Source organism: Bifidobacterium sp. W8104 (assembly GCF_016100735.1).
In the GTDB taxonomy this organism is placed as follows: Bacteria; Actinomycetota; Actinomycetes; order Actinomycetales; family Bifidobacteriaceae; genus Bombiscardovia; species Bombiscardovia choladohabitans.
Genome location: NZ_JACFRW010000001.1, coordinates 115,344 through 346,029, shown reverse-complemented (window position 1 = coordinate 346,029; position 230,686 = coordinate 115,344). Strand labels below are relative to the sequence as shown.

The window sequence follows — 230,686 nt, the reverse complement described above, 5'->3', positions numbered from 1 at the left end:
TGTGGATCGAGCAATGCAAGCAATTTGACACCATTCGGCTGGTCGCATGAGAGTTTGTGCGGATTACCCTGTTTAATGTCAATCTTTGCGAAGGGGAAGAAATTCTGCCCGTCGCCTGCTGGATAATTCAAGTTTGAAGAAGAGCGCTGCATAGCTTGTCCGTTCACCTTGCATTGCGCGGCTTCTGTCTGCTTAAGATCGGCCCGTCGCGCAAGTACATACAGGGTTCCCGGCTTGTTCGCGGAGATGGTTGTGACGCTGCTGTCACCAGAAACGTCGTACTTTGTCAAAGATGAAAGGTAATTGGAGGCCTGTTCCACGGACGGCTCTGACCGATTGGATCCCTGACAGCCCGAGAACAGGGCCACACTCATCAAAACTGCTACAAGGGCGATTATTTGTTTTTTCCAGATGGCGCCAGCCGTCCTTGCTTCGCTATGGAGCCGGGCTGGCAATGCCGTGAGCCGACCCAAGTGTCCGTGCGGATCCCGCTGATGCGCCACTGTCGAATTAAAGTCCGTCTGCTCATAAGCCTTTGTCTTCTTCATCAGTTCTCCTTAGGCAGGTAGAGGAGGGTTCACAACATTGTTAGTTGGATTTAAGTTTCATAACTCAGATGAGCGGTAAGTAGATAAAACGAGTTTAGCTGCATTTCTGAGTTGTGCGGCCAGTTCAGTGAATGTTTTCTGTCCGCTGGCTATTTCTTGTATCCAGCGATACATGCCATTGCGCTTAGGTTCGTCTGAATCGTCAATATCCAATTCGATACCCATTCTGAAAACCTAAGAAGACGAATCTTGCAAGACGGCTCTTTTGTCGGCTTGTTCCTTGCAGTGTTGCCTTATGTGTCTTCCAGCAGTTTCAGCGCATTTGGGAATCGCTCATCGACTGCACGAACACCTCCGGCTAGGGTTCTCCGCAAATCAGGATGATCAATGCCATCGTGAGAGCGGAGCATGGCTTCTTCAGTAATTTCTTTGTTCTTGCCGGATTCATATACAGCTTTCCAGGCTGAACCGTCGCGATGTAAATAGTCCACAAGTTCGAAGGCTGCCAATGGCCCGTATAAAGTGGCAACTCTTTGAACTACGTTTTTCGCTGCTCGGAGTCCGACTGAAGAATCGGTTTGATCATGCGCATCTATTATAGCGGGGGCAGTTATCCGATTTGGGCCATACTCTTTGAATGCTGCATAAACGCTCGGTTCCACGGGGCCGCTTTCCCAGGCTTGTACAGGTTCGTCGAAAAGCCTATGCCTGTGTATCCGGAGGCATTCAACCTGTGCGAAATACACCAGCTTGTTGATTTTCATATTTGTCAAATACAGGTGTGTATGAGGATAGGTGATCAACATGTTGGCGATAGTCAATGCAAGCATGTGATTCTTGCCTCCTTTCATGCTGATTTGCGTCCTCAGGGCAGCTGGTCCATATGCCCGCTGTAGTCATGGTTGACAGGGTTGGTGTTCCAGGGGTAGGGCAGTGCGGTCTGCGGATAGATGTCCGCCAGCACGTCGTAGCCGGTCGGGTCGTATTCGCGCAGCTCGTTCCTTGTGTTGAGCGGGCCTCGGACGCCGTCCCAGGTATCGTCGGCACTCTCGGCCATCACGTTGAACCACATGGCGGTTAGGGTGGCGAAGTACTCCTCGATGTTGCCCATCAGGTAGGTGTGCGGCCAGAGACCAGTCTCCTGTGCATGGCTGTAGGCGGCCTGGATCCGATGGGCCAGGCTCTGATCCTCCAGGCGGTTGATGCCCAGCAGGTGGATGGCGTGGCCGAATTCATGGGCCAGTATGGACTCGTTGGGGTAGCGGGTCTGGTGCACGTCCTCAGTGATACGTTCGATGTTGGCGGCGGAGATGGAAGTGATCGGGTCGCCGATCATGCCTCCATAGCCTTCCACCGGCCGATCCATGATCTGGGCGCCTCCGCGGTGCTCAGGTATGTCATAGACGTCCTCGTGCAGCCCGTAGATGGCGACCCTGGCACCCTCGGTGATCATGGTCTGGGCCACCTGCGGCGATGCGGACAGCATGGTGTCGATCAGATCGGCCGCAAGCAGCCGGGTGTGGTGCTGGACGTCGTCAGATGATTCGATGGGGATGCCGCAGCGGCAGTTGGTGAATTGGGTGTATTGATAGTGCCAGTTGTTGACTACGATTTCGACTTCCGGATCAGCCCGCTGTCCTTGGCGGTTGACGATGGCTGCATCCGCCAGTACGGTCAGGCGTCCCAGAACAGTGAAATCCAAGGGTTCCCTGGTAATCAGTGTTGACCGTTTTTTGATGGGTTCGTAAACGTTGAGCAGGTTCCACTCCACGTCGGTCCTCTCCATCAGCGGCAGGGGATGGTCGTCCAGGAAAAGGCGGAAGTGGCGGGGGTCGGCGGCTCCCTGCACCTCCTGATCCCAATAGAGTTCAATGCGTCGAGGATCGATCATTTGGCTGAAAATCACCCGAGGTGGATTGGTATGAGGCATTGGGGGATCTCCCTTCATCGCGGAATCACCTTGATGGTTTCATCCTATGGGACTTGTGGGCGAAATCTCTTTTGCGGAGACCATTGAGTCAATAAAAACCACCTATTGTTCCCTTCGCTCAACCCTGCGGTCGGGTTCAGTGGGAGTTGAAGTGACGCTGATGAAAGGTTCTGCGGTAGCGGGTGGGGCTGATGCCGGTGCTGCGTTTGAACACCTTCATGAAGTACTTGTCATCCTTGTAGCCGACGATGGTCCCGATGCTTTCCACCGTGTCGTCGGTCTCCACCAGCAGCGACTTGGCCGCCTCCATGCGGAAACGTTCGATCTCCTGAGAGATGGTGATGCCGAACTTCTGCCGGTACTTGCGCGACAGGTAGCTCTTGTTGTAATTGAAGTAGTTGGCGATCTGCCCCAGGCTGATGGGTCCCAGAGCGTGAATGCGGATCCAATCTCGCACCGGCTGCAGCTCATGAATGTTCATGGACTGCGTGCGAAGCAGCTGCCTGGTCTGCATGGTCACCTCGTAGAGCACGCAGGCCAGGATGGCGTTCAGATAACTTTGGTCGCCGTGCATCTGGTAGACGTCCAGCAGCTGGTTGGTGATGACGGTGATCCGGTCCATGAGCAGATTCTCGCTGTAGGCAGGCAGAAGGATGCTCGCAGTCTCGTCCACCCTAGGGTCGTCGCCGGTACCCTCGATGGGATTCAGACCGGGCAGTTTGAAGTGCAACCAATCAAACTTGAGGTTCTCGGTGATGGTGCGGAATCCCTGATGCTTCAGGTCGGGCGGGACGATCAGGAAGGTGCCGGGCCCTACCATATAGCGCGTATCGCCAATCTGCAGGGGCAGCGTGCCTTGGATGTTGCAGATTATTTCGAAGGTACTGATGACGCGCTTGTCGTGTTGCCAGCCCGGCTCGCCGATGAAGGTCCCGGCGGATACCAGCTCAGGTCGGGGCTGGCTTTCCTGGTCAAAGAACAATGTCATGAAAGTCGACCTCTCCTCGGGGGAATCGGTAAAAATGCTCCACGTATTGTGGATTCTAGGCCACCGGATACGGAATTGACCATCGCTACCATTGAAGACAGCATAGACAGTGGAGCCTAGGCACGTCAGAAGGAGACGGGACGACTGTGGCAGACCGGACCATTCCAGCGCAGGGGTTGGTGACCCAGGCGCCTGTAAAGAATCTATACCTCAAAATCTTCCACCTTTTCTATAAATTCACCACCATTCCGGGAGCGATGCAATCATGAAACACACTGAGAGCACCTTGGAGGAGGTCAGAGACGACAAGGGCTTCTTCGGACACCCTCGCGCCATCGGTACCCTGGCCCTGGGCAATTTCTGCAACTCGGCCGCCTGGGGCGCCTTCTACGCCCTGATGATCTACTACCTCTACACCCCCTTCTCCAAGGGGCTGGGATTCTCCCAGGGGGATGCGGCTCTGATGATCGCGGCCATGGGGGCGGCCAACGGGTTGCTCAACATCGTGGGCAGCTGGCTGTCCGACAGGGTCCTGGGAATGCGTAAGGCCTTGATACTGGGCAACCTGCTCAAGGCCATAGCCTTCTTTATCCTGGCCATACCTCCGACCAGTCAGGTCTTCGGACAGACCATGGCCTACATCGCCCTGGTGCTGCTGTCCATGCCCATCATGGGGATGTCCAACGCCTCCCTGACCGGGCAGCTCTACCGCAAGGAGGATGCCCGCAGGCGCGACGCGGCCTTCACCATCCACCAGTTCGCCAATACGGTGGCCGGAATCATCACCCCGGTCGTGGTGGGCCAGATCGGTCTGAGCAACTACCATATCGGCTTCGCTGTGGCCGGGGTCTTCGCCCTGCTCTACGGTGCGGCCATCTTCTTCACCCAGTACCGCTTCTTCGGACCCCTGGGCGAGGCTCCCATCAAGCCCTTGTCGGCCCGGGAGCGCCAGCGGATACTCAAGGGTCTGGTCATCGGGTTGGTTGTGCTGGCACTGGTCATCGCCGCCCTTGTGCTGACCAAGCATTTCAACCTGAACGCCATCATCAACGCCGTCACCACCTTCGCCTTCGTGGTACCCCTGTGCTTCCTGGTCAACCTGTTCGCCAAAAAGGACCTGACCGGCCGAGACCATACACACCTTCGGGCCTTTCTCTGGTTCTTCTTCGCGCAGATCATCATGGCCCTGGGCGCCACCCTGCTGACCAGCGCAATCGCCATCTTCCTGGACAAGAAGGTCAACCGGGTGATCTTCGGCATCACCATCGCCCCCGGCTCACTCCAGGTCATCTACATGGTCATGGATCTGATAGCCGGCCCCATCTTCATCTTCCTGTGGACCAAGACTCGTGCCGGGGCAATCCGGACCACCTATAAGTATGGTATGGGGCTGCTGGTCACGGCTCTGGCCTTCTTCACGCTGACCATACCCTCCTTGATTCTGGGCGGGAGCGGATCCTCCGGCTACTCCCTCTGGTGGGTGCTGATTTACTACGCCTTCATGGCCCTGTCCGACCAGCTGGTCGGACCGATCGGCAGCTCCCTGGTGTCCGGACTTTCGCCTGAATCCTACGAGACCCAGCTGCAGACCGCCTGGAATCAGACCGCGGCCATCGGCAATGCCATAGCCATCATATTCTTCAAATTCTTCCAGACGGCCGACCAGCAGGTCTACCTCTTCCCCATCGTGGCCGTGGCCCTGCTGGCCGTTGCGCTGGTGCTGATTGTGTTCAGCCGCCGCATAGAGAGGCAGATGGCAGCATGAGTCAGCGATTCAACATGAGCGGGCCCATCGACATCAGTCAGGCCAGCGTCGACGACCACTTCTGGTCAGAACAGCGGTCCTGCCCTACCAATGGAGGGCCCTCAACGACCAGGTGCCCGGCGCTGCGCCCAGCTACTGCATGCCCAACTTCAGTGCCTTCGCTGCTCTCAATGAGAGGCTGAATGTGCAGGAGGGAAGCGGGGACTTCCGGCCGCCGACTTACACCAACCAGGGATTCCACTGGCTGCCGGAGGACCCGGACCATCCCGATCCGGACAAGTTCTATGGCTACGTTTTCCAGGACACCGACTTCTCCAAACGGGTGGAGGCGCTGGGTACTCGCTGGCGCATCATCCGGATGCCGATGCGGTCATCCGCAGCATGGTCAGACTGCGGGTACCTGCCTGGCGTGAGTCGGCAGAGGGGGCTGATGCCGCTCCGCTCTACCGCCTGCGGCAACCTGTTCGCCGCATGCCGACCACGGCCACCCTGATTCCCTATTTCGCCTGGTCCAACCGTGGCGAAAACGAGATGAGGGTTTTCCTGGACGTGGGCTGAAGGCCATTCTGCCATCCCTTAAGTGCGCTGCGGTTTCTGGGAGCGAAGCAGGGCGGCCAGGGTCAACAGAGCCTCCATGCCGCCGATGATCAATAACAGAATCAGTGCATGCTGGGAACCGTTGATGGTGCCCAACCCCTGTACGTCCCTTCCCGGCAGCAGGAGGAGAAAGACCGGAGCCAGCGCGTCGATGACCAGTCCGGTCAGGAATAGCAGGTTGGCACAAAGAAAGAGGGTTCGGCTGCGAAATCGACGCTTGAGGGCCGCCGAGAGCGGGGTGATGGAGGCGACGACCAGCAGGTAGAGGGTTGTCATCCATTGCACGCTGGAGGTCCCGATGCCGAAATGGCTCATGAGGGCCGGGAAGGTGATGTTCATGGCCGTCTCCACGATCACGCCGCAGAAGGACATGATGCCGGTGGCCACCACCGCGCCTATTACCCTGCGGGGGATTGCTGTGTTTTGCGCTTGTTGCGTTGCTTGGGTTGCGCTCATGAGCGAGACTCCTTTCCAGCCTGGGAGGGATCGTCGGAATTCAAGGTGGTGAAATAGGCCAGCACGCGGTCGAAGGCAGCCAGATCCCGATGGTCGAACTGGCGCTCCATGGCCTTTTGCTGGTTGTCGATATATGCCCGCACGGCTTTCTGCAGGTCACCGGCCTTGGCGGTGGGCGCAATGATGCGTTGGCGGCCGTCCCTGGGGTCGCGTTTGGCGGCGACCAGCCCGCTGGCCTCCATTCGCTGCAGGGTTTTTGTTGTTGTGGATGGGCGGATGTCGAACTCCATCTCGATGTCCCGCTGGGTGCGGTCCTGGGATTTGCCCAGAAAGTCGATGATGGACATCTGGGGGCCCGTGAGCCTGTATTGGGCCGCGTAAGCATCCATTGATCGTGGCATGATGTTGGCTGCCCGTTTTATACGCTTGCCATAGTTTTTGTTCAAAGGCTCTCCCCGGTTAGATTGTTGGCTGCCTAAGGAATGATCTTCCGGGTATGGACAAGTTGTTCAGACTCTGATAATTGGTCGCTCTGCCGGATCCCCTGTACAGAACCCTGTAAGGAATCGGTTCAAGATTCGATAGGCCCAAGGACGCGGTGGACGTGCATTGCCGGATTTTGGCAACAAATATCATCTTCTTGCTATGCAGGGAAAATGCCCGATTCCCGGGCTTACCGTATAGGCAAACGGAAGTCTTCCCGTCCGGCTCATATGTAGGTGGTTGGAAGTTAGCCACTTCCGCATGGCATGGTCTGCGACAGAGCAGTGCACGTAATCATGTCTCGTGACAGGGTCCTTATCTTGTAGCAATGGCGCCTTAAATGCCAGGACCCCGGGATGAGCTGAAGGGTGGACAGTCTGACTATTCAGAGAAGAATGAAGGTACAGGACATGAGCATATCCCACAAGGTCTTTGCAGGATTAATGGCAGGGGCCGTTCTTCTGACTGGTGCATCGATGGCGACTCCAGCCATGGCATCGGAAGATGAGCAAACAATCAATGTGACGCCGAATCCCTGGTATGCCGATGGCCCCTTCCAGGGTTGGGGAACTTCCTTGGCATGGTTTGCCAATGCCACAGGCAACTATGGAGAACCCGGTTCAATCAGTCAATCCAGCGGAGACCCTCAGACCGATGCCAAGGCTTTGGCCTATGGGCGGCAACTTCGTGAGGATTTCTATACGAGCATCTTCGGTAAGGAGGGTCTTGGTCTCAACAAGGCTCGCTACAACATAGGCGGTGGCAATGCCTCGGACGTGGCATATGGCTATCCGTTCATGCGGCAAGGCGCCGCCATGCCCGGCTACTGGGCCCAGGACCCGGACGGCTCCTTGGGCCTTTACGGCGGTCTGGCGACGACGATGGCCAACAAGGCCGGCATTGATCGGGTTTTCGATCCTCACAGCGATGCCTCCTATGTGTGGGGATCCGCCTCCTCTGATTCCCCGCAGGCCCGCGACGTCAAGGCTCAGGAGTGGTGGCTGAAAAGGGGAGCTCAGAACCATGACATCGACCACGTCGAAGCCGCAGCCAACGCGGCTCCCTGGTTCATGACGGAAAGCGGGTATGTGAGCGGGGGCGATAGCGGGAATGCCAACAACCTTGCGGATGCGGACAAATTCGCTCAGTATCTGGCTGCGGTAACCCGGCATCTGTCACAGCTCAAGGCTGACAATGGGAACCGGGTTGGGGTCAATACAGTTGAGCCGCTCAACGAGTCGGAGACCGGATACTGGAGTTCGCCGCGAGGAAGGGCTTCGGATGCCTGGCCAGCCGAGGACAGGGCTCTGATCGACCGATACTGGAATCGGTATTACCAGGGTAAGAACAAGGCTGTCACGCCATATACCACCGAGGTCAAAAAGCCCCAGGAGGGTATGCATGTCGATACCGGGACAGCCGGCAATGTCATACGCGCTCTCAGATCTGCCCTGGATGCCGAAGGCCTGCAGCAGACTTTGGTCTCAGCTACCGACGCGACGGATTCGGGTCAGTTTGTCGATTCCTACCATCGCTATCCGCAGGATGTCAGGGATGTCATCGGCCAGTACAACACCCACGGTTATGGCACCAACCGCCAGAGGGCTGCCCGGGACATTGCCCAGGGGGACGGCAAAGCCTTGTCAATGAGCGAGGTGGATGGCTCCTGGCAATCCGGAGGCTTCAACCCCTATGGTTTCGACAATGCCTTGGGCATGGCCGGTAAGATCAACGCCGATGTCTACGCCTTGCAGTCCAGGGATTACACCTTCTGGCAGATCGGCGAGGACCTTTACAACGTGGCCACTGGTGACAAGGATATGAATGGCAACAGCGCCAATCCCAAGGGGGAGGACACCAATTGGGGCACTGTCTTTCTCGATTATGATTGCTCGGTCGCCGGCGTTGACGGCAAGCTCTACTCTCGTAGGGAAGTGGACAATAATGGAGGTCAGACCTCGGGAATTCGCCCCTGCCGGATCGTGGTCAACGCGAAGTACAATGCTGTCCGCGCCTACACCAAATTCATCCATCCCGGGGATTCCATCACCGCCAATAACGCCACCAAGGACAATATGACCGCCAGCTCGGCAGATGGCAGGACCCAGACGGTGATACACCGTAACGCCAGCGATCAGCCGCAGACGCTGGTCATCGATCTGTCAAACTACGGGAGCATCGATTCCGACGCGAGCGGAAAGCTCTTTTTGACCACCGAACCTGATCATCAGCAGGATATATACACGGCTGATATGAGCTATATGAACAAGTACTCCAATAAGGAGCAGCCGCATGGAGTCACCATCGATGCGGCAGCCAAGACGGCCACAGTCAAATTGCCGGCTCGTTCCATCGCCTCCATACAGCTCACCGGCGTATCCGGGGTCTCCCCGCAGGCCCAGGTCAAGGATGGCAGCACGGTTCAGCTTCAAGGGCAGCAGTCAGGAAAGATGCTCACCGCGTCCTCCGATGGTCTTCTCATGCTTGAAGGCATGGCCAAGAATCCGGATCAGGGACGATCCCAAGCCTTCACTGTTCACAGCGTCGAGCCGTCTGCCGGCAGCCCTATGGTGCGTCGGTACCTGATCTCTTCTTCGGACGGGGACAAGTTCCTGTGTGCGGATGGCCGGATGCGGGCGGGTACCAGAGCATCGATCGGTACCGATGGACGGTTCATCTGGATGCTCAATACGGAAAATGGCAAGACCTTCAGTCTGGTCAACCAGGCAGATAAGGTTGCCCTGGACGTGACTGGCCAGCGGACCGATGCGGGTGCCACGATCTCTGTGGCAGAATCGACGGGAGCTGACAACCAAGGTTGGTACTTCAGGTCTACGGAGCCGACTGGTGCCGAGAAGACTAAGGTCCAGGTTCCGCTTGGCGGATCCGTTATCATGCCTCAAACAGTGATTCCCTATTATTCCTGGGGTCAGGGAGAGCCAGTGCCAGTGGTCTGGAAGACCGAGGCCGTTGATGTGAGCACGGAGGGAACCTATCAGGTTCAAGGTGTTGCCACTGATTTCTTTGGCAATACATTCCCTTGCCAGGCATCGGTTTTCGTGGGCGAATTCACCGTGACCGATCCTGTCTCCGCCACTATTCTCTTCGGTTCAGATGCCCAGGAGGCTCGCAAGGCGATGGAATCCACCACTGTCTACGCCCATGTCAAGGCTTCGCCGTCTATTAAGGTCGATCCTCATGCTGTCAGCTGGGATTGGGCTGATCTTCAAGGAAAGCTGGACCGAGCGCACGAGGGTGATGTGGTGCCCGTGAAAGGTACCCTGGCCATAGGCGGAGAGCGTTCCCTGCCCCTGTCTTTCAGCCTTTACCTGGAGGCGGCCAAACCACAGAACATGGCTGATGTCAGCTACAACCTGACTGTTACCGACCAAGACGTTGAGTATGGCAAGGAGGATCAGTGGAGGAAACTCACTGATGGCGATATGCGGGAGGAAGCCTGGGCGACTTGGAATTCCGCCGGCAACTACCGCCATAGCCCAACTGCCAATCTTGACTTCGGGCAAGTGCGTCAGCTGGATCGGGTGGCCATCACATACAAGGATCATCCGCCGGTGTCGGCCAAGGCTGAATACACCAACGATGGTGCCAACTGGAAGCCGCTGGGGAAAGTCGTCAACAACCCGCAGCCTGGTCAGACCGTGACCTTCCAGGCAGCAGGCATGGTAGGAGCCAGCAAGGTCCGCATCGTCAACACGGTAGACAACGCCTGGATGGATGCGGCGGAAATCGAAGCCTGGGCCCGTCCATGGGTAGGCCCGGTCAGAAATCTGGCTTGGGGCGCCGGCACCCACTTCTCGGTCAACGTCCAGGATGGTGATACGGCTGGAAAAGCCATTGACGGACATGTCGCCTCGGGGTGGTCCACCCAGTCGGCATCTTCGGATGTCGATCCGACAGCCACCTTCAACTTCGACAAAATCAGGACTATCAGCCAGGTCAAGACCGTCTTCCACTGGGATGGGCGAGCATCCTGGCCAAAGTCGCAGACCTTGGAATATTGCGATCAATCCGGCAACTGGCATCGGCTGGAAACCAAGACGGGATGGTATCTTCCCCAGGCCGGTGGTACTGATGCCTCCACAGAAGCCGATGCGCCGACGGTGACCTTCGCCCTTTCCAACCCTGTCCAGGCAAAGGCGGTGCGGCTTGTCAACAGTCTTCAGGACACGAAAACCTATATCAACGTGGCCGAGATTGAGGTAAACGGCACGGAGAGTATTTCGGCCTTCGAGCCTGAGCCAGGCAATGATGCCAACCTGGCTGATCTGCGCTTGGACGGACAAACCATTACGGATTTCTCGTCCGATCGCAATGATTATGTAGTCGATTTGCCGGTTGGTTCCGAAAGCAACCCGGTCTTGCAGGCCTTTAGCAGGGACAACGCGGCTAAGGTGGTTCAGACTGATGAAGGAATGACGATCGGTGGTAAGAGCCTGATTACCGTCACCTCTGCTGACGGTTCGCGCTCCAGGGTCTACTCGGTCCGCTACCGATCCTTCGATTTGCAGGGGTTGCAGGTCGTCCCGCCGACGAAGACCAGATATGCCATCGGCGAGCGGTTTGACCCAAGCGGATTGGCGGTCAGCGCTGTGTACATCTCCAAGGATAAGGATCGCGTCGAAGTCAGGTCTTTGGCCTTGGACGATCCCGGGCTGTCTGTGACGGGCTTTGACTCTACTGTGGCCGGCAAAAAGACCATTGTCGTGGCCTACCGTGGAGTGAACGCCAGCTTCAGTATTTGGGTAAACGCCGCCGGGCGGAATGCGTCCGGTACAGGTGCTGGCGGTGTGTACGGGAATCATTCTCCGCTCGGTGGACCTTCACATGCGGTTCTCGCGCATTCAGGAGCCTCCATAATCTCGGTAGCCCTGCTGGTCGGAGCTCTGGCGCTGACGTCGTTCGCGGCATTGCTCGGCAGGCGGTACCTGTCAAGCAGACGATAAGGGTACCGCGGGCATCTTGTCTTCCAACACCCTGTGCGGTTCTGGTTCACCAAAGTTGCAATTGGCGAACCGGAACCGCCTTCAGGTAGTCAGACGACAAACCCCTTACAGTGAAAGCAATATTTTGATATTAGATAGCAGTTTTCATGTACGGAGCGTTCTATTTGTTTATAGACTGAAAGTACGTTAATGATTGTACTATCAGGGTAATGAAAAGAGGCACAAGGATGTGTGCATGTGAAAAACAATCGTGACCTTTTACAGCAAAACATCTACATTCAACAGAGTTGTCTGAATGGTTGACAGTTTCTGACATCTAGATGCCCAACGACCAATTGCAGGGGTCCGTTCCCTCAATTCCGGTTCGTTGACCCAATTCTTCTTCGTCGTTGTTGACGGTGGGGTTGGGGTCACGCAATCAGACATCTCAAAGGAGAATAATGACATTTTCCAAATCGGCGGCAGGGCCAGCTGATGTTGCGAACAATCAGCAGCCGAGCACCGTCAACAAGCACAGGCGTGATTGGCGCGGTTGGAAGTTCATGGGGCCTTTCGCTGTTGCTTTCCTGCTGGTGTTCATCATTCCGATCATCTACGCAATTTATATTTCTTTCTTTGAAAAACGGATGGTTGGCGGCACGGTTTTCGCCGGGCTCAGCAATTACAAACGTTTGTTCGCAGATGGTCATTTCTGGAGTTCGGTCGGCCGTGTCAGTGCTTTTACCCTGATCCAGGCGCCGCTCTGCCTCTTTCTGGCAGCCTTGCTGGCTCTGGCGATTGACTCCATGAGATTGCACGGAACCAAGTTCTTCCGAATTTCCACCTTCCTGCCTTATGCCGTTCCTGCCGTCGTGTCCACGCTGATCTGGGGATTCATGTACGGGGCCAAGTATGGACTGGTCGGCTCTTTCAATTCATGGACCGGCTTGCATCTGGACCTGCTGGCTTCCAACATTCTTCTGGTGTCTATCGGCAACATCGTGACCTGGGAATACACCGGCTACAACATGCTGATCTTTTATTCCTCCCTGTCCACGATTCCGCATTCGCTCTATGAGGCGGCGGCAATCGACGGGGCCAGCGAATGGCAGATCGTCAGGCGGATCAAGATGCCGGAGTTGCGTGGAAGTCTGGCCATCACCGTGATTTTCAGCATCATCGGCTCCTTCCAGCTGTTCAATGAACCCTCGATCATGCAAAACATGGTGCCTGGGAACACCATTACCAGCTACTACACGCCGAATATGTATGCCTACAGTCTGAGCTTCGCGGGCAACCAGTCGAATTATGCCGCGGCCTTGGCCATTGTCATGGCGGTGATCACCATGGCGATCGCGTATGCGGTCCAGTTGAACAGTCTGAAGGAGCAGATGAAATGACCTCTGACATTTTGGATGAGACGCCTTCAGCGATTCGGGCGCGTGAACGCAGACGTGCCAAGCGAGTGGCCAGGGATGAAAGGGCGGAACGCAAACGCGCCGCAAAAAACGGATTCTCCAATCCCGCGAACCCTCGTCGCTCGATGACGCTGACGCTGGTTACCGGCATCTTCGCTCTGTACTGCCTGTTTCCTTTCGCCTATCTGATCATCAACGCCACTAAGACGCAGTCCGACTTCACCTCGACCTTCGGTCTTTGGTTTGGTCACACCTTCGCGCTTTGGGACAACATAACCACGGTCTTCACCTATGAGGACGGCATATTCGGACGTTGGCTCTTGAACACGCTGCTCTACGTGGTTGTGGGAGCGGGTGGCGCAACCGTACTGGCCATCATGGGCGGATACGCCTTGGCCAAGTTCGCTTTTCCTGGCCGCAAGGCAGTCTTCGCGGTCGTGCTGGGTTCCATCAGTGTGCCCGGCATTGCCCTGGCTGTTCCGCAGTTTCTTCTGTTCGCCAAGATGGGCTTGACCAATACGCCCTGGGCCATGATCCTGCCCAGCCTTATCAGTCCCTTTGGTCTGTACCTCATGTGGATATTCTCCGAGCAGGCTGTTCCCACAGAGCTCCTGGAGGCGGCCAGGGTTGACGGTGCAGGGGAGTTCAGAACCTTCCTGACCATCAGTCTGCCCCTGCTGGCTCCCGGAATCGTAACCACGGCCCTGTTCGCCATAGTGGCCACCTGGAATAACTACTTCCTGCCCCTGATCATGTTGAAGGATGCCAATTGGTACCCCCTGACCATCGGACTGAACCAATGGAAGAACCAGGCCAACACTGCCGGCGGTCACGCCATACAGAATCTCGTCATCACCGGATCGCTGATCACTGTCGTTCCTCTGATGATCGCTTTCCTGATTCTCCAGCGGTACTGGCAGTCCGGATTGGCTGCAGGTGCGGTCAAAGAATGAATGGATTTTTACAATTGCGGCCATTTGAGCCGATCGCAGGGTGAGTGGCCGGGAAGGGAGTCTTTCGTCTGTCATGCGGCAAGGATTCATGCCAATAAAAACTGATGAAAAGCACTAAGAGAAAAGAGTGATGTAATGAAACATGCAAAAGGGCTGAAGCGTCTAGTGGCTTGTGCCGGCGTGCTGGCCATGTTTCTCGGCGTCACCGCCTGCGGTGGTAGCAAGCAGAGCAGTGGCGACGAGAATGTGGAGCTGAACGTCTGGGCATGGGAGCCCACCTTGAAGGCCGCAACCAAGGAGTTCGAGAAGAAGTACCCGAACATCAAGATCAAGCTGCAGAATGCCGGGACAGCCAAGGAGCAGTACACTGCACTTGACAATGCCTTCCAGGCAGGCAAGGGGGCACCCGATGTGGCGCAAATCGAACTCTATGCCCTGAGCCAGTATGCCATCAATGATCGGCTGACTGATCTGAGTGACAGGACCAAGGGCTACTCGAAGTTCTACAATCCCGGCACTTGGAATTCGGTTCTGGTCAACAAAAAGCCCTACGGACTGCCCTTTGGTTCTGGAGCCATGGCCTTCTTCTACAACAAGGATGTGTTTGACAAGGCTGGCGTTGATGCGACCCAGATCAAGACCTGGGATCAGTATTACGAGGCTGCTAAGAAGATTCGGGCGGTGGGTTCCTACATCGCTGCCGATTCCGGTGACGCGGGCTTCTTCGACGCCATGATATGGCAGGCCAACGGGCATCCTTACAAGTTGTCCGCAGATGGCAAGGATCTGTCCATCAACCTCGATTCCGACAAGGGAACTCAGAGCTTCATCAAGTGGTGGCAGAAGATGATCGACGAGGATTTGGTCGACACCAAGACCGTCATCTGGACCGAGGACTGGAACAAGAGCCTGAACAATGGCAAGCTCGCCTCTGCGCTGATCGGCTGCTGGATCCCAACTACGCTGGTCAACGTGGCACCCGACCAAGCTGGCAAGTGGAGGGTCACTACCATGCCCACCCAGGATGGATCCGCGGTCAACTCCAACCATGGCGGTTCGTCGCTGGCGATTATGGCTTCAAGCAAGAAGACCGATGCAGCCTATAAGTACATTGATTTCATCTCGCGAAATCAGGCCAGCATTGACGCTCGCGTGGCAGGCGGTTCATTCCCCGACGATGTGAAGACCACCGAATCGAAGAAGTTCAAGGAGGCCACCACCGTCAAGAACACCAAGGGCGATGACATCGAATACTTCGGCGGTCAGAAGTATAACGAGGTTTTGGCCAAGGCGGCAAGCGATGTGATCCCTGGCCATGCCACGCTGCCCTTCGAGGTCTATGCGCGGACCGTATTCGCTGACGACGTCGGTTCCGCCTACACCGACAAGAAGATCACTCTGAAGCAGGGTGTGGATGCCTGGCAGAAGCACCTGAAGGAATACGGTAAGCAGCAGGGCTTCAACGTACATTGATCTTCATAAAGTAAATGAAAACGCCGCCGTTGCCTTGTATTGTTTGGGTATGAGGCAACGGCCTTGCTGTATTAGCAAGGACGACGTCCTATGGCTTGATGCGTAAGGTTGAGGCTGCCGGTTGCGTGCGTGTATTCCTGGCTTCGTTTGACGGTGGCCAGCCAGGAGCGGCTGTCGTGATTGGTGGGGAATGTGGTTTGTGCGGAAAGGAGGGTGCATCGTGGCGAAGCCTGCTGAACACGGCATTGATGTCAAGGCCTCTGACTTTTTGATTCACACCCCTTCGGCTATTGCGCGAACAACATTTTTCTATCCGCTACGGGTGGGCAAATTCTCCTATGAACCCGGTTACAGGTTGGAGCGACGATCCTTTGACAGCTATCTGATCATTCATATCGATAGCGGCAGGCTGACACTGGACCTGCCTGAAGGGTCCTTCGTAGCCGAGGAGGGCCGATTTGCGCTGGTCAACTGCTACGCACACCATGCCTACGGCACTGATGTCCCGACGACCGCCCAATGGCTCCACTTCGACGGCATCATGGCCCGGCCCTACTACGACTACATCATCAGGAAGCTGAGCAACGTCTTCATGCTCTCCTCCGAGACCTACGCCTTGGAGCGGATGCGGACCATCACTTCTTTAATGACGGCGGAGAACGGCTATTCGGAAGCGAGGATGTCCAAATACATCACCGATCTGCTCACCGAGTTTGCCGATGAGCAGCCGCGTTCCTTCAAACGAAAGCAGGAGGAGGTGGTTGAGGACACGATCGCCTACGTGTCCTCCCACTTGTATGAGCCGCTCACCGTCTCCGAGCTGGCCAAACGGGTCTTTCTGAGCGAGTACCACTTCATTCGGTTGTTCAAACAGGAAACAGGCATCACGCCGCATGCCTACCTGGTGGATTCCCGTATCCACGCGGTGCAGTATTTGCTGGTAAACACCGGGATGTCCATACGCCAGATTTGTCAGCAGTGCGGTTTCACATCCGAATCCTCATTGTGCGCCTCCTTCAAGAAGAACACGGGCATGACACCCATGAAATATCGCAGGCTCAAGCAGGGCGGATGACTGACAGGAGTGATTGGGCTGTCGGCGCCAGCGGCTTACCTGCATAAACGCATTTCTAAAATGCGCGTTTTGCGCATTCTTACATCTCGGCCTTCCACAGATCTGTCCCTCGACATTGGCGGGATCGAAGGTGAACGATAATGCGTTATCGTAATTCGGCACGGAGTGCTTCTGTTAATTGCGTTGCGCAAGTTATGCTGCAACGCAATTAACAGAAGCCAATCTGCTGGACGGGCCGCCGGGCCAAGTCAGATCATGTCTAAGCAAAACCACGCTCGTACTTGCCGGTCAAACTTTCTTTCTGGCTACCATCGAGAAGGTCAGGGGGATCTGAGGCTGATTGAGGGGCATGATCCATCCCTGGAGGTCTGGACTGTACTCAAGCATTGGCAGTGACTGCCAGTCGTCCACATTATGCTCGCCGATGGCCTCTATAGTCAGTCCGGCATCCAGAAGAGCGCCGCTTATTTCCTGGAAGTCATGAGCCCAATTGTGATTGGTGGTGTGGGTAATTTGGGGTTTTGTCCCATCTTCGAGCGAGTCGGTTGCTGACGTGTAGCTTTGATCCGTCTCGTAGGTCGTTTCTGTTCCGCCAAAATAATCTTGAACTATCGACATGCCCTCATTGTTCAAGGCGAAAAGCAGTGGATGGTTGTCGCGGATCATGAATATTCCACCGTCTGCTAGAAGAGAGGCGATTGAACGAGCCCAGTCCTTCAAATCGGGAAGCCAGGTGATGGTTCCGCAACTGGTGACGATTACATCGAATGAGCCTTTCTGCTCGGGCATGGCATCGGCAGCGCATCGAGCATCGCTTTGAACATAGGTTATGGATGCGCCGGCCCGTTCAGACAGTTTCCTGGCATAATCCAGCGAGGTGGGAGAGAAATCCAGGCCATATACATCTCGTGCTCCCAAGCGCCACCATGACAGGGTATCAGAGCCTATATGGCATTGCAGATGCAAAAGGTGCAACCCTTTGATGCTGTGTCCTGGCAGATGGGGCTTCAAGACCTCCAGATCCCGCAGGGTTACTGACGACAGGGCCGATGGATCATCCGCAAATGCGTCAAGGTCTCCATAGCCACCGTTGGCATGCACAACTGCCCTGTCATTCCAGTTGAGGAGATTATCCTCTACATCCTCGTTCTGATGCATTTGATGAGGCACGGTATTCCTTTCTGATGAGGCTTATCAACAGTGATCGAGCCGGACAGTATCCAGAGCAGGTTTTCAAGTGCATATTTGCGCAGACTCGTCAGTCATGTGCGAATATGCAACTCTTTATTATCCTGAATATTTACTTCGTTGGCAAATATAGGGTGCTTCGGATGCGATTCGAGCACTTTTCTTCTTGGTTACTTCTGATTGGTTTTGGACTTGCGACGTGTCTTGGAGGTTCGCTGGGTTTCTGGCCGATGGGGCGTTTTTGGGTATCCCGTCATAAGTTTTGGTGTCCTCCCTTGTCTGATTCCGATTCTGTTACGGCTTTTAGGTTGTGTCTTTCATGGTTTTGTTGCTTAGTGGTAGTGGGCAGTAGGTGAATGAAAGGTGAGCAAGAGGCATCATACTTGCAACGCGTGGGTGAGCGTCTTCTTGAAATGGGGCAAGAATGACTGGGTGATTGCATAGCTGGCTGATAACCTAGTCCCGTCGATCAAAGCAAGCGGTCAGCAGTAGTTCGTTCCTGACTGAGGCCTATGCTTGGCTGGAAACGGATTAAACAACTGGAGTAACAAAGGACGGATCTGGGCAGCAGAATACAAAAGTTGGACAGATCTGTATGATCAGGCTGTGATAAAACGGCGACCTGAATTAGGTAGATCGTATGCTGCCATTGAAGATGTTCGCCTGTTTATGTATGAAGACTATTGACCACCAGTCATCGTATCTTGATGCCTGCTAGAGCAGTGGTTTGGGGATGCTCTCAGAGATGTGTGTGGAAGGGAATCGGAGGCTCTTTTCAATCATTAAACGTATAGTTGGATTTGCGGTGGTGAGGCTGTACAAGGAAGGAATTATCTTGTCGTGCGATAGACAGTTGTTAATCCTTGGGAATGGTTTTGACCTCCAATGTGGGTTGAAGTCGAGCTTCAAAGATTTTATGCAAACTAGACAGGCCGTGTTCTTCAAAACACGTGGTATGGTTGCGTCTTCACCTACTCCACCCAAAACAGGTTACATGGATGCGGCACACAACCAAAAAGTAAGAGGTAATTCCCCAGCGTATTGGTATCGGTATAACGGATTGACGATTTGGGACTTCATCCTCTACGAGGATCAGCAACAACGGGCATGGTATGACATCGAGGAATGTATAAGAAAATGGGTCGATTGCCGGTCGAACCCCAAAAACCCTCAGTATGTACCACCTATACAGCAAGTGCACTCGGACTATCTGAAATACAGGCAATCGCATCAGCATCAAGATTTTTGGAAACAATGGGAGCGGAGGTATAATCCAGAAATTTCCAAAGAAACGGAAAATGTCATCCTGACCTACGCGCAGGATTTCTATCTATGTGATGAAGGAATCGGAGGGCTTTTCCATGAATTCATGGATGAGCTCCATCAATACGAGCAAGCATTTGCCACATACCTCAAAGAACAACAAACGCAAAACAAGGACTATTTCAGCTCGGCCACTAATTTGCTCTTGAATTTGGTTAATGATCAGATGTCTAGTCCAGTCCTCAGAGCCAATCCTCTCCGGTGGACGTATACATCACACCCAGAATCAATCGGCATACTGAATTTCAATTACACAGATCCGCTAAATACTAATTGGGGAGGCAAACCGGACGCTCTCAACATCCACGGCTTGGCAAGCCAGGGGGACATCATCTTTGGCATTGATGGAGCGAACCTGAGTGAAGGGCAGAACCACTATGCGGATACCGTAAAATTCACCAAGACATACCGTCTCATGGCGTTCAGCAGTCACTCTCACCGATCCTTGGTCCGCCCGTACCTTCCTAATTCAACAGAGGGTGCGACAGACATGATCAAGTTCTTCGGCCATTCTCTGGGCGACGCGGATTACTCGTACTTCCAGGCCATTTTCGACGAAGTGAACCTCTATGAAAGCAACACGCACCTGATTTTCTACTATAACGCGAACCGCAGTAACGATAAGGAGAAGGGGGCGGCAGAAAAGACAAAGGACAAGGCGCAGCAGGAGATGTTCGAGAAGGTCAACCGTCTCATAACTACCTACGGGCGGACCTTGGACAACGAGGATCACGGCAAGAATCTTTTGCACAAGCTACTGCTGGAGGGCAGGCTGACCATCAAGCAGGCCCCCATAGACTTTAACCCGGCGTATTGGGAATACGACTGAAGACGCCGCATCCCCTCATAGGTAGGGACTCTGAAGGACCAGCATGGGATTCAGCACCATTTGCAAGAGAGCTAGAAGCTCTTGGTCTTGCACGGATTCGTGCACCTGTGGTAGATGTATTCGAGGCACCTGATAATCTGTGCCATTGTATCGTCTTTCCAACTGGTGTCGGCCGATGTCATACTGCCTCCCGATAATGCCTGGGTGTCTCGTAGGTGCTCGAGGAGGGATTCTCAGCGTTCCGCCGTCAATCGGACCTGTGACCCCACAGTTAGACTAGGCACTCGTATGGATCATTGTTCCACCCCTCAACGGCAGCATGGACCTCGTTATCCGCCAGGCTTGCGGGCATGCATACGTGCCATCGGCCGTGATGGAACCTTGTCGTAACGTACACCTATACACTCCTGCCGGGTGACAATGAAGCCCCCAGCACCAAGGAGATGACATCCAACGTCAGCACGATTTAATCATGGCCGAGCAGTATGTCACGCCACCCCTTCTTTTTGCTCTTATTTCGCTACTTACCCGATCCAGTTTCTTACCCGATCCAGTTTCATGTCGACGATCACCGCATGCGGGATGATCCTTTTTCATCTGGTTCCTTCCTCGGCAACATTTTGCATACGACACTGAATGTTACGGAAAGATGCGCGGATAGGTGGACGTGTGTCTTCACGCTCATCAGCACACTGGACACTCCTAGTGAGGTGTAACCGGTCCTCGCTGCGGTCATGTCCGCGGGCTTCGACGTCGAGGACGTCCGACACGCACGAGAAAAGGGAACAAGCCAAGGTTTGTACGACCTGACAGGTCTGTATAAAGGCATGAACAGGACCATGGGCATGACGACCTCCGCCACACTTCAGACTATGCAATCCTTGTGCGAAGCCGAACTCGTCACCTACCCGCGAACCGATAGCCGATGCACCACCCATGACGACACAGTTGGGTTGAGGTTACTGGCGTGACTCGGAATCTCGTCGACGGTTTCACCGGACACTGGCCCGTAGCTACCGAACCGAAGTACGTCGTGGATGACCGGGAGAAAGAGGGAGACAGCGTCATCCTGTCCACGGCCAACTTCGATAAGAACCATGTCGACCGCTTTTGCAGGACCCCGAGTTGGTTATCGTCAAGGTTGGATGAGGAGGCTGGCAATCCCCGATGTGTACGACTGCACCACCGGCACAGCACACATACTGGGGTGGGAGGCATCGTCTCACCGCCACTGCTGGCATCTCTCTGGTCATGCCTTTAGCCGTGGAACGGCACTGGGAGATGGAGGGCAATCGGTACGGATGATTCAAAGAGTCAGGAACTCATGCGCACGCGTGTGGAGATCCACTGCATCGGCTGTAACGTCAACAGAGCGCCAACCTCGTCAATGCCAGATTCTGCGTTGATCCGAACCAGGCCGCCAACATGGCGGCGTTTTTAGCTGCGGCGAGGACCTGCTCGCTAGGGTCAATGCCTTGATAGGAACTTCGGTTGGAATCCGGGCGAGAACAGCATATTCGGTACACGCTCGGTATGAGAGAATCTTAAGCAGAACAAGAACGGAAGGAAACGCACATGAGCGAGTACGAATCGCTGAGCACCAAACAACTTGCCGGGCTCTTGTACTCCATGGGCCGCACCTTTGATGGACTGCAGTCGACCTTCATGGCTACTGAAGAGTTCCTGCGTACGGGCAACCCCCAAGTTGTCAATTCCAAGGCTGACTACAACCTTCTGCTTGATTTGCGACAGGCTGCAGAGTACACCCTGCACTATGACTATGTGCGCAAGCCAATCGACCTGGCGTACGTAAAATCTATCAATGCGCAGATGACAAGGACCGCTGCCATGGAACCCGGCAAGCTGCGCGACGAACGCACTCCCGTCATGGTCAACACCCCTTTGGGAAGGTACGAGCCGCCCGTACCTGATCCTGTCGCTATCGCATCTCTGATAAAAAGCACCGTTAGGGGAGCAGCTGAGGAGGATATTCTGAAAGATGCGGTGCGTCTTTTCGTTGGCTTAGCAAAAATGCAGCCATTTGGTGACGGCAATAAGAGGACCGCGCTGCTCGCCGGCAATGGGTTGCTGATCGGGCACGGTGACCGGTATTTGCTCACTGTGCCTACAAGTGATAAGGACAGAACCTGGTTCAACCGGGAATTGGCCGCTTATTACCTCAACAATGATCAGACGATCATTCGCCACTTGGCCGAGTGGAACAGGCAGCAGGCACTGCAGGCCGAGCAGAAAGAGAATCGGGACGACGTGCCGTCCTCTTTTCCCCAACAGACTCGCGGAACTCAGATGGATAGCCCTACTCTGTAGCGTCTTCTTACTTTCGGTTTGGGAAGGTCAAACGAGCATAACGATCAGCACATGGTGTGAATCAGCCCGTGCCCGATTGACCGCTCTGACTTCGATGGACTGCCCGGCATCTGCATTCAGCCGGACCGCGTATAAGCTCGACTAACGGTACCGACACCTAATCCGCGACGGGCCACCCATGCCAATGTACATGTGTGGAAGCAGGCAGCGGGGGTTACTTAAGGCGACGCGTCAGAATACATAAGCCATAGGGTTGGGAAACTATTGCAGAGAGTAAAGCCTGGTACTTCCTTATTTCTGAACTTTCAGGGTGCCCCGGATGCGATTCGAACGCACGACACCTTCTTTAGGAGAGAAGTGCTCTATCCCCTGAGCTACCGGGGCAACGGAAACTACTGTACCACGAGGTGGGACTTGGGCAGGTCGCTGGTGTGGGGGCCAAGGGAAGGCCTTGGGACCGTGCTCTTCCTGGAGAAGTTGGCCCCCTATCCCTGCTCGCCATGCGGTCATGGTTTACAATTGCTCAACGGCCGAGCTGACTGTGCATTCCTCACAACGGGACCGGGTCGGCGATGATTTGCTGGAGGAGACCATGGCGAGATTCAGACAGTCCTTCCTGGTGAAGCATGTCTTTGGGTGGACGGCCAGGCTGCTGGCGTTGGTCAGCTTGCTGGCTCTGGCGGCGCGTGCCTGCCCGGCATGGCTGTCAACGATCCCATACCTGCCGGACCTGGCCGCGCTGACGCCCTGGTTCATCCTCTTGGGTCTGCTGGCCCTGGTCCTGGCTCTCATGGCTTCACGATGGTTCACGGCTTTGGTGCTTATCGCCGCCTTGGCCCTGAATGTCTACTGGCAGTACCCCTTCTACCAGGAGGGTTCCGAGCTCAATGGGAAAGCCGATCAGCTCATGGCCCTTGGGCATCCCGACCGGTACGACGATGTGGCCCGGGTCATGACGCTGAACGTCTACAAGGGTCGGGCCGATGCCGATCAGGTGGTCAAGACCGTCAGCGACAACAGGGTCGAGGTGCTTGCTCTGCAGGAAATCAGCGAGGATTTTGTGGACCGTCTGCACAAGGCCGGTATCGACCGCTACCTACCGCACGAGCAGCTTTCCACATCCTCGAAGGAATATGCCAACGGCCTTTGGACGGCCGCGCCAATGCAGTCGCCCTCAAAGGACGACGTGGGTTCCCGCTCCTCCATGATGCCGGCGGCCAGCATCGACTTCGGCAGGGGCAAGACCAGCGTCAGATTCGTCTCGGTCCATACCACCTCGCCGCAACCGGGCAGTTGGAACGCCTGGCGACGCAGCGTGTCCGACCTGGGGAAACTGCGAAAGCACGAGCACACGCGATACGTGCTGATGGGCGACTTCAACGCCACCTATGATCATGCCGTTTTCCGAGACATGCTGGGGGAGCGGTTTAGTGATGGGGCACGTCAGGCCGGGCATGGCATGAGCATGACCTGGCCGGCCGACAGGGCCCCCTTGCCCAGGTTGGCAGCCATCGATCATGTTGTGGTGGACCGTGACATCAGGGTCAATCGGCTGCAGGCCGTACCCATAGCGGGCTCGGATCATGCGGCCCTGCTGGCCACGGTGATGGTGGAGTAGGGGACTTCAGGCATCCAGATTGGACTGGGTGCCGGCCTGGGCTCCGGCGCTGGCCTGCTCCTGCTGGGCTGCATCAAGCTTGGCCCGCACCTGGCCCAGCAGCTCCTGGGCACGCTTGGCGAGGGCCTCGCCAATTTCCCACTGACGCATGGAGGCATCCAGGTCCAGGCCGCCGGCCTCCAGTGCCTGAACCGCCTGGATCAGCTGATCCCGGGCCTGCTCATAGGGCAGTTTGGCGATGGTCTCGCGTTCCTTCTGGCTCAGGGCCGAAGCCAGTACCGGCTCTTCCTTGCCCTGCTCCTTGGTCTGCGCCTCGTCGGTGTCGCTCATGCCTGCTCCTCTTCTTATCTGGTGCGTTATCAAATTTTTAATTAATAAGGATGATTATCGCTGATGATTATATGTGGCTGACCGCGTAGGATCGGTCACTGCCCGCTGACGACCCTGGTCTCGATCCGGCCTTCTTTGACGGTCAGGGTCAGATCCTGACCGGTATGGACCTGCTGGGGACTGACGACCACCTTCCCGTCCAGGGTCTGCACGACTGCGTATCCGCGGTCCAGCGTGGACTGGGGAGAGAGGGCGGTCAGCGAGGACTGGAGCTTCTCCACGGTCAGGGAGGCGTCGTCCACGATTCGCCGAAGGGCGATGTCCAGGCGAACCAGGGACTCATCGACCAGCCGCTGGGGCTTGTCCAGCATGGTCTGCGGCTTGGTCAGGCTGGGGCGGTTGGCGTATCCCTCAATCAGCCGTGTCTCGCCTTCGACCATATTCTCGATGCGCGCGTTTATGCGCATCCGGGCCTCTTGGATGATACCCTCCTGCTCGACCAGGTCGGGTACCACCCGCTTGGCTGCGTCGGTGGGGGTTGAGGCGCGCAGATCCGCCGCCAGGTCTATCAGGGTCCAGTCGTCCTCGTGGCCGATGGCCGAGACGATGGGGGTGACGCAGGCTGCCGTGGCCCGGACCACGGACTCGTCCGAGAAGCCCAGCAGGTCCTCGAAGCTGCCGCCGCCCCTGGCCACGATGATCACATCCACAGCAGGATCAGCATCCAGCTTCTGGATGGCTTCGACCACCTCGGGCGGGCACTGAGGACCCTGGACGTGGGCGTGCACCACGGAGAATTCGATGGTGGGCCAGCGCAGGCGGGCGTTGGTGATCACGTCCCCCTCGGCTCTGGCCTTGGGTGCACAGATCAGGCCAATGCGTCGGGGAAACTCAGGCAGGGGAACCTTGTTTTCTGCATCGAAGAGGCCCTCCCCCCTGAGCTTGCGCCTGAGCTGGTCGATCTGCTCTTTCAGGTCGCCGGTGCCCACACGCTTGATCCGGTCGGCCATGAAGCTCAGACGGGTCTGTTTGATCCACAGGTCGGGCCGCCCGTGCACCACCACCCGGTCGCCCTGGCGGAATTCCCTGGCCTGGGTGGCGAAGGCGCGGAAGCCCATGACGTTGATGGAGATGTCCTCGAAGTTGTCGCGCAGGGTCAGGTATGCCGAACCGGTCCGGCGGGTGTTGATCTCCACGATCTGACCCTCCACCCAGGCTCCGGGCCAGCGGGCCACTGCGTCGTGGTACTTCTGGCTGAGCACACTGACCGGCCAGGGATCTTCCTCGGTGGTATCTCGTGCCAGGCGGGGCAGCTGATCCAAGGGCCTGGGGGCCAGTCCGGATGGGGCTGAGCCAGTCGACGCACCCATCGACCCGCGCATGTTCGAACCCATGTATGCTCGCACCTGATGCCTCCTGACCATCGGTTCCGCCAGCCTGACCAACTCATCCGGCATAGCCCGTACAGGATGGTATGCGGGTTGGTCAGCGAAGGAAACGTCCTCTCAGGGTCTCTCAATACGGGGACAATCCCATGTCTCTGCCGGTCTGCTGCAGGCCCTCTGCTGATTGTTTTTTGAGCCGATTTCGCCGAGGGCACAGTGGCATTTCTCCCGTTTGCAAGGAGGCTGGATTGAGGTCAAAGTGTGAAGGAGAGGGGTTGGAACAACGCCTTGCTGCACCTGCCCTCGTCTGCGGCTTGCCTGCACCAGAGGCGGTTTTGCTGGTGGCTGTGTCATAGGTGGCTGTGTCATAGGAGACAGTCTTGTTTCCCTGGATCGCGGAAGTTATTCACGCTCTGGCGGTAGCATAAATAAAGTAAGCCGGATATGATGTGGTGTCTGCTTTCCGAGCCCATCATGCGGCGGTCTCACGGATTGAGGTTGTTTCATGTCTGATGGCGTCGACATAGCGGGTCGATATAAGGGCACAGGACCGCGGGATCTCCTGCGTGTGGGTTTGGACATTGGTTCCACCACAGTCAAGGCCGTGGTTCTTGGCACAGGAGACAGGCTGGATCAGGCGCTTTTCAGCGACTATCGCCGCCACCACGCCAATGTGCGACAGTGCGTGGCGGAACTGGTCACCGACATCAGGCTTTCCCTGTCAAGGGTTGGCCTGGCCGGCAATCCCATCAGCCTGGTGATCACCGGCTCGGGCGGGTTGGAGCTTGCCAGCCAGCTTCAGGCTGAGTTTGCCCAGGAGGTCATCGCCGAGACCGAGGCCATCAACGCCACTTATCCCGAAGGGGATGTGATCATCGAGCTGGGCGGCGAGGATGCCAAGATCACCTATCTGAAGCCCACCCCGGAGCAGCGAATGAACGGATCCTGCGCAGGCGGGACCGGAGCCTTCATTGACCAGATGGCCACCCTGCTCAATACCGATGCTTCCGGCCTGAACGATATGGCATCCAAATACAAGACCATTTATCCCATCGCCTCGCGTTGCGGGGTCTTCGCCAAGTCCGACCTGCAGCCCCTGATCAACGACGGAGCCGCCAAGGAGGATCTGGCTGCATCCATCTTCAACGCCGTAGCCACACAGACCATTTCAGGTCTTGCCTGCGGACGTCCCATCCGCGGCAACGTGATCTTTTTGGGTGGGCCCCTCTTCTTTATGAGTGAGCTGAGGGAAGCCTTCAAGCGGATCCTCCAGGACAGGGTCAGCCGCTACATCATTCCCGAGAACGCGCACCTCTATGTGGCCTATGGCGCCGCCATCATGGCTGGCCGCCACGACCAGGACGACCAGGACAAGGCCGCGCAGGTCAAGACCGACTACTCGCCAGAGACCGATGTAAACGACCCCTTCGGCCCGGCCTGGGGGCTGGACCAGGCTGAAGTCGACAAGGCGAGGTCCGAGAAGGCTTCGAACCTGGACAAGATGGCTCTGCAGGATGCCATGCAGGATGGCCGCACCACCACCTTGGTGGACGGTGGGAACAAGGTTCCGGCGGCTGAGGCCGCCACGGATGCCAGCCGAAATCAGGACATGAACTTTGATCTGACTTCCTTGGATGGTGTCCTCTCCGCCCTGAAGGGCCTGGAGAACATGCCTTCCACGGCCAGAACGATACGGCCGCTCTTCCTGGACGAAGACGAGCGCAAGGAGTTCAATGACCGGCATGGTGCCCAGGTCATCCCCACCGGGGATCTGTCCGGAGCCGAGGGGCCGCATTTCCTGGGCATCGATGCGGGCAGCACCACCATCAAGGCCGTCCTGATCAACGATGACAAGACCATCGTCTGGTCCACCTACGGAGTGCATAAGGACAGCCCGCTGATCGCCGCTGCCAACATCGTCAAGGAGGTCAGGAAGTCCCTGCCGGAGGGCGCCTACATCGCCCGTGCCTGCGCAACCGGATATGGTGAGGGTCTGGTCAAGGCTGGTCTGCATGTTGACGAGGGTGTGGTCGAGACCATGGCCCACTACCGGGCCGCCGAGGAGATCAGCCCCGGCGTCACCTCGGTCATCGACATCGGCGGGCAGGATATGAAGTACATCGCCGTCAACGACGGGGTCATCGATTCGATTTGTGTCAATGAGGCCTGCTCGGCAGGCTGCGGGTCCTTCCTGCAGACCTTCGCCCAGTCCATGGGCATCAGCATCCAGGAGTTCACCAAGCAGGCGCTGGCCTCCGAGGCCCCGACCGATCTGGGCTCCCGCTGCACGGTCTTCATGAACTCCTCGGTCAAGCAGGCTCAGAAGGAGGGCGCCTCCCCGGAGGACATCGCCGCCGGGCTCTGCTACTCGGTGGTCAGGAACGCCCTCTACAAGGTCATCAAGCTGCGTGACGCCAACGCCCTGGGGCCGGTGGTCGTGGTCCAGGGAGGCACCTTCCTCAACGATGCCGTTCTGCGGGCCTTCGAACTCCTGACCGGCCGCAAGGTGACCAGGCCCAACATCGCCGGGCTCATGGGAGCCTACGGCGCCGCGCTGACGGCCCGCATGCACTGCCCGCAGAATGAAGAGGTCGAGGATATCGTCGCGGCAAGCTCTCACGTGGTCGACGGGGCGAAGTCCGTGGGCAGCACGCCGACCACGCCCAACAGGGCTCCGACTTCCACCCGGTCAAAGGTGTCACCGGTCGCCGTCAACAAGATTGCCTCCAAGAACGACCAGGGCTTCAAGACGACCCTGCCCGACCTGAAGGTGCGGGACGGCCATGTGGTCAGCTCCATCCTGGCGGGGGATGATCTGGACAACCTCTCCATGACCACGACCCACGATGTCTGCAAGCTCTGCCAAAACCACTGCAAGCTGACCATCACCGAATTCGAGGACGGCGGTCGCTATGTCACCGGGAACCGCTGCGAACGTGGCGGAGACAAGAACAGGAAGCGCTCCGACCGTCCCAACCTCTACGACTTCAAGTACAAGCGGGCCTTCGCCTACCGTCGTCTGACCCCCGACAAGGCCACCAGGGGCGATATCGGCATTCCCCGTGTGCTCAACATGTATGAGGACTACCCCTTCTGGTTCACCCTGCTGACCTCATTGGGCTTCCGGGTCATGATCTCCGGGCGTTCCAACCATGAGCTCTTCGAGAGCGGGATGGAGTCCATCGCCTCCGAGAACATCTGCTACCCGGCCAAGCTGGTCCACGGGCACATCCACTCCCTGGTCGACAAGGGCATCAAGACCATCTTCTACCCCTGCGTCACCTATGAGCAGGAACTGGTTCCCGATACGGACAACCACTACAACTGCCCCATCGTGGCCAACTACCCGGTGGTGATCGAGGCCAACATGGCCGAGCTCAAGGAGAACGGCGTCCGCTTCATGAGGCCCTACTTCAACCTGTCCAACAAGGAGAAGATGGTCGAGCGGATCGTCAAGGTCTTCGACTGGGCCAAGGTCAGCGAGGAGGAGGCCCGGACCGCTGTCCAGGAGGCCTACCGTGAGGATGCCCGGTTCAAGGAGGATGTCCGCCAGGAGGGGCTTCGTGCCCTGGCCTACATGCAGGAGTATGGAGTCAAGGGCGTGGTCCTGTCGGGACGCCCCTACCATGTGGACCCCGAGGTCAACCACGGCATTCCCGAGACCATCTGCTCCCTGGGCATGGCCGTGCTTTCAGAGGATTCGATCTGCGAGCTGGACGTGCATAAACTGCCCAAGCTGAGCGACTATATCATTCCGGCGGCGGGGGAGCGGGCCCTGGCTTCAAACAACCCCACGGCCGCCAAGTTCAGGAAGACCGTGCCGGGATTCGGCGATGATCATCAGAAGATGCCTCTGAGGGTGACCGACCAGTGGGCCTACCACTCCAGGCTCTACTCGGCAGCCAGGTTCGTCTCCGAGTATCCAGACCTGCAGCTGGTCCAGCTGGTCAGTTTCGGATGCGGCGTGGACGCCATCACCACCGACCAGGTCCAGGAGATCCTCGCCGATAAGGGCGATGTCTACACGCAGCTGAAGATCGACGAGGTCTCCAACCTGGGTGCGGCCAAGATCCGTCTGCGCTCGCTGAAGGCCGCCATGGACGAACGCCATCAGCGGGATCTGGCCCAGGGGGACAGCGAAGACCAGAAGGAAGCCTCCCTTATGGAGCAGGCGCCTGCTAAGGTCGCGGTCGAGGATGCTGCCCCGTTGCCTGACCTTGTTCGGGTGGAGGATTCATCCGATTCTCACGAATCTCAAGAGTCTGCCAGCGATAGTGAAGCGGCGGGAGTGAATGCGTCCGACAAGTCGAAATCCGATGGATTCCGGCCCACCAACGCGCAGAAGATCAACCTCTCCCGGCGCAAGGCCGACATTGTGGCTCTGGCACGGTTCGTGGCCCTGCACGATAAGAGCGATCAGGGTCTGATAGGTCTTCATCCCATGGGCATCAGGCCCATCCGGGAGACCATGGCATCAAGGCAACAGGAGCCGGAAGCCGACAACAAGGGCAAGGATGTCCAGGCCAGCGGGGCTGCCGCCAAGCCGACCCTGTCCAAGTACGCCACAGAGCATCGCTTCACCAAGGAGATGGGGCACAAATTCACAGTGGTGGCACCACAGATGTCCCCAGTGCACTTCTCCCTTCTGGAGGCGGTCTTCTCCAGCGCCGACTACCACTTCGAGCTCCTGAAGCATGCCACGGTCGAAGACATCAACACCGGCGTCAAGTACGTCAACAACGATGCCTGCTTCCCTGCCATCATCGTGGTGGGGCAGCTGGTCAACGCCTTCCTGTCCGGCAGGTTCGACCCGCACAAGTGTGCGGTCATCGTCACCCAGACCGGCGGCATGTGCAGGGCCACCAACTACTACGGCCTTCTGCGCAAGGCCATGGCTGATGCAGGCTATGGCTACGTCCCGATCATCACCCTCAGCGTTCAAGGATTCCGGGCCAATCCCGGCCTTCAGGTAACCCCGGCTTTGCTGCACCGCGCCGTCAAGGCCTTCTACCTGGGCGATGCCATGATCGAGTGCCTGCTCAGGGTCCGTCCCTACGAGCAGGAGCCCGGCTCGGCCAACAGGCTCTACAAGCTCTGGGACACGATCTGCAAGGAGACCATTGAGCACCACGGGTACTCCAGGACCGCAAAGAAGGTCTATGGCCACGGCTATCTGCCCTATGGCACACTGATGAAGCGGATGATCCGGGCCTTCGACCAGCTGCCTCTGCGCAATATTCCCCGCAAGCCGCGAGTTGGCGTAGTCGGGGAGATCCTGGTCAAGTACCATCCCGATGCCAACAACCACGTGGTCGACCTGATTGAGAGCCAGGGCTGCGAGGCCGTGCTCCCCGGAGTCTGCGACTTCATGGTCAACGGCATCTCCAACGCCGAATGGAACGAGGAGATGCTGGGCACCGGCGGCCAGGTGGGTGTCAAGAAGATCGTCCTCAAGGCTGCGGATGTCTACCGTGCCCCCATGATCGCCGGCTTCAAGGCCTCCCATGGAAAGTTCGACATTCCCGCCCACATCAGCGAATTGAGGGACAAGGCCGCATCGGTCACCTCCCTGGGTGTTCAGGCGGGAGAGGGTTGGCTCCTGACCGGCGAGATCATCGAGCTGATCCAGTCCGGTGCCCCCAACATCGTGTGTGCACAGCCCTTTGCCTGCCTGCCCAACCATGTGACCGGACGCGGCATGTTCGGCAAGATCCGCAGGACCTATCCCGAGGCCAACATCGTCTCGATCGACTACGACCCCGGCGCTTCGGAGGCCAACCAGCTCAACAGGATCAAGCTGATGATCGCCGCTGCCAAGAAGCCGGGCGACCAGCAAAAACTCAACCAGGACCACAAGGCAGCCATGGAATCCCAGCCGGCGGAATCGACCGGCCTGGATGCGGGGCAGGCAGCACCCGTCCAGGACGAGGAGAAGGTTCTGGAGAGCCTGTAGCCGCCAGGCCGAGGCCGGTGTTCGGAACCAACGCGCCGGCCTCGGAATTGCTGAACCACGAGGATCAAGGAAAGAGGGGGTTCCCATGACCAGCCGAGAGCAGATCAAGGCTCTGCTGGACACCGACCAGATCTATATTGCCGATACACCCGAAATGAAGCAGGTCCAGGACGCTCAGCAGGACCTGGTCTTCGAGTTCAACGCCTGCCGTCCCAGCCAGGTGGAGAAAAAGCAGGGCCTCTGCAAGAAGATGTTCGGTTCATTCGGCCAAGGCAGTTGGATCGAAGGACCGGTGCGGGCCAACTGGGCCTGCAACACTTACTGGGGGAGCAAATGCTACGCCAACTTCAACCTGGTTCTGGTTGACGACGGACGCGTTGACATAGGCGACCACACCATGTTCGGTCCCAATGTCACCATCGTCACCACCGGGCACACCATTCGCCCCGATATACGAGCCTATGGAACGCCCCAGTTCACGGTTCCGGTCAGCATCGGCAGGAATGTGTGGATCGGAGCAGGCGCCATCATCATGCCGGGAGTGACCATCGGAGACAACACGGTCATCGGGGCGGGGTCCCTGGTCACCAAGGGCATCCACTCCGATGTGGTCGCCTACGGCCACCCCTGCAAGGTCGTCCGTCCAATCAATGACCACGATTATGAATACTTCTGGAGGGATCGCCGGTATCAGGCGCCTTATGATGCCAGGCCCTTCAGGATGGACTAGTCGGGCTGGCCGGTGCCCGGTATCACTTTGTCGGCTTGACTCCTGCGGTCGTGGGTTTGATCAGCAGTACCCATCCCAGAGTGGGGAGGGGAAGATCAGCGCCTTGAACCGGTTCCATTCCCGGATGTAGTCGATTTTCGGCTCACGCAGCAGCCGTATCTGTATGCCGTCCATGACTTCCAGACTCATTCTCACCTTGCCTGGCATGTCTGCCGCCCACTCTATGCCATCAGGAAGCAGCCAGGGGAATTTGGAATAGTGCTCCCAGACCTCTGTCGGCCTGCGGATGAAGTAATCGTGCAAGGGATGGTTGGTGGAGATGGCCTCGGTTTCCAGGACCGTATATAGCTGGGTGAGTTCGGGCCGCCCCGCGTTGTGGGCGACCAGATAGTCGAAATAGGCCGGAAGATGCGGATGATCGGGTTCGGACCCGGGCAGGCCTGTCTGCATGAATTCCTCCGGGGTGCCATTGGCATCGTAGATATCCGTGACCAGGAGGGATAGCAACCCTTCCTTGCTGCCCACATAATGGAGGACGCCCGGCTGTGACATCCCCACCATGTCAGCGACATCTTTGAGAGATATGCCGTTGTATCCATGTTGGCTGATGAGATGGGCGGCGGCTTGTGTGATTTCCGCCCGTCTCACCTCCGGTGATTTTCTGGTTCGGCTCGCCATTGTCTAGTCTTGCGGCTCCTTTTGCTGTCCCTGAGCGCCTGGGTGCTGTCGGTCTTTTGATACTCATGGTACATGGGGCCGGATTCATAACAGTGACGCCGTAGGCTCGACAGGGTCTCGACTCGGTAGGGTATTGGACAAGGAAGTCCTTGTCGTTCGCGAATCCGCGCTGGATGATTGATTTGACAAATATATCGAATGCCTGTTAGATATGTGATTATCTAATGGTTGGTAGATATGGTTGTCTGCCACACATTGGACGTGTCAGAGAAGACTAGTTGAAAGAGGTCGACACCATGAGCGACTCAACAACCCCTGCATCGGACGATTCTGAACTTCTGCAGGCGCATAAGGCTGCCCTTGCTGCAGCACAGAGTGATCCACTATTATCGCCTGAGACTGGTAGACCGGTTCCTAAGAAGACCCTGTTTCGGTTTGGTGCGAGCTTCCTGGCTTTCGGCATTCTGTGGATGTCGGGCTTGGGAATCGTCAGCGTCGTGTTGCTTCCCGAACATTTCAAGCTGGTCCCCGGCATCGCTCCCGAGGCGTTGATGGGCATAGTCAATGCTTGCACGGCCGTGGCTTCACTGGTCTCCAATCTGCTCTTCGGCAACTTCTCAGATCGCAGCCGCTCCCGGTACGGGCGTCGAACTCCATGGATTCTTGGTGGTGCAGTCCTTGGTGGTGTAACCCTGTTCCTGACGGGCATGACCACCAACCCCGTTCTGCTGACTATTGTGTATTGCCTCTGCATGTTCGGACTGAACTGCATGATCGCCCCTATGGTGGCCATTCTGTCCGACCGCGTGCCATCCGGTGTGCGCGGGACCCTGTCCGCCTTCTACGGGGCAGGCTCCACCATCGGTTCACCCATCGGTTCTCTGATCGGTGCCGCCCTGGTGACCCATATGTTCACTGGCTTCGTTCTCGCCGGCGTACTCATGTTCCTGGGTGGTGTTGTGGCCGTTCTGATCATGCCCAGGGAAGGCTCGGCTGCTTACCTGCCCAAGGATGAGGGCACCCTCATGGACGTGCTCAAGTCTTTCCGGCCTCCGCGCTTCCATGGAGCCCACGACTTCTATAAGGCCTTCGTCGGAAGACTCTGCATGCTGCTGAGCTATCAGATGATCTCCGCCTATCAGCTCTACATCATCGAAAAGTATGTGGGCCAAACCGTAACACAGGCAGCTGCAACCATTTCGGTCATGTCCGTCATCACCATGGTCGTTTCCCTGCTGGGCTCGTTGGTCTCGGGGCCCGTTTCCGACCTGATCGGGCGGCGCAAGGTGCCGGTGGTCATCGCCTCCGTCCTCTTTGCCATCGGCATCGCCATGCCCTGGATCAGCCCCACGGTCATGGGCATGTACCTATACGCCGGCATCGCCGGGTTCGGTTACGGGGTCTATTCGTCCGTCGACCAGGCGCTCAACGTCGATGTCCTGCCCAGCAAGGAGGAGGCCGGCAAGGATCTTGGCATCCTGAACCTGGCCACCACACTGGGACAAATGGCCGGTCCTCTGGTCATGTCTTTCATCACCCTGAACTGGGGTTATGCGGCGGCTTTCCCCACGGCCATCGTTTTTGCCCTGTTGGGATGCGTCTTTATCCTGATGATCAGAAACGTCAAGTGATCCTGGCCTCTACGGTCATACAGGGAAAATATGCAAAGGAGCAGAAGATCCATGAATAGTAATGCAGGACCGATTTGGGTTGCAACCACTCGGCAGCAGGCCATGCAGGAGCAGCACTTGGCTGCCTCCGCCATGGAGACGTCAGCTGATCTGGAATGTACCGGTGCCAAAAAGCAGACGCTGCGAGGTTTTGGCGGCTGCTTCAATGAGCTGGGGTGGTTGCCCTTGCAGGAGCTGGGGGAGGAGAAACGTGATCGGGTCATCCGTGAGCTCTTCAGCCCGGACGAGCTGAATCTGACCTTCAACAGGACCCCGGTGGGCGCCAATGACTTCGCCGCGAGTTGGTACAGCTACGACGAGACCGACGGCGACTATGACCTGGAGCATTTCAGCGTCGACCATGACGAGCAGACCCTGATTCCATACATCCGCCAGGCCCGGAAGTATCAACCGGACATGGGACTGTTCGCCAGCCCTTGGAGTCCGCCCACCTGGATGAAACGGCCCAAGGTCTACAATTTCGGGCGAATCGACATGAGTGAGCGCAACCTATCTGCTTATGCCCGTTATCTTCTGCGGTATGTGCGCGAGTATGACCGCCGCGGCATCCACATCGACCAGCTGCATGTGCAGAACGAGGTCTTTGCGGACCAGAAGTTCCCCTCCTGCCTCTGGTCCAGCGAGGACATGCGCATCTTCATCCGCGACTATCTGGGTCCCCTCTTCGCCAAGGAGGCGCCGGACACGGCCATCTTCCTGGGGACCCTGAACGGTCCCGAGGATATGAAATTCGGTCCCGAAGGCATGATCCTGGAGAACTACAATCGGTACGTGGACAACATCCTCTTCGACGAGGACTGCCGCAGGTACATCGCCGGCATCGGCTACCAGTGGGCCGGCCAGCATGTCATCGAGCGCACCCACCAGTCCTGGCCAGAGATCGAGTTGGAGCAGACCGAGTCCGAATGCGGCATGGGCGGCAACACCTGGGAATACGCCGAATACGTCTTCTCGCTGGTCAACCGGTATCTTCGGGCCGGAGCCACCTGCTACACCTACTGGAACATGGTCCTGGGCCAAGGCATATCCACCTGGGGCTGGCGGCAGAACTCCCTCTTCACCGTCGACACCAGCACCGGCCAGGTCAGGCGGAACCCCGAGTACTACGTCATGCGCCACTACTCGCACTATGTGCGCCCGGGCGCTCGCCTGCTGGATACCCGCGGCCATTTCAGCTCCATGGCCACAGCCTTCGAAAACCCGGATGGGTCGATCGTTGTGGTGGTCCAGAACGCCCTGGATCGCGCCATGCCCTTCTCCTTCTCCGTGCCGGGAGAAGACAACGAAGGGAGCCAAGGCTTCAAGGCGACTCTGGAGCCGCGATCCTTCAACACCTTCGTCCTATGAAATGAGTCTTGTAGATTAAGATTGGAGTTCATCATGTCAGACAAGGCAGTCCGAACCAAGGACCACTCAGCTTCGTCAGGCGGCACGCGTCTGCCGGACAGGCTCATCTTCGGATGCGCCTACTACGACGAATATATGCCCTATGAGCGGGTGGACAAGGACATGTCCATGATGAAGTCCGCCGGCATCACCACCATTCGTATCGCCGAATCCACCTGGAGCACCCTGGAGCCCCAGCCTGGCGTATTCGACTTCAGCCATGTGGATCGGGTGCTGGAAGCGGCTGGACGCTTCGACATCCAGGTCATCGTGGGCACGCCCACCTATGCGGTCCCCTCCTGGCTGGTCGCCATGCATCCGGATGTTCTGGCGGACACCCCCAAGGGCCACAACCGGTATGGCGCCCGCCAGATCATGGACATTGTCAACCCCTCCTACCGGTACTATGGCGAGCGCGTCATCCGCAGGCTGATAAGCCATGTCGCCGACAACCCCCAGGTGATCGGCTACCAGGTCGACAACGAGACCAAGTACTACGACTGTGTGTCGCCCGACATGCAGCGGCTCTTCGTCAAGGATCTCCGACGGCGTTTCGACGATGATCTGGACCGTCTCAATGCGGCCTTCGGCCTGGACTACTGGTCCAACAGGATCGACTCCTGGGAGGACTTTCCCGATCTGACCGGGACCATCAATGCATCCCTGGGGTCGGCCTTCGACCGCTTCCGCCGAAGCCAGGTCAGCCGCTACCTGGCCTGGCAGGCTGGCATCGTGCGCGAATATGCCCGCGAGGACCAGTTCGTCACCCACAACTTCGATTTTGACTGGGGCCCGGGCTGGTCATACGGCGTCCAGCCGGCTGTCGATCACTTCGAGGCGGCCGAGTGCCTGGATGTGGCCGGTGTGGACATCTACCATCCCACCGAGGATGACCTGACCGGCAAGGAGATCGCCTTCGGCGGGGACATGACCCGCAGCCTGAAGGGTGGGGCCAACTACCTGGTCCTGGAAACCGAGGCCCAGGGGCAGAACGGATGGCTGCCCTACCCGGGCCAGCTGCGGCTGCAGGCATACAGCCATCTGGCCTCGGGGGCTGACGGGGTCATGTACTGGCATTGGCATTCCATCCATAACTCCTTCGAGACCTACTGGAAGGGTCTGCTTTCGCAGGACATGGAGCCCAACCCTACCTATGAGGAGGCCGGCCAGTTCGGCAGGCAGGTAGCGCAGAAGGGTATGGGGGAGCGCCTGATCAACCTCCGAAAGTGCAACAGGGTCGCCATCATGGTGGGCAACGACTCCCTGACCGCCCTGGACTGGTTCTCCCTGGAGACCGGCTTCCCCCGTGAGCAGGGGCAGATCTCCTACAACGATGTGGTCAGACGGGTCTACGATGCCCTCTTCGAGCTCAACATCGAGTGCGATTTCCTCAGCGACAAGGCTGACCGGTCCCATCTGGGCCGATATGCCATGGTCGTGGTCCCTGCCCTCTACAGCACCGATGAGGATACGTTGACGGCCCTGGCCGACTACGTCCATCAGGGAGGTCACCTGGTGGCCACGCTGCGCTCCTTTGTGGCGGACGAGAACCTCAAGGTCTGGCATGACAAGGCTCCGCACCTGTTGACCGACGTGTTCGGCATCGACTACAACCAGTTCACCCGTCCCGGCAAGGGGCTCACCCTGGATCTACATGGGTCCGACCAGGCCGGACCGACCTGCCAGGGGCTGATTGAGTTGCTGAATCCGCGAACCGGAACCCAGGTCCTAGCCTCCTATGACCATCCGGTCTGGGGGCGGTATGCAGCTGTGACCCGTCATGATTACGGCCACGGAAGTGCGGAGTGGATCGGCACCCTGCCCTCGGCCCAGGGCATGCGGATGCTGCTTTCGGATGCGGCGGATGCGGCTGGCCTGGGCGGCCCCGCCCGGGACCTGGCTGGCCTGGTCACCGTGCGGGAGGGCATCAATTCCCTGGGGGAGCAGGTTGCCTACCTGCTCAATTATTCATCCAAGGAGGTCAGGCTGGCCGCGCCCTATGGGGGGCATCTGCTGGTGGCCGACGGGCAGGCTGATCCTCAGGCTCATGTCGACCAGGGCCAGCCCATGACCATCGGACCCTGGGATCTGGCGATCATCGTTCGATAGACCGGTCCCGGTCTGATTGGCTTGAGACTGACCGGATATGAAGAAAGGAAGGTGCCCAGATGGCATCAAGAAAATTGACAGGGGACCTACCCTACCGCAATCCCGACCTGAGCGTGGATGAGCGAGTGGCCGACCTGCTGGGCCGGATGACCCGTGAGGAGAAGGTGGGCCAGATGATGCAGCTTGATGCCCGCTCGGGAGTGGACAAGGAGGTGGTGGACCAGCACGCCGGATCCCTGCTGCATGTCTCTCCGCAGAGCATGATCAAGGCTGACAAGGCCGTTCATCGCACCCGTCTGGGCATTCCCCTGCTGATTGGCGACGACTGCATCCATGGCCATTCCTTCTTCCGCGGGGCCACCATCTTTCCCGAGCAGCTGGGCATGGCAGCCTCCTTCGACCCTGAACTGGTTCAGCGGATGGGGCGGGCCACAGCCCAGGAGGTCGCCACAACAGGCGTCCACTGGACCTTTTCGCCGGTGCTCTGCATCGCCAGGGACACCCGCTGGGGCCGGGTGGATGAGACCTTCGGCGAGGACCCCTTCCTGATCGGCGAGATGGCCTCGGCCATGGTGCGCGGCTACCAGGGAGGATCAGCCATGACCGGGACCCTGCCCAAGGATGCCGTGCTGGCCACGGCCAAGCACTTCGCCGGCTACTCCGAGACCCAGGGCGGGCGCGATGCCTCCGAGGCCGACCTCTCGCACCGCAAGCTGCTCTCCTGGTTCCTGCCGCCTTTCGAGCGCCTGGCCAAGGAGGGCGTGGCCACCTTCATGTTGGGCTACGAGTCCATCGACGGGGTACCGGTCACCATCAACAACTGGCTGCTCAACGACGTGCTTCGTGGGGAGTGGGGCTACCAGGGCACCCTGATCACCGACTGGGACAATGTGGGCCGGATGGTCTGGGAGCAGAAGGTGCAGCCCGACTACACCAGGGCCGCTGCAGCCGCCGTCAAGGCCGGCAATGACCTGATCATGACCACGCCCGGCTTCTACCAGGGGGCCTTGGATGCACTGGATGCCGGGCTTCTGCACGAGGAGGACCTTGACCGGGCGGTCAAGCACATCCTGGCCCTGAAATTCCGCATGGGGCTCTTCGAGGATCCGCGTCTGCCCGACCCCCAAGCCCAGAAGACGATCATCAACTCTAAGGAGCACCAGGAGCTCAACCTCCAGGTGGCCCAGGAGTCGGCAGTCCTTTTGAAGAACGACGGCATCCTGCCCCTGTTCGGCGGGGTTGATGCCGATGGCCGCCCTGGCGATGATTCAGCGCATAGCATCGCCCTGGTGGGGCCGCTGATTGACGATGCCCAGAACCAGCTGGGGGACTGGGCTGGCGGTTCGGGTCAGTGCGACTGGATCAAGGACCAGCCTCGGGAGATGATCTCGACAGTGGCCGACGGTCTGCGCCAGGAGTTGCCTGCAAACTGGCGGCTCGACTGCGAGCAGGGCGTCGATGTGCTCCGTCTGGTCGACGACCCTGCGGGTCCGCTCTTCCCCGATGGCCAGCCCAGGCCCAAGGTGGCGGCCCCGGCCAGGATCGATCAGGGCCGCTTCGACAGGGCCGTAGACCTGGCCAGGCAAAGCGACCTGGTGGTGGCCGTGGTCGGCGACGTGGTCCAGCTGGTGGGCGAGGGCCGTTCGACTGCCACCCTGGAACTCTACGGTCCTCAGCGCGATCTGCTGGATGCCCTGGCGCAGACGGGCAAGCCCATGGTCATCGTGCTTATGTCCTCCAAGCCGCTGATCCTGCCTCCGTCCGCACGGGCTGCCAGGGCCCTGATCTGGCAGCCCGATCCTGGTATGCAGGGCGGTCGTGCCCTGGCCAGGATTCTCACCGGCAAGGTTGAGCCCACAGGCAGGCTGCCCATCACCTTCCCCAGGCATGCCGGGCAGCTGCCGGTCTACTACAACCAGATCCGGGGCCAGCATGGTGACCGCTATGCCGATCTGACCCAGGATCCGGCCTTCGCCTTCGGCCAGGGTATGGGCTACACCACCTTTGCCTACGGAAAGCCTGGGGTCGATGGGCCGGATACCGTCGGACCCGAGGATACGGTCAGGGTGACCGTGGATCTGACCAACACCGGCCGGCGCTCAGGCACCGAGGTCGTCCAGGCCTATATCAGCGACCTGGTGACCTCAGTCAGCTGGGCTGATCGGGAGCTCAAGGCCTTCCAAAGGGTTCAGCTGGATCCAGGGCAGACCCGGAAGGTGGTCTTCGATCTACCGGTGTCCGAGTGGGCCCTGGTCGATGCCGACTGCGAACGCAGGGTCGAGCCCGGTCGGTTCCAGGTGCTGGTGGGGTCCTCCTCACGCAGGGCTGACCTGCAGGCCGTGACGGTGACCGTATGCTGACCACCATCCGACAGCGGAACTCCTCGCGTGTTGGTTGCCCAGAGCCCTCGCCCGCTCTTACCATGACAGCATGAGGAAAAGCGTAGGCGCTGGGTATGCGCACCTGTTGACGGTTCCCAATCCGCGGCATGTGGCCAGCCTGGTCGACTACTTTTCGCGGGGGTCAAAGCCGCGGTCCCAGTGGCGGTTCGGCATCGAGATCGAGCATCTGCCGGTGCGCAACGATGGGTCCGATGCCCCGGTTCCCTATGAGGGGGAGCGGGGCATCGAAGCCCTGCTGTCGGCCTTGGAGCCCTGCTACGACGGCGATAAGGAATACCGGGAGGATGGCCACCTGGTCGGGCTGAGCAGGCCGGGCTGCGTGGTTTCCCTGGAGCCCGGGAGCCAGGTGGAGTGCTCCCTGGGTGTGGTACGTGACAGCCGAGAATTCGAGGATCTCTACCGTCGCTTCCGTGCCGAGGTCGACCCCATTGCCGAGCGGCTGGGCTTCCGGCTGGTCGAGTACGGGTACCGTCCGGCTGGGTCCTACGCGGATGTAGGGGTCAATCCCAAGGAACGTTATGCGGTCATGAACACCTACCTGGGTCGCATCGGACAGTGCGGTCCCATGATGATGCGCAGCACGGCGTCCACCCAGATCAGCATCGACTACCAGGATGAGGACGATGCCATCGCCAAGATCCGTCTGGGCACGGCTATCGGCCCCGTTTTGGCCTACTTTTTCCGCAACACCCCAATCTTTGAGGGCAAGCCCAACCGCATGCCCCTGCGGCGTCAGCGGATCTGGGATTGGCTCGACACCCAGCGCACAGGCCTGATTCCCGGGCTGTTCGAGGACGGCTTCTGCTGGGAGGACTATGCCGTGGACATGCTCTCCACCCCGCTCATGGTGGCCGATGTCTCCCACACACCGGAGGTGGAGGGGCCGCATGGGCAGCAGGTCTTCATCGCCTGGCACGAAAACGCCGGGGAGATCTATCCTGACCGCCGGCTCAACGATGCCGAGATAGCGCACATCCTGACCACCCACTTCAATGATGTCCGTCTGAAGAACTACATCGAGCTCAGGCACTGGGACTCCCTGCCCATGGAACGTGCCAGCCGACTTATGGACGTTATCGGTGGCATCTTCTACGACCCGGATCAATTCGCCGGACTTGTCGGTCTTTTGGACGGGGTGAGCGAGGAGGATGTGCTCCAGGCCAAGGCCGACCTGCAGGTTCGCGGGGGCCAGGCCAGCCCCTATGGCCGTTCCCTGGACTTCTGGCGGCAGGCGCTAGGTGCCGAGGACACTCTGGATGATCTTCCGGGCGATCCACGTCATCCCGATCTCTTCCAGTCCTGACGACTGTTTCGTTATGCGAACGGGCGGGTCCGGTTTCCTGAGGATGGTATAATCTGGTCACCAATGGGCCTTGATCCGTCATCAGCGGGGAGCCCTCGGAAGAACGGGATCGCCTGCGGCGGTCCTCAGTAGAACCGACGGGTGGGCCCGCACAGCCCAGTTCAAGCGGTCCGGCGCGGGTCATTGGCCGGGCAAGCGAGGTGGTACCGCGGTGGGCCCCATGGGTCCCTCGTCCTCGACATGGCGACATGAACGACCAGCGAGGAGCGTGAACGGTGAATCAGACCACTGATACCTCAGATGCGACAAATCGGGACGGCGAAGTCTATCCCAAGGCGGTGGTGGACCCGGCTCTGGCCAAGGTGACGCCCAATCCCTCCTTCCCCCATATGGAGGAGTCCGTCCTGGACTATTGGGATCAGGACGACACCTTCAACAAGTCGGTGGACCGCCGACCGTCCGGCGACCATGCCGACAATGAGTTCGTCTTCTTCGACGGCCCGCCCTTCGCCAACGGCCTGCCCCACTACGGGCACCTGCTGACCGGCTATGTCAAGGATGTCATTCCCCGCTACCAGACCATGAAGGGCCACAAGGTCAAGAGGGTCTTCGGCTGGGACACCCACGGCCTGCCCGCCGAACTGGAGGCCCAGCGCGAGCTGGGCATCGACAGCGTGGATCAGATCGAGCAGATGGGCATCGAGAAGTTCAATGACGCCTGCCGCGCCTCGGTGCTCAAGTACACCAGTGAGTGGAAGGACTACGTCCACCGTCAGGCCCGCTGGGTGGACTTCGACCACGGATACAAGACCCTGGACGTCTCCTACATGGAGTCGGTCATGTGGGCCTTCAAGACCCTCTACGAGAAGGGTCTGGCCTACGAGGGCTACCGGGTGCTGCCCTACTGCTGGAAGGACCAGACCCCGCTGTCCAACCATGAGCTGCGCATGGATGCCGATGTCTATCAGGACCGGCAGGACACCACCGTCTCCGTGGCCGTCAAGCTCAGGGACGAGGACGCCTATGCGGTCTTCTGGACCACCACCCCCTGGACCGTCCCCACCAACCTGGCCATCGTGGTCGGCGCCGACATCGAGTACTCGGAGGTCAGCCCGGTGTCCGGGCCCTTCGCCGGCAAGCGCTTCTACATCGCCACGGCCCGTCTGGGCGACTACGCCAAGCAGCTGGGGGAGGGCTACCAGGTGGTCCGCACCCTCAAAGGGTCAGAGATGGAGGGCTGGCGGTACTGGCCGGTCTTCCCCTACTTCGCCGGGGAGCAGGCCGAATCCGAGGGCGGCACCCCCGGTCCCAACGCCTATACCATCTATACGGCCGACTACGTGGACACCGTGGAAGGCACCGGCCTGGTCCACCAGGCTCCCTATGGCGAGGACGATATGAACACCCTGAACGCCAAGGGCATCCGCAGCGTGGACGTCCTCGATGCCGGGGCCGTCTTCACCGCGCAGTGCCCTGACTACCAGGGCATGCAGGCCTTCGAGGCCAACATGCCCATCGTGCGCAACCTGCGCGCAGGCGACGGCCCCCTGGCACAGATCCCTGCCGAGCACCGGGCCATCCTCTTCCAGGAGAAGAGCTACGTCCACTCCTATCCCCACTGCTGGCGCTGTGGCACACCGCTGATCTACAAGCCGGTCTCCAGCTGGTTCGTCTCCGTGACGAAGATCAAGGACCGTCTGATGGAACTCAACCAGCAGATCAACTGGATCCCCGGAAACGTCAAGGACGGCCAGTTCGGCAAGTGGCTGGCCAACGCCCGTGACTGGTCCATCTCCCGCAACAGGTTCTGGGGCTCGCCTATCCCGGTCTGGGTCTCGGACGATCCCAAGTACCCCCGGGTGGATGTCTACGGGTCCCTGGATGAGCTCAAGAAGGACTTCGGCCGCTACCCGACCGATGACAAGGGACAGATCAACATGCATCGGCCCTGGATCGACCAACTGACCAGGCCCAACCCGGACGACCCGACCGGCAAGTCCACCATGCACAGGATCACCGATGTGCTGGACTGCTGGTTCGAGTCGGGATCCATGCCCTTCGCCCAGTTCCACTATCCCTTCGAGAACAAGCAGTACTTCGAGGACAGGGATCCCTGTGATTTTGTGGTGGAGTACATCGGTCAGACCCGCGGCTGGTTCTACACCATGCACATCATGTCCACGGCCCTCTTCGACCGGCCGGCCTTCAAGAACGTGATCTGCCATGGCATCGTCCTGGGTTCCGACGGCCAGAAGATGAGCAAGCACCTGCGCAACTACCCGGATGTGAACGAGGTCTTCGACAAGTACGGATCCGATGCCATGCGCTGGTTCCTGATGAGCTCTTCCATCCTGCGCGGCGGCAACCTGGTCGTCACCGCCGATGGCATCCGCGACACGGTCCGTCAGGTCATGCTGCCGGTCTGGAGCTCCTACTGCTTCTACACGCTCTACGCCAACGCGGCCAACAAGGGCGCCGGCTACCAGGCCCAGGCGCTGGCACCGGAGCGTGTGGCCGACCTGCCGGAGATGGACCGCTTCCTGCTGGCACGGACCCGGCGGCTGATCCAGTCGGTGCAGAAGGCCCTGGACGACTTCGCCATCTCGGAGGCCTGTGATGCGGTGACCGACTTCATCGATGTGCTGACCAACTGGTACATCCGCAACAACCGCGACCGCTTCTGGGGCGAGGATCACCAGGCCTTCGACACCCTCTACACGGTCCTGGAGGCCTTCGCCCGCGTTTTGGCCCCCTTGGCGCCCATGGAGGCCGAGCAGATCTGGCGGGGGCTGACAGGCGGCGAGTCGGTCCATCTGGCCGACTGGCCCTTCCTGGCCGATGAGACCACCGGGCAGGAGACCGAACTTGGGCTGGTCCTGCGTGACGATCCTGCCCTGGTAGCTGCCATGGAGAAGGTCCGTGAGGTGGTTTCGGCCACCCTGGCCCTGCGCAAGGCCGAGCAGATCCGCGTCCGCCAGCCCTTGTCCCGGCTGACCGTGGTGGTCCGTGACCCCGACGCGGCCCGTCCCTATGTGGACGTGCTCAAGTCCGAGCTCAACATCAAGGATGTGGAGTTCTGCACCCTGGACCAGGCCGGTCAGCACGGTCTGCGGATCATCCACGATCTCAAGGTCAATGCCCGGGCTGCCGGACCCCGACTGGGCAAGCAGGTCCAGTTCGTCATCCGGGCCTCCAAGCAGGGCGACTGGTCAGAGCAGGATGGCCATGTGGTCGTCACTACACCCGACGGACCGGTGGCCCTGGAGCCGGGCGAATACGAGCTGGACAACCGGATCGAGCAGGAGGACGGCTCCCAGGCCGACCGGTCAGCCTCCGCAGCCCTGCCCACCGGCGGCTTCGTCATCCTCGACACCCAGCTGGACGACGACCTCCTGGCCGAGGGCTACGCCAGGGATCTGATCCGCCAGGTTCAGGATGCCCGGAAGACCGCCGGGCTGGACATTGCCGACCGGATTCGGCTGACCCTGACCCTGCCTGGTGAGGATGCCCCCAAGGCCCGGCAGTTCAGCGATCTGATCGCCCGAGAGACCCTGGCCACCAGCCTGACCGTCAATTCCGGCAATCTGGACCAGCCGCAGGTCGACCTGGTCAAAGCCTGATCATAATTGCATAAAAAGGGCTTCCATCTGATAGGAGATGGAAGCCCTTTTTCATACGACCTGTCTGGCTAGGTGCTCGTCTGCGCCACGCTTGGCCGTGCGGCTGGCAATATTGCGATGGAGTGCCGGTTGCTGATCAGCTCTTGACCTTGTCGCTGACCTGGTCCAGGGTCTGCATATCCTGGTCGCTCAGTTCCAGATGGGCAGCATCCAGGAGGGCAGGCAGCTGCTCGGGGGTGCGTGCAGAGGCGATCGGGGCTGCAATCCCAGGCCTGTGGTTGAGCCAGGCCAGGGCGACGGTGGCCAGTTCGACCCCGTGGGCCTTGGCGATGCCGTCCATGGCGGCGACCACGTCCAGTCCCTCCTGTGTAAAGAAGTCCTTGACCATGCCCTCGCGCTTCTTCCCCTTGAGGTCGTCCATGGTCCGGTACTTGCCTGTCAGGAAGCCCGAAGCCAGCGAGAAGTAGGGGAAGACCGCCAGATCCTCGTCCTTGGCGACCTGCATGAGGCCACCCTCATAGTCCTTGCGGTAGACCAGGTTGTACTGGGGCTCCAGGGCCACCGGCAGGGTCAGGCCCTCCTTGCGTGCGATGCTGAACCACTCGCGGATCCGGTCCGGGGTGTAGTTGGACAGACCGATGGCCCGGACCTTGCCCTCCTTGACCAGCTTGTCGAAGGCTGCCGCAGTTTCCTCCAAGGGGGTGGAGCTGTCGTCGAAGTGGGCATAGTAGAGGTCAATCACATCCAGGCCCAGCCTGAGCAGGGAGGCATCGGCGGCGGCTTCGATGTTCTTGGCCGAAAGACCTGAGTACTGGGGGTGCTGGCTGACTTTGGTAGCCACCAGGACCTTGTTGCGGTTGCCGTTCTTGGCCAGCCAGCGGCCCAGGACGATCTCGGACTCGCCGCCGGAGTGGCCGGGGGCCCAGGCCGAATAGACGTCAGCTGTGTCGATCAGGTTGCCTCCGGCTGCCGTGTAGGCGTCCAGGACCTGGTCAGACGTGGATTCATCGCTGGTCCATCCGAAGGTGTTGCCACCCAGGACCAGGGGGAAGATTTCGGCGTCGATGCCGCGTAGTTTTGCCATGTTCATCCTTTCGGGTTGAAGGCTTGTTAAGCCGAGTCTATTACGGCTTGTGCGCCCCGACCGATTATTCAGACGGGTCCTTCATGTATGGTGATGAGAGGAAAGGCCGGAATGGTGCGGTTTCCAGGTCCGGCATCCAAGGGTTTAAGCTCGAAGGAGAACACTCATGCATCTAGGCATCGCCATCGTGATCGCCGTGCTGGTTCTGGCGCTGATCATCTTCCTCCTGGGGATTTTCGTAGTGCCCCAGCAGCAGGCGGACGTCATCGAGCGCTTCGGCAAGTACCACCGGGTGGCGCTGGCGGGCATCCACGCCAAGATCCCCCTGGTTGACCGTATAGCCGCCAAGACCAACCTGAGGGTCAACCAGTTGAACGTCAAGCTGGAGACCAAGACCAAGGACAACGTCTTCGTCACCGTGGAGGTCTCCGCACAGTTCCGGGTGGAGGCGGCCAACGTGTCCACGGCCTACTACGAGCTGGTCGACCCGGCAGGCCAGCTGCGCTCCTACATGGAGGACGCCCTCAGGTCGGCCATTCCCGCCCTGAGCCTGGACGATGCCTTCGCCCGCAAGGACGACATCGCCTCCGACGTGCAGAAGACCGTGGGCCAGGAGATGCAGCGCTTTGGTTTCTCGGTCATCAAGACCCTGGTCACCGCCATCGACCCCTCCACCCAGGTCAAGCAGGCCATGGACTCCATCAACGCTGCCCAGCGCGAGAAGGAGGCCACCAAGGAGCGTGCCGAGGCCCGTCGGATCGAAATCGAGACCCAGGCCAGGGCCGATGCGGAGAAGACCAGGATGCAGGGCGAGGGCCAGGCCAACTACCGGCGGGAGATCGCCAACGGCATTGTGGACCAGATCAACAGCCTGCGGGCCGTGGGCATGGATATCGATGCCGTCAACAATGTGGTGCTCTTCAATCAGTATCTGGATGTGATGCGCTCGCTGGCGGAGTCCGGCAATGCCAAGACCCTGGTCCTGCCTGCGTCAACCCCCGGCGGGTATAACGAGCTCTTCAACCAGATGACCGCAGCGCTGATGACCGCCCAGAGCACCCAGGGCAGTGCGGATCCCCGGCACGGCCGCAGGAATGCGGGTACAGAGGGCGGGACCGGGACACCGGTTCTGTAAGGTCTTGTTCAGCTTTCCAGGAAGTCGGCTATAGCCTCGGCAGCCCGATAGCCCTTGTCGTACATGGCGTTGAGTCCCCTGAGAGACTTGCTCAGCGTGGTCAGCCCGCACAGACTGTCCGGGGCCAGGATGAGTACCTGGCCCTCCTTCTCGGCTTGTTTGGCCAGGGCCACCTCGTCGTTGTAGGTGCGGTAGCGCTCCATAAGACGCTCGGCGGCCGCCGGATAGGTCCTGGCCAGGATTCGGGCCGGCAGGACATCCTTCTTCTGCTCGCGCAGAATATCCCTCTGGCGCGTCAGGACCAGGACGATGCGTTCATAGCCCTCGTCCATGGCCTTGCGGACCGGGACCGGGTCGGCGATGCCGCCGTCCAGATAGGGCACGCAATCGATCATATAGGGCTTATTGGCTACTGGCACAGTGGAAGAGGCCTTGAGGACGTCATAGTTGTCCTGGGCCAGGTCGGACTTGTCGAAGTAGACGGTGGATCCGTCGGTGGCCCTGCAGGCCACTACGGTGAACAGGGCCGGGTTGGCCTTCAGAGCCTGGTAATCCAGCGGGCATTCCCCGTCGTGGGCCGACAGTTTGCCATAGACGTAGTCCAGGTCGACGAAGGTGTGCTTGGTCAGGAAGTTGCTCACGCTCGCGTACTCCTTGCGGGAGGAATACACAGTGTAGAAGCGGTAGCAGCGCCTGAGCTGGCCCGACAGGAATGAAGCCAGATTGGCACTGCCGGCCGAGACCCCGTAGCAGTGATCGAAGGTGATGCCCTGCTCCATGCAGCGGTCGAAGACGCCGGCGCCGAAGATGGACCTGTAGCCGCCGCCTACGTCGATGACGGCTGTTCTTTTGCGTGCCATGGGCACCTCGATTCCTGACAGATATTCGCGCTTGATGACAGCTTATGCGTGAACATTGGACAAGCCGTTCAGGGGCGGCAGGAGGCCAGCAGCCGCTTGGACAGATCCAGCATGGCTGGTGAGGTGTCAGAGTTGGCGATCTGCACTCTTCCGGGGCCGGGGCCCGGGTTGAGGGCATCGGCTTGGGCCAGCAGATCCTTGAGGTGGCGGGCTGTTCCCGGGTTGCCGTCGATCAGTGCCAGGTCCGGCGGGCAGATGCGGGCGATGGACTGGCGGAAGAAGACGAAGTGGGTGCAGCCCAGAACCAAAGCATCCAAATTCTGCAAATCATAGGGGTCCAAATAACGATGCAGGGTGGCGTCGACCAGGGCCTGGTCATTCAGCCTGTCAGACTCCACGATGGTCACCAGGTCTGGGCAGGGCTGGGTCAGAATGGTGTGCCTGCCGGAGAACCGTGCCATCAGGCGCGAGAACTTGGCCTCCTTCAAGGTCAGCGGGGTGGCGGTGACCAGAACCCGCTGGGGTCGGCCTCCGCCGCGCGTGCAGGCCAGTTTCAGGGCCGGCTCCATGCCGATCACCGGGATCGGGTAGCGTTGGCGCATCTGATCCACACAGACGCTGGTGGCGGTGTTGCAGGCGATGACCAAGGCCTTGACACCCTGGTCCATGAACCGGTCGCCGATGAGCTGGCAGCGCTGGGCGATCTGGGCCGGTTCCTTGGTGCCGTAGGGGGCGTATGCGGAATCGCCGAAATAGAGCAGATTTTCCTGAGGAAGGAGGTTACGGATGGCTGCGGTGACGCTCAGACCGCCGAGCCCGGAGTCGAAGATCCCGATTGGTGCATCTGATGCCATGTGATCCGCTCCTTTCGCAGCCGAAAAACCAGCCTAGCCTGTCGCCGAAGGGCCGTACGCTACAAGCATGAGTATTCCCCGGACTGTATACAAAATGCAAGCCACCGGCAACGATTTCGTGGTCTACGCCGATCCCCGGGGGGATCTGGAGCCCACGGCCGACCAGGTGCGATGGCTGTGCGACCGGCATTTCGGGGTCGGAGCCGACGGGGTCATCCGGCTGACCCATCCGGCCGATGTCAGCGACCTGAGCCAGGAGCAGGTGGATACCTGCGACCGTTTCGGCTGCCAGTGGTTCATGGACTACCGTAACGCGGACGGTTCCTTGGCCCAGATGTGTGGCAACGGGACGCGGGCCGTCACACTCTTCGCCCAGAAGCAGGGGCTGACCCCGACCATGGAGGGCTCCTCCTTCCTGCTGGGGACCCGGGCCGGGGTCAAGCGAATCGTGTCGCGCAGTCCGATGAAGAACGATGGCGAGCATGTGTTCAAGGTCAAGGTCGGGGCCTGGTGGATGGGACCGGTAGGGGACCAGCTGGTCGACGGCGGGGCACTGGGTGGCTCTGCTCCAGGCACCATGGTGGATATGGGCAATCCTCACGCAGTCGTTCTGAACTCGGTCGCTGCTGAATCGGAGGCCGGTGGGCTGCCCGGGACGGTGACCGACCTGCTGGCCAGGGCTGATCTGCCTGCCCTGGGTGATCTGGACCTGTCGATCCCGCCGCGGGTCAGGCCTGGGTTGGATGAAGGGCAGAATGTGGAGTTTCTGCGTCTGGATGCCCTGGATGATGAGCATGGCGGCGGGCGGGCCACGATGAGGGTCTATGAGCGTGGCGTCGGGGAGACCCTGTCCTGCGGGACCGGTCTGTGCGCCAGCGGCGTGCTGCTACGTGCCCTGACCGGGGTCGATCACTGGACCATCCAGGTGGGTGGGGGCCGTCTGAGAGTGGACGTGGATTCGCAGGATGTCTGGCTGACAGGACCGGCCAGAATGGTCGCCCGTCTGACCCTGGAGCATGTTCCCGGCTGCTGATCAGCCGAAGAGGGCGGATCCCTCCACAGCCAGGACGATGGTTGCCAATGCGACCAGCCAGATTAGGTCGACCATCAGATCGAAGTGCCGCTGGTAGTAGATCTGCAGCCATCCCGACCTCTTGCGCGGAAGACCCTGCTGGGTCACCGTGGCGTGGCTGAAGGCCATGAATTGCAGGCTGGTGGCGAAGGTCATGACCAGGCACCAAGGGCAGAGGGCGTGGATGACGAAGAGCGACTGGGTGAACAGCCAGAGCGCATAGGCCAGGGCGGCGACCGAGGCCAGCCAGGTCCCAGCCGCCAACAGCGCGGGCATCCTGATCCGGCACAGGCCCACCACGGCCAGCGTCAGGAAGACGGACTCGGCAATCAGTCCCAGAAAGGCATTGGGGACCGGCAGCGTGCCCAGGCGAATCAGCTCGGCCTGGGGGGACTGGGCCACGGCAGAGCAGGAGACCACCGAGTTGATGTCACAGCTGAGCTGGCCCTGGGGGTGACGTGCCAGCTGAAGGGTTTCCGCTGACAGGACCAGGCTGGCGTAGAGCGCTGCGAGCGAGGCCAAGGCGGCAATCAGATAGCTGGAAGGGGTTGACGAGGTCGGTTCGCTCATGGGGTCCATCACCTCAATGGTCGGGAAGGTTCTCTGAGACGGGAACGCGTTCACGAGTTTAGGATGGAGGCATGACGCATGAGGATACTGCCACGGTCTCCGGCTGGGACCTGCACTGCCACACTGTGTTCTCCGACGGAACCGTGACGCCCCGGGGGATGGTCGAGCAGGCGCAGCAGTTGGGTTTGGACGGTCTGGCCATCACCGACCATGACACCAATGCCGGCTGGGATGAGGCCCGACAGGCGGCACAAGAGCTGGGGATGCCCCTGCTGCCGGGCACCGAAATCACCGCTCAGGACGGCAGTGTCTCGGTCCACATGCTGGCCTACCTCTATGATCCGGAGGATCCGGTCATCGCCGGGCTCTTCGCCAAGACCAGGGAGGCCAGGCTGACCAGGACCAGGACCATGGTGGAGCTGATCTCCCGGGATTATCCGATCACCTGGCAGGATGTGCTGGACCAGGTCAAGGAGGGGTCGAAGACCACGGTGGGGCGTCCGCATATCGCCGATGCCCTGGTCAAGGCCGGTGTCTATGCCGACCGGAGTCAGGCCTTCGCCGGGGTCTGCTCCTCCGGAAGCGCTTACTACCTGCCTACGCCCTCGCCGACCACCCATCAGGTGCTTGAAGCGGTCAACCATGCAGGCGGCGTCCTGGTCATCGCCCACCCCGGTGCCGTCAGCCGCAATCCCGTCCTGCTCCCCGACCAACAGATCGCCGCGTTGGCCAGGGAGGGTCTGGGAGGCCTGGAGGTCTGGCATCGGGACAATCCTCCTGAGCAACGTCGACGGCTGCTGGCCCTGGCCCAACGCTGGGGGTTGCTGGTCACCGGAGGATCGGATTGGCACGGCCAAGGCAAGCCCAATCGCATGGGGGAGAACAGCACCAGTGGCGACGTGGTGGCCCGAATCGTGGCCAGGGCCCGGGGGAGCCGTCCTGTGGCCTGGAAGGGTTAACCGATATGGATGGGGGGCGGTCGGACCACAAGGATCCGGCCGCCCCCGTCAGGCGATCACAGCCTCAGTCGGCGGAGCCTCCCAGAACGCCGAAGCCCACCGGATGGGTGGTGTCGGAACCGACCACTGCGTAGCCCAGGGACTCCTTGGGGACAATGATGTGCCGACCCTTGTCGTCCACCAGGTCGATGGGTCCGCCCTCGTTCAGGGCCTGGGTGATGTGGGCAGCCACCTCGTCCGCCTTGGCATTGGTGCTGAAGTTGACCGTGCGGGCCACATTCTTGATGCCGAATTCGATATCCATTGCTACCTCCAAGGTTGTTCTCCGTCGCCCAGACCTGCCGGTCCGCGGATCTTCCGGTCTCATTATTCGCTGACCCAGGTGATTACGCTCTAAGCGTCTCCCTGATGTTCCTCCTGGGAAGACACGGTTTCCGACGGGGATGCCGATGCCTGCCCGTCTGCTGTGAGCGTGGGGGTCTGCTCGGGCTGGGGTTTTCTGGGAAGGATGATGGTCTCTGCCTGATCGCTTGCCAGGGCTTGAGCTGGTGGGGCATCATGCGGCTGGGGAGCGGCTTCTCCCGGCACAGGGGTGTTCGAGGGCTGGTCGTCTCCGGACGGGTCTGCGGACGAGCCGATTACCGCAGCCTTTGGATTCGTTTCGCCATCCGCATCCTCGTCACTGGTGGCTGGGTTGCCGATGCCGCGGAAGTGATCGCTCAGGCCTGATGCCTCCTCCTGGGCAAGGGGAGGAACAGTCGGTGGCTTGGATTGATCGTCGGCGTCTGTGTCTGTGCTCCGGGACTGTCTGATGGGTTTGTTCCTGGCATCGGAGTGGTCCATGGCGGTCTGGGCCAGAGCCAGGTCAGCCATTTCCACCCTGTTGATGGCGATGGTGGCCGAGTTCTCATCCGAGGCATTCGTCGAGGCGGGGTCCGGCTCCGGTGCCGGGTTCTCCTGTACCTTGGAAGCAGAGGGGTCTTCAGCATTATCGTCGCCCAGCAGGGTGCCCACGGTGATTGTGGAGGGTGCGCCAGCGGGTGACGGACTGGGCGTATTCTGCTGCCGACGGGCGCGTTGATCCTGCTCGTGGTCGCCCAGCTGTTGGGCCAGACGCTCCACCTGGGCCTTGAATTGGATGATGCGCTCGTTGTCCGCATGATCCAGGGCGGTGATGAAGTCGCCCACCTGCTCCATCTGCAGCCAGAGATTGGCCCGGAGCATGATCAGGTCGTCCAGCCGAGCCCCCATCATCCTGCCATAGGCTGCGATGACTGCATTGCGGCGGGACCCGTCCAGCTTGGCGAAAATCCAGGCCAGGTCACGGGCAGGATCGTTGATCTGCATATCCTGCCAGCCGTAGACGCCGCTGAGTCCGGAGCCTGTATAGAGCAGATCGCCGTCCGAGAAGCCTCCGTGCACGGTGCAGGTTTCAAAGGACCAGAGTCCGTCGGTCGATACGATGGATGCCCACGAATTGGTGATTTCCTTGGGCACATGGCCGTCCATGCGCAGCCGCTTGATCCATCCCCGCAGTTGGGCCGCGATTTGGGCGGTGGAGAAGGCCGGATAGCCGTGGGTCTTCAGAAAATCAGGGCGAACCCGATGGATGGCGCCGATGGCTGTACCTGCGGCGGTGCATTCGTTCATGGTCAGCAGGTGGAGGGGGCGGATTCGGCCTGGGCAGTGGGTCATGACGGCAACAGCTGTGGTGCCGGTCGGACTGTCCGCCCTCTCGCCGGGCTGGTAGGCCAGGATGCGCTCGACTCGGAAGCCCATGGCCGCCATCTCCTTGGCGTCGGCCAGGGCCTGAGCCGCCTTGACCCGAGCGGCCAGCCGACGCTTGCCGGCTTCCGAGCTGGTGGCCCAGACGTCGTAGACGTTGCCGGTCGCGTCCTGGACCACGGCGCAGTCCACGCCCTGTGCACGATCCAGACTGCTGAGCTGGTCGCAGTCCCGCGCGCCGGTCATGGGCACCTCGGGCATGGCAGCCGACGCCAGGGCGGCCAGGGTCAGCTTCGTTCGTTCAGTCACATTCTCAAGGATAATACAAGGACCGTTGTGAATACGGTTGTCCACTTGACCACATGGGCACGCCGCCGCTGCTTTCGGTACCGGCCTTTGACACAATGGGGGTGTGCATGAGGATGAGGAACGATTGCTGGAGGGTCTGGATCCCGCCCAGCGGCAGGCGGCTACAGTGCTTGAAGGGCCTGTGCGGATCGTCGCGGGGGCCGGGGCTGGCAAGACCAGGACCATCACCCGACGGATGGCCTATGCCTGCGCCAGCGGCAGCTGGGAGCCCTCCAGAACCTTGGCAGTGACCTTCTCGGTGCGTGCCGCGGCAGAAATGCGCGATCGGCTGACCAAGCTTGGCGTGTCGGCCTCCCTGCAGGCGGCGACCTTTCACTCGGCGGCCCTGCATCAGCTCAGGCGGGTTTGGCCCCAGGTCAGCGAAACCTATCCTCCTGATCTGATCGAGGATGTGGGGCCCCTGGTGTCCTCCTCCTACCAGCGGGTCTGCGGGCAGGAGGCCGACCCGGGCCAGGTCAGGGACCTGACTGCGGAGATCAACTGGGCCAAGGTGGGGCTGATCGCTCCCCAGGACTACGTTCGGGTCTGCGCGGCCAGCCACCGTCTGCCGCCTGCCGGTCTGGAGGCTGATCGGATGGCCGACCTGTACACGGTCTTCGAGAACTCCAAGGCCGCCCATAATCAGATGGACTTCAACGATATTCTTCTGCTGGTCTGTCACATATTGCAGGAAGGCGGCCAGGCTGCTGCCGACATTAGAGACCGAATCGGCTGGCTGACCGTGGACGAGTACCAGGATGTCTCGCCCCTGCAGCACCGGTTGCTCAAGCTCTGGCTCAACGGCAGGCAGAACCTGTGTGTGGTGGGGGACCCGGCCCAGACCATCTACTCTTTCGCCGGGGCCACTTCCTACTACCTGCTGAACTTCCCCCAGGAATTCCCCGGCATCAAGGCCGACCTGGACCTTTCCACCGACTACCGGTCCACGGGAAGGGTGGTTCACTACGCCAACGGCATTCTGGCGCGCTCGCCAGTACGGGACGACTATCTGAAGCTGACCTCGGCCCGTCAGGAGGGCAGCAGAGTCGCGATGACACGTTATGAGGACGATGCTGATGAAGCTGGGGCCGTGGCCTCCCGGATATCCTCCATGATCCGGAAGGGTGCACGGCCCGGTCGATTTGCGATTCTGACGCGGATCAACGCCCAACAGACCCTGATTTGCCGTGCCCTGCACGAACGCGAGATCGGCTACCGGGTCCGCACTGAGTCAGGATGGCAGAACCAGTCGGTCGATCTGAGCAAGCAGGAGGTGCTGGAGCAGCTGGAGGGCGGCATGGGTCAGGGAAGGGTCACGGTCTCCACCATTCATGCCGCCAAGGGGTTGGAGTTCGCCCATGTCTTCATCGTGGGCTGTGCCGAGGGGCTGATTCCTTTTGGTTCACCGCCCGAGGGGGATGCCCTGGAGGAGGAGCGCCGCCTCATGTATGTAGGAGTGACCCGGGCCGAGGACACCCTCCACCTTTCCTACGCGGAGCACAAGGACGGGAGTGCCTTCGTCCGACGGGCCCCCAGCCGGTTCATTCACCGCTGAGTGCTATCCCCGGGCCCTGGGAACTCGGGACAGAGGGGATGCGATTCAGTCTTGGTGGTTGTCCGAATCACCCTTGTCTGAAGCGTTCTGATCCGGGTGACCGTCATCGGTGTCCTTGGAATCGTTGCCGGCGCTCTTCTGGTTGCCCGGAGCTTCGTGATCTGAATGCTCCTGGTCATTGGAAACGTCGGAGTCTGCAGGGGTGGTCGGATCGGCAGAGGAATCCGTTTCCTCGGCGTTCAGCAGTTTGTCCAGCTCGGCATCCCAGTCCACCGATGTGGCGGGAGTGTCGGCCTTGTGCTCGGATTGCCCCTCCGCAGAGGTCGATGCTCCACCCTCGTCGGCTTCCGCTTTGACAGGCAGGGAAGGCAGCAGATCCGGATGGGACCAGTGGTCGTCACGGCCCTGGACGCCCTCTTCAGCGGTGATGCGCCCCCAAAGGTCGGCGGCCTCGCGCAACCGCTTGGGATGGAGATGCAGGCCCAGCAGGGACTCGAAGGTCTGCTCGGCCGGCCCTCCCACGGCACGCTCGCGTCGGGTCATCTCCCGCAGCTGCTCCAGATGGGGCAGGTGGGCCATGCCGGCGTTCCAGACCACGCAATCCACCCAGCCGTCGACCAGGGCCAGCAGGTCGCCCAGGCTGTGCAGGGCCTCCTTCTGCTCAGGGGTGTCTTCGATGCCTACGTTGCTGAGGTTGATGGCACCGGCGATGGATTCGGGGTTGATTTGCTCAGCGTCGCGCAGCTGGTCCTCCACGGCATCCAGGTCGATGGATACTCCCCGGGCGTACTTGCCGATCAGTGCCTCGAAGCGCGGCATCAGCCAGGGGACGGCGGCGTAGAGCCGGGCGTGGGCGGCCTCCTTGAGGGCCATGTAGCGGGTGACCTCGTCCAGATCCAGCTCCAAGGATTTGGCGTAGGCCTTGATGTTCTGTGGAATGAGGGCTCCGGCGGGGTTTTTCAGCAACGGTATGCCCTGGTCGAATCCTCCGCGGACCTCCTTGGCCAGCTCTCCGGCGGCCTGCCCCAGCTGCATGGCAAAGGAGGTGTTCCCCAGCAGCCTCAACAGGGTGGTCGGATCCTTGAGGTTGTCGGGCAGGGGAATGGGCACAGGTCCGGCGAACATTCCTGAGATCTCGCCCTGATCGAAGCCTTGGAAACGTTGGCTTATGACGGAGGTCAGGGCTTCGCTGACCGCCTGGGCCACCGGCGAGGCGAACTGGACCCAGGCGTCTATGCTGCCCTCGATCCATCCGGCGCGGGTCAGGGCTTCGGTCTGGCCCGGGGCGGGGTCGAAGGCGCAGACGGTGTCCAGCCAGAGGTTGGCTTCGCTCATGACCCGGGCCACCCGGTCGCTGTCCTCGGCTGTGATTGTGGTATCGGACTGGTCGGCCCTGGTGCGTCCCAAGGCGATGTTCTTGGCCAGTGCAACGTTGATGGGACCCTGGTCAGCCTGGGCCTGCATATCGGCAGGGGTGTTCAGCCCCCCGGCCGTGAAGGCCTGGATCAGAGCCTGGACCTCGGAGGGTTTGGGCAGCTGATCGGCTCCCTGGGCCGCCATCTGGGAGCGGATGGACTCAGGCAGCTGTGAGAACTGACTCCAGGCCAGCTCGCCCTGCACCGGGCCGAAGCACTCGATGAGCCATTGGTGGATTGCATTCTCGTCCATTGCTTTGATTCCAGTCCTCGCCAAGGCAGGTCGTCCGCCATCAAGGTTGACGTCTGCCGGGATTATCGTCTTCATCAACCATAATATTGGAGCTATGACACTTCCGCACGGGAAATCGGATCACTGCGCCACAGGCGCACCCGAAAGGCAAATCGGGAAGCTTGGCGGACCCACCCGCAAAATGCTGGTCGGCGGTCTTCTGGTCATTCTGGCCATCTTGGTTCTTTTCCTCCCCTCGCCTTATACCATCGAGACGCCCGGGCCCACCCAGGACGTGCTGGGAAGTTCAAAAGGCTCACCGGTCATCAGGGTCAGGGGCGGTCAGGTCCACCATGACAAGGGCCGCCTGCTGATGACCACGGTCAATGCCCGCGGAATCCCCGGCTATCCGGCCTCAAATCTGGATGCCTTGGTGGGCTGGGTCGACCCCCACGCCACGGTGCTTCCCCAGGAGGCCGTAGTCCCTCCCGGACAGAGCGTGGAGGAATACAAGCGTCAGGAGCAGGGCGATATGCACGGTTCCCAGAAGGCTGCCTCGGCCCAGGCTCTGGCCTTCCTCAAGGCTCGTGGATATGACGTATCAGGCCTGCAATTCAGCATGAGGGTGGCCGACATCGGAGGTCCCTCGGCCGGACTCATGTACACTCTGGGGGCCATCGACAAGATCACCCCGGAGCAGGAGACCGGCGGTCTGACCATCGCCGGAACCGGCACCATGGATCAGAAGGGACGGGTCGGTGCCATCGGCGGCATCCAGTTGAAGATGCTGGGCGCCAGGCGGGACGGCGCCACCTGGTTCCTGGCCCCGGAGGCCAACTGCCCCCAGGTTGCAGGCCATGTGCCACAGGGGCTGCGCGATGTGCGGGTATCCACCTTGGATGAGGCCTACAAGGCCCTGGTGGCCATCGGCCATGGCCAGGGGGATGGGCTGCCACGCTGCACGGCCACCAAAGGCAGGTAAGACAAGGCCGGTGCAATTGGTGAATTCCGGCAGTCTTGTTATGCTGAAGCCGTGGCTGAGACTACAACCTATACAGCGGAAGAGTTCGGTTTTCATCCCGGAGATATCGTTCAGGAATGGATGTGGGACGATGATGTCGATGACGGAATCCGGACCAGGATCGAGGATCTGACCGGCGAAGAGCTGGTGGACGAGGACTATGACGCAGCCGTGGATGGGGTCATCATCTGGTGGCGGGACGGGGATGCCGAGGACGATCTGGCGGATACCATCATGGATGCCTCGGCCATGGTCAACGAGGGCGCACCTTTCTGGGTGCTGACCCCCAAACCCGGCAGGCCCGGAGCTTCGGCGCCGGGGGTCGTCTCCAACGCGGCCAAGACCGCGGGCATGAACGCCCTGATGCCCACCACCGTCAGCAAGGATTGGAACGCCACCCAGCTGCGGGCTTTCGGCAAGGGCAAGTGAGACTTCTGGTTGCATAAGCGCCACTCAACGAGGTGGTGGGGGATCAGGGTCAACCGATGCCCCTACCACCTCATTGTCATTCAAGGGGAATTCCCGAAGGAATCCGTCTGGTCAGAGGCCTTTACTGCTCGCCCTTCTCAGCAATGGCAGGAGCCACCGTCGTGGCCTTGTTCTGGTATTCGGCCAGCAGGGTGCGCGAGCGGATGTCGCAGAGGTTGGCCACCAAGGCCACGATCAGGATGACCAGGCCCACCAGGAAGATCCAATGCAGGCCGTCGAAGACGATGGTGCGGGCCGGGCCCAACAGGCGTGAGGGGATGCTCCCTGCCGTAGCCGGGTTGATCATGCTGTTCATCATGTCCTCGGTCAGTCCCTTATGCTGGGGCACCTCGCGGGCGATGACCGTGTTCATGACGATGCCGAAGATGGAGACCATCAGGGTCTGCCCCAGGGAACGGGCCAGAGTGTTGAAGCTGGTCGAGGCGCCTACATCGCCGGCTGGCACCACGCTCTGGGCGGTGATGGTCGAGGTGGTGATGGTCAGGCCGAAGCCGAAGCCCACCACGGCGGAGATGACCAGGAAGACCCAGTAGGCGGTGGCCTGGGGGACGGCTATGTAGCAGATGCAGGCCGTCAGGATGAAGGCCAGACCGATGTTGGTGGCCCGGTGCGGCGGGTGGTGCATGGTCAGCGGTCCGGCCAGGTAGGCGCCCAGGAGCCAAAGAATCGAGGAGGGGGTGACCACAAAGCCGCCCAGGGAGGGATTCATCCCCAGAACAGACTGCATCCAGATGGGCATGTAGGTGTCGAAGCCCATGAGGAATCCGGCCACCAGGAGCATGCAGATGTTCTGAATGACGAAGGTCCTGATGCGGAAGAGGCGCAGGGGCAGGATGGGATCCTCCTGGCGGCCCTCCACATGAAGAAGCAGGGCAAAGGTGACCACGGTGGCCGCAGCCAGGACCAGGGTGATCCGCGTATCGCCAGCCGATCCCAGGCTCTGCAGGCAGAGCATCAGGCAGATCAGGCAGACGCTGAGCAGCCCGATGCCGATGTAGTCGACGCGAGTTTCACGCGCCTGGATATGCTCGCTCAGGAAGATCTGGATCATGATGATGACCAGCAGCCCGATGGGCACGTTGATGGCGAAGACCCAGTGCCAGCTTATCTGCTGGACGATGAAGCCTCCCAAGAGGGGGGCGATGATGGAGGCGATGCCCCAGGCCGAGCCGTTCAGGCCGATCATGCCCGCCCGCTTGTCCAGGGGGTAGATGTCGGCCAGGACCGTGTAGGTCAGCGGCTGGATGGCGCCTGCCCCCAGGCCCTGCAGAAAACGGGCGCCGATCAGCTGGGGCATGGACTGGGAGAGTGCGCACAGGGTGGACCCTATTACGAAGACCAGCAGGCCGATGGTCAGCAGGGGCTTGCGGCCGAAGCGGTCCGAAAGCTTGCCGTAGATGGGCGTGGTGACCGCCGTCATGAGCAGATAGATGGAGTAGACCCAGTTCATGATGGACAGCCCATGCAGGTCCCCGATGATGGTGGGCATGGCGGTGGAGACGATGGTCCCCTCGATGGCCGTCATGAAAGTGGCGATGAAGACCGCCACCGTCACCAGGGTGCGGTTGGTCTTCCTGCCACTGCCTGTATCGACTGTCTGTGACAATCCGAACCCCCTCTTATATGGTGAATATGGTGTGTTTCTCTTCTTTTGCGGACAAGGCCCGCGAATTCCTAGTGGATTATAGCCGCACCGTGCAGCCTTGTCACCGTGTATTCTGCTAAGGTAGTGTGCTGGTCCCGTGGCTCAGTTGGTTAGAGCGCCACCTTTACACGGTGGATGTCCCCGGTTCGAGTCCGGGCGGGACCACAGGGGTTTTTAGGGGGCGTGCCCGAAGTCGCGTCTTAGCGCTCACGTAGAATCGATGCACGACGATCGTTGGCAAGAAAGGTCAGGAGGTCGATGCCTGATGTCAGCTAAGCCTGATGCCCGTGGAACCGAGGCGACCATCGCGCGCTCGGGCAAGCGCAAGTGGGGATATGACACCAAGCAGGTGGACGCCTTCCTGGAGCGGGCTCACTCACTTTATGAGAGCCAGGACCCTGATCTGACCCAGGAGGAGATAGCCAACGCCTCCTTTGATCTGTGCAAGAACGGCTATATCATCACCCAGGTGGACGCTGCCCTCTCACGGCTGGAAAGGGTGATTTCCGACAGGCAGACCAGTCTGGAGATAGCCCGGGTGGGCGTGGATGGTTGGACGACCAGAATGGTCAGTCTGCAATCGGAGCTGACCACTCATGCCGGCAGACCATCGGGCAGTGTCTTCAAGCGTGGGGATCCCGGCATGCCCTCATACGACTGCAAGCAGGTGGAACGGCTGATTGAGCAGGTCCTCAACAAGACCTCTGACCAGCTCAACCTCCAGGAGGGGCGGAAGACGGATTCGGGCAAGTCGAAGAACACCGACATCACAGCTGACCGCGTCTCCAACGTCATCTTCACCCAGCGGCGGGGGCCCAAGGGTTATGACGAGCGCCAGGTGGACTTCTTCCTGGCCAAGGCCGTCGAGCTTCTGGAGCAGTTGGAGTCCTTTGCCAGGGTCAGCGAGAGGGCCAAGAGAGCCAGCGCCAATGCAACGGCGTCCGCTGCTGTTCCTGTGCAGTCGCAGCCAGCCGTGCAGGACCCCTCAGCTTCGGGTGTTCAGCCGCTGATTGGACAGAGCCAGGCACCCGCCTGGAGCATCCCCAATGCCTCCGCTGTCGCGAGCGCCCAGGGCAGTCAAGACGATTTCGCTCAACTGCACCAGGCGGAGCGGGCCATCTTCGAGGCTCCGACAAGCAGCACGCAGACGACGCCTACAGCTCCGACGGCGCAGCCCAACAGTTCTCTGAGTGCTCTGGCTTCGGCGGTCAACCAGCGACTGGCCCAGGAAGGCGTTGGGGCAGCCACGGCGGCATCTGCGGCAGCTACGCCTGCCTCATCAGCAGGCATGAGCGGCGGAGCCCCCGTCGCCTCTGCCGATCCCGCCCCTGCCAATCCATTCGTCTCCGGTCAACAGGAATCGGTCATGCCTGTCTCCGTGCCGCCTGCGGTTGCACAGCCGGTCTCTGCGCCAATCAGCCACAATCCTGTGGATCCCACTGCAACGTCAGCGGCATCCGCGTCGGCTGCGCAAGCCGCCCCCTTCAACCCGGTGACGACTTCTTCGCCTTCCACTGCACCACAGACTCCTGAACCTGCTGCATTCCAACCGACCCCTTCGGCACCCGTAGCCTCCACCCCGCCTACATCGGCAGGGAATGCTTTCGTCCCCTCCACAAGGCCGGAACCGCCGGTGTCTGCCTCGACGACAGGGGCTGATACTGACGGCACGTCTACGCCGGGATCCACCTCGATCATCTCCTCGCCCTTCGTCGATGGTCCTCTGGGCGCAGGCGGACCACTTGGCAGCTATGAGGAACCGGCACCAGCAGTGCCCGAGGCCCAGGAGCGTCCCTGGGCTGAAACAGCCGGGAGCAGCACGGATACACCCGACTGGGCCAAGCCTCGGTACTCACAAAACACACAGGGGAACAAGCAGGACCAGGACCCGGATTCCTATCTGGCCTCCCTGCTCAACCAGGATCTGCCCAAGATGGATCTGGACATCCCCGATATTTCTTTCCCGGCCTTCGGCGACGAGGGGGAGCAGGATAAAGGCGGTCGATGAGTCATCTGACAGCAGTGAATACAGGCAGTGAAGGCAGGCAGGGCGGTTTGTCGGTCGGGTGTGAGCGCACCTTGACGGATTGGTCGCCCAGGGATGATGCCGACCAGTCTCGTAGTCTGGTCATCCTGGGATCCACAGGATCCATCGGCACCCAGGCCCTTGATCTGATCAGTCGTCATAGGGATCGTTTCCAGGTGACCGGGTTAGCCGCTGGCGGTGCCCATGTCGAACTTCTGGCCCGACAGGCCCGTGACTTTGGCGTGACTCGTCTGGCTCTGGCCGACAAGACCCGGGTTCCGGCCCTGCAGCAGGCTCTCAAGGCCCTGGGGTCGACCGGCATTCGGATAGAGGCAGGCATGGATGCGGTCCAGGCTCTGGCCGGCTCCGGCAGCGATCTGGTCCTCAACGGCATCACCGGATCAGTCGGTCTGCGCCCATCCATTGCGGCCCTGCAGGCCGGATCCCAGCTGGCTCTGGCCAACAAGGAGTCTGTGGTGGCCGGCGGCCATCTGCTCTTTGACGCCGAGATAAGGCCGGGCCAGATCAACCCGGTCGACTCCGAGCATTCGGCCATCTGGCAGTCCCTGCGTTCGGGACAGCATGGAGAGGTGGCCCGTCTGGTGGTCACCGCCTCGGGAGGTCCTTTCCGGGGTTGGAGCCGTCAGGCCATGCGTCAGGTCACCCCTGAGCAGGCCCTGAACCATCCGACCTGGTCCATGGGTCCGGTGGTCACCATCAACTCCTCCACCATGGTCAACAAGGGTCTGGAGGTCATCGAGGCCAGCAGGCTCTTCCGAATTGAGCCCGAGCGGATCACCGTGGTGGTCCACCCCCAGTCCGTGGTCCACTCCATGGTCCAGTTCCAGGATGGGGCCACCATAAGTCAGGCCTCGCCTCCTGACATGCGTCTGCCCATCGCCCTGGGCCTTTCGGCCCCAGTCCGTCTTGACAATGTGGCTGCGGCCTGTGACTGGTCCAAGGCCAGCAGCTGGACTTTCGAGCCCCTGGACGACGAGGCCTTCCCGGCGGTCAACCTGGCCAGGCGGGCTCTGGGCAGCTGCGAGCCCATGACTGCGGTCTTCAATGCCGCCAACGAGCAGGCGGTCAGGGCCTTCCTGGATCACCGGCTGCCCTATCTGGACATCGTCGAAACCATCCGGTCGGTCATGGATGCCATGGAAAAGCATCTTCCGGGAACATTCACATCCGTGGAGGTAATGGAGCAAGTCGAGCATGAGGCACGCCAAAGGGCCGATGCTTTGATAGACATGACAGCGTGAGTAGCATTCCCAAGACCGAACAGTCAGCATCCTCCCAGGGGTTCCGCAAGACAGGCGAGCAGGCCATCAGCCAGAGTCCGCTGCATCCTCGTCGCCGCTCCCGTCGGATCATGGTGGGGCCTGTGCCGGTCGGCGGGGGAGCCCCCATTTCGGTGCAATCCATGACCAACACGGTCACCGCTGACATCAACGCCACCCTGCAGCAGATCGCCGAGCTGGCCGCCGCCGGCTGCGACATCGTGCGGGTGGCTGTGCCCAGCCAGGATGATGCCGACGCGCTTCCCATCATTGCGAAGAAGTCGCCCATCCCGGTCATCGCCGACATCCACTTCCAGAGCAAGTACGTCTTCCAGGCCATCGATGCCGGCTGTGCAGCCGTCAGGGTCAACCCGGGCAACATCCGCAAGTTCGACCAGGTCGGCCCCGAAATCTGCAAGGCGGCCACAGACGCGGGCATCTCCCTGCGCATCGGGGTCAACGCCGGCAGCCTGGACAAGGACATCTACGCCCGCTACGGCGGCCCCACTCCGGAGGCCCTGGTCGCCTCGGCCCTGAAAGAGGCCCATATGTTCGAGGACGTGGGCTTTCACGACTTCAAGATCTCCGTCAAGCACCACGACCCCGTCACCACGGTCCAGACCTACAGGCTCCTGGCCTCCAAGGGCGACTGGCCCCTGCACCTGGGCGTGACCGAGGCCGGGCCCTCCTGGCAGGGAACCATCAAATCCTGCCTGGCCTTCGGCGCGCTATTGGCCGAGGGCATCGGCGACACCATCCGGGTCTCCCTGTCCGCGCCGCCTGTGGAAGAGGTCAAGGTGGGCTGCAAGATTCTGGAATATCTGGGTCTGCGCCAGCGCCACTTCGACATCATCTCCTGCCCCTCCTGCGGCAGGGCCCAGGTGGACGTGATCGAGCTGGCCAAGGAGGTCACCGAGGGGCTCAAGGACATCACCGCACCCATCCGGGTGGCCGTCATGGGCTGCATCGTCAACGGACCAGGCGAGGCCAGGGAGGCCGACCTGGGAGTGGCTTCGGGCAACGGCAAGGGTCAGATCATCATCAAGGGCAAGGTGGTGCAGACCGTGCCTGAGGACCAGATCGTCCCCACCCTGCTGGAACGGGCCAAGGAAATCGCCGCCCAGATGGATGCCAAGGCTGCGGCCGAGGGTGAAACCCTGCCGGAGGCGGGCCCCATGGTGGTCCCGGTCACTGGCCGTGCCAGCTGAGGGCGTAAGCGCCATCCCCGCCACCGGCTACAATGACCGACGTGTCCCAAGAGGTTGAGCGTTCCCTCCCTGCAAGCGGGTGGAGCAGGGTCAGGCGGCTGATGACCAGCCTGCCCGTCTTCATCATCCTCATGGGCCTGCTGGTTTCTGTCTCCCACTTGACCGCCGTTCCCTGGAAATACGAACCAGTGGATCAGAATTTTCCCACCCTGACTCCGGACACCGCGGTCACCTTCGACTGGCCTGCCGGGGTTGACAGGGATACCGTGGGGCAGTACCAGGTCGAATCCCGTCACCAGGAACTGAGCGTGGAAAGGCCCGCCACTGGGGAGCACCAGCGCATCCGGATTCTGATCCGCACCCCCAAGGGGGCTTCAGGGAATCGGCCGGCAGTAGTCTTCATGCATGGCGCCGGATACGGCACCTGCGACAACTCCTTCGGGGACGTGGCCCGGACCCTGGCCTCTGCCGGTTTCGTCACCGCCGTGCTGGACAAGCCGGTCTGGTCCACCACGGATGCCGACCGGGACTATCCTGCTTCGGCCAAGGCCTACGAGCGGGTTGCCAACCTGCTGCGCGACCGGGATGATGTGGATGCATCCAAGGTGGGCATCTATGCCACCAGCGAGAGCACCTGGATCGCCGCCATGCTGCTGACCATGGACCACCGGATCGCCTTCCAGATCCTGCTCAGCCCCATGGTCTATTCCCCGCGCCACGCCATGGGCTTCTTCGTGGCCCAGGACTTCGCCATCGCCGGGGCCAACCAGGGCTACCAGTCGGTGGTCCGTCGGCTCTTCAGCACCGATGCCTCCCTCTTGGGCCTGAATAATCTGGATATCGATCCCACCGACCGCAACACCTATGCCATTCCCACCCTGCTGGCCTACGGGGCCAAGGATGTCATGACCGCCCAGGTGGAGGGGGTGCAGCGCGTGCTCTCCCAGGCCCATGCTTCGGGCAACGAGAACGTCACTGTGCGGTCCTACCCGGTCTCCAACCATGTGCTGCGGCTGGGGGATGAAGCCCGGACCGGCACACCCCTGGCCGACCACTATCAGCAGGACATGATCGACTGGGCGGTGGGCCAGGTCCACGGCCTGCATCAGACCAGCCCCAGCGTGGGCGGGGCCACCATCCACCAGTCCATAGCCGTGCCCACTGACCTGCGGGGGCGGCGCTCGCTGACCATCTATATGCTGGTCCTGCACCTGCTGACCCTGGTGCTTTTGCTGGCGGCCCTGGTCATGGCCCTGGTGGCCGGTCTGATGAAATTGTTCCGCCTGCGACGACGCAAGGAACCGGTCCTGGGTTTCAGCCATGGCTTCGGCGGCACCCTGGTCACCATCACCGGCACCACCCTGGCTACCCTGGTCCTTTTCGGAGCCGGTCTGGGGCAGGTCATCATGGCGGTGGTACGCCTGGGCTGGGGCGGCGTGCCCGACCAGGCCGGGGTCAGCTACTGGAGCTGGCCGGTCATCCAGGTGGTCTGCGCCCTGGTCATCTGGGCCTGGTCGCGCACCTTCGCCCGCATGGTCGAGGTCGCCTCCCTGAGGGGATTGGACCGGCTTCCCGACCGGGTCCGCACAAGCAAGGCCGGCGGCCCCACTTTGCGTCAGCAGATGCGCAACTTGGATCCCAGGCCTGTTCTGGCCTCCACCCGCTTTGGCATTGCCCTCTTCATCGTCACCACCCTGGCCATGTTCGGAGTCCTGCTGATCTTCGCCTTCTGGGGCCTGTTCATCTACCAATGAAAGGACGGGACCGTCGTGGCCATCTATCGTGACGAGGGCCTGGTCCTCAGAACGGTCAAACTGGGCGAGGCCGACCGGATCGTCACCATTCTGACCAGGGGACACGGCAAGGTCAGGGCCGTGGCCAAGGGGGTTCGACGGACCAAATCCCGTTTCGGCGCCCGGCTGGAGCCATTCATGCGTGACGATCTGCTCATCTCCCGTGGCCGCAACCTGGACATCGTCTCCCAGGCCGTCTGCATAGCCGCCTATGCGGATGCCATATGCGCCGACTATGACCTCTACGCCAACGGGGGCGTCATGCTTGAGACCGCCGACAAACTGGTGGTGGGCGAGCATGAGCCGGCCCCGGAGCAATACCGTCTGCTGGTCTCCGCCCTGGCCAGCCTGGCAGGTCACCGGCATGGACCCCGCGACATCGGTGCCTCCTACCTGCTCCGTTCCCTGGCGCTGGCGGGCTGGAGGCCCCGGCTGGATTCCTGCATCGTCTGCGGCCGGACCGACCAGCTGACCCATTTCTCGGTGCCCGGCGGCGGTGTGGTCTGCAGTCGGGACAGGCCTACCGACGCCGTGGCGGTGGATCCCGCCACCATGACACGCTTCCGGGCGCTGAGCACCGGGGACTGGTCCAAGCTGGACGGCAAGGGTTCCACCCCCCTGTGCGACGGTCTTGTCGAGAAATGGGGCGAATATTACCTGGAGCGGCCCATCAGGTCCCTCAGGCTATTAGATTCTTGAAGCATGAGCTTTGACCCCGTCGACTACACCTCCCTGGATGTGCCTGCAGCCCCCTTCTCCGATCCCGCTCGTATCCCGCACTTCCCCGAGGGCTCAGTCCCGCGACACCTGGGTGTGATCATGGACGGCAATGGCCGCTGGGCCAAGCAGAGGGGCATGGAGCGCACCCAGGGTCACCGGGCCGCCGAGCCGGTGGTCTTCGACACCATAGCCGGAGCCATCGAGGCCGGGGTCCGATACCTGAGCCTGTATACCTTCTCCACGGAGAATTGGAAGCGCTCGCCGGCCGAGGTCCGCTTTCTGATGGGCTTCTCCCGGGACATCATCCACCGTAGGGTGGCCCAAATGGATGACTGGGGGGTGCGCGTGCGCTGGGCTGGCCGTCGGCCCCGGCTCTGGAAGTCGGTCATCGACGAGCTGGAGGCGGCCATGGAGCGCACCCGGCACAACACCAGGATCGATGTGATCTTCTGCATCAACTACGGGGGCAGGGCTGAGCTGGCCGATGCAGCCACCGATATCGCCCGGGAGGTGGCGGCCGGGCATATCAAGGGCTCCAAGGTCACCGAAAAGATGATCGCCCAGCACCTCTACAACCCAGACATACCGGACTGCGACCTGGTCCTGCGCACCTCGGGGGAACAGCGCACCTCCAACTTCCTGCCCTGGCAGGCGGCCTATGCGGAGCTGGATTTCGTACCCGAGCTCTTCCCCGACTGCGGGCGCGAGGTGCTTTGGCGGGCCATCGACGATTACATCCACCGGGACAGGCGCTTCGGCGGAGTGGACCAAGCTTGAGAAGACAGAGCTTCCAATTTTGTGAGGTTAACCATAATAGTCCAAATTCACAGGTCTGAACACTCTCGTAACACCCATGAAAGGTAGTCTGTGACGTATCACAGCGGAGCAGGCCATGTCCGCCGTGGAAATCAGCGCAGCAAACGAAACGAAGGAGTCGACAGGCGTGGACGACAAGCAACGCATCATGCAGATCATCGAGGACAAGTCACAGGAGTTCATCGAGGCCGCCGACCATATTTGGGGTACCCCCGAGACCCGATTTGCCGTGAAGGAGTCGGTCCAGCAGCACTACAAGGTGCTGGAGCAGGAGGGCTTCGAGGTCGAAAAGGGCGTGGGCCACATGGACTATGCCTACGTGGCGACCTGGGGTTCGGGCCGTCCGGTGATCGGCATCACCGGCGAATACGACGCACTGGGAGGTCTCAGCCAGGTGGCCGACCTGGGCGAGCACAAGCCCTTGGTCGAAGGCGGCAACGGGCAAGGCTGCGGCCACAACATTCTGGGCATGGCGGCCGTCGCGGCAGGCGTGGGCATCAAGACTTTCATGGAGGAGAAGGGCCTCAAGGGGACCATCAAGGTCTTCGGCTGCCCGGCTGAGGAGTCGGGCTATGGCAAGGCCTTCATGGCCAGGGATGGGGTCTTCGACGGGCTGGATCTGGCCCTGTCCTGGCATCCCTCGGATGTGACCCAGGCCTGGGGTTCCTCCAGCCTGGCGGTCCTGCAGGCCTACTTCGACTTCACCGGTGTGCCGGCGCACGCGGCTGCGGCTCCCGAGTTGGGCCGGAGCGCCCTGGATGCCGCGGAGCTCATGAATGTGGGCGTGCAGTTCCTGCGCGAGCACATGATCGATGCGGCCCGCGTGCACTACGCCTTCATCGACGCAGGCGGTGAGTCGGCCAACGTGGTGCAGTCCCATGCCCGGCTCTACTACTTCGTGCGCGCCCCCAGGATGGACCAGGCACAGGATCTGTTCAAGCGTGTGGAGAAGATCGCCCAGGGTGCGGCCCTGATGACCGAGACCCAGGTCAAGGAGGAGTTCGACGCGGCCTGCTACAACTTCATTCCCAACCATCCGCTGACCGAGGCCGTAGACAGGAACCTGGACCTCGTCGGCCCCCTGCCCTTGGACCAGCAGGAGCTGGACTATGAGCGCCGCTACACCGACACAGTCCCCGAGGCCGGCAAGCAGCGGGTGCTCAGCCGCACCAAGGAGGCCTTCCCTGATCTGACGGATGAGGAAGTCAGGAAGATGGCCGAGTCGACCATGGCCCTGAAGAAGTATCCACTGGTCTTCACCGATACGGCATCGGGATCCACCGACGTCGGCGATGTCAGCTGGCAGACGCCCACCGCCCAGTTCAGCGGCGGGTTCGAGCCCCAGGGCACCTCTGCTCACTCCTGGCAGTGGGCGGCCAACGGCAAGTCCTCGGTGGCCCACAAGGGTCTGCTGGCTGCGGGCAAGACCCTGGCCCTGACCGCCTACGATGCGTTTACCGACCCGGATCTGGTCAAGGCCGCCAAGGAGGACTTCGACAAGACCTTCGCCGGCCAGGAGTACAAGGTCGTCATCCCCGACGATGTGATGCCCCACTGACATACTGTTCGGCTGCCGCCTGCTCCGGGATCCCTGCGGATCACCTTACCCGGCGGCGGCCGGTTTCTACTGAAGGATGACAGACCAATGGCAATCAAGCAATCCTCAAAAACGGCGAGCGGAACGCTGATCTTTTCCCTGATGGCCGGTTACTCGATCGTGTACATGGACAAGAACATGATCTCGACCGCCATCATCCCCATCTCCGAGCAGTTCCACCTGGACTCGGGGCAGACAGGCATCATCATGTCGGCCTTCTTCCTGGGCTACTCGCTCATGCAGATACCCAGCGGCTGGCTGGCCGACAGGCTTGGGGCCAAGCGTGTGTTGATGGCCTCCATGATCATCATTGGTCTGTTCAGCTACCTGTTCGGCCTGGCCAATGGTCTGGCCTTCTTCATCATCGTCCGGTTCTTCGCCGGCATGGGCCACGGCGGCTACCCGCCCTCCTGCTCCAAGTCGATCGCGGAGAACTTCCCCCAGGAACGGCGTACCTTCGTACAATCCCTGATTCTGTCGACCTCGGGCATCGGCGGCATCCTGGCCTTCGTTCTGGGCGCCAACCTGGTCGCCATCAACTGGCACCTGGCCTACGCTGTGCTGGGCACCCTCTACCTGCTGGCCTTTGTCTGCATCCTGATTTTCGTGCCCTCCAAACCCCGCCAGCCCGAGGTTGGCCAGAAGCCCGGAACCAGGGGGGCGGGCTTCCTCGAAGTTCTGAAGAACCGGAACGTACTGGTCCTTTTCGTGGCCATGCTCTTGCTGAACATCCTCCTGTACGGCAACATCTCCTGGATGCCCACCTTCATAAAGAACACCTTCGGGCTTTCGATCGGTCAGGCAGGCATTCTGCTGGCGGTCAATGCGGTCTTTACGACCGTCGCCACCATCTACGCCGGTCAGCTGCTCTCGAAGCTCTTCCTGGGCAGGGAGAAGTTGGCCATCCTTGGTGCCGGGGTGATCAGCGCCGTCCTGGTTGTATGCTTCGTCTTCTCACGCAACATCTGGCTCTCCCTCCTGCTGCTGATCCTGGTATCCTGCGTCTCCGTGGTGGCCTTCACCGGCATCTTCACCTGGCCCCACAAGATCATGGACCCGCACATCATCGGCTCCGCCATCGGCATCATCAACACCGGCGGCACCCTGGGCGGATTCCTGGCTCCCATGATCATCGGCTACCTGGTCAAGGCCGCCGGCGGCTCCTTCGTCGGAGCCTTCATCTTCATGGGTGCGGCGGCCATCGCCTCCGGCCTCATGGCTCTGTTGGTCAGGGTCGGCAAGTGAAGCCAAGGGTTAGGCGGCCTCGTTCGGGCTTCAGGTTCCGAAGATCAGAAGCCTGGGCCAGGTCATGGCCGCCGGTCCATGGCAAGGAGTCATTGCCAAAGGACCATTACTTCTTCGAGGATCTCTGATTCTTTGGTTCTGACAATGGATGTCTGAGGCCGGCGCTTGCCAGACAAAAGGCCCGCCCCTGAGTGGATTTCAGGGACGGGCCTTTCCTGCGCCGACGAGGGGAGCAGGATCAGCGATCCGGCTCTTCCCAGATGGTGCCCAGCCTGGCGATGGAAAGGGAGTCGATCAGGGCCCTGCCCTCGCCGGATTCGGCGATCAGACGGATGCCACGCGGTCCTTCGGCGGGGAAGGAGTAGGAGGACATGACCTCCAGCCCGTCGTTGACGACGACCTCGATCGAGCCCCGGTCCACGATGATGCGCAGCTTGAGCCTGCCCGAGGACTTGTCGACGGGGGCAGTGCGGTAGCCCCGGTCCCCGTAGGTGTTGCAGTGGCGGTCAAGCACCACGCGGCCTAGCTGGTCGTCATAGCAGACCAAGGTGTGATCGCCGGATTGTGTCCTGTGGATCTCCAGACCGATGCGCTCGGCCTGCGACTTGTTCAGATCGATCTCCATATTGATGTCGGCGGTCTGCGCGTCGTTCACCAGATCCCGGCTGCCGTTGACCTCCAGCTCGATGGGACCGAAGTCCTGCTTGTCCTGGTCCAGGTCGGAGAACTCACGCACCGGCAGGCAGCGCAGGTGATCACCGGCCAGGGTGACCTCGCGGGGTACGGTGAACTGTCCGCACCAGCCATCCTCCTGCATGGGGATGGGCTCCGTGAAGGGGCTCATCCAGCCGAAGACCAGCCGACGGCCGTCAGGGGCCTGGAAGGTCTGCGGTGCATAGAAGTTATGGCCGTCGTCCCAGAGGTGGAACTCAGTCTCCTGATGGAAGTCGCCGCCGGGCTGCCAGCTGCCGATCACGTAACCGGCGTTGTTGTGGTTGCGGGCTTCGAACCCCTGGGGCTTCAGGCCCATGGCCGAGTAGCAGATCACCCACTTGTCCTCGAGGGGGAACATGTCGGGGCATTCCAGCATGAAGACCTCAGGGTCGGGGTGCCGGTAGATCACCCGGTCGAAGGTCCAGTGCTCCATGTCATTGGAGGTGTACATCCAGATCTCGCCGCGTTGTGCGGGGGTGCTGACTCCGAAGACCATGTACCAGAGCCCGCCCATCTTCCACACCTTGGGATCGCGGAAGTGCAGGATCTTGTCGTCCGGGCAGGGGATCACGACCCCCTTCTTTTCGAAGTGGATCCCGTCTGAGGAGACAGCCATGCACTGCTCCTGGAGGTTGCCGTCGTCATCGTTGACCCCGTTGCGCCAGCGGTGACCTGTGTAGTAGATGGTCAGACGGCCGTCGTCGCCCACCACGGCCGATCCGGAGAAGACTCCGTCCTTCTCGACCTCCAGGGTGGGCGCCATGGCCAGGGGCTCGCGCCGCCAGGTGACCAGATCGGCGCTGGACACATGCCCCCAGTGCATGTTGCCCCACTCGCTCCCGTAGGGATTGAGCTGGAAGTAGGCATGATAGCGCCCCTTGTAGTAGCTCAGGCCATTGGGGTCGTTGATCCATCCGGCCTTGGAGGCGATGTGGCACTGGGGATACCAGCGGTCATTGCGGGTGGCGAAGAGCCGGTCGATGCTCTTCTGGGCCTTGTCCAGTTGAGCGCTCATGTCGGCGTTTTCCTTGGTTGTTGGCTGGTTCATCCTTGAATCCTTTCGGGTTGGATGGGTGCTGATGATGGTTGGTATGGGGATCAGCCCTGGGTTACGGCGGACTTCTGCGAATCCCTGATGAAGGGATCGCCGTCCACCTGCTGGTCGTCGCGCTTGAGCACGAAGATGCCGTAAATCAAGGCGACCAGTACTACCAGTGAGATGGTGTAGAAGGTGACCTGGTCGCCGGCCCGGTCGTGGAGCATGCCCAGCGGGGTGGAAAGGGCCACCTGGCCGACCTGGGAGGCGATCTGGAAGCCCACCATGTAGAGGGTGGCGGACAGCTTGGGGTTGAAGTGCAGAGTGAAGTAGCGGAAGGCAGGCAGGCTGAAGAGCGGGACCTCAATGGAGTGGAAGAGCTTGACAACAGAGACCATGACCGGATCGTGGAAGAAGCCGCACAGGCCGATCCTGGCGAACATGACCGTAGCTCCCAGCAGAAGGGAGTTGCGCACGCCGATCTTGCGCATGATGATGGGAACCACGCCCATCATGGCTGATTCCAGGAACACTTGGATGGAGTTGAGGATGCCATAGACCTCGTGACCCTGTTCCGGGGTGGGGAAGAGGTTGGCATAGTAGTTGGGGAACATCTGTTGGTCGAAGACCGTGTAGAAGGTGTTGGTGAAGATTACAAAGACGATCAGGAGCCAGAGGGCGGGCATGCCCAGGACATGGATCATGTCGCGCAAAGAGGGCTGGGACTTTTCGCCCTCGGGGGTGGACTCCCGCTTGATCTCCTCGCGCTGCTCATCGGGGATCCAGAAGGCGTAGACCAGGAGCATGCACGCACCGAAGGCGGACCCCAGCCAGAAGTTGATCATCGGGTTGATGTTGAAAGTGAACCCTGCGATCAGAGCCACAATGGCGTAGCCGAAGGAGCCCCAGGCGCGGGACTGGCCGTATTCGAATCCGAATTTGCGGCTGTACCGCTCGGTGATGGCCTCGATCAGGGAGCAGCCTGACATGAAACCTGCGGATAGAACGATTGAACCGAGTACGGCGCCCAGGATCAGGTTGGAATGCATGAGGGGGGCGTAGATGAACTGCACGAAAGGTCCGACCAGCGCTGCAATGGCGGCGATGAAGATGGCGAGCCTACGCTTGACCCCCAGCTCGTCCTGTATTACCCCGTAGACAAACATTATTATCAGCGTGCCCACGGAGTTGATGGAGTAGATGTTGCCGACCTGGGTGTTGGTCATGCCAAGGCCGTTGATCAGCCATGGCGAGTAGAAGGACCACCAGATGCCCCAGGCGCAGAAGAAGAAGAATATTCCGGTAGAGGATTCCAAATATGATGGATTCCTCCACGCCGATAATTTGGTGGCCATGCTGCCCCTCTTTCCTTGTTGCGCACCGCTTCTCCGCAGTGCCTCCAGGTCCGATGCACTTCCTGTGTGCAGAGCGGATCCCTGTAGGTATAGTAGGTCGTCAATCGATTTACGTCAAACGATTGACGATTGATGATTGCTATGCGTACCTACGATCACGATGATCGGTTGGCAGGGGATGCCGGCTGATTTGCTATCGGCTATTGGCGATTGGCACCAATCCAGCCGGGATTAGACCTCGGTTCACCATCTTGCGAGGTGAAGGGGGAAGGGTGATTGTGGCTCAGCGGCTGGCTGGGCCCGGGTCCGAGGCGGCGTCGAGGCGGGTGGAGCCCTTGCGGATCAGGGCGCAATGGATGCGCACCCCGTCAGCTTGATCAAGCGGCGGCAGGACGGCACGGGTGTCGGGCAGCGGAAGAGCAGCGCGACGGGGATTGATTTGCGCCAGCAGTCGCCGCACCGCCCAGAAGCCCATCTCGTAGTGGGGGAGTTCGATTGTGCTTAGGGGAGGTGCCATGGTTTCGGCTATGACCTGGTGGTTGTCCACGCCCACCAGATTGAGGTCCCTGCCGATGGACAGATGGCGGGCTGCGGCCGCCTGGTAGAGGTAAATGGAGCGCGAATCGTTGAAGCAGAAGACCCCATCGGGGTGCTCGTCGTCCATCAGGTCGTTCGCCTGATCCATGGCATCCTGGTTGAATCCCGCCAGTCGGATCAAGGACTGGCCTGCAGGTAACCCAGCTTCCTTGAGAGCGGCCTGATACCCCCGCATTCTGTCTTCCTGCGCCGGCAGATCCTGTGTGGTGCCCAGGTAGGCCACCCGGCGGCAGCCTGATTCAATCAGATGGCGGGTGGCATCGTAGCCGATCAGAAACTCGTCAGGGGCGATGCTGGGGCAGCGGTCGCCCTGCTCCACCGCGTTGACCACCACGGCAGGGCAGGAGCGCAGAGCCTGGGGCAGGTCGACATTCTGGTCATACATCTTGGCGAAGAGGAAACCGTCCACCCCATAGCGCTTCAGGGCCTGGATCTGCTCGGCTTCCCGAACGCCCCCGTCGGTGGAGACGGTAAGAAGCACATAGCCGCGCTCCGCTGCCGCATCCTGCGCGCCCTGAATGATGGCGCCGGCGTATGGCGTGGTGGCTACTTGCTCGCTGATGAAGCCCAGCATGCCGGTCTTACTGGTCCGCAGCGACCGGGCCATGGGATTGGGCCGATAGCCCAGGGTCTTGGCGGTGCTGCGCACCTTTCGGGCGATCTCCGACTTGACCCTGCCCTTGTCGCGGCCGTTGAGCACCAGGGAGACCGTGGAGACGGACACGCCTGTGCGTTCGGCGATCTGCTTCATCGTGATCATGGGCACACCTTAACCCGCTCAGGCGATTTCAGCCCGGTTGATCTTCAGTGACAGTGAGATTTCAGCGGTTTTCCCCGGCCAGGATCCGGTCGACCCGCTCCACCTTCTCGTGGATCTGGTCCCGCTTGCCGGGACGGATGTCCAGCTTGAGGCTGACGCCGGTCCTGTACCCCTGTTCGGCCAGGACCCGTGTGGCCTCTTCCACGACCTCCATGACCCGGTGCAGATCACCTTCGACGACGGTGCTCATGGCGTTGGTCTGGTTGGGCAGCCCCGAGTCCCTGATGACCTTGATGACCTGGGCCACATAGGTTGACAGCTCCTCACCCTGGCCGGAGGGTGCAATCGTGACCTCGGCTACGGTGTTCAGATAGGACGGGTCGTTTACATCGGGCATATCGGGAACCTTTCCGCATCGATTGGTGTTGGCAGGCAGGATGCCCGGTGTCCCCTGCGGTCACCTGCGCGCCCTCCCGCACCTGCCTCGATGGTAGGCCTCCACGCTGACAGCAGGTCACCCGCCGAAGGTATGCTGGAGGCCGGTCATCAGGTCGTAGCCCCCAGGAGGGGGTTCCCGAGCAGAAGGTGTGATCAGTGGCAGTATCGAAACTGGATGAGGTCATCTCCCTGGCCAAGCGCCGAGGATTCGTCTTTCCCGCAGGGGAGATCTACGGCGGGACGCGCTCGGCCTGGGACTATGGTCCTCTGGGCGTGGCTCTCAAGGACAACATCAAGCGTGAGTGGTGGCGGACCATGGTGGTCACCCGCGACGACGTGGTCGGCGTGGACACCTCGGTCATCCTGCCCACGGCGGTCTGGGAGGCCTCGGGCCATGTGTCCGTCTTCAACGACCCCCTGATCGAGTGCCTGAACTGCCACAAGCGGCACCGGGCCGACACCCTGGAGGAGGCCTACGCCGAAAAGCACGGCCACGATCCGGAAAACGGCCTCAGGGACATCCCCTGCCCGGACTGCGGCACCAAGGGCCAGTGGACCGAGCCGCGCGACTTCAACATGATGCTGCAGACCCACCTGGGACCCGTCCAGGACGAGAAGAGCCTGCACTATCTGCGCCCCGAGACCGCCCAGGGAATCTTCGTGGACTTCAAGTCCGTCATGGCCTCCTCCCGCTCCAAGCCCCCCTTCGGCATCGCCAACATGGGCAAGAGCTTCCGCAACGAGATCACGCCCGGCAATTTCATCTTCCGCACCCGCGAGTTCGAGCAGATGGAGATGGAGTTCTTCGTCCACCCCGGCACTGACGAACAGTGGCATCAGTACTGGATCGACGCCAGGACCCGTTGGTACGTGGACCTGGGCGTCAAGCCCGGGAACCTGCGCCACTATGAGCACCCAAAGGAGAAACTGGCACACTATTCCAAGAGGACCGTGGACATCGAGTACCGGTTCGGCTTCCAGGGCTCCGAGTGGGGCGAGCTGGAGGGCGTGGCCAATCGCACCGACTACGACCTCAAGGCCCATGCCGAGCACTCGGGCGAGGATCTGAGCTACTTCGACCAGGCCAGCGGGGAACGCTACATCCCCTACGTGATCGAGCCTGCAGCCGGTCTGACGCGCTCGCTGATGGCCTTCCTGGTGGATGCCTATGACGTGGACGAGGCCCCCAACACCAAGGGCGGGGTCGACCGGCGCACCGTGCTGCGTCTGGACCCGAGGCTTGCCCCGGTCAAGGCCGCGGTCCTGCCCCTGTCCAAGAAGCCTGATCTGCAGCGGATCGCCCATGACCTGGCCGCCGACCTGCGCCAGAACGAGTGGATGGTGGACTACGACGAGTCAGGCGCCATCGGCCGCCGCTACCGTCGTCAGGACGAGATCGGCACGCCCCTGTGCATCACCGTGGACTTCGACACCCTGGACGACAAGGCGGTCACCATCCGCAACCGCGACTCCATGCAGCAGGACCGGGTGGCCCTGGAACAGGTGGAGGACTATGTGCGCCGGGTCGTCGGCGAGCAGCGTGTGCGTTACCCCATGGGCCCGTCCGACCTGACGGGTGCGCGCGCCGCTGACGGCTACACGGACCTGGCCAGCGAGCCGGGCACGGACGAGAGCGAACCCATCAAGGTGGCCGAGGCCGGTGGCCGGTACTGAGACTGATCGCCGGACCCCGAAGGTTGCCCCGGTGCAGCTGGGCCCCATAACCGTGCCTGTGCCGGTCATGCTTTCGCCTATGGCGGGCGTGACCAACTGGCCCTTCCGCCTGCTTTGCCGGGAGTACGGACCCGACGGACTGTATGTGGGGGAGATGGTCACGGCCAGGGCCTTGGTGGCGCGCAACCCCAAGGCCTTCAGGCTATGCCGCTTCGCCCCCCAGGAGAAGGTGCGCTCCCTGCAACTGTATGGGGTGGACCCTCAGATCATGGAGCAGGCCACCCGGATGGTGGTCGATGCCGGCTGGGCCGATCATATTGACATGAACTTCGGCTGCCCGGTCCCCAAGGTCACCAGACATGGCGGCGGGTCCGCCCTGCCCTGGAAGACCGACCTCTTCGCCGAACTGGTCCATCGTGTGGTCGCTGTCTGCTCGCCTGCCGGGATCCCCGTCACCGCAAAGATCCGGGTGGGCATCGACCACCAGCACGAGACCTTCTTGGAGGCCGCCCACATAGCCCAGGAGGAAGGGTGTGCCGCCGTCACTCTGCACGCCAGAACCACGGCTGAATACTATGGCGGCCATGCCGACTGGGACCGGATCGCCCAGCTGGTCCAGGCAGTCGATATCCCCGTCTTCGGCAACGGCGACATCTGGACCGCCGAGGATGCCCTGGACATGTTCGCCCAGACCGGCTGCGCAGGCGTGGCCATCGGCCGGGGCTGCCAGGGCCGTCCCTGGCTCTTCGCCGACATAGCGGCGGCCCTGGCCGGCTCCCCGGAACGGCAGGAGCCCACCCTGGGCCAGGTGGGGGCCATCATGGCCCGCCACGCCAGGCTACTGGTCGAGTTCTACGACGGCGACGAGCGCATGGCAGTCCATGATATGCGCAAGCACGTGGCCTGGTATCTCAAGGGCTTCGCCGTGGGTGGCCAGGTGCGCCGTGACTTCATGGCCTGCGAGAGCCTGGAGGACATGGACCGCTGCATCGCCGACCTTGACCAGGACATGCCCTATCCGCGGGCCGTGGCCGGCAAGCCCCGGGGCCGGGTCCGCTATGCCAAGAAGGTCCGCCTGCCCTATGGCTGGCTGGATTCGCGGACCACCACCCATCAGGAGCGCGAGACGCTCTTCGGCAACGACCCCATGGACGCCTCCTACTGAAGCCGGAAATATTCCCGTCACCAATCATGCGCATCCGGGTCTAGAATCAGGGTTTAGAATACGGACGGAACGGCGTGGAGGTTCTCTCGGAAGGCCAGGGCGGTTGGCTCTGACCTCCCGGACCCTGGGCCCACGGCCGTCAGGGAGGGTCGGAACGCCTGTGGGCAAATGCGTGTTGGCGTATATGACCTGCGCTAGAGTTGAGCGTAACGTGAGTGACGGGAGCATACTGTGAGCGAGATTGCCCAGAATGACAATTTCAATGACAAGACCAACATCAAGGTCGTTGGTGTTGGTGGAGCCGGTGGCAATGCTGTCAATCGCATGATCGCCGAAGGTCTGCAGAATGTCGAGTTTGTGGCCATCAACACCGATGCCAAGGATCTCCTGCGCTCAGATGCCGATGTGAAGATCTCCCTTTCCGATGCCAACAGCCGCGGCCTGGGAGCCGGAGCCGATCCGGAGAAGGGCGCCAAGGCCGCCCAGGACCATCAGTCCGATATCGAAGAGGTACTCAAGGGCGCCGATATGGTCTTCGTCACAGCAGGGGAGGGCGGCGGTACAGGCACCGGTGCCAGCCCCCTGGTAGCGCGTGCAGCCCGTCAGCAAGGCGCGCTCACCATCGCCGTGGTCACCCGTCCCTTCACCTTTGAGGGGCCCAGGCGCTCCGCTTCCGCCGAATCGGGCATCGAGAACCTGCGCAAGGAGGTCGATGCCCTTATCGTTATCCCCAATGACCGGCTTCTGGACCTCTCGGATCGCACGGTCTCGGTCATGGATGCCTTCAAGACCGCAGACACGGCCCTGCTGGCCGGCGTTCAGGGCATCACCGACCTGATCACCATGAACTCCTACATTCACGTGGACTTCTCCGATGTCACCGCCATCTTGAAGGATGCCGGCACCGCCCTCTTCGGCATCGGCGCAGCCCGGGGCGAGGATCGAGCCACCCAGGCCGCCGAGATCGCCATCTCCTCCCCGCTTTTGGAGGAGAGCATCGAGGGTGCCCATGGGGCCCTGATCAATGTGGCCGGCCCCACCGACCTGAGCATGCAGGAGGCCTCTGCCGCCGCCCAGCTGGTTCAGGATGCCATCCATCCCGAGGCGCAGATCATCTGGGGCCTGGCCTTGGACGATGCCTACGGGGACGAGGTGCGGGTCACGGTCATCGCCGCCGGGTTCGATCCCACCCCGAAGAAGGACGAGACCCCGGCTCCTGCAGTGGACACGACCACAGCACCGGCAGCGGCCACCCCGGTCCAGGAGCCCCAGCAGCCGCTGACGACCCCGTCCGCCCAGGCGGAGTCCGATGAGACCTCCGAACACGATGTGGTGCCCCCCGCCTCCGGCGATGACGGCACCTCCGACCCGGGATATCTGGATATCCCTGACTTTCTGCGGTAATCAGGCGAAGGAGCAGGTATGGCAGGATTGATGAAGAACGCAATGTCCTTTTTCGGCATGTCGGATGTCGTGGATGACGATGACGACGACCTGGCCGACGATGACGAGGCCCGCGATGGCTTCGACACCGATCACTCTGTGACTCCCATGGCTCCGCAATCCACCTCCAATAGCCAGGAAGCCGAGTCCACGCCCTTCCAGAGCCGGATCAACCGCATCACCACCATCCATCCCAAGTCCTACGAGGATGCCCAGATGGTCGGCAGGGCCCTGCGGGACGGGGTTCCGGTGGTCCTCAACCTGACAGGCGTGTCCGAGTCGGTGGCCTACAGGATCGTCGATTTCTCCGCCGGTGTGGTCTTCGGGGTGCGCGGGTCCATCGAGCGGGTCACCCCCAGGGTCTTCCTGCTCAGCCCCGCACAGGTCAACATCAAGGTGGAGGAGCCCGAGTCGGGTTCCTCGGCCAAGGGGCTTTTCGCCCAGTGACCGACGCCCTGGAAGCCGTGTCCGCAGGAGCCTGAAGACGCATGCTTGTTCCTTTTATTCGATATCTGATAGACATCTGCATTGAGACCTACCTGCTCATCCTCTTCGTGCGGATGATTCTGGACTGGGTCCTGGTTCTGTCGCCCAGCTGGTACCCCCGTGGCTTTGTGGCCTCGCTCATTCGGGTCATCTATGCCCTGACCGAGCCGCCCCTGCGCTGGCTGCGCCGGTACATCCGGCCCCTGCCCATGGGCAGGATCCAGCTCGACGTGTCCTTCATGGTGCTCTACGCCGCCCTGATCATCATCCAGGTGCTGCTGGGGTAGAAAGCAAGACCGCGGATACGGCAGACTCCGTGCTAGCATGCAGTAAGAGAACACAATCGGGCTGGTTGGCCTGAAGCGAGGTGGAGAAACATATGGCTCTATTGACGCCTAATGACATAAGGGAGCATACCTTCCAGACAGTGCGGTTTAAGGAAGGCTACGACGTCGACGAGGTCGACGACTTCCTGGATCAGGTCACCGATACGGTTGAAGCCCTGGGCAAGCAGGCCATGCAAGGCAACGCCGCTTCCACCCAGTCCCTGGGTACCGATGTGGCCTCGCTGAACTCAAAGATTTCCGACTTGACGGCTCAGGTGGAATCCCTGCAGACGGAGAACCGGGATCTGAAGCAGGCCCAGGGTAATGCCGCCCAGCAGCCTGCCGTGGATGCCCAGACCAAGCGGCTCCTGGCTGAATCCCAGAGCCAGGTCAAGACCCTGGCCTCCCAGAACGACCAGCTCAAGCGTCAGGTCGAGCAGCTCAACTCCCAGATCGACCAGCTGACCGCCCAGGCCGCTGCGGGCAACAACACCCAGGCGCTGACCAACCAGCTGACCGCCATGCAGAAGGAGCGCGACCAGGCCCGCCAGCAGGTTCAGGCGCTGACCAACCAGCTCAATGCATCCCAGCAGAGCATGGCCACGGCCCGCCAGCAGGTCACCCAGGCACAGAAGGCCTCTCAGCAGCAGCAGCAGCGCACCGAGCAGCTCAACAAGCAGCTGGAGGAGTCCCGCAAGCGTGAGGAGCAGCTGCGCCAGCAGGTTTCCAAGGCCGAGCCCTCCACGGAAACGGGCAGCCTGCAGCGGATCGCGGGCGCTGGCGCCGAGGCCAGCAGCGAACCCGAGAGAGCCACCGCCATGCTCACCCTGGCCATGCAGTTGCACGATCAGTACGTGGACAAGGGCAAGGCCAACGCCTCCCAGCTGGTCGCCGAGGGCCACGCCCAGCACGATGACATCGTCAAGAAGGCGGAGGACTACTCCAAGAGGACCCGCGCCGAGGTGGACGAGTACTCCAAGCGAGTCCACTCCGAGGCCGATGGCTACTCGCAGCGCGTACGCTCCCAGGCCGACGAGTACTCGGTCAAGACCCGTTCCGATGCCGATGCCTATTCCAAGCGCCAGCACACCCAGGCCGACGAGTACGAGACCCAGGTGCAGACCCGGGCGCAGGAGTACGACAAGAACACCCGCGACAGCGCCGATCGCTATGCCGCCGATGTCAAGAACAAGCTCATGGATCAGTCCAAGGTTCTGGAGGAGAACATCCAGGGGCTCAAGCAGTTCGAGGCGGGCTACCGCAGCAAGCTGACCGAGTTCCTCAACCAGCTGATCAACCAGATCTCGGACACCAGCAATTACCAGTCCATGGAAAAGAAGACCGAACAGGCTCACTGATTCCATCCGGTAATGACGAAGAACATAGACAAGGGACGGCTGCGCGGGCGCGTGGCCGTCTTCGTCGCTCTGGCGGCAGTGGCCATAGCCCTGGACCAGGTGACCAAGGCCATGGCCCTGGCCCGGCTGGGCAACGGTGTCAGGGTGGTCCTTCCTGGACCGTTGCGCGGACTGCGTCTGGTACGCAACCCCGGGGCTTCGCTTGGATTGGGTTCCGGGAGTACCTGGGTCATATCCCTGATCGCCCTGGCGGCCTGTCTGCTCATTATCGTTCTGGCTCTGCGCACCACCTCCATGGTCTGGACCCTGGTACTCTCCCTGGCCTTCTCCGGGGCGGCAGGCAATCTGATCGACAGGGTGGCCTATGCATCGGGCTTCCTTGACGGTGCCGTGGTCGACTTTCTGGACTACGGCTGGTCGGTGGGCAATGTGGCCGATATCTATCTGACCCTGGCAGGCGTGGCCGTGGTGGTGCTCATTTTCTGCAATGTGCGGTTCAGTGACCGGCCCGGGACGCCAGAACACGGGGGAGAGGCCAAGTGACCCGGCTTCTTCCCGCGCCGGATGCCCTGGTGGGTCGGCGCCTGGACATGGCCCTGTCCAAGATGCTGGGCCTGTCCAGGGCCAAGGCCAGCGATCTGGTGGCACAGGGCCATGTGCGGATCATGGGCCGCCGGGTGAACAAGGCCACCACCCTGATGAGCGGCGATCTGATAGAGCTGGACGAGCCCGAGCCAGCCGAGCAGGTTGAGCCGGTGGCCGAGGACATGCCCGTGGTCTACGAGGACGAAGACGTGGTCGTCGTGGACAAGCCGGTGGGGGTGGCGGCGCATCCCTCCATAGGCTGGACCGGCCCAACCGTCCTGGGCAGCCTCCTGCAGCGGGGCACCCACATCACCTCCATGGGGGCACAGGGCCGTCAGGGCATCGTCTCCCGCCTGGACGCGGGCACCAGCGGCCTCATGCTGGTCTGCAAGTCCGACCTGGCCTACAAGGAGATGCGCCGGCAGTTCGCGCGGCATGAGGTGGTCAAGATCTATCACGCCCTGGTCCAGGGCAATCTTACTGAGGACAAGGCCACCATCGAGGCCCCCATCGGCCGGGCACGTGTCTCGGACTTCCGCTTCACGGTCACCCCTGCCGGCAAGGAGGCCATCACCCACTGGGATGTGCTGGAGCGCTTCGGCTCGGCCACCCTGGTCAGCGTCAATCTGGAGACCGGACGCACCCATCAGATACGCGTGCACTTCTCCTCCATAGGCCATCCCCTGGTGGGCGACCACATGTATGGGGCCAACCCCGACCTGGCGGAGCGGCTGGGCCTGAAGCGGCAGTGGCTGCACGCCATGCGCCTGGAATTCCGCCATCCCCGTACCAAGATCTGGACCAAGGTGGTCTCCTCCTATCCGGCTGATCTGCGCCGCTCCCTGCAGATCGAGCGTCAGAGCGCCTCCGGTATACGCAGCTAGCGGACTCCGGCGATTCGGCCAGGGTCCTGGGTAAGTTGGAGATATGTCCTCAACCCGGTCAGACTTCGTTCACCTTCACACCCACACCCACTATTCCACCCTGGACGGGGCCAGCAGGATCCCCGACCTGGTCGCCGAGGTGGGACGTCTGGGACAGCCGGCCGTGGCCATCACCGACCACGGCAACATGCACGGGGCCTACGAGCTTTGGCGGACGGCCGTGGACGCCGACATCAAACCCATCATCGGCATCGAGGCCTATGTGACCCCTGAGACGGCCCGCCAGGACAAGAGCCGGGTCCACTGGGGAACCGACGAGCAGCGTTCGGACGATGTCTCCGGCGGCGGCTTCATCACCCACATGACCCTCTGGGCCAGCGACGATACGGGCCTGGTCAACCTGATCAAGGCCTCCTCGGTGGCCAACCTGGAGGGCCTGGTCGGCAAGTGGCCCCGCATGGACAAGGACCTGCTGTCCACCTACCACAAGGGGGTCATCGCCACCACCGGCTGCCCCTCGGGCATCGTCCAGACCAGGCTGAGGCTGGGCCAGTTCGACGAGGCGCTGCGGGCCGCCGGGGAGTTCCAGGACATCTTCGGCAAGGAGAACTATTACGTGGAGCTGATGGACCACGGGCTGGAGATCGAGCATCGGGTGACCAAGGATCTGCTGGAGATCGCCCGTCGTCTGGATGCCCCCCTGGTGGCCACCAACGACTCGCACTATGTGCGCAAGGAGGATGCCTCGGCCCAGGACGCCCTGCTCTGCATCAACTCGGGGTCCCGGCTGACCGACCCTGGACGCTTCAAGTTCGACGGCACCGGCTACTACATCCGCTCGGCCCAGGAGATGCGTGAGATCTTCAAGGAGTTCCCCGAAGCCTGCGACAACACCCTGGAGATCGCGGAACGTTGCAACGTCATGTTCGACGACCACGAGGACGGGGCCTTCATGCCCCGTTTCGACTGCCCGGAGGGCTGGGACGAGACCTCCCTCTTCCTGAAGAAGGTGGACGAGGGGTTGAAGAACCGCTACCCGGACGGGGTGCCCGAGGAGGTCTCCCACCAGGCCGACTACGAGTGCGGGGTCATTTGCCAGATGCAGTTCACCGGGTACTTCCTGGTGGTGGCCGATTACATCAACTGGGCCAAGAACCACGGAATCATGGTGGGGCCGGGCCGTGGATCGGCGGCAGGATCCATGGTGGCTTACGCCATGGGCATCACCGAGCTGGACCCGCTCAAGCACGGCCTGATCTTCGAGCGCTTCCTCAACCCTGAGCGCGTCTCCCTACCCGATATCGACGTGGACTTCGACCCCGAGGGGCGCATGAAGGTCCTGGACTACGTGGCCCGCAAGTACGGCTCCGACAAGGTGGCCCAGTGCGTGACCTATGGCACCATCAAGACCAAGCAGGCCCTGAAGGACTCGGCCAGGATCATGGACTACGAGTACTCGGTGGGCGATCAGGTCACCAAGGCCCTGCCGCCTACGGTCAATGGCAAGGACATGAGCCTCAAGGAGATCTTCGATCCCCAGTCCAAGCGTTACCCGGAGGCCAAGGAGTTCCGCGACCTGTACGAGTCCAACCCGGACGTCAAGCGGATCACCGAGGAGGCCAAGGGCATCGAGGGCATCATCCGCCAGACCGGCGTGCACGCCTGCGCCACCATCATGGCCTCCAACCCCATCACCAATACCTCGCCGTTGATGGAGCGCACCGACGGCACGGTGACCACCACCTTCGAGTACCACACCTGCGAGACCCTGGGGCTGGTCAAGATGGACTTCCTGGGGCTGTCCAACCTCACGGTCATCAGGGACACGGTCAACAACATCAAGCGCAACGGCAAGGAGCCCATCAGTATCGAGAAGGTCCCCCTGGACGACAAGGAGACATACCAGCTGCTGTCCAGGGGCGACACCCTGGGTGTCTTCCAGCTCGATGGCGACGGTATGCGATCCCTGCTGCGCATGCTCAAGCCCGACAACTTCAACGACATCTCCGCCCTGATCGCCCTTTACCGGCCGGGGCCCATGGATATGAACTCGCACATCAACTATGCCAAGCGCAAGAACGGGCTGCAGAAGATCGAGCCCATCCACCCCGAGGTGGCCAAGCCCCTGGCGGGTGTGCTGGACGAGACCTACGGCCTGATCGTCTACCAGGAGCAGGTCCAGTCCGCAGCCCGGATTCTGGCCGGTTACTCACTGGGCCGAGCCGATGTGCTGCGAAGGGCCATGGGCAAGAAGAAGCCCGACGTCCTGGCCAAGGAGCAGGTGCCCTTCTTCGAGGGCATGAAGGCGCATGGCTACTCCCAGGAGGCCGCCCAGGCGGTCTGGGACGTCCTGGTGCCCTTCTCCGGCTACGCCTTCAACAAGGCGCATTCCGCGGCCTACGCCCTGATCGCATACTGGACCGCCTACCTGAAGACCCACTATCCGGTGGAATTCATGGCCGCCCTGCTGCAGAACGAGCGGACCAACAAGGACAAGACCGCCCTCTACCTGGGCGAGGCCAGAAGGATGGGCATCCGCATCCTGGCACCCGACATCAACGAGTCCGTGTCCGAGTACTCCGCTGTCGGCGACGTGGTCCGCTTCGGCCTGGGCGCCATCCGCAATGTGGGCGACAAGGTGGTGGCGGACATCATCAAGGAGCGCCAGGGACCCCGGGGCAAGTACGTCAACTTCATGGACTTCGTCAAGCGGGTGCCCATGGAGGTGCTCAACAAGCGAACCGTGGAATCCCTGATCAAGGGCGGCGCCTTCGACAGCATCGACCCCAACCGGAGGGCCCTCTTCCAGATCCACGACGAGGCCGTCGATCAGGTCATGCCCATCAAGCGCAAGCAGGCCGAGGGCCAGTTCGACCTCTTCGCCGATGCCGATGAAGACCAACCCCAACAGGACGCACTGGGCGATGCCCAGGTGACCGTGCCCGACATCGACGAGTGGGACAAGTCCACCAAGCTCAACTTCGAGCGGCAGATGCTGGGCCTGTATGTGTCCGACCACCCGCTGAGCGGCATGACCTCGGTTCTGGCCGGCATGCGCGACATGTCCATCGCCCAGCTGCTCAACCGGTCCAAGGGCATGGACGGCAAGGCGGTGACCCTGGCCGGGCTGGTCACTGCAGTGGACCGCCGGGTCTCCAAGAAGGGCAATCCCTGGGCCATCGTCACCATCGAGGACCTGGAGAGCTCCATCCAGTGCATGTTCTTCGGCAAGGTCTACGACGCCCACTCCGACGACCTGGTCCTGGACTCGGTCATCCGGGTCAGGGGTGTGGTCGAGCTGCGGGACGAGGCCACCAATATCCGCGTCAACGATATGGAGGTGCCCGTCCTGGAGTCGGCGGACGAGCGGCCTCTGACCATCACCCTGCCCAGGCAGGCCCTGGATCGGGGGCACATGGAGCGGCTGGCCCGGATACTCAAGTCCCACCCCGGCTACTGCCAGGTCCGTCTGGCCGTCACCGACGACCGGGGCAATGTGCGCCTGCTGACCTTTGGCGACGGCTTCCGCACCAGGCACGACACCTCCATGATGGCCGAGATCAAATCGGTCTTCGGGCCCTCCTGCCTGCCGTCGGCCTAGGACGCGTCCGGAACCGTCTCACCATTTGGGACGGCGGTGAGTCGCTGGCTTTGGCGACACAAAAGTTCACTACCATCAAAGTATGTCAAAGCTCATGATGAGAACCATGGATCTGCGCGGGAAGACCATGTCCCGCGCCCAACTCCTGGCCGCCATGCCCCGGGCCGATATGGGTACCCGGGAGGCCAGCGCCCAGGTGCAGCCCATACTGGACCAGGTGCGCAAGCACGGGGCTGCGGCCCTGCGCGACCTGGAGGAGAAGTTCGATCATGTGCGTCCCCATGATCTGAGGGTTCCGGCATCGGCCATGCAGGAGGCCTTGGATGGGCTGGATTCCAAGGTCAGGGCGGCAATAGAGGAGTCCGTCACCCGCATCCGTAAGGTCTGCACCACCCAGGTGCCCAAGCCCATGGCCACCGACCTGGCACCCGGCGCCCGGGTCAGCGAGCGGTGGATCCCGATCGAACGCGTAGGCCTCTACGTGCCGGGAGGCAAGGCCCTGTACCCTTCCTCGGTCATCATGAACGCGGTCCCCGCCCAGATTGCCGGCGTTGATTCCCTGGCCGTGGCCACGCCGCCCGCATCCGACGACCCCCGCGGTCTGCCAGCGGCCATCATCCTGGCTACCTGCGCCATCCTGGGGGTGGACGAGGTCTATGCCGTGGGCGGCGCCCAGGCTGTGGCCATGTTCGCTTACGGGGCCAAGGGATCCGAGCCTCAGGACGGGGAGATTCTCTGCGACCCGGTCGACAAGATCACCGGCCCTGGCAACATCTTTGTGGCGACAGCCAAGCAGATGGTCTCCGGCATGGTGGGCATCGACGCTGTGGCCGGACCCACGGAAATCGCCATTCTTGCCGACGGTCAGGCCAACCCCGACTGGGTTGCCGCAGACCTGATCGGCCAGGCCGAGCATGACGAGCTTGCCGGCTCGGTGCTGATCACCGACAGCCAGGACTTGGCCCAGGGCGTTCAGGAGGCTCTGGAGCGCAGGGTGCCTCGGACCGAACACACCGACCGGGTGCGCACATCTCTGGGTGGCAACCAGTCGGGAATCATCCTGACCGACGGGATCGACCAGTCCATCGACGTGGCCAATGCCTATGCCGCCGAGCACCTGGAGGTTCAGACGGCCGATCCTGACGCCGTCATCGACCGGATTCGAAACGCCGGAGCCATCTTCCGTGGCCCTTACTCTCCTGTGCCCCTGGGCGACTACATGGCCGGGTCCAACCACGTCCTGCCCACCGGCGGAACCGCCCGCTTCGACGTGGCCCTGGGAGTCCACACCTTCATGAAACCTGTCGAAGTCATTGAGTACGACCAGGAGGGGCTCAAGCCCATCGCTGCCAAGATCAATGATTTCGCGGTATCCGAGGACCTGCCCGCCCATGGCGAGTGCGTCCTGAGCAGATTCCTGGACGACCCCTACGACAAGGCCGACCTGGAAGCCAACGAAGAGAAGGCCGGTCTGCGGTGAGTGCCATACCAGCCGATCTTCCCCTCCGTGCGGACCTTGTGGGGGAGGAGCCCTACGGCGCCCCCCAGCTGGATGTCCCGGTCTGCCTGAACGTCAACGAGAACCCCTACCCCCTGGACCAGGAGGTGGTCGATGCCATCTGCCAGCGCGTGCGCCAGGTGGCCCCCGGCCTCAACCGCTATCCGGACAGGGAGCATGAGGAACTGCGGCGGGCCCTGGCTGCCTACCTGAAGAAGGAGTCAGGGACCTCGCTCCAACCCGGGCAGCTCTGGGCGGCCAACGGGTCCAATGAGATCATGCTCCAGCTCTTCCAGGCCTTCGGTGGGCCGGGCAGGACCGCCCTGGGCTGCGACCCGACCTACTCCATGTATCCCGAGTACGCCCGGGATACCTTCACCGACTGGGAGCTGGCCCATCGGCTGCCCGATTTCAGCCTGGATGTTGAAACGACCATCGAGTGCATCAAGGCTTTGAGGCCAGCTATGGTCCTGGTGACCAGCCCCAACAATCCCACTGGGACGCCCCTGCCCATGGATCAGCTGACCAGGCTCCTGGAGGCCTGCTCCCAGGTCCCTGTAGCGGGCGCGGATCCGTCCGCCCGGCCCATCGTGGTCGTGGACGAGGCCTACATCGAGTTCCGAGACCCGGGTACGTCCTCGGCGGTCAGCCTGATCGGGCAGTACGACCACCTGGCCGTCAGCCGGACCATGTCCAAGGCCTTCGCCTTCGCCGGCGCCAGGGTGGGCTACCTGGCTGCATCCCAGGGAATAATCGACGCGGTCCGTATCGTCCGGATGCCCTACCACCTGAGCGCGCTGACCCAGGCTGCGGCCCTGGCTGCCCTGGAACACACCGACCTCCAGCTGGCTCGTGTGGATCAGCTCCGCCAGACCCGTCGGGAGACCGCCGAGTGGCTGGCCGGGCAGCAGTTCCACGGCCGACCCCTGATCGTGATCCCCTCGGCCTCCAACTTCATCCTCTTCGGCATCTTCCCCGACCGGGATGCCGTCTTCGAGGCCATGAAGGATGAAGGCGTGCTGATCCGGGCCGTGGGTCCCCAAGGGTATCTGAGGGTCTGCATGGGCACGGACGAGGAGATGGAGCGATTCCGGCAAACCCTGGTCCATGTCCTCAAGCGGTTCTAGGAGGATGCAGACCAGCGGCACGGCTATGCTGGTGGTCTAGACGCCGTGCAGGAGCCACAGTGCGGACTGGAGTGCGCGGCAAGAAAGCGGAGGAGCAGCAATGGCAGGCAGAACAGCCACCATCACCCGCCAGACCAGTGAATCCAAGGTGAGCCTGAGTCTGGACCTGGATGGCACCGGAGTGACCGATATCGACACCTCGGTTCCCTTCTATGACCATATGATGACGGCCCTGGGCAGGCATTCCCTGATCGACCTGACCATCAAGGCCAGCGGGGACACCCAGATCGACGTCCACCACACCGTCGAGGACGTGGCCATCGTCTTTGGCGAGGCCCTGGCCCAGGCCTTGGGGGACAAGCGGGGCATCAAGCGCTTCGCCGATGCAACCGTTCCCCTGGACGAGGCACTTGCCCGAGCCGTGGTCGATATTTCCGGCAGGCCCTATGCGGTCTGCACCGGTGAGCCGGAGGGGTTCGAGTACGCCATGATCGGCGGGCACTTCACCGGTTCCCTGGTCAGGCACGTCATGGAGTCCATCGCCCTGCACGCCGGCATCTGCCTGCACCTGACCCTCTTGTCGGGCAGGGATCCGCATCACATCGCCGAGGCTGAATTCAAGGCCCTGGCCAGGGCTTTGCGTTTCGCCGTGGAGCCTGATCCCAGGGTGAAGGGCATCCCCAGCACCAAGGGGTCGCTATGAGCACTGATGAACACGACAACAACGACAACAAGGATCAGGACCTGCCGGATTCCGGCCATCATCTGAGCGAGGAGGAGGTCGAACGGGCCCTGGCCAGCTTTGAGGCTGAGTTCAATCAGGACCAGGACCAAGCGGATCAGCCGGTTGAGCACTCCGAATCGAGCGTGGACGACGAGGCTGGGCTGAATTCCGAGCCTGCTGACCAATCGTCAGCGGAACCGGACGGGGCTGATGGCGTTGAGGCTGATTTCGATCAGGAGCTGGAAGGCCTGATCGGCAACCGGGCCAAGGCCGCCGTCATGGTGACCCGTCTGGCTTCGGCGGAGCTTCTGGCGGCCTTCTGCCAAATCTCCGACATTTCCGCCTGGTGCATCCAGGCCCGTGAGGGTGCCGTGGCCGTCCTGAGAAACCTGGACGGGGACGGACCCGAGGCAGCCATCCGCGATCTGACCACGGTCGTATCCGGGCTCAGCGCCATCCTGGCGGTCAACCGGGCCGACAAGCTCGAGGTGACCCTCTGGATCAGCGGGAAGTCGGGGCAGACGCTTGCACCGCCCATCCTCTTTGCCGCCACCGCCGACTTCGTAGAGGATCTGATGATCGGGACCACCACGGTGGACAGGCTGCGCCAGGACGGGGCCGCCGTCTTCGACTCGGGGGAGTACAACCGCGAGAAGGCCATGGGCATCATCGCCTCGCACACCAGGTTCGGTGCCGGCGGATCGACTCGCCAAGGCCGCGTCGAGTAATCGAGTCGAGTAGAAGTTCAGGCAAGAGGCTTGGCTAGGAGGAACATGACCCGGATACAGGTGCTTGACTATGGGTTCGGCAATGTCAGATCCATGGTGCATGCTCTCTCCCAGCTGGGGGTCGATGCGCAGATCAGCGCCGACCCGGACCTGGCCATGAAGGCCGACGGCCTGGTCATTCCAGGTGTGGGAGCCTATGGGGCCTGCATGGCGGGGTTGCGCGCCGTGGGCGGCGACCGCATCATCCTGGATCGTCTGGCCCAGGGACTGCCGGTTCTGGGGGTCTGCATAGGCCTCCAGGTCATGTTCCAGTTCGGGGACGAGGACGGCCGCAGCGAGCCTGGTCTGGGCCTGATCCCCGGTCGTGTGACCAAGCTGGATGCCGATGTGGTGCCCCATATGGGCTGGGACCATGTCCAGGCGCCTCAGGGAACACGACTACTGGCAGGGGTCCAGGACCAGCGTTTCTACTTCGTCCACTCCTATGCCGCCATGGCTGCGCAGGGGGATGACCGGGTTAGCGGGACGCAGCCCGATCTGTGCCTGCGGGTATCAGCATTCAAAGAACATGGTGACAGCCGGCCAGGGTCATTCCGGCCAGGGTCGGACAAAACCTCACAGGGCGCCTCTTTCGGTGAACCGCTGGTTACCTGGGCCACCTATGGACGCAGCAGGTTCGTGGCCGCCTATGAATGCGGTCCCTTGAGCGCCACCCAGTTCCATCCTGAAAAGTCCGGACAGGCCGGGGCACGGTTGCTGACCAATTGGGTGAGGACCCTTCCCGGGGCTTCCGCACTCCCTTGCGAGAAAGGTGAATGAGATGCTGACGCTCCTACCCGCTGTCGACGTCCGTGACGGAAAGGCGGTCCGTCTGAAGCAGGGGATCTCCGGTTCCGAAAAGGTCTACGGGGAGCCTGCCGATGCAGCCAAGGCCTGGGTGGACCAGGGTGCCGGGTGGCTCCACCTGGTCGACCTGGATGCGGCCTTCGGCACGGGCGACAACCGAGACAAGCTGGCCGCCCTGGTCAACGAGCTGGGCGATCGCGTCAAGGTGGAGCTCAGTGGCGGCATCCGCGACGACGCCAGCCTGGAGGCAGCCCTGGATGCCGGCGCCACCCGGGTCAACATCGGCACGGCGGCCCTGGAGAACCCGGAGTGGACCAGCCAGGTCCTGGATCGCTACGGCGAGCGGGTCTGCGTGGGTCTGGACGTGCGCGGACACACCCTGGCCGCCCGGGGCTGGACCAGACAGGGCGGGGACCTTTTCGAGGCCATGGAGCGACTGGACCGTGACGGGTGCAGCCGGTACGTGGTCACCGACGTGACCCGCGACGGGATGATGACCGGTCCCAACCTGGATCTGCTGGGACAGGTGGCTGACCGGACCCCGGCCAAGGTGACCGCCTCGGGAGGTATATCCAGCCTCGATGACCTGAGCCGGATCCTGGATCTGGCCGATCGGGGCGTGGACAGCGCCATCCTGGGCAAGTCCCTCTATGAGGGGGCCTTCACGCTGGAGCAGGCGCTTAACCTGGTCTCAGGGCTTTGTTAACGCTATAAGCAAATCTGCGAAATATAGGAATGGGAGCATAGGCTCTATGGATAAGCAAGAGGAGTTCGCGCTGCGCACTGTCGAGGAGCGCGATGTCCGGTTCATTCGTCTCTGGTTCACCGATGTCTTGGGAACACTAAAATCGGTGGCCATAGCGCCTACCGAGCTGGAAGTGGCTTTCGAGGAGGGACTGGGCTTTGACGGCTCGGCCATCGAGGGTATGACCAGGGTCTCCGAGGATGACATGATCGTCAAGCCCGACCCGTCCACCTTCCAGATACTTCCCTGGAGGGGCGGACCCCAGGGTACGGCGCGGATCTTCTGCGACGTGCTCACACCGGACGGCGAGCCCAGCAGCGGCGATCCCAGGCATGTGCTCAAGCGTGCCCTGGCCAAGGCCAAGGAGAAGGGCTTCATCTTCTACACCCATCCGGAGATCGAGTTCTACCTGTTCGAGAACCAGGATGACTGGTCCCAGGTTCCGACCCCCATCGACGAGGGCGGCTACTTCGACCACGTGCCCCGCAGCCCGGGGATGGACTTCCGCCGGGCCTGCGTCAACATGCTGGAGCAGATGGGCATCTCGGTGGAGTACTCCCACCATGAGGCCGGACCAGGGCAGAACGAGATCGACCTGCGCTATGCCGACGCCCTGACCACCTCCGACAACATCATGACCTTCCGGACCGTGGTCAAGGAGATCTCCCTGGAGCGGGGGATCTACGCCAGCTTCATGCCCAAGCCCTTCACCGACAAGCCGGGGTCGGGCATGCACACCCATCTGAGCCTGTTCGAAGGGGACACCAACGCCTTCTACGAGGTGGGCCAGGAGTTCAACATGTCCCAGACGGCCCGGCAGTTCGCCGCCGGCATTCTGGCCCATGCGGCCGAGATCTGCGCGGTGACCGACCAGTACGTCAACTCCTACAAGCGGCTCTGGGGGGGAGCCGAGGCACCCAGCTACGTCTGCTGGGGGCACAACAACCGGTCCGCCCTCCTGCGCATACCCCAGTACAAGCCCGGCAAGGGCAACTCGGCCAGGATGGAGTTCCGGGGGTTGGATCCGGGGGCCAACCCCTACCTGGCATACTCGGTGCTGCTGGCTGCCGGCCTGGACGGGATCGAGCAGAAGATGACCCTGGGTGAGCCCACCAGCGACGACGTCTGGGAGCTGACCGACGCCGAGCGGCAGGCCATGGGCATCGAGCCCCTGCCTGACAGCCTGGACGCGGCCCTCAAGGTCATGGAGAAGTCGGACTTCGTGGCCCAGGTGCTGGGCGAGCAGACCTTCGAGTACTTCCTGCGCAACAAGCACCGGGAGTGGGCCGGATACAGCCGGCAGGTCACCCCCTACGAGCTGGCCTACTACCTGCCCAGGCTTTGAATCCGGGGCTCACTGGTCCGATCGGCCGAACCAGCTGTTGTAGATGATGACGAAGTTGCGATTGCCATAGCTTGAGCAGCGGTTGCCCTCGCCGTCGCCTGCCCGCAGCGCTGCCTCGTTGGGCTGGTAGGGCGTATAGATGTAGAGCAGGGCAGTGGCATCGTTCTCGATGTAGACCTTGCCGCTGCCACAGGAGGCATCGGGGCTGAAGCGCACATCGTTCAGGGCCTTGGTCCGGTAGCCGTATTGGTCCCGGTGGGCCTTGTAGTAGCGGAATCGGTGGGCGGCCCCGTAGACCTGGTTGAAGAAGCCGGCATAGCGGGCGTCACAGTCTGCATCGTCAGGGCAGGAAAGGCCCATGGCCGACTGGAGCTGGACCTGGGTGGGGGGCTGGTCAGTGGCCACCAGGTGCTGCTCCTTTTGCAGCATGGTCAGGAGGACCTTCTGACTGATCCCGCATGAGCGGGCTGACCCGTCGATGATCTGAGCCGCGCTCTGCCCCTTGCCGCCCTTGTAGGCATCACATAGGCCGTCGCCGGGGCGGTCGGGGACATCCATCTGCAGACTGCGCAGGCAGGTGGAGCCCTTGCAGGATCCCCCCTTCTGGTCCAGGAAGGCCTGGACATCGTCGGCGTTCATGTCCACCGTGTCATGGAAGCGGTGATCGGTGATGATCCTGCCTGGATTGAAGACGTACTCCTGGGAGAGCTGCTCCTGGTGGCGGATGACGCGGCCGACCATCAGCCGGTAGGAGACGAAGCGGACGGCCAGGATGCACAGGGCGGCCACCAGGACTATGGCCATCAGGGCTGCCCCCAGGGTCTGCGCGCGGCGGAGGGCCATCCGTCCGCGTTTGTTGCCGCCCCTGCGTGCTCGTCCCGATGGCCTTGTGCTCATGGTTTTCCTTCCAGCGCCTTCCTGATCCTTTGCAGGCTGACGGGGATGGCCGTCCCCAGCTCCTGGGCCCAGATGGAGACAAAGTACTCCTCCATCATCCAACGTCCCCTTTGCGCACGGTCCATGGCCTGGTCTCGTCCGGGACCGGCGGGCAGAGCCTTGGCCGCCTTGGCCGCCTGGTCCACCAGATCCTGGGCGGTCTGCGCCTGCCATGCCCATCGTACGTCACGATCCTTGTCCCTGCGGGCCTTGTCCAGGCGCATCAGGTCCGCCTTCAGGTATGTGTGCAGGCGGGGGAGGGCATAGGGCGGATCGGCGCCGATGAAGCCCTTGGCCACCAGATTGGCAGAATGCTGGCGTATCCACTGCAGGACCGAGAGCAGGGGAAGATCGGCCGGGCCGGACACGGCCTTGTCCACCTGGGCCGAGGTCTCCAGAATGGCGACCACATCCCTGGCCACCTGATAGACGGTGTCCTCGTAGACCTGGCTGACGCCGGCCACAGCCTCCTGCAGGGTCCGGTCGTCGGTGACGGCTTCGGTGTGGGGGATCAGGCGCTTGACAGCGGCCATCTGCAGGTCCTCGGCAAGCGCGGAGGTGCTCGGGTAGGGGGCCGAGGCCAGCATCAGGGCCTCCCGGCTCAGCCAGCGCGAGGAGATCCGCTGGGCAGGCAGGTGGAGCTTGTCCAGGGCGGCCTGCCAGATCAGTTCCTCGCGCGGTTTGGTGGTGGCGCCGGACTGGTGGAGCAGGTCGGCGCTCTTGACCACCTGACCCTGTCGGGCGGCCTTGCTGGCCTGGGAGTCCACCCGGGACCGGGCCGACTGCCGGGCCTGTCCGGCCAGGTCGCGCTGCAGGTCGGTCAGGGACTTGGACCGGCCCAGGACCTTGGGGTGGCCCTGGCCCTTGCGGCCGTGGCCCTGGCGCCGATCCTCCTCCACCTGGAAGGTGGGGCGCAGGTAGTCGGGTAGCCGTTCCAACCTGGCCTGGGTGAATACCTCCGGGTGCAGCTGGGCGCCGACCGTATCGATGGCTGCGGCGGTGAAGGCCTGCTCGAAGTCCGGCCAGCCCCCGGCGGGGATGGCACCTGCACCGTTTTCACCCCCGGTCGCAGGCTGGTCCGCCGACCCGTAGGTGGCCTGCTCAGCCGGCGCCGGATCGGCGCCGGGCAACAGGGGATAGTGGCCGTCTATCCAGGCGCGGATGGTCCGGGCGGCGTCAGGGGCGGGGACGAACTGGACCCGCAGGGCCTTGGGCAGGGACTTGATGGTGGCTGTGATCAGGTCGTCCAGAAGACCGGGCACGGTCCAGCTGAACTGTCCGGGCGTCAGCTGGTTCAGGCAGTGCAGGGGGATGTGGACAGTGATGCCGTCGTCCGGCTCTCCCGGCTGGTAGCGGTAGGTCAGGGGCAGATCCATGGGCCGGCCGTCGATGCCCAGGGTATGCCAGTGGTCGGGGTAGTCCCCGGGTCGGTAGGAGGCGGACTGGTCGTTCAGGCGCTCCACCTTGTCGGGGTCGAAGTCCAGCAGGTGGGGGTCCGCATCGTGGTGCTTCCGCCACCAGGCGCCCAGTGCGGCCAGAGAGGTGGCCTCCTGGGGAATGCGCTCCTGGTAGAAGTCGTAGAGGTCCTCCTCGGTGACGGTGCCGGTCACCTGGCGGGTCCGGCTGGTCCGCTCTCCGGCTTCGCTGAGCACCTGCCTGTTGGCCTGAATGAAGCCGTCATGGGGGAAGCGCTCGCGCACGTCACCCTCGACCAGGCCCTGGCGTATCAGCATGTCCCGGGCCTGGCCGGGGTTGATGCGGGCCCACTGGACCGTCCTGTCGCGCACGATGGGCAGGCCGTAGAGCAGAACCTTTGAGGTCGCCACCGCGGCACCACGGGAGGCCGACCAATGGGGCTCGGCGTAGGTGGTCCTGGTCAGGGACTTGGCCAGGGGCTCGGCCCAGGCGGGGTCGATGGCTGCACAGCAGCGCGCCCAGAGCCGGGAGGTCTCCACCAGCTCGGCGGCCATGATCCAGGGCGGATTGGCCTTGGCCAGTGCAGAGCCGGGGAAGATGGCGAAATGCGTGCCGCGCGCCCCCTGATAGTCGTTCTTGGCCTGCCGGCGAGCCCGCTTCATGGCCTTGGCCCGGGCGGCACCATGCAGGCCGGCGAAATCGGAGGCCTTGGGTTCGTGGACCACCTGCATGCCCATGCTGGAGAGCAGTCCGGCCAGCATGGACCGGTGGATGCCTTGGTCGTCCCAGGAGCAGACCAGGGCGTGTGCCGCCTGCTGCCCAATCGGCAGGGCCAGCAGGGCCTGATCCGGTCCCTTGACGGGGACGGGGGAGCCCACCTTCATGTGCAGGCCCCGGCACATCTGGGCAAGCTGCCGGTAAAGGTCATGCCACTGCCGCATGCGCAGGAAGGCCATGTACTCCTGCTTGCAGGCCTTGCGCAGGGCCCCGTTGGAGGGTTCCTTGTCCTGCGGGAAGAAGCGGTTCCAGATGTTCAGGGCCGTCAGGAAGTCGCTGGATGGGTCCTCGTAGCGGGCATGGATCCGATCGGCCTCCTCGCGCTTCTCCTCAGGTCGCTCGCGAGGGTCCTGCAGGGAGAGGAAGGCCACGACCACCAGAACGGCGGCCAGGGTGTCCGGGGTGGCATCCTGGCCGGCCTGCAGGATCATTCTGCCCAGACGGATGTCGATGGGGATCCTGGCCAGCCGTCGTCCCAGATTGGTCAGCCGGATGAGGCCCTGCTGGCGGGAGATGGCCTGCAGCTCGGTCAGTTCCCGCAGACCGTCGCTGACTGCTCGGGTGTCGGGCGGGTCGATGAAGCCGAAGTCGGTGACGTCCTCGGCCGTATGGGCCACGCCCACCGAGAGCATATGCAGGATGACCGAACCCAGGGAGGTGCGCAGGATCTCCGGGTCGGTGAACTTGGGACGGGTGTCATAGTCGTCCTTGGCATACAGGCGGATGGCGATGCCGTCGGCTACACGTCCGCAGCGGCCTGCACGCTGATCGGCCGAGGCCTGGGAGATGGGCTCGATGGGCAGGCGCTGGACCTTGGCCGACTTGGAATAGCGGCTGATCCTGGCCAATCCCGGGTCCACCACGTATCGGATGCCCGGTACCGTCAGGGAGGTTTCCGCCACGTTGGTGGCGATGACGATGCGCTGGTGGCCGTGATGTTCGAAGACCCGGTGCTGCTCCTTGGCCGACAGTCGGGCGAAGAGGGGGATGATCTCCAGGGCGTCCGGGCGGCGCATGTCGGAGGTCCGAGGGCCGAAGTGCCGTCTCAGGGCGGTCTCGTACTCGCGGATGTCGCGCTCTCCGGCTGCGAAGACCAGGATGTCCCTGGGGCCGTCCACGTGGGTGGAGTGGATGACCAGCTCGGCGCAGGCCCGGGCCACCGCCTTGGGGATGTCCGGCTCCTCCCTGTCCTGGCCGTCCTCATCGGAGTCGAACCCGGGGACATGCCGCATCAGGGCAGGCGCCGATCCTGCAGGTTCGTAGAGGGTCTGGACCGGATAGGTGCGTCCGGAGACCTCCAGCACGGGCACCTGGGTATGCAGGGCCTTGGCGAAGTGGTCCCGGAACTTGACCGAATCGATGGTGGCCGAGGTGATGATCAGCTTCAGATCGGGCCGTTTGGGCAGCAGGGCGGTCAGGTAGCCCAGCAGAAAGTCGATGTTCAGGCTGCGCTCGTGGGCCTCGTCGATGATGATGGTGTCGTAGGCCCGTAGCTGGGGATCGCCCTGGATCTGCGCCAGGAGGATGCCGTCGGTGACCACTCGCAGGCGGGTGCTCCTGCTGGACTTGTCGGTGAAGCGCACCTGGTAGCCGATCTGGTCGCCCAGCCTGGTGCCCGTCTCCGAGGCGATGCGCTCGGCCACGGTTCTGGCGGCGATCCTTCTGGGCTGGGTGTGCACGATCTGGCGGCCGTGGTCGCCGCGACCCATTTCCAGGAGGATCTTGGGGATCTGGGTAGTTTTGCCCGAGCCGGTCTGACCGGAGACGATGACCACCTGGGAGGACTGCACGGCATGGACGATGTCCTCCTTGGCCGCGCTGATGGGCAGCTCGGCGGGATACTCGAACCTCATGCCCGGCCCACCTCGATGATCCGGTAGCCCTTGGACGAGGCATATTTCTCCGCCGTCCAGCCGGAGCCCAGGGCCTGAGCCAGCCAGGCAATCAGGGAGTCGGCGCCAAGATTGCGCTGGACCACCAGGTAGGCCCGGCCTTGGGGTTTCAGTCTGGGCAGGTAGGTCATCAGCAGGTCGTGCAGGGCCGTCTTGCCCACCCGGATGGGCGGATTGGACCATATCAGGTCGAAGCACAGATCGTCCGGCACCTGCTCCGGGGTCAGCGTGTGCACCCTGTCAAGGCCCTGGGACCGGGCGTTGCGGGCGGTCAGATCCAGGGCCCGCAGGTTGGTGTCCACAGCATAGACGCTGGCCTTTGGCGACTGGATGGCCATGCTCAGGGCGATGGGCCCCCAGCCGCAGCCCAGGTCCAGAAAATCGCCCTCGACCGGGGGCTGGGGGGCGCGTTTGAGCAGGACCGAGGTGCCCAGGTCCAGCCTGCCCGACGAGAAGACCCCGTGGGAGACCTCCACCTGGCAGGTGCGGCCGGCCAGCTCCACCCGGATGGTCCGCCGCTGGTCGGGGGAGGCCGGACGGGCCACGAAGTATTGTTCGCCTCCGCCCGTCCCGGTCCTGGAGGATTGCCCCCGGCTGCTGCCATGCTCCCTGTGCGTCATGTCCATCCCGTCCGTCTTTGAATCCTGCCCGTCCCTCGGGCGCTCGCTGATGTCTGCTAAGAAGATGATAATAAAGACTGTGTCATGATTCCGCCTATACCGGATTCGTTCCCCAGTCCATAGATCAATGCAGAGGTGCCTTTGACCCAAGAAAAACCGACCCAAGAGCATGGTTCAGCGGTTGTCGATGCCCATCAGGACCCGCTCGCCCACAAGTCCGAGGTGCTGACAGGCAGTAGGGAGCAGGTCGGGCAGGACCAGGACCAGGAGTGGGAGGAGCGCAGCCGGCGCAATGCCTTCCGCCATGTCGAGGGGCTGGGGGAGCTCCAGGACGTGACCGAGGTGGAGTACCGCAAGGTCCGTCTGGAGCGTGTGGTCCTGGTCGGGGTTTGGTCGGGTTCGCGGACCACGGTCGGCCAGGCCGAGGAGTCCCTGCGTGAGCTGGCCGCCCTGGCACGGACCGCCGGGGCCGAGGTGCTCGACGGACTGCTCCAGCAGCGGGTCAAGCCCGATCCTGCCACCTACCTGGGTTCGGGCAAGGCGCGGGAGCTGGCGGATATTGTGGCCCGGCTGGGTGCCGACACCATCATCACCGACGACGACCTTCATCCCTCCCAGCGACGGGCTCTGGAGGATGTCACCAAGGTCAAGGTGGTCGACAGGACGGCCCTGATCCTGGACATCTTCGCCCAGCATGCCACCAGCCGCGAGGGCAAGGCCCAGGTGGAGCTGGCCCAGCTGGAGTACATGCTGCCCAGGCTGCGCGGCTGGGGCGGATCACTCTCCCGCCAGGCTGGTGGTCAGGCTGCCGGGCAGGCCGGCGGCATAGGCTCCCGCGGCCCGGGCGAGACCAAGATCGAGACCGACCGGCGGGTCATCAGGCGGAGGATTTCCCGGCTGAAGCGCCAGATCGCCCAGATGGCCCCCTCGCGTCAGGTCAAGCGTGGGTCCCGACGGCGCTACCAGTTGCCGGCCGTGGCCGTGGTGGGGTACACCAACGCCGGCAAATCCTCGCTGACCAACCGGCTGACCGGGTCCCAGGAACTGGTGGAGAACGCCCTCTTCGCCACCCTGGATACGGCCGTCAGGCGCACCAAGGCGGCAGATGGCCGACTCTACGTCTATGTGGACACGGTCGGATTCGTCCGCCGCCTGCCCACCCAGCTGGTCGAGGCCTTCAAATCCACCCTGGAGGAGGTGGGGCAGTCCGACCTGATCCTGCATGTGGTGGACGGTTCCCATCCCGATCCGTTCGGCCAGATCAGGGCTGTGGACGCTGTGCTGGCGGACATCCCCGGCGCCGAGTCCATTCCCCGCCTGCTGGTCTTCAACAAGGTGGATCTGATCGATCAGGACGCCAGGCAGCGGCTTGCCAACCTCGAACCCGAGGCCTTTCTGGTCTCGGCCAGGCAGGGTCAGGGTCTGGAACCCCTGCGCAGGCGGGTGGAGGAGCTGCTGCCCGCCCCCGCCGTGCATGTCCAGGCCATCCTGCCCTACACCAGCGGCTCCCTGCTGGAACAGGTGCGGCAGCTGGGAAGGGTTGATTCATTGGAATACCGGGCCGACGGTGTTGCGCTGAGCGCTGATGTGGACGACCGGCTGGCGGCCGCCGTGCTTGACCAGGCCATTGACCGGAAGCCCTTGCAGGCTTCAGGGGGTGACACGCCATCGGCGGGGCGGAACTCTTAAGGGCAGATGCGCACCAGGTCACCTATGCTGGGTAGACTACGTATGTTGTGTCAGCGGCAAACCCGTTTCCCGGGTTCCGATAAGAGAGGTCCATAGAATATGGCGGAATCATCAATCAAGCCAACCAAGCTAGCGATCGTGGGAGCCGGAGCCGTGGGGTCGACCCTGGCCTTTTCGGCGGCCCAGCGCGGTGTGGCTCGAGAGATCGTTCTTGAGGATATCAACGCCCAGCGTGTTGAGGCCGAGGTCCGCGACATGCAGCACGGATCCAGCTTCTACCCCACGGTCACCATCGACGGCTCGGACGATCCGCAGATCTGCGCCGACGCCGACATGGTGGTCATCACGGCCGGAGCCAGGCAGAAGCCGGGACAGACTCGGCTTGACCTGGCCGGCGCCACCATCAACATGATGAAGTCCATCATTCCTCAGATGGTCGAGGTGGCCCCCAATGCCATCTTCCTGCTGATTACCAACCCCGTCGACATCGTCACCAGGGTCTCCTTGGAGCTGTCCGGGCTGCCTGTCAACCAGATGTTCGGTTCGGGCACCAACCTGGACTCCGCCCGCCTGCGCTACCTGATCGGCCAGCAGACCGGGGTCAACGTCAAGAATGTCCATGCCTACATCGCCGGCGAGCACGGCGACTCCGAGGTCCCGCTCTGGAGCTCGGCCACCATCGGCGGCGTGCCCATGTGCGACTGGATGGAGCTGCCCGGCCATGAGCCTCTGGATGCGGCCAAGCGTGAGGAGATCCACCAGGAGGTGAAGAACGCCGCCTACCAGATTATCGAGGGCAAGGGTGCGACCAACTTCGCCATCGCCATGTCCGGCGTGGACATCATCGAGTCCATCCTGAACGGCACCGACCGGATTCTGCCGGTCAGTTCCCTCTTGGAGGACTTCCACGGGATCTCTGACGTGTGCATGTCGGTTCCCAGCGTGCTCAACCGTGACGGGGTCAACACCCACATCAATACCCCGCTGAGCGATGGCGAGCTGGCCGCCCTGAAGCGTTCCGCCGAGACCCTGAAGGAGACGGCAAGCAAGTTCGGCTTCTGAGTATTTCCCGGAAAACCCTTGCCTTGTGACCCCTGGTGGCATACTTTGGTGACTGATGAATCGGGGTATGCATGAGCGCTCATGAAGGTGGTGTCCAGGGCGGCGGATCCGCCCATCGTAGACAGTTGCTGATGACCCTGGCGCTGACGGGCTCGGTCTTCGTGGCCGAAGTCGTGGGCGCCTTGGTCACCCGCAGCCTGGCCTTGCTGGTCGACGCCGGGCACATGATGACCGACATGGCCGTGCTGATCGCCTCCACAGTCACTGCTGTGTTGATGGAGCGCCGTCCCACAAACCGGCGGACCTGGGGATGGTCCCGTCTGGAGGTCATCACGGCGGCTGGCGGTGCTCTGGTTCTGCTGGCTGTGGGCATCTACGCCATTGTGGAGGCCGTCTTGAGGCTCTGGTCGCCCGGGCGGGACCAGGTTCATCAGCAGGGGTTGCTGCTCTTCTTCGGCATTTTGGGTCTGGCTGCCAATGTGGGGTCCATCCTGGTCCTGGCCTCCGGGCATAAGGACAACCTGAATATGCGTGCCGCTTTTCTCGAAGTGGTCAACGATGCACTGGGCTCGGTGGCCGTCCTGGTATCTGCCGTGGTCATGATGCTCACCGGCTGGGCCGGATTCGATGCCGTAGCGGGAGCCCTGATTGCTCTGCTGATGATTCCCCGCGCGATCAAACTGCTGGCCAGCAGTGTCTCCGTGCTTCTTGAGGAGACCCCGGCGGACCTCGACATGGCCAAGGTCAGGAAGCACCTGGAGGGCGTGCCTGGCGTGCTGGAGGTTCATGACCTGCATGCCAACAGCGTCTCCACTGGTCTGCCGCAGCTGACGGCACATGTGATCGTTCGTAAGGATACGACGGCTGTCGAAAACGAACGCATTCTGACCAGCATGCAACGCTGTCTGCGCAATCATTTCCCGGTCTCGGTCGAACACACGACCTTTCAGATAGAGCCCCAGGGCCACCGGGACAGCAGCGGCGAGCATTTGGACATGTAGCCTTCAGACCTTGCGCAGAACAGTGACCACCTTGCCCATGATGACGGCGTGGGTGCCGTCAATGGGGGAGTATGCGGGGTTGTGGGGGATCAACCAAACGTGGTCCTCCTCGCGACGGAAGGTCTTTACCGTGGCCCCATCGTCCAGCAGGGCCGCGACGATGTCTCCATTCTCAGCCTCCTGTTGGCGGCGGACGACCACGAAGTCCCCGTCGCAGATGGCGGCATCAACCATGGAATCCCCATGGACCTCAAGCATGAAGAGCTCACCTGATCCAGTCAGGCGCTCGGGCAGACGCATGACATCGTCCACATGCTGCTCGGCCAGAATGGGCTGACCTGCGGCGATTCTGCCGACCAGGGGCACGTCGCGCGACTGCATGATGGCCTCGTCGGTCTGTTTGTCTGGGAAGGGCATGATCCTGGCGGTTCCAGCAGTCGGCTCAGGTTGGTCCTGAACCAGCTCTATGGCACGTCCCTTGTTGGCAGTCAGACGAATGTATCCCAGATCCTGCAGGACCTGAAGCTGGTGTTTGACGGAAGAAGTGCTGCGCAGTCCCGCGTCTTTGCCGATCTCCCTGTAGGAGGGCAGAAATCCGCGCTCCGACAGGTGCCGCTTGATGGCTTCCAGCACCCTGGCCTGGCGATCGGTCAACTTGGGCCTGGACCCCTGATTCGGATGCTCGGTGCTGGCGGAGGTTTCAGCGGTTTCCTGAGAGGTTGCGCCATGAGCGGCGCTGGACTTGCTGTCGGAGCTCATGGTTGCAGGCCCGACAAAGGGGATGGTGCTCACGGATGGCTCCTTTCCTTGGAAACTGAACTCAGTCTAACCTGCCCAAAGTGAAAAATCAAACAAATGTTCGAATCGGCCTTGCCAAACGACGAGTGAGATGCCAGAATGAGAACATCTGTTCGATAGAACAAATGTTCGAAAGAGGTGTGCTGTGGTTGTTCGTGCCGGTGTCAGTTCCCGCATGTCTACGCCGTCGAGCCTGCCCTCGGCCTGCCGGGTGTATGTCAGTTCCCTGTTCTCGTCCGTCATGCTGCGTCTTCGCAGTGCTGCCAAAGCCTGTGTGTCCGATCGGGGTTTCGTGGGTGTCGTCGTGCGCAGATTCGCGGCTTTTCTGGCTGTCGGCGCGATGACCCTGATTGGGGCCGGATGGATGGCTCGTCCGGCCAGCTCCGTTCCAGGACCGCAGGAGGTCATTACAAGAACGGTCCGTCCGGGCGATAATGTCTGGTCCTATGCAGCCTCGATCACCCCGCAAGGCGAGGATGTCACTGAAAACGTGGACCGCATCATGCGGATCAACAACATGTCCTCGCCCAACCTGCGCGTTGGTGACCGAATTCTGATTCCCAGCGACGATTGATGCAGCGACTTTCGGTCCAGGGAATTAACGACGCGGTTTCAATGACTCGTCGCCGGGATGAAGGTACTAGCTGAATTCAAGGAGTTTGTCCAGGGTTATACGCTGATAGGCCCGGTATACGTGGGTCTTGAGGTTCTTTGGCGCTATGATATTACATATGCATTGTCCTTTCTGCCAGAATCCCGATACCAAGGTTGTGGATACACGAATCAGCGACGACGGCCATGCCATAAGACGCCGCCGTGAGTGTCCGAACTGCTCGCGTCGGTTCACCACGGTGGAGACCTCGATCCTCCTGGTCATGAAACGTTCAGGCAACGCCGAACCCTTCAACCGCGACAAGGTCATCTCTGGTGTAAGGAAGGCCTGCCAGGGCAGGCCCATCGATGAGAATGACCTGAAGCTCCTGGGCCAGCAGGTCGAAGAGGATCTGCGTTCGCGCGGCCTGGCTCAGGTCGATTCGGAAGAGGTCGGCAGGGCCATTCTTAAGCCCCTTAGGGAGCTGGACGAGGTGGCCTATCTGCGCTTCGCCTCGGTCTACCGCAACTTCAGCAACCTGGAGGACTTCCAGCAGGCCATCGACACCCTTCGCGCCGAGGACCAGTCAGCTGAAGAGCAGCCTGCGACTGCACAGTCCTGAGAAATCAGCTACCCTGGCCCGGCCGTTCTGACTGCATCAGGCCTACACTGCCACAGGCCAGCACCTCCCGCCGTTGTGAGATGGAGCTGGAAGTGAACGGTGTGCCAGGCGCATCATCCCAGATTCAGCAGTCTCTGATCCTCGGAAGTCTCAGCGATGACCAGTTCCTGGGTCGGTCGCGTCATGGCCACATAGAGGTCGGCCGCCGCGCTCAGCCTGGAGGGGGCTTCATTCTGAATGGCTCCAGGCTCAACCAGAACCACGGCGTCGAACTCCAGGCCCTTGGTGTGGCCGGTGGTTGTGACCGTGATCTGGTGCTCCTGAGCCTTATCGATATGCAACTGTGAGCCGACCTCGGATTCCAGGGCGCTGGGAACGATGATGGCCAGGCGTCCGGTACCGTCTTTGCCCAGGTGACGTTCCGCCAGTTCGCCCACAAGGTCGGGCAGCTGGTCCAGCAGGCTGGCCTGATCGTCGGCCCGCAGGTGGCTGACCGAGCCTTCCACCTCACGCACAGCCTTGAGCGTGGAAACCTCAAGACCCTCGGAGGCGGCGAAGGAGGAAGCCAGGTTGGATACCTGACGAGGGTTGCGATAGTCGATGGTCAGCTGCCGCAGGTCCCATCCGTCCGGGCCGAAAAGCCTGTCCATGGTGGAGGCCCAGGACCGGGTGCCGCCAAGGGCCGCCGTCTGGGCCACGTCCCCGACGATGGTGAAGGACCGGGATGGGCAGCGCCGGACCAGCATCCGCCAGTCCATGGCCGTCAGCTCCTGGGCTTCGTCGACCACGATGTGCCCGTAGACCCACTCTCGGTCGGCGGCCGCCTGAGTGGCTGCCTGGTTCTCGTCCTCGCCATTGATGGAATCCAGCAGCATCTGCGAGGTCACGATGCCTGTGCCGATGCCGTTCTGGGCCAGGGTGTCGCTGGCAAATTGACGTTCCTCATCGCGGCGGGCCTTTTCGGCCTGTTCACGATCCGCCTGGCGGGGGTCTGGGCCCAGCAGCTCCATGGCCTCATCCAGGATGGGGATGTCGGATACGGTAAGTTCGGCGCCGTCCTGGCGGGTCAGCAGGTCGATCTGTTCCGGGGTCAGCCAGGGGGCGAACCGGCGCAGACGATCCGGCCTGGACCAGAGGTCGTTGACCAGCCAGCGGGGGTTCATGGGCAGCCAGGCCAGGTTGAGGGTCCGCCGCACCTGGTCGTTCAGCCGCAGCAGGGAGGTGACCCGGGCAAGTTCCTCGGCTCCGGGCTGATAGTCCACCCCTTCGGCATAGCGGGCGGTCATGGCGTTCAGGGCCGAGCGCACGAAGGTGTTCCTGGCCTTGTTGTGGGGCTGGTGGCTGCGTCGGGCATCGACCAGGGCCTGTTCCAGGTCGACCGCAAGCATGGGGACTGCCACCCCATCCACCTTGACCGTTGGCAGGGAGGCAGGCACCCGCTCCCGGGAGGCGACGGCGTTGGCTACGGCCTCGGCCATGCGGATGTCCCCCTTGAGCCGGGCCACCTGAGGATCCTCACGGCGTTCGGTGCTGATGCCGGGGATGAGGTCGCCTATGGTTCGGCTGAGCACTCCGGTCTCGCCCAGGGAGGGCAGGACCTGGTCGATGTAGTGCAGGAAGGCGTTGCTTGGCCCGACGATCAGCACGCCTGAACTCTCGAGTCTGCGCCTATGGGTATAGAGCAGATAGGCCGCCCGGTGCAGGGCCACGGCGGTCTTGCCGGTGCCTGGTCCTCCCTGGACCACCAGCGGGCGGGTCATGGGGGAGCGGATGATCCGGTCCTGTTCGGCCTGGATGGTGGCCACGATGTCGGTCATCTGCCCGGTGCGGCGGCTGGACAGGGAGGCCATGAGCGCGCCCTCGCCGGCCAGGGTGCCGCCCTGGGCCGCCTTGTCCACTTCGGGGGCCGACAGATCCAGAACCTCATCCTCGATGCCGGTGACCTGGCGGAAGTTGAGGGTGATGTGCCGACGCATGACGATGTCGCCGTGGTCCGCCGGGGTGGCCTCGTAGAAGGGGCGTGCCGCCTCGGCACGCCAGTCGGTCAGGATGGGCTCATGGTTGCTGTCCAGCAGGCCCAGTCGCCCGATATATCGTCGGCCGCCTTGGGCCGTATCCAGCCGGCCGAAGACCAGACGGTCCTCCACGGCCCGCAGCTGGGTGAGCCGGTCCTCGTACATGTTGGCAAATGAATCCCGCTCGGTGCGCTGGGTGGGCGATCCGTGGGAGCCGGCGGCCCGGACCGCGTCCAGTCTGGTCCTGGCCTGGGTCCGCAGCTCGTCCAGACGGGCGTAGGCCCTGTCCACCGCCGTCTGCTCTTCATGCAGCTGTGAGGAATAGCTCGACATGTGCGTCCGTTCTGTCCAATGTTCAAAAATCGGATGATCCAATATACCGCTGGACCTCTACTTTTTCGGCCCGGCAGATCCTTGGTAGCGCCCTCTTCGCCAGGTGGCGAAACGCCGGACCGGACACTTTGGCGAGTCGAATGGTTGGGTTTGGGCCTGAAGTGGTGTCAAGGTGGTGAGCAATGGGGATAAGTGGGGTAAAGTGGGGAGCACTGCGCAGGGGACACTACCCGATGGGGCCGTCCCATGGTTACCGAACTGGCATTGGAGGTGGGGCATGGCCGATACATACGACGCAGATGCTGCCTTGCCTTCCCTGCCGCCCATGCTTCTGGGCACCTACACCCCCAAGATGGATTCCAAGGGCCGCCTGGCGCTGCCCGCCAAGTTCCGCGCCCAGCTGGGTCAGGGCCTGGTCATGACCCGTGGCCAGGAACGCTGCGTCAGTCTGCTGCCCGCTGAGGAATTTCGGCGGATGGCCGTGCGCATCCAACACACCTCCATGGGCGACAAGTCGGCCAGGGACTACCTGCGTGTATTCCTGTCCGGCGCTGTCGACCAGGTCCCCGACAAGCAGGGTCGCATCCTGGTTCCGCCCATGCTCCGCTCCTATGCACGGCTGACCGGCCCCGTCGTGGTCATCGGTGTGGGCACCCGTGCCGAGATCTGGGATCAGGATTCCTGGACCGCATACCTTGAGAGCAAGGAACAGGGCTACGCCGACATTGCCGACGATGTTCTTCCGGCGGTGGATTGCTGATGGAGGCGTTCATGGAAAATCGCAATCCACCCGATCAGGAGGCCGTGGACAGAGGCATGGTCCACCGTCCCGTCCTGCTGGAGCGATGCCTTGCGCTGGCCCGGCCCGCCCTGGAGCACCCGGGGGCCGTGGCTGTGGATTGCACGCTGGGTCTGGCTGGTCACGCCACCGCCTTCCTCAAGTCCTGCCCTGAGGCTCGTCTTATTGGCATCGACAGGGATCTTGAGGCCCTGGATCTGGCTACAGGCCGGATGCGCGACGAGGGTCTGGCCGACCGTTTCACGCCGGTGCATGCACCCTTTGACCAGCTGGACCGGCAGCTGGATGCACTGGGAGTGGGCCAGGTGGACCTGGTCTTCATGGATCTGGGGCTGTCCTCCCTGCAGATCGACCAGCGCGACAGGGGCTTCACCTACCGGCAGGATGCTCCGCTGGACATGCGCATGGACACCAGCCAGGAGCTGACGGCCGCACAGGTCCTGGCCGAGTACGACCAGGAACACTTGGCCGAGATCTTCTCCCGGTATGGGGAGGAACGCTATGCGGGACGCATCGCCCGGGCCATCGTCGAGGCCAGGCAGGAGCAGCCGCTGACCACCTCGGCCCAGCTGGACCGCCTGGTCGACAGGGCTGTGCCGCGCGGCCACCGTCCTCCGGGCAATCCGGCCAAGAGGGTCTTTCAAGCCCTGCGCATCGAGGTCAACGGGGAGTTGGATCGTTTGAGGCGAACCCTGCCCCAGGCCATTCTGCGGCTGGCCCAGGGGGGTCGTCTGATTGTGGAGTCCTACCATTCCCTGGAGGACCGCATGGTCAAGCGCTTCATGGCGCCTGGGTTGCATGTCGACCTTCCTGCGGGCATGCCGGTGGTGCCAGATCAGGCCCGTCCCTACCTGTCGGATCTGACTCACGGGGCCATCAAGGCAGACCCGGCCGAGCGGGAACGCAACCCCCGGTCCGCCTCGGTCCGCCTGCGGGCTGTGGAGATGAGCGGAACCATCCCTGAGGAGCGTCGTCGTCGGCTTCAGGCCGAGGCCCGTGGTGAGGGTTCGGATGGTCGCCGTCGCCGCGTCGGCCACGGTTCGGAATCGAGGCGCCGGTCATGACCATGCCAGCACGTTCAGTCCGTTCCAAGGCCTCTGCAGACAAGGGCCATCCCCGCATCCAGGAAATGCCCACCAGGCCTGAGCTCAGTCTGATCAAGGGCACAGGCAAGCCGGGCAAGGCCCGCCAGCCAGAACGAGGCCCGGTGGCTGAGGGGGCCCGGCGCCTGATCAGCTGGACGCGGACCCGTGGCAATCCTCTGCTGAGGATCATGACCTCCGTGGTTTTTCTGGCCGCCTGTATGTTCGGCTCCCTGATGTTGCGTACCCAGATGGTCCAGGATTCCTTCGAAGCCACCCGAATCCAGCGTGAGATCAGCAATCTCAACCAGGACGTCCAGGATGACCAGAACAAACTCGACCAGCTCCAGGCCTCCCTGCCGGACAAGGCACAGCAGTTGGGCATGCAGCCCCAGCAGGGTCTGAACTCCATCGATCTGCAGGGCTACAGGCCCCCTCAGGATGCCCAGGGCAAAGCGGGGCATCCATGAGCGGCAAGGGAACCAAGCGCTCCTGGCACCTGTCTTTCTGCAAACGTTCCCTGTCCGTGGGCCTGATCCTGATCCTCGTGGCTGCGCTGGCCCTGGGCAAATTGGCCTACATCCAGCTCTTCGACGGAAGGTCCATGGCCCAGGCAGCTGCGGCGGGTCGCACCGTGCCGCATACCATCAAGGCCCAGCGTGGCCGCATCCTGGATGTCAACGGCCGGGTGCTGGCCCAGAGCCTGGAGCGATACAACATCATCGGCGACCCCGAGGCGGCCGCTTCCTTCATACCCATCAACTGCACCAAGCGCACGGGCAGTGACTGCCACAGCATCAAAGGCCATCCGGTGGGCGCTGACGGTGCTGCGGGCGTGGCACGCCTTCTGGCGCCTGCCCTGGGGATGAACGCCATGGAGCTGGGGGGCAAGCTCAGCGTCCCCGGACGGTATGTGGTCCTGGCCAAGCGGGTGACCCCCGAGGTCAAGCGTTCCATCGACAAGCTGGGACTGCAGGGGATCATCACGGCCGAACTGAGCAGTGAACGCACCTATCCGCACGCGGATCTGATGGGAGCCCTGATCGGGGGCATCGACGACAGCGGCAAGGGCGTGGCCGGGATCGAGCAGATGGAGAATCGGCGGCTGACCGGCACTGACGGCTATACGGTCTATCAGCAGGGGATGCTGGGCCAGGAGATTCCCGGAACCATGACCCGTCAGCGCAATCCGGTCAATGGCAAGGACGTGAGACTGACCATCGATCAGGACGTGCTCTGGTACGTCCGCCAGGCCCTCAAGTCAGGCTGCCAGAACTACCATGCGGACTGGGCCCTGGCGGTGGTTCAGGACACCCACACCAACGAGATCCTGGCCCTGGCCGACACCGACGACTACCAGGCGGGCAGCGACCAGGCCAAGGTCAACTCTTCCAGGGCTGTGGCGGAGACCTTCGAGCCCGGTTCGGTCGGCAAGACCATCTCGGCCGCAGGCATGCTCCAGGAGCGGGCGCACTCCATGACCGACCGCTTTACCGTGCCCGACCACATCACCCTCGACAACCAGCAGTACAAGGATTCCTTCAACCATGGGGACGAGCATTGGACGCTGGCCGGCATTCTGCAGAATTCCTCCAACGTGGGCATGGTCATGGCCGGTCAGAACTACCCGGACCAGAAGCGCTACGACTATCTGACCCGCTTCGGCATCGGCCATGTCTCGGCCCTGGGTCTGCCGGGGGAGTCCAAGGGACTGCTGACCACGCCTCAGACCTGGGATCGACGCACCCGCAACACGGTCCTGTTCGGCCAGGGCTATGCCACCAACGCCGTCCAGCTGACCAATGCCATCGCCACCCTGGCCAACAAGGGGGTCCGTTCCGACCAGACCATCATCCGCGGTCAGGGCGCCGTCAAGGCCAATCAGGTCAGGGTCGTGGATGAGAAGGTGGCGGCTGAGGTCATGAACGCGATGGAGTCAGTGTCAGAGAAATACGACAAGACGGTCAAGGTGGAAGGCTACAGGATAGCCGCCAAGACCGGCACCGCCGAGGTGGCCGACAGCTCCGGCAGATTGAGCGGCATCGTCAGCGACTGGGTGGGCATACTGCCCGCTGACGATCCTCGCTTTGTGATCACCGTGGTGCTGAAGAATCCCCACAGCAGTGCCGGGGTTTTCGGCGGCGTCACCGCTGGTCCCATCTTCGCCCAGATCGGTGAATTCCTTATGCAGAAATACCAGGTCCCCACGTCCCAGCCCAGAACCGATGCTATCCCGGTAACATGGTGATACCGGCAGGCATCATGGCGTTCCCGGACGAAGGAGAGATTGCAGCATGAGTGCGCTGAGTGAATCAATCTCCCGACGGTTGACCCTGGGTCAGCTCAAGGGGCGCTACGGGCTTACCCTGGTCCCCGACTTCGCTGAACCAGTGACGGTGACCTCACTGGTGGACGACCTGCCCTCGGTGCGGCCCGGCAGTCTTTACGTGCCTGCAGACCAGCAGGTGGACCAGGGCATGATCGAGGAGGCCGAGCGTCGGGGGGCTTACGCAGCCCTGCTGCCGACTGCGGCCCGTCAAGAGGTGGGACGAGCCCGCATACCCCTGCTCTTCGGCACCATGCACCCCTGGCAGATGGGCCAGCTGCTGGCCAATGCCGCCGGTGATCCTTCGGGAGCACTGGCTGTCTTCGCCCTGGTCGGTTCCCAGGTGCAGGACCAGGTGGATCTCTTGGCCGACTTTCTGCACGTGCTGGGCAATCCCGTCGGCATTCTCAGCGCCAAGGGCTCATACTCGCTGGACCGGCGGCTGGACCTGGAATACCCCCTAAGCATGTTCGATGTGCAGCGCAATCTGTCCATCGCCCTGGAGGACGGGGCGGCCGCCGTGGTCATCTCCGTGGAGGAGCAGACCCTGTCCAGGGATGCCCTGCAGGCGGTGGACCTGGATGTGGTGGCCCTGGGCGCCCAGGAGGGCTCCACCCGCGATATGCGGCACGTGCGGCTGATTTCCAGGGCCCGCCGATACGGATTCAACCTGGGTGGACACACCATTGTGGCCCGGCGCAACGAGGAATCGGACGGGCTGGCCCGCCAGTCCCTGCCTGCGGATGCGGAAAGCGACGACCTGTCCCTGTGCATCGCCATGACCATGGCCGCCGGCGTCAAACGCAACAACATCAGGAGCGCCCTGCGCGTCTCCCGCGAAATGTCCTGAGAGGTGAGGATGAGTCAGTCTGTAGGGGCCGGGTCCATGCCCATGACCCTGGAAGAGGTCGTCGAATATGTGCACGGTCGGCTGGTCGAGGCCGGTCCTGGTCGCGAACCCGACCGGCGGTCCGTGCGCATGCGGGTGGTGACCGACTCCCGGCAGGCGGGGGTCGATGGACTCTTCGTAGCCATCAAGGGCGAGCACGTGGACGGTCATGACTATGTTCCCGGCCTGGGGGCCAAGGGTTGCCGGGCGGCCCTGGTCGACCACCTGGTTCCGGACGCTGACCTGCCTCAGATTCTTGTGGACGATACGGTTGCGGCCCTGGGGCTGCTGGCCAGGGCCAACATGGACCTCCGGCGTGAGGCCACAGGCCCCTTCACGGTCATCGGCATCACCGGCTCAGTCGGCAAGACCACGACCAAGGATCTGTTGGCCTCCCTGCTGGCCCTGCTGGGCCCTGTGGTGGCCCCGGTCGGGTCCTTCAACAACGAGATCGGCCTTCCTCTGACCGCCTTGGAGGTCGGGCCGGACACACGCTACCTGGTGGCGGAGATGGGTGCCAGCCACGTGGGCGAGATTGCGGGCCTGACCCGGATGGTTCCCCCGGACATGGCCCTGGTCCTCAAGGTGGGAGTGGCCCACCTGGGCGAATTCGGCTCCGTGGAGCGTATCGCCCAGGCCAAGAGCGAGATTGTGCAAGGCCTGGTGCCGGGCGGGACCGCCGTGCTCAATGCCGACGATCCCCGGGTGGCCGCCATGGCTGATCTGGCCTCCGGGCCTGTTCTGCGGTTTGGCATGGCCGTTCAAGGCGGCGGGCAGGGCAGCGACCTGGACGGTTCGGCTCGCTACCTGGACAGCGACAGCCTGGATAGGCCGGCCTTCGAGCTGTGCCTGCGTGGCCAGCAACCAGTTCGGCTGCGTCTGGGCATTCCGGGACGGCACAACGTCATGAACGCCCTGGCCGCCGCCACGGTAGCCCATGCCCTGGGTCTGGACGCAGAGCGCATCGCCGATGAACTGGGCCGTCAGCGTCGGATCAGTCCGCATCGGATGGCCCTATCCTCGGTCCGGCTGCCGGAAGCCTCCTTCACCCTGATCGATGATTCCTTCAACGCCAATCCCGACTCCGTGCGGGCCGGTCTGGACGCTCTGGCCGCCTGGAAGGGATCCGATGGCCCGGTCTATCGGATAGCTGTCCTGGGGGTCATGCTTGAGCTGGGCGATCGAGGGGAGCGGTTGCATCAGGAGATCGGCGCCTACTGCCGTCGTCAGGGCATCGATGCATTGGTCGCGGTGGGTTGCCGGGACCAACAGATGGATGCTCTGGTCCAGGCCCTGGTCCTTGGTGCCGGCGGCCCATCCGATCCGAGCGAGGATCACTCTGGGTCCATGCGTGTCCTCTTTGCCCAGGACGCTGACCAGGCCGACCGGATGGTCCGCCGCCTGTGCGCCAGGCATTCGGACCGGCAGAATCTGGTTCTGCTCAAGGGCTCGCACATGTCCGGCCTGTCCGATCTGGCCGACCGGTGGCAGGGCTGAGCCATGGGTCCATCGGCATCCCCGCAGCGGGGTCTAATATTCAAGGACAGAATCCAAGAGTTGGAGTACACACTGTGATTGCCCTCATCATCGGAATCCTGGTCGCCCTGGTGGTGACGCTGGCGGGGACCCCCCTGCTGATACGGCTGGTCCACCGCCTGCACTACGGCCAGTACATCCGCCAGGACGGGCCCAAGTCCCACCTGGTCAAGCGCGGCACCCCGACCATGGGCGGGCTGGTCATCAACCTGGCCATTCTGCTGGGCTGGGCGGCCTCGGCGCTCTACCGTTACCTGTCGCGGGGGGAGTCTGTGTCCCTGTCGGCCATGCTGGTCCTGTTCGCCATGCTCTCCATGGGCTTTCTGGGCTTCATCGACGACTTCGCCAAGGTGCGCAAAAAACAGAATCTGGGCCTGTCGGTCAGGGCCAAGTTCATCGGCCAGTTCATTCTGGCCACCATATACGCGGTGCTGGCCCTGAAGCTGCCCACCAAGAACGGCTACCCCAGCGCCCAGGCGGGCATATCCTTCGTGGAGCAGCCCATCATCGACTTCCGAATGGCGGGCAGCGTCCTGTCCGTGGTGCTCTTCATCATCTGGGTCAATCTGCTGATGACGGCCTGGAGCAATGCGGTCAACCTGACCGACGGCCTGGACGGACTGGCTTCGGGATCCTCCATGATCGCCTTCGTGGGCTATACGGTCATCGCCTTCTGGGAGAGCTACCACTTGAAGGGCGGCGGCCATCCCGGCCATGCCTACGCGGTCTCCGACCCCCTGGACCTGGCCATCATCGCCTGCTGTGCGGCCGTGGCCTGCTTTGGATTCCTCTGGTACAACACCAATCCTGCCTCCATCTTCATGGGCGATACCGGATCCCTGGCTCTGGGTGGGCTCTTCGCGGCCCTGTCCATCGCCACCCATACCGAGCTTCTGGCGGTCATCCTGGGCGGGCTCTTCGTGGGAGAGGCAGCCTCCGATGTCATCCAGGTGGGCTACTTCAAGCTCACCCACAAGCGGGTCTTCAAAATGGCGCCCATCCACCACCACTTCGAGCTGATGGGCTGGCAGGAGTCCAAGGTGGTCGTCCGGTTCTGGATGGTGGACCTGATCTTCGTCCTGTTGGCCCTGGTCTGCTTCTATGCGGACTGGGTGGTCCGCTCCGGGCTGCCCATCTGAGTGCGTCCATTCACGGTACCGGACTTCGGCAGCCGGTATCATGCCAAGCAGATGCCGGAGCTAGCGGAATGAGGTGTTCATGGATATGGACTTGAGCCAGAAGCGTGTACTGGTCGCCGGGCTGGGCATTTCCGGACGGAGTGTGGCCGCAGCCCTGCGAGGACGAGCAGCCGGGGTGACCACTGTGGACCAGCGCGCCCCACAGGCCGATCTTCATGACTTCGGCCAGGTGGATTGGTGCCAGGTGGACTTGGTCATGGCTTCGCCTGTCTTCAATCCGCGCACCCCATTTATCCTCGAGGCGCAGCGTCGGGGCATTCCAGTGGTCAGCGAGGTGGAGATGGCTTGGATGCTGCGGGTGCCCTCAGTCGGGACCGGCCGCCCAGCCCCCTGGATAGGGATCACCGGAACCAACGGCAAGACCTCGACCACCAGGATGGTCGCCTCCATGATGCAGGCCAGCGGGTTTACGGCCCCTGCGGTGGGCAACATCGGCAAGGCCGTCTCCACAGCCGTCCTGGACCCCGACAATGACATGCTCTGCGTGGAGCTGAGCTCCTTCCAGTTGCACTTCACTTTCTCGCCGGCCCTGGAGTGCGCGGCCATCACCAATCTGGCCGACGACCACCTGGACTGGCATGGGGGCTTCGAGGCCTATGCGGCCGACAAGGCGCGCATCTACCGGGGCGTGCGCAAGGCCCTGGTCTACAACGCCGATGACTCCCGGGTCTCCGATCTGGCCAGGCAGGCACAGCCAGCCCCGGGCTGCCGACGGGTGGGCTTCACCCTGGGGCAGCCCGAGTCCGGACAGCTGGGCGTGGAGGACGGTTGGGTCGTGGATCGCAGCGGATTGACCGGTCAGGACCTTGATGAGGGTGTCAGGTTGGTTCGGGTGGCGGATCTGACGGACCTGTGCGAGCCCGATGGCACGGTCTATCCCCATCTGCTGGCTGATGCCCTCTGCGCTCTGGCTCTGGCACTGGGCGCCGGGGCCAGGGTCGACGCGGCCATCGAGGCCATGCGCGCTTTCACGCCCGGCGACCACAGGATCAGCACCGTGGCCACCCTGGGCCAGGGTTCGCAGGCCGTCCGATTTGTAGACGATTCCAAGGCCACCAACGCCCACGCCGCCGAGGCCTCCTTGGCCAGCTACCATGACGGCCAAGTGGTCTGGTTGGCCGGTGGACTGGCCAAGGGCGCCCGCTTCGAAGATCTGATCCGGTCCCGCAGATCCAAGTTGGCCGCAGCCGTAATCATCGGCCAGGATCAGCAGCCCATGCTCCAGGCCATCAAGGACCAGGCGCCCGATCTTCCGGTTACCCTGATCGACCCCGATGCAGGCGACCAGGTCATGGCCCGGGCCGTTCGTGCGGCCGGCTCCTATGCACGCCCCGGGCAGGTGGTTCTGTTGGCACCTGCCTGCGCCTCCATGGATCAGTTCGCCTCCTATGCCGACCGGGGTGACCAGTTTGCCCAGCAGGCAACACAATGGGTCCACGAGCATGAAGCGCGACGCTGATCCGCACACGGCTTCCTCCCGGGGGTCTGGCGGCAAGGGGGACTACCGGGGATGGCGGGCCATCCTCAATCCGCTCTGGTGCTACTACGGCTTTCTGGCGACGGTCGTCGCCACCACGGTCTTCGGCCTGATGATGGTCTTCTCCTCCTCGGCTGTGGATCTGGTGGCCCAGGGCAGCTCACCCTGGAGCCAGGTCATTCGCCAGAGCATATACGCAGTGATAGGGCTGCTGCTGGCCCTACTGGCCGTGAGGATCAGTGTCGACCACTACCGGAACTGGAGCACTTGGTTCCTGATCGCCAGCCAGGGCATCCAGCTGCTGACCCGTACGCCGCTGGGGCGTTCTGCCAACGGCAATGAGGGGTGGATCTCGGTGGGGGGCGTCTCCATGCAGCCGGCCGAGCTGCTCAAGCTGGCCCTGTGTCTGTGGCTGCCCCAGGCCCTGATCGAAGCCCAGCGGCAGGTCGGCAAGGATTCCGACCTGAAGAGCCTGGCCAAGGCCTATGCCAAGCCGGCCGCCGGTTTTCTCGTCAGTTTCCTGCTGATCATGCTGGGCAAGGACCTGGGAACGGCCATGATCATCGTCATCATCGGCTTCGTGGCCTTCCTGGTCTCGGGCTTTCCCCTGCGCTGGCTGCTCAGCCTGGCAGTCCTGGGCATGGCCGCGGTCATCGGCTTTTCGGTCTACGGCAACAGCAACCGGACCCAGCGGATCATGGCCGCCTATGGCAAGTGCTCGGCCGATGACATTCAGGGGGTCTGCTACCAGTCCATCCACGGGCTCTACGCCATGGCCTCGGGGGGGCTGACCGGGGTCGGGCTGGGCAACTCCAGGGAGAAGTGGAACTACCTGCCCGAGGCACACAATGACTTCATCTTCGCTGTCATCGGCGAGGAGCTGGGCTTTGTAGGGGCAGCCATGCTTATTCTGGTCTTTGTGGTGATGGGCTGGTGCATGCTGAGAATCGCCCTGACCACCAAGGACCGGTATGCGGGCATGGTGCTGATCTGCCTGGATGTGTGGCTGGTGGGCCAAGCCCTGGTCAACATCTGCGTGGTTCTGGGGCTGCTGCCGGTCATCGGGCTGCCCCTGCCCTTTGTATCGGCTGGAGGGACCGCCCTGATCTCCTGCCTGGCTTCGGCCGGGGTGGCTCTGAAGATGATTCGGACCCAACCGGACGTGATGGCAGCCACGGACGGGTCCTGAGATGCGGAATGGACAAGGCGGAAAGGAAGCGGATTCACGGATGACGACAGCGACGAGGACCGAGAAAGGGATGCCTGGGGATGACCAGAAGCATGCCGGGAAAGGCGCTGGTCCCCATCTGGTGTTGGCCGGCGGGGGGACGGCAGGGCATGTCAACCCCCTGCTCAGTGTGGCTGCGGCCATTCGGGAGCGCTGCCCCCAGGCGGCTGTCAGCGTGATCGGCACTGCCGTCGGGTTGGAGCACGACCTGGTCCCGGCCGCCGGACTTCCCCTGGACCTGATTGAGAAGGTTCCCTTCCCTCGTCGTCCCGGCAAGGCCGCCCTGGACTTCCCCCGGCGTTGGCGGCGTGAGGTGCAACGGGTACGAGGGTATTTGCAGAATCGGTCGGCCGACCTGGTGGTCGGCTTTGGCGGCTATGCCTCGGCGCCTGCCTACAGGGCCGCACGAAACCTGGGTCTGCCCATCGTTGTCCATGAGCAGAACGCCCGGGCGGGCATGGCCAACAAGCTGGGTGCCCGCTGGGCCGATTTCGTGGGTACGGCTTATGAGGATACCGGCATCCGGGCCCGGGCCGGAGTGCCCGTGCACCGTGTGGGTCTGCCCCTGCGTCCGGCCATCGCCCGACTGGCCAGGCAGATGGAGGCCGACCCTGCAGGAGCCCGCCGGGAGTCTGCGCAGTCTCTGGGGTTGGATCCCGACAGGCCCATCCTGCTGGTCACCGGAGGATCCTTGGGTGCGCTCAGCCTGAACAAGGCGGTGGCTGGCGCGGCAAGGCAGCTGCTGGATCGAACCCAGGTCATCCATCTGACGGGACGTGGCAAGGCCGACCAGGTCAGGGAGCAGGTGGCGGCTGACCTGGGCGATGCGGCAATCAACGATCTGGACCCGGCTCATCGGGGCCAGGGGGACTACCACATGGCCGAATACCTGGAGCGGATCGATCTGGCATTTGCCTGCGCTGATCTGGTGGTCTGCAGGGCTGGTGCCGGCTCCGTCAGCGAGCTGGCAGCCCTGGGTGTGCCCGCCGTCTACGTGCCCCTGCCCATCGGCAACGGTGAGCAGCGGTTCAACGCCCAGCCGGTCGTGCAGGCCGGGGGAGGGCTCATGGTGGATGATGCGGCCCTGGATGCCCAATGGGTGGCTGACCATGTCCCTGCTCTTATGGCCGACGGGGATAGGCTGGCTGACATGCGCCGACGGGCCTGGGGGTACGGGATTCGCGATGCCGCCCAGGTGATGGCCGAGCAGATCCTGACCATGGCCGACCAACACCTTGCCCGCAAGGACTCCGGGAGGGCCTAATCGGGCATAATGGAGGCAGGCGATTGGCGACCGTCCTAAATGGTCCTGAACTGTTGGAGGAGATGCAACTACTGTGCCCAAGCATGAATTGAATACAGTGCCCGGTCGACAGGACGGTGGTGAACGGTCCCTGCCGGTCCTGGACCCCTGTCTGCCTGCCCTGGCCCAGGCCGGAGTGCACGACCCCAAGGATCTGGGGCCCACGCACTTCATCGGCATCGGAGGGGCCGGGATGAGCGTGCTGGCCGAGATGCTCCACCAGGAGGGGGTGCAGGTCTCCGGATCCGACCGTGCCGAGGGGGACAAGACCCGTCGTCTGCGTCAGCTGGGGATCCGGGTCGTCATCGGCCAGGACGCCCGCAATGTAGCCGGGGCGCGCACGGTGGTCTGGTCCAGTGCCATCAAGCCTGACAATCCCGAGATTCTGGCAGCTCGTGACGCCGGAGCCCGGCTGGTTCATCGCAGCGACATTCTGGCCCTGCTCATGGCATCCAGGATTTCGGTCACCGTGGCCGGCGCCCATGGCAAGACCACCACCAGCGCTCTCTTGGCCCACCTGTTGGCCAAGGGCGACCAAGGGGATCTGGCCGATCCCAGCTATGCCATCGGGGGCAGCCTCCAGAGCGACCAGGGGCCCATGGACGGCGGGCATGTGGGAGCCGGACGGGTCCTGGTGGCCGAGGCGGACGAGTCCGACGGCAGCTTTGGCAAGTACACTCCCGACATCGCCATCATCACCAACGTGGAGCCCGACCATCTGGACCACTATGGCACGGCCGATGCCTTCCACCAGGCCTTCGTGGAACATGCCCGGCATGCCCGACGATTCCTGGTGGTCTGCGGGGATGACCAGGGCGCCCTGGAGGTGCTGCAGCGGCTGCACGGGGACTGCCAGGCCAAGATCATCGTCTATACTTCGGATCCCCGACTGAGTATGGACTCCCTGCCCGAGGTCCTTGGCCTGGTCCGCATCGGGTCCGAGTCCGAAAGCAGCGGCAGCGGTCGTGAGCATTGCCGTCTGGCTCTCCCCGCGCAGGTGCTCCAGGCGGCAGGCTTGGAGGCCGGCAAGCCGCTCGAACTGCAGGTGGACCTGGCGATTCCCGGTATTCACAACGCCCGCAATGCCGCCGCAGCCATCATCGTCGCCATCCTGCTGGGGATGGATCCTGATACGGCCGCCGCTTCCGCCGCAGACTTCCGTGGGGCCTCTCGTCGCTTCGAGGTCCGTGGCGGCCGGCATGGGGTCACCGTGGTGGACGATTACGCCCATCATCCCACGGAGATCGCCGCCTTGTTGACCGCCGCCAGACGGCGTTATCCGGGTCGGACCATCAGGGTGCTCTTCCAACCACACCTGTATTCGCGCACCGCCATCTTTGCCGACCGTTTTGCGCAGGCTTTGTCCCTGGCGGACGATGTGACCGTCACCGACATCTTCCCTGCGCGTGAGCTGGCCAGCGATTTTCCGGGTGTGGATGCCGGAACCATCCCCGCAGCGGCCAGCAAGGCAAAGGACCAGGAGTCTCAGGATTCCGGGAATAGGTCGGCTGGAGCCATCTTCCGGGCCTGCCCGGACATGCATCAGGCGGCTCTGGACCTGGCCGAGCGGGCGGAGCCGGGGGATGTGATCCTGACCGTCGGCGCAGGCGATGTCACCGACATGGGGCCGGTCATTCTTGACAGGCTGGCTGAACGGGACGAGCAGTGAAGACCGGCAAGGGTCGCCGCGTCTCCAGCGGGGCTTCGTCCAGGACCAGGGCCGTCCGGGCTGCCAAGGCCGCACGGGAGGCCCGGTCTGGGCGCACCAAGTCTTCGGAAAAGGAACAGAGGACCAGCAGAACCGCCAGATCGGCCAGGTCGACTGTTTCCGATGGTGCGGCACTGGCAGGCCGCCGGTCCAAGACTGGGAAAACCGGCAGCGAGGGCAGGCGTCTGAAGCGGTCCGAGCATCTCAAAGGGTCGAAGCGTCTCAGGGGTCGTCCGGGTCGTACCAGGAATCCAGGCGGATCACGGACTCGCAGTGCCAGATCCGCCTCCTCATCCTCCCGCTCCCTGGTAAAAAGGAACAACGCCTCAGCTTCCAAGTCTGTGGCCTCACGCTCTACAGGTTCGGCCGGCGGATTCGTCGATGCCCGGACCATACCGCCGGATCGGCCCGTCTCAGGCAGGATAGGCACCGATCAGGAGGAGCAGGGGCTGGGGATCTTCGTTCGTCCCAAGGTGCTGGACTTTCAGGCCCGTGTGCGTGAGAAGAAGAAGGTCAGCCGCAGACTGGTCCTGATTCGGACAGGTGTCGTCATCCTGGTCATGGCTATGATTGCAGGACTGGCATGGCTGCTCTTCCTCTCGCCGGTCTTCCGCCTGCAGACCGACCAGGTCAATGTCAGCGGCGGCAATGCCTGGGTGTCCGACGATCGTGTGGCCTCAATCGTGGCCCATCAGGGGGATCGCTCGCTGCTGCTGATTTCCACCAATGGTGTCGAGCAGGAGATCAGCGGCATGGCCGGGGTGACCGATGCCAAGGTCCGCAAGAGTTTTCCGCACGGTCTGGAGGTGACCTTCGATGCCCAGGAGCCCACGGCGGTCTTCAAGGATGCACAGGGCAAGCTGACGGCCGTCGACAGGCAGGGGAGGGCGCTCAACACTGTGTCCAAGCCGGTGGACGGGGTGCCGGTCATCCAGGTGGCCACCGTCAAGCGGGCCCAGCAGGATCAGGCGGTCAAGCAGACCCTGCGGATTCTGTCGAGCATGCCCGAGGCCATGCGCCATTCGGTGACCAAGGTGACTGCGGAGACCCAGGATTCCATCACCACCGAGCTGGATCAGGGCAGGCATGTCATCATCTGGGGCGACGGCTCCGACCTGAAGCTCAAGCAGGCCGTGGTCGACAAGATCATCAATGATCCGTCCAAGATTGGCGACAAGCATCAGTTGGACGTATCGGCGCCTCTGCGACCCATCGTTAAATAGTCGCTGGAGGAACAGCCGTCTTCATCAGCCTGTCGGTGTCCAGCAGGATGGTCACAGGGCCGTCGTTGACCAGATTCACTCGCATGTGGGCACCGAAGCGACCTTCGGCGACAGGGACACCGGTCGCGGCCAGGGCCCGGTTCAGGTCCTGCCAGATGCTCTGGGCATGTTGGGGCTCTCCGGCCGCCATGAAGCTGGGACGGTTGCCGCGACGCAGATCCGCATAGAGGGTGAACTGGGAGATGGAGAGGATGGAGCCGCCGCAGTCCAGGACCGACCGGTTCATCCGGCCCTCCTCGTCGGCGAAGATACGCATTCGTGTCAGCTTGCGCACGGCATAGTCCACCTGGTCAGCCCCGTCGCCATCCTGGACGGCCACCAGAAGCAAGAGGCCCGTGCCGATGCTCTGGGGTTTGAAATCAGGATCCGGCTGCCCCTGTTCGTCGACCACATCAACCTGGGCACGGCTGACCCGCTGTATGACGATTCTCATGGTTCCAGTCTAAAGACTTCAGGCGTTGTTGTAGTGTCGCAGGGAAAAGCTGGAGCGGTACCTGGTTGGTGTCAGGCCGGAGAACCGTTTGAAGACCCGCATGAAGTACTTGGGGTCGTCATACCCGCAGGCCTCGGCGATTTGGCTGACGCCCATGCAGGTCGACAGGAGCAGCTCCTGCGCCCTTTCGATGCGCACCCGCCTGATCTGCCCGGTGATGCCTATGCCGAACCGCCGCTTGTAGATGGTCGACAGGTAGGAGGGCGAGTAATTGAAGTTCTCCGCCACGCTGGCCACACTGATCCGGTCGCAGGCGTTGATGCGGATCCAATCCTGGACCTTCTGGAGGGTGCTGTCCTCGTCGTCCGCTTCCTGAGGGTCCTTGGGCGCGGGCCTTCCCATGGAGATCTCCATGAGCAGACAGGTCATGAAATAGCTGCAGTAGGGGCTGGGCTCCGGGTAGGTGCGCTGATAGATGTCCAGCAGCTGGTTGAACATGACGGTCACCCGGTTGTTGTCTGCCAGGCGAAAATCCAGGGGCAGCACCACGCGTGCCGCGCCCTGGCCCTTTCCATCCCTCTGTTCGTCAGTCAGGCCCTGAACCCCTTTCCAGTCGGGCAAGGTGAAGTGGGCCCAGTAGAAGGTCAGCGGTTCCTGTCCCAGTCGTCGACTGCCCTCATGAGGGGTGCCGGGCGGGATCAGCAGCAGACCTCCTGCCTTCAGATCATGATGCCGCCCGGCTACGGTCAGCGGGAGGACGCCCTTTTCAACCAGAATCAACTCAAAGCTGTCAACGGTGCGGCGCTCATGAATCCATCCTGGGGTGCCGATGAAGCGCCCTGCGGATTTGAAGACCGCCGCATCGTTGGGGAAACTGGTGATGATTGCCTGATACGTGCTGACCGTCCTTACTGTCTGTGACTTCTTGGCCTGAGGACGCGGTCAGTGGCTGGCCACCTCGACGTAGGCATGGTAGGGCTGGTCATGGTCAATGGTCCAGAGGGGGACGAATTTCAAGCCGCTGTCCCGGTGACGGAAGATCAGCTTTTCGCCCTGGCGCTCGAAGGCGGACCCGGGATCCTTCCGGTCGATGTCAAGGCTCTGCATGTCGGTGCTGGGGCTCAAGGCGGCAAGCACGTAGGGGCCCCAGGCCACGGCGGCCAGGGAGGGCCTGTCAGGGGTGCCGATCAGCCGGATGGTCGGGTCGAACGTCAGCGTGACGGTGGTTCCTGACCAGGAATCCAGACCGCAGGCGCTCGCATCAAGTACCGCCACAGCCGGGTCGGTACCCATGAGAGTCTGGGAGACCGGGGTGCCATCGATGTCGATGTGGAACCTGCCGCGGGTCCAGGCGGGGATGCGCAGGGCCAGGCGCGGCCTGTCCAGAGCCTCTATGGTGATGGTCACCTTCTCGGGGTGGCGGTCGTCCACGTCCACGTTCAGGGCGATTTTACGGTCGATGTCGTTTAGGCTGCAGGGCAGATACTGCTCGATCCACAGGGTCGTCTCGTCCGTGTAGAAGGCTCCATCGGCGTAGTAGAAGTGCGATTCCAGGCCGGTGCCGTGGCAGCAGCTGTTCTCCTCATCGAACTCCTTGCGGCCGCCCGGTTGGGTGGGGAAGAAGTAGAGGCTGCCGCCCTGGGGCACATGGTCGGTGCTGGCGGCGATGTGGTTGAGTGTGGTCAGCTCGGTGTAGTCTGCATACTCCTGGTCTGGGTCGAAGGAGAACAGGAGCGCCGACAGCTTGAGCAGATTGTAGGAGGCGCAGGACTCGGCGGTGTTGTCCTTGAGCAGGGCGCCGATCACGTCGGGCTGCTGGAACATCTCCCCTTGCCCGGTGCCGCCCATGGCATAGATGTGATGGCCCATGACCGACTTGAGGAAGAACTCGGCCTGCTGCAGGTAGTAGGGCAGTCCAGTATGGCGGAAGAGCTCCACCGAACCGATGACCTGGGGGATGTGCTGGTTGCCATGCAGCCCGCCAAGGGCATCCACCTTCTGACGCATGGGGACCATGAGACGGTCGTTGTCGAAGAGGCGGGCGGCCTCCAGGTGCTCCTTACGGCCGGTGATGGCGTACAGATGGGCCAGGGATTCGTTCATGCCGCCGAACTCGCCGGCGATGTACATGCTCCACATGTTTTGCAACTGCTCGTGGGGGAGACGGTGGACGCGGTCATAGACCCAGTCGCCCAGATCCGAGGCCACGCGCAGAGCCGTTTCATTGCCGGCAAAGTGGTAGGCGTCGATCAGCCCCGCCAGGATCTTGTGCAGAGTGTAGTAGGGCGCCCAGATGGTGGGGTAGGGCGCGTACTGTTCCAGCTTGTCGAACTGGCTCTCGTCGTAGGCCGACAGGAAGCCCGGCTTGGTGGTCCCGCTCTTTGCAAAGGCGGTCTGGACCTCGGCGAGCCCGTCGACCAGATAGGTCAGCTTGGTCCGAATGTCCTCGTCGCCCGTAGCCGCATACCCCAAGGCGTATGCGGACAGGACGTGGCCGGTGGTGTGGCCGCGCAGGTTGGAGTCCGGAGCATCCCAGCCGATCATGGGCTTGGCGCCCTTGGTGTCCAGGTGGGCGGCCCGGCGGAACTCCACCAGGAGCTGGTCGTCGTCCAGAGTCTTCAGGAAGGCTATCCGTCGGCGCTGGTTGCCTGCCAGCATGCCATCGCCGGTCAGCCGCACGCGGGAGATTGGCACGCGGCGGACCCTGGGGCTGGAATCCACAGGCTGTTCTGGGTCTTCGTCAACCACCTGAACCTTGCATTGCAGGCGGATGTCGCTTCCGTCGATGGACCCCTGGAAGTCGTGCTCGCCGATCTGCTCGTCCCGCTGCCCAACGCCTTCGTCCCAGTTGACCCGCTGGGAGACCTTCTGCCCGTCCTTGGTCAGCACGGCCGTGAACATGGGCAGATAGTAGGTGGTGCCCTTGCGCGCTTTGATCTCGATGGGGTAGACCTTGCGCACTTCAATCTTGTTGGGCATCTGCAGCACGGTCACATCGAAGCTGCGCTGGGCCCTGGCACCGCCCTTTGTGACGGTTGCGGTCAGGGTCACGTTCCGGTCGCCCCGACCGTATTCGGGCTGGTTGACCTTGCCTTGAGGGTTCACCCACCGATCGTCGCTGCTGGTCCATTCGATGGCGGTTCCCTCCACCCCCTCGGTCGGCAGTTTCAGGTCGAAGTCCACGGTGCCCGTGTTGCCGATGTAGATCTGACGGGCCGCCTCATCGACGCAGTCCTGATCGGTGTGCATGGATGATGTCATGATGAATTACCTACTTCCTCCGCTGACAGGCGGATTCTGGCCGGTCATGGTTTCCGTCGGGTCGTCTCCGATCCGTCGGCGCCGCTCTGCCCCGACGCCTTCGTGCGCCTTACCCCATCAGTCTATGGACGGAAGCCCGATCAGGAAGGTGGGGGAAATCGTCGAATGGGTGGACAATCTTGTGTCTTTGGCCTGGAGTGGTTCAGGCTGGCTTCTATTCTCTTGCAATCCGTGCAATGGCGCGCTTTCTGAGCAAGGAACGTCCTGCCAGGGGAGCTTTGCCGAGCAGCTGCCGGATGGCATTACCGAGAAATATCCACCTTTTCCCGCTCTCTTTGCACCTAAGGCCGAGGGACAGAAGATTTACCGTTCAGAGTGGAACAGCCTGTGGTTCCACGCAGAGCAAAAGAGTGCCGAACAACGAGGGTCGGTGCCATTGAGAAGCGAGGAGAAGCGTATGGCAACACCAACGGAAAACGGTGGCGAGCAACCGGATATCGTGGTCGATGAATCCGGTCTCAAGGTTGACCGACGACAGGAGGAGGAGCTGAACCAGCTGAGGGCGGACCGCTCCTTCTTCGGCTACCCCAAGGGCATCGGTGCCCTGGCGGCCGGCAATTTCTTCAATTCGATCTGTTGGGCCTCCTACGGGGCCGTGACGATCTACTACCTTTATAAGCCTTGGACCCAGGGTCTGGGATTCAGCCAGGGGGAGGCAGCACAGCTTATAGCCATCGTGGCGGCCATCAATTCCATGTTCGGCATCGTGGGCAGCTGGCTGGCGGATCGGGTGTTCGGGGCGCGCAAGGCCCTGGTCATCGGCAACATTGTCAAGGGGCTGTCCTGCGGGCTCTTGGCCATTCCGGCCTTCTCCGTCAGTCAAGGCCGAGCTATGGCCATCGTGGGCATGATCCTCATGAACCTGCCCATCATGGGGGCGTCGAACGCCTCGCTGACAGGCATGCTCTTCCATCGCAAGGACAACCGTCGTGACGGCGCTTTCGCTATTCACGCCATTGCCAACAACATTGCCGGGTTCATCACCCCGATCATCTCCGCCCAGTTGGGGCTGATCAACTATCATTACGGATTCGCGATAGGAGCGGTCGCTGCGCTGATTTACGCCGCCATCATCGGCGTGCCGGGCAATCGTTTCTTCGGTTCGCTAGGCTCCAAGCCCTCCCGCCCGCTCAACAGCCAGGAGTGTAAGCGCTACGGATGGGGTGCCCTGGGCGTGCTGGTGGTGATCGGCCTGTTCATCGCCGTCCTCCTTGCCACCCACAAGGTCAGCGTCAACGCGCTGGCCAGTACGGTCAGCTCATGCACCTTTGTAGTGGCCATCGCCTTCTTCCTGGTCATCTGGCGTTCCAAGAGGATCGTCGGAGTGGAGCGTCGTCGGCTCAAGGCCTTTGTGCCCATCGTGATCATGCAGATTGTTGCAGGGGTGGATTACGCCATTCAGGGCACCACCCTGCTCATGTTCCTGGACCAGCGGATCAACAGAAAGTTCGGCAGCATTGAAATCGCGCCGGGCTCCTTCAACACTCTCGTGGGCATCATCGCCATGCTGGCCGGCATCTTCTTCAGCTGGTTCTGGTTGACCGACACGGGCAAGCGGTGGAAGTCCACCAACCGTCTCTGGTTCGGATTCGCTTTCTTTGGCATCTCCAACCTGCTGCTGATCGTTCCCACCGTGGTGCTCAATCCTCATACGGCCAGGTATTCCGTGCTCTGGCTGCTGCTCTACTATGTGGTCTCCAACTTCGGCGGCTTCCCCTATGGCGTTGCGGCCAACTCGACCGTGGCGGCCATCGCACCCAAGTCCTACGAGACCCAGATGCAGACCGCCTTCACCCTGTCGGCTGCCATCGGCACAGCCATCATGCTGCTGGTTTATGGCAGACTGACCACCCTGGACCAGCAACTGCCGCTGATGTTGATCATTGGCATTGTCGAAATCGTCGTGGCTGTGGTGGTCATGCTCTTCCGAGGCAAGATAGACGCTACGGTCATGTCGGATTGAGCAACTCGTTCCCTGCCGAAGGATGGGTCTTCTGCGGGAACCGTGATACATGACTGTCGCATGGATGACCTGCGCGTCTGGTGCTCGGATCAGAGTCGGATGCTCTGATTCGGGCGTCAGACGCGCAAGTTTGTGCTCGAGGCTGGGGTAATGTCGGATATCGACGATTGTTGCGATGACGGCCCGGTGTCGCTTGTTTGTACAGATATAGCCATTAATTGACTGATGCGGTCATAATCCAGTCGGTCTGAATGTCCTCGCCCAAGGTGAAGGCATGCTCGCCGGTCCGTTTGAAGCCCATGGTTTGGTAGAAACGTTGGGCGGGGCCTTTGTGTTCCCATGCGCATTCGTCCGGCCATATTTTGCTCAGGATCCTGAGACTTGCCCGGTGCGGTGGTCAGTACAATCCACCAGGACATGATCCCTTTTCGGCTAGTTTTGTTGTTGTTTGGAGACCTGAACAAGATTCTGAGCATCGGATGGTGGACTGAGCAGGGGAATGGCCGACGGCCCATTGTAAGAAGGAATCAGGGTTAATTCAGGGTCGTTTCAGGGGTTTGCCGGATGTTGTCTCCCGCGCCGATCAACTATTTATATAAATAGAGTAATCCGGCAGAGTGTATGCACGAGGACGTGGCAGGTGAATGAAACATGACTTGGGCCTTGCGTGACCTGAAAGCCAATAGCGGCATTTGGGCTGGCGTCTTTATCGTTCTTCTGGTTACCCAAACCCTGCTCTGTGCCATGAGCGTGAGCATGGGAGTCAACAGCTATTACCAGGGTCTGTCGGTCAAGACCAGGGATCCCGCCAAGAGTCTGGCTTCGGCCCTGAGTCTGGTCTTCCTCACGGTCATTGTGCTCGGCTGCTTGGTGATCAAGCAGACACTGCAGGCATCAATTCGCCAACGTCGGCGAGGCCTGGCCCTTATCTCGCTGTTGGGAGCCACGCCTAAGCAGATCCTGCTACTTACACTTTTGCAGGTGATCATTCTGATTCTGCCGGCCTCCCTTGTTGCCGTGGCTCTTTCACCTGCGCTGGCTGGAAGGATCCTCGATTGGTATTCCACCGGGATGCGAATGCCGGTACATTTTGCTTTTACCTGGCGCAGTTTTCCCGGGTCTGCCCTGACCGGTCTTACAGTGGGATTGGCCACGGCCGTCTTGGCGACCAGCCGGACATTGCGGGATTTGGGAAAGACGACACCTGTCCGGGTGGTGCGCCGTGCTGAGGAGAGCGAATCGATTGACCGCCCCCGACATGGACGTGGTCTTGTATCCCTTTTTCTTGGGCTGGCCTTGCTGCTGTTGCCGTTGCCTGTCTTTGCCTATCTTTCGCACAGCGGCTCTGGGCCCTTGGATCCTAAGCAAGTCCAGGCGGTCATAAGTGCCGTTGGAAGTGGACCGCTTTTCGCCATTCTCTTGCTTCTGATAGCCTTGGCTCGCGCTGGTGGGCCGGTTATAGGCAGGGCCACTCAACTCTGGACTGCTCTGGTGCCGTCATCGTCTGCCGTCTGGCGGATAGCGCGTTCACAGGCTGTGGTCAGGAGTCGAGACACTACATTCGGCTCAACAGTTATAGCTCTGACTGCCTGTATGTTTCTGGTCGGCGGTCTGTTGGCTGCCGGAGGCACCAGTACCGTCGCCATGAACAAGGTACCGGGAATAGCGAATGCCACATCAGGTGGAACCTTGGAGTTGCTCTATGGTTTCTGGGCAGCGTTGCTTGTCGCCCTGGTCGGCGTGATCGCGGGATTCGCTATCGCCGCTCGGGATCGTGACCTCGATCTGGCGCTCCTGTCAATCGCTGGGGCAAAACCGCAGCAGCTTACTGCTATATCCACATTGGACGGCACCATCGTGATGACTACAGGCATTATCATCGCAGCAGGCGGCACCGGACTGGTCGGACTGAGCACAGCTATGGTCTACTGGCCCCTTATACACAGTCTGTCCGTAGTTTTTCCTTGGCAGTTTTTCCTTATCTGCGGGTTGCCGATCATCGTCGTCGGGTCGCTGGCGACCATGCTGACGGCGCGGCCTGCATTGAGACGCTCGCCCATAGCTATTCTGCAAGGGGCCATAGGCGAATGATCGACAATGAACTTTTACTCCTGGACTCGCGATGCGTAATTGAGGGGTCTTGCCGAGCATTGATCGCGGCCATGGCTGTGTGACATATTCGTCAATCTGCGGTTCCTTGCCGTATTGACCGGCACTGGTCAATACGGCAAATGCATGTTGGTTGCTCGAAGATGGGTATCGTCATTATGGCATGTTGATCTTGAGGAGATCCTGCTGACGATTAATTTTTAACTGAGAAGTGGATAAACAATTGGCGGTCAAATTTGTGTATTGGGTACAGTGACTCGCGCCAGTCGGAACAAGGCTCGATCACCCAGACTTTCACATATGTCACAGTGTTTGATCGTGGCTGCCGGTGGTCATCAAGGTAAGAATCATTCGATTCTTATCGCGCTTGTATACCAGGAGCCAGTCTGCGTCGACATGTAGCTCCTCATATTTGGACCAGCGTCCTTTCAACTGGTGATTTCGGTATCTACGTTTAAGCAGTGCTGAATTGTAGTCAGCCAAATCGTAGAGCACTTGATCGAGCCTGCTTAAGTCGAAATGCTTCTTCTTGATTTTCTTGACATCACGCAGAAACTTCTGTGTATATGCAAACTCATACATGATGGATGATGTCTTTCATATTCTCTACATCACCCGCACGAGTGACCGGCGAAGCCTCAGCTTCCTCCATTTCCATGTCAAATTTGGAAAGTTGGGAGCGAAATGGAAGTCCTCCTTCGCGCAGGGACTGAGAGAGAAACATGTTAATCGCCGTGCCGAGATCAAGACCTAGATCTTCGAAAAGCTGTGAGGCTCGACGCTTCATATCTTCGCTGGTGCGAATTTGAATTCGCGCTGTCTCTTTCATTACTTTCACCTTCCGATTGCTCAATTAGTCCTCGTTATCTCCAGAATTATATCATTCTTGCTCCGATTGGAGTTGCCTTGGAGTTGTCTTGGAGTTATTTTAACTCTGAAAATAAAGCAAAGAGATGACCAAGAATTCATGAATAAGATTGTGTGGACAATATGATGCACTAGAAATGCAAAGAGATGGATTCTTGAACCGTAAAAGCGGTATACAAAGGGCCAGCCAAGTTGCCTCGGCCGGCCCTTGTTTTGTGGAGCTGCGGGGAATTGAACCCCGGTCCGGTGACCGCACCCTCAGTCTTCTACGTGCGTAGTCTGCTGGCCTTTGTGGCTATCTGTCTGCCCCCACCTGTGTCGCAGACAACCGGTGGCGGGCATAGCCGCAGTAAAAGTCCCCGAACCGCCCTGTGGCGCAGCAGTTCAGGCAAGTCTTCTTAATGACGCTCAGCATCCCCCCGAAGGCGAAGGGGAGTGAACGGAGCAGCTGCTCACTGGTTAATCCTGGCGCGAAGCTCAGGCAGCGAGAGCGAACTCAGTGCGGTTAGATTTAGCACTTGTTGTTTGCGGGAGGACATTAACGAGCGGACCCCCGCGTTCTCGGCACGCTTCCCTGCGACGAACAGGTCACCGTCGAAACCGATCAGCCCCAATCTTGAATTATCAAGCTCTGCCGGTGCCGTTGCGGACCAGCCTCGTCAGTATACAACAGATGGACGCCGCGGATATTCCCGCTTCTCCCTCGGCATTGACTCCAATTTCGGTCAAGCCACAGAGCCCAGTCGGTTGGTGGCATAGTCACTGAAGGCATGCACCTCCTCCACGTCCTCGTGGAAGGCCTCCCGCTTGGTGTCGTTGAAGAGGAAGATGTTGAAGCGAGGCATGTCATCACCGGCAAAGGGGATGAAGCGCAGGCCGTCGCCAGGATGCACGCCGGCCGAGGTGATCAGGCTGCAGACCAGGCCGGATGTGGTCACCATTTTCAGTGTTTCCACGTCGGAGACTTCAATCAGGTGGCTGACCGGTTCAGACAGGTGAATCAGCCGTTGGGCGGCCTGGGCATGGACGAAATCGCGGTTGAGGGTGGCGAAGGGGACATCCCCGGGAAGCATGGACAGGTCCTCGGGGTGCAGGCTGGTCATTCCCGTCGTGCCCAGTCGTTCGACCATGGACTGGGTGCAGACCATGCCGAAGGGGAAGGAGGCCAGCTTGGTCGTCTCCACCCCATCCACGCTCAGCGACTCGTCCACGCTGGCCACCGCCCCATAGTCCACACGGTGGGCCTCTATCTGGCTCAGCAGCTTTTGGGACCCTATGGTTTCTACAGTTGTGTTCTTGTCTGGTCCGCACTGCCCTTGCCGCCCTTGTTCTGAGCTCAGCAGCGATGAGATGATGGGTGGCAGTCCGATGGTGCGCCGTCGAATCCCGGTCCTCGCAGCCAAGGCCTCGGGCAGGGAGTTAATCAGGTCCAAGGCCTGGCCGACGTGGTCCACCACTGTTCTTCCGGATTGGGTGAGCTGCGTGCCGTCACCTGCGCCGAAGCGCTGCCTTTGGACCAGCCTGGTTCCCAGATGCTTTTCCAACCTTCTGATGGCCTGCGAGACGGCAGGTTGGGAGATGCCCGCCTCCAATGCGACATCGGTGAAACTGCCGTACCGGGCCAGCATGGTAAGCAGCTCGAGGTCGCGGACATTATCCATATAGGTCATGAGCCGCTTCCCTTGATTGGTGCTCAGATTATTGCTTATCCTTATTGTTTATCCGTCAACTTTGGCGAAAGACTACTTATAAGAACCATATCATTATCATCTGGACTTGAGAAGATTGACCCTTGTAAATATTTACAGTTCCTGACCCATGATTGGGGTCCGGTCGCCATGATTATCGATTATCAATCGTGCCGGCCGGACCCCAATTTCAATGTCGCAAGAAGCGAAGGTGCAGGTTTCGCTCAGGCGTCGTAGTGCCACTGGGCCTTGGCGACGGCGGCGTCCACATCCTCAATCGGCTCCCGGTTCAGACCCTCCTGGACCGCCTGTTCAGCCACAGCGGTGGCCACCCGGCGTGAGATCTCCTTGAGATCGGCCACCGGCGGCAGCACGGCTGTTCCGGGCTTGTCCACGTCGATCATGTCGGAGATGGCGTAGGCTGCGGCCAACAGCATCCCCTTGGTGACCAGCCGTGCCTTGGCGACGATGGCCCCGAAGCAGATGCCGGGATACATGAGGGCGTTGTTGCCCTGTCCGATGGAATAGGTGACCCCCTGGTAGTCAACAGGCTTTGAGGGGGTGCCGGTGATGACGAAGCCGCGGCCGTGGGTCCAGGCGATTACGTCGGCAGCCTTGGCCTCGGCCAGTTCCGTGGGGTTGGAGATGGGGCAGATCAGCGGCCGCTCCACATGCTTGGCCATGGCCTCAACAACGTCCTGGTTGAAGGCTCCGGCCCTGGTCGAGGTGCCGATGAGCACCGTGGGCTGGAAAGCGTCGACAACCTGTGCCAGCGAGGTTTTGTCGGTGACTGAGGCGAACTCGTCCGGCTTGCGGGCATATCGTGTTTGCCCCTCGGTCAGATCATCCTGGCCCTGCTCGATCAGCCCCTGACGGTCGAAGAGCAGAACCCTGTTCCGGGCGGTCTCGGGATCCATGCCCTGGCGAATAATCAGGTCGTCCACGATCTGGTCGGCGATGCCCACGCCGGCGGTCCCTGCCCCGAAGACCATGATCCTGGTATCCTTGGGGTCGGCTCCGGCGATTTTCCTGGCGGCGATCAGTGCGGCCAGGACGGTCACGCCGGTGCCCTGGATATCGTCATTCAGTGTCAGGATCCGGTCCTGGTAGCGCTTGAGGACAGGTGCCGCCTCAGGCCTGCCGAAGTCCTCCCAGTGGATCAGGGCCTCCGGGTAGCGCTGCAGGACCTGCTGGACGAAGTCATCGATGAAGTCGTCGTAGCGCTGGCCCCTGACCCTGGCGAAGTGGTTGCCCACATAGTCCGGATTGTCCAGGAGGGCCTGGCGGTTGGTGCCGACATCCACCATCACCGGTAGAACGCGCGAGGGGTCAATGCCGGCAGCTGCAGTGTAGACCGCCAGCTTGCCCGTCAGGATCTCAGCGCCCTGGGCGCCCCAGTCGCCGATGCCGAGAATGCCTTCCGCGTCGGTGCAGACCACCAGATCGATGGGTCGGTCGCCGGCGTACTGGTCCAGGGCGTCGCCGATCCCTTCGGGGTGATCGATGGAGATGTAGGCCACGTCGCTGCCCGAATAGAACTCGTCGTAGCGTTGGATGGACTGGGCCACGGTGGGGGCGTAGACGATGGGCATGTACTCAGTCAGGTGCTTGTCCATGCTCCTGTAGAAGAGGCGACGGTCGGTGCGGCAGATGCTCATCAGGTAGAGCCGCTTGTCCAGATCGGTGGGCTGGGCCAGGAAGCGGCGGTAAACGATGCGCTCGCGCTGTTCGTCATCCTGGACGGCAGCGGGCAGCAGCCCGTCCAGCTTGAGCTCGCGCCGTTGTTCATAGTCGAATCCCAGTCCCCGGTTGGCATAGGAATCGTTGATGGTATCGAATCCTGTCATGGTCTCACTTGTCCTTCACGATTGGGGCCGGCCGCGTTGCCGGACCTCTGCAATCAGCCTAGAAAAGCCCTTGGCAGCCCGGCAAATAAGCATTGCCTATATGCCGCCAAGGGGATCATTTCAGTCTTTGACGGGTCTTTAAGGCCTTCAGCGGCTGCCGGATACGGCGTCCTTCATATAGGCAGCGCTTATTTGTCGTCCCTGCCGCCTGCCGCATAGCATAAGTCCACACGAGCAAGCCGACGAGGAGGTCGGCGGTTTTCAGGCGGTCATACGCCGGACCATGAGCGAAGGAGCAATGATGGGTGAAACAGTACGAACAGGCGGGGGCGGGGGAGACCTCCAGACAGGGGCCAGGCAGCCGTTCAATACGGGCCAACTGGTCAAGGCTCTGATCTGTGTAGCGGTCGGGTTGGTCATCTTCCTGATTCCGCCTCCCAAGGGACTGACCGCCCAGGGCATGCACATGCTGGGAGTCTTCGTGGGCACCATCCTAGGGTTGATTCTGCAGCCTCTGCCCACTTCAGCGGTAGCCATCATCGGCATGACCGTGGGGATGCTGACCGGGGCATTGGACCCCAAGAAGGCGGCTTTCAACGGACTGGGCAGTGCCTCCATCTGGCTGATCGTGGCGGCCTTCTTCATCGCTCAGGGATTTGTCTCCACTGGACTGGGCCGCAGGATCGCCTTGGTCTTTCTGTCCAAACTGGGCAAGTCCAGCCTGGGCATAGCATACGGGCTCTCGGCCGCCGACCTGGTCCTGGCTCCGGCCACCCCGTCAAACACGGCTCGTCTGGGCGGCATCCTTTTCCCGATCATCACGTCCATCAGCGACGTGCAGGATTCAAAGCCGGACACTGATGAGTCCCGGCGACGCATCGGCGCTTACTTGGCGATCACGGCCAACAACGTCAACGCCATTACATCGGCCATGTTCCTGACGGCTATGGCGGCGGGCCCGGTCGTAGGACAGCTGGCCCAGAAATTCCATGTGGACATCGGGTGGGGCACCTGGGCCCTGGCCGGCATAGTGCCTGGCCTAATCTGCCTGATCCTCATCCCCGCCCTGATCTACCGCATCTTCCCGCCCACCCTGCGGAACGTTCCTCAGGCTCAGGAGGATGCCAAGGATGAGCTCAAGGGTCTTGGCCCGCTGAGCATGCACGAGTGGATCATGGCCGTGACCTTCCTGGTCATGCTGGTCCTCTGGGCGACCGGCTCGGTGATCCATATCAATTCCACCACCGTGGCCTTCCTGGGCGTGGCCGTGCTGCTGTGCACCAAGATCATCACCTGGCAGGACATGGTGGCCAACAAGTCGGCCTGGTCCACACTGATCTTCTTTGGTGTTCTGGTAGGCATGGCGGAACCGCTGAACACCCTGGGCGTCACCACTTGGGCGGGGGAGATCATCGCCGGACTGGTCAAGGGCATGCCCTGGGTGTTGGTCCTGGTCATTCTGACGATCTTCTACTTCTTCATCCACTACATGTTCGCTTCCGAGCTGGCCCAGGTGGCGGCCATCTACACGCTCTTCGTCAGCGTGGCCGTGGCTGCCGGGGTCCCCGCCATGCCTGCAGCGCTGATGCTGGGATGCGCCAGCGGTCTGATCGGCGCCATGACCCATTACGCCTCCGGACCGGCGGCCTTGATTTACGGTGCCGGATATGTCAAGACCTCTGAGTTCCTGCGGATCGGCCTGATCTGCGGACTGGTGACCGTGGCCATCTTCCTGACCGTGGGTCTGGGCTGGTGGCGGCTCATCGGCATCTGGTAAATCCCGATACCGTAGATATAAGTTTGGCCCCGTCCTGTCGACAGTTCGACCTGGCGGGGCCAAATCATATTCAAAGGACGGGGATCATTGACCCTGCTGGCCCAGGTAGTCGGGGATATGCTCGGGATATTCGGGCCAGGCGCCCGGCTGGGTGCAGACGAAGGCAGCGGTGTTGACGGCAGCCCGGTGGGACTGGGTCAGGGAGGCCCCCAGCAGGCGGTTGATGGCGAAGGTGCCGGAGAAGGCATCGCCGGCACCAACAGTGTCGGCCACAGTGATTTCAGGCGTGGGCAGGTGGGAGGACTGGCCGTCCGCCAGATAGATTGTGCTGTAGTCGTTGCCGGCGGTCAGCACGATGGTGTCCAGGTGCCACTGGTCCATGAACCAGTGGCAGAGTTCGTCGTCGGTGGCTCCGGGCACACGGAACATGTCGCGCAGGGTGACCAGCTCCTCGTCGTTGAGCTTGAAGACCGTGGCCATGTCCAGAAGCTCCTGGATCAGGTCCTTGCTGTAGAAGGTGCCGCGCAGGTTGATGTCGAAGAAGCGCATGGCATGGCTTTTGGTGTGACGCAGCACCTGCAGGCAGGTCTCGCGTGACTGGCTGCTGCGCATGCTCAGCGTGCCATAGCAAACGGCGTCGGCCTTGCTGGCCAACCCGGCCAGGTCATCCGTGTATTCCAGATGATCCCAGGCCACATCGGGCTTGAAGACGTACTGGGGGATGCCCTCGGTCAGCTGGACCTCGACGGTGCTGGTGGGGTGGTCGTTGTGCTGCAGGACGGCATCGACGCCGGCCTTCTGGACAGCCTCCTCAAGCTCCCGGCCCAGGTCGTCGCGTCCCACGGCGCTGATGGCGTAGCCTTCCGCCCCGTTCTTCGCGGCATGATAGCTGAAGTTGACCGGCGCGCCACCGGCCCGCTTGCCTGTTGGCAGGACGTCCCAGAGGATCTCGCCGATGCTGAGGACCACGGGTTTACTGGTCATGGTGTTCCTTTCCTGATGACGGGCGATGCGTCCGCCTTGTGCTTGTTGACTTCACAGCTGGTCGGCCCATACTGGCCGGATGTTCCAAAAATTGGCTGGCAGCCACCGCAGCGGCCCCGGTCAGCGTGGCATCGGCAGGTAGGTTGGAGAGCAGGATCTGCGTGTGCTCCCGTAGACCAGGCAGGGCTCGCTGCGATACTATGGCCCGAACTCGTTCAAGCAGGCGGGTACCGGCGGCGGCCACCATGTCTCCGATGACGATCTGGGCGGGGTTGTAGGCGTTGACGATGGTCACGCAGCCATAGCCCACGTAGTCGGCTACCTGATCCACCAGGGTCCGGGCGGCTTGCTGGCCGGAGCGGGCCTGGTCGAACAGACTTGCGCAGGCCTTGGCGTGGGTCATGGCCTCGACTCCAGGGAAGTGATCACGTATATCCGGCTGACACATGCGGCGGTGGATGGCTACCGCCGAGCAGTAGCATTCCAGGCAACCGCGGTTGCCGCACTCGCAGGGCAGGCCGTTCAGATCGATGCTGACGTGGCCGATTTCGGTGGCCGCTCCCTGGCTGCCGTCCACCAGGGCGCCCCTGTCGATGACTCCCAGTCCAACGCCTTCGCCCACCAGGAAGTAGGCCATGCTGGATGCGCTCACGCCTGGGTCGAACAGACTCTGGGCCAGCGCACCGGCTCGGGCGTCCTGCTCGATGAAGGTAGGTACACGGAAGGCCTGACCGAATTCGTGGATAAAGTCCACCCCACGCCAGCCGGGCATGCTGGTGACCAGGGCGATGCGGCCGGTATCGCGCAGGTAGGGGCCCGGTACGGCCATGCCTACGGCCACGATGGCGGGGTTCGCCTCAAGTTGTCTTTCCACTCGGGTCCTGACCTCGGCCACGGCGCCGGGGATGTCATCGGGGTCGACGGGGGGCAGCTCCTCCGAATCCAGCAGACGGCCGCTGATGTCGAATAGTCCGATGCTGACCAGGCTGCGGGCGAACTTGACTCCGATGACCTGGTAGCGGTCGGCATTCAGGGCCAGGCCGATGGATCGACGGCCGCCCTCTGAGTCCATGCTGCCGGTCTCGCTGATCAGGCCCAGGCCGATCAGACGGCCCACCAGCTTGCCCACGGCAGCTGGCGTCAGATTGAGGTCCCGGGCCATCTGGGCTCGTGAACTGGTGCCGTGCTGGTGCAGGTACTGGACGATGCGTGACTGGTTGAGTTCGGAGAGGGCCTTCGGTGTGCTGGCGTATGGGCTGCCGCGCATGTCAACCTCCTCCTTGAGTGGTGCAGGCACGCGAACCTCGCACACTTTATGAACAACGTTTATATATTAACACTGTTTATTAACTTATGCAACATGTATCAACCTGTTTCAACCTGTTCGAGGTTTCTTGACAGAGGCAATTCCACCGTTGGCCGCGTCATCGTCAGCCTAAAAAGTGCATCAGCAGCCCCTTACCAGTGCGATGGATCGTAGGTTCTTGCAGGCTCACCGCCCTGTGCAAGCTGCTTATGCGTTGGATATTAGACTCTGTCAGTGCCCGCTCGTACTGGGCGCAGGTATCTCCCCTCGTCCCCGGCGTATGGGTAGACTGATGCGGTGGCCATCGATGGTCGTGGCTGGAGCATGCCGTTGATGGTGTCGTCAACGGTATCAGTCTGTTTCGGGAAAGGTCTGCAGCATGAGTCTTGATAATGGTATCGACGCCGTCGCCGATCCGCCTAGGGAGCGGCCATTGGCCCTAATTCCCCGGCCGCTCCACTTCCAAAGGGATCGGGGTCAGTTACTATTGCCGGTGGCGGGCAGAATTGTCTGCGGTACGGTGGTTGACCAGGAGCTGGGTTCCGTCCTGAGCGACCAGTTGACAGATACCATTAAGCAGGCCACGGGAATGGTCTGGGATCATTCGCGAGGGCAGGCGTGGAATGGCGCGATCAGTCTGGATCTGGACCAAAAACTTGATCCCCAAGAGTATCTTCTGCGTATCGCCGATCAGGGGGAGCGCCACCCGATCGTGGATATCCGCGGCGGCGACGGTCAGGGACTGCGATGGGGGGTGCAGACCCTTCGCCAGATCATCATGCAATGCGGTCCTGTGCTCCCGGCCCTGCACATCCAGGACCGCCCTGCTTATCCAACGCGCATCTACAGCCTGGATGTGACCCGCGGTCGAGTGCCCACCATGGACTGGCTGCGGCACTGGGCGGACATATTGGCCCTGTATAAGTTCAATCAGCTGCAACTCTACATTGAGCACACCATGGCTTTCCCGGGCATGAGCGAGGCCTGGAGGGGCACAAGCCCCCTGGAGCCCGGGCAGATCACCGACTTCGATGACTATTGCGCCCGCCTGGGCATCGAGTTGGTGCCTTCGATCTCCACCTTCGGCCACCATTACACCAGCCTTCGCACTCGCGGATTCAGGGATCTGGGCGAGTTTCCCGAGCAGGCGGACCGGCCATACTCTTTCATAGAGCGTCAGGAGCATCACACCATCAATGTCAACCACCCACAGGCTCTGGCATTCTCTACAGGGCTGATTGACGCCTATGCGCCGCTTATGCGTACGCGAAACTTCAATATCGGCGGAGACGAGACCTTTGATCTGGGCAAGGGGCGTTCGCGGCAGGACGGTTCCAGCAAGGATCCTGCTGACATGTATGCCGACTATCTGATCAGCCTGTGCGATCACCTGCATGCACGGGGCCGTCATCCCATGTTCTGGGGTGATGTCGCTGTGTCCATGCCCAAGGTCCTGGACAGGTTGCCCAAGGACTGCACGCTGCTCAACTGGCTCTATGACCCACAGGTGGAACCTGACAAGGTTGCCCTTGTGGCCTCGACAGGGGCCCGGCAGGTAGTCTGTTCGGCCGTTCACGCCTGGAATCTTCTCCTGCCTGCAATTGACGATGCATGGAACAACATCAGCCGTCTGAGTCGATACGGGGTCCAGTATGGTGCCGTTGGGGCCATGGTCACCGACTGGGGCGATTACGGGCATGTCAACGATCCGCGCATGAGCCTGCCTGGCATGGCCTACGCCGCCCAGTGCTTCTGGAACCCAAATGACGATGATCGAGCCCAGGTGGATAGGGATATGGGCCTGCTGATTTATGGGGATGCGACAGGGGACTATCTGCCGGCACTGATCCAGGCGGGCTCCAGTGCGGTCTTTGGTTGGGAGGATATGGTCCGCTACTGGGAACTGGATGACGGCCATGGGGGCCTCAACCAGGATGTGGCTGATTTCCTGGCCTCTGCATTGCCAGGCATGAATGGGCTAAATTCATCTGCCGATGTCAGGGAAGCACGCCGGAATATGCTCATGGCTTTGCGTAATCGTTTTGAGCAGGTGGATCAGCGTGACGCTCTGCTGGTCGACGCTGCTGCACGCATGGGAAGAGCCGCCGCAGAATGCCGGGCTGATGCGCGCAGAACTCTCCAGGCTCAGTTGATGGCTGTCCATGGTCAGCGCCTCTTCAACGCGCTGGGTTGCAGTCTGGCCGTTCGCCATGGCGTTCTGCCAGGAGCTAAGGATGCCATGGCCGACGGGGACTTGGCCGATGCTTTGGAGATCTGGTTCGAGTCTTACGCCACGGTCTGGCGTCAGGTCAGCCGCGAATCGGAGCTGGGGCGGATCGCCTCTGTGATCTGGGGCTTCGCCGACATTCTTCGGAAGGGATGAACTCCTGATTAGATCGGTCGCGATGGTCATATTGAAAGATGGGAAAAATGCGAGAATGACCATCAATGAGTAGAGGATTGCTCTGCGGCATTTCGAGCTTTCCATGCATGGTGTCTTAGGTTTGCATAGATGTCGAGTTGAACAAATCGCTCAAGCATCTGCCCGTCGGTCATTGCCTTGGCTGGTTTCTTATGTCAAGGCTTGAAACCGGCGGGACAGATTATCGGACCAAAAGGAGTTCGGCTTTCGTCGTCGGGTACCTGTTGGGTAATGGGCCCTATGCGGTGAAGGAGCTTCTTGAAATCAACTGAGTGGAACCAGGGCGGAGATACTGAATCTATATAATTTAACGAATTGACAAAATCAATCCGTCCCTCTACCCTAATGTTCAGGAGGCAGGAATTGGTTTCCTCCCCTGTGAACGCCGTAAAGGCAACTGCATTAGGCAAAGGAGCATTTCGGATGGGTCTGTGGGACATTGACAAGATCGAATACGTGGGTCGCCAGGGCGTCAAGGAAGGCCTGGGCTTCCGTTACTACGACAAGAATAAGGTGGTGGCCGGCAAGCCTATGAAGGACTGGCTGCGCTTCGCCGTGGCCTGGTGGCACACCTTTAATCAGGGTCTGGTGGATCCCTTTGGCGATCCCACCGCGCAGAGGCCCTACTACCGCTACACCGACCCCATGGATCAGGCTCTGGCCAAGGTGGACTACGCCTTCGAGCTCTTCACCAAGCTGGGGGTCGAGTTCTTCTGCTTCCACGACCGTGACCTGGCTCCCGAGGGCGACACCCTGCGCGAGACCGACGCCAATCTCGACAAGGTGATCGACCGCATCGAGGCCGCCATGAAGGACACCGGGGTCAAGCTGCTCTGGAACACCTCATCGCTCTTCACCAACCCCCGCTTCGAGGCCGGCGCCGGCACCTCGCCCTTCGCTGACATCTACGCCTACTCGGCAGGCCAGCTCAAGCACAGCCTGGAGATCGGCAAGCGGCTGGGTGCCGAGAACTATGTATTCTGGGGCGGCCGTGAGGGCTACGAATCCCTCTGGAACACCCGTATGAAGGAGGAGCAGGACCATATGGCCGCCCTCTTCCACATGTGCGTGGACTACGCCAAGGAGATCGGCTTCGACGCGCAGTTCCTGATCGAGCCCAAGCCCAAGGAGCCCACCCTTCACCAGTACGACTACGACGCGGCCACCACCATCAACTTCCTGCGCACCTACGACCTGCAGGATAACTTCAAACTCAACATCGAGGGCAACCACGCCAACCTGGCCATGCATACCTATCAGCATGAGGTCCGAGTGGCCCGTGAGGCCGGATTCCTGGGATCCTTGGATGCCAACCAGGGTGACAAGCTTATCGGCTGGGACATGGACGAGTTCCCCTCGGATCTCTACGATGCTACCGCAGTCATGTGGGAAGTGCTGGCCAACGGAAGCATCGGCCCTCGCGGAGGCCTGAACTTCGACGCCAAGCCGCGCCGTTCCTCCTTCCTGCCTGAGGACCTCTTCAGGACCCACATCGTGGGCATGGATACCTATGCTGCCGGTCTGCTGGTCGCAGCCAAGATGCATGAGGACGGCTACATCGAGCAGCTGCAGCAGGAGCGTTACTCCTCCTTCGAATCCGGTATCGGCTCGACGGTAAAGGACGGCACGGCCACACTGGCCTCCCTGGAGGAATACAGCCTTGACAAGCCGCAGGCCGAACTGATCGCCGCCGACAAGTCCGACCATCTTGAAGTGGTCAAGGCCACTATCAACAACTACATCGTCGAGGCTCTGGCTCAGGCCTGAGATTCTTTTCGCCACATTGCAGATCCTGCGTGAGCTGTCAAACGTATCGCGCAGGATCTTTCTGGGTGTCCGCTCATCATGAGTTGTGTAAACTCATTGTGATTTATGAGTAGTTGTATTCCGCGTCGTGATTTTGATTCAATCAAAGAATGGCTGACATGACGCATCAGGGCTGTCAAGAATGTTCGATTGTGCTAGAGCGCACGACCAGCCTGGTGGGGAAAACGACCTCATGACTGACTTTCTTCCCCATATGCATGTCAAAGAGCATTGAAGCTGCCTGGGAGGCCATCTCAGCCATAGGCTGTCTGATCGTCGTCAGCGCTGGTCCGAGAAACGCGGATGCCTGTATGTCGTCGAATCCTATTACTGATATATCATCCGGTATGCGTAGATGGAGCCGACGAGCAGTTTCGTACAGGCCCATGGCCTGAAGATCGCTTCCCGCGAAGACGGCAGAAGGTATGGAGCCGTTTGATAAAAGCGAAAATGCTTCGCGCCTGCCGCTATCAACGGTAAAGTCGCCGTACCGGACAAGACTTGGATCAACAGCGATGCCAGATTCTTCGAGGGCAGCACAGTATCCATCGTATCTGGCTTTGGAACACATCATCTTCCTGGGGCCGTTGATGATGCCGATTCTTTTATGCCCCTGCCGGATAAGAAACCGGGTGGCAGTCAAGCCGCCTGTCCAGTTATCGGCTCTTACAGAGGCAGTTGATACTGAAGGATTGCCATAAGGGTCCAAGATCACATAAGGTATTTGACGCGACGAGAGGAGTTTGCGCTCTTTCTTGGACAGATCTGAAAAGACAAGAATCACACCCAGAGGTCTGCGCTCGAGGACGCCGTTGACCCAGGCCGAAGAGGGGGAACGTCTATTGCCGCTTTCGGCTATGGTGACGCTGCAGTTGTGCTCTCTGGCCGCTCCACACGCGCCTTGAAGGAGTTCCATTCCCCAGATGCTGTCGAATTTCTGAAAAACGATTTCAATATTGTTATTGGTCTTTTGCGCTCTAAGCGGCCTGGAATAACCGACACTTTCCAGGAGAGATTCCACATGTTCTCTTGTGCCATCCGATACATCCGGCCGGCCGTTGATGACTTTTGAAACTGTAGCTATAGACACTCCTGCTTGTTTGGCGATGTCCGTCAAACGTGGCTTGACTCCGGAAGAGCTAGTGGGCTTACGCCCATTGTTCATATTCATAGTTATTATTATATCTCGAAATTTTCGCTTTCAGAAATTCCATATAGAGAAGCAGTTTATTTGGATAAATGTCCCATGTTTTAATAAACACGAACTTAAGTTTTGAATTTGTTAGCGAAATATAATATAATCTTATTCGATAATGATGAAACTGATCATGATGAGTGTTCATCTGGTGCGAGCCATTGGAGTCTTTATTTCAAAGCCAATTCCACGTGGTGCTGAAGCGATAGGGCTCTTACTTGTTGGCACAATCGATCAACTTGCAGTGAAAGGCAGAGATGGCTGGAATGAAAAGGTTGTCGCGTAAGGAAGCTGCTGTCCAAGCAAAGGCGTTAGTTGCGAGGATGTCAGCACATGAGTGCGTGGAACAGCTTAATTATGATGCACCTGGTATAGAACGGCTGGGCATTCCGCCTTACAACTACTGGAATGAAGGTTTGCACGGAGTAGCACGGGCCGGAACCGCGACGGTTTTTCCTCAAGCCATTGGGATGGCGGCAAGTTTTGATCCGGATCTTCTCCACTCTGTTGCGGAGGTGATTGCTACAGAGGGAAGGGCTAAGTACAACAGTTCCGTACAGCTCGGTGACAGGGATATCTATAAGGGGCTGACCTACTGGTCGCCGAATTTGAATATTTATCGTGATCCAAGGTGGGGAAGAGGACAGGAAACCTACGGTGAGGATCCTTATCTGACTTCTCGTATGGGCGTGGCCTTCATACGTGGCCTTCAAGGAGAGGGCAAGTATCTCAAATTGGCTGCGGCCGCAAAACACTTTGCCGTTCATTCAGGTCCTGAAGCCATACGGCATGGTTTCGATGCTCGCATAAGCCTGCAGGAATTGTACAGAACCTATCTTCCAGCTTTTAAGGCAGCAGTGAAGGAAGCTGATGTCGAGTCAGTTATGACCGCTTACAACTCGCTCAATGGTGTCCCCTGCAGTGTTAATGCTGAACTGATCAACCATATACTCCGTCAGGAATGGGGCTTCCAAGGTCATGTCGTTACCGACGCTTGGGCATTGGAAGACGTTTATGGAGATCATACCTATGCTTCAGACGCTCAGGAAACGATGGTTCTGGCTATCAGGGCAGGCGTGAATCTATGTACAGGAAGATGCTCTGGGGCCACTGCAGATGCGCTGGCTGCAGGTCAGCTTGGTGAAGAGGAGGTCCGGGAGGCTCTGGAACCGGTTTTTCGGACTCGGGTTCGTCTCGGTATGTTCGCGGACGACTGTCCGTACAACTCTATCGGAATAGATCAGTGCGACACGGAGGATCACCGGGATTTGAGCATGCACATGGCCCAAGAGACCTTCGTCCTGCTCCATAACTCAGGAATTCTGCCCCTCGATACGAATGCGTACGGTTCTGTCTGCGTAGTGGGCCCCCTGGCTGACTCAAGAAGTGCTCTTCTTGGCAATTACTTCGGCACTCCCACCCACTCCACGACGATCCTACAGGGTATGGAATCGGCTTTGAAAGGCATTATGCCTGTCCGCTATGCCCAGGGCTGCTCTCTAACGGGTAATCATGCCAGGTCGGAACTGGCCCATGAGGATGAAGGCGAATCGGAAGCTCTGGCCATGGCAGCAGCCTCCGATCTGGTAGTTGCGGTGATGGGGATGGATTCCAGCATTGAAGGTGAGCAGGGCGATGCAGGCAACTCTATGGGGGCAGGCGATAGAGGGCAACTAGGTCTTCCTGGACGTCAGGAACATCTGCTCCGCGCTCTCTTGGATGTCGGCAAACCTGTCGTCCTTCTTCTTGTTGGCGGTGGCGGCTTCGCCCTGCACGGGTTGGAGGATCACGCAAACATGGCGGCCATTATGCAGATTTGGTACCCGGGCGGTCAGGGCGGCAGAGCGGTGGCAGGCGTGCTTCTGGGGGAAACATCGCCTTCTGGCAAGCTACCGATTACTGTCTATAGAACTCATGCCGGTCTACCCTCCTTCCAGGAGTATGAGCTTGGGAATCGGACTTATCGTTTCCTCGACAGGCTTCCTCTGTATCCATTCGGTTATGGGTTGACATATTCACAAACCAAGGTAGACAGGCCTTCGGTCGTTCTTTCCGGTGGCTCCAGGCGTATTTCAGTCGGTGTCCCGATTCGGAATGAGGGTGATTACCCCGTGAGCGAAGTGGTTCAAATATATCTGGCCCATCATGAGTCTGGATTGTCGGTGCCGAACTGGAATCTTGTGGCTTTTACCAGGGTTGATCTTTCGCCAGATGAACAAGTTGTAGCCGATCTGGAAATCGGACCAGAGGCCTTTATGGAGTTTGATAGCCAGGGAAAAATGGTTGTCGATGGGGATTTCTTCACTCTCTATGCAGGTATCAGTCAGCCGGATGCACGTTCAGTGGAATTGTTGGGTCAAGCTCCCTGGCCAGTCGAAGTCAACTTTGCTACGGGCGGTGTTCGAATACTGAAACCGGGTCCTGCAGCCGTAGCAGGGAAAACGGAGTGATATGAAAAAGAAACTCTCAGTGTCGCCGCTCTTTGGCAACGGCGCCATTCTCCAGCGTGACCGCATTCTTGAGATTCGCGGGCTTTCCCGGGCACATGCGCGGGTCCGCATCGCAGTAGACGGAGCGTCCGATACTGTCGAGAGCGACTCATCCGGGCGTTGGGAGGCTTGTCTGCCTCCCCATGAAGCTGGTGGCCCTTTTGCTATGACCGTGGAGAGCCAGGACGAGTCACTGACCGTCGAGGACTTATATTACGGCGATGTTTGGCTTCTTGGGGGCCAGTCGAACATGGAGCTTCCAGTCAGGAGGATTTTGACCAGGTTTCCTGATGCGCCAGCATGCGGGGATTCTTTGATCAGATACATCAAGACAGATGCAGGGGTCGACTTTCTTAAACGTCATCATGACTTTGTCGGCGGTCCTTGGCGAGCTGCCTTAAAAGAAGATATTTATGATGTCTCGGCTGTCGGATTCTTCTTTGCCCTGGATATTCGCCGCGAGGAAGGCGTTCCTGTTGGCCTTATAATGACGGCTCTGGGCGGATCGAGCATAAATTCTTGGCTCAGTGAACAGACCTTGGCACGAGTGGCAGCTCTGCCTCCGGATTTGCATGAATTGGACCAGGAGCACATTCATCGGGAAGAGGAAGCGTTCGCTGCTGATGAGCATAAGTATTACTCGAGATTGGACAGTCGGGATCCGGGCCTGAGCAACGGATGGGAACAGCCTGGCCTTGATGATGCGTCTTGGGAGCGAATCGAGCCTGCAGATATAAGCAGGTTCAGCTTTACGGGTTCAGGATCCGTCTGGCTGAGGCGATACGTACACGTGCCCAGACAATTTTGGGGGAAGAAGGCTCAGCTACGGCTAGGCACTATGGTCGATGCGGACCAGACTTTCGTGAATGGCCGTCAGGTTGGCGCAGTCGGCTATCAGTATCCTCCACGGAATTATTCGTTGGAAAAGCTGGAGGGCGACTTCCAACTGACCATAAGGCTGAAGATGGTTCACGGGCAGGGGGGATTGACCGAGGGCAAACGTCATGTGCTGGCTTTGAGCAGCGGTAATCTTATCGATTTGGATCGTCAGGGGCCTTGGGCGGTCAGGAGAGGGGCCGATATGCCCGATCTGCGGGCACAGACTTTCTTTACCCATCTGCCTGTCGGGGACTTCAATACGGTCATCAATCCCTTATCGGGCTATCACGTTCGTGGTGTGCTTTTTTACCAGGGTGAAGCCGATACCGGCAATCCTGAGGCCTACGCGCGAAGAATGGTTGCTTTGATCGATGAATGGCGTCGGATACTGGATGATTCCTCTGTTCCATTTATTTTCGCCCAGTTGCCTAATTATGGTTTAGAGCACCAACGTTACTGGCCCAGGCTGCGCGATGAGCAGAGGAAGGCATCCGAAGTCCTTCCTAACACTATGATGATTGTGACTTTGGGGATGGGCGAGGACAATGACCTGCACCCATTGGATAAAAAGTCCATAGCCCATTCCTTCGCCAAGGCCGCAGGCGTTATGTCTTATGGAAAGTCGGGTGAGCCGTGCGGCCCTATGCCGCTTCTTGCTAGCTGGTGCGCGGAAAAGCATACGGTTAGGGTCTCTTTCGCTCATGTCGGAGAAGGATTGGTGCAAACCGGGCCGTTGCTTATGGAAGTCCCCGGCGTTGGCTTGATCAAAGCCGATATCCGCGACGGAAGTATGGTGGAGTGTCTGGTGCAGGACGGGTTCGATCCTCGTGGGAAAACGATACGATACGCATGGTCTGATACGGCCAAGCCGGTGCTCTACAATTCGGAGAATCTTCCAGCCAGCCCCTTTGAGCTTGAGATCCATTGATCAGGTAATAGGCGGGTCTATGGCATGTCCATTCAGGTATGGACATCGGCGTGATCATGCATTTTTGCATCGATGGACATAATAGAAAGCCGCCTCAGAATTGCGATCAGTGTAAGGGCGGTCATTGCGTAATATAGGATATCGAAAGTTTCGTCTACATAAATGCCTGCAATAGTTGGTTTTCCTGCGTAAAAAACGATAGAACGATAAGACAACTTGACTTTTTTCGGAAAACGAATCAAAATTAAACCGGTTCTTGAAACTGTCTTTCGAGAATCGCCGAGATGTCTATGATGGCAAATCTGGGTTCGAAGATGAACGGAGTTTGTAATGAAAAAGGGTTCAATTTTCAGGGTCGTTACGGCGGGGTTAGCCGCCGTTGCGACCCTCCTGCCACTATCGGCCTGTAGTTCCGCACAAAAGAGTGCTGAGAAGAAGGATGTCATCATCAGCGCACCCACGAACGCGACTACGGCTCTTACAATCAATTACAATCCTTTCTCCTCCCTTGCTCTTACGGGGACAAACGGAGGCTTGTATGAGGGGCTGTTTTTCTGCAACAGCTACGGGACCAAAGGGCTGGAGCCTCTACTGGGGACTTCGTATAAAATGAGTCAGGATGCCAAATCCATCCAGATCAATTTGCGTAAGAACGTGGTCTGGTCGGATGGACAGCCTTTTACTGCGGATGATGTGGTATACACCTTTGACTTGTTGAGCAAGAACAGTGCTCTGAACACGGTTGGTTTCCACGGGAGGGCATCCAAAATCAACGAGAACGAAGTTAAGCTGGACTTCGACCAACCTCAATCCGCCAACGGGTTCACTTTCCTCACAACGGTGTATATAGTTCCTAAACACGATTGGGAGAAGAAGAAGGATCCGGTTAGCGATACCAACGAAAAAGCCGTTGGAAGCGGTCCTCTGACTGTTGAAGGCGGCAACTTCTCTTCCATGTCCTACACGCTGAAGAGAAATAAGCACTATTGGGATAAGGGGAAGCCGAAGATTGCTGGTATCAGGTACATTGTTTATTCCAATACCCAGTCGCAGCAAGATGCTCTTCTTGCCGGTCAGTTGGACTGGGCAAACCTGAATATAGTCAATGCCGATCAGGTCCTCTCGGGCAAGCCTGCCATCAAGCAGGTGAATTTGCCTTCCAGCCAAGTCTCACTGATTACTTGCTCAAATGCAGAGTTGGGTTGCAAAGGACCGATTACAGACCCTGCTGTCCGCAAGGCGATCTACTACGGGATCGACCGTGGACAGCTCAATAAGCTCTCATTCAATAATTCATACCTGAAAATCAATGGCTCGCTTTACCCGACTGAACAGTATGAGAAGTATTTCGACAAGTCAGTTGAAGATTCCCCGGTACCTATGAAAGCAAGGGCCGATAAAGCTGAGCAAATTTTGAAAGATGCCGGATACTCCAAGGGAAGCAATGGGCTCTATCAAAAGGATGGACAACCGCTGAGCTTCGAGGTCGCGGTCACCAATGGAACTTCTGACTGGATTAGCGCCATTGATGTGGCGAATCAGCAGCTTAAAAAGATTGGCATTGAGCTGAAAACCAAGCAGGTTTCTTCCAATGAGTGGGGCCAGGGACTACGCAAAGGAGACTACGATCTGACTATTTACGGCCTGTGGTTGCCAAATGCGACTGAAGCTTGGAATTTCTACAACCAGTGGTTCAACGGGGCGAAGACCGCACCAAAGGGCCAGACAGCCTACCCAGGTTATGCCAGGTACAATAATGAGACTGTCAACAAAGCATTGGAGACCATCAACAGTACAACCGACTCAGCGGTCAAAAAGAAGGCATACTCGCAGATTCAAAAGCAGGTCTTCGAGGACATGCCCTATATTCCGCTGCTGAGGCAAGGTGGCCAGGTTCAGACCTGGACCGATAAGGTCAATGGATATCCGACCAAGGATAATCTCTATGCAAATCCGCAGACCTGGGCCAATCCCGATCTGGGAATCGTCATCAAGAATCTCAATCTGAAGTAACATCGCTTTCCACTGGTGGGGGAAGTCGGATGGCATCCCCCACCAGGAAAGCATCCTGGGGTGGAAACAAAATGAAATTCTATCTTCGAAAAATTGGGTTTTACCTGGTGGCCTTCGTGGCGGCGATTACTATCAATTTTGCCATTCCGAGAATGATGCCGGGTAATCCTGTTGACTCCCTCATAGATAGGCTTGCTGCCAAGGGCGGAGCAATTGCTCCAGAGACCAGGGCGGCTGTTCAGTCTATGCTGGGCGATACCCAGACGGGAATTGTGTCGCAGTATTTCGAATATGTAAAGAACATCTTCACAGGGCATTGGGGTGTTTCAGTCACATTCTTCCCGACGCAGGTTACCGAGTGCATCGCTTCGGCGCTGCCGTGGACTGTAGCGCTGGTCGGATGCACGACTGTCATTTCCTTCTTTATCCAGCAGCTTTTGGGTATTGCAGCAGGATGGCGACATGGCAGGCTCTTCGATAATATCGTCTCTCCGGTGGCAACGGTTTTCCAGTCCGTTCCATACTTCTGGCTGGCTTTGATTTTCATCTGGCTTTTTGCCAAGACCCTGAATATCTTTCCCTTGTCAGGCGGGTATGACTATAGAAGCGTCACTCCTGGTTTTTCCTGGGATTTCATATCCAGCGCCCTGTATTATGCGTGTCTGCCGGCCTTGGCCATTCTTGTATCTTCTTTGGGAGCTGGGGTAATCGGCATGCGCAACATGATGGTTTCAACCCTGTCTGAAGATTACATCACAACGGCAGAGGCAAAGGGGCTTTCTCCACGCCGTATAAAGTACGGCTACGCGGCGCGAAACGCAATCCTGCCTTCTTTTTCGGGGTTTGGAACTTCGCTTGGGCACGTAGTGGGGGGATCGTTGCTCACAGAGCAGGTATTCTCCTACCCGGGGATCGGCCAGATGATGTTGCAGGCTGTACAAAGCAATGACTACGCACTCCTCCAGGGGCTCTTCCTGATCATTACCGTTACAGTGCTGGTGGTCAATTTCATAGTTGACCTCCTCTACGGTCTTGTGGACCCCCGTACAAGAATTCAGGATTGAGGTATCACCATGCCAGAGGAGAATACTAACCAGTTGAATTCTGTCGACAATACAAAGCTTGTTGGCAACATGAATAGGGCGTCTAGGAACAGCCGCTTGGCCATAATCAAGGGCATGCTGCCCAAACGCTCCGCTCGTCTGGTCGCCGGCCTTTCCATTCTTGGGTTGGTCCTATTGGTGGCCATTTTCCTGCCCCTGTTCGCGAAGGAGCCCAATCAGATCAGCGATATCGGTCTTACTGGTCCATCGGCTTCGCATCTACTGGGAACGACCAAGTCGGGACAGGATGTCCTGGCGCAGCTAGGCTATTCCACCCGAGGCTCATTGATCATAGGGTTCTCGGTCGGAGTCATCGCCCTCATACTTTCCACAATCTTTGGCGTGCTGGGGACCTATATCGGTGGATGGGTGGATGAGACATTTGCGCTCGTAACCAATGTCATGCTGGTTATTCCAGGGCTGCCGCTGACCATCGTCATAGCTGCGATGATTCCGAATAAAGGCACAGGCATGCTCGTGGCTGTAATATCAGTGACGGCTTGGGCCGGCGCTTCCAGAGTTCTCAGGGCACAGACGCTTTCAATCAGAGGCCGTGACTACGTTCTTGCTGCTCGAATTGCCGGTGAGCACCCCCTGCGTGTCATCTGCGTAGAGATTCTTCCTAACCTTCTGCCCGTTATGGCTTCCCAGTTCACCTTCAGTGTCCTCGGAGCCATACTGAGCGAGTCGTCCCTTTCTTTCATCGGATTGGGATCCTCCAGTCAATTTTCTTTGGGAACCATGCTGTTCTATGCCCAAAATGGATCAGCCCTGAATGCTGGTGCATGGTGGTGGTTCCTGCCGCCGGGATTGATGATTGCCCTGGTCGGCGCTGGTTTGTCCTTCGTCAATTTCTCCATTGATGAGGTTATTAATCCGCATCTGCGCAATGCAAGTGTAAAGACCCCTAAGGGGCACAAGCATGGACGAAAAAGGACATCCGCCCCGGACAAGACCCTGGAAGGAAAAGGTGGCCAGGAATGATTGAGAATAACAAGGGAACGAATATCATGAACGGGTCTTCTTCTTCAATTGAGCGAGACCAGGTACTCCTGAGCGTTAACAATGTTGATGTCGTATATGAAACCGACTTGCCCGTCCATGCCGTGCAGAATGCCTCTTTCGAACTTCATCGAGGGGAGATGATGGGCCTTGCCGGTGAATCAGGCTGTGGGAAATCAACGCTTGCTTACAGCATCAATCAACTGCTGAAACCCCCTGGGACCATTAAATCCGGGACGGTCATCTTTCACGATAAGAGCGGTGAAGATATCGATGTCCGTGCTTTGCAGGGTCAGTCACTGAGGAACTACCGGTGGGAAAAATGCTCCATGGTTTTCCAAGGCGCTATGAATTCTTTGAGCCCTGTGACGAGAATCGGCAAACAGCTTGGAGATGTATACAAGACGCACCGACCGTCCATGAAGGCCAAGGAGCGCCAAGATAGATGCGCCCATCTTCTTGAGATGGTGCACGTGGACCCGAATCGATTGGCCGCCTATCCCTTCGAGCTGTCGGGGGGAATGAGACAGCGTGTAATGATAGCCATGGCTCTGGCGCTTGAGCCGCAATTGATTATCATGGATGAACCGACAACAGCACTGGATGTGGTTGTTCAGCGAGAAATCATAGAGGAGATTTCCAGGTTAAGGCGCGAGCAGGGATTTGCCGTTATTTTCATTACCCATGACCTGCCCATGCTTTTGGAGATTACAGACACGATCACCGTCATGAAAGACGGCAAGATAGTGGAGCATAATGATTCGCACGAGATATATCGACATGCCAAGCACCCATATACCAGGAAACTCCTGACCTCTTTCCCGTCCTTGACAGGCGACAGAGGTTCTTTGCTTCGCTCCTATCAAGAGAAGGACAGGTGATTTTGATGGCCAAGCTGAGTATCGAACATGTCAGCAAGGATTTCGAGCTGCGCAAAGGCCTGAAGCACACAACCATCCATGCTGTGCAAGATGCCAATTTCATCTTGGAATCAGGCAAAACCGTTGCTTTGGTCGGTGAATCAGGTTCGGGCAAATCCACTATTGCAAGGATGATCACCTGTCTGGAATCCCCGACATCCGGCCAGATAAAACTGGATGGCAGGCTGGTTCCGCATAAGGGGCGCGAACTCTATCGGTACCGGCACAATGTTCAGATGGTGTTCCAGGACCCCTTCGCTTCTCTCAATCCGTACCACAACATTTATCACCATCTTGTTCGACCTATGAAGGTTAATGGAATGGCATCCAGTGAGGAGGAGTATGTGCAGAAAGTTGCAGATCTACTAAAACGAGTGGATCTATATCCTGCCGAAGAATATATGTGGCGTCGTCCACACGAGTTGTCAGGCGGTCAAAGGCAGAGGGTGGCCATTGCCCGTGCTCTTGCGCCCGGTCCTAGGATTCTTATAGCGGACGAGCCGGTTTCCATGCTTGATGTGTCCTTGCGTGTCGGGGTTCTGTCCATGCTGGCGAAAATTCAGCATGAAGATCATTTAGCAATGCTTTATATCACTCATGATCTGGCTACGGCCAGGCATTTCTCCGATAAGATTATGGTCATGCAGAAAGGCCGGATTGTAGAGGCAGGGCCTTCCGACCAGGTCATCCTGCACCCGCAGAACAGCTACACGAAAATTTTGCTCAACGCTGCCCCGGATCCCGAACGCTACTTTGAGCGCCAGGAAGAAGCGAAGAGGCAGGAGACGGAGCGTCAAGGGGGTATTTCCTGATGAGGCGCACTGTCACAAGCCTGATGGACGGATGGGAATTCTGCGATGATCGGGCACCTGGGCAATGGAGGGAAGTCGAGCTGCCCCATGATTGGGCTATCGAACGACCGGTCAAGGAGGACATGCCCGGGGGTGGTGAACAAGCATTTCGTGATCGTTGGGGGATTGGCTGGTACCGCAGGACCTTTCATATGGATGAAAGGCCTGCGAGCAAAGCCTGTTGGATTCATTCAGACGGGATATATGAATGCAGCTCAATACACGTGAACGGGGTCTATATAGGAGGCCATGACTACGGGTATTCGCCTTTTTCCTGTGATTTGTCGGACGCTGTGCACCCAGGGGAGAATGAGATTCTTATTCGTGTAGACAACACTCGGACCCCTCCCGACCGATGGTACAGCGGCGCAGGCATATATAGGCAACTAAGTATAGTAGAGGCCTCGAACCCTCATTTGGACCAGGATAGGGTCAGTATAAAGCAGCATATCGATGTAGAAAGTTCTCGGGCAGACCTGTCATGCAGAATTCCTCTGGTCCATTCCACCCGAGAACATGAACCGCGCGATCTGCACATCAGGGCATCACTGGTTGATAAAAACGGCATCGTTGCAGCCTCGGGCAAATTGGAGAACCTGGATGGAACGCTGAAGTTGAGTGTGTCGCATGCACATCTGTGGAGCGCCGAAGATCCATATCTCTATAAGTTGCATATAGGACTGTACTCTGACGATCAATTGATAGATGATCTTAAGCTGCATATCGGATTGCGCCGAGTGAGTTTTGATGCTGAACAGGGGATGTTGGTCAACGGAAGCAAGGTCATCTTCAAGGGGGTGTGCCTGCATCAGGATTTAGGATGCATGGGGTCCAGGACTTCCAGTGATCTATTACGCCAGCGGTTGCTTTTGTTGAAAAAAATGGGTTGCAATGGCATTCGGGCGGTGCATCATGCCCATCCTACTGAATTGTTGGATCTGTGCGACGAACTGGGTTTCTATGTTTATGACGAGGCCTTCGACAAGTGGTTCAGCGGGCATGATGAGCATTTCTTCGCTGAGCACTGGACGGAAGACCTTGCAGCACTCATGTACAGGGACAGAAATCGCCCCTCGGTGGTCATGTGGGGACTGGGCAACGAAGTAGAGCACCAGGCCCAGCCGGCTATGCTTAGGACCCTGTCAACGATGGTCGATTATGCCCACGGACTTGACCCAACCAGGCCTGCCTGTTGTGCCCTGAGCCCCCATTTTCAGCGACCCGATCAGAGCAATAATGGGGATGGCATAGTCCAGGCCACGGATGATGTTTCGGCCAATGAGGAAATCTCCGACCTGGATGGAATTGTCGGATGCATCAAGGCTGTTGCAGATGTCAGCGACATGGTGGTAGTCAATTATGCAGAACAATGGTATGAGCGGATCCACAAGGCAATCAGCGATAAACCGATTTTTGGTTCTGAGGTCTACCAATATTTCTCGGGTCACCCCGATCAGATGCAGAACTTCACTGACGCCAACCCCAATCTTGTACCTTTTGAACATTCCTATGTCGTAGGCGGGGCCATATGGGCAGGCTTCGACTATCTAGGTGAATCCATGGGTTATCCTTCCAAGGGTTGGAGTGGAGCCTTGATTAGGACTGACAACATTCCCAAAACCGGTTATTTCCTGATGCAGAGTTACTGGTCTCGGGAACCGATGGTCCATTTCTGTGTTCTCGACTACAGCCAGCCTGACGAGATGGTCAAAGAACATTGGGATATGCCCCCATACCTGCATCATTGGGACTTCCCTGGAACCAGAAGAAGAGTCCTGCCTTTCATGATTGCCACCAACTGCGATACGGTTCGTCTCTTCTTGAATGGGAAGGAATTCCACCTAGAACAGCCGAATGAGGAGAGGAACCGTTGCATTAAAGGCTATCTGCCCTACATACCCGGCTGCGTACATGTGGAAGGCTACAGAAATGGGAAGAAGGTCTGTCAACAAACAGTGCAAACCCCAAGCAAACCCGCGAGGCTTCTTTTTGGTCCAGATACCAAATCGGCCAGTATTGGGCTTTTTGACTCGGACAAGACGGATTCTGGCATTATGCAACGTTTTCCCGCTGATAAAGGTTTCAGGTGTCTGATCGGACTCAGGTGTGTTGACAAGGACCGGGTCCTGTGCTTTAGAAGCAGTCCTTTAATTCATTTCGAAGTTCAGGGGCCGATTCGAATGGTTGGGCTGGACGATGGGTGTCTGCTAAGCAATGGTGATTATGGGGCAAAGCAGATGCGTGCCTATCAGGGGCAGTGCGGCGTGGTGATAGGAGGGACGGGTGAAGCCGGGCCTGCAAAAATTATGGCCCAGGCTGAAGACATGGAGCCTGCTGTCCTTGAATGTCTGATGTCCTGAACGGGTTTTGCAAGTCGCTTCCATACTCACCTGCATACCGAAGACGGTTGGGCGGCTTTCGGTGCTTTCTGGTGTCCGATCGCCTGAAGTTGAAGGAATTGTCCTTGATGCAATACAGCAGAACTGAAATGAGGAATATGCAGATCTCCTGGTAAACCGAGCATTCGGTGAAGGTGTGAAAGGTTCTCTGATGATATTTCCTGGGTCATCGCGAATTTGTCTTTGACAGATTCGGGATGTTTCGAGGTTACTTTTGGAAACGCAAGGCCGAGATATCTTTTGACGGATAAACTTGGTCAGGTGCCTAGGGCTTGAATACATGCTGGCGTAGCGTCGGCCTGGTTCGAACCCAAGCACCTGGCAACCGATAGGACCTGAACCTGTGGATCACCGATGAGGATGAGGCTTTATGTTTATTCCACGCTACTATGAGGACCCTTCCAGACTGCATGTGGGGACTGAACCCAATCGTTCCTACTTCATCCCAGCCTCAGGGCCGATGGATTCCAGGGGTGACAGGAGGAGAGAGTCGGATCGTTTCCTGGATCTGGACGGTGACTGGGATTTTCGTTATTATCGCAGTCTTTATGATCTTGATGCTGAGGTAACCTCTGCCCAGGAGGCTGGTGAACCTGTTTTTTACCAGGAGGACTTCAATCCCGAGGATGATGCCGGTCATGGGGTGTTCAAGCCTATTACCGTGCCAGGAGTCTGGCAGACACAAGGGTATGACAATCCCCAGTACACGAACACCAGGTATCCTTTCCCCTTTGATCCCCCGTATGTCCCTCAGGACAACCCATGCGGGATCTACCTGCGGACTTTCGAATATCAGCCTGTTGCCAGGGCCCCGCGTGCTCTGCTTAACTTCGATGGGGTGGATTCCTGCTTTTATCTATGGATGAATGGTGAGCTTGTGGGATACAGCCAGGTATCCCATTGCACCAGTGAATTCGATATAACCAAAAAACTGAAACCGGGGCGCAACCGTCTCGCAGTTCTGGTGCTCAAGTGGTGCGATGGCAGTTATCTGGAAGACCAGGATAAGTTCAGGATGAGCGGCATCTTCAGGGATGTCTATATCCTGCGTCGACCTGAAAGCCGCATCCGGGATTACTTCGTTCACACTAATCTGAAGCAGGACAACTCCCGAGCCTGTGTCACTGTGGATCTTGATATAGCGGCTACTGGACAGTCGGCAAAACCGTCTGTCATGGGCAGGATCGTGGACTCAGCAGGTTCGAAGATCGCTGAAAGCAGGGCCAGTGGGGGCGAAAATCAATCATGTCTGCGAATGGAAATCGACCATCCCCGTTTGTGGAATGCCGAAGACCCGCAGCTTTACAGGTTGGAGCTCTACTATAAGGGCGATGCCGTGGGGACGTCCATGGAGGATCCCGACGAGGTCATTACCGACTACATTGGACTGCGATCTGTTAGCGTCGAAGGCCAGGTGGTCAAGGTCAACGGCTCGCCCATCAAGATTCATGGTGTGAACCGGCACGATGGAGATCCCCGGACGGGATTTGCCATTGATCAAGATCAAATCATGCGCGACTTGGTTCTGATGAAAGAGCATAATGTCAACGCCATCCGCACTTCTCACTATCCTAATGCGCCGCAGTACTACTCACTCTTTGACCAGATGGGCTTCTACCTGGTGGCTGAAGCAGACCTGGAGACACATGGAATCGAATACCTCTATCATGATCCCGGCTGGAAGGAACCCGACTATTGGAACGGCAAGATAGCCGACGATCCCAATTTTACCCAGTCTATCCTTGATAGGGCCCAGCGCAGTCTGGAGCGTGATAAGAATCACCCCTCGATCATCATCTGGTCCATGGGCAACGAGAGCGGGTACGGATGTGGAATTGAAGCGGCTTTGGCCTGGACTAAACAGCGCGACCCCTCGCGACTCACCCACTACGAATCGGCAATCCACGGCTCACCCAGGACAGACCTTGACTATTCCAATCTGGATATCACTTCCAGAATGTACCCCTCAATCCGTCAGATCAAGGAGTATTTCACCTCTGAGGGTCCCCATGGCGTCAGCTCTCACGGGGATGACGGGGACGGAGGTAGGCGACCGTACTTCCTGTGCGAGTTCTGTCATGCCATGGGATTGGGGCCCGGCGATCTTGAGGACTACTTCCGTGTTTTCCAGGAGCAGCCGGGAATTCTTGGTGGATGCGTTTGGGAGTGGGCTGACCATGCCATTGATCAGGGACGGTCAAGAGATGGTCGACAGGTCTACACCTATGGCGGTGATCACGACGAGTACCCGAACGATGGCAACTTCTGCATGGATGGTTTGGTGTACCCTGATCGGCATCCCCATACTGGTTTGGAAGAGTTCAAGAATGTCTTTCGTCCAGCTCGGGTAGTTGATTTTAATCCGGCAGATGAAACAATTCGCCTGCATAATTACCTGGACTTTATTTATTTGGATGAGTACATGACCCTGTCTTGGACCGTGCTCAGGGATGGCGAACCGGTTCTTACTGGTGGATTGTCGGAGAATGCCGAAGATGACCTGCACATCGCTCCTCATCAGGAGGGCAAGGTCAAGCTTCCTCCTATAAAATGGCCCGACCGCGGAAGAGTGACGCTCTTGGTTTCCTATGCCTTGAAGAAAGAGGACCGGAACCTTCGTCGGGGACATTTACTGGGGTTCGATGAGTTGAATGCGGCAGCGCTGGGTCTGGATGAACGGAGCAACAGTGTGGCTGGATTCATTTTAGGAGAACACGGACACAACCGACAAGATGTCGTCCGGCCTATGACCAAGGAAAACGCAGGCACGATTGAAGTGGAGGGGGATGACTGGCGATATGTCTTCAACAAGCGTACCGGCATGCTTGATACTGCAATTGTAGCCAATCGACAGCTTCTGACAGCTCCCACCCAAGTCAATGTCTGGAGGGCTCCAACAGACAACGACGCCATCATTAAGCAGGAGTGGATCAGGGCTCAGTACGACAGGACTGTGACCAGGGCGTATGAATCTGTTCTGAATATTGATGAGGACAGAGGCATTACCACGATTCGCACTGACTTGTCCCTGGTGTCGCCGAGCATCCAACCCTTGGGAAGTATCCAGGCTACATGGTCCTTTGATTGTCTAGGAGGTTTGGATCTTGGGTTGAGCTTCCACAAGGATTCCGAATTCCCTGTACTGCCAAGGTTCGGCATACGCCTCTTCCTCCCCAGAACCATGGACAAAGTCACGTATTGTGGATATGGGCCCTACGAGAGCTATAGGGACATGCATCAGGCCAGCCACTATGGCGTTTTCTCAAATACTGTGGAAGGCATGGTTGAACACTATCTGCGCCCACAAGAGAACGGTTCACATTGCGGTTGTGATTATCTAATGGTCGAGGATGGCTGGTCGGCTTTGGAGGTCGTTGGAGACACTCCCATCTCCTTTAGCTGCTCCCCATATACCCAAGAGGAGCTGACTGAAAAAGGTCACGACTATGAGCTGCAGGAATGCGGTTCCACTGTGCTTTGCCTGGATTATGCAACTGCAGGTGTCGGCTCCAATAGTTGCGGACCTGATTTGGCTCCTGCCTATCAAATGAATGAGTCCGAAATCACCTTCGGACTGCATCTAAGGGTCCAATCACACTAGATCCGTGAACCAGGATGGAGAGGAATTGCTCTCCATCCTGGTTCATTTTCGCCAGTTCCTGTATTGCTGATATACCTGGTCCTGAGGCTGTCCCGATAGTGTTTCTTCAATATTCACTGGCCAGACGGGGGGCTGATTCTGACCGAACAAGGTCCAGGCTGCCTGACGTGCTGCTCCGATGGCGACGTACTCATCGATTTGTGGCAACTCCACATCCATGCCCAGAATCTGAGGTGCATATGCCCTGACTGCCTTGGACTTTGCCCCTCCGCCGACCAGGAGGATTCGCCTGACTTCGGTGCCGAGATGTTTCAGCAATTCCAGGCAGTCGCGTTGTGAACAGAGAAGACCTTCAATAAAGGCGCGAGCCAGGTTCTGCCTGTTTGTGTTTTCCAAGCTCAGTCCATTGATGCTGGCCCTGGCATCCGGACGGTTGGGGGTGCGCTCGCCATCAAAATAGGGGATTAAGGTGATGCCGCCGGCTCCTGGTTCTGACTGGTCGGCAAGATCTGCCAGGCCATCGTAATCAACGCCCATGGCTGCACGGCCGGCATCAAGAATTCTAGAGGCGTTGATTGTGCATGCCAGGGGGAGCCAGTGCCCAGTGGCATCAGCGAAACCTGTGACTGATGCGCTCATATCATATGCGGGAACAGGGCTGATGGCCGCGGCAACTCCGGAAGTGCCCAGAGAGATCGAGACGTCCCCTACTCGCATTGACAGCCCGAGAGCGGTCATGGCATTATCGCCCCCGCCAGGTGCGATGATGCATCCGCCGGGTACCTTCTTGCCTGCGATTCGAGGATCGGCCTTGGCGCCGACCTGATATGGCCCCAGGACCTTGGGAAGGATGACCTTCTCAGCCATTCCGTCAGGAAGGGCCATGCTGAGGAGATCGCGCCGATAAGTGTCGGTTGCTGAGTTGAAGTAACCGGTGCCGGATGCGTCCGACCGGTCCGTGAAGAGGTCAGCCAGGTGTGCGTCATCACCCTTCGCGGCGGCAGGCCCATGTCCGGCAATGGCCCAACTCAACCAGTCATGGGGAAGGCAGATGGCAGCGATTTTATTGGCGTTTTCGGGTTCGTTACGACTAACCCAGTTCACTTTGGTGATGGTTAAAGAGGCGACTGGAGAAGAACCGACCGCTCTGACCCAGCGCTGTCGACCGCGCATATTCGGATCAGCATCCAGGTCCGATTCGGTTCCGCTTTCTTTAGGAGGTCGGCCCAGGCGGATGATCAGCTCCTCGGCGTCAGCTGCAGAACGGGTGTCATTCCAAAGCAGGGCATCGCGAATGACCCGGCCGGTATCGTCCAGGAGGACCATGCCGTGTTGCTGACCGCCCACTGAGATGGCGGAGATATCGTCAAGACCGCCAGCCTCTTGGGCCGCCTTTCTAAAGGCAGTCCACCATGCTTGCGGGTCGATGCTGGTCCCATCGGGATGTGATGCCTTGCCGAAACGAACCATTTGTCCCGTCCTGGCATCCGTGACCCTTACTTTGCAGGATTGCGTCGATGTATCAACTCCTGCCACCAGCACTCTATCCATGGCCGCCTCCTTGCTCGAGCAGATGTATTGCGATTCTTATGCCATCCTACCCTAATCATTAGATGAATGAACTAAGTATTGCTGGATGATATTGACAATGGTAGGTGGAATACTAAAAAACGGTCTGTTTGTTCCTGCCGTCCACGATAGACGTCAATTTTAAGAAGGTCGATTTATGGTTACCTTGCGTTCAATCAATCAGGACGATCTGAGAAATCACAACCTTTCGGTCATTATCAATACCATTCTACGTTCCCCGTCAGCGCTGAGCAGAGCTGATTTGGCCAAAACGACCGGGTTGACCAAAGCTACAATGTCCCTACTGAGCGCACTTCTCTTGAAGAACAAGGTTATAGGGGAGGGGGAGCCGGGGACGACACAGACCAGTTACGGTCGTCCAAGCACGCCTCTATCCATCGCCCATGGGCGATGGGCCGGCATGGGCCTGCAGATCAATACCGATGGTTATGGGTGTCTGGCTCTGGATCTAGATGGAACGCTGATTGATTCAGCCTGGATCGATGACGATATGCGTGAAGCTGATCCTGAAAAGGTCTTTGCCAGCCTGGATGCCTTGGCAAAGCCCATTGAAGGCAGACTCCGCGAGGATAACTATAAATTGGTGGGCTCTGGTCTTGCCCTTCCAGGCTTGGTCACGGGCGATATGCAGTTGCTCATGGCTCGAAACCTAGGATGGGAGCGAATCGACCTTTCCCGATTCGCCTTGGTTCGTCGACTAAACCCCGTGGCGGGCAATGAGGCCCGGTTGGCGGCCTTGGCCCAGATTCCGGGATTTGCGACTCAACGAACAGCAGGTGGGGGAAATGACCTTCTATCGCCGACTGATTCTTTTCTTTACATTTCCACGGATATCGGTATTGGAGGTGCTGTGGTTCGAGGGGGTACCGTCGAAGTGGGCGATCATGGTTTTGCAGGTGAGCTAGGGCACGCTTCTGTGGATCTGAACGGTCCCACTTGCCGGTGCGGGCGGCGGGGATGCCTGGAGACCTATGCCGGTCGCAGGGCCCTGGTCGAAGCTGCGGGCATCGCATCTGGGGCCGAGGCTGTTTCCACTTGGGCGATAAACGAGCTCTACAGACGCTGGCAGCAAGGAGACGACAAAGCCGTCGAAGCTATCGACAGAGGCTTGGACGCCATGATCTCGGTCATCGTCACAGCTATAAATATTGTAGATGTGGATGCCGTTATCTTGGGCGGTTTCTGGCCTAATCTCGGAAGAGATCTTGCACAACGCCTGCAGGAACGGATCAATCGGTTGACCCTGGGCAGGAACGCCGCACCGGTAAGGGTGCTCATGCCCAGCCTGTCTGCCTATCCGGCCCTGCGGGGTGCAGCCTCTGTCGGGCTGCGTAAATTCATCGACAACCCTTTGGGATTCTTTGACAACTAAGTATGGTCAAGACAGGTGTTTATGGCCGATGTACCTGTTTGATTATGATGAGTTATTCGCTCAAGGTGACCGATGGGGTGTCGGTGATCGGATAATAATTGAGTTTGTTCTTGATTTGTTTCTTCCAACGTGACGGTGTATCGATAAATTTTGTTATACCCTTCCATGCTGCCCCGAACGCGACGGAATTGCTTGTTGAAATTGACTTCAAAACGTTGATTTTGGCCCATTTTGACGAAAGCACGCGTTTGGAGAGCTTCAGAAGAAGTGGTTCTTTTAAGTACTCAAACAGTTTCGAATACAACCCGTCCAAGACGATCGTCGGCACATCGCATATATTGACGAAATCAGCCAAAGCTAAACCCAAGTAGTCGGCGGCGCTCGCCACGGCTTTGCTGGCCCGGGTTTCGTTTCGCATCAGGGCGGCAAACAAATTGCCTATGGGGCTGTCCTGGGAAAAACCTGACGCCGCCATTATGGCATTCTGCCCGGCAAATGATTCAAGGCAACCGGTGTTTCCACATGAACATACATTAGTGCCTTCAGCAACATACACGTGGCCGAGTTCCCCTGCCCAACCGTGATAACCTGCATCAAATGAACCGTTCTTCATCAACGCGGCATCGATGCCTGAGCCTCCTGAGACATAGAGAAAGTCGGATAGCGGTTCACCATGTTTATTCCTGAGGTAGTTTTCAGCATATGCCCCGGCGTCCGCCGAATTTAAAAATGAAATTGCCGGCATGTACTTTTTTTCGCGACCTATATGAAGGGAACGAGCGAGGTCAACGTCGGTCCATCCAAGAGTCGGACTGCTGAGAAGATGTGTACCGTTCCTATCGAAGTAACCGTGCAGAGCTGCGGTGACATCGACCACAATCAGATCTGCATTTCTTGCCCTTTCATGCAGATCACTGATTATGCGTCCAACCAAAACAAGTGTTTTAGCTGCCTCTTCTGTTTCGGTCTGCAGATATTGTTGTGCGAGTATTTGACCTGACAGGTCGACGACAGAGGCCTCTATGGAGTCTCTCATAATATCCACGCCTATCGATGCATAGGTGTGCAGAGCCGGAGCCAAGGGGACGGCTGGCCGCCCAGAACCTATGTTTTTCGAGTCCAGTTCCCGGATAATCCCGTACGCGATGAGCTGCTCGACAAGACGCGAGAGTGTCGACCGATTTAAGCCTGTAATTTTTGCCAGATACGCGCGAGAAGGATCAGGAAGCGAACCGGTTATTACAGCCTTGGCGATTATTGCAAGATTGTGGTTGTGCAGGCTGGTCCTGCCTGCTGTATTCAAGACGTTCTTCTTGCTTGCTGCTACGTTGCGCATAGTATTGGATCCTCTTTCAGCCATATATTAAGTATGCACCAAAGTTCAAATATCAGCATTTATTCTCTGCTCAATGGCAAAATACAAAACCTAGGATTAATAAGTTGCACAGTTGGACAAAATGATAAATATAAATTACTATGTTGCATAAAGCAATAATTGCATGATATGACCAAGGAGGGTGATTGTGCAGAAACTGGTAGCCGGAATTGACTCTTCGACACAGTCATGCAAGGTCGTGATTCGCGATATCAATACAGGCAAGCTGGTGCGTTCAGGTGCTGCAAGACATTGCGGAGGAACGGAGGTCAACCCACATGTGTGGCGACATGCTTTGGATGCTGCCCTGCAACAGGCTGGCGGATTAGACGGAGTCGTTGCGCTTTCGATTGCCGGGCAACAGCATGGCATGGTTGCTCTTGATGCTGACGGTCATGTTGTCCGTGATGCCATTCTTTGGAACGATACCAGATCTGCACCGCACGCTTTTGATCTCATCAATGAGCTTGGTGATGGCGACTATGAAAAAGGGAAGCGTAAGTGGGCTGATAGCGTCGGAAGTGTTCCCGTAGCATCACTCACAGTGACGAAACTTCGCTGGATGGCGGAAAAGGAACGTGGCAACTGTGAGCGCACAGCGGCCCTCGCTCTGCCGCATGATTGGCTGACCTGGAATTTTCTAGGGGGCAAGGATATTCATGATCTGGCTACAGATCGTTCAGAGGCTTCTGGAACGGGCTATTACTCTCCGGAGGAAAACGCATACAAATACGACCTGCTTTCATTGGCGGCAGGCAGAAAATTTGCTGAGAAGATTGTGCTCCCCTCTGTAAAAGGTCCGAATCAGGCAGTTTCCAAGACCATAATCAAGGGACACGAGATCACTGTTGGACCAGGGGCAGGTGACAATGCTGCAGCGGCATTCGGTTTAGGACTCAAGCCTGGGGAAATCGCAATGTCTATTGGCACATCAGGCGTTGTCTCCCTCGTCTCGACAAAGGCTACGCACGATCCTCAGGGGTATGTCACCGGATTCGCTGATGCAAGTGGGAAATACCTACCCTTGGTCTGCACTCTTAATGCATCACGGGTTATCGATTGCTTCTGTGCCATGTTGGGAATGGATTATGAGGAATTCTCACGAGCGGCGCTTTCGGCTCCACCTGGTGCTGAAGGGCTAGTTGTTCTTCCGTACTTTGAGGGTGAACGGACTCCCAACTATCCTGATGCCACTGGCGCAATTCATGGTATAACGAACACGAATCTTACGGCTTCCAATCTGGCAAGGGCAGCAATTGAAGGTATGCTGTGCGGAGTTGGCATCGGAATACGGGATATGCAGAAGCTCGGCATATCGGTTACCAAGATTAACCTCATTGGTGGCGGAGCGCGTTCGGAGGCCGTCAGGCGTATAGCCCCATCGGTTTTAGGATTGCCTGTGACTGTTCCGGAGTACAGCGAATATGTTGCAGATGGTGCTGCACGGCAGGCTGCTTGGGTATACGGGGGCAATAAGGAGCCCCCGATATGGACGCCGAACCTTTCCAGTGAATATCAATGTGATTTTTCTCCCTTCATATCCCAGCGATTTGAAGAAGTGTCAGCCTGCTTTATGCACAAAAAAGAAGACAATGCACTTGCTTGAGTGAGTAAAACACTTTTTTCCATAACTAAAAAACAAAGAATGCAACATCAAATAATCAAAGGAGATACGCGATGCGTAACATAATGAAGGCCGCACTTTCCGCTGGTCTTGCCTTGACTTGCCTGGCTTTCTCGGCAGGATGCGGTTCTGGGGGAGTCATCGGCAGCAAAAATGGTGCGAATAGCAAAGCCACAAAAATCGTCCTGGTTGCCAAGCAAGAGGGGATTCCGTGGTTTGATGATATGAGATCCGGGGTTAAGCAATTCTCGGAAGACAACAAAGGCAAGGTTGATGTCAAGCAGATTGCGCCAGATTCAGGCGATTCGGCCAAGCAGGTTCAGATGGTATCCGATCTCATCTCTCAGCAGGTTGATGCCATTGTGGTTGTCCCCAATGATCCGCAGGCACTGAAGCCGGTGATCAAGCAGGCCAAGGCGAAGGGGATAGTAGTAGTGAGCCATGAGGCCAGCAACATCGCAGATGATGTGGATTACGACATCGAAGCTTTCAAGAATGAAGATTTTGGAGTTGCTTTCTGCAAACCTCTTGCAGAGAACATGGGCGGAAAAGGAAAACTGGCAGCGGTTGTAGGCTCAAAGACAATGGAGACCCATATGGCATGGTACAGGGCCTGCAAGAGCATGATGGAAAAGGACTATCCGAATATTCAATTTGTTTCCAGTGAACCATACGAAGATAACAACAATGATGACACGGCTCGCAAAGTTGCCACTGAGATCCTTAACGCGCACCCTGACATCACTGGATTCTTCGGCACATCAGTATCGGCCGGCTCCAATATGGCTGCAGTTCTTAAGGAGCGGAGCAACAGGAATGTCTATGTCTCCACTTTGGGAATCCCCTCGGTGGATATGCCATACATTCAAGATGACTGGGTTCGTTATGCTCAGACATGGCGCCCCAAGGATGCTGGTTATGCGGCTCTTCAACTGGCCTATGACAAGGTTCAAGGTAAGAAGATCGCCAGCGGTATTGATTTGAAAGCCAAGGGTTACGAAAAGTCAGAGGTAAAGGGCCACCAGGTATATGGGGACGCTCCTTTGATCCTCAAAAAGGGCGATTACAAGGACGGTAAGTATCCGTTCTGATTCAACAGGTCATATGTCTGTTGTCGTTTCCAATATTCTTTGCGAAGCAAGGGAATAACAGTGATGAATGCACAATTATCCGCTACAAATATATGCAAAACCTTCGGCGGTGTTCAAGCATTGCGGAGCGTAAATCTCAGCATCAGGAAAGGTGAGGTTCACTGCCTCGTCGGAGAGAATGGGTCAGGGAAATCCACGCTCGTAAATATTCTTTCTGGCGGACTAGTGCCCGACAGCGGCAGTATTCAAGTCGGGAATTCGGAGTTTTCGTCGGTTACGGCACGACAAGCTATAAGTCTTGGGATTGCAGTCATACACCAGGACTTGTCGCTATTCGGAACCATGAATGTCAGAGATAATATCTGCCTGCCCGGTCTGGTTCATCGTAAGCGGTGGATTATCAACTACCGTCGTTGCGACGAAATCGCTTCGAGAGCCCTGGAGCGGATTCATGCGGATATCGATCTGGACGCGCGAGTAGAAAGCCTGTCCATGGCGGCCAAGCAACAGGTCGCCATTGCCAGAGCGCTTGCCCTTGAAGCCCATATCATTTTCATGGATGAGCCAACGACTGCGCTGACGTCCGTTGAAGTACAGAGTTTGCTGGACACCATCCAGAAGCTGAAAGCATCAGGCGTATCCATTATTTTCATTTCTCATAAGTTGGATGAAGTATTTTCCGTGGCAGACAGGATTACTGTATTCCGATCTGGCGAGGTCATTGGTACATACCAATCGGATGGTCTGGATAATCGCAGGTTGTCGGCTTTGATGACAGGTCATGATGTTGTGTTCGGTGATCCAGAGGACCATGTCGTCCGTGAAGCTCAGCCTGTATTGGAGATGAAAAATGTGAGCGCAGCCCGGGTACGCAATGTGAATTTGACAGTCAGACCTGGTGAAATTGTTGGTTTGAGCGGATTGCTGGGCTCAGGTAGAACCGAAACAGCTTTGACCTTATTTGGGCTGAACAAGCTCGAAAAAGGCCATGTCTTTATAAATGGGAAAAAGGTGTCTATCAATAATCCACGGGAGGCAATCGAGGAGGGTATCGCCTTGGTACCCGAAGATAGGCAGGAACAGGGACTGTTCCTTGACAGGACATTGCTTCAGAACAGTGTGGCCAGTGTACTTAAGCCCTTATCTAATTCGCTTGGACTGATTAACGCCAGAAAAGAGCATGAAATTGGTAAAGAGGTGCTGACTGGTCTGAAAGTGAACACCCAGGATCTTTCCATGCTTGCACAATCCCTTTCTGGTGGTAATCAGCAAAAGGTACTGCTTGGCAAGTGGGTTGCCACAAAGCCCAAATTGCTGATATTGGATTCTCCCACCGTAGGTGTGGATGTGGGTTCAAAATCCCAGATTTATGACATTATTCGTCGTTTGGCCGGCCAAGGCATCGCAATACTGGTTATTTCCGACGAAGAGGAAGAATTATTGGCGGTGTGTAACCGTATAGCTATTTTTGTGCAAGGAACAGTGACGACTGAGCTGACGGGAGACCAATTACAACCAGGGTATTCACAGTTATATCGAAATGCTGATAAGAAATCTGATTCCCATGCCAGGGGCTCAAGGCTTGTAAATGAGAAAGGAAGCAATTCCTGATGAGTCAGAAGATCCAGGCAAGGATGCCTCGAATAAAAAAGTTAAATTCCATGGAAATCACACTCCTCTCCATTATCGTGGGTTATTCGGCGATTGTTTCTTTAGTGAATCCTAATTTCCTGACACTGGGAACATTCGCTGATCTGACCCGTAATGGGACTGGAATGGCAATACTGGCTGCCGGGGTGTATATGATTATGATTTCCGGCGGCATTGATGTGTCTTTCCCGGCTGTGGCTATTACGTCAGGATATTCAGCTGTACTCCTATCCTTGGCATTCCATATAGACTCACTGCTGGCGATACTGCTAATAGCAGCCGTCATCGGCGCCATTCTCGGTGTCTTTAACGCGTTGCTTGTGTATTGGTTATCACTGCCTACTTTCATTGTCACGCTAGGTACATCCTCAGTCTTTTACGGACTGATGGCTACGGTTTTGGGTACGAAACCCGTGACGATTAGCGAGATGCCCAAGTCCCTCCTAGATTTTGGCGCATGGAATGTCGTCTCATTCACCAGCAAAGGACAAAGCAGCGGTATAGCGGGTTTCTTCCTTATAGCTGTTCTCATCTATATCGCCTTGTGGTTCATCATGAACCATACAACATTGGGGCACAGCATTTATGCCTTGGGCAATTCAGAGGAATCAGCACGACGGGCAGGTCTGTCGCCCTTGAAAATCAAGCTTTTCATCTATCCTTTGATGGGCGTTCTTTCAGCTTTGATGGCGATCATTTCCTTCGGAAATCTCAAATTTGTTGATCCAACCAGCATCATGGGCACAGATATGACAGTGATAGCTGCTGTGGTGATTGGCGGGACCAGGATTACTGGAGGATCCGGTACGTTGCTGGGGACATTCCTTGGAGTGACGCTTGTGCAGTTGTTGAATAATACTCTTGTGCTTCTTGGGATTCAGTCTTCCTGGAACAACCTCTTTATCGGAGCCGTCATGGTTTGCGCGGTCGTTGCCATTTACTACGGCGAAAAGCGCCGTAACCTTCGAAGCATGTCCTTCCTGGGATGAGGGATGAGGATTATATTATGGGACAAAAATCAAGTGAATTGAAAGTAAATCGTATAAGTGGTATCCTACGGTCATTGGTTGTTAGGCTTGATAGACCGAGCAAAGTGCTGTATTGCTCGGTACTGGTTGTCTGCATCGGGTTCTACATATTGCTCGGCAACAGTCTTTATAATGTAGGAACACTCCAATCCATGGGCTTCCAGGTAGGCGAGTTTATGTTCCTAGCTCTTGCCATGGGGACAGTTATGCTGACGGGCGGTATCGATTTGTCCGTGGTGGCCAACATGAACGTCGCGGCAATCATCGTGGCTTGGTTCCTATCGGGTAGTGAAGTCGGACGTGCAGGCTCAGTTGGATTGTCGATTGCCATTGCCATTGTGTTGGGAATCCTATCCACGATCCTATGCGGCGTTATGAACGGGTGTCTGGTTTCATTTGCCGGCGTCAACCCCATCGTCGCTACCCTAGGTACTCAGCTGTTGTTCACTGGAGTGGCTTCTGCATCGACTAATGGATCTTCCGTTGCTGTTTCAGTTGCTGACTATTCCACACTTGGAACCGCGACCATACTGGGCATTCCCGTAGTTTTCCTGATTGGCTTGGTGAGCTATGGCATCATTGCCTGGATTACGAGTCGCACGCGTTACGGCCGTGAACTATACTCATATGGTTCAAACCCTGTTGCATCGCTTTTTTCTGGTCACAGAGTGAACCGTACCTTGATACTTACCTATGCTCTTTCAGGTATATTCGTAGGATTGGCTGCTTTTGTCATGGTAGCCAGGGTTAATTCAGCTCGTGTTGGCTTCGGAGGCACGTACCTGTTGCAGGCTCTGCTTGTTGTTGTGTTGGCAGGATTTGATCCATTCGGTGGTAGGGGCAAATTCAGCAATCTGCTTTTAGCGGTCATTATGCTTCAGGTTTTGCAAACAGGGTTTACCATTTTGAACTTCTCGCCTTTTGTTAAAAATTTGGCCTGGGGTTCTGCTCTGATCATAGTCATGGTCATTAGCAGAGCTCTGGAGCTCAGAGCAAAGCACACTCAAAAGGTCAAGTAGAAGGGTTCGCTTCGGTGACATCGAACATCGAAAAATCATCGGAAAATGATTGGATAATGAAATGACAATGGACAGCGAGCAGACAGAGTCAATACTTGATGAACTAAAACAGACTTTTGATAGTATGGATTACACGAATGTCGACTCTTTCATTCAAATGCTTAAGAAAGCACGGCATATTGTTTGTGCTGGAGTAGGTCGTGAGGGATTGACCTGTAGGGCTTTCTGTATGCGCTTGATGCATCTGGGCTTTGACAGCCATTGGGTATGGGATGACACGGCACCGGCTCTTGGACCTGGTGATTTATTTGTCTTTACCTGTGGATCTGGAGAGATTGCGCATCTCCTCACAATTGCCCGCCTAGCCAAGGACGCGGGCGCTTCAGTCGTTTGTTGCACCGGCGTTCCTGGGAGTACGGCCGCATCTGTAGCAGATTTGACTATCTTCATCCCGGCAACCGTATTCAAAGGTCAGGGTGACTTGGTTCCCTCCCTACAACCGATGGGAACTTTGTGGGAAACAGCGTCATGGGTATTCTTTGATTCTCTTGTCTATGAAATACACAAGGAAGAAGGCATAAGTTACTCATCAATGACGAAGCGACATAGGAACTACGAGTAATTTCTCCAATCTCTAATGATTTACCCGGTCTTTATCTGAATTTCAGGTTGCTCCGGCAATCTGAGAATATTCATCTAGGGCATTCCTTTGATGAATAATCGGTCCTGGAGGCCGGGTTTTTCATGGGGAAAGATTGTTGTCCTAATGTTCTCCTGCAGTTGTCAATAGTATTCCGATTTTCCACCGGCTGTGTGAAGACCTGAAGTTGCCCCTCACCCCCCGAGACGAGACTGGTTTGCAGTGTTCAAAAGTTTGTTGCTGAGGAACGAGTTCAGGACGAAACAGTGGGTTAGCTGCTATTCGCAACTAGAGCCCCTGTATGCGGTAGAACCGCCTTTGTCTAGGTGGTTAAGGCAGAGACAGTTAATACCAGATTGTTGCAGTACTAGTCGGCGGTTGGTCTCTCCAGCCCTTTGAAGACGAAGAGGGCGTGGGCGTCTCCGCCCTGTAGGCGTTTCAGATAGGTTCGCGCCCGGGACATGCGTTCCACAGTGGTCTGGGCCAGCGGAGCTGGGAGTTGCCCGGGGTCGAACCAGCCGACTGACAGGCTCTCCTCGTCACCCACAAAGGGATCGGCATTGCCGTTGGGGTCGGGCCTGCAGATGAACAGATGATCCATATACATGGTCCGGTCACCGTTGGCATAGGTGACCACCTCCCGGGAGGATGTGACCGCCGCCAGGTCGGTGACGATCACATCCACCCCGGTCTCCTCCCTGACCTCGCGGACCACGGTGTCAGCCGGGTCCTCGCCCGGTTCGTTGATCCCGTAGACCAGGGCCCACTGGCCGGTGTCCGAGCGCCGACCCAGCAGGACGCGGCCCCGGTCGTCACTGACGAAGGCCGTCACGCCGTTCAGCCAGAGCAGGTCATGGCCTATGGACCGGCGCAGTTCGAGCACGAATTCGGGAGTGGGCATATGTCAGTCCCGGTCCGGGTCGGCCAGCGCAGCCCGCTGCGCCATCCAGGCCTCCACCTCTTCCACGGTCTTGGGGATTCCTGCAGACAGCCACTGGGGTCCCTGCTCGGTCATGAGCACGTCGTCCTCCACGCGTACGCCGAGGCCGCGGAACTCCGGTGGCACCAGCAGGTCGTTCTCCTTGAAGTAGAGTCCGGGCTCGATGGTGAAGATCATCCCAGGGGTGATGGGGGCACCCTGGTAGGACTCGTACCTGGCCTCCGCGCAGTCGTGCACGTCCAGACCCAGGTGGTGGGCGCATCCGCAGGCGTGCCAGCGGCGGTGCTGCTGGCCCTGGGGGGAGAGGGACTCCTCCACGCTGACCTTGAGGATGCCCCACTCGTGCAGTGTTTCGGCCAGCACCCGCATGACGGCATGGTGGATGTCCGAGTAGGTGGCGCCGGGCTTGGCGGCCTCAAAGCCGGCCTGCTGGGCCTTGAGCACGGTCTGGTAGATCCGCTTCTGCAGGGGGCTGAAGGTGCCGCCTACGGGGAAGGTGCGGGTGATGTCGGCCGTGTAGAGGCTGTTGACCTCCACGCCGGCGTCGATCAGGAGCAGGTCGCCCTTCTGGACAGTCCCGTCGTTGCGCATCCAGTGCAGGATGGGGGCGTGCTTGCCCGAGGCGATGATGGACCCGTAGCCCACGTCATTGCCCTTCTCGCGGGCGTTGGCGTTGAAGACGCCCTCCAGCATCCGCTCAGAGCGGGGCTTGCCCACCACCTGGGGCAGGTGGGTCAGGATCCTGTCGAACCCGTCCTTGGTGGCGGCGATGGCCTTGCGCATCTCGCTGACCTCATAGTCGTCCTTGATCATGCGGGCCTCGGAGGTGAACTCCTCGAGCTTGTCGTCGGCTTCCTCATTGCGGTCCGGACCACCGATGCCGTTGGCCTTGCGGGCGGCCTCCACCTGGTTCAGGACCTCCTGGTCGGCGGTGCGGATCACACGCAGCTTGACCGCACCCTGGTCCGGTCCCAGATCCTTGGCGATGGCGTCAGGGAAAGAGGCGATGTCCTTGGTGGGGATGCCGGTCATGACGGCCAGCTCCCGCAGCCCGGCCCGGGGACCCACCCAGTACTCCCCGTACTGTGAGGACCGGTAGTAGTCGCGGGTGGACTGATCGGCCCGGGGATGGACGAAGAGCTCAGGGGTATGGGTCAGGCCCTTGGCGGCCTCGGGACTGTCGGGGTCCACCGGGTCCAGGACCAGGATGGCTCCGGGTTCGTAGTCCTCGCCCAGGCCCGTGTAGTAGGCGAAGGTGGTGTCTGGGCGGAAGGCGTAGTCGTTGTCGTTGTTTCGGGTCTTGTAGGATCCGGCGGGGATGACCAGGCGTTCGCCAGGGAAGCGTTTACCCAGCTCACGCAGGCGGCGCTCGGTGTATTTGCTGGACTCTAGCGGCTCGATCTGCGGCTCCTGGGGCTGCCAGCCGGTGGTCATGAACTCCTGGAAGGCGGGGGAGTTGGGGCGCAGGGTGCGGTTGTTCACCCGGTCCTCCATATTCTGCTCATCCAGGTCCACGTTCTTGGGATCGGCGTCTCCTTGTAGATGCTCCTGAGCGGATGCGGTCACGTCCAGCCTCCTTGAAATTCCGGTTCTGACTATGTTGGTTCCATGGTAGTGCGTTCGGCCGATGTGACAGTCGGCTGTTTCGGCCCTCAATCGGGGTCGGTCGCGCATAGAATGGGCGGGAAGCATCCACAGCCAGCAGGAGGCGCAGGCAGAATATGTCATTCGAACACCCCAACAGCAAGGGTCAGGATATTCGCGATGTCGAGCGGGCCATCATGGCGCGTCCCGCCGAGCATGACAGCCCCAATCTGGACTTGGACAGGATGGGGATGATGCTGGACCTGCTGGGCCACCCCGAGCACAGCTTCCGGGTCATCCACGTCACAGGGACCAACGGCAAGGGGTCCACGGCGCGGATGGCCGAGGCTCTGGTGCGGGCCTACGGTCTGCGCACCGGGCTCTATACATCGCCCCACCTGGAGCGGATCAACGAGCGGATCGCCATCGACGGCAAGGAGCTTTCAGACGAGGACTTCGTAGACCTTTACCAGCAGATCGAGGATTTCATCGCCATGGTGGATGACCGCTTCGCCCAGCAGGGCAGGGCTCCCATGAGCTTCTTCGAGGTCCTGACCGCCATGGCCGTCTGGGCCTTCGCCGACGCCCCCGTGGATGTGGCCATTGTTGAGGTGGGGATGGGCGGCCGCTGGGATGCCACCAACGTCCTCGACGGGGATGCCTCCATCATCGGGCCGGTGGACATGGATCACATGCAGTGGCTGGGGGATACGGTCGAGCAGATAGCAGGGGAGAAGGCCGGGATCATCAAGCCCAAGTCCACGGTCATCGTCGGAGCCCAGCCCCATGAGGATGCCGTCATGCCCATCATCGAGCAGGCCGTGCGTGAGCAGGGCGCCCCGACCCTCTTAAGGGATGGCAACGAGCTGGAGGTGGTCTCCCGCATGCCCGCAGTTGGCGGTCAGGTGGCCACCTTGCGCACGCCCCAGGGACTCTACAAGGATGTGCCCATCGACAAGTTCGGCGAGCACCAGGCCCACAACGCCCTGGCGGCCTTGGCGGCGGCCGAGACCGTCATCCCCGTCAACGGGGCCCTGGACCAGGATCTGGTGGCCGAGGCCCTGAGCCAGGTGCGCATCCCCGGACGGATCGAGCAGGTGCGCACCTCACCCACCATCATCATCGATGGTGGGCACAACCTGAACGCGGCCCAGTCCCTGCGGGCGGCCATCGAGGAGAACTACGACTTCAAGCAGCTGGTGGGCGTGATCTCCATGATGGCCGACAAGCAGGTGGAGGACTATCTGGGCATACTGGAGCCCGTGCTGGACAGCGTCGTGGTCACCGAGAACTCCTGGAAAGGCCGGGTCATGCCGGCCGAGGATCTGGAGCGGGTCGCCGTCCGGGTCTTCGGGCCAGACCGGGTGGTCCGGCGCGACAGGATGCCCGACGCCATCCAGACCGCCGTCGACATGGTCGACAGCGAGGACCAGACCGGCGTGGGCTATGGCCGAGGGGTGCTGATCTGCGGCAGCTTCGTCACCGCCGGCGACGCCCGCACCCTGCTGGCCGAGCGTCCCAACCCCGATCTGGCCAAGCCTAAGGCGGAGCGCGCCTGATGTATCTCAAGGAGCTGACCCTCAAGGGCTTCAAGTCCTTCGCCTCGGCCACCACCCTGCGCTTCGAGCCGGGCATCACCGCTGTGGTGGGCCCCAACGGATCAGGCAAATCCAATATCGTCGACGCCCTGGCCTGGGTCATGGGCGAGCAGGGGGCCAAGAGCCTGCGTGGCGGATCCATGGAGGACGTCATCTTCGCAGGCACCTCCTCCAGGCCGCCGCTGGGCCGGGCGCAGGTCAGCCTGACCATCGACAACACCGACCGGACCTTGGACATCGACTACACCGAGGTCACCATCAGCCGGACCATCTACCGCAACGGCAGGTCCGAATACGCCATCAACGGGTCAGACTGCCGCCTGCTGGACATCCAGGAGCTGCTCAGCGACACCGGGTTGGGCCAGCAGATGCACGTCATCGTCGGTCAGGGGCGGCTGGATGCCATCCTGCGGGCTGATCCGGCCGGCCATCGGGCCTTCATCGAGGAGGCGGCCGGCATCCTCAAGCATCGCAAGCGCAAGGAGCGGGCCCTGCACAAGCTGGCCAACACCGAGGCCAACCTGTCCCGCCTGGACGACCTGATCGGCGAGATTCATCGGCAGCTGGGGCCGCTGGGCCGCCAGGCCAAGGTCTCCCGCAGGGCCGACATGATCCAGGTCAGCCTGCGGGACGCCCAGGCCCGCATCCATGCCGACGACGCCCTGACCTCGCAAAAGAAGCTGGAGGATCTGCGATCGCGGTTGGTTCAGACCCGGGGGCAGCTGGCCAGGGGGCAGGAGGACCTGACCAGGGTCAAGCTGCGCATCGAACAGCTGGAGGGGCTGGACCGACAGTCCAGTCCGGCCCTGGAGGCGGTCAACCAACAGTGGAACGACCTGACCAAGCTGGGTGAGCGGGCCGGGTCCCTGGCATCCTTGGCCAGGGAGCGCAGCCGTTCGCTGGAGGCCGGCATGGTGGCCGACCAGGGGCAGGATCCCGGGGTGCTCAGGCGGCGGGCCGACGAACTCAGGGGCCAGGCCGACCAGGAGGAGGGCCAGGTCGGAGCCGACCGGATCGCCCTGGATGGCTGCGTTCAAGCCCGTGCGGATCTGGAGCGGCGGCTGGCCGCTCACCGGCAGACCATGACCGAGCTGCGGCAGGCTGCCAGAAAGCGGCAGGCTCGGCTGGGCGACCTGACGCAGCTGGTGGCCAAGGAGGAATCGGCCCTGGAACTTTCCAGGCAGCGCGAGCGTGACCTGATTCGACAGCGGGATCAGGTCAGGGAGGGTCTGGAGCGTGCCAGAAACCGGGTGCGGGACCTGGACAGCCAGGAGGAGAGCCCTGACCAGGACGGCAGACAGGCCCTGGACCAGGCAGGCCGGGTCAGGGACCAGGCCCGCAGCAGGCTCAACGACCTCCAGGAGCACGAACGTCGCATTCAGTCCGATGCCATCTCGGCCCAGGCCAAGGCTGATGCCCTGGCGGACACTCTGGACCATCGCGGCGCCGGCGAGGCCCTGTCTCAGGCCGGGGATCCGGCCCTGCTGGGTCAGCTGACCGACTTCGTCTGCGTGGAGGAGGGTTGGGAGGAGCCCCTGGCCCAGGCCCTGCACGACTATGCCTCGGCCCTGGTGGCCAAGGACGGCCAGACGGTCGATCAGAGCCTGGAGCGAGCGCGCCGGGACCGTCTGGGACGTGCCGCGCTGATCTCGGCATCAGGCCCGCTCGAGGGGGCAGGTGTAAAGCCGGGCGATGGCCCCTGGCGGTCGGCCGCCGACCTGGTAGCCCTGCGGGAGCATCCTGCCGATTCTGTCCGGGCCCAGGGGGTGCTGGAAGCTGTCCGCAGTCTGCTGGCCTCCACAGCTGTCGTCGATGACGCCGATCAGGCCCGCCGTGCCCTGGAGGACGGATGGCAGCAGGCGCTGACCCGCCCGGGCGACATCTATGACCGGGTAGGTGCTGTAGGCGGATCCGCCCCGGCCACCAGCGGCCTGGCCTTGACCGCACGCAGGGATAAGGCCCTGGAGCAGGTGGAGGCCCTCCAGGAGGAATCCAAGGCACTGCAGCCGCAGATGGATGCGGCCCGGGCCGCCCTTGAGCAGGCTGAGCAGCAGCTGCAGGAGGCGCGCAACCAGTGCACCGAGGCCCGGATCAAGGCCGAGCAGGCCGCCCGGGAGTTGGCCACTGCCCGCAAGGAATCGGATCGGGCACAGGCCGGGGTCAAGGATCTGGATGACCGGCTGGCCCAAGTGCGCGACCAGGTGCGCACCCACGAACTCAAACTGGAGGATTTCAAGTCAGGCCTGGCCCGCGCCCAGGAGGACGGGGGGTCCGACCCTGATGACCCGGAGGGCATGGAAGACCGGCAGCATGAATTGGAGACGGCCCTGGACCAGGCCCGCACCGCCGAGATGGAGGCCAAGCTGACCTGGACCGAGAGCGACCGGCGGCATGCCTCCCTGCTGCGGCAGATTGATCTGCTGCGGGATCAGGCCGACCAGGCCGAACGCCATCGTCAGCGGATAGGCGAGGAGAACCGTCGTCGCAAGGCAGGCATGGCCTCCCTGGGGCTTATCGCGCTCAGGGCCGACCTGCTGACCCAGCTGATCAAGGGGAGGATGGATCATGCGGCCCGCCGCCGGGATCAGCTCAGGGCCAAGGCTTCGGCCCATGACAAGGAGCTGACCGATCTGCGGGCCAGCAGGGATGCTCTGGAACCCAAGGTGGCCGGTCTGCGCCAGGATGAGCACGGTCTGGATCTGGAGCGGGAGCGCCTGGCCGGTGAGGACGGCCGCCTGCGTCAGCGCATCCAGGATGACCTGGGCATGGAGCCCGAGGAGCTGATCCGCGAATACGGCCCCGATCGTCCGGTGCCCGTCCTGGACGACGAGGGCAATCCGGTGCCCCTGGACCAGGAGGGGACGGAGGAAGACGGGGATACGCCAGCCTTCAAAACAGTGCCCTACCAGCGTGGTGAGCAGGAGAAGCGGCTGGCCAAGGCCAAGCGGGACCTGGCCGCCCTGGGCAAGGTCAACCCGCTGGCCACCGAGGAATACGAGGCCCTGGAGTCCCGCAACCGCTACCTGCACGAGCAGCGTCAGGATGTGATAGGTTCCCGGGACGATCTGATGGCCCTGGTCAAGGATCTGGATTCGACCATGGTCACGGTCTTCAAGGAGGCCTTCGACGACACCGCCCAGGCCTTCGAACGCATCTTCGCCACCCTCTTCCCCGGCGGGCGCGGGCGGCTGCGGCTGGAGGACCCGGACGACCTGCTGACCACCGGCGTTCTGGTCGAGGCCAGCCCGGCCGGCAAGAAGGTCCGCAGGCTCTCCCTGCTCTCGGGCGGGGAGCGGTCGCTGACGGCCCTGGCCCTGCTCCTGGCCATCTTCACGGCCCGGCCCAGCCCCTTCTACGTCATGGACGAGGTCGAGGCCGCCCTGGACGACGTCAACCTGACCAGGCTGCTCAAGGCCTTCGAACAGCTGCGGGAGCATGCCCAGCTGATCATCATCACCCACCAGCAGCGGACCATGGGCATCGCCGACGCCCTATACGGGGTCACCATGCGGGGGGACGGGGTGACGGCCGTCATCTCCCAGCGGTTGAAGGATCCGGATCGTTCCGGTCGCGAAGAGCCCGAGCCCGATCAAGGGTGACCTGTGCCAGGACCGCCTGGGAGTCCACGATGGGCAGCTGCGGCATGGGGTAGGCCTCGTTGAGCACCGAGAGCTCGGTGCAGCCCAGCAGGACCGAATCGCAGTGGTAGTCGTTCAGGAAAGCCTGGAGGACGCTCAGGTAGCGGTCCCGGTCCAGTCGCCCTTCCTTGACGTCGTCGTAGATCAGCGCGCTCACCCGGTCCTGCAGGGCCTGGTCCGGGTCCACCAGCCGGTAGCCGGCGCTGTCGGCCGGGCCCTGGTAGATGGCGGCATGGCGGGACCCCTCGGTGCCCATGTACCCCATGCGCGGATGGGATTTCGCGGGATAGTGCCGATCTGCCCAGTCGATGGTGGCCTGGGGCATGCTCAGAATGGGCACTGGGGTCAGGGCCTGGAGCCTGGGCAGAATCTGATGGGCGGTGTTGCAGGCCATGACCATGAAGGAGGCGCCTATGGCTGTGGCCTGGTGCACGTCCTCGGCCAGATAGGGGAAGGGGTCATCCTTGCTGCGGCCTAGGATGAAGTCGGTGCGGTCGGGAACGGTGGCGTGGTTGAAGACCACGTAGTCCAGAAAGTCCTGGTCCCGGTGCGCCCCGGTCAACCGGTCCAGCACCCGTACGAAACTCTCGGTGGCCAGCGTGCCCATGCCGCCCAGGACGACGAAGAAGTTCCTCATGCCAGTGTCCTTTTGTCACGGAAGTAGCGCCGGTAACGACGCCGATAGATCGCAAACATGTGTCGAATCAGCAGCCAGCGCTTGAAGTTGCGGTCCTTGCCGTACTCCAGGGTGGTGCCCCAGTCCCCGCGGCGAATCATGGCCATGGCCTGCCGCTTGTCCTCGGATTCGGCGCAGTATTTGCGGAAGATGTCCTTGGGGATCTCCATCCAGAGGCGATGCCCCCGGCCGAAGACGGTGCGTCCGTTGAAGGGGGTGTCCAGAACCAGGTCGTCCACGAAGTAGCGGGCCAGGTTGAAGCCGTTCAGGGTGACCACGTAACTGCTGCGGCCCTGGCGCAGATTGATCTCGAAGAGCTTGTAGACGCCGTCGCGCGGGTCGTATTTCATGTCGAAGTTGGCCACACCGCTGTATTTGATGTCCTCGAGGAAGGCCTTGATCCGGTCGAAGATGTCCTGGTTGTAGTCGGGGATGATTGCCGCGTAGTTGCCCACGGCCTCGGGCGCGGGATCCTCCAGCAGGGGATGGCCCAGGAACATCATGCGCACCCGGTGGTGACGGTCCACGTAGGCATTGAGCACCCTCATATTGTCATCGCCCCCGGGCACGAAGTCCTGGATGACCATCTGAGAGGTGTACCCGGCCTGGTAGGACCTGCGGATCATGGTGTCCAGCTCATCCGGGTTGCTGAAGATGAAGGCCTTCTTCCTGCCCGGGAAGTCGATGCCCAGCCACTCGTCGCTGTCCGCGGGTTTCATGGCCACCGGGTAGTCGAAGGGCAGGTTGCGGTGGCGGCCGGCTTTGACGTCGTCGGCGTCCACCGAAACAGTCTTCGGGTGGGGCAGGTCATAGCGGTCGCAGAGCTCATAGAATGAGGATTTGAGCGAGAGGGACCGGTTCAGTTTCTTGTCGATGGCGTTGAAGACGAACCGCTCGCGCAGGGGCTCGCCGAACTCGTCCAGCAGGTTGGCGTAGGTGTCCCCGCAGGGCAGCAGGAGCAGGGTGGCCCCTGGGTGGTCCCGGTGATAAGCGTCGGCCCAGTCGTTCAGGGTGGACACGAAGACCTCGGGATTGGTGAAGTCGTGGACCAGATGCAGGTCCAGGATCCTGCTGTACTTGGTGGGGGAGAGCTGGTAGTGGCCGAATGCGGTGGAGACCAGGCCGTAGGCCTCGTGGAAGGCTCGCGCCATCCCGTAGGTGTTGATGTCGGTACCCAGTATGACCGGTTGGAATTCTTTCATGTTTTTGAAACCACCTACCATGTGCTCGTGCGCCCCACCCTGCCGTGGGGCATTCGGCTTTCCATCTTAGAACCTGCCGGAATCGTCAGACCTTGGCTGCGCCGGTGGCTCCCAGGTCGTAGCTTTTCGTGCCCAGCAGACGGGCCACCACGTGGTCGTCGCCCTCGTAGGGCACGTGGCGGCCTTGATTCTTGAACCAGCGCTCCTCGCCCTTGCCGGTGACCAGAATGATCCGCAGACGATCTCCGGGTTGGCCCGGTTGGCCAAGACCCTGTTCGATGGCCTGGGTCCTGTCCAGTACGATGCTGGTCTCCAGGTTGGCGTTGGTGACGAAACTCAGCATTTCCCGGTCCACATGTTCCGAGCTCTCCTCGTTTTCGTCGTCAGAGGTCAGGATGAGTCGATTGACGCGGTCCTGGGCTGCCTGGACGATGCCCTTTCGTCGGTCGATACCCCTGCCGCCGGTTGCTCCGCAGACCAGGGTGATCTCAGGTTTGCGCTCGCCGTAGCGCTCATCCACAAAGTCCAGCAGGGCCTTCATGGAGGCGTAATTATGGGCATAATCGACATAGACAATCCGGTTGTCGGCCTGGAAGCACTCCATCCTGCCGGCGATGCGGATCTTCTCCATGGCGTGGAGGGCATCGGCATCGGGTTCCAGTCCCAGCCGGTTCAGCATGGCAAAGGCGGCTATGGCGTTCAAGGCGTTGAAATCACCGGCTATGGACAGGCTGATCGGGGCCATGGGACCACTGGCAGGGCCGATCAGATAGTCGTTGCCCTTGCCCGGGGCCTTACGTGCCACGAAATCGGCCTCTTGTTGGCCGAATCCAAAAGTGGTCACTGGAATACCGGCGGCGCTCGCATCCTGGCAAATCAGGTCGGCCCTCTGGATGTCGGCTCCCATGACCAGCTGCCTGCTGTTGTAGGCTATGCGGCGCTTGCAGTAGAGGTAGTCCTCGAAGGTGGGATGCTCCATGGGGCTGACGTGGTCGGGTGAGATGTTCAGGAAAGCCCCCAGGTCGAAGGTCAGTCCGTAGACGCGATCCACCTTGTAGGCCTGGGAGGAGACCTCCATGACCAGGTAGCGCATGCCGGCATCCACCGCCTGGCGCATCATGCGGAAGAGGTCCAGCGACTCGGGCGTGGTCAGCTGGGATTCCACGTAATGGCGGCCGTCCAGGCAGTTGTCCACAGAAGAGAAGAGGGCCGCCCGGCCTCCGGAGAGTTCACCCAGCATGGCGTGCAGGTAGTAGGCGGTGGTGGTCTTGCCCTTGGTGCCGGTGATCCCCACCAGGGTCAGCTGGTTTTGCGGATAGCCGTAGAAGGCGGCCGAGAGCAGGCTCATGGACTTGCGTACGTCATTGACGATGATCCCCGGGGCGCTGGTGTGGGCGGACAGGTCCTGCTGGGCCACGTAGGCCGCCGGGCCCTCGGGTCCGCAGGCATCCATGTACTCGGGCAGGAAATGCCCCTTGCAGAAGAGCAGGCTGCCGGGTCCCGCCTGGCGGGTGTCGTAGGTGACGTCGGTGAAGGGCTTGAGCGAGGAGTGATCCGCCGGCTGATTCAAGGTCCATCGATCACCCTGAATTACCTCGCGCAGTTGATCGTGTTTGCGCAGCAGTTCCAGGGCCGAAGCCATCGTCAGCGCCATGCCGTCTTCCTCCTCGTCTGATGGGTTCTTTCAGCCCGACTGCAATCCGGTCGAGGCCAGGTCCAAGTCTATAGTCCCGGCCCGGCAGGCACAGAGGAGTCCTGCCACCCCTTGACCGAAAATATACATATGCCTCGGGTCCCATACAGGAAGTGACCGGGCCGACCATTCCCCGGTGATGAAGGCTCAGAGCCAGGAGTCGATGACCGGGCGGCGTCCCTGGGAGAGCAGGTGCTGGTTGAACTGTTCCCGCCACTTGGCCTGTGCCTGCCGCTGCCAGTCCATGAGGGAATCCATGGTGATCCGGGCCACCTGGGGGAACAGGGTGGTCATGGGCTTGATCAGGTCCACGGCCGCCACCGTATCCGCCGTGGCATTGTGGAAGTTGCCATGGGGGATGACGCCGTAGTACTCGCTGGTCATTCCCAAGTTGCGGCGGCCGGACCGGTGGGAGATCTCCCTGTCCAGGACCAGAGGGTCCACCACCAGCAGATCGCCCTCGCTCAGTGGCTTGACCGAACCCTCGCACCAGCGGGCGATGTCCCCGTCCAGCATCTGCACGTCGAAGGGGGCGTTGTAGGCCAGCAGAGGGATGCGCTTGTCCTGGGCGCGGGCGATGAACCCGGCCATCTGTGCTGTGGCCTGCTCAGGCTCCATGCCTTCGGCGGCCAGCTGCTGATCGGTGAACCCGTTGACCCGACTGGCCCCCTTGCTGATATGCCGGTGCGGATTGACTATCCAGGTGGCTACCGCATCCCCTGAGTAGCCCTTGGCCGGGTCGCGCAGAACCAGGCTGGCCGAAACGATGCCGTCCTTGCCCGGTCTGGTGCCCGTGGTCTCGGTGTCGAACCCCAGAAGCCAGGAGTCCCCCAGGCGTGTCGACCCCTCCTGCTGCGGGGCGGACGCAAGCGCCTGCTCCATGCTTGTGTACTCGGTGTTTTCCATAAGCGATTTCTCCTCTGCCATTATGGTAACCGAGGAGCGACCTGCCCGCGACCGGGTCGGAACCGCAACGGGCGAGGGGGGATGGCACAATAGGGGTGTGGCAGATACCAGCGAACTCGAAAGCAGAAAACGTCAATTCGAGGCCCTGTCCATGCCTGCGGTGGATGTGCTTTACCGACAGGCCATGCGCCTGACCAACAACCCGGACGACGCCCAGGATCTGGTCCAGGACACTTTCGAACGCGGATTCAAGGCCTTCGACCGCTTCCAGCCCGGCAGCAATTTCGAGGCCTGGATGACCACCATCGAACGCAATGCCTACTTCAACCAGTACCACAAGGCCAAGCGGCGCCCGCAGAGGGCCAACGACTCGACCGGCGAGTACAACGACTGGGACATCTATTCGGCCTCTGAACATGGGTCCGAGGGGCTCAAATCCGCCGAGCAGGAATACATGGAGACCTTCGCCCCCGAGGAGATCATGGCAGCCCTGAACCGGCTCAGTCCGGAACGCCGACGGGTCTTCATCGACGCTGCCATCGACGGCAAGAGCTATCAGCAGGTGGCCGATGAGGAGGGTATCAAGATTGGCACGGTCATGAGCCGGCTGAACCGTGCGCGCTCGCAGCTGCGCCAGGAGCTGGAGCGGTATGCCCAGGAGCGCGGCTACCAGCAGGGGCGCGGTGCTGCAGGCAAGCCCTCAGCGGAACAACATGGTGCCGGTGCTGCCAGGCCTAGTATAAAAAAAGAGATCAGCAGCAAGGGGCACTGAGGGCCCCCGAAGATCGGGTATCAGGAAGCGGGCAGGAGCATGGACGGACGCGTGGAGATGAGTCACTACGCCTACGATGACGGCGGCTCCGTCAGGGTGACCCACACCAGCCTGCGCATCTATCAGGATGCCTCCTGCGTGGACCCCAGCGACTGCTTCGATCCGGAATCCTGCTGCGACGAGCGGGAGCGCATGGTCATCGAGGAGCTGCGCCGGTATCTGCGTCCCGAATGCGCGCCGGACTGTCTGTTGGATCGGCTCAGGCACATGTTCGATCAGATGGATGAACTGGAGCAGGGGACACCGGATCGCGCCACGGACAAGTAGATAAAGCCAAGCAGGCCCGGTCGGCTTCTTGGCAGAAGAGCGGGTCTGTCCGGCTGTCTCGGTAGTTGCAGGAACCATGGTCATGCCTATGCAGCCATGGTTTTTATGTATATATGCAAAACCCCGGCACCGTTGGTGCCGGGGCAGACGATCAGGTGTTCGGCCTCTTGCCGTGATTGGCGGCCTTCTTGCGGCGATCCCTGCGCTTGCGTCCGCGCATGCCCATGATTGGACTCCTTTGCTACTGATGAACCTATAAGCCTTGCCGATTATCGCACACCGGGCTGACCTTTGTCGACCAGCCAGGCTGCTCAGACCTCTTGCGCCCGGTATCCCACCTGGGTGGTGTAGACGGCGGCAGGCTGCAGAATGACCAGGTTCCGACCAGTTCTGAAGGCGTTGGCATAGGCGGTCATGGGTTCCACGGCAACGCCGGCCGGACGCATGCCTGCGTCGAAGCCGGTCCCGGTGCAGACCTGCCAGGAGGTGATGGTCTCATCGCCCCAGAGCTGAATGCGGATGCCATCCGGCCGGGTGAACCAGGCCGAGCAGGTGCCGTCATCGTCCCGCTCCACATCGGTCCAGGCATCGTCAAATTTCGCATCCTCGCCCAGCACAGGGCCCTGGCGCAGATCGGTCCGTCCCTGGACGGGTTCGGTGCCGGTGGGCAGCAGCCTGTCCGGATCGACCACCACGTGGGTGCGGCAGGGGATGGACAGGGTGCAGGGGGCGTTGTCCTTCTGGATCTGGTCGCCGACGCCCTGCTTGCCATTGGCCAGCCAGGGGTGGATGCCGAAGGCCCAGGGTGCGGTCTCGTCGCCCAGGTTCAGCGCCCGTGTGGTCATGGTCAGCCCCTGGTCGTCCAGGGTGTAGGTGACGGTGACCACCACGTCGAAGGGGTATCCGCCCATGTCCGGCACCCGCCAGGAGAGGCTGACGGAGTCCTCGGTCAGGGCCTGCAGCCCCCAGTAGGCCCGGTATCCGTAGCCGTGGATGGCGGTGTTCCGGTCGTGCTCGTCGATGGGCAGGGTGTAGGTGTGGCCCTGGAAGTCGTAGGTGCCGTCCTCGATCCGGTTGGGGAAGGGGACCAGCACGTTCCCGTTGCTGCAGGGTACGGTTCCATCCGGGTCGAATGAGGCCAGCAGGTCCTTTCCCCGGTATTTCAGGACGCGCAGGATGGCTCCCAGCTCGGTCACCACCGCCTCGTAATCCCCGTGACGGATGCTGTACTGCTGTCCTGTCCGGGGCACGGCCCCGCCCATCATCTCGTTCGTATGCATGCTCCCACTTCCATAGTGCCGTTGATGCTTGGTACGTCACCATCCTAGCGCCTGGACGGTCTTGGCTTCTTGGTGAAAGAGTGGCGGATGGACTACCGGGGGCCGCTCCGGCTTTCTACCATGGACTTGCATCGTCCGGGATTGTCCGGATTGACATCGATAAGGAGCGGCAGTGGCAGGATTTCGGACCACCGTGTGCGAACAGCCGACCCCGCAGGGGCATGGGCGGGTCATCCTGGCTGATCCACGCGGGTTCTGCGCGGGGGTGGACCGAGCCATCCAGACCGTGCAGACCATCCTGGATGCGGACAACCCCCACCAGGATCAGGGTCTGCCACCGGTCTATGTGCGCCGGCAGATAGTCCACAACCGGCATGTGGTCGAGGACCTGTCCCGGCGGGGGGCCGTCTTCGTGGACGAACTGGACCAGATTCCCGACCAGGCCGTCCGTGCCGGGGTGCCCGTGGTCTTCTCGGCCCATGGAATCGCCCCCTCGGTCGTCAAGGAGGCCCAGCGGCGGGGGATGCGCGTGGTCGATGCCTCATGCCCACTGGTCAGCAAGGTCCACCGGGAGGTCCAGCGCTTCGTTCGCGACGGCTACTCGATTATCTACATAGGCCACCGTGGGCACGACGAGGCTGTGGGAGTCATGGGGGAGGCCCCGGACCGGGTTCACCTGGTCGAGCATGAGGCCGATATCGAGGCCCTGGACTTCGGGCCCGACACCCCGCTGGTCATGCTGACCCAGACCACTCTGAGCCTTGATGAGACCGCCGACCTGGCCGCGGCCCTGCGCCGACGCTTCCCCTGGATTCAGGAGCCGCCGGGCTCAGACATCTGCTATGCAACCCAGAACAGGCAGCAGGCGGTCAAGCTGGTGGCCGGTCAGGCGGACTGCATGATTGTGGTGGGGTCGGCCAACTCCTCCAACTCGGTGCGTTTGGTCGAGGTGGCCCGTCAGGCCCTGGATGCGCGTTTCCCCGGTCAGGGCCAGCAGAGGGCTCACCGAGTCGACGATGCTGGCGAGCTGGACCCGACCTGGCTGCAGGGCATGGATTCGGTAGGACTCACCTCGGGTGCCTCGGTTCCCGAAAATCTGGTTCAGGGGGTGCTGGAGACCCTGGCTGCCCGAGGGTTCACCCAGGTGACCCGGGAACGAGCAGTCGACGAGCACATGCACTTCGTCCTGCCTGCCGCCCTTCGTTCAGCACGCGCATCAAAGAAAGTCCCGCAACCACAGGGCTAAGGCCACCGCTTAGATCTTTCAGTCGGCGGCTAGAGGTGCGGTCTTGGCCTTGAGGACACAGATCAGATCCCGAGGGTCCAGTCCAAGGCTGATGCCGCGCTTGCCGCCGGAGACCATGATGGTGTCGAACTCCAATGCGCCCTGGTCCAGCACGGTCACGTGTTGGGTGCGCTGTCCGAAAGGCGATATACCGCCCAGGACGTATCCGCTCTCTCGTTCGGCCTGGGCCTTGTCGGCCATGCGGGCCTTCTTGGCGCCCACGGCCGCCGCCAGGTGCTTGAGGTTCAGGTGGCCGGTCACCGGTACTATGCCGATGACCCGCTCCTTGCCCGTGTCGGCCATCAGGGTCTTGTAGACCGTGCGCGGGTCCAGGCCCAGCTTTTTGGCTGCCTCGATACCGTACCCCTGGTCCATGTGGTCCGCGTTGTGATGATACTCGTGGATGGTGAAGGGAACCCCCAGACGCTCCAGCTGGGCCATGGCCGGAGTCGCGGCATCCGAATCCGCCCGCTTCTTCTTGCTCATGACTCCATGCTAAGGTACTGACCGTTTAGGGAGGCTGAGGGGTGTCTTTGGCGCGATCGCGCGGAAAGGGTGGTCCATGACCGCTGTCAATGCCTGGCTGCTCGATGCGGTGACGGGCGGCTGGGGGCTGGCTGTGCTGTTCCTGGCCGCCTTTCTGGATGCCCTGCTCATCCCCATACCCACGGAGCTGATGGTCCTGGCCACGGCTTCGGCCTTCCGGGCCACAGGAAGACCCCTTCCCGTCCTGGTCTTTCTGGTATGCGCCCTGGCCTTCGCAGGCGGCGATGCCTGCACCTATGGACTGGGACGGCTGGTCCCGCTGAATCGTCTGGCCGTCTTCCGAGGTGCCGCAGGCAAGGCTGTGACCTCGTGGGCCCATCGGGCCCTGCTGCAGGGGGGTGGCTTCTTCACACTGGCCTCGCGCTTCGTGCCCTCGGGCCGGACCGTGGTCAACCTGACGGCCGGCGCGGCGCGGTATCCGCTGAACCGTTACCTGCCCCTGGCTGCCCTGGCCGGCCTGCTTTGGTCGATTTATATGTGGACCCTGGGGTATCTGGCCGCCTCATGGCTGGAAAACAATCCTCTGGCCGTCATGGCCTTCGGCTTTCTGGCGGGGATGGTCGTCGGCCTGGTCTGCGACCTGGCCATGCGGGCGCTCACCCGAAGGCGCTGATTACCAACAAGGGGCCCGCCCCCGTAGGGAACGGACCCCGAAATCGTTATGGCCGGAGGAGCCGGCCGGATGCTCAGTCGCCCAGCTTGGCGAAGTAGAGCAGGGTGCGGATCATGTTGCTGGTGAAGCCATACTCGTTGTCGTAGAAGGCAACGGTGCGGACCAGCTGGTCGTCACCGTGGGTGTTGACATCGGTCTGGGTGGGATCGAAGATGCCGCCGTGGGTGTCGCCGATCACGTCGGAGGAGACGATGCCCTCGTCGTTGTAGCCGTAGTAGTCCTTGCCCTCGAAGGCCTTCTTGGCGGCGTCGTTGATCTCGTCGACGGTGACCTTCTTGTCCAGGACGCAGGTCAGCTCGGTGACGGAGCCGGAGGGAACGGCCACGCGCTGTGCATGGCCCTGAAGCTTGCCGTCGACGGAGGGAACGACCTTGCCGATGGCCTTGGCGGCACCGGTGGAGTGCTCGATGGTGTTGATGGCGGCGGCGCGGGTGTTGCGCGGCTTGTTGCCCTTGGGGCCGTCCAGCAGCATCTGGGAGCCGGTGTAGGCGTGGATGGTGGTCATGTAGCCGATACGGATGCCGAAGTTGTCATCCAACATCTTGACCATGGCGGCCAGGGAGCCGGTGGTGCAGGATCCGGCGGAGATGATCTTGTCGGAGGACTTCAAGGTCTCCTCGTTGACGCCGTAGACCACGGTGGGCGTGGTGTCGTCCTTGGCGGGGGCGGAGATCAGGACCTTCTTGGCTCCGGCGTTCAGGTGGGCCTGGGACTTCTCGGCCGAGGTGTAGAAGCCGGTGCACTCCAGCACATAGTCCACGCCGTCGTTCTTGACCCAGGGGATGTTGTTGGCGTCCTTCTCGGCATAGACCGGGTACTCCTTGCCGTCCACCACGATGGCGGTGTCGGTGGAGGTGACCGAGACAGGGGTGCCGTCGTCGTGGCGGAAGGTGCCCTGGGTGCTGTCGTACTTGAGCAGATAGGCCAGAATGGCCGGGGTGGTCAGATCGTTGATGGCGGCAACCTCGATGTTGGAGGCGTCGCCGCCACGGGCCTGGAGCTCAAAGATGCGCCGGAAGGCCAGACGACCGATACGTCCGAATCCGTTGATGCCAATCTTTACTGTCATTCAATTCTCCCTTGGAGATTGGCCGTATACAGCACAAAAAATACCGGACCGTATATGGCCGATTACTGATAACATCTCATAGTTTATAGAACCCTGTGTACTTATAGCAAGCGACTACGCGGGTTCTGCCAAGGAAAAAACGAACAAAAAAATTGGTAGGTTTTGTTGTTTGTTTGCGCAACAAAACGATCAAGAATTGTGAGTATTTTCGTTCGTATCAGCCAGCCAATCCTCCCACTGCTGCTGACGGAATCCGACCAGGACACGCCGACCATCCAGCAGGATGGGGCGCTTGACCAGCATGCCGTCGGTGGACAGTAGCTGCAGAGCCTGCTCCGTGTCCATCTGCGGCAGGCGTTTGCTCAATCCCTGGCTGCGATAGGCCTGACCCGAGGTGTTGAAGAATCGCCGCACGGGCAGGCCGCTCATGTCCAGCCATTCGGTCAGTTCCTCCTGGGTGGGTCGGTCCTCCTTGATGTCTCTCTCGATGAAGTCCACATTGTGGTCACGCAGCCAGGTGCGGGCCTTGGCGCAGGTGGAGCAGCGGCTATAGCAGATGAAGAGCGGGTGCCGGACTGTCGGGGTCGCTGACTGGGTGGTAGATGATGCTGTCATGGTTTTTCCTTTCCAAGTGGAGTTTCAAGTCAAGAGGAGGCTCAGGCCAGCCGCCGGGAGGGATGGGTCTCCAGGGAGCCCAGGTCGGCCTTGGGCTCCAGGCTGGTGCTCCAGACCGGCTGGGGCGCCGAGGTGGGGTAGGTGACGAACACGGTTCCCTGCTCCAAGGCTATGTGTGCAGGCCTGCCGGGCAGGAACTCGTTGCTGACACCGGTCACCTGCTGGCTGGTCATGGTCATGCCGTCCGTCTGGTATTTGAGGCCCTGTTCGACAACGCCCAGAGCCTGGTCGCCAGCCGCCAGGACCGAGACCATGGACCTGGGCGGGCAGTCCCAGGCGGGGAAGTCCAGGCTTCCAGGGCCAAGGGCCGTGACCAGCATTCCCTGTCCCCAAAGTTCGGCCCGGCCCCCGCTGGCGGCGATCAGATGGATCAGGTTCAGGTTGGCCAGCGTGTGGTCCATGCGCCCGCCCAGGCCACCATATATAAGGAATCGTCGGCAGCCCCGCTGCCAGCCCACTTTGACTGCAGCCAGCAGGTCCGTATCGTCCTTCTCGGCAGGCAGGACCCGGCGGGGGATGTCTGTTCGTAGCCTTCGGCTACCAGCGGGTAGGGAATCGAAGTCGCCCACGACCAGGTCGGGCTCGTCCCCGTGCTCCAGGGCCGGCTCCAGTCCGCCGTCCGCCGCGATGACCAGGGCCTGTCCTCCGCGTGCCACCTCTTCGCCAAAGTATTGTCCGGCGCCCCAGATCCGGCAGAGCGGTGCCTGACTCGCCTGGCTCGTATGGTCCGACTGACCGTCATCCTGCATGGGATTCTTCTTTCTGCGCTCGCCCATCGGACGCGCCCCCATCATCCCAGACCAACCAGACCGACCAGGAAGGCCAGCCAACCCTGCACCAGGGCCATGTAGGTCAGGGTCCCGCAGGCGATGCTGACCATCATGTTCCGCCAACGCAGGTGAACCAGGGCCGTGACCAGCAGGGCCAGGGCCTCGTAGAGCCCATGGTCGCCTCCCATCAGGTTGGTGTGCCTCAAGGAATAGACCACCAGCAGTCCCATGACGGCGGCGGGCAGCAGACGTCCCAGCCGGGTCACCAGTGCCGGCGGCCGACGCCCCTCCGGCCAGATTATGAAGGGCAGGAATCTGGTGGCCGTGGTTCCCAGGACCACAATGCCTATGGTGATCAGTTGCTGTGCAGTGGTCATGAGGCCTCCCTCTGGTTGTGGAAGTCCAAGAGGATGAAGATGGCCAGGATGACCACCATGGACGGGATGATGAACCGGTCGGGTCCGAAGACCAGCAGGCAGGCCAGGGAGGCCAGCAGACCGATAAGGGCCGGCACGCGGGCTTCGGCCTGCCGCCACTGCTCCAGAAAGAGGACCAGGAACATGGCGGTCAGCACGAAATCCAACCCCTTGGTGTCGAAGTTCGCCAGGTTGCCCAGCACAGCGCCCAGGGTGGCGCCGCCTACCCAGTAGATCTGGTTGAGCAGGGTGACGAAGAAGAGATACCAGCCCTTGTCGGTCCCGGCCGGGTGGGGGTCGGCGGACTCCAGGGCGAAGGTCTCATCGCACATACCGAAGATCAGGTAGGGCTTCTTCCGGCCCGTCCCTCGGAAGACCGGCAGCATGGCCAGGCCGTAGAAGAGGTGCCGCGCATTGACCATCAGGGTCAGCATCAGCGCGCCCCAGGGATTGAAGGTGGACATGAGCAGGTCCACGGTCACGAACTCCATGGACCCGGCATAGATCAGGGCACTCATGGCCAGCGGATAGATCACCGGGAATCCGCGGCTGGTCATCAGAAAGCCGTAGGAGATCCCCAGCACAAGGAATCCGGCCATGATGGGCAAGGTCCGTGGGAAGGCCGCAGCTAGGGAGCCCAGGATGGTTCCGGAGGACTCCGCATCATCGTCCACCTCTTCCTGCGCTCGCTGCATGACCCGCCTCCTGGCCTCGTTTTGGAGATGGTCATATGATAATCGCCCCTTGCGCCGCATGGGCAAGCCGGTCGACAATGTGAGAAGGCTGTCAAGAGGCGAGGGAGGCGGAATAGGTGCTCTCCGGCTCCTGTTGAACCTATCGATAGGCACCGGCATGTGAGGAGGAATCATGGACAAGAACAAGATTTCAACCAACAACCCGGCCACGGTCGTCCTGGCGGGGGGTTGCTTCTGGGGCATTGAGCGGTTCTTCCAGGAGGTGGACGGGATCATCGACACCCAGGTGGGATACGCCCAGTCCACAGTGCCCAACCCCAGCTATGAACAGGTCTGCAGCGGTGTCACCGATGCCGTGGAGAGCGTGCGGCTGACCTATGATCCCCAGACGGTCAGTCTGCGGACCCTGACCCTGCTTCTGCTGGATGTGATCGACCCCTTCTCGGTGGATCGGCAGGGCAACGACCGGGGCAGGCAGTATCGCAGCGGCCTCTACTGGGATCCCGAGCATCGCGAGCAGGAGGAGCCCGTCTTCCGGCGCGCCCTGGAGGAGCTGGAGCGCAGGACAGGCCGTCATCCCGCTGTGCAGGTGGAGGCCCTGATCAACTTCTATCCGGCGGAGGAGTCCCACCAGGACTACCTGCTCAAGAACCCCGGCGGTTACTGCCACATCCCGCTGGAGGCCATCGCCAACGCAGCCTCCCGCCAGCGTTACATCGAACGCATCTGGTCCCTGGACCCCGAAAGCTACGAGGTCACCCAGCATTCGGCCACCGAACGGCCCTTCACCAACGCCTACGACGGCGAGTTCCGCCCGGGCATCTATGTGGACGTGGTCAGCGGGCAGCCGCTCTTCTCCTCGGCGGACAAGTACGACTCGGGCTGCGGCTGGCCCGCATTCACCAAGCCCATCGATCCCCGACTGCTGGTCAACCGCAAGGACTACAAGCTGCTGGGTCGGCCCCGGATCGAGGTGCGGACGGCACAGACCGGCATCCATCTGGGACACGTCTTCGACGACGGACCAGCCGACCGTGGCGGGCAGCGCTACTGCATGAACTCCGCAGCCCTGCGGTTCGTACCGCGGGATCGGATGGAGGAGGAGGGATACGGCGACTACCTGCCCCTGGTGGACGGCGCGACCTCCTGACGGGGCATGGTCCTGAGGGCTGTGCTATACTGCTACTCGGCTTGAGAAATCAAGAAAGCGGATGATCCCACCTGGGAGCCTTCCATGGCTTCGGGTTCGACCTGCACCGGTGACGGTTGGCCGTCATCATATACGGTGCAGGCATTGGTTGTTGCGTTGCCATACGGCTGCGACGGTCATGTTCGAAACCTATGGGTTCTTCGCCGGGCAGTGGATGTTGTGGTATTTGAGAAGGAGTCATCATTAGCGACGAACCAAGGATTAACGACGATATACGAGTGTCTCAGGTACGCCTGATCGGGCCCAACGGCGAGCAGGTGGGAATCATTGCGACCTCCGTCGCCCTCAACCTGGCCAAGGAGGCCAACCTTGACCTGGTCGAGGTTGCACCCAAGGCCAAGCCTCCGGTCGCCAAGCTCATTGATTACGGCAAGTTCAAATACAACGAGAAGATCAAGGCTCGTGAGGCGCGCCGCAACCAGAGCATGTCGGAGATCAAGGAGATCCGCTTCAGATTGAAGATCGACGACCACGACTTCGAGGTCAAGGAGGGGCACGTGCGCCGCTTCCTGTCCGCCGGAGACAAGGTCAAGGTCACCATCATGCTGCGTGGGCGCGAGCAGTCCCGGCCCATCGGCGGCGTGGAGCTCCTGCGCAAGCTGGCTGACGACGTCGCGGATCTGGGCTCCATCGAGTTCGCCCCCAAGCAGGAGGGGCGCAACATCATCATGACCCTGTCGCCCAAGGGCAAGAAGGTCCACACCCAGTCCGAGCAGCGTCGGCGGGGCGGCCAGGCCCGTGCCGAGCGCAAGGCCCGTCAGGCGGCCCATCTGGCTGCCAAGGCCGACAACAATACTTCTCCCAAGCAGATGAAATCCAAGGAGGGCAGCAATGCCGAAGATGAAAAGTAACTCCGCCGCATCCAAGCGCGTCCGGACCACGGGTTCGGGCAAGCTCATGCACGCCGGGACCGGTATGCGCCACAATCTGGAGCACAAGTCGGCCAAGAAGCGTCGTCACCTGTCCACTGACGAGGTGCTCGCTCCGACCCAGTCCAAGAACATGAAGAGGATGCTGGCCCGCTGAGCGGGTGCTGTCGCGTCGAGTGAGTTTTTAGAAAGCTGAGGAATATCTATGGCACGAGTCAAGCGGGCAGTCAACGCGCATAAGAAGCGTCGGGTCGTCCTGGAGAGGGCGTCAGGCTACCGTGGCCAGCGCTCCCGTCTCTACCGCAAGGCCAAGGAGCAGCTGCTCCATTCATATACATACAACTTCCGGGACCGCAAGGCCCGCAAGGGCGACTTCCGCAAGCTGTGGATCCAGCGCATCAACGCCGGATGCCGCGCCCAGGGAATCACCTACAACCGCTTCATCCAGGGTCTGCGCCTGGCCGGGATCGAGCTGGACCGCCGTGCCCTGGCCGACCTGGTCGTCAACGACATCGACACCTTCAACGCCATCGTGGCCGAGGCCAAGAAGGCCCTGCCTGCCGATGTGAACGCTCCGGTCGCTGCCTGATCAGCGGACCTGAACACCGTATTGCAGGAACCTCGCCTTTCGCGGGGTTCTTTGCATATTTGACCATTCCTCAGGGGAACGGTAAGTTGATTGACGACAATGATGCCGGGAGCCGCCATGAACGATGATCACAGTGCAGACGCATCGGCTGTCTCGGCAGCATCGGCGGGTCAGTCCATTCCACCAGAGAGCAGCGGTAGATCCAAGCCGGCTAGAATCAATCAGTCGCGCCCTATTCTGCGGTCGCGGGTTTTTCTCTATGTGACGGAGTTCTTCTCGGGGATGGCCGTCATGGCCGCCGAGCTCGGGGCCTCCCGTCTGCTGGCTCCTTACTTCTCGTCCTCCCAGATTGTGTGGACCATCATCATCGGGACCATCATGATCGCCCTGGCCCTGGGCGCCGTCGTCGGCGGTCGCTGGGCCGATAGAAACCCCGACCCGGACAGGCTCTACCTGTACATTATGGCCGCGGCCGTCTGGATCGCCCTGATTCCCCTGGTCGGCAAGTATCTGATCATCCTGATTTCGGGGCTGCTGATCGTGGCCGTGTCCACCAACTTCCTGGTCCTGGCGGCCTTCATATCCTGTCTGATAATCTTTGTTCCGCCCCTCTTCCTCCTGGGCACCATCACCCCCGGCCTGGTCAAGAGCGCCACCGATTCCCTGGACGACAACGCTTCGGTGGTCGGTCGGCTCAGCGCCTGCAACACCGTGGGATCCATCCTGGGCACATTCCTGCCCACCTTTGTGACCATCCCTGCCGTCGGGACCTTCGTCACCTTTCTGATCTTCTCCGGGATACTGCTCCTGGTGGCCTTGGCCTACTTCCTTTCCTCCCATGCGCACCGCCTGGCCTGCCTTCTAGCCACGGTGGCCTTTGTGGTCTCGGCCTCCCTGTCACCGATGACGGGGTTCGCCTTCTGGGAGAAGGGCCTGGCCTACGAGGGCGAGTCCATCTACAACTACCTGCAGGTCAAAACCCTGGCGGACAGAACCATCCTTTCCACCAACGTCCTCTTCGGCGTTCAGTCGGTGACCATGAAGCACCCTGGGATGACCGGTATGTACTACGACACGGCCCTGGCGGCGCCGCTCATGGCCGATCAGGCCCGCTCGGCCCTGATCCTGGGCATGGGGACGGGGACCTATGCCCGGCAGCTGAGGCGGTACTATCCCCGGATGGCCATCCAGGGGGTGGAGATCGACCGGACCATCAGCGACCTGGCCATCAAATATTTCGATCAGCCCGCCAATATTCCGGTTTCCACCTACGATGGCCGAGCCTGGCTGGCGGCCAGTCGCCAGCGCTACGACCTGATCATGGTCGATGCCTATCAGGACATCACCATACCCTTCCAGATGAGCTCCACCGAGTTCTTCAACCTGGTCAGGAAGCACCTGAATCCGGGCGGGGTCATGGTGGTCAACATGAACATGATCGACGACGGTCAGGGGTCCATCAATGCAGCCCTGACCAATACCATCACCAGGGTCTTCGGATCCGATGCCATTCTGACGGCCGACGTACCCCAGACCACCAATCGCGAGCTCTTTGCGCGTCGTCCCGCTTCCGACGATTTTCCGCAAACAAAAGGTGTCAGGAAGGCAGCGATGGGGGATTACCCGGGTTCCGGCCTGCTGGCGGAGGCGGCCACCAGGGTCAGCCCTGATCCGGACCTGTCCCAGATGATGGAGCAGGTCAGCTCCCGCCTGAGCACGGTCGGGGATGCGAGGGGAAGGGTATTGACCGATGACAATGCGCCGGTGGAGCTGCTGGGCATGCACGCCATCGACGGCATCATCAGCAGGGAGGCCGGCCCCTACCGACGGATTCTTGAGCAGGAGGGGATTCAAGGGCTGATCCGGGAGGTCTCCTGAGTGTTCGCCCCAATCCCAAGCGCGTTGGAAGCATGGAAACAGGGGAGCGGGGCGTTAGAATATGGCCTAAAACCAGCACTGATGAAGAGAACCGGAGGTTAAGCGGTAGTGGACGGTGATCATCGGAAGGGGCTGATTGCATTGTTGGATCAGTTCCTGGCATACACCGGTCTGGAACGGGGTCTTGCCCCCGCAACGGTCAAGGCCTACAAGTCCGATCTGAGTATGTACATCAATTGGTTGTCCGGTCGAGGCATCACCAGCCTGGAGCAGATCCAGACCGCCGATGTTGAGGGTTTTCTGGCCCATCTGGCCGACGAGAGTCCAGCCAGCCGCTCCCGGAGGATGGCCGCCGTCCATGAGTGGCACCGCTTCGCCCTCAAGCAGGGGTTGACCGACCAGGATGTCTCACGTACCGTCAAGGCCCCCAAGGGAACCTCGGCCCTGCCCGATGTGCTGGACGTGGACCAGGTGACCCGGCTGTTGGATGTGGCCGCCATGGGCGGGTCCAAGGATCCTGTGGTCCTGCGGGACAAGGCCCTGCTGGAATTCATGTACGCCACCGGCTGCCGGGTCTCGGAGGCTGTGGGGACCGATCTGGAGGACATGGACCTTAACGAGCGGGTGGTCCGTCTGACCGGCAAGGGCGACAAGCAGCGTCTGGTGCCCATGGGCTCCTACGCCTGCCAGGCCATGCAGGCCTATCTGAATCTGGGACGGGCCAGCCTTTGCGATCGGGCCACCAAGGGCAAAGAGCTGCGGGCCGTCTTCCTCAACAAGCGGGGCAAGCGGCTGACCAGGCAGACGGTCTGGCAGGTGGTCAGGGATGCCGGACGCCGGGCGGGCCTGAACAGACCCCTGCACCCCCACACCCTGCGGCATTCCTTCGCCACCCATCTGCTGGAGGGAGGCGCCGATGTGCGTTCCGTCCAGGAGTTGCTGGGCCATGCATCGGTCACCACGACACAGATCTACACACACGTCAGCCCCCAGGCCCTGATGGAGACCTACCAGACGGCCCATCCCCGCGCTCGCTGACCCGCCAACCCGCGAATGCAGTCGGAAACTTGATAGGGTAGAGGCATGCCTACGGATTTGTTAGGGCGCGAGTATGAGACGTTCGCTGCCCCGGAGCCTTTGAAACAGCACGGCCCGGCCCGTGTCCTCGCCATGTGCAACCAGAAGGGCGGCGTGGGCAAGACCACATCATCGATCAACATCGCTGGGGCCATGTGCCAGTATGGGCGACGCGTGCTGATTGTGGACTTCGACCCCCAGGGTGCGGCCACCGTGGGCCTGGGCATCAATGCCAACAGCGTGGACAACACCATTTACACCGCCATGTTCGACACCTCCCTGGATGTTCACGAGGTGGTCAGGCACACCCGTTTTGACGGTCTGGACATCATCCCGGCCAACATCGATCTGTCGGCCGCCGAGATCCAACTGGTCACCGAGGTCGGCCGGGAGCAGGCCCTGGCGGCAACCATCCGGCCCCTGCGGCAGGAGTATGACGCCATCATCATCGACTGCCAGCCCTCGCTCGGTCTGCTCACCGTCAACGCGCTGACTGCCGCGGACGGGGTCATCATCCCTGTGGCGGCCGAGTTCTTCGCCCTGCGCGGCGTGGCCCTGCTCATGCAATCCATAGAGAAGGTCCGCAGCCGCATCAACCCCGACCTGCAGATCTACGGTGTGCTGGTCACCATGTACACCAAGACCCTGCATTCGGACGAGGTGCTTCAGCGCATCTACGAGGCCTTCAAGGGCAAGGTCCTGCACTCCATCATCAGCCGGTCCATCAAGTTGCCCGACGCCACGGTGGCCGGCGAGCCCATCACCATGTTCGCCCCCGAGCACAAGACCGCCAAGGAGTATCGGGAGGTCGCCCGGGAGCTGATCGCCCGCGGCATCGTGGCGTGAGCGGATCAGCGGACGGCTTCGCCGTCGATCTGGATGTCTACCAGGGGCCCTTCGACCTGCTGCTGGGCATGCTGGCCAACCGAAAGCTCTCCCTGACGGAGGTATCCCTGGCCTCCATCACCGGGGAATTTCTGGACTATGTGCGCACCCTGGACTTCAGCCAGGGCCTGGATCAGGCCAGCGCCTTCCTGGATGTGGCCTCGGTGCTGGTGGAGGCCAAGAGCGCCGCCCTCCTGCCTGTGGAGGACGAGTCCATGCGCGACCAGGCCTCCATGGACGCACTTCGGGAACGTGATCTGCTCTTCGCCAGGCTGCTGCAGTACCGGGCCTTCAAGCAGGCGGGGCAGGACTTTCGAGCAAGGCTGGCCGCCAACTCGGGCCGCTACGCGCATCCCGGCCATCTGGAGCCCCAGCTGACCCACCTGCTGCCAGATCTGGTCTGGACCCTGAAGCCGGAGGATCTGGCCCTGCTCTGCGCCAATGCCCTGGTCAACGCTCCGGCCTCAGAGGTACGTCTGGACCAGTTGCATGTGCCTCTGGTCGACCTGAACAAGGAGGCCGACCAGGTTCGCCAGGCCCTGCTGGCACAGCCCGGTCAGCCGGTGGCCTTCGCCGATCTGGTCGCCTCATCCAAGGGGCGGGCGCAGGTGGTGGCCCGATTCTTGGCCGTGCTGATCTTCTTCAGACAGGAACTGATCCAGTATCGTCAGGATGGCCCCTACCAGCCGCTCTACCTGCGCTGGATTGGGCCGACACAGGAGCCGGAAACGGCCTTGATCAGTGAGGGGGACTTCGCATGAGCCAATCCTCGGCTCCCGATACCCGTCCCGAATATGTGGACTTCGATGTGCAGGACTTTCCCGGCGGGCTGGCCGCCTGTCTGGAGGCCATTTTGGTGGCCACGGACCGGCCGCTGACCGCAGAGGACTTCTCCCGGGTGCTGGCCGTGGACCCGGCACCGGTCAATGCCGCCCTGGAATCGCTGGCCGAGTCCTATGGCGACCGAGGATTCGAACTGCGCCGGACCGCCCGGGGCTGGCAGCTGACCAGCCGGGCCGCCTACCAGCCCGTGGTGGCGGCCTTCGTCAAGGACGGTCAGACGGCACGTCTCTCCCAGGCGGCCCTGGAGGCCCTGGCCATCGTGGCCTACCGCCAGCCCATGACCCGTGCCCAGGTGGGTCAGATCCGCGGGGTCAACTCGGACGGGGTCATCCGGGCCCTGCTGGTGCGCGGCCTGGTTCGTGAAGAGGGCCTGGACGAGCAGACCCACGCCGCCCTGCTGGTCACCACTGATCTCTTCCTTGAGCGGATGGGCCTGCAATCCTTGGAGGATCTGCCCTCCCTGGCCCCCTTCCTGCCCGACGAGGACTCGGCCCTGGCCCAGGCCCGCCAGGAGCTGTCCGGGCAGCTACAGTCCCCGGATCCGGTCCAGGGTTCGCATCATGATTCGCCCCAGGGCAAGGAGCAGTGATCGCCTGTCACACAAGGCGGTTACACTTGTCTCTGTTTGTCCAATTCCTGGACCACGCCAACCGGCAGACAGGCCGGTAGGGGCATGGATAGCATTCACGAGAATGAGGTTTTGATGGCGGTACGCGGCGATATACGAAATGTGGCGATTGTGGCACACGTTGACCACGGCAAGACCACCCTGGTCAACGCCATGCTGCAGCAGTCGCACGTCTTCTCCGAGCGGGAGGAGGTGCCCGACCGGGTCATGGACTCCAACGACCTGGAGAAGGAGAAGGGCATCACCATCCTGGCCAAGAACACCGCCGTCAAGTACACCGGCCCCCTGGCAGCCAAACTGGGCCAGCCCGACGGCATCACCATCAACGTGGTGGACACCCCCGGCCACGCCGACTTCGGCGGCGAGGTGGAACGCGGCATCTCCATGGTCGACGGTGTGGTCCTGCTGGTGGACGCCTCCGAGGGGCCCCTGCCCCAGACCCGCTTCGTCCTGCGCAAGGCCCTGGAGGCCAAACTGCCCGTCATCCTGGTCATCAACAAGACCGATCGGCCCGATGCCCGCATCTCCGAGGTGGTCTCCGAGTCCACCGATCTGCTCCTGGGTCTGGCCCAGGACGTGAGCGAGGAGGGAGTGGACCTGGACCTGGATTCCCTCCTGGACCTGCCGGTCATCTACTGCGCAGCCAAGGCCGGCAAGGCTTCCGTCAACCAGCCCGCCGACGGCGCTGTGCCCGACAACGATGACCTGGAGCCCCTCTTCGAGGCCATCCTGAACAACATCCCCGCCCCGGAGTACGAGGAGGGCGCCCCCCTGCAGGCCCATGTGACCAACATCGACGCCTCTGACTACCTGGGCCGTCTGGGCCTGGTGCGCATCTACAACGGCACCCTGATCAAGGGCCGCCAGTATGGCCTGTCGCGCGTGGACGGATCCATCGAGAACTTCAAACTGACCGAGATTCTGCGGACCAAGGGCCTGCAGCGTTCCCCGGTGGACGAAGCCGGCCCCGGCGACATCGTGGCTGTGGCCGGTGTGGAGGACATCATGATCGGCGAGACCATCGTCGACCAGGACGATCCCCGCCCCCTGCCCTTGATCCACGTGGACGACCCGGCCGTCTCCATGACCTTCGGCACCAACGATTCGCCCCTGGCCGGCACCGAGGGCAAGGACCACAAGCTGACCGCCCGCATGCTCAAGGACCGTCTGGACCGCGAGCTGATCGGCAACGTCTCCATCAAGGTGCTGCCCACCGACCGGCCCGACGCCTGGGAGGTTCAGGGCCGTGGCGAGCTGGCCCTGGCCATCCTGGCCGAGCAGATGCGCCGCGAGGGCTACGAGCTGACCGTGGGCCGTCCCCAGGTGGTCACCAAGACCGTGGACGGCAAGCTTCAGGAGCCCATGGAGTCCGATACCATCGACGTGCCCGAGGAGTACATGGGCGCGGTCACCCAGCTCATGGCCGATCGCAAGGGCCGCATGGAGACCATGACCAACCACGGTTCCGGCTGGGTCAGGATGCAGTTCACCGTGCCCTCCCGTGGTCTCCTGGGCTTCCGCACCGCCTTGCTGACCGCCACCCGAGGCACCGGCATCTCCTCGTCGATCTCCGCCGGCTACGCCCCCTGGGCGGGCGACATCAAGACCCGGCAGAACGGGTCCATGGTCTCCGACCGCTCGGGCAAGGCCAGCCCCTACGCCATGCAGAAGCTCCAGGCCCGCGGCGAGTTCTTCGTCAAGCCCCAGTCGCCCGTCTACGAGGGGCAGATCGTGGGCATCAACAACAAGCCCGGCGACCTGGACATCAACATCACCCTGGAGAAGCACATGACCAACATGCGTTCCTCCACCGCCGATGTGCTGGAGACCCTGACCCCGCCCATCGACATGAGCCTGGAGGAGTCCCTGGACTTCGCCAACGATGACGAGTGCGTGGAGGTGACCCCCGAGTCCATCCGCGTGCGCAAGATCATCCTGGACAGGGATGCCTGGTACAAGTGGAACGCCCGTCAGCGCAGGGCCAACAAGAAGTAAACCTTCCCTCATAATCGGTCTTGGTCCGACCCGGCCGCCCCACGGTGACCGGGTCGGACTAGTCTGGAACCCATGAAGTCTCAGGTTTCCAAATCCAAGGACCAAGCCCCCTCCCGTTCGACGGGGGAGTCTGGCAAGGCCAGTGCCTTTCGTTGCCTGCTGGGCCTGCCCATCGGCCTGGCGGTGGGGGTGCTGGGGACCCTGGTCCAGCGCTCCGGGGCCGCCCAGGGTCTGCCTTGGGGGATGGTCATGGCCTATCTGCTGGTGGCCCTGGCTGCCTGGTGGGTCCGTTGCGACAGCGGCACCATGGGGCTGGCCCTGCATCTGGTGGCCTCGACGGTCACGGTCTGGCTGCTCTCCATGAGGGGACCGGGCGGCGACGTGCTCATGCCCTATGCCAACTTCCCTACATTCTTTGCCAAGTATGCGGTCTTCCTCTGGATGGGCGGGCTGGTCCTGATACAGACCCTGGCCATCTGCCTGCCGGCCTCCTGGTTTGCTGACGGCCTCCTGCGTCGTCAGGGGCGATCGGCATGAGCCGGGTTCCGTCAGTATCACCGGCGACTCCGCCCGACCGTATTCCCCTGCACTTCCTGGGTCCCGAGGGGACCTTCACCCATCAGGCCGCCCTTGAGGCCGCCAACCTCATGGCAACAAGGCTGGGTTGCCAGACGGATCTTAAGCCCTGCACGGATGCGGCTGCCATTGTGGAGGCCGTGGAGGAGGGCCGAGGCTGGGGGGTGCTGGCCTGGGAGAACAATGTGGAGGGCCATGTGGTGCCCAACATGGACGCCCTGATCGACTCTCAAGCGGTGGCGGGCTTCGGCATGGTCCGCCTGCCCATCGTTTTCGATGCCTTCGTCCGGGCCGACCATGGCCCCCTGCGCCAGGTCGGCGCGCATCCCCACGGACTGGCCCAGTGCAAGGGCTTCATCAAAGAGACCGGCCTCAATCCGGTGACAGCCAACTCCAACGCCGCTGCCTGCCGTGATCTGGGCCCCGATCAGATGGCTCTGGGGCCGCGCATCTGCGGGAGCCTCTACGGGCTGGAGACCTACCGGCGCGAGGTGCAGGACTATCAGGGGGCCCGCACCGACTTTCTTATGCTGGCACCCCGGGATCAGGCAGCCCGACTGGCACGCCGCCTGGCGCCGGGCGGGGATTTCGAGTCCATCGTCACCTTCATTCCCCTGAATACCGGGCCGGGCGTGCTGGCCAACCTGCTGGACCGTCTGCGCGATGCGGGCCTGAACATGACCTCATTCATGTCCCGGCCCATCAAGGGGCACGACGGAACCTACAGCTTCGTAGCCAGCATCGACGCCGCACCGTGGCAGAAGGGTCTGCATCAGGTGCTGGCCGACCTGCTGGAAAGGGGGGACTGGCTCAAGACCCTGGCGGTCCATCCGCGCACCCCTCATCCAGCGCCCCCCATCCGTGAATGGATGCTGCCCAGGGCGGGGGCCTTCCGGGGTGAGGACCCCGATTCCGAGACAATCAGCAAGGAGTTGTTATGGTAGATGAATCCGCGCCTTTCCCACACATGGATCTGTCCGGGCCCGAGCACATGCACCCGATAGCGGGCATGGCCGCCTCACCGGTGCTGACCTCGGCCCACAAGATCGCCGTTGCGGGACTGGGTCTGATCGGGGGATCGTTGGCCCGCCGCCTGGCCGCCCGGGGTCGGTTCGTCATCGCCTGGAACCATAACGACCGTCCCTATGAGCAGGCCCGCAGCCAGGGAATCCATTGCGTGGACACCTTGGAGGAGCTGGCCAAGGGCAAGGCAGACGTGCTGGTGTTGGCCACCCCCTTGCGGGCCATGCCCGACGTGCTCCAGGCCTTGGCCCCGGTGCTGACCCGTGGCACCACCCTGACGGACGTGGGCAGTGTCAAGGGTCCGGTCCGCAGGCAGGTCGAACAGGCCGGTCTGGCCGATCGTTATGTAGGCGCCCATCCCATGGCCGGCAGCGAGGGCTCCGGCTATGAGGACTCGGACCCGGCCCTCTTGGAAGATGCCCTTTGGGCACTCTGTGTCGATGAGCATACGGATTACAGCCGCTTCCTGACCGTGGCCGATATGGTCACCCAGGGGCTGGGCAACCGGCTGATCGTCCTGGATAATGCCACCCATGACCGGGCCGCGGCACTGATTTCGCACATGCCCCATGTGGTGTCGACCGCCCTGGCCAACATGCTGACGAAATCGCCCGACCGTCGTGTGGCCTCGGCTCTGGCGGCCGGATCCTGGCGGGACATGACCCGTGTGGCACTGACCGATCCGGAACGGACCCGGGCCATGGTGGAGGAGAACGCCGACCAGGTGGCCGACCTTCTGGATGCCCTGGTCGAAAACCTGCAGGACATGGCTTCCCTCTTGCGGAATCCGAAGCCGGAGGCCGATGAAAAGCGTAGGGACTTCTTCCTCCGGGCCGATCCCTTCCGGCGCTACAAGGCTGCCCTGGGCGACCGGGAGCAGATGCCCACAACTGATCTGGAACTGGATCCGCAGGGGGGCAACTGGCGGCAGGAGCTGATGGATTCGGCCCTGCGTGGCGAGCAGGTCTCGGCCTTCCTGACCACCAGCCGGGCCCGGGTGCTGCACCCGCCTGTCATCGACTGAGATCAGGAGGGTCCGGGCGGGGCGAACGGCGTTCCGGGACCGGCTTCAGCGCCACCATGTCTGCCGCCTTAAGGGTCACGCGCTCACCGGGACGCGACCCATTGGCCGCCGGATCCCTGTCCAGAATCAGCCGATGCCCGTCCCAGTCGACCACATGGCCCACATAGTCGCGGAACTTGGGCCTTCCGTCTTCCTGGTCCTGTCCCAGGGCAATCCTGACCACCAGCCGTGCTCCGGCCGGTATGGTTGCTGGCAAACGCATGGCCATCCACCTCCTGGGTCAGTATCGCCTGCGGCTGCGACGAGGGTGTAAGCGCCTAGACTGTATTGCACAGCCAAGTGAAGGGAGTGCCCGTAGTGGACCAGGATCTGCAGGACTTTACCGACTATCTTTCCCGGGTGGCAGGCAAGAGTCCCAACACCGTGCGATCCTATCGGGCCGATCTGGCGGGCTTTCTGCACCTGATGCATCTGCACGGCATCGATGACCCTGCACAGATCGACCTGGCCACCATCAGGTCCTGGCTGGCCCACGAGGCATCGACCCACGCCCGCTCGACCATGGCCCGGAAGACGGCGGCGCTGAGGTCCTTCTTCGGCTGGCTCAGCCGGCACGGCCGCATCGAGACCGACCCCACCCTGGCCCTGAGCAGTCCCAAGCAGTCCGAGCACCTTCCACGGATCCTGACGCACGACCAGGCCCGCACCCTGATGGATACGGTCGACCAGGATCCGGTCGAGCCCAGGGAGGACGAAAAAGTTCAGGCGGCCCTGCAGGTGCGGGATGCGGCCATGCTGGAGCTCCTGTACGCCACGGGCATGCGTGTTGCCGAGCTGTGCGGACTGGACCTGGATGACGTGAACCGGCACAGCCGCACCGTAAAGGTCCTGGGCAAGGGATCCAAGGAGCGGGTCCTGCCCTATGGCCTGCCCGCCGATCGCGCCCTGGACCGTTGGCTGGGGGAGGGGCGGCCGGTCCTGGCCGGCACAAGGGCCGAATCGGCCCGCAAGGCAGGTCAGGCCCTCTTCCTGGGTCAGCTGGGCGGCAGGGTTGGCCAGCGGCAGGTTCGCAAGGTGGTCCACCAGGCGGCTGGTCAGGCCGGGGTTCCCGACATCGCCCCCCATGCCCTGCGGCACTCGGCCGCCACACATATGCTGGATGGGGGAGCCGACCTGCGCGAGGTTCAGGAGATGCTGGGCCACTCCTCCCTGCGAACCACCCAGCGCTACACCCATGTCTCCATCGAGCAGCTGCGGGCCCGGTACAGGCAGGCGTTTCCCCGGGCCTGAGATTCGGCAAGTGAGACGAGACCTGTCCTGTGAAACATACTGGTATCAGAATGTGGCGTATCGCAGCCTACACGTCGGTCAAGGAAGGGCGGTCAGGAACCTTCGAGGTGTACGCGCGACGGTGAGAACCAGCTCAAGGGGGCAGTAGCCATGAAGAAGGGTTCACAGCTTACGCTCGTATCCGCGACCATCTGTGCCTTGGCGCTTTTGGTCAGCGGCTGCGGCAGTGGTGGCGGCACCAACACCGAGGGTGCCGAGCAGTCGTCCGGCAGCCAGTCCAGAAACGATGCCGTGGTGTCGGTCCATGGATGCGAGCCGGCCCAGCCGCTCATTCCCAGCAGCACAGCGGAGAGCTGCGGCGGGCAGGTCGTAAACGCCATCAACTCCAGACTGGTCCGCTTTGACGACCAGGGCAAGGCCCGCAACGATCTGGCTTCGGAGATCAAGGGCAACGACGACATGTCCCAGTACAAGATCACCCTGGCTGACGGGCGCAAGTTCTCGGACGGCACCCCCATCACTGCCAAATCCTTCACCAGGGCCTGGTCCTGGAGCGCCAACGTGACCAACGGCCAGCTGAACGCCAGCTTCTTCGCCAACATCAAGGGCTTCGACGACCTGCAGAAGCAGGGTGTGCCTGCGGATGCCCAGTTCTCCGGATTGAAGGTCGTCGACGACAGGACCTTCATCGTGGATCTGAGCTCGCCCTCGTCCACCTTCCCCATCCAGGTGGGCTACATGGCTTTTGCGCCGCTGCCCGGGTCCTTCTACAAGGACCCCAAGGCCTACGGGGAGAACCCGGTCAGCTCGGGCCCCTACAAGTTTGAGTCCTGGCAGCACAACGGCATGATCAAGCTCCGCAGGAACAGCGACTACGAGGGTGAGGTCAAGGTCCAGAACGGCGGCATCGACTACAAGGTCTACACCGACCTGGGTTCCGCCTATTCGGATGTGCAGGCGGGCAACCTGGATGTGATCGACAGGATTCCCACCTCTGCCGTCAAGACCTTCATGACCGACAGCATGGTGCAGAGCTACAACAAGCCCGGCTCCGGCCTGCAGCTGTTCACCATCCCCACAGCCATGGAGCACTTCGGCCAGGATCAGGAGGGCCATCTGCGCCGTCAGGCCATCTCCATGGCTCTGGACCGCAGGATGCTGATCGACAAGGTCCTGGGCGGTCTGGGCGTGGAACCAACGGACTTCACGGCACCTACCATCCCCGGCTACTCCAAGAACCTCAAAGGTTCGGACAACATCAGGTACAACGCCAAGAAAGCCAAGGAGTACTGGTCCAAGGCCGACGCTATCAGCCAGTGGCCGGCTGACAGGACTTTCAGGATGCTCTACAATGCAGACGGCGGTGCCAAGGACTTCTATGACGGCATGGCCAATTCCATCAAGAACACGCTTGGAATCAAGGCCGAGGCCACCCCTGTACCCACCTTCAGCGAGTTTCGTGGCAACATCAAAAAGCGCCTCTACAATGATGCGGCCTTCAGGTCATCCTGGTCGCCTGACTACCCATCGCCTGAGACCTACCTGATGAGCAACTTCGCGAGCTCGGCGGCCGACGGCAACGGGTCCAACGACGGCGACTACAAGAATCCCGAGTTCGACGCCTTGCTGCAGCAGGCAGCCAAGGCCCAGGACACCGATGAGGCCAACAAGTTCTTCCGGCAGTCGGAGGAGATCCTCCTGAAGGACATGCCGGCGGTGCCGCTTTACTACGCCAACAACACCGGCGCCTCCGCCAAGAGGGTCCACGGTATGCGTCTGGGCTGGGACGGCTTCCCGATCTTCGCGGAGCTGTCCAAGGACCAGTGATGTCAAGCAGCTGCGGATCTGAGACCGGCAAATGAGATGAGACTTGCTTTACGAAACATCTTCGTACCAGAATATGGCGTATTGTGGCTTACACGTCGGTCAGGGATCCTTGAGGTTCGGTCATCCCGGTGTCCTTGGTTGCAGACGTGACGTTGACACTCAGTAAATATATAAACATAGGAGCAGCAGCAATGAAGAAGGGTTCACAGCTTACGCTTGTATCCGCGACCATCTGCGCCTTGGCGCTTTTGGCCAGCGGCTGCGGCGGTGGTTCAGACACCAAGGGCGCACAGCAGTCGTCCAGCACCCAGTCCAGCAACAATACCGTCGTTTCGGCCCATGGGTGTGAGCCGGCCAAGCCGCTCATCCCCAGCAACACAGTCGAGAGCTGTGGCGGGCAGGTGGTGGATGCCATCAACTCGAAGCTGGTCCGCTTCGACAACCATGGCAAGGCCCACAATGATCTGGCTTCGGAGATCAAGGGCAACGACGACATGGATCAGTACAAGGTCACCCTGGTCGATGGGCGCAAGTTCTCGGACGGCACCCCCATCACGGCCAAGTCCTTCACCAAGGCCTGGTCCTGGGCGGCCAATGTGAACAATGGCCAGCTGGGATCCAGCTTCTTCGCCAACATCAAGGGTTATGACGATCTGCAGAAGCAGGGCGTGCCTGCGGATGCGCAGCTGTCCGGCCTGAAGGTCATCGATGACAAGACCTTCACCGTGGATCTGAGCTCGCCCTCGTCCACCTTCCCCATCCAGGTGGGCTACACCTCCTTTGCGCCGCTGCCCGAGTCCTTCTACAAGGACACCAAGGCCTTCGGGGAGAACCCGGTCAGCTCGGGTCCCTACAAGTTCGATTCCTGGCAGCACAACACCATGATCAAGCTTCGCAAGAACACCACCTACAAGGGTGATGTCAAGATTCAGAACGGCGGCATCGACTATAAGGTCTACACGGATGTCGCCTCGGCCTACGCCGATGTGCAGGCAGGCAATCTGGATGCAATCGATACCGTCCCCACCTCGGCCCAGAAGACCTTCATGAAAGACAATCTGGTCAAGGGCTACAACGAGCCCGGCTCCGTCCTGCAGATGTTCACCATTCCCACCACCATGGAGCACTTCGGCCAGGATGAGGAGGGCCACCTGCGCCGTCAGGCCATCTCCATGGCTCTGGATCGCAAGATGCTGATCGACAAGGTTCTGGGCGGTCTGGGCGTGCAGCCCACCGACTTCACCGCGCCGACCATCCCTGGCTACTCCAAGAATCTCAAGGGGTCCGATAACCTGAAGTACGATGCCAAGAAGGCCAAGGATGCTTGGGCCAAGGCCGATGCCATCAGCAAGTGGCCTGCCGACAAGAGCTTCCAAATGGTCTACAACGCCGATGGTGGTGCCAAGGACTTCTATGACGGCATGGCCAACTCCATCAAGAACACACTGGGGATCAAGGCCGTGGCCACCCCTGTGCCCACCTTCAGCGAGTTCCGTGGCAACGTCAACAAGCGTGCCTATAAGGATGCGGCCTTCCGGTCGGCCTGGTCGCCCGACTACCCCTCTCCTGAGAGCTACCTGCTGAGTAACTTCGCCAGCTCGGCGGCCGACGGCAACGGGTCCAACGACGGCGATTACAAGAACCCGAAGTTCGACGATCTGCTGAAGCAGGCTGCCAAGGCCAAGAACACCGACGAAGCCAACAAGCTTTTCCAGCAGGCCGAGGAGATCCTCCTGCAGGACATGCCGGCTGTGCCGCTCTACTACGCCAACAACAAGGGTGCGTCAGCCAAGAATGTGCAGGGATTGACTCTGCGCTGGAACAGCTACCCGAACTTTGCGGAGTTGTCCAAGAAGCAGTGATGATCGTGCCGGGAACGGCATAATCCGTCGTCGCTGACCCGGCCGGATCCGCACCAAAGCGGATCCGCGCCCGGGTCTTATGCACTGGCGGCGGATTCGGGAAACCAACCAAAGGAAAGAGCAGTATATATGAAGAAGCAATCGGCCCTGACCATTGCTGGCGCCGGACTGTGCGTCATGGCGCTCACGCTGGGCGCCTGCGGGGGATCCGGCGGATCCGACTCCTCTGCCAAGGGGACCAACGGCGGCAGCTCGGATGCCGTCATCTCGGTCTTCAACCCTGAGCCGGCCAATCCGCTCATCCCCAGCATGACCAACGAGGTGGGCGGCGGCAACCCCATCGACATCATGTTCTCCAAGCTGGTCCGCTTCGACGACAAGGGCAAGCCGGCCAACGAGATCGCCAAACAGATCAAGGCCAACGAGGACAACACCCAGTACACCGTGACCATCAACGACGGCTGGAAGTTCTCGGATGGCACCCCGGTCACCGCACAGTCCTTCACCAAGGCCTGGTCCTGGGCGGCCAACATCGCCAACAAGCAGCTGGGTTCCAGCTTCTTCGCCAACATCAAGGGCTATGACGACCTGCAGAAGGAAGGCACCCCTGGCGATGCGCAGCTGTCCGGCCTGAAGGTCATCGATGACAAGACCTTCACCGTGGATCTGACCTCGCCATCCTCCACCTTCCCCATCCAGGTCGGCTATACCGCCTTTGCCCCGCTGCCCGAATCCTTCTACAAGGACACCAAGGCCTTCGGCGAGAAGCCGGTGACCGTGGGACCCTACAAGTTCCAGTCCTGGGAGCACAACAAGGCCATCAAGCTGGTCAAGGATCCTTCTTACAAGGGCGGCATCAAGGTCAAGAACGGCGGCATTGAGTTCCGCGCCTACACCGATGCCACCGCAGCCTACCGTGATGTGCAGGCCGGCAACCTGGATGTGCTGGACACCCTGCCTGCCTCGGCTCGCAAGACCTTCCAGACCGACAACACGGTCCAGGCCATCAACGACCCGGGCTCGGTCATCCAGATGTTCACCATCCCCACCTACATGAAGCACTTCGGCCAGGATCAGGAGGGCAAGCTCCGTCGCCAGGCCATCTCCATGGCCATCGACCGGCCAACCATCATCAAGAAGGTGCTGTCCGGAACCGCCAAGGAGGTCCACGACTTCACGGCCCCCGTCATCCCCGGCTATTCAGCCAGCATCAAGGGATCCGACGTGCTCAAGTATGACCCGTCCAAGGCCAAGGAGCTCTGGGCCGAGGCCAACAAGATCTCCCCCTGGGGCGAGGGCGACACCTTCAAGATCGCCTTCAACGCCGATGGCGCCCACAAGGAGATCTACGACGCGGTCACCAACTCCATCAAGAACGCCCTGGGCATCCAGGCTGCGGGCAACCCTCTGCCCACCTTCAGCGAGTTCCGCTCCAACGTGCAGAACCGCAAGTTCACCGACTCGGCCTTCCGCTCCGGTTGGCAGCCTGACTACCCCTCGCCCGAGAGCTACCTGTCCAGCAATTTCGCCAGCTCGGCAGCCAACGGCAACGGGTCCAACGACGGTGACTATAAGAACCCCGAATTCGATGAGCTGATGGACAAGGCGGCCTCCGCCAAGAACATCGACGAGGCCAACAAGATCTACCAGCAGTCCGAGGAGCTGCTCTTCCGCGATCTGCCCGCAGTCCCGCTCTACTATCAGAACTCCAACGGCGTGGCAGCCAAGAACATCAAGGGATTCTCCTTCACTTGGAAGGGAACCCCCGCCTACTACAACCTCAGCAAGTGAGGTGACGGGAGTCTGAATCCCGCACCTTGAAACTGACACCGCCCGGGCCGGCGCGGAAGGATTCACTCCGCGCCGGCCTTGGTGTTCCTGCACCCCTGTTGAGGTGTGCTGGTAGACTCAAACAAGAATTTTTGCGGCGGCCCCGATCCCCATGCCGATCCCGGTCGCGGATGACAAAGGAGAATAGCCGATGGGAAAATATCTTCTGCGACGTATTCTGCAGATGATCCCCGTCGTTCTCGGTACGACACTGCTGATATACGCGCTGGTCTTCGCGCTTCCTGGCGACCCTGTGGCCGCCATGTTCGGGGACAAGCCGGTCAACCAGGCCGTTGCCGCACAGATACGCTCGGAATACAATCTCGACAAGCCCTTCATCGTGCAGTACGTGCTCTTCCTGAAGAACGCGCTGACCCTGAACTTCGGTAACACCTTCGCCGGCCAGCCCGTCATCAGCGTGATCGGCAGGGCCTTCCCGGTGACCATCAAGCTGGCCCTTATGGCCTTCGTCTTCGAGGGCGTCTTCGGTGTGATCTTCGGCATCATCGGCGGCCTGACCAAGGGCAAGTGGTCGGACAACATCATCCTGGTCCTCTCCCTGCTGCTGATTTCGGTGCCCACCTTCGTCACCGGCTTCATCCTGCAGTACCTGTTCGGCGTCAAATGGCATCTGTTGCCAGCCACGGCCGGGGCCAATCCGGGCTTCATTGACCTGCTCATGCCGGCCATCGTGCTGGGGTCGGTATCCATGGCCTCCATCATCCGTCTGACCAGGACGGAGATCACCTCCAACATTTCCGAGGACTATGTGCGCACGGCCCGGGCCAAGGGCATGAGCAACCGGTCCGTCATCGTACGGCATGTGCTGCGCAACTCCCTGATCCCCGTGGTCACCTACCTGGGCGCCGACATCGGCGGACTGATGGGCGGAGCCATGATCACCGAGCGCATCTTCAACATCCAGGGTGTGGGCAACACCCTCTACCAGGCCATCCTCAGGGGCGAAGGCACCCTGGTGGTCTCCATCGTGACCATTCTGGTCCTGATCTTCGTCATCACCAGCCTCCTGGTCGACCTGCTCTACGCAGTGCTCGATCCGCGGATCCGGTATGCGTGAGGAAGAGGGACCGACTATGAGTGAAACGGCAATGAACGAGTCAAGCGAACAGAACAAAAGCCAGGCCCGCGTCTACTTCCCCGACCCCTTGCCGGGGCAGGAGCGGTTCGTGGCCCCCATCGACGAGACGCCCCTGCGCGAGGTGGACTCGGTGGATGAGGACGTGCCGCCCACCAGCATGTGGGCCGATGCCTGGAAGACCCTGAGGCGCAACCCGCTCTTCATCATCTCCGCAATCCTGGCGATTGTGGTCATCCTGGTGGCCCTCTTCCCCAACTTCTTCGCCAAGCAGGACCCCATGGCCTGCAGCCTGTCCAACTCCCTGGAACCGGGCAGGGCCGGCCACCCCTTCGGCTTCGACCTGCAGGGCTGTGATGTCTACAGCCGAGTCATCCACGGGGCCCGGACCTCGGTGGCCATCGGCATCATGACCACCATCCTGGTCACCGTCTTGGGCGGCCTCGTCGGTGCAATCGCCGGATTCTTCGGGGGCTGGGTCGACGCAGTGCTCAGCCGCATCACCGACATCTTCTTCGCCATCCCCATGATCCTGGGCGCGATCGTGCTCCTGCAGATGTTCCGTACCTCCACCTCACTGTGGAAGATCATCCTGACCCTGACCCTCTTCGGCTGGGTCAACATGGCACGTATCACCCGAAGCGCCGTCCTGGAGGCCAAGAACCTGGAGTTCAACACCGCATCCACGGCCCTGGGCTCCACGCCCCTGCGCAACCTCTTCCGGCACATCATCCCCAACTCCCTGGCCCCGGTCATCGTCATGGCCACCATGTCGCTGGGCACCTACATCGTCTCTGAGGCCACGCTGAGCTTCCTGGGCATCGGACTGCCCTCCACCGTGGTCTCCTGGGGCGGGGACATCTCGACGGCCCAGAATCTCCTGACCACCAACCCCTCGGTCCTCTTCTATCCCTCCGCAGCCCTGGCCATCACCGTGCTGGCCTTCATCATGATGGGCGACGCGGTCAAGGATGCATTGGATCCCAAGAGCAGAACGGCCTGAGTGGAGGAAGCATGACTGAAGCAGACAAGAACATGACCACCAATCAGGAGAATCAACCCCTGCTCGACGTGCGGGACCTGCAGGTGGATTTCACCGCCGATGGGCGCACCGTCCACGCGGTTCGCGACGCCTCCTTCAACGTCTACCCCGGCCAGTGGGTGGCCATCGTGGGGGAGTCCGGCTCGGGCAAGTCCACCTCGGCCATGGCTGTGCTGGGTCTTCTGCCCGGTACCGGCAAGGTGACCGGTGGCAGCATCCGGCTCAAGGGCCGCGAGCTGGTGGGCCTGGACCGCAAGGACTACGAGGCGCTGCGAGGCTCCCAGGTGGGCCTGGTCCCGCAGGACCCCATGAGCAATCTGAACCCGGTCTGGCGCATCGGCTCCCAGGTCAAGGAGGCGCTGACCGCCAACCACATGGACGTCTCCCGGGAGAAGCGCTCCCGGCTGGCCAAGGCCCTGGCCGGCGACGAAGAGGTGAAGGTAAAGAAGTCCGACGACGAGCTCTTCATCTCCTCAAAGGACCTGCCCGGTCTGCTCGAGGCCGCCCGTCAGGCCCTGAGCGATGCCGGGGTCGCCGACGTGGACAAGACCATGGAGGCCATGAAGGCCGAGTGGGATGTGGGCTCCGAGACCCGCTGGGGCGTGGCCAAGTCCCTGATCGACGCCGGTGTGGATGACGACGCGGCCTGGGCGCTGGTCAAGGAGCATGTGACCGGCTCGGATATGGACGACCGCATCGCCGGCCTGCTGTCGGAGGCCGGGCTGCCCGAGGCCGCCACCAGGGCCCGGCAGTATCCGCATGAGTTCTCCGGCGGCATGCGCCAGCGCGCCCTGATCGCCATCGGCCTGGCCTCCCGGCCCGACCTGCTGATTGCGGACGAGCCCACCAGCGCCCTGGATGTGACCGTCCAGAAGCGGATTCTGGACCACCTGCGCAGCCTGACCGAATCACTGGGTACCGCCGTGCTCTTCATCACCCACGACCTGGGTCTGGCGGCCGAGCGCGCCCAGCACATCGTGGTCATGTACCGGGGCCAGGTGGTGGAGTCCGGGCCCAGCTTGGAGGTCCTGCAGCACCCCCAGCACCCCTACACCAAGCGGCTGGTCCAGGCCGCGCCCTCGCTGGCCTCCCAGCGCATCATCTCCGCCAAGCAGCGAGGTCAGGATGCCGAGGGCCTGCTGGAGCACCATGTCAAGGGCGAGGGCACCCTGGAGCGCAGCGAGCATGTCATCACCGTGGAGCACCTGACCCGTGAGTTCAGGCTGCCCCGTCGCAAGGAGATGTTCAAGGCCGTGGACGACGTCTCCTTCTCGGTCAAGCGGGGGACCACCCTGGCCATCGTGGGGGAGTCCGGCTCGGGCAAGTCCACCGTGGCCAACATGGTCCTGCACCTGCTCAAGCCCACCTCGGGTCGGGTGACCTACGAGGGCCAGGACATCGCCGGTTTCGGCAGCCGTCAGCTCATGGAGTTCCGCCGGCACGTGCAGCCGGTCTTCCAGAACCCCTACGGCTCCCTGGACCCCATGTACTCCATCTACCGTTCCATTGAGGAGCCCCTGCGCATCCACAAGATCGGCAACGCCAAGTCCCGGCAGAAGCGGGTCAAGGAGCTGCTGGACATGGTGGAGATGCCCGAGTCGGTCATGGGGCGCTACCCCAACGAGCTCTCCGGCGGACAGCGTCAGCGCATCGCCATCGCGCGGGCCATGGCCCTGAATCCGGATGTGATCATCTGCGACGAGGCCGTCTCCGCCCTGGACGTGCTGGTCCAGGACCAGGTGCTGCGGCTGCTCAACGACCTGCAGGCCGAGCAAGGGCTCAGCTACCTGTTCATCACCCACGATCTGGCCGTGGTCAGGCAGATCGCCGACGAGGTGGTGGTCATGCAGCACGGCCGGCTGGTGGAGCATGCCACCACCGACGAGGTCTTCGACCACCCCCAGCGCCAGTACACCAAGGATCTGCTGGACGCCATTCCCGGCGGTAAGCTGCGCCTGGGTCTTGACTAGTCATCCTTTGCACAGACTCACAAGGAAATGAGGCATCATGGGATTGTTCGGTTTCGGCAGGAAACGCGCCAAGCAGCGGGCCGAGGAGGACCTCGAGGATCAGAAGGACCAGTCCAAGAAGCTCGACGAGTCCGAGGGCGCTGAGAAATCCGACCAGACTTCGCAGACCTCTCAGGAGGACCGCGATGAGACGGCTGCGGAGCAGGATGAGGCCGAGCAGAGCGGGAAGGGCCCCTGGGACAGCACGGATCCCGAGGCCCCCGACACCGATGAGTACCTGGACATCGGCGCCCTGATGCTGCCCTTCCTTGAGGGCAGCGAGCTGAGGCTCAAGGCCAATTCGCAGACCGGCGACGTGCTGGGAGCCACCATCACCTACAAGTCCTCCAGTCTGGAGCTGGAGCCCTTCGCGGCCCCCAAGTCCCTGGGCCTGTGGGACGAGGTCCGGGCCGATCTGCTCAAGGCCAACCCCTCCTGCAAGGAGGTGGACGGCGTCTTCGGCAAGGAACTGACCCTGCCCGTCAAGGTCAAGGGCAAGAACCTGCTGACCCGGGTGGTGGGCATCGACGGACCCAGGTGGATGCTGCGAGGCATCTTCTCCGGCCCGGCAGCCAAGGGCGGCAAGGAGAAGGATGTGCTTGACGGCTATCTGGCCGACCTGGTGGTTGTCCGTGGCGATGAGCCCCTGGCCCCTCGTGACCTGGTTCCCATGCATGCGCCCGTCACCCCCAATCAGCGCCGGGGAGAAGCCGAAGACGCGGAGTCCAAGGACGACCAGAGCGCGCAGATCCCCGGCAAGCCGGAGGGCCCCTTCGACTCGGACCAGCAGACCGAGGTGAAGACCACCCTGTCGCGCGGACCCATGTTCTCGGAGGTCCGCTAAGGCTGTGAAGCAGAAGCATTCCGGGCTGGCGGCGCTGGCCGACGACGATTTCTCCGTCATGGAGGCCATCGGCGGATGGCGGGGGATCGTCGAGTCCCTGCTGCCGGGGCTGGTATTTCTGGTTTTCTTCCTGGCCACCGGCCGTCTGGGGCTGACCGTGGCGGTTTCGGCGGCCCTGGCCCTGGTGCAGCTGATGGTTCGTCTGGTCCAGCGGCAGTCCTTTCTGGGTGCGCTGACCGGTCTGCTTTCGGTGGGCATCTGCCTGGTGGCCGCATGGCTGACCCGGGATGCCCGCAACTATTATCTGCCAGGATTCCTGACCAACGGATTCTGGATCATCGTTCTAGGGGCATCGCTGCTGGCACGGATGCCCGGCATCGGCCTGCTGGTGGAGTACCTGCGCCGGCCTGTGGTCTCAGGGTGGAGACAGTGGCTGGACTCCTGGCGCAGTGAACCGGACCTGGTCCGGGCCTATACCCAGGCCACCCTGGTCTGGATTGCCATCTTCGCGCTGCGACTGCTGGTCCAGGTACCGCTCTACCTGGCCGGTTCCGTAGGGTTTCTGGGCGCTGCACGCCTGATACTGGGCCTGCCCCTGTTTGCCCTGGGCATCTGGATCAGCTGGCTGCTGATCGGCGGGCCCTACCATCGTCGCCAGGCTGACCAGGTTCAGGCTGACCAGGAGGTTCATACCGATCATGACTGAGACCAGGGTTCGTCTGCGCATCGAACGCTATGCCGACCAGGGCCGTTGCGTAAGCCACCTGGAGGACGGCCGGGTGGTCTTCGTTCGCTTCGCCCTGCCCGGGGAGCTGGTGGAGGTCCTCCTGGATGAGCCTCACGGCCGGGTCGGCAGATTCGCCACGGGCGAGGTGACCAAGGTGCTGGAGGCCAGCCCTGACCGTCGTGAACCCGTCTGGCCGCTGGCTGGACCCTTGGCCTGGGGTGGTGGCCTGGGTGGGGCCGATCTGATTCACGTCAGCCTGCCCGGTCAGCTAGCTTGGAAGGCCGATCTGATCGGTCAGCAGATGGCCCGTCTGGGCGGGGTGGATGTCCAGGTGCCGGTGGCCCGGGTACCGGGCGATGAGGAGCTGGGCGGCCTGCACTGGAGGACCCGAATCGAGCTGGTGGCCGACGATCAGGGCCGTCCCTCCATGCGTCGGCGGGGATCGCATGACCGCCTGCCGATTCAGACCATGCCCCTGGCCACCCAGGAGCTGCTGGATCAGGCCGACGAACTGGGCATCTGGGAGGGCGGCCTGCCCGCCGGTGCCCGCATACGCCTGGCCGTGCCCCAGCCGCGCGACGGGGGACCGGTCGGTGACAACTACGCCCTGCTGGTGGACGGTCGCCTGAGCAAGGGGAGCCGCCTGCTGACAGAGCGGCTGGGGGCCGGGGCAGGACCTGTGTACCAGGTCCGGGCCGACGGATTCTGGCAGGTCCACCGTCAGGCACCGGTCGTGCTGACCAAGGCGGTCCTGGACCAGGCCAGGCAGGCTCTGGATGGGTTAACTCAACCGGTCATCTGGGACCTCTACTGCGGATCGGGGCTCTTCACCCTGCCCCTGGCTGCTCTGGCTGACGGACGTGCCCGGCTTCTTGCCGTGGAGGGGTCCGCTGAAGCCATTGCCAGCGCGAAACACAACGTGAAGCAGGCCGGACTGGACCGGGTGGCCCTGCGTCGGGGGGACGTGGCCAAGGTCCTGGCTGGCGGTGCTCCCAAGGGGCTGGGCCATCCCAACCTGATCCTGCTGGATCCACCCAGGGCCGGCGCCAAGGCTCGGGTCTGCCGACTGCTGGCCGCCAGCGAGGCGGGGACCATCATCTATGTGGCCTGCGATCCGACCAGCCTGGCCAGGGATACAGCCACCCTGATCTCCCTGGGCTACAGCCCCAAGCACCTTGAGGCCTTTGACATCTACCCGATGACCCACCACGTGGAGACCGTGGCGGTCTTCACCCGCACGGCGGGAAGGCAGCGCTGACATGAGCCGCGCCGGGCGGGTCTTGGCAGTGGTCAGGCGGCTGGCGGGTCTGTTGCTGGCGGTCGCCCTGCTGGCAGGCCTGCCCACGCTGACCGGCTGCGCCCCCAAGGACAGGGCTGTGGGCGACTCCTGGCACGAGGGCACCGTGCCCCACGACGGCGTGGATCGCTCCGACACACTCGTGGCTTTGATTGGCTGCCCGCAGAAGGGCGAGAAAGACCCGGATGCCGGTCTGGACAGCCGCATCCTGGCATCCTTGAAGGCCGAGCGCATGAAGGGCTATTTCTCCTCAGCGCAGTCCACCAGCGATCAGCAGGATGGGGTGCAGGATGCCATCAACCGGGGTGTCAGCCTGATTCTGATCCGTCGGCCCGGCGCCGGCGACTGGACCCCCGCCCTGAAGGCAGCCCGGAAGGCGGGCATTCCTGTGGTAGAGTTCGCTCAAAGCGCCAAGGCTTGGACCCCTGACCCAGGTAGGCTCTATTATGCGGCTACGGTCCACCCGGTGGATCCTGCCGGGCATCCACGCGCGCCCCTGCTGGCCGACGCCCTGCAGACCATTGTGGACGACGGACCGCATGCCAGGATCATGGCCGTGCGCCTGAGCGCTGAGTGAGAGGGGGCCGAGAATGGGCACAGGCAGTGAGCAAGAGGCGACAGCGGGCACAGGCTTTCCGGTGACCGCCCGGCCGGGGCTGAGCTCCCAGGAGGTGGAGCGGCTGAAGGCCCAGGGCCTGGTCAACGTCTCCCAGGACCAAACCTCCCGCAGTCTGGGCCAGATCGTCCGCGACAACGTCTTCACCCTCTTCAATGGAATCATCCTGACCGCCATGGTGGTGGTCCTGCTGACCGGCCAGTGGAAGGATGCGGTCTTCGGCCTGATCATCATCATCAACACCGGCATCGGCGTGGCCACCGAGCTCAAGGCCAAGCACACCCTGGACGGGCTGTCCATCCTGGTGGCCTCCGACTACACGGTGCGCAGGGAAGGGCGCAACCTGACCGTGCCCCACGATGCCATCGTCAAGGGGGACCTGCTCTGGATCCGCTCCGGGGACCAGGTGCCCGCCGATGCGCAGATCATCGACACCTACGGCCTGGAGCTGGACGAGTCCATGCTGACCGGCGAATCGCGCACGGTCAAGCACAAGCCAGGGGACCAGGTCTACTCGGGCTCCACGGCCGTCTCGGGCATGGCCCTGGCCCAGGTGACCGCCGTGGGCGCCGACTCCTACGCAGCCACGCTGACGGCCAAGGCCAAGGTCTACAAGAAGGTCCACTCCGACCTGAACGAGGGCATCAACACCATCCTCAAGGTCATGACCATAGTGGTCATTCCCCTCTGCCTGCTGCTCATCTTCACCCAGATGCGGACCGTGGGCGGCTTCCAGACGGCCCTGGCCACCGGAGCCTGGCGGCAGGCCGTGGTGTCCGCCGTGGCCGGGGTCGTGGGCATGATCCCCGAGGGGCTGGTCCTGCTGACCTCCCTGAACTTCGCCCTGGCCGCCATCCGCCTGGCCCGCCACCAGACCCTGGTCCAGCAGATGGAATCCGTGGAGACCCTGGCCCGGGTGGATGCCCTGAATCTGGACAAGACCGGCACCATCACCGACGGGGGCATCGTTTATGACGACCTGCACCAACTGGCCGAGGATCTGCCGGCCCAGCAGCTGCGGCAGGCCCTGGTGGACGTCTGTGCGGAGGAGAGCCCCAACGCCACCGGACGGGCCATCCTCAAGGGGATGGACGACCTGCGCCCGGGCAGGGCCGTCAGCCGCCTGCCCTTCTCATCGGCCCGCAAGTGGAGCGCCGTGGCCGACCAGTCCGGAAGAATCTGGTACTTCGGCGCCCCGGAGGTGCTCCTGGCATCCCATGCGGGCAGCTGGCCCCGGGTGGACCGGCAGGTGGCCGACCTGGCCGACCGCGGCTACCGGGTGCTGATGCTGGCCGCCCCCGACGGGTACCCGAGCACCGACCAGCCTGACTACTTCACCGGCAGCCCCGACCTGCCCGGGAACCTGAAACCCCTGGCCCTGATCACCTGCTCGGAGCACATCCGCGACGACGCCGCCGAGACCCTGGCCTGGTTCCGCCAGCAGGGCGTGCGCTGCCGGGTCATCTCGGGCGACAACCCGGCCACGGTGGCGGCCATCGCCAACAAGGTGGGCCTGACCGGCGACCGGGCGCCCCAGGCCATGGATGCCCGCCAGCTGCCCGAGGACACGGCAGCCCTGGCCGATGTCCTGGAGGATGTGGACGTGCTGGGCCGGGTCCTGCCCGACCAGAAGAAGGCCATCGTCCAGGCCCTGCACCTGAAGGGCCACACGGTGGCCATGACCGGCGACGGGGTCAACGACTCCCTGGCCCTGAAAGAGGCTGACCTGGGCATCGCCATGGGCAATGCGGCGGCCGCCACCAAGGCCGTGGCCCAGCTGGTCCTGGTGGATTCGCGCTTCTCCCACCTGCCCGACGTGGTGGCCCGTGGCCGGCAGGTCATGGCCAACATGGAGCGTGTGGCCGGCCTCTTCCTGGTCAAGACCGTCTACTCGGCCCTGATCTCCCTGGGCGTGGTCCTGACCGGGATCCCCTTCCCCTACCTGCCCCGGCACATCACCTACATCGGCGCCCTGACCATCGGCACACCGGCCTTCTTCCTGGCCCTGGCCCCCAACACCAGGCGCTACCGGCCCGGCTTCCTGAAGCGTGTGGTCACCTTCGCCCTGCCCTCGGGCATCGCCACGGCTTTGATTGTGCTGGCGGCGGCCTGGAGCCTGCCTGGCCTGCTGGGACTGGACCTGGCCCGGCCCGGCGACCTGGGGCGCTGGCGTTCGGTCTGCGCCATCGTCCTCTTCTGCATGGGCGTGCTGGTCCTGACCCAGGTGGCCCGGCCCCTGCGCTCCTGGAGGGGTCTGCTGGTCCTCTTCTTCGCCGCAGCCGGGGTGATCGGGGCCCTGATCCCCGTTGTGGCGCGGTTCTTCGCCATCAGCCTGCCCACCGGTCCGGCCCTGGCCGCCACCGTGGCCTTCGCCCTGGCGGGTGCCCTGCTCATGGTCCTGGCCGTCCTGGGCTATCCGGCATGCGCACGTTACATCCGTCAGGTAACACATAGGCGCTAAGAATGAACCTCACAAGCACAGATAAGCGTCACTGACGGCCTGGGGTCCTCCCGCCGCCGGTCCACATGGGCGCTAGGGCAGGGGCCCGAGCGTCCAAGGAAGGGGTGGTGCATGTCAGAATCCGCACAAGATGCCGGTCGTTCCAAGCTCAAGGTGGGCTCCGAGGAGTTCGAATACTACCGGATCAGCGACCTGCCGGGCATCGACCACCTGCCATACAGCCTGCGCATCCTGGCCGAGAATCTGCTGCGGCACCAGAACGGGACCACGGTGACCCGGGACCAGCTGGACCAGCTTCTGGACTGGGACCCCAAGGCCCAGCCCGACAGGGAGATCCAGTACAGTCCCGCCCGGGTGCTCATGCAGGACTTCACCGGCGTGCCCTGCATGGTCGACCTGGCCACCATGCGCGATGCCGTCAAGGCCCTGGGCGACGACCCCTCCCTGGTCAACCCGCTCATCCCCGCGCAGATGGTCATCGACCACTCCGTCCAGGTGGACAGCTCCGGCATGCCGGGCGCCCTGGAACACAACATGGACATGGAATACCAGCGCAACAGTGAGCGTTACCGCTTCCTGCGCTGGAGCCAGCAGGCCTTCCAAAACTTCCGCGTGGTGCCCCCGGGCACCGGCATCATCCACCAGGTCAACCTGGAGTACCTGGCCCAGGTGGTCATGCGCAGGGACAGGACCAAGGGGGAGGGACCGGCCCTGGTCTACCCGGACTCCTGCGTGGGCACCGACTCGCACACCACCATGGTCAACGGCCTGGGCGTGCTGGGCTGGGGCGTGGGCGGCATCGAGGCCGAGGCGGCCATGCTGGGCCAGCCCATCTCCATGCTGGTGCCCCAGGTCCTGGGCTTCAAGCTGACCGGATCCATTCCCGAGGGGGTCAGCGCCACCGACGTGGTGCTGACCGTGACCCAGATGCTGCGCGAGGTGGGCGTGGTGGGCCGTTTTGTGGAGTTCCACGGCAAGGGTCTGGCCCAGGTCCCCCTGGCCAACCGGGCCACCCTGGGCAACATGAGCCCCGAGTTCGGTTCCACCTGCGCCATCTTCCCCATCGACCGAATCACCCTGGACTACCTGCGTCTGACCGGCCGCAGCGACGAGCATGTGCGCCTGGTGGAGGCCTATGCCAAGGCCAACGGCCTGTGGATGGACCCGGAGGATGCCGACTGCCCCGAGCCCGAGTATTCCCAGGTGCTGGAGCTGGACCTGTCCACGGTGCGTCCCTCCATTGCCGGCCCCCGGAGGCCCCAGGACCGCATCCTGCTGGACCGGGCCCAGAAGACCTTCCATCGGGACCTGAAGGATTACAGCGACCAGGACAGGGACAGCGACGGCGAGGCTGTGCCCGTCAAGAAGGCCGACGGCAGCGAGTTCAGCCTGCGGGACGGGGATGTGGTCATCGCGGCCATCACCTCCTGCACCAACACCTCCAACCCCTCGGTCATGGTGGCCGCCGGTCTGCTGGCCCGCCAGGCGCGCGCCCGGGGCCTCAAGCCCAAGCCCTGGGTCAAGACCTCGCTGGCTCCCGGATCCCAGGTGGTGACGGACTATCTGAACCGGACCGGCCTGAGCAAGGACCTGGACGCCCTGGGCTTCGAGCTGGTCGGCTACGGCTGCACCACCTGCATCGGCAACTCCGGCCCCCTGGACCCGGCCATCCACCAGGCCATCGCCGACCACGACCTGACGGTGACGGCCGTGCTCTCGGGCAACAGGAATTTCGAGGGCCGCATCAGCCCGGACGTGAAGATGAACTACCTGGCCTCGCCGCCCCTGGTGGTGGCCTACGCCCTGGCCGGCACCATGGACTTCGACCCCTGGCGCGACCCCCTGGGCCAGGACAGCCAGGGCAAGCCGGTCATGCTGGCGGACATCTGGCCCTCCCAGGAGGCCATCGAGTCCGTGGTGGGCACCGCCCTGGACCGGGACATGTACCTGCGCGACTATGCGGACGTCTTCGGCGGGGACGAGCGCTGGCGGAAGCTGGAGGTGCCGGAGGGCGAGCTCTTCCACTGGGATCAGGATTCCACCTACATCCGCCGCCAGACCTTCTTCGATGGCATGAAGGCCCAGCCCGACCCCCTGGAGGACATCCACGGGGCCCGGGTGCTGGCTCTGCTTGGGGATTCGGTCACCACCGACCACATCTCGCCCGCAGGGGCCATCAAGGCCGACGCACCGGCCGGCCGCTACCTGCAGGAGCATGGCATAGCCCCCAGGGACTTCAACTCCTACGGCTCCCGGCGCGGCAACCACGAGGTCATGGTCCGGGGCACCTTCGGCAACATCCGCCTGCGCAACCAGCTGCTGGCCTCGGTGGGGCTGGACGTGCGGCCGGGAGGGTTCACCTACGACTTCCTGAACGGCCAGGAGACGACCATCTTCGAGGCGGCGCAGGACTATGCCAGGCAGGGCACTCCTTTGGTGGTGCTGGCAGGCAGCGAGTACGGCACGGGCTCCTCCAGGGACTGGGCGGCCAAGGGCACAAGGATGCTGGGCGTGCGGGCCGTCATCGCCAGGTCCTTCGAGCGCATCCACCGCAGCAACCTGATCGGCATGGGCGTGCTGCCGCTGGAGTTCCCGGCGGGTCAGTCGGCCCAGAGCCTGGGGCTGGACGGCCAGGAGACCTATGACCTGGTTGGCATTGATGAGCTCAACAGCTCCCTGCCCGAGCAGGTCCAGGTGCTGGCCCAGCGGCCCGACGGCAGCAGGGTGGAGTTTGCGGCCAAGGTGCGCATCGACACCCCTGGCGAGGCTGAGTACTACCGCAACGGCGGCATCCTGCAGTACGTGTTGCGCGGGTTGCTGGCCAGGGCCGACCAGGAGGCCTGAAGATATAAAACATCCCCGCCCACAAGGTCAGGGGCGGGGATGTTCTTTTATCAGTTGCGATCGCCGACCAGGTTCAGGATGTAAAGGAAGAGGTTGACGAAGTCCAGGTAGAGGTTGAGGGCGCAGAGGATGGAGACCCGCTTGATGGCCTCCGGCCCCTGGCTGCGGTAGGTGGTGAAGATGACCCTGGTCTGCTGGGCGTCGTACATGGTCAGCCCGGCGAAGAGGATGATGCCGATGGCCGAGACCACGCGCAGGGCCGTGTCGGAGGGGGCCAGGAAGAGCATGACCACCTGGACCAGGATCAGCATGAGCAGGCCGGCCATGAAGATGGACCCCATGCCCAGCATGTTGCGCCGCGTGGTCAGCCCCAGCATGCTGAGGACGAAGAAGAAGCCCGCGCTGATCACCAGGGTCAGCATGATGGAGGGCAGTGAGTAGGTCATGAAGATGGTGCTCAGGGTGAAGCCCATCAGGGCCGCATAGAGGTAGAACATGACCCGGGCGGTGGAGGTGCGCATGCGCATGACCCGGACGCTCAGAATCATGGCGAAGGCCACCTGGACCACGGCCATGCCGATCCAACCCAGGGCGCCCGTGGCCTGCATGAAGGCCAGGAGCAGTCCGGTCCGGGCGGTCAGGTAGGCCGTCAGGGCGGTGACCAGCAGGCCGACCGCCATCTCCGCATAGGCGCGGGACATGGAGACCCGCTCCGCCTTTTCAAAGCTGTATGCTGCGTTGTTGTCGATGGGCGAACCCATACCGTAGGGCTCACCACCCTGCATGGTCGGCATCGGCTGCTGTGTGTACTGACCGTATGGGGCCTGCGGCCGCGGATTCCCGTTGAAAGCCATCTGCTCCTCCTTGTCTTCCCGCCTGTGGCGGATGGTCGTCTTGTTCAATTCTACATGGCCGATTTGGCGGTATAAAGAGTGTTTGCTCTGGCTGGAATCAGGCAGGGACGGCCGCCATGGTGGGGTGGTTGCATGCCCACATCCCGCCGTGGCGGTTGCCCCCTCTCCTGATGTGCCGTCCAGACTTTGCAGGCTGGGCGGAGTGTGGTGGGGGTGCGGGAGGGAAGTGTCGGCTCTCTTGGGGTTTGAGCCTTGATTGGCACGTTTCCTCCCTGCTCCCCCTAGGTGGGCCGGGGGCGGGGGGATTGATACGCCGCCCGGCCGCTCTTACTCGTGCGAAGCGTATAGCAGTTGGTGTTGTTCCCTGCGGTGGCGGCGGGATGCGAGGACCCCGCCCATGCCGGTCATGCCGGTGGCCAGGGCGAGCAGGATGCCCTCCCCTCCGGCCTTGGGGAGCACGCCTGCAGGCAGGTATGTGTATCTGAGGGAGGTGTCGGTCAGGATGCGTCCTGCGCCGCCCATCGCATAGTCGACGCTGACTGTGACCGTACCTGGCCGGTGTGCGGGTGTGAGTACGGTTACGCTGTTACCGTTGCTGACAGGAGCCAGGTTCGTGCCTGGGTCGGTGTCGAATCTGGCTGCAGTGATCACCGGCTGCAGGTTGAACAACACCGACACAGGAACGTTTGAGTCGTCGGTAGTGCCGTCGCCGAGCTGGCCATAGCTGTTTTCTCCCCAGGCGTATGCGTATCCGTTGCTGCCCACGGCCAGCGAATGATGGTCTCCGACGCTGAACCGTGTGGCTTGTAGCCCTTTGCTAGCGTCGGCTGGACTGGTGGGGTCGCGCACTGGCACGGGAACACTTGAGTTGCTGGTAGTGCCGTCGCCGAGCTGGCGATACAGGTTCCATCCCCAGGCGTATGCGTATCCGTCGCTGCCCACAGCTAGTGAGTGCTCGCCTCCAGCGTTGATCGCTGTGGCTTTGAGCCCTTTGCTCGCGTCCTTGGGGCTGGTGGGGTCGCGCACGCGCACAGGAACTGTCGAATCTGCTGTGTTGCTGTTGCCGAGTTGGCCATAGTTGTTTAATCCCCAGGCGTAGGTGTATCCGTTGCTGCCCACGGCCAGCGAATGAGAGTATCCGGCGCTGACCTGTACGGCTTTCAGTCCTTTGTTTGCGTCGTTGGGGCTGGCGAAGTCTCGCACGCGCACAGGAAAAGACGAAGAGTTTTTGCTGCTGTTGCCGAGTTGGCCATAGTTGTTTAATCCCCAGGCGTATGCGTATCCGTTGCTGCCCACGGCCAGCGAATGGTGCCATCCGGCGCTGACCTGTACGGCTTTGAGTCCTTTGCTCGGGTCAGTGGGGCTGGCGGGGTCGCGCACGCGCACGGGGAAAGACGAATCTGATGTGCTGTTGTTGCCGAGTCGGCCATTGTCGTTCCATCCCCAGGCGTAGACGTATCCGTCGCTGTCCAAGGCCAGTGAATGCTCGTCTCCGGCGCTGACCTGTATGGCTTTGAGTCCTTTGCTCGGGTCAGTGGGGCTGGCGGGGTCGCGCACGCGCACAGGAACAGAGGAATACGTTGTGGTGTTGTTGCCGAGCTGACCATGCTGGTTGCTGCCCCAGGCGTATACGTATCCGTCGCTACCCACGGCCAGCGAATGCCATTTTCCTGCGCTGACCTGCACATAGGTGAAGTCGGTCGGCACGCCTGCAGGTTTCCTCACTATGTTCGGCGTACTCCGGCTGTTAGTCGTTGCGTCGCCGAGCTGACCATAGGTGTTGTCTCCCCATGCGTAGGCTTTCCCGTCGCTGCCCACCGCCAAGGAAAAAACATAGGTATAGTATTTTGCTCCGCCGACCTGGTTGAATCTGATGCCGCTGGTGCTGTCTGGCGGGGTGATGGTGGTGGTTTCGTGGCCGAGCTGGCTGCCCTTGTCGGGGTTGATTCTCCAGGAGGTGTCGGGGGTTTTGCTGGTCCATTTGGCGGTGAGGGTGAGATTATCGGTGACGGGCTTGCTGAAGTCGTAGGCGACTTCGTTGATAAACCATCCGTCGAACTGGTAGCCGCTGCGGGTTGGGTCGGGTGAGGGCCGTTGGACTCTCCCGTAGGGATAGGTAACTTGCTGGTCTCCGGGTTTGGGACTTCCTCCGTCTGTCTTGAAGGTGACCGTGGATGTGGAACTCTGTCGGATGTCCTTCAGAAGCGTTTGGTCTACCGTGTAGTTGAAGCTTCGGGTGAAGGGCTGGCCGTCCTGCCTGCCGGTCAGTGTGATGGTGACTGGTCCGGGCTGGCTTGCTGGCATTTCCGTCTGCCAGGAGCCGTCGGTCTTGTTAAGTGTCAGCGACTGGCTGTCCAGGCTGGCTGATTCCAGGGTGGGCGCTGTGGTGGTGTTGACTTTTGCTGGCTTGTCTGGCTGGCTCTGAGTGTTGATGCTCCACTGGTATAGGCTGCCCTGCCTGTCTAGGGCGGTGATCCTGCTGCCTGTAATGGTGGCCTGTGTGTAGGGCTGGCTCCCCTTGTCCGCGCGCGTGGGTGTCTCGCCTGGCTTCCAGGTCCAGATGTGGCCGTCCGTGCCGGTGATGACGGCCTGGTTCTTGTTGGCGGTGATCCGGCTGGCTTTCATGTTTTCCGACAGGCCGGTGGTTGCGAGGCTTGTCTTACCGTCGGCCAGGTAACAGGCCTGCCCGTTTGCGCCCAGGAGGAGGAACCCCTGGCTGAGGGCTTGGGCTTGGGTGATGCGCATGCCCTGGTCTTGTCTGATGCGTTCGGGCTTGACGTTGGCGGTCCTGCTTGTGTTCCAGGTCCAGGCTTGCCCGTCCGCGTCCAGGGCGAGGGTCCGGCTGGGGGAGGCGACGGCCAGTATTGCCTGGGCCTGTCCGGGCAGAACGGTCGTGGCTTGTTCTGTCAATTTTTCGTTCCGGCTGTCAGCCTGGCTGGCCTGGAAGATGTGGACACGGCCCCGTTGGTCCACGGCCAGCAACCGGTCGTCGTTCATGCTGATGCTGGTGAACCTGGTGTTCTGCTTGGTGTCGAGGATGGTGGGCGTTGTTTGTCCGTTGGTCCAGGTGTAGATCTGCTGGTCGGATCCTATTGCGGCCTGCCATTGGTTGCCGGTTGTGGTCTGCTGGTAGCGGAACCCGTCGGGGGCATGGGCGGGGGAGGGAACCTGCTTGGGTGTGCCGTCCTGTGCCCAGGTGTAGATGCGGCCGTCGCCGGTCAGACCGGTAAACTGGTCCCCTGCGGCTTGGACGCTGACATAGTAGGGCTCTTGCAGGCTGGGTGGGCTGATGGTCACCCGGGTGCCGGAGGCGGGTCCGTGGTCCGGGCTCAGCGTCCAGTCCGTGGCTTTGCTCCATTTGGCTTTCAGGGTTGTGTCCTGCAGGATGGGGGTCTGAAAATCGAAGGGTTGGCCGTCACGTGTCCACCCGTCGAACCGGAAACCCTCACGTTGCGGGTTCTTTTGCGGAGGTGAGGCAAGCGTCCCGGTCTTCACGGTCGCCTGGGTAGGAGTGTTGCCGTCGTCTGGGTCGAAGCGCACCGTGTGCGAAGCTTGACCGTCCGTCTTGCCGGATGGCTTGGCTGTAGAGGAGCTTGTGCTGTTGGTGGCGTCCTTCGGCGTTGACGGGACTGGGCTTGGTGTCGTAGGGTTCAGGGGTGATGCGGTTTGCAGTGGCGAGGGTGAAGGCAGGGGAGTGCTGGTTGTGCTGTTGGGGAGTGTGTCGGGGGTTTGCTTAGCTACGCGAGGAGTCTGACGACCCCCCCCCCCCCCCGCTAAATACAGGAGTGTCCGCCGGACTGGCGGACACGACATCGACCGCGTTGGCGGACGCGACACCCAGGCCTGCCAGCAGGCCCAGCAGGACGATCACCGTCGCCGATGCGCGACGCAGATGAGTACCCAGATGCATGAAATCAATCCCCTTCACCAATGCCAAGCGGTATCAAGGCCTCCTGCCTATCAGCATTAACGTCTTTCAAAGTTGATGAACCGACGCTACTGTGGGCGTTAATCGCCCATAAAGTAGAAGCCAGCTATCTCCCAACAACCCCAATTTTCACTTTACCACCAAGCCAACAGAGAACGCACGAAATGCAGAAGCGCGACGGTAGGCCTTAAACAAGAGCTGATCCCATCTTGCCTGGCAGATAGAATGAACACACAACACGTCACGGCCGTTGATTGGCCGATAAGGAGCATGACTATATGACAGGAAACGTCACCGACACCGTCATCACCCTCAACAATGGGGTCAGCATTCCCCAGCTGGGTCTCGGGGTCTTC

177 protein-coding genes, 2 tRNA genes, 1 other RNA gene and 3 pseudogenes (2 of these 183 only partly in view) are annotated in these 230,686 nt (G+C 61.0%); 124 read left to right on the top strand and 59 right to left on the bottom strand.

The features are described 5' to 3' along the window. The 5 genes from H3U89_RS01380 to H3U89_RS01360 all read right to left on the bottom strand — a co-directional run. Nucleotides 1-548: the 5' portion of a hypothetical protein gene (locus H3U89_RS01380; protein ID WP_198178896.1), read on the bottom strand. It extends 31 nt beyond the left edge of the window; 548 of the gene's 579 nt are visible here — the first part of the coding sequence; its start codon is at nt 546-548; its stop codon lies beyond the left edge, outside the window. A gap of 57 nt (nt 549-605) precedes the next feature. Beyond that, complete coding sequence (locus H3U89_RS01375) at nt 606-773, bottom strand: hypothetical protein (RefSeq protein ID WP_198178898.1); 168 nt, start codon at nt 771-773, stop codon at nt 606-608. A 68-nt stretch (nt 774-841) separates the two neighbouring features. Beyond that, nucleotides 842-1,378: a Panacea domain-containing protein gene (locus H3U89_RS01370; protein ID WP_198176749.1), complete on the bottom strand. Its 537-nt coding sequence runs from the start codon at nt 1,376-1,378 to the stop codon at nt 842-844. 35 nt (nt 1,379-1,413) lie between these two features. Then, complete coding sequence (locus tag H3U89_RS01365; protein WP_232345411.1) at nt 1,414-2,439, bottom strand: hypothetical protein; 1,026 nt, start codon at nt 2,437-2,439, stop codon at nt 1,414-1,416. 175 nt (nt 2,440-2,614) lie between these two features. After that, entirely contained in the window at nt 2,615-3,466 is an 852-nt protein-coding gene (locus H3U89_RS01360; protein WP_198178902.1) for an AraC family transcriptional regulator, read from the bottom strand. Nucleotides 3,467-3,731: 265 nt separating this feature from the next. On the opposite strand from H3U89_RS01360, the gene H3U89_RS01355 reads away from it, so the two are divergent. The 3 genes and pseudogenes from H3U89_RS01355 (at nt 3,732) to H3U89_RS01350 (ending at nt 5,789) form a co-directional block, all read left to right on the top strand. Beyond that, entirely contained in the window at nt 3,732-5,231 is a 1,500-nt protein-coding gene (locus H3U89_RS01355) for an oligopeptide:H+ symporter (RefSeq protein ID WP_198178904.1), read from the top strand. Nucleotides 5,232-5,292: 61 nt separating this feature from the next. Next, nucleotides 5,293-5,591 (top strand): annotated as a pseudogene (locus tag H3U89_RS08480) (glycoside hydrolase family 127 protein); the annotation flags it as partial. Nucleotides 5,592-5,612: 21 nt separating this feature from the next. Next, nucleotides 5,613-5,789, top strand: a complete 177-nt coding sequence (locus tag H3U89_RS01350; RefSeq protein ID WP_198178905.1) for a hypothetical protein — start codon at nt 5,613-5,615, stop codon at nt 5,787-5,789. Between the two features lie 18 nt (nt 5,790-5,807). On the opposite strand, the gene H3U89_RS01345 is transcribed toward H3U89_RS01350, so the two are convergent. Continuing rightward, a complete protein-coding gene (locus H3U89_RS01345; RefSeq protein WP_198178907.1) occupies nt 5,808-6,284 on the bottom strand; it encodes an MFS transporter in 477 nt (158 codons plus the stop codon). After that, entirely contained in the window at nt 6,281-6,673 is a 393-nt protein-coding gene (locus H3U89_RS01340; protein ID WP_198178909.1) for a MarR family winged helix-turn-helix transcriptional regulator, read from the bottom strand. The genes H3U89_RS01345 and H3U89_RS01340 overlap by 4 nt, the downstream gene beginning before the upstream one ends. A 585-nt stretch (nt 6,674-7,258) precedes the next feature. Between H3U89_RS01340 and H3U89_RS01335 the strand changes: the two genes are divergently transcribed. From H3U89_RS01335 to H3U89_RS01315, 5 genes are all read left to right on the top strand, one after another. Then, nucleotides 7,259-11,731, top strand: a complete 4,473-nt coding sequence (locus H3U89_RS01335) for a discoidin domain-containing protein (protein WP_232345409.1) — start codon at nt 7,259-7,261, stop codon at nt 11,729-11,731. Nucleotides 11,732-12,171: 440 nt separating this feature from the next. Then, a complete protein-coding gene (locus H3U89_RS01330; RefSeq protein WP_110412544.1) occupies nt 12,172-13,110 on the top strand; it encodes a carbohydrate ABC transporter permease in 939 nt (312 codons plus the stop codon). Then, nucleotides 13,107-14,081, top strand: a complete 975-nt coding sequence (locus H3U89_RS01325; RefSeq protein WP_198178911.1) for a carbohydrate ABC transporter permease — start codon at nt 13,107-13,109, stop codon at nt 14,079-14,081. The genes H3U89_RS01330 and H3U89_RS01325 overlap by 4 nt, the downstream gene beginning before the upstream one ends. A 135-nt stretch (nt 14,082-14,216) precedes the next feature. Next, nucleotides 14,217-15,554, top strand: coding sequence for an ABC transporter substrate-binding protein (locus H3U89_RS01320; RefSeq protein WP_110412545.1), 1,338 nt, complete (start codon nt 14,217-14,219; stop codon nt 15,552-15,554). A gap of 220 nt (nt 15,555-15,774) precedes the next feature. Further along, nucleotides 15,775-16,629, top strand: coding sequence for a helix-turn-helix domain-containing protein (locus tag H3U89_RS01315; RefSeq protein ID WP_198178913.1), 855 nt, complete (start codon nt 15,775-15,777; stop codon nt 16,627-16,629). A gap of 288 nt (nt 16,630-16,917) precedes the next feature. Here H3U89_RS01315 and H3U89_RS01310 read toward each other — a convergent pair whose 3' ends face one another. Beyond that, nucleotides 16,918-17,787 (bottom strand): class I SAM-dependent methyltransferase, encoded by an 870-nt coding sequence (locus H3U89_RS01310; RefSeq protein ID WP_232345406.1) that lies wholly within the window; start codon nt 17,785-17,787, stop codon nt 16,918-16,920. 763 nt (nt 17,788-18,550) lie between these two features. Here H3U89_RS01310 and H3U89_RS01305 point away from each other — a divergent pair. From H3U89_RS01305 to H3U89_RS01295, 3 genes are all read left to right on the top strand, one after another. Beyond that, nucleotides 18,551-19,969, top strand: a complete 1,419-nt coding sequence (locus H3U89_RS01305; RefSeq protein ID WP_332467299.1) for an AbiH family protein — start codon at nt 18,551-18,553, stop codon at nt 19,967-19,969. A gap of 734 nt (nt 19,970-20,703) precedes the next feature. Then, nucleotides 20,704-20,940 carry a DNA topoisomerase gene (locus H3U89_RS08340; RefSeq protein ID WP_198178919.1) on the top strand — a complete coding sequence of 79 codons (237 nt, stop codon included), beginning with the start codon at nt 20,704-20,706 and terminating at the stop codon, nt 20,938-20,940. A 604-nt stretch (nt 20,941-21,544) separates the two neighbouring features. Then, nucleotides 21,545-22,297 (top strand): Fic family protein, encoded by a 753-nt coding sequence (locus tag H3U89_RS01295; RefSeq protein WP_232345404.1) that lies wholly within the window; start codon nt 21,545-21,547, stop codon nt 22,295-22,297. A gap of 311 nt (nt 22,298-22,608) precedes the next feature. Here the strand turns inward: H3U89_RS01295 and H3U89_RS01290 are convergent. Beyond that, a tRNA-Arg gene (locus H3U89_RS01290) sits at nt 22,609-22,681 on the bottom strand. Nucleotides 22,682-22,889: 208 nt separating this feature from the next. Between H3U89_RS01290 and H3U89_RS01285 the strand changes: the two genes are divergently transcribed. Continuing rightward, nucleotides 22,890-23,915, top strand: a complete 1,026-nt coding sequence (locus H3U89_RS01285) for an endonuclease/exonuclease/phosphatase family protein (RefSeq protein ID WP_232345402.1) — start codon at nt 22,890-22,892, stop codon at nt 23,913-23,915. A 6-nt stretch (nt 23,916-23,921) separates the two neighbouring features. Here H3U89_RS01285 and H3U89_RS01280 read toward each other — a convergent pair whose 3' ends face one another. Next, nucleotides 23,922-24,245 carry an exodeoxyribonuclease VII small subunit gene (locus tag H3U89_RS01280; RefSeq protein ID WP_198178923.1) on the bottom strand — a complete coding sequence of 108 codons (324 nt, stop codon included), beginning with the start codon at nt 24,243-24,245 and terminating at the stop codon, nt 23,922-23,924. Between the two features lie 95 nt (nt 24,246-24,340). Next, nucleotides 24,341-25,627, bottom strand: a complete 1,287-nt coding sequence (gene xseA, locus H3U89_RS01275) for an exodeoxyribonuclease VII large subunit (protein ID WP_415873554.1) — start codon at nt 25,625-25,627, stop codon at nt 24,341-24,343. Nucleotides 25,628-26,192: 565 nt separating this feature from the next. Between xseA and H3U89_RS01270 the strand changes: the two are divergent. Further along, nucleotides 26,193-29,738 (top strand): annotated as a pseudogene (locus H3U89_RS01270) (acyl-CoA dehydratase activase-related protein); the annotation flags it as partial. 1,930 nt (nt 29,739-31,668) lie between these two features. Then, nucleotides 31,669-32,313 (top strand): sugar O-acetyltransferase, encoded by a 645-nt coding sequence (locus H3U89_RS01265; RefSeq protein WP_198178929.1) that lies wholly within the window; start codon nt 31,669-31,671, stop codon nt 32,311-32,313. A gap of 60 nt (nt 32,314-32,373) precedes the next feature. On the opposite strand, the gene H3U89_RS01260 is transcribed toward H3U89_RS01265, so the two are convergent. Continuing rightward, the gene (locus tag H3U89_RS01260) at nt 32,374-32,991 is read right to left on the bottom strand and encodes a TetR/AcrR family transcriptional regulator (RefSeq protein ID WP_198178931.1); all 618 of its coding nucleotides are present in this window, start codon (nt 32,989-32,991) and stop codon (nt 32,374-32,376) included. Between the two features lie 296 nt (nt 32,992-33,287). Between H3U89_RS01260 and H3U89_RS01255 the strand changes: the two genes are divergently transcribed. From H3U89_RS01255 to ileS, 6 genes are all read left to right on the top strand, one after another. Beyond that, complete coding sequence (locus H3U89_RS01255; protein WP_198178933.1) at nt 33,288-34,622, top strand: MFS transporter; 1,335 nt, start codon at nt 33,288-33,290, stop codon at nt 34,620-34,622. A 51-nt stretch (nt 34,623-34,673) separates the two neighbouring features. Next, nucleotides 34,674-36,029, top strand: coding sequence for a glycoside hydrolase family 30 protein (locus tag H3U89_RS01250; RefSeq protein WP_415873542.1), 1,356 nt, complete (start codon nt 34,674-34,676; stop codon nt 36,027-36,029). A gap of 33 nt (nt 36,030-36,062) precedes the next feature. Further along, the gene (locus H3U89_RS01245; RefSeq protein ID WP_269748831.1) at nt 36,063-38,177 is read left to right on the top strand and encodes a beta-galactosidase; all 2,115 of its coding nucleotides are present in this window, start codon (nt 36,063-36,065) and stop codon (nt 38,175-38,177) included. 59 nt (nt 38,178-38,236) lie between these two features. Next, a complete protein-coding gene (locus H3U89_RS01240; RefSeq protein ID WP_198178937.1) occupies nt 38,237-40,537 on the top strand; it encodes a glycoside hydrolase family 3 N-terminal domain-containing protein in 2,301 nt (766 codons plus the stop codon). A 70-nt stretch (nt 40,538-40,607) separates the two neighbouring features. Next, nucleotides 40,608-41,882 (top strand): glutamate-cysteine ligase family protein, encoded by a 1,275-nt coding sequence (locus H3U89_RS01235; RefSeq protein WP_198178939.1) that lies wholly within the window; start codon nt 40,608-40,610, stop codon nt 41,880-41,882. 275 nt (nt 41,883-42,157) lie between these two features. Continuing rightward, entirely contained in the window at nt 42,158-45,502 is a 3,345-nt protein-coding gene (gene ileS / locus H3U89_RS01230; RefSeq protein WP_198178941.1) for a mupirocin-resistant isoleucine--tRNA ligase, read from the top strand. Between the two features lie 136 nt (nt 45,503-45,638). Here ileS and H3U89_RS01225 read toward each other — a convergent pair whose 3' ends face one another. Next, on the bottom strand, nt 45,639-46,586 hold the full coding sequence (locus tag H3U89_RS01225) for an aldo/keto reductase (protein ID WP_198178943.1): 948 nt from the start codon (nt 46,584-46,586) through the stop codon (nt 45,639-45,641). 166 nt (nt 46,587-46,752) lie between these two features. On the opposite strand from H3U89_RS01225, the gene H3U89_RS01220 reads away from it, so the two are divergent. Further along, nucleotides 46,753-47,721 carry an SPFH domain-containing protein gene (locus H3U89_RS01220; RefSeq protein WP_198176730.1) on the top strand — a complete coding sequence of 323 codons (969 nt, stop codon included), beginning with the start codon at nt 46,753-46,755 and terminating at the stop codon, nt 47,719-47,721. 8 nt (nt 47,722-47,729) lie between these two features. Here H3U89_RS01220 and H3U89_RS01215 read toward each other — a convergent pair whose 3' ends face one another. Together H3U89_RS01215 and murI are read right to left on the bottom strand one after the other, a co-directional pair. Then, on the bottom strand, nt 47,730-48,581 hold the full coding sequence (locus tag H3U89_RS01215; RefSeq protein ID WP_198178945.1) for a patatin-like phospholipase family protein: 852 nt from the start codon (nt 48,579-48,581) through the stop codon (nt 47,730-47,732). 68 nt (nt 48,582-48,649) lie between these two features. Next, a complete protein-coding gene (gene murI / locus H3U89_RS01210; RefSeq protein WP_198178947.1) occupies nt 48,650-49,435 on the bottom strand; it encodes a glutamate racemase in 786 nt (261 codons plus the stop codon). A gap of 67 nt (nt 49,436-49,502) precedes the next feature. Here murI and dapF point away from each other — a divergent pair, with 67 nt between their 5' ends. Further along, nucleotides 49,503-50,468 carry a diaminopimelate epimerase gene (dapF, locus tag H3U89_RS01205; protein WP_198178949.1) on the top strand — a complete coding sequence of 322 codons (966 nt, stop codon included), beginning with the start codon at nt 49,503-49,505 and terminating at the stop codon, nt 50,466-50,468. Here dapF and H3U89_RS01200 read toward each other — a convergent pair whose 3' ends face one another. Then, complete coding sequence (locus H3U89_RS01200; protein ID WP_198178951.1) at nt 50,469-51,077, bottom strand: vitamin K epoxide reductase family protein; 609 nt, start codon at nt 51,075-51,077, stop codon at nt 50,469-50,471. Between the two features lie 71 nt (nt 51,078-51,148). Here H3U89_RS01200 and H3U89_RS01195 point away from each other — a divergent pair, with 71 nt between their 5' ends. Beyond that, the gene (locus tag H3U89_RS01195; protein WP_198178953.1) at nt 51,149-52,036 is read left to right on the top strand and encodes a PHP domain-containing protein; all 888 of its coding nucleotides are present in this window, start codon (nt 51,149-51,151) and stop codon (nt 52,034-52,036) included. A 64-nt stretch (nt 52,037-52,100) separates the two neighbouring features. Here H3U89_RS01195 and H3U89_RS01190 read toward each other — a convergent pair whose 3' ends face one another. Both H3U89_RS01190 and H3U89_RS01185 read right to left on the bottom strand, forming a co-directional pair. After that, on the bottom strand, nt 52,101-52,340 hold the full coding sequence (locus H3U89_RS01190) for a DUF3107 domain-containing protein (protein ID WP_198178955.1): 240 nt from the start codon (nt 52,338-52,340) through the stop codon (nt 52,101-52,103). 89 nt (nt 52,341-52,429) lie between these two features. After that, complete coding sequence (locus H3U89_RS01185; protein ID WP_198178957.1) at nt 52,430-54,070, bottom strand: phosphotransferase family protein; 1,641 nt, start codon at nt 54,068-54,070, stop codon at nt 52,430-52,432. Between the two features lie 103 nt (nt 54,071-54,173). Between H3U89_RS01185 and H3U89_RS01180 the strand changes: the two genes are divergently transcribed. After that, entirely contained in the window at nt 54,174-55,664 is a 1,491-nt protein-coding gene (locus H3U89_RS01180) for an ATP-dependent helicase (protein ID WP_332460519.1), read from the top strand. 45 nt (nt 55,665-55,709) lie between these two features. On the opposite strand, the gene H3U89_RS01175 is transcribed toward H3U89_RS01180, so the two are convergent. Next, nucleotides 55,710-57,332, bottom strand: coding sequence for a zinc-dependent metalloprotease (locus tag H3U89_RS01175; protein WP_198178959.1), 1,623 nt, complete (start codon nt 57,330-57,332; stop codon nt 55,710-55,712). 94 nt (nt 57,333-57,426) lie between these two features. Here H3U89_RS01175 and H3U89_RS01170 point away from each other — a divergent pair, with 94 nt between their 5' ends. Further along, nucleotides 57,427-58,293, top strand: coding sequence for a S16 family serine protease (locus H3U89_RS01170; protein WP_198178961.1), 867 nt, complete (start codon nt 57,427-57,429; stop codon nt 58,291-58,293). A 51-nt stretch (nt 58,294-58,344) separates the two neighbouring features. After that, entirely contained in the window at nt 58,345-58,761 is a 417-nt protein-coding gene (locus tag H3U89_RS01165; RefSeq protein ID WP_198176721.1) for a DUF3052 domain-containing protein, read from the top strand. 121 nt (nt 58,762-58,882) lie between these two features. Here the strand turns inward: H3U89_RS01165 and H3U89_RS01160 are convergent, their stop codons facing one another. Further along, a complete protein-coding gene (locus H3U89_RS01160; RefSeq protein WP_198176720.1) occupies nt 58,883-60,427 on the bottom strand; it encodes an MDR family MFS transporter in 1,545 nt (514 codons plus the stop codon). Between the two features lie 130 nt (nt 60,428-60,557). Here H3U89_RS01160 and H3U89_RS01155 point away from each other — a divergent pair. The 9 genes from H3U89_RS01155 (at nt 60,558) to H3U89_RS01115 (ending at nt 71,151) form a co-directional block, all read left to right on the top strand. Then, a tRNA-Val gene (locus tag H3U89_RS01155) sits at nt 60,558-60,631 on the top strand. Between the two features lie 100 nt (nt 60,632-60,731). Beyond that, a complete protein-coding gene (locus H3U89_RS01150; protein ID WP_198178963.1) occupies nt 60,732-62,474 on the top strand; it encodes a DivIVA domain-containing protein in 1,743 nt (580 codons plus the stop codon). Next, nucleotides 62,471-63,754, top strand: a complete 1,284-nt coding sequence (gene dxr, locus H3U89_RS01145; RefSeq protein ID WP_232345399.1) for a 1-deoxy-D-xylulose-5-phosphate reductoisomerase — start codon at nt 62,471-62,473, stop codon at nt 63,752-63,754. Before H3U89_RS01150 ends, dxr begins: the two co-directional genes overlap by 4 nt. Then, nucleotides 63,751-64,980, top strand: coding sequence for a flavodoxin-dependent (E)-4-hydroxy-3-methylbut-2-enyl-diphosphate synthase (gene ispG, locus H3U89_RS01140; RefSeq protein ID WP_198178965.1), 1,230 nt, complete (start codon nt 63,751-63,753; stop codon nt 64,978-64,980). Before dxr ends, ispG begins: the two co-directional genes overlap by 4 nt. A 101-nt stretch (nt 64,981-65,081) precedes the next feature. After that, nucleotides 65,082-66,734 (top strand): alpha/beta hydrolase family protein, encoded by a 1,653-nt coding sequence (locus H3U89_RS01135; protein WP_198179489.1) that lies wholly within the window; start codon nt 65,082-65,084, stop codon nt 66,732-66,734. 15 nt (nt 66,735-66,749) lie between these two features. Beyond that, a complete protein-coding gene (gene recO, locus H3U89_RS01130; protein WP_198176717.1) occupies nt 66,750-67,472 on the top strand; it encodes a DNA repair protein RecO in 723 nt (240 codons plus the stop codon). Between the two features lie 3 nt (nt 67,473-67,475). Continuing rightward, nucleotides 67,476-68,270: an isoprenyl transferase gene (locus H3U89_RS01125; protein WP_198176716.1), complete on the top strand. Its 795-nt coding sequence runs from the start codon at nt 67,476-67,478 to the stop codon at nt 68,268-68,270. Nucleotides 68,271-68,436: 166 nt separating this feature from the next. Next, nucleotides 68,437-69,867, top strand: a complete 1,431-nt coding sequence (locus H3U89_RS01120) for an amidohydrolase (RefSeq protein WP_198178967.1) — start codon at nt 68,437-68,439, stop codon at nt 69,865-69,867. A gap of 87 nt (nt 69,868-69,954) precedes the next feature. After that, nucleotides 69,955-71,151 carry an MFS transporter gene (locus H3U89_RS01115; RefSeq protein WP_198176714.1) on the top strand — a complete coding sequence of 399 codons (1,197 nt, stop codon included), beginning with the start codon at nt 69,955-69,957 and terminating at the stop codon, nt 71,149-71,151. Nucleotides 71,152-71,389: 238 nt separating this feature from the next. Here H3U89_RS01115 and H3U89_RS01110 read toward each other — a convergent pair whose 3' ends face one another. The 4 genes from H3U89_RS01110 to H3U89_RS01095 form a co-directional block, all read right to left on the bottom strand. Next, nucleotides 71,390-72,913 carry a glycoside hydrolase family 32 protein gene (locus tag H3U89_RS01110; protein WP_198176713.1) on the bottom strand — a complete coding sequence of 508 codons (1,524 nt, stop codon included), beginning with the start codon at nt 72,911-72,913 and terminating at the stop codon, nt 71,390-71,392. Between the two features lie 50 nt (nt 72,914-72,963). Then, on the bottom strand, nt 72,964-74,256 hold the full coding sequence (locus H3U89_RS01105) for an MFS transporter (protein ID WP_198176712.1): 1,293 nt from the start codon (nt 74,254-74,256) through the stop codon (nt 72,964-72,966). 283 nt (nt 74,257-74,539) lie between these two features. After that, nucleotides 74,540-75,613 carry a LacI family DNA-binding transcriptional regulator gene (locus H3U89_RS01100; RefSeq protein ID WP_198178968.1) on the bottom strand — a complete coding sequence of 358 codons (1,074 nt, stop codon included), beginning with the start codon at nt 75,611-75,613 and terminating at the stop codon, nt 74,540-74,542. A 61-nt stretch (nt 75,614-75,674) separates the two neighbouring features. Continuing rightward, complete coding sequence (locus H3U89_RS01095; protein WP_198178969.1) at nt 75,675-76,010, bottom strand: MTH1187 family thiamine-binding protein; 336 nt, start codon at nt 76,008-76,010, stop codon at nt 75,675-75,677. A gap of 197 nt (nt 76,011-76,207) precedes the next feature. Between H3U89_RS01095 and H3U89_RS01090 the strand changes: the two genes are divergently transcribed. The 16 genes from H3U89_RS01090 (at nt 76,208) to glnA (ending at nt 94,586) form a co-directional block, all read left to right on the top strand. Next, a complete protein-coding gene (locus tag H3U89_RS01090) occupies nt 76,208-77,725 on the top strand; it encodes a glycine--tRNA ligase (RefSeq protein WP_198178970.1) in 1,518 nt (505 codons plus the stop codon). Further along, entirely contained in the window at nt 77,712-78,890 is a 1,179-nt protein-coding gene (gene dusB / locus H3U89_RS01085; protein WP_198178971.1) for a tRNA dihydrouridine synthase DusB, read from the top strand. The genes H3U89_RS01090 and dusB overlap by 14 nt, the downstream gene beginning before the upstream one ends. A 231-nt stretch (nt 78,891-79,121) precedes the next feature. Then, nucleotides 79,122-80,294: a cell division protein FtsZ gene (ftsZ, locus tag H3U89_RS01080; protein ID WP_198178972.1), complete on the top strand. Its 1,173-nt coding sequence runs from the start codon at nt 79,122-79,124 to the stop codon at nt 80,292-80,294. 18 nt (nt 80,295-80,312) lie between these two features. Then, complete coding sequence (locus H3U89_RS01075; RefSeq protein WP_045935165.1) at nt 80,313-80,780, top strand: cell division protein SepF; 468 nt, start codon at nt 80,313-80,315, stop codon at nt 80,778-80,780. A 41-nt stretch (nt 80,781-80,821) separates the two neighbouring features. Continuing rightward, a complete protein-coding gene (locus H3U89_RS01070; RefSeq protein ID WP_198178973.1) occupies nt 80,822-81,106 on the top strand; it encodes a YggT family protein in 285 nt (94 codons plus the stop codon). 92 nt (nt 81,107-81,198) lie between these two features. Continuing rightward, nucleotides 81,199-82,503 (top strand): DivIVA domain-containing protein, encoded by a 1,305-nt coding sequence (locus H3U89_RS01065; protein WP_198178974.1) that lies wholly within the window; start codon nt 81,199-81,201, stop codon nt 82,501-82,503. A gap of 12 nt (nt 82,504-82,515) precedes the next feature. Next, nucleotides 82,516-83,046, top strand: a complete 531-nt coding sequence (locus tag H3U89_RS01060; protein WP_198178975.1) for a signal peptidase II — start codon at nt 82,516-82,518, stop codon at nt 83,044-83,046. After that, nucleotides 83,043-83,972 carry an RluA family pseudouridine synthase gene (locus tag H3U89_RS01055; protein ID WP_198178976.1) on the top strand — a complete coding sequence of 310 codons (930 nt, stop codon included), beginning with the start codon at nt 83,043-83,045 and terminating at the stop codon, nt 83,970-83,972. The genes H3U89_RS01060 and H3U89_RS01055 overlap by 4 nt, the downstream gene beginning before the upstream one ends. 43 nt (nt 83,973-84,015) lie before the next feature. After that, complete coding sequence (gene dnaE / locus H3U89_RS01050) at nt 84,016-87,573, top strand: DNA polymerase III subunit alpha (RefSeq protein ID WP_198178977.1); 3,558 nt, start codon at nt 84,016-84,018, stop codon at nt 87,571-87,573. 82 nt (nt 87,574-87,655) lie between these two features. Continuing rightward, nucleotides 87,656-89,053 (top strand): histidinol dehydrogenase, encoded by a 1,398-nt coding sequence (gene hisD / locus H3U89_RS01045; RefSeq protein ID WP_198178978.1) that lies wholly within the window; start codon nt 87,656-87,658, stop codon nt 89,051-89,053. After that, nucleotides 89,050-90,198: a histidinol-phosphate transaminase gene (locus tag H3U89_RS01040; RefSeq protein WP_198178979.1), complete on the top strand. Its 1,149-nt coding sequence runs from the start codon at nt 89,050-89,052 to the stop codon at nt 90,196-90,198. The genes hisD and H3U89_RS01040 overlap by 4 nt, the downstream gene beginning before the upstream one ends. Nucleotides 90,199-90,298: 100 nt before the next feature. Beyond that, nucleotides 90,299-90,901, top strand: coding sequence for an imidazoleglycerol-phosphate dehydratase HisB (gene hisB, locus H3U89_RS01035; protein ID WP_024627238.1), 603 nt, complete (start codon nt 90,299-90,301; stop codon nt 90,899-90,901). Continuing rightward, entirely contained in the window at nt 90,898-91,650 is a 753-nt protein-coding gene (locus H3U89_RS01030) for a hypothetical protein (protein ID WP_198178980.1), read from the top strand. The genes hisB and H3U89_RS01030 overlap by 4 nt, the downstream gene beginning before the upstream one ends. A 45-nt stretch (nt 91,651-91,695) precedes the next feature. After that, the gene (gene hisH / locus H3U89_RS01025; RefSeq protein WP_198178981.1) at nt 91,696-92,469 is read left to right on the top strand and encodes an imidazole glycerol phosphate synthase subunit HisH; all 774 of its coding nucleotides are present in this window, start codon (nt 91,696-91,698) and stop codon (nt 92,467-92,469) included. A gap of 1 nt (nt 92,470) precedes the next feature. After that, on the top strand, nt 92,471-93,202 hold the full coding sequence (gene priA / locus H3U89_RS01020) for a bifunctional 1-(5-phosphoribosyl)-5-((5-phosphoribosylamino)methylideneamino)imidazole-4-carboxamide isomerase/phosphoribosylanthranilate isomerase PriA (RefSeq protein WP_198178982.1): 732 nt from the start codon (nt 92,471-92,473) through the stop codon (nt 93,200-93,202). Nucleotides 93,203-93,248: 46 nt separating this feature from the next. Further along, nucleotides 93,249-94,586 (top strand): type I glutamate--ammonia ligase, encoded by a 1,338-nt coding sequence (gene glnA, locus H3U89_RS01015; RefSeq protein WP_045935176.1) that lies wholly within the window; start codon nt 93,249-93,251, stop codon nt 94,584-94,586. Between the two features lie 9 nt (nt 94,587-94,595). Here glnA and H3U89_RS01010 read toward each other — a convergent pair whose 3' ends face one another. Genes H3U89_RS01010 through H3U89_RS01000 form a run of 3 tightly spaced genes read right to left on the bottom strand, consistent with a single transcriptional unit; the run spans nt 94,596 to nt 100,227 of the window. Then, nucleotides 94,596-95,483, bottom strand: coding sequence for a hemagglutinin (locus H3U89_RS01010; protein WP_198178984.1), 888 nt, complete (start codon nt 95,481-95,483; stop codon nt 94,596-94,598). Further along, complete coding sequence (gene hrpA, locus H3U89_RS01005) at nt 95,480-99,568, bottom strand: ATP-dependent RNA helicase HrpA (protein ID WP_198178986.1); 4,089 nt, start codon at nt 99,566-99,568, stop codon at nt 95,480-95,482. Before hrpA ends, H3U89_RS01010 begins: the two co-directional genes overlap by 4 nt. Further along, nucleotides 99,565-100,227 carry a class I SAM-dependent methyltransferase gene (locus H3U89_RS01000; protein ID WP_232345659.1) on the bottom strand — a complete coding sequence of 221 codons (663 nt, stop codon included), beginning with the start codon at nt 100,225-100,227 and terminating at the stop codon, nt 99,565-99,567. The genes hrpA and H3U89_RS01000 overlap by 4 nt, the downstream gene beginning before the upstream one ends. Before the next feature lie 222 nt (nt 100,228-100,449). Here H3U89_RS01000 and hflX point away from each other — a divergent pair, with 222 nt between their 5' ends. From hflX to H3U89_RS00985, 3 genes are all read left to right on the top strand, one after another. Next, nucleotides 100,450-101,916, top strand: a complete 1,467-nt coding sequence (gene hflX, locus H3U89_RS00995; protein WP_332460530.1) for a GTPase HflX — start codon at nt 100,450-100,452, stop codon at nt 101,914-101,916. A 99-nt stretch (nt 101,917-102,015) separates the two neighbouring features. Then, a complete protein-coding gene (locus H3U89_RS00990) occupies nt 102,016-102,978 on the top strand; it encodes an L-lactate dehydrogenase (RefSeq protein WP_024627229.1) in 963 nt (320 codons plus the stop codon). Between the two features lie 71 nt (nt 102,979-103,049). Beyond that, the gene (locus H3U89_RS00985; RefSeq protein WP_198178990.1) at nt 103,050-103,979 is read left to right on the top strand and encodes a cation diffusion facilitator family transporter; all 930 of its coding nucleotides are present in this window, start codon (nt 103,050-103,052) and stop codon (nt 103,977-103,979) included. Between the two features lie 3 nt (nt 103,980-103,982). Here H3U89_RS00985 and lexA read toward each other — a convergent pair whose 3' ends face one another. After that, nucleotides 103,983-104,771, bottom strand: a complete 789-nt coding sequence (gene lexA, locus H3U89_RS00980; protein WP_332460520.1) for a transcriptional repressor LexA — start codon at nt 104,769-104,771, stop codon at nt 103,983-103,985. Between the two features lie 181 nt (nt 104,772-104,952). Between lexA and H3U89_RS00975 the strand changes: the two genes are divergently transcribed. Beyond that, nucleotides 104,953-105,351, top strand: coding sequence for a LysM peptidoglycan-binding domain-containing protein (locus H3U89_RS00975; protein WP_198178992.1), 399 nt, complete (start codon nt 104,953-104,955; stop codon nt 105,349-105,351). Nucleotides 105,352-105,508: 157 nt separating this feature from the next. Beyond that, entirely contained in the window at nt 105,509-105,991 is a 483-nt protein-coding gene (nrdR, locus tag H3U89_RS00970) for a transcriptional regulator NrdR (protein ID WP_198176691.1), read from the top strand. Nucleotides 105,992-106,104: 113 nt separating this feature from the next. Here the strand turns inward: nrdR and H3U89_RS00965 are convergent, their stop codons facing one another. Continuing rightward, nucleotides 106,105-108,339 (bottom strand): HelD family protein, encoded by a 2,235-nt coding sequence (locus H3U89_RS00965; RefSeq protein WP_198178994.1) that lies wholly within the window; start codon nt 108,337-108,339, stop codon nt 106,105-106,107. A 277-nt stretch (nt 108,340-108,616) separates the two neighbouring features. Between H3U89_RS00965 and mraZ the strand changes: the two genes are divergently transcribed. The 12 genes from mraZ (at nt 108,617) to H3U89_RS08475 (ending at nt 123,109) form a co-directional block, all read left to right on the top strand. Continuing rightward, nucleotides 108,617-109,099 (top strand): division/cell wall cluster transcriptional repressor MraZ, encoded by a 483-nt coding sequence (mraZ, locus tag H3U89_RS00960; RefSeq protein ID WP_198178996.1) that lies wholly within the window; start codon nt 108,617-108,619, stop codon nt 109,097-109,099. A gap of 11 nt (nt 109,100-109,110) precedes the next feature. Next, on the top strand, nt 109,111-110,202 hold the full coding sequence (gene rsmH / locus H3U89_RS00955) for a 16S rRNA (cytosine(1402)-N(4))-methyltransferase RsmH (protein ID WP_415873543.1): 1,092 nt from the start codon (nt 109,111-109,113) through the stop codon (nt 110,200-110,202). Continuing rightward, the gene (locus tag H3U89_RS00950) at nt 110,199-110,690 is read left to right on the top strand and encodes a hypothetical protein (protein ID WP_198178998.1); all 492 of its coding nucleotides are present in this window, start codon (nt 110,199-110,201) and stop codon (nt 110,688-110,690) included. The genes rsmH and H3U89_RS00950 overlap by 4 nt, the downstream gene beginning before the upstream one ends. Next, nucleotides 110,687-112,468 carry a peptidoglycan D,D-transpeptidase FtsI family protein gene (locus tag H3U89_RS00945; RefSeq protein ID WP_198179000.1) on the top strand — a complete coding sequence of 594 codons (1,782 nt, stop codon included), beginning with the start codon at nt 110,687-110,689 and terminating at the stop codon, nt 112,466-112,468. Before H3U89_RS00950 ends, H3U89_RS00945 begins: the two co-directional genes overlap by 4 nt. Before the next feature lie 46 nt (nt 112,469-112,514). After that, nucleotides 112,515-113,396, top strand: coding sequence for a UDP-N-acetylmuramyl peptide synthase (locus H3U89_RS00940; protein ID WP_198179002.1), 882 nt, complete (start codon nt 112,515-112,517; stop codon nt 113,394-113,396). Nucleotides 113,397-113,405: 9 nt separating this feature from the next. Continuing rightward, nucleotides 113,406-114,932: a UDP-N-acetylmuramoyl-tripeptide--D-alanyl-D-alanine ligase gene (locus H3U89_RS00935; protein WP_198179004.1), complete on the top strand. Its 1,527-nt coding sequence runs from the start codon at nt 113,406-113,408 to the stop codon at nt 114,930-114,932. Between the two features lie 74 nt (nt 114,933-115,006). Further along, the gene (mraY, locus tag H3U89_RS00930; protein WP_029677929.1) at nt 115,007-116,110 is read left to right on the top strand and encodes a phospho-N-acetylmuramoyl-pentapeptide-transferase; all 1,104 of its coding nucleotides are present in this window, start codon (nt 115,007-115,009) and stop codon (nt 116,108-116,110) included. Nucleotides 116,111-116,189: 79 nt separating this feature from the next. Further along, a complete protein-coding gene (gene murD / locus H3U89_RS00925; protein WP_198179006.1) occupies nt 116,190-117,629 on the top strand; it encodes a UDP-N-acetylmuramoyl-L-alanine--D-glutamate ligase in 1,440 nt (479 codons plus the stop codon). Beyond that, on the top strand, nt 117,613-118,836 hold the full coding sequence (locus H3U89_RS00920; protein WP_198179007.1) for a peptidoglycan glycosyltransferase FtsW: 1,224 nt from the start codon (nt 117,613-117,615) through the stop codon (nt 118,834-118,836). The genes murD and H3U89_RS00920 overlap by 17 nt, the downstream gene beginning before the upstream one ends. Before the next feature lie 70 nt (nt 118,837-118,906). Beyond that, nucleotides 118,907-120,139: a UDP-N-acetylglucosamine--N-acetylmuramyl-(pentapeptide) pyrophosphoryl-undecaprenol N-acetylglucosamine transferase gene (locus tag H3U89_RS00915; RefSeq protein ID WP_198179497.1), complete on the top strand. Its 1,233-nt coding sequence runs from the start codon at nt 118,907-118,909 to the stop codon at nt 120,137-120,139. A gap of 130 nt (nt 120,140-120,269) precedes the next feature. Further along, entirely contained in the window at nt 120,270-121,847 is a 1,578-nt protein-coding gene (gene murC, locus H3U89_RS00910; protein WP_415873555.1) for a UDP-N-acetylmuramate--L-alanine ligase, read from the top strand. After that, nucleotides 121,844-123,109: a cell division protein FtsQ/DivIB gene (locus tag H3U89_RS08475; protein WP_332460521.1), complete on the top strand. Its 1,266-nt coding sequence runs from the start codon at nt 121,844-121,846 to the stop codon at nt 123,107-123,109. The genes murC and H3U89_RS08475 overlap by 4 nt, the downstream gene beginning before the upstream one ends. On the opposite strand, the gene dtd is transcribed toward H3U89_RS08475, so the two are convergent. From dtd to H3U89_RS00890, 3 genes are all read right to left on the bottom strand, one after another. Next, nucleotides 123,102-123,602 carry a D-aminoacyl-tRNA deacylase gene (gene dtd, locus H3U89_RS00900; protein ID WP_198179011.1) on the bottom strand — a complete coding sequence of 167 codons (501 nt, stop codon included), beginning with the start codon at nt 123,600-123,602 and terminating at the stop codon, nt 123,102-123,104. The two genes, H3U89_RS08475 and dtd, sit on opposite strands and share 8 nt — an antisense overlap. 18 nt (nt 123,603-123,620) lie before the next feature. Beyond that, a complete protein-coding gene (locus H3U89_RS08470) occupies nt 123,621-124,433 on the bottom strand; it encodes a helix-turn-helix transcriptional regulator (protein WP_332467290.1) in 813 nt (270 codons plus the stop codon). A 111-nt stretch (nt 124,434-124,544) separates the two neighbouring features. Next, entirely contained in the window at nt 124,545-126,863 is a 2,319-nt protein-coding gene (locus tag H3U89_RS00890; protein ID WP_198179015.1) for a beta-L-arabinofuranosidase domain-containing protein, read from the bottom strand. A 457-nt stretch (nt 126,864-127,320) separates the two neighbouring features. Between H3U89_RS00890 and H3U89_RS00885 the strand changes: the two genes are divergently transcribed. Both H3U89_RS00885 and H3U89_RS00880 read left to right on the top strand, forming a co-directional pair. Then, entirely contained in the window at nt 127,321-128,886 is a 1,566-nt protein-coding gene (locus H3U89_RS00885) for an oligopeptide:H+ symporter (protein WP_198179017.1), read from the top strand. 651 nt (nt 128,887-129,537) lie between these two features. Continuing rightward, on the top strand, nt 129,538-130,977 hold the full coding sequence (locus H3U89_RS00880) for an FtsX-like permease family protein (RefSeq protein ID WP_198179019.1): 1,440 nt from the start codon (nt 129,538-129,540) through the stop codon (nt 130,975-130,977). A 321-nt stretch (nt 130,978-131,298) separates the two neighbouring features. Here the strand turns inward: H3U89_RS00880 and H3U89_RS00875 are convergent, their stop codons facing one another. From H3U89_RS00875 to H3U89_RS00855, 5 genes are all read right to left on the bottom strand, one after another. Beyond that, nucleotides 131,299-131,577 (bottom strand): type II toxin-antitoxin system RelE/ParE family toxin, encoded by a 279-nt coding sequence (locus tag H3U89_RS00875; RefSeq protein WP_198179021.1) that lies wholly within the window; start codon nt 131,575-131,577, stop codon nt 131,299-131,301. After that, nucleotides 131,570-131,824: a type II toxin-antitoxin system RelB/DinJ family antitoxin gene (locus tag H3U89_RS00870; RefSeq protein WP_198179023.1), complete on the bottom strand. Its 255-nt coding sequence runs from the start codon at nt 131,822-131,824 to the stop codon at nt 131,570-131,572. The genes H3U89_RS00875 and H3U89_RS00870 overlap by 8 nt, the downstream gene beginning before the upstream one ends. 251 nt (nt 131,825-132,075) lie before the next feature. Beyond that, nucleotides 132,076-132,474, bottom strand: a transfer-messenger RNA (tmRNA) gene (gene ssrA, locus H3U89_RS00865). 113 nt (nt 132,475-132,587) lie between these two features. After that, nucleotides 132,588-133,532: a LysR family transcriptional regulator gene (locus H3U89_RS00860; RefSeq protein WP_198179025.1), complete on the bottom strand. Its 945-nt coding sequence runs from the start codon at nt 133,530-133,532 to the stop codon at nt 132,588-132,590. 242 nt (nt 133,533-133,774) lie between these two features. Beyond that, complete coding sequence (locus H3U89_RS00855) at nt 133,775-135,397, bottom strand: NAD-dependent malic enzyme (protein WP_045935198.1); 1,623 nt, start codon at nt 135,395-135,397, stop codon at nt 133,775-133,777. 301 nt (nt 135,398-135,698) lie between these two features. Here H3U89_RS00855 and H3U89_RS00850 point away from each other — a divergent pair, with 301 nt between their 5' ends. After that, nucleotides 135,699-137,174 carry a DASS family sodium-coupled anion symporter gene (locus tag H3U89_RS00850; protein ID WP_198179033.1) on the top strand — a complete coding sequence of 492 codons (1,476 nt, stop codon included), beginning with the start codon at nt 135,699-135,701 and terminating at the stop codon, nt 137,172-137,174. Between the two features lie 84 nt (nt 137,175-137,258). Here H3U89_RS00850 and H3U89_RS00845 read toward each other — a convergent pair whose 3' ends face one another. Both H3U89_RS00845 and H3U89_RS00840 read right to left on the bottom strand, forming a co-directional pair. Continuing rightward, nucleotides 137,259-138,158: a carbohydrate kinase family protein gene (locus tag H3U89_RS00845; RefSeq protein ID WP_198179035.1), complete on the bottom strand. Its 900-nt coding sequence runs from the start codon at nt 138,156-138,158 to the stop codon at nt 137,259-137,261. Continuing rightward, entirely contained in the window at nt 138,148-139,425 is a 1,278-nt protein-coding gene (locus H3U89_RS00840; protein ID WP_198179037.1) for an ROK family transcriptional regulator, read from the bottom strand. Before H3U89_RS00840 ends, H3U89_RS00845 begins: the two co-directional genes overlap by 11 nt. Before the next feature lie 418 nt (nt 139,426-139,843). Between H3U89_RS00840 and H3U89_RS00835 the strand changes: the two genes are divergently transcribed. Both H3U89_RS00835 and xylA read left to right on the top strand, forming a co-directional pair. Then, nucleotides 139,844-141,847 carry a glycoside hydrolase family 20 zincin-like fold domain-containing protein gene (locus H3U89_RS00835; RefSeq protein ID WP_198179039.1) on the top strand — a complete coding sequence of 668 codons (2,004 nt, stop codon included), beginning with the start codon at nt 139,844-139,846 and terminating at the stop codon, nt 141,845-141,847. A 462-nt stretch (nt 141,848-142,309) separates the two neighbouring features. After that, the gene (xylA, locus tag H3U89_RS00830) at nt 142,310-143,653 is read left to right on the top strand and encodes a xylose isomerase (protein ID WP_154313373.1); all 1,344 of its coding nucleotides are present in this window, start codon (nt 142,310-142,312) and stop codon (nt 143,651-143,653) included. Between the two features lie 175 nt (nt 143,654-143,828). Here the strand turns inward: xylA and H3U89_RS00825 are convergent, their stop codons facing one another. After that, the gene (locus H3U89_RS00825; protein WP_198179501.1) at nt 143,829-144,857 is read right to left on the bottom strand and encodes a LacI family DNA-binding transcriptional regulator; all 1,029 of its coding nucleotides are present in this window, start codon (nt 144,855-144,857) and stop codon (nt 143,829-143,831) included. Nucleotides 144,858-145,008: 151 nt separating this feature from the next. Between H3U89_RS00825 and H3U89_RS00820 the strand changes: the two genes are divergently transcribed. From H3U89_RS00820 to H3U89_RS00775, 11 genes and pseudogenes are all read left to right on the top strand, one after another. Beyond that, complete coding sequence (locus tag H3U89_RS00820) at nt 145,009-145,173, top strand: hypothetical protein (protein ID WP_198179041.1); 165 nt, start codon at nt 145,009-145,011, stop codon at nt 145,171-145,173. Nucleotides 145,174-145,210: 37 nt separating this feature from the next. Then, nucleotides 145,211-147,337, top strand: coding sequence for a glycoside hydrolase family 3 N-terminal domain-containing protein (locus H3U89_RS00815; RefSeq protein WP_198179043.1), 2,127 nt, complete (start codon nt 145,211-145,213; stop codon nt 147,335-147,337). Nucleotide 147,338: 1 nt separating this feature from the next. Further along, nucleotides 147,339-149,183: a sialate O-acetylesterase gene (locus tag H3U89_RS00810; protein WP_198179045.1), complete on the top strand. Its 1,845-nt coding sequence runs from the start codon at nt 147,339-147,341 to the stop codon at nt 149,181-149,183. A gap of 330 nt (nt 149,184-149,513) precedes the next feature. After that, nucleotides 149,514-151,196: an ABC transporter substrate-binding protein gene (locus H3U89_RS00805; protein ID WP_198179047.1), complete on the top strand. Its 1,683-nt coding sequence runs from the start codon at nt 149,514-149,516 to the stop codon at nt 151,194-151,196. A gap of 71 nt (nt 151,197-151,267) precedes the next feature. Next, complete coding sequence (locus H3U89_RS00800) at nt 151,268-152,260, top strand: ABC transporter permease (protein WP_154313377.1); 993 nt, start codon at nt 151,268-151,270, stop codon at nt 152,258-152,260. Between the two features lie 9 nt (nt 152,261-152,269). After that, entirely contained in the window at nt 152,270-153,283 is a 1,014-nt protein-coding gene (locus H3U89_RS00795) for an ABC transporter permease (protein ID WP_232339178.1), read from the top strand. After that, on the top strand, nt 153,280-154,182 hold the full coding sequence (locus H3U89_RS00790; RefSeq protein WP_232345398.1) for an ABC transporter ATP-binding protein: 903 nt from the start codon (nt 153,280-153,282) through the stop codon (nt 154,180-154,182). Before H3U89_RS00795 ends, H3U89_RS00790 begins: the two co-directional genes overlap by 4 nt. A gap of 5 nt (nt 154,183-154,187) precedes the next feature. Next, nucleotides 154,188-155,033 carry an ABC transporter ATP-binding protein gene (locus tag H3U89_RS00785; protein ID WP_198179049.1) on the top strand — a complete coding sequence of 282 codons (846 nt, stop codon included), beginning with the start codon at nt 154,188-154,190 and terminating at the stop codon, nt 155,031-155,033. Beyond that, nucleotides 155,033-155,458, top strand: a pseudogene (locus H3U89_RS08515) (sugar-binding domain-containing protein); the annotation flags it as partial. The gene H3U89_RS00785 and the pseudogene H3U89_RS08515, both read left to right, overlap by 1 nt. 30 nt (nt 155,459-155,488) lie before the next feature. After that, on the top strand, nt 155,489-157,432 hold the full coding sequence (locus H3U89_RS00780) for a glycoside hydrolase family 2 protein (protein ID WP_232345395.1): 1,944 nt from the start codon (nt 155,489-155,491) through the stop codon (nt 157,430-157,432). Nucleotides 157,433-157,931: 499 nt separating this feature from the next. Further along, the gene (locus tag H3U89_RS00775; protein WP_415873544.1) at nt 157,932-161,072 is read left to right on the top strand and encodes a glycoside hydrolase family 2 TIM barrel-domain containing protein; all 3,141 of its coding nucleotides are present in this window, start codon (nt 157,932-157,934) and stop codon (nt 161,070-161,072) included. A 42-nt stretch (nt 161,073-161,114) separates the two neighbouring features. Here H3U89_RS00775 and H3U89_RS00770 read toward each other — a convergent pair whose 3' ends face one another. Next, on the bottom strand, nt 161,115-162,623 hold the full coding sequence (locus tag H3U89_RS00770; protein WP_198179055.1) for a xylulokinase: 1,509 nt from the start codon (nt 162,621-162,623) through the stop codon (nt 161,115-161,117). Nucleotides 162,624-162,798: 175 nt separating this feature from the next. On the opposite strand from H3U89_RS00770, the gene H3U89_RS00765 reads away from it, so the two are divergent. Further along, nucleotides 162,799-164,034, top strand: coding sequence for an ROK family protein (locus tag H3U89_RS00765; protein ID WP_198179057.1), 1,236 nt, complete (start codon nt 162,799-162,801; stop codon nt 164,032-164,034). A 52-nt stretch (nt 164,035-164,086) separates the two neighbouring features. Here H3U89_RS00765 and H3U89_RS00760 read toward each other — a convergent pair whose 3' ends face one another. Beyond that, nucleotides 164,087-165,370, bottom strand: a complete 1,284-nt coding sequence (locus H3U89_RS00760) for an ROK family protein (protein WP_198205951.1) — start codon at nt 165,368-165,370, stop codon at nt 164,087-164,089. 187 nt (nt 165,371-165,557) lie between these two features. Here H3U89_RS00760 and H3U89_RS00755 point away from each other — a divergent pair, with 187 nt between their 5' ends. The 6 genes from H3U89_RS00755 (at nt 165,558) to H3U89_RS00730 (ending at nt 172,443) form a co-directional block, all read left to right on the top strand. Then, nucleotides 165,558-167,015 (top strand): xylulokinase, encoded by a 1,458-nt coding sequence (locus H3U89_RS00755; RefSeq protein WP_198179061.1) that lies wholly within the window; start codon nt 165,558-165,560, stop codon nt 167,013-167,015. Between the two features lie 71 nt (nt 167,016-167,086). After that, nucleotides 167,087-168,124 (top strand): substrate-binding domain-containing protein, encoded by a 1,038-nt coding sequence (locus tag H3U89_RS00750; RefSeq protein WP_198179063.1) that lies wholly within the window; start codon nt 167,087-167,089, stop codon nt 168,122-168,124. Between the two features lie 63 nt (nt 168,125-168,187). Further along, nucleotides 168,188-169,735: a sugar ABC transporter ATP-binding protein gene (locus tag H3U89_RS00745; RefSeq protein ID WP_198179065.1), complete on the top strand. Its 1,548-nt coding sequence runs from the start codon at nt 168,188-168,190 to the stop codon at nt 169,733-169,735. Then, nucleotides 169,735-170,763 (top strand): ABC transporter permease, encoded by a 1,029-nt coding sequence (locus H3U89_RS00740; protein ID WP_198179067.1) that lies wholly within the window; start codon nt 169,735-169,737, stop codon nt 170,761-170,763. Before H3U89_RS00745 ends, H3U89_RS00740 begins: the two co-directional genes overlap by 1 nt. Then, nucleotides 170,760-171,821: an ABC transporter permease gene (locus H3U89_RS00735; RefSeq protein ID WP_232345393.1), complete on the top strand. Its 1,062-nt coding sequence runs from the start codon at nt 170,760-170,762 to the stop codon at nt 171,819-171,821. Before H3U89_RS00740 ends, H3U89_RS00735 begins: the two co-directional genes overlap by 4 nt. Nucleotides 171,822-171,888: 67 nt before the next feature. After that, nucleotides 171,889-172,443 carry an SIS domain-containing protein gene (locus tag H3U89_RS00730; RefSeq protein ID WP_198179069.1) on the top strand — a complete coding sequence of 185 codons (555 nt, stop codon included), beginning with the start codon at nt 171,889-171,891 and terminating at the stop codon, nt 172,441-172,443. Between the two features lie 385 nt (nt 172,444-172,828). Here the strand turns inward: H3U89_RS00730 and H3U89_RS00725 are convergent, their stop codons facing one another. Both H3U89_RS00725 and H3U89_RS00720 read right to left on the bottom strand, forming a co-directional pair. Continuing rightward, on the bottom strand, nt 172,829-173,362 hold the full coding sequence (locus tag H3U89_RS00725) for an NUDIX hydrolase (RefSeq protein WP_198179071.1): 534 nt from the start codon (nt 173,360-173,362) through the stop codon (nt 172,829-172,831). A gap of 3 nt (nt 173,363-173,365) precedes the next feature. Further along, on the bottom strand, nt 173,366-174,967 hold the full coding sequence (locus tag H3U89_RS00720) for an aminopeptidase P family protein (RefSeq protein ID WP_198179073.1): 1,602 nt from the start codon (nt 174,965-174,967) through the stop codon (nt 173,366-173,368). 155 nt (nt 174,968-175,122) lie between these two features. Between H3U89_RS00720 and H3U89_RS00715 the strand changes: the two genes are divergently transcribed. Together H3U89_RS00715 and smc are read left to right on the top strand one after the other, a co-directional pair. Next, the gene (locus tag H3U89_RS00715) at nt 175,123-176,544 is read left to right on the top strand and encodes a bifunctional folylpolyglutamate synthase/dihydrofolate synthase (protein ID WP_045935216.1); all 1,422 of its coding nucleotides are present in this window, start codon (nt 175,123-175,125) and stop codon (nt 176,542-176,544) included. Continuing rightward, a complete protein-coding gene (gene smc, locus H3U89_RS00710; RefSeq protein WP_198179076.1) occupies nt 176,544-180,182 on the top strand; it encodes a chromosome segregation protein SMC in 3,639 nt (1,212 codons plus the stop codon). The genes H3U89_RS00715 and smc overlap by 1 nt, the downstream gene beginning before the upstream one ends. On the opposite strand, the gene H3U89_RS00705 is transcribed toward smc, so the two are convergent. The 4 genes from H3U89_RS00705 to H3U89_RS00690 all read right to left on the bottom strand — a co-directional run bounded on the left by H3U89_RS00705 (nt 180,115) and on the right by H3U89_RS00690 (nt 184,698). Beyond that, nucleotides 180,115-180,858 (bottom strand): aspartate/glutamate racemase family protein, encoded by a 744-nt coding sequence (locus tag H3U89_RS00705; RefSeq protein WP_198179078.1) that lies wholly within the window; start codon nt 180,856-180,858, stop codon nt 180,115-180,117. The two genes, smc and H3U89_RS00705, sit on opposite strands and share 68 nt — an antisense overlap. After that, complete coding sequence (locus tag H3U89_RS00700; protein ID WP_269748830.1) at nt 180,855-182,099, bottom strand: carboxylate--amine ligase; 1,245 nt, start codon at nt 182,097-182,099, stop codon at nt 180,855-180,857. Before H3U89_RS00700 ends, H3U89_RS00705 begins: the two co-directional genes overlap by 4 nt. Before the next feature lie 85 nt (nt 182,100-182,184). After that, nucleotides 182,185-183,753, bottom strand: a complete 1,569-nt coding sequence (locus H3U89_RS00695) for a Mur ligase family protein (protein ID WP_198179082.1) — start codon at nt 183,751-183,753, stop codon at nt 182,185-182,187. 186 nt (nt 183,754-183,939) lie between these two features. After that, on the bottom strand, nt 183,940-184,698 hold the full coding sequence (locus H3U89_RS00690; protein WP_198179084.1) for an exonuclease domain-containing protein: 759 nt from the start codon (nt 184,696-184,698) through the stop codon (nt 183,940-183,942). 151 nt (nt 184,699-184,849) lie between these two features. Between H3U89_RS00690 and H3U89_RS00685 the strand changes: the two genes are divergently transcribed. Beyond that, on the top strand, nt 184,850-185,470 hold the full coding sequence (locus H3U89_RS00685) for a sigma-70 family RNA polymerase sigma factor (protein WP_052690825.1): 621 nt from the start codon (nt 184,850-184,852) through the stop codon (nt 185,468-185,470). A 39-nt stretch (nt 185,471-185,509) separates the two neighbouring features. Next, nucleotides 185,510-185,797 carry a hypothetical protein gene (locus H3U89_RS00680; protein WP_232345391.1) on the top strand — a complete coding sequence of 96 codons (288 nt, stop codon included), beginning with the start codon at nt 185,510-185,512 and terminating at the stop codon, nt 185,795-185,797. A 151-nt stretch (nt 185,798-185,948) separates the two neighbouring features. On the opposite strand, the gene H3U89_RS08510 is transcribed toward H3U89_RS00680, so the two are convergent. After that, complete coding sequence (locus H3U89_RS08510) at nt 185,949-186,023, bottom strand: 50S ribosomal protein bL37 (RefSeq protein ID WP_099327425.1); 75 nt, start codon at nt 186,021-186,023, stop codon at nt 185,949-185,951. 85 nt (nt 186,024-186,108) lie between these two features. Next, entirely contained in the window at nt 186,109-187,077 is a 969-nt protein-coding gene (locus H3U89_RS00675; RefSeq protein WP_198179086.1) for an aldose 1-epimerase family protein, read from the bottom strand. Between the two features lie 172 nt (nt 187,078-187,249). On the opposite strand from H3U89_RS00675, the gene H3U89_RS00670 reads away from it, so the two are divergent. Beyond that, nucleotides 187,250-188,323, top strand: coding sequence for a 4-hydroxy-3-methylbut-2-enyl diphosphate reductase (locus H3U89_RS00670; RefSeq protein ID WP_198179088.1), 1,074 nt, complete (start codon nt 187,250-187,252; stop codon nt 188,321-188,323). Nucleotides 188,324-188,341: 18 nt separating this feature from the next. Here the strand turns inward: H3U89_RS00670 and ybaK are convergent, their stop codons facing one another. Further along, on the bottom strand, nt 188,342-188,848 hold the full coding sequence (gene ybaK / locus H3U89_RS00665) for a Cys-tRNA(Pro) deacylase (protein WP_198179095.1): 507 nt from the start codon (nt 188,846-188,848) through the stop codon (nt 188,342-188,344). A gap of 76 nt (nt 188,849-188,924) precedes the next feature. Between ybaK and H3U89_RS00660 the strand changes: the two genes are divergently transcribed. Further along, the gene (locus H3U89_RS00660; RefSeq protein WP_198179097.1) at nt 188,925-189,521 is read left to right on the top strand and encodes a DedA family protein; all 597 of its coding nucleotides are present in this window, start codon (nt 188,925-188,927) and stop codon (nt 189,519-189,521) included. A gap of 73 nt (nt 189,522-189,594) precedes the next feature. Here H3U89_RS00660 and gap read toward each other — a convergent pair whose 3' ends face one another. The 5 genes from gap to H3U89_RS00635 form a co-directional block, all read right to left on the bottom strand. Next, a complete protein-coding gene (gap, locus tag H3U89_RS00655) occupies nt 189,595-190,650 on the bottom strand; it encodes a type I glyceraldehyde-3-phosphate dehydrogenase (protein WP_015021610.1) in 1,056 nt (351 codons plus the stop codon). Nucleotides 190,651-190,839: 189 nt separating this feature from the next. Further along, nucleotides 190,840-191,265 (bottom strand): arsenate reductase family protein, encoded by a 426-nt coding sequence (locus H3U89_RS00650; RefSeq protein ID WP_045935224.1) that lies wholly within the window; start codon nt 191,263-191,265, stop codon nt 190,840-190,842. A gap of 41 nt (nt 191,266-191,306) precedes the next feature. Beyond that, the gene (locus H3U89_RS00645) at nt 191,307-192,101 is read right to left on the bottom strand and encodes a thiamine diphosphokinase (protein ID WP_198179099.1); all 795 of its coding nucleotides are present in this window, start codon (nt 192,099-192,101) and stop codon (nt 191,307-191,309) included. A gap of 14 nt (nt 192,102-192,115) precedes the next feature. Then, nucleotides 192,116-192,472 (bottom strand): branched-chain amino acid transporter permease, encoded by a 357-nt coding sequence (locus H3U89_RS00640; protein ID WP_198179101.1) that lies wholly within the window; start codon nt 192,470-192,472, stop codon nt 192,116-192,118. Further along, entirely contained in the window at nt 192,469-193,206 is a 738-nt protein-coding gene (locus H3U89_RS00635) for an AzlC family ABC transporter permease (protein WP_198179103.1), read from the bottom strand. The genes H3U89_RS00640 and H3U89_RS00635 overlap by 4 nt, the downstream gene beginning before the upstream one ends. A gap of 169 nt (nt 193,207-193,375) precedes the next feature. Here H3U89_RS00635 and msrB point away from each other — a divergent pair, with 169 nt between their 5' ends. The 13 genes from msrB (at nt 193,376) to H3U89_RS00570 (ending at nt 205,803) form a co-directional block, all read left to right on the top strand. Then, a complete protein-coding gene (gene msrB, locus H3U89_RS00630) occupies nt 193,376-194,356 on the top strand; it encodes a peptide-methionine (R)-S-oxide reductase MsrB (RefSeq protein ID WP_415873556.1) in 981 nt (326 codons plus the stop codon). Nucleotides 194,357-194,595: 239 nt separating this feature from the next. Then, nucleotides 194,596-195,267 (top strand): translation initiation factor IF-3, encoded by a 672-nt coding sequence (infC, locus tag H3U89_RS00625; protein ID WP_029676114.1) that lies wholly within the window; start codon nt 194,596-194,598, stop codon nt 195,265-195,267. Further along, nucleotides 195,248-195,442, top strand: a complete 195-nt coding sequence (gene rpmI / locus H3U89_RS00620) for a 50S ribosomal protein L35 (protein WP_015021617.1) — start codon at nt 195,248-195,250, stop codon at nt 195,440-195,442. The genes infC and rpmI overlap by 20 nt, the downstream gene beginning before the upstream one ends. Before the next feature lie 48 nt (nt 195,443-195,490). Then, entirely contained in the window at nt 195,491-195,874 is a 384-nt protein-coding gene (rplT, locus tag H3U89_RS00615) for a 50S ribosomal protein L20 (RefSeq protein ID WP_015021618.1), read from the top strand. A gap of 117 nt (nt 195,875-195,991) precedes the next feature. Further along, nucleotides 195,992-197,752, top strand: a complete 1,761-nt coding sequence (locus H3U89_RS00610) for a spermidine synthase (RefSeq protein WP_232345389.1) — start codon at nt 195,992-195,994, stop codon at nt 197,750-197,752. 108 nt (nt 197,753-197,860) lie between these two features. Next, nucleotides 197,861-198,790 (top strand): site-specific tyrosine recombinase XerD, encoded by a 930-nt coding sequence (xerD, locus tag H3U89_RS00605; RefSeq protein WP_198179113.1) that lies wholly within the window; start codon nt 197,861-197,863, stop codon nt 198,788-198,790. Nucleotides 198,791-198,835: 45 nt separating this feature from the next. Next, a complete protein-coding gene (locus tag H3U89_RS00600; RefSeq protein WP_015021621.1) occupies nt 198,836-199,675 on the top strand; it encodes a ParA family protein in 840 nt (279 codons plus the stop codon). Next, nucleotides 199,672-200,475, top strand: a complete 804-nt coding sequence (locus H3U89_RS00595; protein WP_198179122.1) for a segregation and condensation protein A — start codon at nt 199,672-199,674, stop codon at nt 200,473-200,475. Before H3U89_RS00600 ends, H3U89_RS00595 begins: the two co-directional genes overlap by 4 nt. Further along, nucleotides 200,472-201,146, top strand: a complete 675-nt coding sequence (gene scpB / locus H3U89_RS00590) for an SMC-Scp complex subunit ScpB (RefSeq protein WP_198179124.1) — start codon at nt 200,472-200,474, stop codon at nt 201,144-201,146. Before H3U89_RS00595 ends, scpB begins: the two co-directional genes overlap by 4 nt. 114 nt (nt 201,147-201,260) lie before the next feature. Continuing rightward, a complete protein-coding gene (gene typA / locus H3U89_RS00585; RefSeq protein ID WP_045935231.1) occupies nt 201,261-203,180 on the top strand; it encodes a translational GTPase TypA in 1,920 nt (639 codons plus the stop codon). A 72-nt stretch (nt 203,181-203,252) separates the two neighbouring features. After that, nucleotides 203,253-203,717: an alcohol dehydrogenase gene (locus H3U89_RS00580; RefSeq protein ID WP_198179126.1), complete on the top strand. Its 465-nt coding sequence runs from the start codon at nt 203,253-203,255 to the stop codon at nt 203,715-203,717. Beyond that, nucleotides 203,714-204,700, top strand: a complete 987-nt coding sequence (locus tag H3U89_RS00575; RefSeq protein WP_198179128.1) for a prephenate dehydratase domain-containing protein — start codon at nt 203,714-203,716, stop codon at nt 204,698-204,700. The genes H3U89_RS00580 and H3U89_RS00575 overlap by 4 nt, the downstream gene beginning before the upstream one ends. A 65-nt stretch (nt 204,701-204,765) precedes the next feature. Continuing rightward, complete coding sequence (locus tag H3U89_RS00570; protein ID WP_198179511.1) at nt 204,766-205,803, top strand: prephenate dehydrogenase; 1,038 nt, start codon at nt 204,766-204,768, stop codon at nt 205,801-205,803. Here H3U89_RS00570 and H3U89_RS00565 read toward each other — a convergent pair. After that, nucleotides 205,793-206,065: a DUF6725 family protein gene (locus H3U89_RS00565; protein ID WP_198179130.1), complete on the bottom strand. Its 273-nt coding sequence runs from the start codon at nt 206,063-206,065 to the stop codon at nt 205,793-205,795. The two genes, H3U89_RS00570 and H3U89_RS00565, sit on opposite strands and share 11 nt — an antisense overlap. 95 nt (nt 206,066-206,160) lie before the next feature. Between H3U89_RS00565 and H3U89_RS00560 the strand changes: the two genes are divergently transcribed. The 13 genes from H3U89_RS00560 (at nt 206,161) to acnA (ending at nt 225,548) form a co-directional block, all read left to right on the top strand. Beyond that, nucleotides 206,161-207,093 (top strand): tyrosine recombinase XerC, encoded by a 933-nt coding sequence (locus H3U89_RS00560; RefSeq protein WP_198179132.1) that lies wholly within the window; start codon nt 206,161-206,163, stop codon nt 207,091-207,093. Nucleotides 207,094-207,243: 150 nt separating this feature from the next. Continuing rightward, nucleotides 207,244-208,920, top strand: coding sequence for a peptide ABC transporter substrate-binding protein (locus H3U89_RS00555; RefSeq protein ID WP_198179134.1), 1,677 nt, complete (start codon nt 207,244-207,246; stop codon nt 208,918-208,920). Nucleotides 208,921-209,111: 191 nt separating this feature from the next. Beyond that, nucleotides 209,112-210,782: a peptide ABC transporter substrate-binding protein gene (locus H3U89_RS00550; protein ID WP_198179136.1), complete on the top strand. Its 1,671-nt coding sequence runs from the start codon at nt 209,112-209,114 to the stop codon at nt 210,780-210,782. 129 nt (nt 210,783-210,911) lie between these two features. Then, nucleotides 210,912-212,573 carry a peptide ABC transporter substrate-binding protein gene (locus tag H3U89_RS00545; RefSeq protein ID WP_198179138.1) on the top strand — a complete coding sequence of 554 codons (1,662 nt, stop codon included), beginning with the start codon at nt 210,912-210,914 and terminating at the stop codon, nt 212,571-212,573. Nucleotides 212,574-212,763: 190 nt separating this feature from the next. Beyond that, complete coding sequence (locus H3U89_RS00540; RefSeq protein ID WP_024627150.1) at nt 212,764-213,690, top strand: ABC transporter permease; 927 nt, start codon at nt 212,764-212,766, stop codon at nt 213,688-213,690. Between the two features lie 31 nt (nt 213,691-213,721). Beyond that, nucleotides 213,722-214,711 carry an ABC transporter permease gene (locus tag H3U89_RS00535; protein ID WP_198179513.1) on the top strand — a complete coding sequence of 330 codons (990 nt, stop codon included), beginning with the start codon at nt 213,722-213,724 and terminating at the stop codon, nt 214,709-214,711. A gap of 11 nt (nt 214,712-214,722) precedes the next feature. Further along, complete coding sequence (locus H3U89_RS00530) at nt 214,723-216,720, top strand: dipeptide ABC transporter ATP-binding protein (RefSeq protein ID WP_198179140.1); 1,998 nt, start codon at nt 214,723-214,725, stop codon at nt 216,718-216,720. Nucleotides 216,721-216,757: 37 nt separating this feature from the next. Further along, complete coding sequence (locus tag H3U89_RS00525; RefSeq protein WP_198179142.1) at nt 216,758-217,603, top strand: DUF3710 domain-containing protein; 846 nt, start codon at nt 216,758-216,760, stop codon at nt 217,601-217,603. Between the two features lie 4 nt (nt 217,604-217,607). Then, nucleotides 217,608-218,309 carry a DUF3159 domain-containing protein gene (locus tag H3U89_RS00520; protein ID WP_198179144.1) on the top strand — a complete coding sequence of 234 codons (702 nt, stop codon included), beginning with the start codon at nt 217,608-217,610 and terminating at the stop codon, nt 218,307-218,309. After that, nucleotides 218,302-219,588: a class I SAM-dependent RNA methyltransferase gene (locus H3U89_RS00515; RefSeq protein WP_198179146.1), complete on the top strand. Its 1,287-nt coding sequence runs from the start codon at nt 218,302-218,304 to the stop codon at nt 219,586-219,588. Before H3U89_RS00520 ends, H3U89_RS00515 begins: the two co-directional genes overlap by 8 nt. Before the next feature lies 1 nt (nt 219,589). Continuing rightward, entirely contained in the window at nt 219,590-220,204 is a 615-nt protein-coding gene (locus tag H3U89_RS00510; RefSeq protein WP_198179148.1) for a substrate-binding domain-containing protein, read from the top strand. Between the two features lie 13 nt (nt 220,205-220,217). After that, nucleotides 220,218-222,704 carry an HAD-IC family P-type ATPase gene (locus H3U89_RS00505; RefSeq protein ID WP_198179150.1) on the top strand — a complete coding sequence of 829 codons (2,487 nt, stop codon included), beginning with the start codon at nt 220,218-220,220 and terminating at the stop codon, nt 222,702-222,704. A gap of 111 nt (nt 222,705-222,815) precedes the next feature. Next, nucleotides 222,816-225,548, top strand: coding sequence for an aconitate hydratase AcnA (gene acnA / locus H3U89_RS00500; RefSeq protein ID WP_198179152.1), 2,733 nt, complete (start codon nt 222,816-222,818; stop codon nt 225,546-225,548). 50 nt (nt 225,549-225,598) lie between these two features. Here acnA and H3U89_RS00495 read toward each other — a convergent pair whose 3' ends face one another. Both H3U89_RS00495 and H3U89_RS00490 read right to left on the bottom strand, forming a co-directional pair. Next, nucleotides 225,599-226,402 (bottom strand): Bax inhibitor-1/YccA family protein, encoded by an 804-nt coding sequence (locus tag H3U89_RS00495; RefSeq protein WP_198179515.1) that lies wholly within the window; start codon nt 226,400-226,402, stop codon nt 225,599-225,601. A 327-nt stretch (nt 226,403-226,729) separates the two neighbouring features. Then, complete coding sequence (locus tag H3U89_RS00490) at nt 226,730-229,942, bottom strand: RCC1 domain-containing protein (RefSeq protein ID WP_198179154.1); 3,213 nt, start codon at nt 229,940-229,942, stop codon at nt 226,730-226,732. Between the two features lie 666 nt (nt 229,943-230,608). Between H3U89_RS00490 and H3U89_RS00485 the strand changes: the two genes are divergently transcribed. Further along, nucleotides 230,609-230,686: the 5' end (the start) of an aldo/keto reductase gene (locus H3U89_RS00485; protein ID WP_198179156.1), read on the top strand. 762 nt of this gene lie beyond the right edge of the window; 78 of the gene's 840 nt are visible here — the first part of the coding sequence; it begins with the start codon at nt 230,609-230,611; its stop codon lies off the right edge, out of view.

Bases quoted from the DNA above. Each gene is read 5' to 3' on its own strand.
- H3U89_RS01375 (WP_198178898.1), bottom strand. From the start codon at position 773: ATGGGTATCGAATTGGATATTGACGATTCAGACGAACCTAAGCGCAAT.
- H3U89_RS01370 (WP_198176749.1), bottom strand. From the start codon at position 1,378: ATGCTTGCATTGACTATCGCCAACATGTTGATCACCTATCCTCATACA.
- H3U89_RS01365 (WP_232345411.1), bottom strand. From the start codon at position 2,439: ATGATCGATCCTCGACGCATTGAACTCTATTGGGATCAGGAGGTGCAG.
- H3U89_RS01360 (WP_198178902.1), bottom strand. From the start codon at position 3,466: ATGACATTGTTCTTTGACCAGGAAAGCCAGCCCCGACCTGAGCTGGTA.
- H3U89_RS01355 (WP_198178904.1), top strand. From the start codon at position 3,732: ATGAAACACACTGAGAGCACCTTGGAGGAGGTCAGAGACGACAAGGGC.
- H3U89_RS01350 (WP_198178905.1), top strand. From the start codon at position 5,613: ATGGTCAGACTGCGGGTACCTGCCTGGCGTGAGTCGGCAGAGGGGGCT.
- H3U89_RS01345 (WP_198178907.1), bottom strand. From the start codon at position 6,284: ATGAGCGCAACCCAAGCAACGCAACAAGCGCAAAACACAGCAATCCCC.
- H3U89_RS01340 (WP_198178909.1), bottom strand. From the start codon at position 6,673: ATGGATGCTTACGCGGCCCAATACAGGCTCACGGGCCCCCAGATGTCC.
- H3U89_RS01335 (WP_232345409.1), top strand. From the start codon at position 7,259: ATGGCATCGGAAGATGAGCAAACAATCAATGTGACGCCGAATCCCTGG.
- H3U89_RS01330 (WP_110412544.1), top strand. From the start codon at position 12,172: ATGACATTTTCCAAATCGGCGGCAGGGCCAGCTGATGTTGCGAACAAT.
- H3U89_RS01325 (WP_198178911.1), top strand. From the start codon at position 13,107: ATGACCTCTGACATTTTGGATGAGACGCCTTCAGCGATTCGGGCGCGT.
- H3U89_RS01320 (WP_110412545.1), top strand. From the start codon at position 14,217: ATGAAACATGCAAAAGGGCTGAAGCGTCTAGTGGCTTGTGCCGGCGTG.
- H3U89_RS01310 (WP_232345406.1), bottom strand. From the start codon at position 17,787: ATGCATCAGAACGAGGATGTAGAGGATAATCTCCTCAACTGGAATGAC.
- H3U89_RS01305 (WP_332467299.1), top strand. From the start codon at position 18,551: ATGCTCTCAGAGATGTGTGTGGAAGGGAATCGGAGGCTCTTTTCAATC.
- H3U89_RS08340 (WP_198178919.1), top strand. From the start codon at position 20,704: ATGTCCGCGGGCTTCGACGTCGAGGACGTCCGACACGCACGAGAAAAG.
- H3U89_RS01295 (WP_232345404.1), top strand. From the start codon at position 21,545: ATGAGCGAGTACGAATCGCTGAGCACCAAACAACTTGCCGGGCTCTTG.
- H3U89_RS01285 (WP_232345402.1), top strand. From the start codon at position 22,890: ATGGCGAGATTCAGACAGTCCTTCCTGGTGAAGCATGTCTTTGGGTGG.
- H3U89_RS01280 (WP_198178923.1), bottom strand. From the start codon at position 24,245: ATGAGCGACACCGACGAGGCGCAGACCAAGGAGCAGGGCAAGGAAGAG.
- xseA (WP_415873554.1), bottom strand. From the start codon at position 25,627: ATGCGCGGGTCGATGGGTGCGTCGACTGGCTCAGCCCCATCCGGACTG.
- H3U89_RS01265 (WP_198178929.1), top strand. From the start codon at position 31,669: ATGACCAGCCGAGAGCAGATCAAGGCTCTGCTGGACACCGACCAGATC.
- H3U89_RS01260 (WP_198178931.1), bottom strand. From the start codon at position 32,991: ATGGCGAGCCGAACCAGAAAATCACCGGAGGTGAGACGGGCGGAAATC.
- H3U89_RS01255 (WP_198178933.1), top strand. From the start codon at position 33,288: ATGAGCGACTCAACAACCCCTGCATCGGACGATTCTGAACTTCTGCAG.
- H3U89_RS01250 (WP_415873542.1), top strand. From the start codon at position 34,674: ATGAATAGTAATGCAGGACCGATTTGGGTTGCAACCACTCGGCAGCAG.
- H3U89_RS01245 (WP_269748831.1), top strand. From the start codon at position 36,063: ATGTCAGACAAGGCAGTCCGAACCAAGGACCACTCAGCTTCGTCAGGC.
- H3U89_RS01240 (WP_198178937.1), top strand. From the start codon at position 38,237: ATGGCATCAAGAAAATTGACAGGGGACCTACCCTACCGCAATCCCGAC.
- H3U89_RS01235 (WP_198178939.1), top strand. From the start codon at position 40,608: ATGAGGAAAAGCGTAGGCGCTGGGTATGCGCACCTGTTGACGGTTCCC.
- H3U89_RS01225 (WP_198178943.1), bottom strand. From the start codon at position 46,586: ATGGCAAAACTACGCGGCATCGACGCCGAAATCTTCCCCCTGGTCCTG.
- H3U89_RS01220 (WP_198176730.1), top strand. From the start codon at position 46,753: ATGCATCTAGGCATCGCCATCGTGATCGCCGTGCTGGTTCTGGCGCTG.
- H3U89_RS01215 (WP_198178945.1), bottom strand. From the start codon at position 48,581: ATGGCACGCAAAAGAACAGCCGTCATCGACGTAGGCGGCGGCTACAGG.
- murI (WP_198178947.1), bottom strand. From the start codon at position 49,435: ATGGCATCAGATGCACCAATCGGGATCTTCGACTCCGGGCTCGGCGGT.
- dapF (WP_198178949.1), top strand. From the start codon at position 49,503: ATGAGTATTCCCCGGACTGTATACAAAATGCAAGCCACCGGCAACGAT.
- H3U89_RS01200 (WP_198178951.1), bottom strand. From the start codon at position 51,077: ATGAGCGAACCGACCTCGTCAACCCCTTCCAGCTATCTGATTGCCGCC.
- H3U89_RS01195 (WP_198178953.1), top strand. From the start codon at position 51,149: ATGACGCATGAGGATACTGCCACGGTCTCCGGCTGGGACCTGCACTGC.
- H3U89_RS01190 (WP_198178955.1), bottom strand. From the start codon at position 52,340: ATGGATATCGAATTCGGCATCAAGAATGTGGCCCGCACGGTCAACTTC.
- H3U89_RS01175 (WP_198178959.1), bottom strand. From the start codon at position 57,332: ATGGACGAGAATGCAATCCACCAATGGCTCATCGAGTGCTTCGGCCCG.
- H3U89_RS01170 (WP_198178961.1), top strand. From the start codon at position 57,427: ATGACACTTCCGCACGGGAAATCGGATCACTGCGCCACAGGCGCACCC.
- H3U89_RS01150 (WP_198178963.1), top strand. From the start codon at position 60,732: ATGTCAGCTAAGCCTGATGCCCGTGGAACCGAGGCGACCATCGCGCGC.
- dxr (WP_232345399.1), top strand. From the start codon at position 62,471: ATGAGTCATCTGACAGCAGTGAATACAGGCAGTGAAGGCAGGCAGGGC.
- H3U89_RS01135 (WP_198179489.1), top strand. From the start codon at position 65,082: ATGACCAGCCTGCCCGTCTTCATCATCCTCATGGGCCTGCTGGTTTCT.
- H3U89_RS01125 (WP_198176716.1), top strand. From the start codon at position 67,476: ATGAGCTTTGACCCCGTCGACTACACCTCCCTGGATGTGCCTGCAGCC.
- H3U89_RS01115 (WP_198176714.1), top strand. From the start codon at position 69,955: ATGGCAATCAAGCAATCCTCAAAAACGGCGAGCGGAACGCTGATCTTT.
- H3U89_RS01110 (WP_198176713.1), bottom strand. From the start codon at position 72,913: ATGAACCAGCCAACAACCAAGGAAAACGCCGACATGAGCGCTCAACTG.
- H3U89_RS01105 (WP_198176712.1), bottom strand. From the start codon at position 74,256: ATGGCCACCAAATTATCGGCGTGGAGGAATCCATCATATTTGGAATCC.
- H3U89_RS01100 (WP_198178968.1), bottom strand. From the start codon at position 75,613: ATGATCACGATGAAGCAGATCGCCGAACGCACAGGCGTGTCCGTCTCC.
- H3U89_RS01095 (WP_198178969.1), bottom strand. From the start codon at position 76,010: ATGCCCGATGTAAACGACCCGTCCTATCTGAACACCGTAGCCGAGGTC.
- H3U89_RS01075 (WP_045935165.1), top strand. From the start codon at position 80,313: ATGGCAGGATTGATGAAGAACGCAATGTCCTTTTTCGGCATGTCGGAT.
- H3U89_RS01070 (WP_198178973.1), top strand. From the start codon at position 80,822: ATGCTTGTTCCTTTTATTCGATATCTGATAGACATCTGCATTGAGACC.
- H3U89_RS01065 (WP_198178974.1), top strand. From the start codon at position 81,199: ATGGCTCTATTGACGCCTAATGACATAAGGGAGCATACCTTCCAGACA.
- H3U89_RS01060 (WP_198178975.1), top strand. From the start codon at position 82,516: ATGACGAAGAACATAGACAAGGGACGGCTGCGCGGGCGCGTGGCCGTC.
- dnaE (WP_198178977.1), top strand. From the start codon at position 84,016: ATGTCCTCAACCCGGTCAGACTTCGTTCACCTTCACACCCACACCCAC.
- hisD (WP_198178978.1), top strand. From the start codon at position 87,656: ATGTCAAAGCTCATGATGAGAACCATGGATCTGCGCGGGAAGACCATG.
- hisB (WP_024627238.1), top strand. From the start codon at position 90,299: ATGGCAGGCAGAACAGCCACCATCACCCGCCAGACCAGTGAATCCAAG.
- H3U89_RS01030 (WP_198178980.1), top strand. From the start codon at position 90,898: ATGAGCACTGATGAACACGACAACAACGACAACAAGGATCAGGACCTG.
- hisH (WP_198178981.1), top strand. From the start codon at position 91,696: ATGACCCGGATACAGGTGCTTGACTATGGGTTCGGCAATGTCAGATCC.
- priA (WP_198178982.1), top strand. From the start codon at position 92,471: ATGCTGACGCTCCTACCCGCTGTCGACGTCCGTGACGGAAAGGCGGTC.
- glnA (WP_045935176.1), top strand. From the start codon at position 93,249: ATGGATAAGCAAGAGGAGTTCGCGCTGCGCACTGTCGAGGAGCGCGAT.
- H3U89_RS01010 (WP_198178984.1), bottom strand. From the start codon at position 95,483: ATGAGCACAAGGCCATCGGGACGAGCACGCAGGGGCGGCAACAAACGC.
- hrpA (WP_198178986.1), bottom strand. From the start codon at position 99,568: ATGAGGTTCGAGTATCCCGCCGAGCTGCCCATCAGCGCGGCCAAGGAG.
- H3U89_RS01000 (WP_232345659.1), bottom strand. From the start codon at position 100,227: ATGACGCACAGGGAGCATGGCAGCAGCCGGGGGCAATCCTCCAGGACC.
- H3U89_RS00990 (WP_024627229.1), top strand. From the start codon at position 102,016: ATGGCGGAATCATCAATCAAGCCAACCAAGCTAGCGATCGTGGGAGCC.
- H3U89_RS00985 (WP_198178990.1), top strand. From the start codon at position 103,050: ATGAGCGCTCATGAAGGTGGTGTCCAGGGCGGCGGATCCGCCCATCGT.
- H3U89_RS00975 (WP_198178992.1), top strand. From the start codon at position 104,953: ATGTCTACGCCGTCGAGCCTGCCCTCGGCCTGCCGGGTGTATGTCAGT.
- nrdR (WP_198176691.1), top strand. From the start codon at position 105,509: ATGCATTGTCCTTTCTGCCAGAATCCCGATACCAAGGTTGTGGATACA.
- H3U89_RS00965 (WP_198178994.1), bottom strand. From the start codon at position 108,339: ATGTCGAGCTATTCCTCACAGCTGCATGAAGAGCAGACGGCGGTGGAC.
- mraZ (WP_198178996.1), top strand. From the start codon at position 108,617: ATGGCCGATACATACGACGCAGATGCTGCCTTGCCTTCCCTGCCGCCC.
- rsmH (WP_415873543.1), top strand. From the start codon at position 109,111: ATGGAAAATCGCAATCCACCCGATCAGGAGGCCGTGGACAGAGGCATG.
- H3U89_RS00950 (WP_198178998.1), top strand. From the start codon at position 110,199: ATGACCATGCCAGCACGTTCAGTCCGTTCCAAGGCCTCTGCAGACAAG.
- H3U89_RS00945 (WP_198179000.1), top strand. From the start codon at position 110,687: ATGAGCGGCAAGGGAACCAAGCGCTCCTGGCACCTGTCTTTCTGCAAA.
- H3U89_RS00940 (WP_198179002.1), top strand. From the start codon at position 112,515: ATGAGTGCGCTGAGTGAATCAATCTCCCGACGGTTGACCCTGGGTCAG.
- H3U89_RS00935 (WP_198179004.1), top strand. From the start codon at position 113,406: ATGAGTCAGTCTGTAGGGGCCGGGTCCATGCCCATGACCCTGGAAGAG.
- murD (WP_198179006.1), top strand. From the start codon at position 116,190: ATGGATATGGACTTGAGCCAGAAGCGTGTACTGGTCGCCGGGCTGGGC.
- H3U89_RS00920 (WP_198179007.1), top strand. From the start codon at position 117,613: ATGAAGCGCGACGCTGATCCGCACACGGCTTCCTCCCGGGGGTCTGGC.
- H3U89_RS00915 (WP_198179497.1), top strand. From the start codon at position 118,907: ATGCCTGGGGATGACCAGAAGCATGCCGGGAAAGGCGCTGGTCCCCAT.
- dtd (WP_198179011.1), bottom strand. From the start codon at position 123,602: ATGAGAATCGTCATACAGCGGGTCAGCCGTGCCCAGGTTGATGTGGTC.
- H3U89_RS00890 (WP_198179015.1), bottom strand. From the start codon at position 126,863: ATGACATCATCCATGCACACCGATCAGGACTGCGTCGATGAGGCGGCC.
- H3U89_RS00885 (WP_198179017.1), top strand. From the start codon at position 127,321: ATGGCAACACCAACGGAAAACGGTGGCGAGCAACCGGATATCGTGGTC.
- H3U89_RS00880 (WP_198179019.1), top strand. From the start codon at position 129,538: ATGACTTGGGCCTTGCGTGACCTGAAAGCCAATAGCGGCATTTGGGCT.
- H3U89_RS00875 (WP_198179021.1), bottom strand. From the start codon at position 131,577: ATGTATGAGTTTGCATATACACAGAAGTTTCTGCGTGATGTCAAGAAA.
- H3U89_RS00870 (WP_198179023.1), bottom strand. From the start codon at position 131,824: ATGAAAGAGACAGCGCGAATTCAAATTCGCACCAGCGAAGATATGAAG.
- H3U89_RS00860 (WP_198179025.1), bottom strand. From the start codon at position 133,532: ATGACCTATATGGATAATGTCCGCGACCTCGAGCTGCTTACCATGCTG.
- H3U89_RS00855 (WP_045935198.1), bottom strand. From the start codon at position 135,397: ATGACAGGATTCGATACCATCAACGATTCCTATGCCAACCGGGGACTG.
- H3U89_RS00850 (WP_198179033.1), top strand. From the start codon at position 135,699: ATGGGTGAAACAGTACGAACAGGCGGGGGCGGGGGAGACCTCCAGACA.
- H3U89_RS00845 (WP_198179035.1), bottom strand. From the start codon at position 138,158: ATGACCAGTAAACCCGTGGTCCTCAGCATCGGCGAGATCCTCTGGGAC.
- H3U89_RS00840 (WP_198179037.1), bottom strand. From the start codon at position 139,425: ATGCGCGGCAGCCCATACGCCAGCACACCGAAGGCCCTCTCCGAACTC.
- H3U89_RS00835 (WP_198179039.1), top strand. From the start codon at position 139,844: ATGAGTCTTGATAATGGTATCGACGCCGTCGCCGATCCGCCTAGGGAG.
- xylA (WP_154313373.1), top strand. From the start codon at position 142,310: ATGGGTCTGTGGGACATTGACAAGATCGAATACGTGGGTCGCCAGGGC.
- H3U89_RS00825 (WP_198179501.1), bottom strand. From the start codon at position 144,857: ATGAACAATGGGCGTAAGCCCACTAGCTCTTCCGGAGTCAAGCCACGT.
- H3U89_RS00820 (WP_198179041.1), top strand. From the start codon at position 145,009: ATGAAACTGATCATGATGAGTGTTCATCTGGTGCGAGCCATTGGAGTC.
- H3U89_RS00815 (WP_198179043.1), top strand. From the start codon at position 145,211: ATGTCAGCACATGAGTGCGTGGAACAGCTTAATTATGATGCACCTGGT.
- H3U89_RS00810 (WP_198179045.1), top strand. From the start codon at position 147,339: ATGAAAAAGAAACTCTCAGTGTCGCCGCTCTTTGGCAACGGCGCCATT.
- H3U89_RS00805 (WP_198179047.1), top strand. From the start codon at position 149,514: ATGAAAAAGGGTTCAATTTTCAGGGTCGTTACGGCGGGGTTAGCCGCC.
- H3U89_RS00800 (WP_154313377.1), top strand. From the start codon at position 151,268: ATGAAATTCTATCTTCGAAAAATTGGGTTTTACCTGGTGGCCTTCGTG.
- H3U89_RS00795 (WP_232339178.1), top strand. From the start codon at position 152,270: ATGCCAGAGGAGAATACTAACCAGTTGAATTCTGTCGACAATACAAAG.
- H3U89_RS00790 (WP_232345398.1), top strand. From the start codon at position 153,280: ATGATTGAGAATAACAAGGGAACGAATATCATGAACGGGTCTTCTTCT.
- H3U89_RS00785 (WP_198179049.1), top strand. From the start codon at position 154,188: ATGGCCAAGCTGAGTATCGAACATGTCAGCAAGGATTTCGAGCTGCGC.
- H3U89_RS00775 (WP_415873544.1), top strand. From the start codon at position 157,932: ATGGATTCCAGGGGTGACAGGAGGAGAGAGTCGGATCGTTTCCTGGAT.
- H3U89_RS00770 (WP_198179055.1), bottom strand. From the start codon at position 162,623: ATGGATAGAGTGCTGGTGGCAGGAGTTGATACATCGACGCAATCCTGC.
- H3U89_RS00765 (WP_198179057.1), top strand. From the start codon at position 162,799: ATGGTTACCTTGCGTTCAATCAATCAGGACGATCTGAGAAATCACAAC.
- H3U89_RS00760 (WP_198205951.1), bottom strand. From the start codon at position 165,370: ATGCGCAACGTAGCAGCAAGCAAGAAGAACGTCTTGAATACAGCAGGC.
- H3U89_RS00750 (WP_198179063.1), top strand. From the start codon at position 167,087: ATGCGTAACATAATGAAGGCCGCACTTTCCGCTGGTCTTGCCTTGACT.
- H3U89_RS00745 (WP_198179065.1), top strand. From the start codon at position 168,188: ATGAATGCACAATTATCCGCTACAAATATATGCAAAACCTTCGGCGGT.
- H3U89_RS00740 (WP_198179067.1), top strand. From the start codon at position 169,735: ATGAGTCAGAAGATCCAGGCAAGGATGCCTCGAATAAAAAAGTTAAAT.
- H3U89_RS00735 (WP_232345393.1), top strand. From the start codon at position 170,760: ATGAGGGATGAGGATTATATTATGGGACAAAAATCAAGTGAATTGAAA.
- H3U89_RS00730 (WP_198179069.1), top strand. From the start codon at position 171,889: ATGGACAGCGAGCAGACAGAGTCAATACTTGATGAACTAAAACAGACT.
- H3U89_RS00725 (WP_198179071.1), bottom strand. From the start codon at position 173,362: ATGCCCACTCCCGAATTCGTGCTCGAACTGCGCCGGTCCATAGGCCAT.
- H3U89_RS00715 (WP_045935216.1), top strand. From the start codon at position 175,123: ATGTCATTCGAACACCCCAACAGCAAGGGTCAGGATATTCGCGATGTC.
- smc (WP_198179076.1), top strand. From the start codon at position 176,544: ATGTATCTCAAGGAGCTGACCCTCAAGGGCTTCAAGTCCTTCGCCTCG.
- H3U89_RS00705 (WP_198179078.1), bottom strand. From the start codon at position 180,858: ATGAGGAACTTCTTCGTCGTCCTGGGCGGCATGGGCACGCTGGCCACC.
- H3U89_RS00700 (WP_269748830.1), bottom strand. From the start codon at position 182,099: ATGAAAGAATTCCAACCGGTCATACTGGGTACCGACATCAACACCTAC.
- H3U89_RS00695 (WP_198179082.1), bottom strand. From the start codon at position 183,753: ATGGCGCTGACGATGGCTTCGGCCCTGGAACTGCTGCGCAAACACGAT.
- H3U89_RS00690 (WP_198179084.1), bottom strand. From the start codon at position 184,698: ATGGAAAACACCGAGTACACAAGCATGGAGCAGGCGCTTGCGTCCGCC.
- H3U89_RS00685 (WP_052690825.1), top strand. From the start codon at position 184,850: ATGCCTGCGGTGGATGTGCTTTACCGACAGGCCATGCGCCTGACCAAC.
- H3U89_RS00680 (WP_232345391.1), top strand. From the start codon at position 185,510: ATGGACGGACGCGTGGAGATGAGTCACTACGCCTACGATGACGGCGGC.
- H3U89_RS00675 (WP_198179086.1), bottom strand. From the start codon at position 187,077: ATGCATACGAACGAGATGATGGGCGGGGCCGTGCCCCGGACAGGACAG.
- ybaK (WP_198179095.1), bottom strand. From the start codon at position 188,848: ATGAGCAAGAAGAAGCGGGCGGATTCGGATGCCGCGACTCCGGCCATG.
- H3U89_RS00660 (WP_198179097.1), top strand. From the start codon at position 188,925: ATGACCGCTGTCAATGCCTGGCTGCTCGATGCGGTGACGGGCGGCTGG.
- gap (WP_015021610.1), bottom strand. From the start codon at position 190,650: ATGACAGTAAAGATTGGCATCAACGGATTCGGACGTATCGGTCGTCTG.
- H3U89_RS00650 (WP_045935224.1), bottom strand. From the start codon at position 191,265: ATGACAGCATCATCTACCACCCAGTCAGCGACCCCGACAGTCCGGCAC.
- H3U89_RS00645 (WP_198179099.1), bottom strand. From the start codon at position 192,101: ATGGGCGAGCGCAGAAAGAAGAATCCCATGCAGGATGACGGTCAGTCG.
- H3U89_RS00640 (WP_198179101.1), bottom strand. From the start codon at position 192,472: ATGACCACTGCACAGCAACTGATCACCATAGGCATTGTGGTCCTGGGA.
- H3U89_RS00635 (WP_198179103.1), bottom strand. From the start codon at position 193,206: ATGCAGCGAGCGCAGGAAGAGGTGGACGATGATGCGGAGTCCTCCGGA.
- rpmI (WP_015021617.1), top strand. From the start codon at position 195,248: ATGCCGAAGATGAAAAGTAACTCCGCCGCATCCAAGCGCGTCCGGACC.
- rplT (WP_015021618.1), top strand. From the start codon at position 195,491: ATGGCACGAGTCAAGCGGGCAGTCAACGCGCATAAGAAGCGTCGGGTC.
- H3U89_RS00610 (WP_232345389.1), top strand. From the start codon at position 195,992: ATGAACGATGATCACAGTGCAGACGCATCGGCTGTCTCGGCAGCATCG.
- H3U89_RS00600 (WP_015021621.1), top strand. From the start codon at position 198,836: ATGCCTACGGATTTGTTAGGGCGCGAGTATGAGACGTTCGCTGCCCCG.
- scpB (WP_198179124.1), top strand. From the start codon at position 200,472: ATGAGCCAATCCTCGGCTCCCGATACCCGTCCCGAATATGTGGACTTC.
- typA (WP_045935231.1), top strand. From the start codon at position 201,261: ATGGCGGTACGCGGCGATATACGAAATGTGGCGATTGTGGCACACGTT.
- H3U89_RS00580 (WP_198179126.1), top strand. From the start codon at position 203,253: ATGAAGTCTCAGGTTTCCAAATCCAAGGACCAAGCCCCCTCCCGTTCG.
- H3U89_RS00575 (WP_198179128.1), top strand. From the start codon at position 203,714: ATGAGCCGGGTTCCGTCAGTATCACCGGCGACTCCGCCCGACCGTATT.
- H3U89_RS00570 (WP_198179511.1), top strand. From the start codon at position 204,766: ATGGCCGCCTCACCGGTGCTGACCTCGGCCCACAAGATCGCCGTTGCG.
- H3U89_RS00565 (WP_198179130.1), bottom strand. From the start codon at position 206,065: ATGCGTTTGCCAGCAACCATACCGGCCGGAGCACGGCTGGTGGTCAGG.
- H3U89_RS00555 (WP_198179134.1), top strand. From the start codon at position 207,244: ATGAAGAAGGGTTCACAGCTTACGCTCGTATCCGCGACCATCTGTGCC.
- H3U89_RS00550 (WP_198179136.1), top strand. From the start codon at position 209,112: ATGAAGAAGGGTTCACAGCTTACGCTTGTATCCGCGACCATCTGCGCC.
- H3U89_RS00545 (WP_198179138.1), top strand. From the start codon at position 210,912: ATGAAGAAGCAATCGGCCCTGACCATTGCTGGCGCCGGACTGTGCGTC.
- H3U89_RS00540 (WP_024627150.1), top strand. From the start codon at position 212,764: ATGGGAAAATATCTTCTGCGACGTATTCTGCAGATGATCCCCGTCGTT.
- H3U89_RS00535 (WP_198179513.1), top strand. From the start codon at position 213,722: ATGAACGAGTCAAGCGAACAGAACAAAAGCCAGGCCCGCGTCTACTTC.
- H3U89_RS00530 (WP_198179140.1), top strand. From the start codon at position 214,723: ATGACTGAAGCAGACAAGAACATGACCACCAATCAGGAGAATCAACCC.
- H3U89_RS00525 (WP_198179142.1), top strand. From the start codon at position 216,758: ATGGGATTGTTCGGTTTCGGCAGGAAACGCGCCAAGCAGCGGGCCGAG.
- H3U89_RS00515 (WP_198179146.1), top strand. From the start codon at position 218,302: ATGACTGAGACCAGGGTTCGTCTGCGCATCGAACGCTATGCCGACCAG.
- H3U89_RS00510 (WP_198179148.1), top strand. From the start codon at position 219,590: ATGAGCCGCGCCGGGCGGGTCTTGGCAGTGGTCAGGCGGCTGGCGGGT.
- H3U89_RS00505 (WP_198179150.1), top strand. From the start codon at position 220,218: ATGGGCACAGGCAGTGAGCAAGAGGCGACAGCGGGCACAGGCTTTCCG.
- acnA (WP_198179152.1), top strand. From the start codon at position 222,816: ATGTCAGAATCCGCACAAGATGCCGGTCGTTCCAAGCTCAAGGTGGGC.
- H3U89_RS00495 (WP_198179515.1), bottom strand. From the start codon at position 226,402: ATGGCTTTCAACGGGAATCCGCGGCCGCAGGCCCCATACGGTCAGTAC.